The sequence below is a fragment of the Chryseobacterium sp. POE27 genome, assembly GCF_039727685.1.
Taxonomy (GTDB): Bacteria; Bacteroidota; Bacteroidia; order Flavobacteriales; family Weeksellaceae; genus Chryseobacterium.
Genome location: NZ_CP152475.1, coordinates 1384118 through 1614803, shown reverse-complemented (window position 1 = coordinate 1614803; position 230686 = coordinate 1384118). Strand labels below are relative to the sequence as shown.

The 230686-nt window shown below is 35.5% G+C and carries 215 protein-coding genes, 2 tRNA genes and 12 pseudogenes (2 of these 229 cut by a window edge); 136 read left to right on the top strand and 93 right to left on the bottom strand.

What is annotated here, in order from left to right; translation table 11 throughout:
- The 13 genes and pseudogenes from AAHI02_RS07535 to AAHI02_RS07475 form a co-directional block, all read right to left on the bottom strand.
- Positions 1-1220, bottom strand: the 5' portion of a protein-coding gene (locus tag AAHI02_RS07535) for a multicopper oxidase domain-containing protein (protein WP_346986599.1). It extends 1051 nt beyond the left edge of the window; only the first 1220 of its 2271 coding nucleotides appear in the window; the start codon lies at positions 1218-1220; the stop codon falls past the left edge of the window.
- A gap of 23 nt (positions 1221-1243) precedes the next feature.
- A complete protein-coding gene (locus tag AAHI02_RS07530; protein ID WP_034741374.1) occupies positions 1244-1693 on the bottom strand; it encodes a heme-binding domain-containing protein in 450 nt (149 codons plus the stop codon).
- A 2-nt stretch (positions 1694-1695) separates the two neighbouring features.
- Positions 1696-2355 (bottom strand): DUF3347 domain-containing protein, encoded by a 660-nt coding sequence (locus AAHI02_RS07525; RefSeq protein ID WP_034741371.1) that lies wholly within the window; start codon positions 2353-2355, stop codon positions 1696-1698.
- Between the two features lie 39 nt (positions 2356-2394).
- Positions 2395-2916, bottom strand: coding sequence for a DUF305 domain-containing protein (locus tag AAHI02_RS07520; protein WP_034741369.1), 522 nt, complete (start codon positions 2914-2916; stop codon positions 2395-2397).
- Positions 2917-2928: 12 nt separating this feature from the next.
- A complete protein-coding gene (locus tag AAHI02_RS07515; protein WP_034741366.1) occupies positions 2929-3813 on the bottom strand; it encodes a DUF3347 domain-containing protein in 885 nt (294 codons plus the stop codon).
- A 226-nt stretch (positions 3814-4039) separates the two neighbouring features.
- Positions 4040-4222, bottom strand: a complete 183-nt coding sequence (locus AAHI02_RS07510; RefSeq protein ID WP_028122604.1) for a hypothetical protein — start codon at positions 4220-4222, stop codon at positions 4040-4042.
- Between the two features lie 241 nt (positions 4223-4463).
- Positions 4464-4726, bottom strand: a pseudogene (locus AAHI02_RS07505) (hypothetical protein).
- Between the two features lie 21 nt (positions 4727-4747).
- Positions 4748-7287 (bottom strand): annotated as a pseudogene (locus AAHI02_RS07500) (heavy metal translocating P-type ATPase).
- Between the two features lie 83 nt (positions 7288-7370).
- Entirely contained in the window at positions 7371-7934 is a 564-nt protein-coding gene (locus AAHI02_RS07495; RefSeq protein ID WP_028122606.1) for an AraC family transcriptional regulator, read from the bottom strand.
- Between the two features lie 215 nt (positions 7935-8149).
- Positions 8150-9194: pseudogene (gene arsB, locus AAHI02_RS07490) on the bottom strand (ACR3 family arsenite efflux transporter).
- A gap of 3 nt (positions 9195-9197) precedes the next feature.
- Positions 9198-9812 carry a protein-tyrosine-phosphatase gene (locus tag AAHI02_RS07485; RefSeq protein ID WP_034741354.1) on the bottom strand — a complete coding sequence of 205 codons (615 nt, stop codon included), beginning with the start codon at positions 9810-9812 and terminating at the stop codon, positions 9198-9200.
- A 19-nt stretch (positions 9813-9831) separates the two neighbouring features.
- Entirely contained in the window at positions 9832-10296 is a 465-nt protein-coding gene (locus AAHI02_RS07480) for a DUF6428 family protein (RefSeq protein ID WP_028122608.1), read from the bottom strand.
- A gap of 59 nt (positions 10297-10355) precedes the next feature.
- Positions 10356-10685 carry a metalloregulator ArsR/SmtB family transcription factor gene (locus AAHI02_RS07475; protein ID WP_028122609.1) on the bottom strand — a complete coding sequence of 110 codons (330 nt, stop codon included), beginning with the start codon at positions 10683-10685 and terminating at the stop codon, positions 10356-10358.
- Between the two features lie 1084 nt (positions 10686-11769).
- Between AAHI02_RS07475 and AAHI02_RS07470 the strand changes: the two genes are divergently transcribed.
- The 39 genes and pseudogenes from AAHI02_RS07470 to AAHI02_RS07280 all read left to right on the top strand — a co-directional run bounded on the left by AAHI02_RS07470 (position 11770) and on the right by AAHI02_RS07280 (position 54846).
- Complete coding sequence (locus AAHI02_RS07470) at positions 11770-12564, top strand: hypothetical protein (protein ID WP_034975954.1); 795 nt, start codon at positions 11770-11772, stop codon at positions 12562-12564.
- An 83-nt stretch (positions 12565-12647) separates the two neighbouring features.
- Positions 12648-13739 (top strand): hypothetical protein, encoded by a 1092-nt coding sequence (locus AAHI02_RS07465; protein WP_034975952.1) that lies wholly within the window; start codon positions 12648-12650, stop codon positions 13737-13739.
- Positions 13740-13748: 9 nt separating this feature from the next.
- Positions 13749-14072, top strand: coding sequence for a bacteriophage spanin2 family protein (locus AAHI02_RS07460; protein WP_034975949.1), 324 nt, complete (start codon positions 13749-13751; stop codon positions 14070-14072).
- Positions 14073-14109: 37 nt separating this feature from the next.
- Entirely contained in the window at positions 14110-14472 is a 363-nt protein-coding gene (locus tag AAHI02_RS07455) for a hypothetical protein (RefSeq protein ID WP_034975947.1), read from the top strand.
- Positions 14469-15965, top strand: a complete 1497-nt coding sequence (locus tag AAHI02_RS07450; RefSeq protein WP_034975946.1) for a relaxase/mobilization nuclease domain-containing protein — start codon at positions 14469-14471, stop codon at positions 15963-15965. The genes AAHI02_RS07455 and AAHI02_RS07450 overlap by 4 nt, the downstream gene beginning before the upstream one ends.
- 48 nt (positions 15966-16013) lie before the next feature.
- A complete protein-coding gene (locus AAHI02_RS07445; RefSeq protein ID WP_040995592.1) occupies positions 16014-16682 on the top strand; it encodes a ParA family protein in 669 nt (222 codons plus the stop codon).
- Positions 16683-16743: 61 nt separating this feature from the next.
- Positions 16744-17094 (top strand): hypothetical protein, encoded by a 351-nt coding sequence (locus AAHI02_RS07440; protein ID WP_346986144.1) that lies wholly within the window; start codon positions 16744-16746, stop codon positions 17092-17094.
- On the top strand, positions 17051-17338 hold the full coding sequence (locus AAHI02_RS07435) for a hypothetical protein (RefSeq protein ID WP_346986143.1): 288 nt from the start codon (positions 17051-17053) through the stop codon (positions 17336-17338). The genes AAHI02_RS07440 and AAHI02_RS07435 overlap by 44 nt, the downstream gene beginning before the upstream one ends.
- A gap of 198 nt (positions 17339-17536) precedes the next feature.
- The gene (locus tag AAHI02_RS07430) at positions 17537-17824 is read left to right on the top strand and encodes a DUF4134 family protein (RefSeq protein ID WP_346986142.1); all 288 of its coding nucleotides are present in this window, start codon (positions 17537-17539) and stop codon (positions 17822-17824) included.
- Positions 17797-18111 (top strand): DUF4133 domain-containing protein, encoded by a 315-nt coding sequence (locus AAHI02_RS07425; RefSeq protein ID WP_034975939.1) that lies wholly within the window; start codon positions 17797-17799, stop codon positions 18109-18111. Before AAHI02_RS07430 ends, AAHI02_RS07425 begins: the two co-directional genes overlap by 28 nt.
- Positions 18083-21156: pseudogene (locus AAHI02_RS07420) on the top strand (TraG family conjugative transposon ATPase). The gene AAHI02_RS07425 and the pseudogene AAHI02_RS07420 overlap by 29 nt, the downstream one beginning before the upstream one ends.
- Positions 21143-21868: a hypothetical protein gene (locus AAHI02_RS07415; protein WP_228400879.1), complete on the top strand. Its 726-nt coding sequence runs from the start codon at positions 21143-21145 to the stop codon at positions 21866-21868. Before AAHI02_RS07420 ends, AAHI02_RS07415 begins: the two are co-directional and overlap by 14 nt.
- An 8-nt stretch (positions 21869-21876) precedes the next feature.
- Positions 21877-22602: a hypothetical protein gene (locus AAHI02_RS07410; protein WP_228400878.1), complete on the top strand. Its 726-nt coding sequence runs from the start codon at positions 21877-21879 to the stop codon at positions 22600-22602.
- Position 22603: 1 nt separating this feature from the next.
- Positions 22604-23269, top strand: coding sequence for a hypothetical protein (locus tag AAHI02_RS07405; RefSeq protein ID WP_072410593.1), 666 nt, complete (start codon positions 22604-22606; stop codon positions 23267-23269).
- Positions 23270-23275: 6 nt separating this feature from the next.
- Complete coding sequence (locus AAHI02_RS07400) at positions 23276-24106, top strand: hypothetical protein (RefSeq protein ID WP_346986141.1); 831 nt, start codon at positions 23276-23278, stop codon at positions 24104-24106.
- Positions 24107-24108: 2 nt separating this feature from the next.
- Complete coding sequence (locus AAHI02_RS07395; protein ID WP_219242472.1) at positions 24109-25344, top strand: hypothetical protein; 1236 nt, start codon at positions 24109-24111, stop codon at positions 25342-25344.
- A gap of 54 nt (positions 25345-25398) precedes the next feature.
- Positions 25399-26013, top strand: coding sequence for a conjugative transposon protein TraK (gene traK, locus AAHI02_RS07390; protein WP_034975926.1), 615 nt, complete (start codon positions 25399-25401; stop codon positions 26011-26013).
- A gap of 1 nt (position 26014) precedes the next feature.
- The gene (locus AAHI02_RS07385) at positions 26015-26368 is read left to right on the top strand and encodes a hypothetical protein (RefSeq protein ID WP_028123304.1); all 354 of its coding nucleotides are present in this window, start codon (positions 26015-26017) and stop codon (positions 26366-26368) included.
- Complete coding sequence (locus AAHI02_RS07380; protein WP_346986140.1) at positions 26358-26579, top strand: hypothetical protein; 222 nt, start codon at positions 26358-26360, stop codon at positions 26577-26579. The genes AAHI02_RS07385 and AAHI02_RS07380 overlap by 11 nt, the downstream gene beginning before the upstream one ends.
- Complete coding sequence (gene traM, locus AAHI02_RS07375) at positions 26551-27573, top strand: conjugative transposon protein TraM (RefSeq protein WP_346986139.1); 1023 nt, start codon at positions 26551-26553, stop codon at positions 27571-27573. The genes AAHI02_RS07380 and traM overlap by 29 nt, the downstream gene beginning before the upstream one ends.
- Before the next feature lie 4 nt (positions 27574-27577).
- The gene (locus tag AAHI02_RS07370) at positions 27578-28447 is read left to right on the top strand and encodes a DUF4138 domain-containing protein (RefSeq protein ID WP_028123306.1); all 870 of its coding nucleotides are present in this window, start codon (positions 27578-27580) and stop codon (positions 28445-28447) included.
- Positions 28448-28457: 10 nt separating this feature from the next.
- Positions 28458-28814, top strand: coding sequence for a hypothetical protein (locus AAHI02_RS07365; protein ID WP_028123307.1), 357 nt, complete (start codon positions 28458-28460; stop codon positions 28812-28814).
- Positions 28814-30805 (top strand): type IV secretory system conjugative DNA transfer family protein, encoded by a 1992-nt coding sequence (locus AAHI02_RS07360; protein ID WP_034975924.1) that lies wholly within the window; start codon positions 28814-28816, stop codon positions 30803-30805. The genes AAHI02_RS07365 and AAHI02_RS07360 overlap by 1 nt, the downstream gene beginning before the upstream one ends.
- Position 30806: 1 nt before the next feature.
- Entirely contained in the window at positions 30807-31679 is an 873-nt protein-coding gene (locus tag AAHI02_RS07355) for a M23 family metallopeptidase (RefSeq protein WP_051879935.1), read from the top strand.
- A complete protein-coding gene (locus AAHI02_RS07350) occupies positions 31672-32379 on the top strand; it encodes a hypothetical protein (RefSeq protein WP_034975922.1) in 708 nt (235 codons plus the stop codon). The genes AAHI02_RS07355 and AAHI02_RS07350 overlap by 8 nt, the downstream gene beginning before the upstream one ends.
- A gap of 17 nt (positions 32380-32396) precedes the next feature.
- Complete coding sequence (locus AAHI02_RS07345; protein ID WP_051879934.1) at positions 32397-34379, top strand: hypothetical protein; 1983 nt, start codon at positions 32397-32399, stop codon at positions 34377-34379.
- A 79-nt stretch (positions 34380-34458) separates the two neighbouring features.
- Positions 34459-34866, top strand: coding sequence for a hypothetical protein (locus AAHI02_RS07340; protein ID WP_346986138.1), 408 nt, complete (start codon positions 34459-34461; stop codon positions 34864-34866).
- 52 nt (positions 34867-34918) lie between these two features.
- Positions 34919-35089 (top strand): hypothetical protein, encoded by a 171-nt coding sequence (locus AAHI02_RS07335; RefSeq protein WP_346986137.1) that lies wholly within the window; start codon positions 34919-34921, stop codon positions 35087-35089.
- Entirely contained in the window at positions 35049-40298 is a 5250-nt protein-coding gene (locus tag AAHI02_RS07330) for a helicase-related protein (RefSeq protein ID WP_346986136.1), read from the top strand. Before AAHI02_RS07335 ends, AAHI02_RS07330 begins: the two co-directional genes overlap by 41 nt.
- A gap of 193 nt (positions 40299-40491) precedes the next feature.
- Positions 40492-40821, top strand: coding sequence for a DUF6660 family protein (locus AAHI02_RS07325; protein ID WP_072410597.1), 330 nt, complete (start codon positions 40492-40494; stop codon positions 40819-40821).
- A 159-nt stretch (positions 40822-40980) separates the two neighbouring features.
- Positions 40981-45346: pseudogene (locus tag AAHI02_RS07320) on the top strand (CusA/CzcA family heavy metal efflux RND transporter).
- 1 nt (position 45347) lies between these two features.
- A pseudogene (locus AAHI02_RS07315) lies at positions 45348-46623 on the top strand (efflux RND transporter periplasmic adaptor subunit).
- A gap of 125 nt (positions 46624-46748) precedes the next feature.
- Positions 46749-47627 (top strand): bestrophin family ion channel, encoded by an 879-nt coding sequence (locus AAHI02_RS07310; RefSeq protein WP_028123473.1) that lies wholly within the window; start codon positions 46749-46751, stop codon positions 47625-47627.
- A gap of 26 nt (positions 47628-47653) precedes the next feature.
- Positions 47654-48550 (top strand): cation diffusion facilitator family transporter, encoded by an 897-nt coding sequence (locus tag AAHI02_RS07305; RefSeq protein WP_072410598.1) that lies wholly within the window; start codon positions 47654-47656, stop codon positions 48548-48550.
- A gap of 411 nt (positions 48551-48961) precedes the next feature.
- Positions 48962-50656 carry an LTA synthase family protein gene (locus AAHI02_RS07300; RefSeq protein ID WP_346986135.1) on the top strand — a complete coding sequence of 565 codons (1695 nt, stop codon included), beginning with the start codon at positions 48962-48964 and terminating at the stop codon, positions 50654-50656.
- 11 nt (positions 50657-50667) lie between these two features.
- Complete coding sequence (locus AAHI02_RS07295) at positions 50668-51129, top strand: MgtC/SapB family protein (protein WP_034975913.1); 462 nt, start codon at positions 50668-50670, stop codon at positions 51127-51129.
- 27 nt (positions 51130-51156) lie between these two features.
- Positions 51157-53205, top strand: a complete 2049-nt coding sequence (locus tag AAHI02_RS07290; RefSeq protein WP_040995614.1) for a heavy metal translocating P-type ATPase — start codon at positions 51157-51159, stop codon at positions 53203-53205.
- A gap of 210 nt (positions 53206-53415) precedes the next feature.
- The gene (locus AAHI02_RS07285) at positions 53416-54207 is read left to right on the top strand and encodes a phosphatase PAP2 family protein (protein ID WP_034975909.1); all 792 of its coding nucleotides are present in this window, start codon (positions 53416-53418) and stop codon (positions 54205-54207) included.
- A 444-nt stretch (positions 54208-54651) separates the two neighbouring features.
- Positions 54652-54846 (top strand): hypothetical protein, encoded by a 195-nt coding sequence (locus tag AAHI02_RS07280; protein WP_034975906.1) that lies wholly within the window; start codon positions 54652-54654, stop codon positions 54844-54846.
- A gap of 285 nt (positions 54847-55131) precedes the next feature.
- On the opposite strand, the gene AAHI02_RS07275 is transcribed toward AAHI02_RS07280, so the two are convergent.
- Genes AAHI02_RS07275 through AAHI02_RS07265 form a run of 3 tightly spaced genes read right to left on the bottom strand, consistent with a single transcriptional unit; the run spans position 55132 to position 58012 of the window.
- Positions 55132-56352, bottom strand: a complete 1221-nt coding sequence (locus tag AAHI02_RS07275) for a hypothetical protein (RefSeq protein ID WP_034975904.1) — start codon at positions 56350-56352, stop codon at positions 55132-55134.
- Complete coding sequence (locus AAHI02_RS07270) at positions 56349-56795, bottom strand: Rieske (2Fe-2S) protein (protein ID WP_051879933.1); 447 nt, start codon at positions 56793-56795, stop codon at positions 56349-56351. Before AAHI02_RS07270 ends, AAHI02_RS07275 begins: the two co-directional genes overlap by 4 nt.
- Before the next feature lie 2 nt (positions 56796-56797).
- On the bottom strand, positions 56798-58012 hold the full coding sequence (locus tag AAHI02_RS07265; protein WP_346986134.1) for a di-heme oxidoredictase family protein: 1215 nt from the start codon (positions 58010-58012) through the stop codon (positions 56798-56800).
- Between the two features lie 1336 nt (positions 58013-59348).
- On the opposite strand from AAHI02_RS07265, the gene AAHI02_RS07260 reads away from it, so the two are divergent.
- The 18 genes from AAHI02_RS07260 to AAHI02_RS07175 all read left to right on the top strand — a co-directional run bounded on the left by AAHI02_RS07260 (position 59349) and on the right by AAHI02_RS07175 (position 73389).
- Positions 59349-60062 (top strand): hypothetical protein, encoded by a 714-nt coding sequence (locus AAHI02_RS07260; protein WP_346986133.1) that lies wholly within the window; start codon positions 59349-59351, stop codon positions 60060-60062.
- Positions 60063-60239: 177 nt separating this feature from the next.
- Positions 60240-61259, top strand: a complete 1020-nt coding sequence (locus AAHI02_RS07255; protein WP_346986132.1) for a lipopolysaccharide biosynthesis protein — start codon at positions 60240-60242, stop codon at positions 61257-61259.
- Positions 61216-61641 (top strand): hypothetical protein, encoded by a 426-nt coding sequence (locus AAHI02_RS07250; protein WP_346986131.1) that lies wholly within the window; start codon positions 61216-61218, stop codon positions 61639-61641. The genes AAHI02_RS07255 and AAHI02_RS07250 overlap by 44 nt, the downstream gene beginning before the upstream one ends.
- Complete coding sequence (locus tag AAHI02_RS07245) at positions 61638-62837, top strand: EpsG family protein (protein WP_346986130.1); 1200 nt, start codon at positions 61638-61640, stop codon at positions 62835-62837. Before AAHI02_RS07250 ends, AAHI02_RS07245 begins: the two co-directional genes overlap by 4 nt.
- Positions 62834-63949, top strand: coding sequence for a glycosyltransferase (locus tag AAHI02_RS07240; RefSeq protein ID WP_346986129.1), 1116 nt, complete (start codon positions 62834-62836; stop codon positions 63947-63949). The genes AAHI02_RS07245 and AAHI02_RS07240 overlap by 4 nt, the downstream gene beginning before the upstream one ends.
- Positions 63927-64499, top strand: coding sequence for an acyltransferase (locus AAHI02_RS07235; RefSeq protein WP_346986128.1), 573 nt, complete (start codon positions 63927-63929; stop codon positions 64497-64499). The genes AAHI02_RS07240 and AAHI02_RS07235 overlap by 23 nt, the downstream gene beginning before the upstream one ends.
- A 32-nt stretch (positions 64500-64531) precedes the next feature.
- Complete coding sequence (locus AAHI02_RS07230) at positions 64532-64909, top strand: hypothetical protein (protein WP_346986127.1); 378 nt, start codon at positions 64532-64534, stop codon at positions 64907-64909.
- A gap of 5 nt (positions 64910-64914) precedes the next feature.
- Complete coding sequence (locus AAHI02_RS07225; RefSeq protein WP_346986126.1) at positions 64915-65655, top strand: glycosyltransferase family 4 protein; 741 nt, start codon at positions 64915-64917, stop codon at positions 65653-65655.
- A complete protein-coding gene (locus AAHI02_RS07220) occupies positions 65652-66248 on the top strand; it encodes a hypothetical protein (protein ID WP_346986125.1) in 597 nt (198 codons plus the stop codon). The genes AAHI02_RS07225 and AAHI02_RS07220 overlap by 4 nt, the downstream gene beginning before the upstream one ends.
- Positions 66163-66747: a hypothetical protein gene (locus tag AAHI02_RS07215; RefSeq protein WP_346986124.1), complete on the top strand. Its 585-nt coding sequence runs from the start codon at positions 66163-66165 to the stop codon at positions 66745-66747. Before AAHI02_RS07220 ends, AAHI02_RS07215 begins: the two co-directional genes overlap by 86 nt.
- Positions 66748-66998: 251 nt before the next feature.
- Positions 66999-68084: a glycosyltransferase family 4 protein gene (locus AAHI02_RS07210; protein ID WP_346986598.1), complete on the top strand. Its 1086-nt coding sequence runs from the start codon at positions 66999-67001 to the stop codon at positions 68082-68084.
- Positions 68085-68343: 259 nt separating this feature from the next.
- Positions 68344-68417 (top strand) — tRNA-Asp (locus AAHI02_RS07205).
- 240 nt (positions 68418-68657) lie between these two features.
- A complete protein-coding gene (locus tag AAHI02_RS07200) occupies positions 68658-69689 on the top strand; it encodes a DUF4932 domain-containing protein (RefSeq protein ID WP_346986123.1) in 1032 nt (343 codons plus the stop codon).
- Between the two features lie 511 nt (positions 69690-70200).
- Positions 70201-70983: an ABC transporter permease gene (locus AAHI02_RS07195; RefSeq protein ID WP_346986122.1), complete on the top strand. Its 783-nt coding sequence runs from the start codon at positions 70201-70203 to the stop codon at positions 70981-70983.
- A complete protein-coding gene (locus AAHI02_RS07190) occupies positions 70983-71735 on the top strand; it encodes an ATP-binding cassette domain-containing protein (protein ID WP_346986121.1) in 753 nt (250 codons plus the stop codon). The genes AAHI02_RS07195 and AAHI02_RS07190 overlap by 1 nt, the downstream gene beginning before the upstream one ends.
- Before the next feature lie 4 nt (positions 71736-71739).
- Positions 71740-72738 (top strand): MlaD family protein, encoded by a 999-nt coding sequence (locus AAHI02_RS07185; protein WP_346986120.1) that lies wholly within the window; start codon positions 71740-71742, stop codon positions 72736-72738.
- A gap of 260 nt (positions 72739-72998) precedes the next feature.
- Positions 72999-73172, top strand: coding sequence for a hypothetical protein (locus AAHI02_RS07180; protein WP_346986119.1), 174 nt, complete (start codon positions 72999-73001; stop codon positions 73170-73172).
- A complete protein-coding gene (locus tag AAHI02_RS07175) occupies positions 73144-73389 on the top strand; it encodes a hypothetical protein (protein WP_346986118.1) in 246 nt (81 codons plus the stop codon). Before AAHI02_RS07180 ends, AAHI02_RS07175 begins: the two co-directional genes overlap by 29 nt.
- Before the next feature lie 27 nt (positions 73390-73416).
- Here the strand turns inward: AAHI02_RS07175 and AAHI02_RS07170 are convergent, their stop codons facing one another.
- Positions 73417-73632 (bottom strand): hypothetical protein, encoded by a 216-nt coding sequence (locus tag AAHI02_RS07170; RefSeq protein ID WP_346986117.1) that lies wholly within the window; start codon positions 73630-73632, stop codon positions 73417-73419.
- A 628-nt stretch (positions 73633-74260) separates the two neighbouring features.
- Between AAHI02_RS07170 and AAHI02_RS07165 the strand changes: the two are divergent.
- From AAHI02_RS07165 to AAHI02_RS07110, 12 genes and pseudogenes are all read left to right on the top strand, one after another.
- Positions 74261-74822, top strand: a pseudogene (locus AAHI02_RS07165) (AraC family transcriptional regulator).
- Positions 74823-74903: 81 nt separating this feature from the next.
- Positions 74904-75242, top strand: a complete 339-nt coding sequence (locus AAHI02_RS07160; RefSeq protein ID WP_346986116.1) for a cupin domain-containing protein — start codon at positions 74904-74906, stop codon at positions 75240-75242.
- The gene (locus AAHI02_RS07155) at positions 75235-75495 is read left to right on the top strand and encodes a hypothetical protein (RefSeq protein ID WP_346986115.1); all 261 of its coding nucleotides are present in this window, start codon (positions 75235-75237) and stop codon (positions 75493-75495) included. The genes AAHI02_RS07160 and AAHI02_RS07155 overlap by 8 nt, the downstream gene beginning before the upstream one ends.
- A 58-nt stretch (positions 75496-75553) precedes the next feature.
- Complete coding sequence (locus AAHI02_RS07150; RefSeq protein ID WP_346986114.1) at positions 75554-75694, top strand: hypothetical protein; 141 nt, start codon at positions 75554-75556, stop codon at positions 75692-75694.
- Between the two features lie 34 nt (positions 75695-75728).
- Entirely contained in the window at positions 75729-76247 is a 519-nt protein-coding gene (locus AAHI02_RS07145) for a DUF1003 domain-containing protein (protein ID WP_346986113.1), read from the top strand.
- Between the two features lie 63 nt (positions 76248-76310).
- Positions 76311-76964 carry a universal stress protein gene (locus tag AAHI02_RS07140; RefSeq protein WP_346986112.1) on the top strand — a complete coding sequence of 218 codons (654 nt, stop codon included), beginning with the start codon at positions 76311-76313 and terminating at the stop codon, positions 76962-76964.
- A complete protein-coding gene (locus tag AAHI02_RS07135; RefSeq protein ID WP_346986111.1) occupies positions 76942-77145 on the top strand; it encodes a hypothetical protein in 204 nt (67 codons plus the stop codon). The genes AAHI02_RS07140 and AAHI02_RS07135 overlap by 23 nt, the downstream gene beginning before the upstream one ends.
- 89 nt (positions 77146-77234) lie before the next feature.
- Entirely contained in the window at positions 77235-78350 is a 1116-nt protein-coding gene (locus AAHI02_RS07130) for a hypothetical protein (protein WP_346986110.1), read from the top strand.
- A 719-nt stretch (positions 78351-79069) separates the two neighbouring features.
- A tRNA-Asp gene (locus tag AAHI02_RS07125) sits at positions 79070-79143 on the top strand.
- A 231-nt stretch (positions 79144-79374) separates the two neighbouring features.
- Positions 79375-81648: a beta-glucosidase BglX gene (bglX, locus tag AAHI02_RS07120; protein ID WP_346986109.1), complete on the top strand. Its 2274-nt coding sequence runs from the start codon at positions 79375-79377 to the stop codon at positions 81646-81648.
- A gap of 155 nt (positions 81649-81803) precedes the next feature.
- Positions 81804-82133 (top strand): hypothetical protein, encoded by a 330-nt coding sequence (locus AAHI02_RS07115; protein ID WP_346986108.1) that lies wholly within the window; start codon positions 81804-81806, stop codon positions 82131-82133.
- 67 nt (positions 82134-82200) lie between these two features.
- Complete coding sequence (locus AAHI02_RS07110) at positions 82201-82842, top strand: L,D-transpeptidase (RefSeq protein ID WP_346986107.1); 642 nt, start codon at positions 82201-82203, stop codon at positions 82840-82842.
- Positions 82843-83058: 216 nt separating this feature from the next.
- Here the strand turns inward: AAHI02_RS07110 and AAHI02_RS07105 are convergent, their stop codons facing one another.
- From AAHI02_RS07105 to AAHI02_RS07090, 4 genes are all read right to left on the bottom strand, one after another.
- On the bottom strand, positions 83059-83583 hold the full coding sequence (locus tag AAHI02_RS07105; protein ID WP_346986106.1) for a hypothetical protein: 525 nt from the start codon (positions 83581-83583) through the stop codon (positions 83059-83061).
- 1 nt (position 83584) lies between these two features.
- Entirely contained in the window at positions 83585-84652 is a 1068-nt protein-coding gene (locus AAHI02_RS07100) for a PDZ domain-containing protein (RefSeq protein WP_346986105.1), read from the bottom strand.
- The gene (locus AAHI02_RS07095) at positions 84633-84911 is read right to left on the bottom strand and encodes a hypothetical protein (protein ID WP_346986104.1); all 279 of its coding nucleotides are present in this window, start codon (positions 84909-84911) and stop codon (positions 84633-84635) included. The genes AAHI02_RS07100 and AAHI02_RS07095 overlap by 20 nt, the downstream gene beginning before the upstream one ends.
- Positions 84912-85021: 110 nt before the next feature.
- Positions 85022-85660, bottom strand: coding sequence for an alpha/beta hydrolase-fold protein (locus tag AAHI02_RS07090; RefSeq protein ID WP_346986103.1), 639 nt, complete (start codon positions 85658-85660; stop codon positions 85022-85024).
- A 226-nt stretch (positions 85661-85886) separates the two neighbouring features.
- Here AAHI02_RS07090 and AAHI02_RS07085 point away from each other — a divergent pair, with 226 nt between their 5' ends.
- Complete coding sequence (locus tag AAHI02_RS07085; RefSeq protein ID WP_346986102.1) at positions 85887-86342, top strand: hypothetical protein; 456 nt, start codon at positions 85887-85889, stop codon at positions 86340-86342.
- A 127-nt stretch (positions 86343-86469) separates the two neighbouring features.
- Here AAHI02_RS07085 and tyrS read toward each other — a convergent pair whose 3' ends face one another.
- On the bottom strand, positions 86470-87765 hold the full coding sequence (gene tyrS, locus AAHI02_RS07080; protein ID WP_346986101.1) for a tyrosine--tRNA ligase: 1296 nt from the start codon (positions 87763-87765) through the stop codon (positions 86470-86472).
- Between the two features lie 307 nt (positions 87766-88072).
- Between tyrS and AAHI02_RS07075 the strand changes: the two genes are divergently transcribed.
- On the top strand, positions 88073-88633 hold the full coding sequence (locus tag AAHI02_RS07075) for an RNA polymerase sigma factor (protein ID WP_346986100.1): 561 nt from the start codon (positions 88073-88075) through the stop codon (positions 88631-88633).
- A 14-nt stretch (positions 88634-88647) separates the two neighbouring features.
- Here AAHI02_RS07075 and AAHI02_RS07070 read toward each other — a convergent pair whose 3' ends face one another.
- The gene (locus AAHI02_RS07070) at positions 88648-89280 is read right to left on the bottom strand and encodes a hypothetical protein (protein ID WP_346986099.1); all 633 of its coding nucleotides are present in this window, start codon (positions 89278-89280) and stop codon (positions 88648-88650) included.
- A 108-nt stretch (positions 89281-89388) separates the two neighbouring features.
- On the opposite strand from AAHI02_RS07070, the gene lipA reads away from it, so the two are divergent.
- Both lipA and AAHI02_RS07060 read left to right on the top strand, forming a co-directional pair.
- Positions 89389-90255, top strand: a complete 867-nt coding sequence (gene lipA, locus AAHI02_RS07065) for a lipoyl synthase (protein ID WP_346986098.1) — start codon at positions 89389-89391, stop codon at positions 90253-90255.
- A gap of 531 nt (positions 90256-90786) precedes the next feature.
- Positions 90787-91719 (top strand): MFS transporter, encoded by a 933-nt coding sequence (locus AAHI02_RS07060; RefSeq protein WP_346986097.1) that lies wholly within the window; start codon positions 90787-90789, stop codon positions 91717-91719.
- Positions 91720-91775: 56 nt separating this feature from the next.
- Here the strand turns inward: AAHI02_RS07060 and AAHI02_RS07055 are convergent, their stop codons facing one another.
- A complete protein-coding gene (locus tag AAHI02_RS07055; RefSeq protein WP_346986096.1) occupies positions 91776-92156 on the bottom strand; it encodes an STAS/SEC14 domain-containing protein in 381 nt (126 codons plus the stop codon).
- Positions 92157-92348: 192 nt separating this feature from the next.
- On the opposite strand from AAHI02_RS07055, the gene AAHI02_RS07050 reads away from it, so the two are divergent.
- Both AAHI02_RS07050 and AAHI02_RS07045 read left to right on the top strand, forming a co-directional pair.
- A complete protein-coding gene (locus AAHI02_RS07050; RefSeq protein ID WP_346986095.1) occupies positions 92349-92888 on the top strand; it encodes a lipocalin family protein in 540 nt (179 codons plus the stop codon).
- A gap of 309 nt (positions 92889-93197) precedes the next feature.
- Complete coding sequence (locus AAHI02_RS07045; RefSeq protein ID WP_346983523.1) at positions 93198-94157, top strand: IS110 family transposase; 960 nt, start codon at positions 93198-93200, stop codon at positions 94155-94157.
- A 111-nt stretch (positions 94158-94268) separates the two neighbouring features.
- On the opposite strand, the gene AAHI02_RS07040 is transcribed toward AAHI02_RS07045, so the two are convergent.
- Entirely contained in the window at positions 94269-94769 is a 501-nt protein-coding gene (locus AAHI02_RS07040; protein WP_346986094.1) for a hypothetical protein, read from the bottom strand.
- 90 nt (positions 94770-94859) lie between these two features.
- Here AAHI02_RS07040 and AAHI02_RS07035 point away from each other — a divergent pair.
- The 11 genes and pseudogenes from AAHI02_RS07035 (at position 94860) to AAHI02_RS06985 (ending at position 108651) form a co-directional block, all read left to right on the top strand.
- Positions 94860-96123, top strand: a pseudogene (locus tag AAHI02_RS07035) (CinA family nicotinamide mononucleotide deamidase-related protein).
- 76 nt (positions 96124-96199) lie between these two features.
- Positions 96200-98227, top strand: coding sequence for a M13 family metallopeptidase (locus tag AAHI02_RS07030; protein WP_346986093.1), 2028 nt, complete (start codon positions 96200-96202; stop codon positions 98225-98227).
- A 407-nt stretch (positions 98228-98634) separates the two neighbouring features.
- Positions 98635-100731 carry a M13 family metallopeptidase gene (locus AAHI02_RS07025; RefSeq protein WP_346986092.1) on the top strand — a complete coding sequence of 699 codons (2097 nt, stop codon included), beginning with the start codon at positions 98635-98637 and terminating at the stop codon, positions 100729-100731.
- Between the two features lie 153 nt (positions 100732-100884).
- Positions 100885-101433, top strand: coding sequence for a type VI secretion system contractile sheath small subunit (locus AAHI02_RS07020; RefSeq protein ID WP_346986091.1), 549 nt, complete (start codon positions 100885-100887; stop codon positions 101431-101433).
- Between the two features lie 20 nt (positions 101434-101453).
- On the top strand, positions 101454-102815 hold the full coding sequence (locus AAHI02_RS07015; protein WP_346986090.1) for a DUF5458 family protein: 1362 nt from the start codon (positions 101454-101456) through the stop codon (positions 102813-102815).
- A 71-nt stretch (positions 102816-102886) separates the two neighbouring features.
- Entirely contained in the window at positions 102887-103333 is a 447-nt protein-coding gene (locus tag AAHI02_RS07010; RefSeq protein ID WP_346986089.1) for a hypothetical protein, read from the top strand.
- A 32-nt stretch (positions 103334-103365) separates the two neighbouring features.
- Positions 103366-104409 carry an A/G-specific adenine glycosylase gene (gene mutY, locus AAHI02_RS07005; protein ID WP_346986088.1) on the top strand — a complete coding sequence of 348 codons (1044 nt, stop codon included), beginning with the start codon at positions 103366-103368 and terminating at the stop codon, positions 104407-104409.
- Positions 104410-104612: 203 nt separating this feature from the next.
- The gene (gene gldD / locus AAHI02_RS07000) at positions 104613-105170 is read left to right on the top strand and encodes a gliding motility lipoprotein GldD (RefSeq protein WP_346986087.1); all 558 of its coding nucleotides are present in this window, start codon (positions 104613-104615) and stop codon (positions 105168-105170) included.
- A gap of 27 nt (positions 105171-105197) precedes the next feature.
- Positions 105198-106122: pseudogene (locus AAHI02_RS06995) on the top strand (PfkB family carbohydrate kinase).
- 88 nt (positions 106123-106210) lie between these two features.
- The gene (locus tag AAHI02_RS06990; RefSeq protein WP_346986086.1) at positions 106211-107581 is read left to right on the top strand and encodes a peptidylprolyl isomerase; all 1371 of its coding nucleotides are present in this window, start codon (positions 106211-106213) and stop codon (positions 107579-107581) included.
- A gap of 125 nt (positions 107582-107706) precedes the next feature.
- Positions 107707-108651, top strand: a complete 945-nt coding sequence (locus AAHI02_RS06985; protein ID WP_346986085.1) for a nitronate monooxygenase — start codon at positions 107707-107709, stop codon at positions 108649-108651.
- Between the two features lie 276 nt (positions 108652-108927).
- Here AAHI02_RS06985 and AAHI02_RS06980 read toward each other — a convergent pair whose 3' ends face one another.
- Positions 108928-109227, bottom strand: coding sequence for a rhodanese-like domain-containing protein (locus tag AAHI02_RS06980; protein WP_346986084.1), 300 nt, complete (start codon positions 109225-109227; stop codon positions 108928-108930).
- A 123-nt stretch (positions 109228-109350) separates the two neighbouring features.
- Here AAHI02_RS06980 and queG point away from each other — a divergent pair.
- From queG to AAHI02_RS06945, 7 genes and pseudogenes are all read left to right on the top strand, one after another.
- Positions 109351-110296 (top strand): annotated as a pseudogene (gene queG / locus AAHI02_RS06975) (tRNA epoxyqueuosine(34) reductase QueG).
- A 345-nt stretch (positions 110297-110641) separates the two neighbouring features.
- Complete coding sequence (locus tag AAHI02_RS06970; protein ID WP_346986083.1) at positions 110642-111319, top strand: TIGR02117 family protein; 678 nt, start codon at positions 110642-110644, stop codon at positions 111317-111319.
- A 77-nt stretch (positions 111320-111396) separates the two neighbouring features.
- Positions 111397-111522, top strand: a complete 126-nt coding sequence (locus tag AAHI02_RS06965) for a hypothetical protein (RefSeq protein ID WP_346986082.1) — start codon at positions 111397-111399, stop codon at positions 111520-111522.
- 209 nt (positions 111523-111731) lie between these two features.
- Positions 111732-112481 carry a T9SS type A sorting domain-containing protein gene (locus AAHI02_RS06960; RefSeq protein WP_346986081.1) on the top strand — a complete coding sequence of 250 codons (750 nt, stop codon included), beginning with the start codon at positions 111732-111734 and terminating at the stop codon, positions 112479-112481.
- A 93-nt stretch (positions 112482-112574) separates the two neighbouring features.
- Positions 112575-113039 carry an SRPBCC family protein gene (locus tag AAHI02_RS06955; RefSeq protein ID WP_346986080.1) on the top strand — a complete coding sequence of 155 codons (465 nt, stop codon included), beginning with the start codon at positions 112575-112577 and terminating at the stop codon, positions 113037-113039.
- Positions 113040-113041: 2 nt separating this feature from the next.
- Entirely contained in the window at positions 113042-114346 is a 1305-nt protein-coding gene (locus AAHI02_RS06950; protein ID WP_346986079.1) for a deoxyribodipyrimidine photo-lyase, read from the top strand.
- Positions 114347-114403: 57 nt separating this feature from the next.
- Complete coding sequence (locus AAHI02_RS06945; protein ID WP_346986078.1) at positions 114404-115099, top strand: VIT family protein; 696 nt, start codon at positions 114404-114406, stop codon at positions 115097-115099.
- 33 nt (positions 115100-115132) lie between these two features.
- Here AAHI02_RS06945 and AAHI02_RS06940 read toward each other — a convergent pair whose 3' ends face one another.
- The 9 genes from AAHI02_RS06940 to AAHI02_RS06900 form a co-directional block, all read right to left on the bottom strand.
- Complete coding sequence (locus AAHI02_RS06940) at positions 115133-115633, bottom strand: hypothetical protein (protein ID WP_346986077.1); 501 nt, start codon at positions 115631-115633, stop codon at positions 115133-115135.
- Positions 115634-115919: 286 nt separating this feature from the next.
- Complete coding sequence (locus AAHI02_RS06935; protein ID WP_042721939.1) at positions 115920-116114, bottom strand: cold-shock protein; 195 nt, start codon at positions 116112-116114, stop codon at positions 115920-115922.
- Positions 116115-116367: 253 nt separating this feature from the next.
- Positions 116368-117429, bottom strand: a complete 1062-nt coding sequence (locus AAHI02_RS06930) for a ketoacyl-ACP synthase III (RefSeq protein ID WP_346986076.1) — start codon at positions 117427-117429, stop codon at positions 116368-116370.
- Between the two features lie 223 nt (positions 117430-117652).
- Complete coding sequence (locus AAHI02_RS06925; protein ID WP_346986075.1) at positions 117653-118861, bottom strand: TolC family protein; 1209 nt, start codon at positions 118859-118861, stop codon at positions 117653-117655.
- A 163-nt stretch (positions 118862-119024) separates the two neighbouring features.
- Complete coding sequence (locus AAHI02_RS06920) at positions 119025-121370, bottom strand: FtsX-like permease family protein (RefSeq protein ID WP_346986074.1); 2346 nt, start codon at positions 121368-121370, stop codon at positions 119025-119027.
- 230 nt (positions 121371-121600) lie between these two features.
- A complete protein-coding gene (locus AAHI02_RS06915) occupies positions 121601-123892 on the bottom strand; it encodes an FtsX-like permease family protein (RefSeq protein ID WP_346986073.1) in 2292 nt (763 codons plus the stop codon).
- 249 nt (positions 123893-124141) lie between these two features.
- Positions 124142-124864 (bottom strand): ABC transporter ATP-binding protein, encoded by a 723-nt coding sequence (locus AAHI02_RS06910; protein ID WP_346986072.1) that lies wholly within the window; start codon positions 124862-124864, stop codon positions 124142-124144.
- A gap of 65 nt (positions 124865-124929) precedes the next feature.
- The gene (locus AAHI02_RS06905; protein WP_346986071.1) at positions 124930-125691 is read right to left on the bottom strand and encodes a DUF2807 domain-containing protein; all 762 of its coding nucleotides are present in this window, start codon (positions 125689-125691) and stop codon (positions 124930-124932) included.
- Positions 125692-125707: 16 nt separating this feature from the next.
- A complete protein-coding gene (locus AAHI02_RS06900) occupies positions 125708-126874 on the bottom strand; it encodes an efflux RND transporter periplasmic adaptor subunit (protein ID WP_346986070.1) in 1167 nt (388 codons plus the stop codon).
- Between the two features lie 290 nt (positions 126875-127164).
- Between AAHI02_RS06900 and AAHI02_RS06895 the strand changes: the two genes are divergently transcribed.
- From AAHI02_RS06895 to AAHI02_RS06885, 3 genes and pseudogenes are all read left to right on the top strand, one after another.
- Positions 127165-128205, top strand: coding sequence for a PDDEXK nuclease domain-containing protein (locus tag AAHI02_RS06895; protein ID WP_346986069.1), 1041 nt, complete (start codon positions 127165-127167; stop codon positions 128203-128205).
- Between the two features lie 18 nt (positions 128206-128223).
- Positions 128224-129568, top strand: a pseudogene (locus AAHI02_RS06890) (sigma-54 dependent transcriptional regulator).
- Between the two features lie 141 nt (positions 129569-129709).
- A complete protein-coding gene (locus tag AAHI02_RS06885; RefSeq protein WP_346986068.1) occupies positions 129710-131026 on the top strand; it encodes a HAMP domain-containing sensor histidine kinase in 1317 nt (438 codons plus the stop codon).
- Between the two features lie 103 nt (positions 131027-131129).
- On the opposite strand, the gene AAHI02_RS06880 is transcribed toward AAHI02_RS06885, so the two are convergent.
- On the bottom strand, positions 131130-131429 hold the full coding sequence (locus AAHI02_RS06880) for a hypothetical protein (RefSeq protein ID WP_346986067.1): 300 nt from the start codon (positions 131427-131429) through the stop codon (positions 131130-131132).
- Between the two features lie 159 nt (positions 131430-131588).
- Here AAHI02_RS06880 and AAHI02_RS06875 point away from each other — a divergent pair, with 159 nt between their 5' ends.
- Together AAHI02_RS06875 and AAHI02_RS06870 are read left to right on the top strand one after the other, a co-directional pair.
- Positions 131589-131825 carry a hypothetical protein gene (locus AAHI02_RS06875; protein WP_346986066.1) on the top strand — a complete coding sequence of 79 codons (237 nt, stop codon included), beginning with the start codon at positions 131589-131591 and terminating at the stop codon, positions 131823-131825.
- Positions 131826-131933: 108 nt separating this feature from the next.
- Positions 131934-132128: a hypothetical protein gene (locus AAHI02_RS06870; protein WP_346986065.1), complete on the top strand. Its 195-nt coding sequence runs from the start codon at positions 131934-131936 to the stop codon at positions 132126-132128.
- A gap of 88 nt (positions 132129-132216) precedes the next feature.
- Here the strand turns inward: AAHI02_RS06870 and AAHI02_RS06865 are convergent, their stop codons facing one another.
- The 4 genes from AAHI02_RS06865 to AAHI02_RS06850 all read right to left on the bottom strand — a co-directional run bounded on the left by AAHI02_RS06865 (position 132217) and on the right by AAHI02_RS06850 (position 134955).
- Entirely contained in the window at positions 132217-132354 is a 138-nt protein-coding gene (locus tag AAHI02_RS06865; protein WP_346986597.1) for an AraC family transcriptional regulator, read from the bottom strand.
- On the bottom strand, positions 132287-133024 hold the full coding sequence (locus tag AAHI02_RS06860) for a helix-turn-helix transcriptional regulator (RefSeq protein ID WP_346986064.1): 738 nt from the start codon (positions 133022-133024) through the stop codon (positions 132287-132289). Before AAHI02_RS06860 ends, AAHI02_RS06865 begins: the two co-directional genes overlap by 68 nt.
- A 188-nt stretch (positions 133025-133212) precedes the next feature.
- Positions 133213-133941, bottom strand: a complete 729-nt coding sequence (locus tag AAHI02_RS06855; RefSeq protein ID WP_346986063.1) for an SDR family oxidoreductase — start codon at positions 133939-133941, stop codon at positions 133213-133215.
- Between the two features lie 15 nt (positions 133942-133956).
- Positions 133957-134955: an SDR family NAD(P)-dependent oxidoreductase gene (locus tag AAHI02_RS06850; RefSeq protein WP_346986062.1), complete on the bottom strand. Its 999-nt coding sequence runs from the start codon at positions 134953-134955 to the stop codon at positions 133957-133959.
- A 220-nt stretch (positions 134956-135175) separates the two neighbouring features.
- Between AAHI02_RS06850 and AAHI02_RS06845 the strand changes: the two genes are divergently transcribed.
- Positions 135176-135589, top strand: a complete 414-nt coding sequence (locus tag AAHI02_RS06845; RefSeq protein WP_346986061.1) for a VOC family protein — start codon at positions 135176-135178, stop codon at positions 135587-135589.
- A gap of 228 nt (positions 135590-135817) precedes the next feature.
- On the opposite strand, the gene AAHI02_RS06840 is transcribed toward AAHI02_RS06845, so the two are convergent.
- The 17 genes from AAHI02_RS06840 to xth form a co-directional block, all read right to left on the bottom strand.
- Positions 135818-136639 (bottom strand): alpha/beta hydrolase, encoded by an 822-nt coding sequence (locus AAHI02_RS06840; RefSeq protein ID WP_346986060.1) that lies wholly within the window; start codon positions 136637-136639, stop codon positions 135818-135820.
- 196 nt (positions 136640-136835) lie between these two features.
- Positions 136836-137351 (bottom strand): thioredoxin domain-containing protein, encoded by a 516-nt coding sequence (locus AAHI02_RS06835; protein ID WP_346986059.1) that lies wholly within the window; start codon positions 137349-137351, stop codon positions 136836-136838.
- Positions 137352-137353: 2 nt separating this feature from the next.
- Positions 137354-137815: a redoxin domain-containing protein gene (locus tag AAHI02_RS06830; RefSeq protein WP_346986058.1), complete on the bottom strand. Its 462-nt coding sequence runs from the start codon at positions 137813-137815 to the stop codon at positions 137354-137356.
- A 5-nt stretch (positions 137816-137820) separates the two neighbouring features.
- Positions 137821-138516: a YoaK family protein gene (locus AAHI02_RS06825; protein ID WP_346986057.1), complete on the bottom strand. Its 696-nt coding sequence runs from the start codon at positions 138514-138516 to the stop codon at positions 137821-137823.
- 5 nt (positions 138517-138521) lie between these two features.
- On the bottom strand, positions 138522-139172 hold the full coding sequence (locus AAHI02_RS06820) for a cupin domain-containing protein (RefSeq protein ID WP_346986056.1): 651 nt from the start codon (positions 139170-139172) through the stop codon (positions 138522-138524).
- Positions 139150-139569, bottom strand: coding sequence for a cupin domain-containing protein (locus AAHI02_RS06815; protein WP_346986055.1), 420 nt, complete (start codon positions 139567-139569; stop codon positions 139150-139152). Before AAHI02_RS06815 ends, AAHI02_RS06820 begins: the two co-directional genes overlap by 23 nt.
- A 148-nt stretch (positions 139570-139717) precedes the next feature.
- Positions 139718-140389: a YoaK family protein gene (locus AAHI02_RS06810; protein ID WP_346986054.1), complete on the bottom strand. Its 672-nt coding sequence runs from the start codon at positions 140387-140389 to the stop codon at positions 139718-139720.
- Between the two features lie 17 nt (positions 140390-140406).
- The gene (locus tag AAHI02_RS06805) at positions 140407-141375 is read right to left on the bottom strand and encodes an NAD(P)H-quinone oxidoreductase (protein ID WP_346986053.1); all 969 of its coding nucleotides are present in this window, start codon (positions 141373-141375) and stop codon (positions 140407-140409) included.
- 21 nt (positions 141376-141396) lie between these two features.
- A complete protein-coding gene (locus AAHI02_RS06800; RefSeq protein WP_346986052.1) occupies positions 141397-141849 on the bottom strand; it encodes a lipocalin-like domain-containing protein in 453 nt (150 codons plus the stop codon).
- A gap of 60 nt (positions 141850-141909) precedes the next feature.
- The gene (locus AAHI02_RS06795; protein WP_346986051.1) at positions 141910-142467 is read right to left on the bottom strand and encodes a hypothetical protein; all 558 of its coding nucleotides are present in this window, start codon (positions 142465-142467) and stop codon (positions 141910-141912) included.
- A 500-nt stretch (positions 142468-142967) separates the two neighbouring features.
- Positions 142968-143516 (bottom strand): antibiotic biosynthesis monooxygenase, encoded by a 549-nt coding sequence (locus tag AAHI02_RS06790; RefSeq protein ID WP_346986050.1) that lies wholly within the window; start codon positions 143514-143516, stop codon positions 142968-142970.
- A 26-nt stretch (positions 143517-143542) separates the two neighbouring features.
- A complete protein-coding gene (locus tag AAHI02_RS06785; protein WP_346986049.1) occupies positions 143543-144601 on the bottom strand; it encodes an NADH:flavin oxidoreductase/NADH oxidase in 1059 nt (352 codons plus the stop codon).
- 13 nt (positions 144602-144614) lie between these two features.
- Positions 144615-146822, bottom strand: a complete 2208-nt coding sequence (locus AAHI02_RS06780) for an ATP-binding protein (RefSeq protein WP_346986048.1) — start codon at positions 146820-146822, stop codon at positions 144615-144617.
- Between the two features lie 196 nt (positions 146823-147018).
- Entirely contained in the window at positions 147019-147714 is a 696-nt protein-coding gene (locus AAHI02_RS06775) for a LytTR family DNA-binding domain-containing protein (RefSeq protein ID WP_346986047.1), read from the bottom strand.
- Positions 147715-147770: 56 nt separating this feature from the next.
- Positions 147771-148244 (bottom strand): DNA starvation/stationary phase protection protein, encoded by a 474-nt coding sequence (locus tag AAHI02_RS06770; RefSeq protein ID WP_346986046.1) that lies wholly within the window; start codon positions 148242-148244, stop codon positions 147771-147773.
- A 207-nt stretch (positions 148245-148451) separates the two neighbouring features.
- Positions 148452-148892 carry a hypothetical protein gene (locus tag AAHI02_RS06765; protein WP_346986045.1) on the bottom strand — a complete coding sequence of 147 codons (441 nt, stop codon included), beginning with the start codon at positions 148890-148892 and terminating at the stop codon, positions 148452-148454.
- A gap of 57 nt (positions 148893-148949) precedes the next feature.
- Positions 148950-149732, bottom strand: a complete 783-nt coding sequence (xth, locus tag AAHI02_RS06760) for an exodeoxyribonuclease III (RefSeq protein ID WP_346986044.1) — start codon at positions 149730-149732, stop codon at positions 148950-148952.
- 182 nt (positions 149733-149914) lie between these two features.
- On the opposite strand from xth, the gene AAHI02_RS06755 reads away from it, so the two are divergent.
- The 10 genes from AAHI02_RS06755 (at position 149915) to AAHI02_RS06710 (ending at position 159468) form a co-directional block, all read left to right on the top strand.
- The gene (locus AAHI02_RS06755) at positions 149915-151129 is read left to right on the top strand and encodes a glycosyl hydrolase 115 family protein (RefSeq protein ID WP_346986043.1); all 1215 of its coding nucleotides are present in this window, start codon (positions 149915-149917) and stop codon (positions 151127-151129) included.
- A complete protein-coding gene (locus AAHI02_RS06750; RefSeq protein WP_346986596.1) occupies positions 151099-152865 on the top strand; it encodes a glycosyl hydrolase 115 family protein in 1767 nt (588 codons plus the stop codon). The genes AAHI02_RS06755 and AAHI02_RS06750 overlap by 31 nt, the downstream gene beginning before the upstream one ends.
- Positions 152866-152974: 109 nt before the next feature.
- A complete protein-coding gene (locus tag AAHI02_RS06745) occupies positions 152975-154087 on the top strand; it encodes a histidine kinase (RefSeq protein WP_346986042.1) in 1113 nt (370 codons plus the stop codon).
- A gap of 11 nt (positions 154088-154098) precedes the next feature.
- Positions 154099-154773, top strand: a complete 675-nt coding sequence (locus AAHI02_RS06740; protein WP_346986041.1) for a LytTR family DNA-binding domain-containing protein — start codon at positions 154099-154101, stop codon at positions 154771-154773.
- Positions 154774-155010: 237 nt separating this feature from the next.
- On the top strand, positions 155011-155745 hold the full coding sequence (locus tag AAHI02_RS06735; RefSeq protein ID WP_346986040.1) for an intradiol ring-cleavage dioxygenase: 735 nt from the start codon (positions 155011-155013) through the stop codon (positions 155743-155745).
- Between the two features lie 96 nt (positions 155746-155841).
- A complete protein-coding gene (locus AAHI02_RS06730; RefSeq protein ID WP_346986039.1) occupies positions 155842-156489 on the top strand; it encodes a hypothetical protein in 648 nt (215 codons plus the stop codon).
- An 18-nt stretch (positions 156490-156507) separates the two neighbouring features.
- Positions 156508-157545 (top strand): T9SS type A sorting domain-containing protein, encoded by a 1038-nt coding sequence (locus AAHI02_RS06725; protein WP_346986038.1) that lies wholly within the window; start codon positions 156508-156510, stop codon positions 157543-157545.
- Positions 157546-157650: 105 nt separating this feature from the next.
- Complete coding sequence (locus AAHI02_RS06720) at positions 157651-157911, top strand: hypothetical protein (RefSeq protein ID WP_346986037.1); 261 nt, start codon at positions 157651-157653, stop codon at positions 157909-157911.
- On the top strand, positions 157883-158155 hold the full coding sequence (locus AAHI02_RS06715) for a hypothetical protein (protein WP_346986036.1): 273 nt from the start codon (positions 157883-157885) through the stop codon (positions 158153-158155). Before AAHI02_RS06720 ends, AAHI02_RS06715 begins: the two co-directional genes overlap by 29 nt.
- A gap of 299 nt (positions 158156-158454) precedes the next feature.
- On the top strand, positions 158455-159468 hold the full coding sequence (locus AAHI02_RS06710; protein WP_346986035.1) for a serine hydrolase domain-containing protein: 1014 nt from the start codon (positions 158455-158457) through the stop codon (positions 159466-159468).
- A gap of 194 nt (positions 159469-159662) precedes the next feature.
- Here AAHI02_RS06710 and AAHI02_RS06705 read toward each other — a convergent pair whose 3' ends face one another.
- The 4 genes from AAHI02_RS06705 to AAHI02_RS06690 all read right to left on the bottom strand — a co-directional run bounded on the left by AAHI02_RS06705 (position 159663) and on the right by AAHI02_RS06690 (position 163816).
- Positions 159663-161096, bottom strand: coding sequence for a T9SS type A sorting domain-containing protein (locus AAHI02_RS06705; protein ID WP_346986034.1), 1434 nt, complete (start codon positions 161094-161096; stop codon positions 159663-159665).
- Positions 161097-161202: 106 nt separating this feature from the next.
- Positions 161203-162165 carry a hypothetical protein gene (locus tag AAHI02_RS06700; RefSeq protein WP_346986033.1) on the bottom strand — a complete coding sequence of 321 codons (963 nt, stop codon included), beginning with the start codon at positions 162163-162165 and terminating at the stop codon, positions 161203-161205.
- Complete coding sequence (locus tag AAHI02_RS06695) at positions 162122-162790, bottom strand: patatin-like phospholipase family protein (protein ID WP_346986032.1); 669 nt, start codon at positions 162788-162790, stop codon at positions 162122-162124. The genes AAHI02_RS06700 and AAHI02_RS06695 overlap by 44 nt, the downstream gene beginning before the upstream one ends.
- A 126-nt stretch (positions 162791-162916) precedes the next feature.
- Complete coding sequence (locus AAHI02_RS06690; RefSeq protein ID WP_346986031.1) at positions 162917-163816, bottom strand: CorA family divalent cation transporter; 900 nt, start codon at positions 163814-163816, stop codon at positions 162917-162919.
- A gap of 72 nt (positions 163817-163888) precedes the next feature.
- Here AAHI02_RS06690 and AAHI02_RS06685 point away from each other — a divergent pair, with 72 nt between their 5' ends.
- Entirely contained in the window at positions 163889-164911 is a 1023-nt protein-coding gene (locus tag AAHI02_RS06685; protein ID WP_346986030.1) for a beta-ketoacyl-ACP synthase III, read from the top strand.
- A 57-nt stretch (positions 164912-164968) separates the two neighbouring features.
- On the opposite strand, the gene AAHI02_RS06680 is transcribed toward AAHI02_RS06685, so the two are convergent.
- From AAHI02_RS06680 to AAHI02_RS06645, 8 genes are all read right to left on the bottom strand, one after another.
- Complete coding sequence (locus AAHI02_RS06680; protein WP_346986029.1) at positions 164969-166138, bottom strand: thioredoxin family protein; 1170 nt, start codon at positions 166136-166138, stop codon at positions 164969-164971.
- Positions 166139-166318: 180 nt separating this feature from the next.
- Positions 166319-166522, bottom strand: coding sequence for a hypothetical protein (locus AAHI02_RS06675; protein ID WP_346986028.1), 204 nt, complete (start codon positions 166520-166522; stop codon positions 166319-166321).
- 130 nt (positions 166523-166652) lie between these two features.
- Complete coding sequence (locus AAHI02_RS06670) at positions 166653-166853, bottom strand: cytochrome C551 (protein WP_346986027.1); 201 nt, start codon at positions 166851-166853, stop codon at positions 166653-166655.
- Positions 166854-167067: 214 nt separating this feature from the next.
- Complete coding sequence (pruA, locus tag AAHI02_RS06665; protein ID WP_346986026.1) at positions 167068-168693, bottom strand: L-glutamate gamma-semialdehyde dehydrogenase; 1626 nt, start codon at positions 168691-168693, stop codon at positions 167068-167070.
- Between the two features lie 165 nt (positions 168694-168858).
- Positions 168859-168999 carry a hypothetical protein gene (locus AAHI02_RS06660; RefSeq protein WP_346986025.1) on the bottom strand — a complete coding sequence of 47 codons (141 nt, stop codon included), beginning with the start codon at positions 168997-168999 and terminating at the stop codon, positions 168859-168861.
- Positions 168989-169960, bottom strand: a complete 972-nt coding sequence (locus AAHI02_RS06655; protein WP_346986024.1) for a DNA topoisomerase IB — start codon at positions 169958-169960, stop codon at positions 168989-168991. Before AAHI02_RS06655 ends, AAHI02_RS06660 begins: the two co-directional genes overlap by 11 nt.
- A 9-nt stretch (positions 169961-169969) precedes the next feature.
- Positions 169970-170137, bottom strand: coding sequence for a hypothetical protein (locus AAHI02_RS06650; RefSeq protein ID WP_029296925.1), 168 nt, complete (start codon positions 170135-170137; stop codon positions 169970-169972).
- Positions 170134-170604, bottom strand: a complete 471-nt coding sequence (locus tag AAHI02_RS06645; RefSeq protein WP_346986023.1) for a DUF6526 family protein — start codon at positions 170602-170604, stop codon at positions 170134-170136. The genes AAHI02_RS06650 and AAHI02_RS06645 overlap by 4 nt, the downstream gene beginning before the upstream one ends.
- 192 nt (positions 170605-170796) lie before the next feature.
- On the opposite strand from AAHI02_RS06645, the gene AAHI02_RS06640 reads away from it, so the two are divergent.
- The 3 genes from AAHI02_RS06640 to AAHI02_RS06630 all read left to right on the top strand — a co-directional run bounded on the left by AAHI02_RS06640 (position 170797) and on the right by AAHI02_RS06630 (position 172942).
- On the top strand, positions 170797-171633 hold the full coding sequence (locus AAHI02_RS06640; protein WP_346986022.1) for a GLPGLI family protein: 837 nt from the start codon (positions 170797-170799) through the stop codon (positions 171631-171633).
- Positions 171634-171951: 318 nt separating this feature from the next.
- Positions 171952-172440 carry a hypothetical protein gene (locus tag AAHI02_RS06635; RefSeq protein ID WP_346986021.1) on the top strand — a complete coding sequence of 163 codons (489 nt, stop codon included), beginning with the start codon at positions 171952-171954 and terminating at the stop codon, positions 172438-172440.
- On the top strand, positions 172361-172942 hold the full coding sequence (locus tag AAHI02_RS06630) for a hypothetical protein (protein WP_346986020.1): 582 nt from the start codon (positions 172361-172363) through the stop codon (positions 172940-172942). Before AAHI02_RS06635 ends, AAHI02_RS06630 begins: the two co-directional genes overlap by 80 nt.
- 116 nt (positions 172943-173058) lie before the next feature.
- Here AAHI02_RS06630 and AAHI02_RS06625 read toward each other — a convergent pair whose 3' ends face one another.
- Positions 173059-173793: an SDR family NAD(P)-dependent oxidoreductase gene (locus AAHI02_RS06625; protein WP_346986019.1), complete on the bottom strand. Its 735-nt coding sequence runs from the start codon at positions 173791-173793 to the stop codon at positions 173059-173061.
- Between the two features lie 163 nt (positions 173794-173956).
- Between AAHI02_RS06625 and AAHI02_RS06620 the strand changes: the two genes are divergently transcribed.
- From AAHI02_RS06620 to AAHI02_RS06600, 5 genes and pseudogenes are all read left to right on the top strand, one after another.
- Positions 173957-174313: a helix-turn-helix domain-containing protein gene (locus AAHI02_RS06620; protein WP_346986018.1), complete on the top strand. Its 357-nt coding sequence runs from the start codon at positions 173957-173959 to the stop codon at positions 174311-174313.
- A 170-nt stretch (positions 174314-174483) separates the two neighbouring features.
- Positions 174484-176254: pseudogene (locus tag AAHI02_RS06615) on the top strand (aminopeptidase P family protein).
- Positions 176255-176781: 527 nt separating this feature from the next.
- Positions 176782-178167 carry a tRNA uridine-5-carboxymethylaminomethyl(34) synthesis GTPase MnmE gene (gene mnmE / locus AAHI02_RS06610; protein WP_346986017.1) on the top strand — a complete coding sequence of 462 codons (1386 nt, stop codon included), beginning with the start codon at positions 176782-176784 and terminating at the stop codon, positions 178165-178167.
- A gap of 170 nt (positions 178168-178337) precedes the next feature.
- The gene (locus AAHI02_RS06605; protein WP_346986016.1) at positions 178338-179477 is read left to right on the top strand and encodes a site-specific integrase; all 1140 of its coding nucleotides are present in this window, start codon (positions 178338-178340) and stop codon (positions 179475-179477) included.
- A 192-nt stretch (positions 179478-179669) separates the two neighbouring features.
- Positions 179670-179957, top strand: coding sequence for a helix-turn-helix domain-containing protein (locus AAHI02_RS06600; protein WP_346986015.1), 288 nt, complete (start codon positions 179670-179672; stop codon positions 179955-179957).
- Positions 179958-180238: 281 nt separating this feature from the next.
- Here the strand turns inward: AAHI02_RS06600 and AAHI02_RS06595 are convergent, their stop codons facing one another.
- Both AAHI02_RS06595 and AAHI02_RS06590 read right to left on the bottom strand, forming a co-directional pair.
- Positions 180239-182053 carry an ATP-dependent helicase gene (locus tag AAHI02_RS06595; RefSeq protein WP_346986014.1) on the bottom strand — a complete coding sequence of 605 codons (1815 nt, stop codon included), beginning with the start codon at positions 182051-182053 and terminating at the stop codon, positions 180239-180241.
- A complete protein-coding gene (locus tag AAHI02_RS06590; protein WP_346986013.1) occupies positions 182053-183984 on the bottom strand; it encodes an AAA family ATPase in 1932 nt (643 codons plus the stop codon). The genes AAHI02_RS06595 and AAHI02_RS06590 overlap by 1 nt, the downstream gene beginning before the upstream one ends.
- 288 nt (positions 183985-184272) lie before the next feature.
- Here AAHI02_RS06590 and AAHI02_RS06585 point away from each other — a divergent pair, with 288 nt between their 5' ends.
- Together AAHI02_RS06585 and AAHI02_RS06580 are read left to right on the top strand one after the other, a co-directional pair.
- On the top strand, positions 184273-187764 hold the full coding sequence (locus tag AAHI02_RS06585) for a hypothetical protein (RefSeq protein WP_346986012.1): 3492 nt from the start codon (positions 184273-184275) through the stop codon (positions 187762-187764).
- A 5-nt stretch (positions 187765-187769) separates the two neighbouring features.
- On the top strand, positions 187770-188420 hold the full coding sequence (locus AAHI02_RS06580) for a hypothetical protein (RefSeq protein ID WP_346986011.1): 651 nt from the start codon (positions 187770-187772) through the stop codon (positions 188418-188420).
- A 696-nt stretch (positions 188421-189116) separates the two neighbouring features.
- Here AAHI02_RS06580 and AAHI02_RS06575 read toward each other — a convergent pair.
- Positions 189117-189413, bottom strand: coding sequence for a helix-turn-helix transcriptional regulator (locus tag AAHI02_RS06575; RefSeq protein ID WP_346986010.1), 297 nt, complete (start codon positions 189411-189413; stop codon positions 189117-189119).
- 265 nt (positions 189414-189678) lie between these two features.
- Here AAHI02_RS06575 and AAHI02_RS06570 point away from each other — a divergent pair, with 265 nt between their 5' ends.
- Positions 189679-190893, top strand: a complete 1215-nt coding sequence (locus AAHI02_RS06570) for a site-specific integrase (RefSeq protein WP_346986009.1) — start codon at positions 189679-189681, stop codon at positions 190891-190893.
- A gap of 333 nt (positions 190894-191226) precedes the next feature.
- Here the strand turns inward: AAHI02_RS06570 and AAHI02_RS06565 are convergent, their stop codons facing one another.
- Positions 191227-192066, bottom strand: coding sequence for a hypothetical protein (locus tag AAHI02_RS06565; protein ID WP_346986008.1), 840 nt, complete (start codon positions 192064-192066; stop codon positions 191227-191229).
- 791 nt (positions 192067-192857) lie between these two features.
- Between AAHI02_RS06565 and AAHI02_RS06560 the strand changes: the two genes are divergently transcribed.
- Both AAHI02_RS06560 and AAHI02_RS06555 read left to right on the top strand, forming a co-directional pair.
- Positions 192858-193301 carry a JAB domain-containing protein gene (locus AAHI02_RS06560; protein WP_346986007.1) on the top strand — a complete coding sequence of 148 codons (444 nt, stop codon included), beginning with the start codon at positions 192858-192860 and terminating at the stop codon, positions 193299-193301.
- A gap of 560 nt (positions 193302-193861) precedes the next feature.
- Positions 193862-195118, top strand: coding sequence for a DUF3945 domain-containing protein (locus AAHI02_RS06555; protein ID WP_346986006.1), 1257 nt, complete (start codon positions 193862-193864; stop codon positions 195116-195118).
- A 666-nt stretch (positions 195119-195784) separates the two neighbouring features.
- On the opposite strand, the gene AAHI02_RS06550 is transcribed toward AAHI02_RS06555, so the two are convergent.
- The 14 genes from AAHI02_RS06550 to AAHI02_RS06485 all read right to left on the bottom strand — a co-directional run bounded on the left by AAHI02_RS06550 (position 195785) and on the right by AAHI02_RS06485 (position 212654).
- Positions 195785-198646 carry a hypothetical protein gene (locus AAHI02_RS06550; protein WP_346986005.1) on the bottom strand — a complete coding sequence of 954 codons (2862 nt, stop codon included), beginning with the start codon at positions 198644-198646 and terminating at the stop codon, positions 195785-195787.
- Positions 198647-198691: 45 nt separating this feature from the next.
- The gene (locus AAHI02_RS06545) at positions 198692-199309 is read right to left on the bottom strand and encodes an NADAR family protein (protein ID WP_346986004.1); all 618 of its coding nucleotides are present in this window, start codon (positions 199307-199309) and stop codon (positions 198692-198694) included.
- A gap of 24 nt (positions 199310-199333) precedes the next feature.
- Complete coding sequence (locus AAHI02_RS06540; protein WP_346986003.1) at positions 199334-200377, bottom strand: hypothetical protein; 1044 nt, start codon at positions 200375-200377, stop codon at positions 199334-199336.
- Between the two features lie 176 nt (positions 200378-200553).
- Positions 200554-201579, bottom strand: coding sequence for a hypothetical protein (locus AAHI02_RS06535; RefSeq protein WP_346986002.1), 1026 nt, complete (start codon positions 201577-201579; stop codon positions 200554-200556).
- A gap of 82 nt (positions 201580-201661) precedes the next feature.
- The gene (locus AAHI02_RS06530) at positions 201662-202807 is read right to left on the bottom strand and encodes a hypothetical protein (protein WP_346986001.1); all 1146 of its coding nucleotides are present in this window, start codon (positions 202805-202807) and stop codon (positions 201662-201664) included.
- Between the two features lie 41 nt (positions 202808-202848).
- On the bottom strand, positions 202849-204051 hold the full coding sequence (locus AAHI02_RS06525; protein WP_346986000.1) for a phospholipase D family protein: 1203 nt from the start codon (positions 204049-204051) through the stop codon (positions 202849-202851).
- A 42-nt stretch (positions 204052-204093) separates the two neighbouring features.
- Positions 204094-204936 (bottom strand): hypothetical protein, encoded by an 843-nt coding sequence (locus tag AAHI02_RS06520; RefSeq protein WP_346985999.1) that lies wholly within the window; start codon positions 204934-204936, stop codon positions 204094-204096.
- Between the two features lie 4 nt (positions 204937-204940).
- Positions 204941-205423 carry a hypothetical protein gene (locus AAHI02_RS06515; protein ID WP_346985998.1) on the bottom strand — a complete coding sequence of 161 codons (483 nt, stop codon included), beginning with the start codon at positions 205421-205423 and terminating at the stop codon, positions 204941-204943.
- 495 nt (positions 205424-205918) lie between these two features.
- Complete coding sequence (locus AAHI02_RS06510) at positions 205919-206542, bottom strand: hypothetical protein (RefSeq protein ID WP_346985997.1); 624 nt, start codon at positions 206540-206542, stop codon at positions 205919-205921.
- Positions 206542-209097, bottom strand: coding sequence for an N-6 DNA methylase (locus tag AAHI02_RS06505; protein ID WP_346985996.1), 2556 nt, complete (start codon positions 209095-209097; stop codon positions 206542-206544). Before AAHI02_RS06505 ends, AAHI02_RS06510 begins: the two co-directional genes overlap by 1 nt.
- Entirely contained in the window at positions 209066-209494 is a 429-nt protein-coding gene (locus AAHI02_RS06500) for a hypothetical protein (RefSeq protein ID WP_346985995.1), read from the bottom strand. The genes AAHI02_RS06505 and AAHI02_RS06500 overlap by 32 nt, the downstream gene beginning before the upstream one ends.
- 21 nt (positions 209495-209515) lie before the next feature.
- Complete coding sequence (locus AAHI02_RS06495) at positions 209516-210232, bottom strand: hypothetical protein (RefSeq protein ID WP_346985994.1); 717 nt, start codon at positions 210230-210232, stop codon at positions 209516-209518.
- Positions 210213-211616 (bottom strand): dGTP triphosphohydrolase, encoded by a 1404-nt coding sequence (gene dgt / locus AAHI02_RS06490; RefSeq protein ID WP_346985993.1) that lies wholly within the window; start codon positions 211614-211616, stop codon positions 210213-210215. Before dgt ends, AAHI02_RS06495 begins: the two co-directional genes overlap by 20 nt.
- 459 nt (positions 211617-212075) lie before the next feature.
- A complete protein-coding gene (locus tag AAHI02_RS06485; RefSeq protein ID WP_346985992.1) occupies positions 212076-212654 on the bottom strand; it encodes a hypothetical protein in 579 nt (192 codons plus the stop codon).
- Positions 212655-212755: 101 nt separating this feature from the next.
- Here AAHI02_RS06485 and AAHI02_RS06480 point away from each other — a divergent pair, with 101 nt between their 5' ends.
- Positions 212756-212968, top strand: coding sequence for a hypothetical protein (locus AAHI02_RS06480; protein ID WP_346985991.1), 213 nt, complete (start codon positions 212756-212758; stop codon positions 212966-212968).
- A gap of 75 nt (positions 212969-213043) precedes the next feature.
- Here AAHI02_RS06480 and AAHI02_RS06475 read toward each other — a convergent pair whose 3' ends face one another.
- A complete protein-coding gene (locus tag AAHI02_RS06475) occupies positions 213044-213352 on the bottom strand; it encodes a hypothetical protein (RefSeq protein WP_346985990.1) in 309 nt (102 codons plus the stop codon).
- Between the two features lie 636 nt (positions 213353-213988).
- On the opposite strand from AAHI02_RS06475, the gene AAHI02_RS06470 reads away from it, so the two are divergent.
- The 6 genes from AAHI02_RS06470 (at position 213989) to AAHI02_RS06445 (ending at position 223221) form a co-directional block, all read left to right on the top strand.
- Positions 213989-217024 (top strand): SusC/RagA family TonB-linked outer membrane protein, encoded by a 3036-nt coding sequence (locus tag AAHI02_RS06470; protein ID WP_346985989.1) that lies wholly within the window; start codon positions 213989-213991, stop codon positions 217022-217024.
- Positions 217021-218409: a RagB/SusD family nutrient uptake outer membrane protein gene (locus AAHI02_RS06465; protein ID WP_346985988.1), complete on the top strand. Its 1389-nt coding sequence runs from the start codon at positions 217021-217023 to the stop codon at positions 218407-218409. Before AAHI02_RS06470 ends, AAHI02_RS06465 begins: the two co-directional genes overlap by 4 nt.
- Positions 218399-219106, top strand: coding sequence for a hypothetical protein (locus AAHI02_RS06460; protein WP_346985987.1), 708 nt, complete (start codon positions 218399-218401; stop codon positions 219104-219106). Before AAHI02_RS06465 ends, AAHI02_RS06460 begins: the two co-directional genes overlap by 11 nt.
- Positions 219087-220868, top strand: a complete 1782-nt coding sequence (locus tag AAHI02_RS06455) for a prolyl oligopeptidase family serine peptidase (RefSeq protein WP_346985986.1) — start codon at positions 219087-219089, stop codon at positions 220866-220868. The genes AAHI02_RS06460 and AAHI02_RS06455 overlap by 20 nt, the downstream gene beginning before the upstream one ends.
- 233 nt (positions 220869-221101) lie before the next feature.
- Positions 221102-221923 (top strand): hypothetical protein, encoded by an 822-nt coding sequence (locus AAHI02_RS06450; protein ID WP_346985985.1) that lies wholly within the window; start codon positions 221102-221104, stop codon positions 221921-221923.
- Between the two features lie 344 nt (positions 221924-222267).
- Positions 222268-223221 (top strand): hypothetical protein, encoded by a 954-nt coding sequence (locus AAHI02_RS06445; RefSeq protein WP_346985984.1) that lies wholly within the window; start codon positions 222268-222270, stop codon positions 223219-223221.
- Positions 223222-223392: 171 nt separating this feature from the next.
- Here AAHI02_RS06445 and AAHI02_RS06440 read toward each other — a convergent pair whose 3' ends face one another.
- From AAHI02_RS06440 to AAHI02_RS06425, 4 genes are all read right to left on the bottom strand, one after another.
- Complete coding sequence (locus AAHI02_RS06440) at positions 223393-223662, bottom strand: DUF6520 family protein (RefSeq protein ID WP_346985983.1); 270 nt, start codon at positions 223660-223662, stop codon at positions 223393-223395.
- Between the two features lie 24 nt (positions 223663-223686).
- A complete protein-coding gene (locus AAHI02_RS06435; protein ID WP_346985982.1) occupies positions 223687-224526 on the bottom strand; it encodes a hypothetical protein in 840 nt (279 codons plus the stop codon).
- Positions 224483-225193, bottom strand: a complete 711-nt coding sequence (locus AAHI02_RS06430; protein ID WP_346985981.1) for a MauE/DoxX family redox-associated membrane protein — start codon at positions 225191-225193, stop codon at positions 224483-224485. The genes AAHI02_RS06435 and AAHI02_RS06430 overlap by 44 nt, the downstream gene beginning before the upstream one ends.
- A 217-nt stretch (positions 225194-225410) precedes the next feature.
- Complete coding sequence (locus AAHI02_RS06425) at positions 225411-225587, bottom strand: hypothetical protein (RefSeq protein WP_346985980.1); 177 nt, start codon at positions 225585-225587, stop codon at positions 225411-225413.
- A 346-nt stretch (positions 225588-225933) separates the two neighbouring features.
- On the opposite strand from AAHI02_RS06425, the gene AAHI02_RS06420 reads away from it, so the two are divergent.
- From AAHI02_RS06420 to AAHI02_RS06395, 6 genes are all read left to right on the top strand, one after another.
- Positions 225934-226935, top strand: coding sequence for a tetratricopeptide repeat protein (locus AAHI02_RS06420; protein ID WP_346985979.1), 1002 nt, complete (start codon positions 225934-225936; stop codon positions 226933-226935).
- Positions 226910-227644: a helix-turn-helix domain-containing protein gene (locus AAHI02_RS06415; protein WP_346985978.1), complete on the top strand. Its 735-nt coding sequence runs from the start codon at positions 226910-226912 to the stop codon at positions 227642-227644. The genes AAHI02_RS06420 and AAHI02_RS06415 overlap by 26 nt, the downstream gene beginning before the upstream one ends.
- 49 nt (positions 227645-227693) lie before the next feature.
- The gene (locus AAHI02_RS06410) at positions 227694-228539 is read left to right on the top strand and encodes an RteC domain-containing protein (protein ID WP_346985977.1); all 846 of its coding nucleotides are present in this window, start codon (positions 227694-227696) and stop codon (positions 228537-228539) included.
- Between the two features lie 252 nt (positions 228540-228791).
- Positions 228792-229049, top strand: a complete 258-nt coding sequence (locus AAHI02_RS06405) for a DUF3853 family protein (RefSeq protein WP_346985976.1) — start codon at positions 228792-228794, stop codon at positions 229047-229049.
- A complete protein-coding gene (locus tag AAHI02_RS06400) occupies positions 229049-229756 on the top strand; it encodes a hypothetical protein (RefSeq protein ID WP_346985975.1) in 708 nt (235 codons plus the stop codon). The genes AAHI02_RS06405 and AAHI02_RS06400 overlap by 1 nt, the downstream gene beginning before the upstream one ends.
- 42 nt (positions 229757-229798) lie before the next feature.
- Positions 229799-230686 carry the 5' portion of a hypothetical protein gene (locus tag AAHI02_RS06395; protein WP_346985974.1) on the top strand. The gene runs 207 nt beyond the window's last position, so 888 of the gene's 1095 nt are visible here — the first part of the coding sequence; the start codon lies at positions 229799-229801; its stop codon lies off the right edge, out of view.

Genomic DNA, 230686 nt, shown 5'->3' with positions numbered 1-230686 from the left:
TCCATATTCATATTGTGTTGGCTATGGTCTTCTTTCTGCTTACTATCTCCGGTTATTTCGGGATACATTACCACATTCATATCCATTTGATTAAGGCTCATTTTCATACCCATATCATCTAAATCGCCGTTCATCTTCATCATATCATTCATCATTTTCATCCCCTCAAAATATTTAAGGCGAGGAAGCGGAGAAATAAGTTGTTTAATACCACTACCTACAAAATAGCTTGCCGATTGTGTTCTGTCTTCAGTAGTTGCTAAAAATTCATAGGCAATCCCATCTTCAGGAATCGTAACCACAATATCGTAGGTTTCTGATACTGCAATGATTAATCTATCAACTTCTACAGGTTCTACATCGTTTCCGTCGTTGGCTACTACGGTAATTTTACCTCCTGCATAGCGCAACCAAAAATAAGAGGATGCACCACCATTTGACACTCGTAATCTTACTTTATCTCCTGCTTTTAGCGTTTTGCCATCAACTTTTTTTAAATCTGTAGCGTTATTTCCGTTGATTAAAATTTTGTCATAATAAACATCGCTTACGTCCATTGCCAACATACGTTTCCATTCGTTGGTTACTTTTGTTTTGAAATGACCTTCTTTGATAGCTTCTGCGTAAGATTGTGTTGCATTTTTTTTAATAGCTGCCCAATCATTGGCATTATGCAACATACGGTTGATATTATCCGGGTTTAGGTTTGTCCACTCACTTAAAATGATGGGTACGGTAGGCAAATCATCAATTCCCTCTCTATAAGTTTTATCATCCTCACGCTTTTTCATTACAAAACTGCCATACATACCAATCTGCTCCTGCAAACCTGAGTGGGAATGATACCAATGTGTTCCGTGCTGGATAATTGGAAAACGATAGGTATAAGTTGTGCCTGCCTTAATAGGTTTTTGTGTAAGCCACGGCACACCGTCTTCTTTGTTAGGCAGGAACACTCCGTGCCAATGGAGCGAGGTGCTTTCTTTTAATTGGTTATGGACTACTATTTCGGCTGTATCGCCTTCTGTGAAAGTTAGGGTTGGCATCGGTATTTGACCGTTTACGGCAATGGCTTTCTTTTCTTTGCCTGCGTAGTTTACAAGCGTATCTTTTACATACAACTCGTAACGAACTACTTTTTGTGCAAAGAGAGATTGCGAACATAACAGTATAAAAACTGCTTGCAGCAACCTGATCGTAACATTTTTAGGTATATTCATTTTGATATTTTTTTTCTTGAAACTTAATCCTGCTCTTTTAGCCAATTGGTTAAAACTTTGATTTGCTCATCATTCAGTTTTGTGTTTTTATGCATCATTGTATATGATGCTAAGGGCATTTGTTTAGTTTCGATTTGTTCTTTAATTGAGTTTAATAATCTGTCCTGCTTCCTATTTGAGTATGTACCCCATTCGTTGAAATTCAAATCCTCTTTTGCGTTTTTTATGTGGTTTTCTACTAATGCTCTCATAGGTTGCACATAGTCGTACCAAACATAATTAGTATTGTTACTATGACAATCGTAGCAAGAGGTTTGAAGCATCGCTTTTACTTCAACAGGCATTTTATACGCTTGGGTAAAATCGGTTGTGTAAACCTGCCCTTTATCTACATTAAGGGCAGGCTGATAAAATTGAATAGCAATAAAAATAAACAGCACTATTGTCAACATTATCTTTAATACTCTCTTCATTTTTAGAACTCTTTTTTTACAGAGCCACAGGTAAGCATCTTGCTGCCATAATAAGGATTTTTGATAGTCTTAGCTTCGTTAATCCAAACCGCACCTTTACCATCATTGTACATTGGGCAGTAGTCCTGATATAATTTTTGGGTAGTTCCAAATAATGTGATAAGGTCAGAAACGTCTTTACTTAGCGATGCTAAATGCTCTCTCTGGTGGTCTATTTTACCAGCATTGTCACTAATATGCTCTGCATTTTCTTTGGCATTTTCCGCTATTTCCATATATTCTTTATGTTTATTCGCTGGGATAGCGTTCATATCCACATTTTTTAAGGTAGTAAACAATTGCTTTCCTGCATTAGCCGCTGCTTTGTCATTATCTGCAACAAGTGCATTTTTTAAAGCCAAATAATCCTTAATTATAGGTGCGACAGTAAACTTTTGAGCTTGCTTCACATCGGACTTTTCTGCCTCTTGAGAAGATGTATCCGTTGAAGTAACAGTTGCTACCGTATCATTGTGTGTAGGTGATTGTAACTCCGGAGTTGCAGCAATTGTTGTGCTATCATTAGCTTGCTGGTCGCTATTTTTATTTGAAGATTGATTGCAGGAAATTGTTACCGCTGCAACTGTTACTAATGTAATGATTGAGAAAATTATATTTTTCATTTTATTTATTTTTGATATTATTGAAGAAATTTGTCTTATTTATTTGTTTTCAAATTCATTTAGCTTACGCTTCATAAATTCGATTTCTTGTGCCTGTGTTTCCAGTATGTTTTTTTGTAACTGTATCAATTCGGGGTCGGTAAGCTTAGCTTTTTCAGACATCAATACTGCTGCTGCGTGATGCGGTATCATACCTTTTACAAACTCTTTATTTCCCACAAATAATTGCTCCCGAATACCAAACCAAGAAAAGATACCAATCGCAAGGGAAACCGTTATGATTGCCCAGTTGATTTTTTTGCTTTCATACATTCCTTTCATTATCAATAGTTCTATAATCAACATTGCAGAAACCATCAGCAAAGTCATATACAAATTATTGATGTTCAGGATAAGGTTCTGTAAGCCGTCAATCATAGCATACATAATGAAGTACATAGCTATGAACATAGCAACAGCCATTACAGCAAAGCGTTTGTACATTGCTAAAGAGTGATTAGTATTATGCTTTTCATTCTTATGGTTATGTTGCATTTCGTGTTGGTTTTCCATACTTTCCATAACAATAGCGTTTTATTTGTTATTAATAGTTTCCTGTACGCTACCGCAAGTAAGCATTTTGGAGCCGTAATACGGGTTTTTAATTGCTTCTTCTTTGCTTAGCCAATTTGCTCCTTTACCATTATTGTACATTGGGCAATGTTGATAATAAACAGGTGTTTCTTGTTTTGAAACTTTGGCTAATTCGTACATATTATTAGCCAGTAAAGCGAAAATTTCTCTTTGTTTGGTAACATCTTTTGCTATAGCAATTTTTTCTGCATTAGCAGTTAAATCTTTCATTACTTTCATCCAAACGGTATGTTCTTCGTTGGAAAGTTTTGTCATTTCTACTGCTTTAATGGCTTTTACCAATTCGGTAGCTTTTGCGGAAGAAGTACCTGCATCAGTTTTTACCAACGCATCTTTCACTGAAAAATAGTTATTGAAAACGGCTTTTAATTGCGGTACATTTTGTGTTTCAGTGGTATTTTTTTGAGCCATATCGCTTTGGTTATGGTTGGCGTGTTCATTTTTCATATCCATACCTGCATCTCTGGTTTTTGCAACTGGTTTTAGTTCCCTTTTATACTGGCAACAGTCGGATAATTTTGCATATACATCATCTGGAGCCAAAAATTTCTCACTGTCATAACCTGCTAAGGCAATGCGTTTCAATATTTCGTCCTGATTTGTTTTTTTACCATCATAGTTGAGTGTAGCAATCTTGGTATCTTTATTCCAATCTACCGTGGCTACATTTTTTAAATTTCCTGCTTTTTCGATGGTTGTTTTACACATTTCGCAGTTGCCATATATTTTTACAGTTTCTGTTTTTGCATTTTTGATTTGTGCAAAACTGTTTACGGCTGATAGTAATACGATGATTACCATCAATATTTTTGATATTGATTTCATTTTTATTTTTTTTAATTTAATAAGATATACGAAGAGTTTGCGAAAACTGGATTCAGCTTTCGACAAGGCACACGTATGGCTAACAAGCCATCGTTTTAGCTTATTTTAGGTGGTTGCCAAATGGAAGAGTAGCCTGAAGAATAGTAGGCTTCTTTGAAACCGAATTTTTGCTTTTTAATTTCAGCAAAAGGGTTAGCTGTTTTTAAATCTATTGGTATTGGTAAGCTTACAGAAGATGAAGAAGTGCTACATCCACATGAACTGTGCTTACAATTGCCGTCGCAGTCGTGACCATTTTTGCATTTTTTACAGGACTTGTCCTTGCAACTGCTTTTATGTTCTGCTTTTGCAGATTGATCTTTTGAGCAGGACTTTTGCTCTGTCTTAGTTGTTTTTTTTGCACAAGCATAGCTTATGCTTGGCATTAGGAAAAAGCCCAAACATAGTAAGATGACAAAGCTGATATGTTTACTCAAATTTTTCAACACTACAAAATTATGAAATTATTTCTTTTAATTGCTATATTTTGCACTTTCGTGAACTGCAAACACAGAATTATAGATAAAATATCTAAATCACTAGTCTGCATAGTCCTTTTTATGCTTATTAAAATAAATATACAGTTAATTACCTAAAGTGTTTGTTATAAGTTAAATAACTAAACAGGTTATTAGGATAAGGAAATTATCTTTGTTTAATGGTTCTATCTTAAAACCTGCTTTCTGTACAGTTTCAATTACCTGTTCTTGTGTAATTCCTTCTGATTTTACGGTAAGCACCTTGTCTTTAGTTGTATCTACTTCCCAATGGCATATTATACCATGGTATTATCCAAATGAGGTTTTACAGATGCTACACATCCACCACAGTTAATATTTGTTTTGAATCGTAAGTCTTGATTATTCTTTTCCATTTTGTTTATTGAATAATTCATTTAAAGTTTAAAACTGCGTAATCGCAATGCATTTACGATTACCGATACAGAACTTAAAGACATTGCTAAAGCTGCAATCATTGGAGATAATAAAATTCCGAAAAACGGATATAAAATACCTGCTGCAATTGGAACACCAAGCACATTGTAGAAAAAGGCAAAGAATAAATTTTGCTTGATGTTTTTCATAACAGCATGGCTCAAATTTTTTGCTTTAACGATACCTAATAAATCGCCTTTTACTAAAGTTATTTTGGCACTTTCTATGGCTACATCAGTTCCAGTTCCCATAGCTATTCCGATATTGGCTTGTGCTAATGCCGGAGCATCATTTATACCATCACCAGCCATAGCTACAATTTTCCCTTCTGCTTGTAAACGTTTAATTTCGTTGAGTTTATCTTCGGGTAAGCATCCTGCTTTATAGGAAGATAAACCTAATTCATCCGCTACTGCTTTGGCTGTATTAACATTGTCGCCAGTAAGCATAATTACTTCTACACCTTGGAGCATTAGTTCTTTTATCGCTGCTGCACTCGAAGTTTTTATCGCATCGGTAATTGAAACAAAACCAACTGTAACATCATCAACAGCAATGTAAGAAACCGTTTTACCAAGTTTTTGTTCTGCAATAATTTTGGTTTCTAAATCGTTAGAAATAGTTGCCTTAACCTGTTCCATTAGTTTTTTATTGCCTAATGCTACTTTTCTATTGGTAACCGTTCCTGTAACTCCTTTTCCTGTAACATTTTCAAAATCTTTGACTCCAATTAATGAAATAGATTTTGTTTTGGCATAATTGACTACTGCTTGTGCCAATGGATGTTCACTGTATTGGTTTAAGGAAGCTATATTTTGCAATAAATCATCCTCGTTATTAGTTGATGCGTAAATTTTTTCTACAGAAGGTTTTCCCTCAGTTAGCGTTCCTGTTTTATCTGTTATTAAAACATCCACCTTATTCATATTTTCTAAGGCTTCGGCATTTTTAATTAATACTCCAGATTGTGCTCCTTTGCCCACACCCACCATCACAGACATCGGCGTGGCTAAACCTAAAGCACAAGGACAAGCTATGATTAAAACTGCAATGGCATTTATAAATCCATAAACCTTCGCTGGTTCTGGACCAAATAGTGCCCAAACAAAAAAGGTAATTACTGAAATGATTACTACAATGGGTACAAAATATTTAGAAATACTATCGGCTAATTTTTGAATGGGTGCTCTTGAACGAGAAGCATCGTTAACCATTTGTACAATTTGAGAAAGTAATGTTTCAGAACCTACTTTTTCGGCCATCATTACAAATGATTTGTTCCCGTTGATTGTTCCCGAAATTACATTATCGTCTTTCTTTTTGTCAACGGGAATTGGTTCTCCTGTAATCATTGCTTCATCAATACTGCTTTCACCATCGGTTATTTTTCCGTCAACTGGAATTTTATCTCCTGGTTTTACGCGTAATAAATCACCTTTCTTAATATCATGAATGGAAATCACTTTATCGCCCCCTTCACCAATCAAAGTAGCTTCGGTTGGTGCTAATTGTAATAACGCTTTTATAGCTCCACTGGTTTGGCTATGTGCTCTTGCTTCAAACAATTGTCCCAACAAGACCAGTGTAATGATTACTGTTGCTGCTTCAAAATAAAGATGAATGGTTCCGTGTTCGGTTTTAAATTCTTCCGGAAAGATATTCGGAATCAGCATTCCTACAATACTAAACAAAAATGCAACTCCAGTTCCTATTCCGATAAGGGTAAACATATTTAGATTCCAAGTGATTATGGATTTCCAAGCTCGTACAAAAAACATCCAACCAGCATAGAAAACAACAGGAATTGAAAACAGAAATTGCACCCAGTTCCACATGTTGCTGTCCATTATTTGAAATAACGGATTGTTATGTACCATTTCCATCATGGCAATAATAAAAATTGGCACCGTAAAGAGGGTTGCAATTTTCATTTTTTTAAGCAAATCCAGATAGGTTTTTTTTCTTCGGAATCGCTTGGTTCCATGGGTACTAAATCCATTCCGCATATAGGACATGAACCCGGACTATCTTGAATAACTTCGGGATGCATTGGGCAGGTGTACATCGTTTTCTTTACATTCAATTCTGCTTCTTTTACCAAATGCATTCCACAAACAGGGCAATCGCCAGCTTTATCATAAGTTTTATCGCCTTCACAATGCATTGGACAATAGTATTTGCCTTTTATATTGCTAGTCACTTCGATTGTTTTTTTATCATCGTGAGAATGAGCAGAGCAGCAGGATTTTGCCACTGGTTCATTTGTCGTGGTATGTTGTGGGCTTTTGTTATTGCTCATTTCTATGGTATATTTTCCAACAGCGGTTAATGCTTTTTGCAATTGTGTAGTTGGAATGTGTTTATCCATTGTCAGGGTAGCTGAGTTTTCATCTTTTGAAACTTCAACATTTGTCACATTTTCAACCTTTAATAAAGCTGATTTCACCTTTGCTTCGCAACCTCCACAGGTCATACCTGTTACTTGATATTTGTGTACCATTTTGTATGAGTTTTATGATACAAAGTTCCGTATTGTTTCCATTTTTTCGTTGTGGAATTTTGGGAATGATTTGTAAGATTTACTTAGACCTTATCCAAAGGTTTTCTTTTATCCTCTCGTATTCGCTTGAAATAACTTGGGGTAAGTCCTGTTACCTTTTTGAATTGGTTGCTTAAATAGGCTACACTTGAGTAATTTAAACGGAAAGCAATTTCACTCAAAGATAGTTCATCATATACCAATAATTCTTTTACCTTCTCTATTTTTTGGGCAATAAAATATTTTTCGATAGTAGTGCCTTCAATTTCTGAAAATAAATTAGAGAGATAATTATAGTCGTGGTGTATCTTGCTATTTAAAACATCCGACAAATTGTATTTTGTTTCGCCATCCTGATGATGAACGAGGTCAATAATAATATTTTTTATTTTTTCTATAATTCGGCTTTTTTTATCATCTATTAATTCAAAACCTAATACAGTCAGTGCTTGCACTAAATTGGTTTTAACGTTTTCAGCTAATTCTTTATCCAAGGTAACTTCTCCCAGCTTTATATTTTTCACAGTCAATCCAAGCTTCTCCAATTCATTCTGCACTACCATAATACAACGGTTGCAAACCATATTTTTTATAAAGAGTGTTGTCATATATTTTGTGCTTTATTTGAAATTAGCTTAAAATAAGCTCTATAAAATTACAATTAATATTTTCTTGTAATTGTAGAACAGTTGTCAATTGATGTATTTATCCACTGCGTTGTCCAATTCTTCATTTTTAATATTGCTTAAATTTATATCTGCCAAATGGAAAACTGGTCAAGTAGTTTGCTGACTTTCTTTATATCATTTCTTTATTCAAAGCATCAATGAGCATTTTGGTCATAATATTTCTTCTTTAGCCACAAACTTGCACGTACCAATAATATCAGTACAGGAACTTCCACCAATGGGCCGATAACGCCCACAAATGCCTGTGGCGAATGAATACCGAAAACCGATATTGCTACGGCTATTGCCAATTCAAAATTGTTTCCTGTGGCTGTAAATGCGATGGATGCGTTTTTATCGTAAGGAACTTTAAGAGATTTATTGATAAAGAAGCTCACGAAAAACATAAGTATAAAATAGATGATTAACGGTATTGCTACTTTTACTACATCCATTGGCAACTCTACTATTTTATCGCCTTTCAGACTGAACATCAATACTATAGTAAACAGTAAAGCATACAATGTAATGGGCGATATTTTGGGTACAAATTTCCGGTTATACCATTCTATACCTTTTGATTTTACAAGGATGTATCGGCTTAAAAAACCTGCCAAGAAAGGAATACCTAAATATATCAATACGCTTTCGGTAACATCTTTCATTGATACGCTTACATTGAAATTGGCTAATACTAATTTTGCAGGTAATACGTTGATGAATAACCATACTAAAAAACTGTAAGTAAATATCTGGAAGATACTGTTTAATGCAACTAACATAGCTGTATATTCTCTGTTTGCTTTAGCTAAATCACTCCAAACGATTACCATTGCGATACATCTTGCCAAACCTATCAGTATCAAACCTGTCATATAATCGGGTTCATTCCTTAAAAATAAAACGGCTAACCCGAACATTAGCACTGTACCGATAACCCAATTCAGCAATAAGGATATACCAATTACTTTTTTTATCCTTAAACGCCATAGGCAATAATGAATAATCAACCTTTGCTAATGGCGGATACATCATCAATATTAAACCTATTGCCAACGGAATATTTGTAGTGCCTACGGATAGCGCATTTGTAATTTTTGAAATACCGGGAAAAATATATCCCAATCCTATACCTACTGCCATTGCAAGGAATATCCATAAGGTAAGGTATCTGTCTAAGAATTTTAGTTTTGGTTGCATCGGCTACATTTTAATCATTGAAAAAACATAGAACATTTCCGTTGCTATCTGTAAACTTCTATCAGCATAGACCTTTGATTGTTCCGGTGTATTGTCTGAAATTTTAGGGTCTTCAAATGTGATAGGTATTCTCTTTTCTGCTCCTGCAATAAAAGGGCATCCGCCGTCTGCCTGTGAACAGGTCATAATAGCTGCAAACGCTGATACAGGATTGAAAGGGCTATCATATTTTTTGGAGAAACCAACAATCGGCAAAGAATTATCACTATACTTTATGGCATATACAGGATTGTCGGTATCTGCTATTTTGAAAATACTTAATCCCTGATGTGTCAATGCTTCTGCCACTTTCGGGAATAATGCCGTTTCTTCTGTACCACCCGAATAACAATGTACCTTTGGGATAACATAGTGTGCTGCTGCTACCTGTGCCCAAACCTGCGATAAATGGCTTCTTCGGGAATTGTGGGTACAAATGAAGTTGATACTTATTTCCTGACTATTGTTTACTTTTTGCTGTACAAAATCTATCAGTGGTCGTAATATATTTTTGCGTTCTTCACTGATGTTTTGAAAAGTAGTAACATTGTTTATTGTTTCAACTAAATTCTTATACATTTTGATTGATTTAAAGGGTTTAACAACATCCTGAATTAGGTGTGCAGGAAGCATTATTCAACGCTGATAATTTTATTTTTTGCTTTTCGACAGGAATACCGCAAGCATCCTGAGCAAGACAAGCTGTTGTTTTACTTTTCAGTACGAATGTTTTTCCGTTGAAATCCAAATCATATTTCCCGATAGTATCAATTTGATATTCTACTTCAATTTCGGCATCTTCCATACCTAATTTTTCTTCGGATAGTTTGATGATATTTAATAGTTTGGTTGGCTTCAATCTATGTTCGTAATCGTCAGCATTCCATAATTGGAAATTGACAACTTTTTCATTGCGGATTACACCACCACAATCAATAAAAATTTTATTGATTTGCCCAACTTCGGTAACGTGGAAATGTTCGGGAACAAACGTTCCGTTCTCTAATTGAAATTCAACATGCTCTAATGTTGGTAAGATTTCTTTGATTTTTGATAGTTTCATAATTTCATTATTTAATTGTTATATTGCATTATTACGATTGATTTGGTTAAAATAAATGCTTAGCAACATTTATCAATACCTATATCGTCAACAAAGAAAGTATTGAGTTCCTTCTTAATCTGCTGCCAGACATTTTCATCAATGCAGTAGCATACACTGGTTCCCTCTATATTTCCTTTGATAATACCAATGTTTTTTAGTTCTTTCAAATGCTGCGAAATGGTAGCTTGTGCCAATCCCAATTCCTCTACCAAGTCATTACAAATACAGGCATTTTGTTTAATGATATATTGCAGGATAGCTATGCGTGCAGGATGAGCCAATGCCTTTAGCGAAGTTGCTAAACGGTTCTGCTGTTCCGTGTATATTTCAGTTTTTGTAACTCCCATTTTTATCAAAAATTATACATCGCAATATTACGATTAATATTTTAACTACCAAAATTGTTTAAAAAAATATTTAGTGAAGTTTACCCCTGTTGCACCAAATGTTGCAAATTCGGATCATTTTTTTTATCCGCTCTTTTTCATTTTCAATAATATTTACAATGTTTATTTTTATCTGGCGGTAATTCAGTAAAGATATCCTGTTGTTGATTTCCGGGCAATGATGGCGGTTGCTTTTAGGGTTGGTTTTGTTGGATGTCCTTTCAAAGCCACTTCGCTTTTTTGCAAAACGCAATTCCAAAGTCTAAAGTCCTACGTTTTTCCGAACAAAAAAAGCTTTGAGGGGATGTCAGGTTCTCTTCCCTTTTTTAATTTGACGGAATGTATTGTGAACTCTGCTGTAGCTTTCCCTGCAAACTGTATAAAAAGGATTATACTAGTCATCAACCTGCATAAAATAAATACAGCTTTAAATTCATACCTGTGTAAATAAGATACAGATCATCATCATAAAATAGAATCATGCCGATCATCAAACCTGCGTAATACACATACAGCTGGAGTTCATACCTGCGTAAATCATATACAGGTCACCTGCTTAAGATAAGTACAGGTCAAAATCCTTACGATTTGATCTACAATACGATAGATAAATTATCACTTTGAAAGGATTTATTATTTACTTTCGTATGCTCAGACTTCACTTCCACACATTTCCAATAAAAACAATAAAAGAATCAAAACTGCTGATTATCAATACTATTAATCGTTTTTCAGAACTCCGAAAAATAAGCGGCTTTTTTTGAGCAAGATGTGTCTTTGTATATACAAACTTTTCAAGTTTTATATCCAAAGACGATCTTGCCTTTTTTTCAAAAAGGGGAAAAAAACTGCGGAACTTGTTTTTTTTGTTTTTAATTAAATTTTGGTACAAGAATCCAAATTAATCCAAATCATTCTTTTTTTAATCCTGGGAAGTTTCCAAACTAATCCAGATTATTCTTATTTAGCCCAAACCCATTGAATACTATTGTTTTAGAAGGTTTTAACGCCCAATTTTGTCACAGAATTTTTAATCAAAATACTAATGAAAAAATTGAGTCATCTTCTACTGGCATTAATAGTAGTATCAATCCAAGGTCAGGTCGGCATCAATACCGAAACTCCAGAGGCGACTTTAGAAGTGGTAGGAAAACCAAATGATGTCAATCATTATGACGGAATTATTCCTCCACGAATTACAGGAAATCAACTCGCTGCAAAGACATATTCATCTACAAAAAAAGGAACTGTCGTCTTTGTAACATCTCCGGCTAACAATTTATCAGGACAAGTCATTCAAATAACTGAACCCGGATTATATTATTTTGATGGCAATTTGTGGCAAACATTTTCAAAAGAAAAGCAACCCACTGAATATAGAATTCTATTGACGTTTGACCATACCAGTACTGCGGCTCTTAGTGCAACTTCTACATGGTCCGCTCCGGTTAATTATAATGGAAATACAAATAATTATTTAACCGCTTCTAAATACTATACCATTGGGACCAAAAATTATGGAGGCTTAAAAGGATCCGTATCATTCAGAAAAGTTAATGGTATCGTCAATGTAAAATTTCAAATATTCAGGTCGACTGATTCAGAACCAATTACTTCCGACGCACTTATAAATATTCCGGATATCTTTAGTGACATAGGGTATATTCCTAACCAGATTGTTTTTTTACATCCTGAGAATTCAACAATGCTTATTCCTGCCTTGCTTGAAAATTTCACCATAAAAATTCCTCAAGCTTCTTTAGGCGCAATATCAACATCATATTATACTTATGGAGAAGTTCAGGGCTACTCAAATTGGATCAGACCCTATCTACACTAGGACGCTAAAATTATAGCAATTAATACAAATTATACACAGTTAATACGATTCTTAAGACCAAATGAATTTTAATAAAAAATAAAATGAAAACATTAATTTATTTTTTTCTGCCTTTCATAGCAACAACAATACAGGGACAGATTGGCATCAACACCCAGACGCCCGAGGCTACTTTAGAAGTTGTAGGGAAACCAAATGACACCAATCATTATGACGGGATTATTCCTCCAAGGATTACAGGTAACCAACTCGCAGCAAAAACATATTCATCTGCAAAAAAAGGAGCTGTCGTGTTTGTAACATCTCCAGCTACTAATTTATCCGGTCAGGTTATTCATATCACAAAGTCCGGGTTGTATTATTTTGACGGTGATCTATGGAAGTCATTTATAAAAGAAGACCCACTAAATACAGTTGCACTCAAGGGCAACACTTCTACGGTTGAACTTATTGTCAAGAACAGTCTGCATCTTAATTTTGATGAGAAAGAAAATTACATACTGGGAAATTCCAGAAGTCCAATCACCGGTGACTACAATTCTATTTTTGCAACCGACTCTAATATAACCTCTGGAAAAGGAAATTCCGCTAGTGCTTATGCAATGTCTCAAGGAGAAGTTACAGGCAAACTTAATTATGCTGCAGGAGTTTCTGCTTTGAATGGCATCGCAAACGGCGTAATCTCCGGTAGTAGAAATATTGGAATTGGTCCGGGAGCTATGTCCTACATTACTTCAGGAAATGATAACATCTCTATTGGCTATCTGTCAGGAACAGGAAACCGAACAGGGTCTAACAATATTTTCATCGGCATTGGCGCTGGTAGCCCGGCCACAGGAAACAGAAGCGTAAGTAATAAACTAGCTATACATTCAACCCGCGTTACAACAAGTTCAACCAGCTTTTGGGATAGTATCACGAACAATTATACGGATTACAAATTTGCTTTGATTTCGGGGGATTTTTCTGAAAGATGGTTAAATATCAATGGCAAGCTCAGCGTTACACCTTCCCAAATGCCCAATGCAGACGGAGATTCATCCTATACGAAAAAAGTAGTTGCCAAAACAGATGGTTCATTTGGTTTTGCAACAGAGATAGTTCCAACTCCGCCTGCTACCGGAACATATATTCTAAAAAGCGTAAACGGTTTGACAAGTTGGGTAACACCTTAATCATAAACTATGAAAAACTTTTTCAAATTTTTATGCCTGATGATCACTCTTTCACTAACATCTTGTAGGTCTATTGTTTCGAATCCTGGCAAACCATTAAAAGATAATTCTTTAGCATTAAATCACAAATATGACGTTCAGGATTTCACTGCAAAAATCCACAAAATAAAAATCACATCAGTTGATGGCAACAATATTTATGGTATTTCCAAAAAAGGAGAGACGATTTCAATAGATAAAAAACAAATCAGGGAAGTGAAAAAAGTAAAAGTCGTTAGTTCTATCGTTGTAGGCATTATGGCAATTGCGGCGGTCATCTTTGTTCCAATATAGAAAACAACATTTTTAAAATCAAATTTGAATTTGAAAGATGAATATTGATGAGCAAAAAGATGAAGTTATTTTTTTCAGAATTAAGAGTGAAAAGAAGAAAGATTGGAAAAAAATCTGTTCCAATAAACAAATTTCCCTGACTAGTCTAATCATCAATTCCGTAGAGAATAGAATGATGGATGACGAGAGACGAAAAGTATTGGCGTTCATTGAAAAACAGGATAACATCTTCGGAAAAATTGAAAATAATATCAATCAGGTAGCAAAAATAGCAAATGGTCAAAAATTTATCAGCGAAAATAAACTCAGAAATTTTTCGGATAAGTTATCAGAGATCATAATTCTGAAAAAAGAACAGAACGAAATCTTTACAAAAATCTATGCAAAGCTATCAAGATGATTGTTAAGATCATGGATCCGGCAGGTCCGAGTTTTCCAGGAGTTCATTATAACGATAAGAAAATTGATAAAGGCATTGGAGAATTAATGCTGATGAAAAATTTTCCTTCATTCATTAACGAATCAAGCAGCAAGCAAGAAGTAAGAAACTATTTAAGAGCTATTTCAATCGGGAATAAAAAAGTGTTGAAGCCTCAATTTCACGCGATGATCTCTACAAAATTTCAAGGGCATTCGAAAGAAGAGCTTACTAAGATAACGGAGAATTTTATGGATGAAATGAAATATGGCGAACAGCCTTTCATTGTGGTTTTTCATAAGGATACAGATAATAATCACGTACACATTGTTTCAACCCGGGTTGATAAACAGACAGGGAAAAAGATCAATGACAGTTATGAAAGGCTTAAAGCCCAAAAAGCATTAAGCGTTACAATGGAAAAATTATATGGTCAGAAACCGGAAGAAGAACTGGAAAAGCTGCTGAACTACAAAATAAGTTCGCTTGATCAGTTGGAAACTCTACTCAGCAGAAATGGTTACAAGATAGGCAAAAACACAAGTGATGAAAATTCTTTTAACATTTTAAAAAACGGAGTAAACCAAAAATCTATTAGAGGGGATCAGATTGTTTTTGATAACAGCAAAAATGAAAAAAGGGCTAAGCAGATGAAAGCCATATTAAGCAAATACAAAGAATTGTATTCCAATAAGGTTTTTAAAGTGGTGGATAATAGAAAAAATGAAGCAGTGCTTCCAAAAGAGAAGACTACTGACGGAGGAAATGATTCAAAAATGAAGATTGCCTTTGAAAGCGAGCTCCAAAAAAAGCTGAAAGATGTTTTCGGGATCGATATGGTTTTTCATCATAAAGAAGATAAAAATCCTTTCGGCTACACCGTGATCGACCATAAAACAGGAGAAGTATACAAAGGAAGTGATATTATGAAAATGAATGAAGTATTTGAATTTACTTCTGACAAGGTGGATAAGAAGACTTTTGAAATACTGAAGGATTATAATATTCGCAGCCAGGAAACAAAAAAGATCCTGCTTGAATTTTTTAAGAAGAATAATCCGGAAGCAGAAATCAAGGACTTTATGCTTTTTGAAAACCGAGGGAAGAAAGATTTGGAAACCTACCGAAAAGTCCAGTTTGAAGTAAAGGACTTTATTAGAAATAACAAAAACACAAATGATGAAAAAAAAGATATTTCTATAACAAAAGGCGAAGATGGAAAGCTGTATGCTGTTCATACCAGATTTCATTACGTGGGTGAACTTCAACCATTAATCGGAGAAAAGGAATATCAAAAATTTCTGAATCCCATAAGCGTCAATGAAGTGCAGACAGAAAACCGGACTGAAAATAATGAAAAAACAGAATTAAACAAAGCCGTCAACGAAATGCTTTTTGAGTTGATGAAAAGTTCGGGAACTGCAAAAGACCCTGCCGAAAATGAACTCAAAAAAAGACGAAAAAAGAGACGATAAAGTTGATGGAAAAATCATCTTCAGTCCAATAAAAATCAACTAAAACCTATGATCATCACATTTGCTACCCAAAAAGGAGGAACCGGAAAAACGACATTAGCCATCGCTTTTGCCAATTACATTACCGCACTTTCAGAAAGAAAACTCAATGTTTTCGATTTTGATTATCAGAAATCATTCTATCACAAATGGAAAGAAGATGAGCTATTGGACATTCCAAAATTGTACGATGTAGAAATTATTGGCGAGGAAGAAGAGCAGCCTTTTTCAGACTTTGAAACTCTCATTAATTTAAAAGAAAGCGATGAGATCAATCTCTTTGATTTGGCCGGAACGCTCGATGCAAAATACAGTGATTTGCTCATATACAGTGATTTTATCGTAACACCTTTTGAGTATTCCGATGTTTCTGTAAAATCGACTTTGGTCTTCATCAATATGCTGGGACTACTGGAAAGTGAGGCCGAAAGAATATTTATCCGTTCCAAATATGATAAAGGCTACAAGTATCTGAATCAGGAAGCAATGGACATTGAGCTCGCAAAATATGGAATGCTGCTGCCAAGCCCGGTATTTAAAAGAAACTGCCTACAAACTATTAATACCAGAAGCCTTATAGGCAAGCAAAAATATGCAGTAGAACATACATTCGATGAACTTATAAAATATATCAATGAAACCTCAAAAATCAAAATACAAGTGATTAAAAAGAGGTAAAAAATCAAAGATTCAATACCAACAAACGACAACGATTGACTGACAACTAAATCAATAAAAAATGATAAAAATTTCACTTACTATTCTGGCTGTTTACGTGTTGTATTATGCAGGTAACATTGTATACGATCTGTTTCTGAAGAAAGAAAAAGAAACCTATAAAGAAGAGACGGAGGAATTTTCTTTGTCCGAAATTTCCGAACAGTACGAAGATCTTACTGCAACTATAGGGATTGAAGATGTAGAAAATCTCAACACTCCCAAGTCCTTTAATAAAAATGTAATCCATTCTGATATCACTGAAGGAAATGAAGAACGACAAGATCTGGAGTATTTAAGAAAACAATTTGAATCTGAACAAGATCTGGATGAATTCGATAATCCATCAAAAAAAGGATTTTACCGAAATTGAAAACCAATCACATCCTGAAAATGCTGAATCAAGCGAAGAGTATTTTGAACAAAAGGAAAAAATATCAACCGAAAAGGAAAATCAGAAACCTAATGAAGTGATTAGCGAAAACCCGATCACGGTTAGTGCAGACCAGAAAACTTCCAGAATTAAAGATTGGAAGGCGATGCTGAATCTTTCTGAAACCCTGGTTCAATTGGTTGCAAATCACGATGGATATAAGGTTTATCAATCCATTATGTAGTTAGTCAACTTAAACAAAATCTAACGTACTGATTATTAGACTTAACAGCGGATTTCCATCCGTTGTCCGGGACTTCTATGCCCAAAATTTAACACTCAATTGATTATTAACCCTTTATAAATTTTTTGAATTATGATGAAAAATTTTTTCACAAAAAACGTGACAACAAAGAAAGTTCTAACCCTAGCCTTGGCAATTATGGCGATAACTCCAGCATTTGCACAAGGTGGTGCAACCGCTATTTCAAATGCCGCAAGTGATATCACTGATTATTGGGATCCGGTCAAGCTGATTTTGAAAGCAGTAGGAGGATTGGTCGGTTTTATCGGAGGTCTCCGAGTGTATAATAAATGGACGAATGGTGACCAGGACGTCAACAAAGAGATCCTTGGTTATGGGGGGAGCAATGATCTTCTTGATTGTAGTTCCGGAATTCGTAACAGCATTCTTTGCCTAATATGGGATTCTACCTTTATAAGGGGCTGAAAAAGCCCCTTATATTCTTCGGACTCAAAGGGAAATATATCTTTTACGCAGTTGGTGTCATCGGAGGCGGGGTCATTTCAGCATTGGTACTCTCGAAGTTCGGTCTCTTAGGCTCTTTACTTGGTCTTGCAGTCACCGCAGGCGGAGTTTATCTCATCTTCAGAAGACAGGACAAATATGGTTTGTATGACAAAACCAAAAACTTCGATCACATCTTAATTTTTCCCAAAAGGTTAGACAGTAATAAACTTTTAAAGAATGGCAACAACAAAAAAACAGGCATTTAGCATTCCTTTTATCGGATATGATCTTGGAAAGGATTTCAATTGGGATTTTGATGTACTTTTCGGACAATACGGAAACCCTATTATCGGGATCAAGATAAAAAACATTGTCGAGCAATATTCGGCAGATCCTGACAGCTATCTCACTTTCCACACGGTTTTAAATCAGGTGGTATCAATCATTGGAGAAGGAAGAATTGTTCAGAAGCTCGATATTTTTTCAAAAAAGAAATATTCAGCCGAACAATCCAACCAATTTCTACAACAAAAATATTCGGAACATTTTGACGGCAGACTTTTCAAAACCATTGAAACGGTTCTGTTCTTTACCGATATTATTGATGACAAGCTGAAAAAGAAAAATAAGCATTACAATTTCTCTGAAAAAAGCTATAAAGAACTACGGGACAAATGTCAGAAAGTATTGATGCTTTTGAAGCAGAATGACTGTGAACCGCAGTTTTTGTTTGAGAAAGATTTTGAATATTATATATCAGGTGTTTTGTCGATGCAATTTTCCGATTCTCCCATATTTGATAATATCAAAAGCACCAACGAATTTTTGCAGATCGGAAACAGGTTTGTAAAAAATATTTCCTACGTGGATGTAGAAAATATTGATCTTCCTTCAGAAATTGAGCCTTACTCTGTTCTCGGCGGTAACGGTGCAGCAGCAGAAACAGCAGTTGATAATTTTAGTTTTATCAATGAACTAGAAGATTATGAGACCATTGTCTACAATCAGATCATTACGATTCCGCTTCAGGCACAACAGCAGAGGGAACTCGACAAAAAAAAGAAAAAGCACGAAGGAGCAGCCAACAATTCTCCGTCCAACGCCATTATAGCAGATGAAATCCAGACCCTGCTTCATAACATAGCCATTGACGGACAGCTCGTTGTCAATGCTCATTTTTCAATCCTTTTTTCAGCACAGACACTGGAGAAAATGGAAAATATTCAGTCAATGATTGAAAACAAGCTTTTTACGAAAGGAATCATTGTTTCTAAAAACGCTTATAACCAATTGGAACTCTTTCGGTCAGCTATTCCGGGCAATGGAACAGAACTTAGGGAGTATGATTTATTTATGACGACAAGCGAAGCGGCCTTGTGTTTTTTTTTAAGGAAAGTTACCCCGTCAATGAAGAGTCCAATTTCTACCTGAGATTCACCGACAGACAAGGTGTTCCGCTAAAAGTTGACCCATCGGATCTACCGATGAAAACAGGAAGAATAAACAACAGGAACAAGTTTGTATTAGGACCGTCAGGTTCGGGGAAATCATTCCTGATGAACAATATTATTGAGCAGTATTTGACCTACAATTATGACGTGGTCATTGTTGATACAGGAGATTCGTATTCGGGAACGTGCAAATATAAGGGAGGCAGATACATCCAATACACTGAAGAAAAACCAATCACGATGAATCCTTTTCTTATGGATCAAAAAGAATTTAATATCGAAAAAATAGAATTTTTAACCAACCTGATCTTCTTGATTTGGCAAGGTCCGGATTCTTCAATGTCTTCCGCACAAAAATCCATTTTAGACAATGTGTTGATGTCGTTTTACCACGGGTATTTCAATGCTGGAACTCGATGGTATGAAAATAAAACTTCTGAAGAACTGATTCTATATCTCGGAAAATACAACATTCACGAAGATGATCTATTCACGGAATATGAGAATGAAGCAAAAGGACAGCATACTTACTATGACATTTTGGGAATTACTTTCGATGCCAGTTCCGATGAAATAAAGGAAGCGGGAAGAAAATTATTGAAATTCTATCATCCTGATAAGAACATCAATAACCCGGAATATGAAAGCGAAAATTTCTATAAAGTGTATGAAGCGTATGACACGCTGAACGATGAAGAAAGAAGGAAAATATACAATGAAACGCAGTTGATTTTAATCAAGTCGAATGACATCATCAGGCAACCCCGATCAGCAGAAGAATGGAATGAATCCTTTAGAAAAGCCATCATCAGGAAAATAAAAGAACTGGAAGAAAAGCTGGTTGTAACAGAACTTTCGTTCAATGGGTTTTATGATTATTGCGATCAATTTCTTCCTATTTACCTGAATAATAAAAAACATAATATTATAGAGAAAGAGTTTAATCTGCGCACCTTTTTATTTGTACTGAAAGATTTTTACAAAGGCGGAAGGTACGGAACAACGCTCAATGAAAGTGCAGATAATACGCTGTTCGATGAATCTTTCATCGTTTTTGAAATTGATAATGTAAAAGATAATCCCAAGCTCTTTCCGATAGTAACGCTCATTATTATGGACACTTTCATTCAGAAAATGAGACTCAGAAAAGACCGCAGAAAAGCCTTAATAATCGAAGAAGCATGGAAGGCCATTGCTAGTAAATTGATGGGTGGATACATTCTTTATTTATATAAAACGGTGAGGAAATTTTGGGGAGAAGCGGTGGTGGTAACGCAGGAACTGGATGACATTATTGGAAATGCAGTGGTTAAAGATTCCATCATCAATAATTCGGATACATTTATTTTGCTTGACCAGACGAAGTTCAAAGACAACTTTGATAAAATCGCTTCATTGCTATCGCTCAATAAAGTAGAGCAAAACAAGATTTTTACCATCAACAATCTCAACAACAAATTCGGGAGAAGCCGATTCAAAGAATTTTACTTAAAAAGAGGTTCAAAAGGAGAGGTCTATGGAAATGAAGTTTCGCTTGAACAATATCTCACCTACACTACAGAAAAACCGGAAAAATCGGCAGTTGAATATTATGTGCACCAATACGGAGACTATGATGAAGCATTGCGCAGAATAGTTGGTGATTTAAAAACCTTCGGAGACAGTCTGGAAAACTTAGTGTCACTCGTGAATTTATACCAAAATCCTTTAGATCAAAAAATCAATTCCTTTTATAGAATGATGAAAAAAGAGAACAAAGGAAAGAATGTTTTTAAAATCATTTCACAGCAACTGGAAGACCGTAATATCAGTTTTTCAGAATTAATCAGTAAACAAAATTACGCTTATGAAAACGTTTAAACCTATAAATTTCCCAAGAGGATTTCGTCACGTTTCATCTCTGGCGAACCATATTATATTGAAGGTTTTTCTACTAATTTTCTCCCTCTGGGGGACAATGGGATTCGCCCAAAACACCTACATCGACCCTACGGTAACAGCGGCAATGATTCTTTATTCTGAAAATCTAAAAGCCAAGCAGAACGAAGTCATTGAGGAAACTTCAAAATTAAAGGACGCACAGACCTGGGTGGGAACACAGATGGTAGCGGCTAATGACATTCAGAATAAAATTCTGAAGGGTTTAAAAGAGGTTTCCGGCACTTTACAAAATGGAATCCAAGCACAGGAAATCTACTCTGAGCTCAATAAATGTTATGCTTATTCATCACAAGTGGTACAACTAGCATCAGAACATCCTGAGTATGCCATTTTTGGGGTGAAAGCTTCACAAAAAACGTATGAGCAAAGTCTAAAGATTGTTACCGACGTTTCTGATATTCTCGCTTCCGGAGAGCTGAATCTTGCAACAGCAGGAGACCGCTACAAAATTCTTCATAATATTTCCGGTAATGTGAAAAATCTGAAGCTTTGGCTTTTAGCAATCAAACTGCGATTAGAAAAAGCAAACCGATTGGGATTCTGGAATTCTATTAATCCATTTGCCGGATATATCAATACAGACAAAGCTATTGTTGAAAATATAATGAACCGGTATAAACGGAATTTTTAAATTTTTCTATGATGAAATCGAAAAATGAGATTCGCCGACCTTACGGTGGCAAAAATAAAATTGTTGTCAGTTTGCTTATTCCTCTAGTTTATTTGGTATTGAGATCCTCCGGTGGTGGGTCTACCCCTGCATGGCAACAGGAAAATGTTTCATTTCCGATGATGGATATAGAAATCAATGCCACGATGAAAGAACACGACAGGCAAAAAGAAATGCGACAAAAACAAATTGCGAATGCCACCGTAGAAACGGCCAACAGAAACCAATGGAACAATTTTAAAGAAAAAATCACCAAAGTTCAGGACAGATTGCGAATTGTTTCATTTGCCATTCAAGCGATACCCACCGGAATAGCAATGAGCAGGGAAATAACCAAAATAACAAACAATCAGACTGCTATTATCAATGAAATAAACGATGCTCCCTATTCCATTATCGCTGTTTTGCCTTCTCAGGTTCAGTTTGTTGATGATCTGCAAATGGTAACACGGCTGGTAACCGGGATCATTTTGTCTTACGGAGCCATCAACCAAATGGAAAAATCAGAACGTAAAGTATTATTAGACTATGCTTTGGGTGAAGTAAAGGCGATAAGCAGAAATTCTACCCATATGCTTTTAAAGATAAGGGATATTAAAGCCAAGGTAAAACGTAACAAAAGAGCCTTTCAATATTATGTCAACAGGGATAAGCAAGTAGTTGAAAGCATCATGGATAACATTAAATCTTTCTAAAATGAAAAAAATATTTTTTTCCGGAGTTTTTTTCTTCTCTGTTGCATCTGTAAAAAGCCAGCAAATAGTGATTAACGACAAACTTCTGTCACAGATCACCGTAAACCACGGTGTTCGATTAGGAAGCGAACAGGCTTTTCTGGATTCCTATGAAAAGCAAAAAGAATTGTATGATGATATCAACAATAAAATCACGCAGATCATTGCGATTCAGGAATACATCTATCAACAACTGAAAAATGTGAATTCAGCCTTGACCCAGAGCAAAAAACTCATTTATCTCTATCAATATTTGGGTAAAATAGTAACGAACTCCAATAAAATGCTGGATCTATCAGCACAGCATCCTGAATATTCGGTACTCATTTCAAAATATTATGTTGAAATCGGGAAGCAGACGACGAAACTTCAGCAGGAAGTTACGCAGGACATTCTAAATGAGGAAAAAGATTTTCTAATGGACGCAATGGATAGGGAAATGCTGATTGAAAAGATTTTTACAAGGGTCAGAAATATCAACGGAAATATTCTGTACATCAATTTACGATTAGAGAATGCCAAGAAAATCCCTTATCTGTATCAGGTTCCGGTGCTTCGTAATTACATCAATATAGACAAAGCCATTGTTGGCGACATCATCACCAAATACCATTACCTCTTTAATTAAAAAATTATGGAAAATCTACTAAAAAAAATCAGCCTATTTCAGTTCATCTTGATTACAGGCAGTGTGTTTGGACAAGTCAGCGTCAAGAGATTAAATGATCCTTCCATTGTTGCCCAGCATAAAAGAATGGTCTTTCAAGATTGGGGAGATTGGAGACCATATCCAAAATACTTTTTAGGAATCCAAACCAATTTTGCCTACGCAACGGTGTGGGGAATTTGGGCTCCAAAAATCAACAGGGATTATAAGGATGGGGAAGACATTCGTCCATTAAAACCGACAGGAGTTCAAAATCAAAGGTTTGCCCAGCTAAAGTTTCAAGAGGAAGAAGCAAAAAAGATAAAAGCAGCTTCAGATACCATTCATAAAAGGAGCGTTCAGGATTTTGCCCATTGGACGTCCGCTACTGTCGATGCCGATCCTCTTTGGCTATTGTATTACAAACGAATGCTAAAACCTATTACTGAATTTCCCGATACACCTCAAAATTTTATCGAGTGGCGACTGAAAGACCTGCAAACGTTTGAAACACTCAGCTCAACAGGAGCATTAAAAAGACTTCAGGAAGAACTGGATCTCATCAAAGAAAAATATTCAATGTCCAGAAGTATGGATATGCCAAGGGGAAAAAGGTTCATTATGTACCACGAAACCCTTATCAAATGGCGAAAATTTGTTCAGGAATTAAGGAAGCACAACAACAAGACAACACTTCTTACAGATTACAAGAATATTCTGAAAAACCATTCAAATTTTGCTTTGCCACCTGGTTGGACACCCGCTTCAGACCAGCAAATTGTTCAAAATTTGATGAATCATTATAAACACCGATTTTAAAAATGAATAAAACGATAACATTAACTTTTTGCTTATTAACAATTCTTTTACCTGTTATGGGTTTCGCCCAGACAGACGGTGATTACAGCAATCTACTCCAATTTTTAAAGGGAGATGGTGCCTTTGAAAAGTGGTTTATGGAAGTTTTTACAAAACTGGACAACAGTGTGCAGGATAGCGCCGCCGGTTCAGCTTTGGTAGGAAAAGCAATAGGCGGTTTAGGCGCTCTGATGTACCTCGGGTACATGGGTTGGCAAATGGCAGCCGGAGATAGAGAATGGGAAATCACACCGATGTTGAAACCAATTCTTATCGGATTTACCCTTGTTTACTGGAGTGGATTTGTCAGTATGATTCAAGCGCCATTTGAGGCCATTGCCGAACCCGGAATCTCAATTTTCAACGATATAGAATCGGAAGTCAATGATTTACGGGTCAAGAGATTTAAAAAGCAGCAACAATTACTGGATGCTGTCATCAAATTAAAGGCGGAAGAAGATGCCAAACAAGAAGTCATTGAGAATACTACTGAAGATGCGGATGATTCGTGGTATGACATCAGCGAAGGATTGGATAAACTCATTCAGCCCATCAAGGAATGGTCGATAAGAATGGAGTTCCAAATGCAAAAATTAGTAGCAGAACTCATTGAATTTTGTTGTCTTTCCATTCTTCGGATTTGTGTATATCTCATTTTCTTCATTCAAAAAATATGGTCTTACATTTTAATTATTTTGGGGCCGATAGCTGTTGGAATGGCTCTTATTCCCGGATTTGAAAATTCATTATACAGTTGGGTATCAAAATTCATCAACATTAATCTTTACACTTTTGTTGCCTATACGATCATCAACATCGGTCAGCAATTGATCGCTTCCGGTTATACAATGGAGATCGAAAGGTATGATACCTTATTATCCAATGGAACCATTACCAACTTAGACGCTTTGATGGTCTATGTGAGCAACTCCGGAATGATCTACAATCAGCTTTTCACCTGTGTTGCCTATGTTGTTACGGGAATCGGAGTACTAATGACCCCAACCATTGCAGACAGTATTGTTTCTGCAGGAGGGGCGGGAGCAATGACGAAAATGAAAAGTGCAGCAGGAAAAATGGCAAGCAGTGCTAAAACAGCAATATTGGCTGCCAAAACAGGAGGAGCTTCTGTAGCAGCAAGTGCAGCAGCAGGTTCAGCATCAGGCAGAGTTCAAAGAGCGATGAAAAAAGGAAAATAAATGTTGTACGAATGACCAACAACCAAACATTATCAACCAACAACTAAAATAAAGATGCTTATCAAAAATATAGAACAAAGAATCAAGATCAACAAGGTCATTTCTTTATCCACCATTGCTTTTGCTGTTTTCATTGTCATTGCCGGATTTTTCTTTGCATACAGAATGATCGAGGATTCCAGAAAATCAATTTACATTTTAGACAATGGCGTTCCGGTTCTTGCCAAGCAGACTGATGTCCTGCTGAACCGACCTGTTGAATATAAAGCTCAAATTGAATTATTCCACAGATTGTTTTTCACACTCGCTCCCGATGATACCTATATCAAGGATAATATTCAAAAGTCATTGTATCTTATTGATGACAGCGGAAAAAAGGAATATACGAACCTAAGGGAAAAAGGATTTTACAATCAAATAATAGCTTCCAGTTCGATGGTCAGTATCCATACCGATTCGATTACGCTTAGTATGGAACAAAAGAAATTTAGCTTTTTCGGTAAGCAGATGATCACAAGAAAATCTTCTGTCATTACGAGGAAGCTCATCACCGAAGGTTTCTTTGAAGACATCATCAGAAGTCCCAATAATCCTCACGGTGTGATTCTTAAAAACTGGCGAATCATCAATAACGAGGAACTGTCCAATCAAAATAAAAATTCTTACTAAAATGGAAACTACATTAAAACAAAAGGGTCAGAAATGGCTGCAGTGGGCAGTTCAAAATCCAAAGAAATTCTTCACGTATTCAATGATTCTACTGTCGGTTTCATTTATAGGGTCTCTAATTCAAGGTATCTTTTTCCCTTCCGAAACAGCATTTAAAATAAGACCTCCGGTTCTCTATTCTAAAAATAAGTCGAGTCAAAATCTATCTGTCAACAATGATAAAGAGATGGAAAAAATAGTACAAGAACTGAAAACTTTAAAAGTGAAAAGAGACAAAAACGCACTGAAAAAAGAAGACAGTTTACGAATTGACTACTTGTTCAACCAATACCAAAAATTAAAAAATGGACATTAAAAAAATAAATTTTAAAGAAAAAAAATATGTTCTGCCTCTTTTGGCTCTGCCATTTCTTTTTCTTTTCGGCTACGTAGGAGCACAGTTTCTCAAAGAAGATACTTCTGAAAAAAATAAACCAAAAGAATTGTCACTATCACTCGGCGATACGCAAGATTCCATTATGACCAAAAATGATGCGTATGATGCTTTTTTCAAAAAAAGAGGATAACAGAACGATGCTTGGTGGTTTGGATAAAGAAGAAGATAGTTTATTGAACTATGATGACCAATTGTCACTGGACCAAAAAAGAAAAATTGACTCCTTAAAAGCAGAAAACGGAAGACAAAACAGATACCAGGCAAAAGAAAATCAATCCTCGTATTACAAACCAAATCAATCACAGAGGGATGACAAAGATTACAACAGGTCTTCAGAAATCATTAAAATGCTGAATGACAAATCTTACGGGAACCAAGAAGATAAATACGCAGATACACCAAAAGAAAAGACACAAAGTGTCCAACCAGACCCTGTAAAATATCTGAAAGAACAAATGCTCGTGATGGATTCTTTAGAAAAATCCCGTGATCCTGAGTACCAAAGTAAACTCGCAGCAGAACAAAAACTGAAGTCCAATAAAGAGAAAATGGAAGATTTTCTTAATTCAACTTTCAATGTGAGCAAATCCGGAATCAACAGTGGTTTCAATGCTTTCTATAAGGAGAAAGAAAACAGCTTTATCAAAGCGGTCATTGACGAAAATAACAAAGGCTTTCTTGGAAGCAGGATTAGGTTCCGATTGTTGGAAGACATCTTTGTCGGGAACAAAAAAATAATCAAAGGTTCGATATTATACGGACAAATCTCAGGATTTTCAATGCAGAGAGTCAATCTCAACATTGTATCTGTATTCACAAAAGGAGAAATCTATCCTGTCAATCTTTCGATTTATGATGTTGACGGGATGAAGGGATTGTACGTTCCGCAAAGCGTTTTCAGAGATATGATGCGGGAAATGGGAAGTAACTCAGTACAAGGAACTCAGATGGATATGGGCGGAAAAGGATTTTTCTCAAGCATTGGATCCAGCCTGTTTACATCAACATCTAAATCTATTGCCAACCTGATCAAAGAAAATAAAGCAAAACTGAAATACAACTCATATGTCTTTTTGATCGACGAAAATCAATTGAAAGATTCACAAAACCAACAAAAAAAATAAAACAATGAGAACTTTATTATACACCCTTTTAATATTCACAGCTCAATTTTTCACGGCTCAAACTGCAACCAAAGAACAGATTGTTTCCGATTTACCTGAGATTGAAATTACCGAAGGCATCAACCTGCATATTATCTCGCCTGAGCCCATTCAGTACGTGGATTTGTCAACAGAAAAACTGACTGGAGATTTGCCTTCTACAAACATTGCCAGAATAAAGATCACAGACCATCCTGATTCTGACGAGAAAGGAAAAATCAATATACCTTCCGTTTTTGTTAATGGAAATACTATTGGGATCATTACCGTTGTCGCACAATCTTTCATTGCACAGTATAAAGTGGTGCATAGAAATCAGGATAACCTCAATACGATTACCAATATTCATATACAGCCCGAAGCGATGCAGCCTGTAGAATTTGATAAAATGGTGTTCTCTAATCTTGAACTGAGAAAATTTTCGATGGATATTATTCGAAAAAAATCTGAAAAAAATCCGATTAGAGAAGAAAAAAATCTAAAACTCAGCTTCCAGCTCAATAATGTCTATGTGATGAGTGCTTATATTTTTTTAGATATGACCATCAAGAATAATTCTAATCTGAACTATGATATTGAGGATTTGAAATTCTCCTTGGAAGACAAAAAAATACACAAAGCCACCAATAACCAAAGTGTAGATCTAACACCCATTTTACAGCTCAATCCGCAGAAACACTTCAGAAAAAATTTCAGGAATATTTATGTTTTCAAAAAATTCACTTACCCAAACAGTAAAGTGATGATGATTCGCTTGATTGAAGAACAGCTCTCGGGGCGCACCATAGAAATGAAAGTCAACTATTCAGATATTCTGAAAGCAGATACCTTTTAATATTAAGACTATGGAAAATTTTACAGTTATGCTGTGTTTTGCACTGGTGATATTACTATTTACCTACCATTCTGTTGCTATAATTATTATTTATAAAAAACGAAAAGAATTTATCATTGCCTATAAAAGGGTGTTAAACCTTAAAGATTGGTGTGATAAAATATCTGAAGAGCCAGGTCACTCATACATTATCGAGAGTGTCGAAAAAAGAGGAAATGAATTAATAAATAAATTGAATCTGTTGAATGCCAAACTTGTTAAAATACAGGAACATCATAAAAATTTGCAGGAACGGCAACAGAAGCTACACGATAGTTTACTGGAAGAACACAAATTACTGAATCAATATTTCGAAAATTATTCTTAATGCAAGAGCAACAACACCAAATAAAGATCTATGGCTTTCTACAAAAAGCGGTGTACGCAGTCGTAGCACTCGATTGTGCTTCGCTTTTCTACCTTAATGCCAATGTTCCGGTAGTATCAAACTTGTTGAAAAATTTTTCAAAGTTGAGTTTTATCTACCCCCCTATCAATGCCAAATTTGCAACATTGATTCTGATTGGATTAGTGGCTGTCGGAACAAAAGCCAAGAAAAAGAAAGACCTTAATATTAGTAAAGAGATTATTGCTCCTATGATTTTGGGATTGCTGATGATTTTTTCTTCACTGGTTTGGCAGAATGAGGCAGGAAATGAAAAACTTCCAAGAGTGTTTCCCGGATTTAATCTCTATCAGGGAATCTATGCAGTTCTTTCTTTTTTAGGGGCAGTTATTCTTCAAATGGGTGCAGATAGTATTTCAAAACTGATGCAGCAGAAAATGGGAAAAGACCGATGGAATGTTGAAGAAGAATCTTTCGACCAAAATCAGGAATTGGTAACATCGGATGTCACAATCAATATTCCATACTTGTTCCGTTACAAAAACAAAAGCAATAAAGGTTGGATGAACATCAATCCTTTTAGAGGAACGATGGTCATTGGAACACCAGGTTCTGGTAAATCTTTTGGTGTGATCAATCCTGCCATAAGACAAATGATTGCAAAAGGTTTCTGTCTCTGCATCTACGATTTTAAATTTCCTGATCTAGCACAGATTGCATACTACCATTATTTGTTGAAAAAAAGTAAGGAAGCAGACTACGATTACAATTTCCACGTCATTAATCTGAAAGAGGTTGAAAAATCAAAACGAGTCAATCCATTTCACAAAAAGTACATCCAAACTTTAGCAGAAGCCCAGGAAATGGCAGAATCAATGGTTTCATCTCTACAGAAGGGAGGTTCGAGTTCCGGAGGTGGTTCTGAAGCTTTCTTTACCCAATCCGCCATCAATTTTCTGTCTTCCTGTATTTATTTTTTTGCAACATTTGAAAATGGAAAATATTCTGATCTGCCTCATATTCTTTCCTTTATGAACCGCAGTTATAAAGAAATTTTTGACACACTTTTTACCAACGAAGAAATTTTCTCTTTGCTTTCGCCTTTCAAAACGGCGTATGACAACAAAGCGTTTGATCAGCTGGAAGGACAAATTGGAACTTTGAAAATATTCCTTTCCCGATTGGCAACTAAAGAAAGCTTTTGGGTGTTTTCGGGAGATGAAGTGGAATTGAAGATTACTGATCGTGAAAATCCATCCATTATCATATTAGCATCAGATCCGGGAACACAGGATATTAACTCAGCCCTTTATTCCTCGGTGTTAAACAGGACTTTAAGATTGATCAATTCCAAGCACAATTTACCGGGAGGAATTATCGCAGACGAATTTCCGACGATTTATATTCATAAAATTGATAACATCGTGGCCACTGCAAGAAGCAATAAAGTTGCTGTAATGCTTGGATTACAAGAAATTCCGCAGCTCAGACAGTTCTACAAAAAAGAAGTTGCAGATACTATTTCTGCGATTGTTGGAAATATTATTTCCGGTTCTGCCAGAGACAAAAATACATTGGATTGGTTGGAAAAACTATTTGGGAAAATTAAACAGAAATCATACTCACAATCAATTTCACAGCAAGGGACGACCACCAGTATTAATGAAAAGATGGACAATATGATTCCTGCCGGAAAAATTGCGGCTCTGAAAACCGGAGAAATGGTTGGAATGATCGCACAGGGAGAAGAAAATGATGCTGAGGAATATAAAACGTCTGCAATTAGTGGTAAAATTAACCTGGATATGAAAGCGATTCAAGAAGAAGAAAAAAACTATGTTAAAATGCCATCTTATTACTCTTTTGTAGATAAAAAAGGGGTTAACCGCAAAGAAGAAGTGCTGATGACCAACTTTAGAAAGATCAACAAAGAAGTGGAACTCATTGTGAATGAAAATATTAAAGCTGCGTAAAATGAAAAAACTAAAATACACATTTACATTGATGGCGCTGTTTTACAGCTGCTTATGCTTTGCCCAATTCAATACGATTACACCAACAATACCGAAAAAATCTGAAAATCCAAAGGTATCCGAAAAATCTAATATTGAAGATCCGGTAAAACAAAAGAAGGCTAAGAAATCTTGGAAGCAAGTTTTAAATATCACCACAAAATCAGATTTAAAAAATGAAACCAAAGGTTCGACGAAGTGGTTAACGAGTCAAATAGATTCACTGAAAACACTGATTAAAGAGTATAGCAGTGTAAAAGAAATACGAAAAAATGAGTTTGAAAAACTGAAAGATTCTTTGATGCTGCAAGCACAAAATAGAGTAGAAGAAACAAAGAAAGCATCAAAAAAACAAAACTTTTTTACAACGTATGATTTTGTAGACGAACCTGCAGCATCTTTTTCAAAAATTGTAATGCCTCTTAAAAACAAGATCACCATTACATCTTCTTATGGGACAAGAACTCATCCTATTTTCGGAACAAAAAAAACGCACAACGGCATCGACCTTAAAGCCAGTTATGAGAATGTCTATTCTGTAATGGATGGAATTGTTACAGCAACCGGTTGGGATTCTAAAGGCGGAGGGAATTTCATAAAGGTAAAACATTTTAACCGTTTCGAAACTTCCTATCTACATCTTTCAGAAATGTATTATCGAGCTGGAGAAATAGTAAAAGCTGGATTTGTCATCGGAAAAAGCGGGAATACCGGAAACTCCACAGGACCACATCTGCATTTTTCGGTGAAAGAATTCGGACAAAACATCAATCCTTCTCATTTTTTAAATGACCTCATAAAAGTAAACAATTTAATAGCAACATACAATGAATAACATAACCTTACCTACCGATGAACTGAAAAAATACGGAATTATTAATGAGGATAATTCTTTCTCTAAAAAGCTAAATATAGAGGATGTTCAGAAATTTCTGCAAGGATATACCATCGTTGCAGACCACGACAAAAACAGGGCGACTTTTCAGCTGACTGATAATAATACTAAACTGAAGGTCATCTTTTTGGAAAGAGATAAAAGTATTTCTGACATCCTCGAAAACAGTAAAAATAATATTCAATATACTGATGTCAAGAATGTTTCTAAATCTGAAAATGAACTGAGTTTCGAAAAAAAAGCTTTCATTTTTGACAAAGAGACCGAAAAAGTAGTTGAATTTGATTTCATTAAAAATGCAAGAGAATTGACCGCAATTATTGCAGATAAAAAAAATACAGAAGAACTTAACCGTTACATAGCAGAACTTCTAAAACTTAAATCTTTTCTGCAAGATAAAATTGTTCAGTTCCCAGAAATGGCAAAAGAAATTACGAATGATTTGAATATTGTATCCAAAGAATTTAATACAGTTGCTGGAATCTCTGAAAAGCAAAATCACTCTCAAAAGCAGGAAAAATCAGATTTACAACTAAATGTGAACGACCCTGATGTCTATCAGGATGCCAATCGAATGAGAGATGAGGAAAGCCAAGAGCAGGACGAGGAAATACCAAAGTCAAGAGGTTTTAGAAGATAGCTTAATAGGTGGAAAAAATGGAAGACAATCTAACCTGGTTTGATAAGAATATAGTTCCCAGAACGAAGGCTTATAAAAATTTTGTGAAGGAAATTGAAAACACTTCACCTGAACAGTTTTTTCGGGACGGAGAGAGGCTGTTTACCGATAGAGAGAAAAAGTTTATGGCAATTCATCAATCTAAGGGAAAAGAATTTATTCAAGGTTCAAATTTTACATTGAAAACATTTTTCAATTCAAATCAGGGTTTCCCTATTGAGGATAAATTTAATACTACCGCTGAATTAGTCAGATTTATTGAAAAGCAGCAACTAGCCAATAAACATTTGATTTTGCAAAATAACAGGGAGTCTACTGAAATTGCTATAAGTAATGAGTCCATAAAACAGAAATTTCTCTCTGATCTCTGGGCTCAGGAATTGGAGAAAAAAACTGATTTAAGTTCCGGATTGACCTATACGCAAATTGATGAAAAGCAAGCTCATCATTATCGAAATTATGAAGTTGAAGCTGTAAAGTTATCATTAGAAGGGGTTCATCAAATTGAAATGACTGATCTGGAAGAAAATGCAGACTTTTTTTCAGATGAAGGCTTTGAAGAAAATTTAACCCCTGCATCTGACCTTCCGGACGGCTGGACCTGGAACGATTACGATGATGGGAGTGGCTCGCTGAAGAGTCCAAGCGGTCATAGGTATTACAGCTATGATCTGCAAACTCAGGAATATACATTACCGTACGGTCGGCGAGAATGGACAGGTATGAGAGATTTTTATGATGCTCCAAAAAGTTTGAACGAATTCAAAAGCTATGTCGAAAACGACTTAAAAGCAAAAGCGGTGCAAAATAATCTTTATCCGAAACTTTCCGAAGAGGAAAAAAATGATATTCTCAAATACAGGATCTTTATGAAAGAAAACGAATTCATACTGGAGAACTTGCAGATCACAGCGAGCCAAAGAAAAGCTTATTCAGAGAAAATGGAATTCGGAACAACAGATGGAGATTATTCTCTTACAAAGGCACAAATGGACACAATCCCAAATGTTATTGATGGTCATACGTTGTCAAAAAATGACAAATACGAATTGGCTTTCGGCCTATTGGAAAAACAGCTATATGGGGAATCCTACGAATTATTGGATAGCGGTGAAATTCTAAAAAATTATCTGGATGAAAATGTTTTTTCAAGAAACAGAATATTAACAATGAATGATATAAAATTTAACAATCAAACCCCAAACATTATGGAAACACAGAACGAATATGAACCATCTCAGTATCCGAAATTTCAATTAAAATATCTTGGTTTCGGAGAAGGAGAACAACTGCACAAAGATTTAGAAAACGGAATTAATGCTCCCGAAAAAGAGTTCGAAATTAAAACCACTTCCGACAAAACGATGCCCGGAAATGAAATGGAATTCACGTTAAAATTCAATAAGATAGAAAATGGAAGTGTCTTTATGAATTTTTATAATGCTAAACTCACTAAAGCAAATGGCGACGTTATCTCCCACAATTTTCCTGTTAACAGGGTGAATACATTTACTGCTAAAGAAGCAGTCAACCTTTTGGAAGGGCGTACGGTAAAAATACAATTTCACAATCCGAAAACAGAAAAAATAGAACCTGCATTTGCCAAACTGAATTTTAACGAACCCAAAACCGAAAAAGGAAATTACAATTTCCAGAATTTTTACAAAAATTATGGAGTTGATACGGCTCAGATCGTAGAAAAATCCAAACTGATCTTCGATAAGCCGGAATGGAAGGAAAGTACCATAAAATCTTTGGAAAAAGGAAATATCGTGAAGGTAAAATTTGAATTGGATGATAAAGTAATAGAAGGCAAAGCGGTGCTGAATCCGCAATACAAAAATCTGAATCTGTATGATTCTGATATGAACAGAATCAATACCAACAAGCCTTTAGAAGGTTTGGAACAAGACAACAAGCACGAAAAAAATAACGTGAAAGAACAAAGTATTAAACGATAGATAACACTTACAACCAATCATTTATTTCCCAGCGGTAAGTCAAATTAATTAGGCTGCCGCTTTTTTAAACCCTATATCTATGAAAAAACTTTTAATACTACCCAGCTTGTTTTTTCTTTTTGTAAGCACTTCCTGCCACAAAGAAATCAAATCCGAAAAAGGAGGAATCGATGTTGTCTCCAATGTATATTTTGATGTTTCCAAAAATCTGAACAATATCCAAAGTTTTCATTTGTCAAGCCTTAATTATTCAGGAGATTCCATAATAGAAAGGATTCCGGATGTTGATGCTCCCGAAATAACCCAACAGATTTATTTCATTAAAGATTCATTGTGCTATACTATTGAAAATGAAAATCCCGGCAAAATTATTCTGTCAGACATCATAAAGAAACAAAAGCCGCTTTCGGTTGAAAAGAAAAAAGGAGGAACATTGTTTTCTCAGGAAAAAAATCCCCAATTACAGAAACAGAAAAAATCTGAATGATACGGTTTTGTTTAAGAAAAAATACAAACGATTTGAAATCAACTCACCTTGGATGTACACCCGGTTTTACATTTATCCAACGGATACTATTTTACCGTACTCTATTTACAAACACGCGGAAAAGGACTACCACGGAAGGCTCGAAAGGATTGATTCTTACAATAAAAAAGACGGACATATTCGTGACGCTTCAATTAATATCAAGAAAAAACTGGGACAGTGAAGCCAAAGAAATTTTTGAATTTAACCACTTCATAAAAAACAGAAAAAAAGTGAAAGATGAAGATTTTTTTAATGAGATAAATGATGACATTTCTGTAGTTGAAGGAAATAAAAAGGAACTTATTGTTTTCACAAACAGTAAGGATATGCTTTCATTCTTGGAGCTTCTTCAATTGAACAAGCAAGTCAATAATAGAACAATTATTACCTTAAATTCCGGTTCCAATAGCAAAAAGTTCCTCAATAGATACCAGAATTATGATGGCAAAATGTTTTTATGTCTGAGCGGGGACAGAACAGGAAATGCAATAACCAGAAAAATTCTTACAGAATTTAATGGCAAAAATATCAAAGACGTTCGTCCGTTGTATGAAATTTCTGAAAATGGGAATCAAGACCTGACCGAATATTTAGAGAATAAACTCAATTTTCAAGATAAAAATACTAATTTAGTTGAACCAAAAATTTCTGAAAATGAAAGCAATGCAATTGAATCCGGAACAACATCCGATCCTCAGCAAGTGGGAAACGGAACACCTGAACAAAACACTGGAGAACTTGGCTCAAAAATCCAATCCGAGCAAAACGGAAGTTACGAAAGCGGACAAGCAGTGGGCAGCAACAATGCTGGAAATGGACTTGCAGGCACAGAACGGAGCGATTTGGGAAACCGAAACCGAGGAAGAGGATCCAATGGAGGAACACAACCGCAAAATGATGAAAAAAATGAGGGAAGAGAATATTCCTTGGGCGGAATCGTATCCGGGAGAGCTATATCCGATAGAAGAAGATCCGATAGAAGACCTTCCGAGGTAAGTGAAAATTCAACAAATAAGGTAGAGCTAGATGTTCTCATTTCAAAATATAAAGGGCGAAAACTTAATAATGAACAAGTTGCGGAAGTAGTTTCTGCAGCTTGTTTTGTTTCTAATGACAACAGAATTCTTCTCAAAGAAAATCTGAAAGTCACGGATGATTTAAAAGAAATCTGCAATCAATTCCAAAGTGGCGGAACCGCAAAAGAAGGCAGAGGGATTTTAGATGAATATTACACACAAGATAAAATTGTCGATGCAGTCCGCAATTTAATCAAAGACCATTTCAAAACTCAAAAAGAAATTTCTGTTTTAGAACCCAGCGTTGGTACAGGAAATTTTATCTATGCCACTCGCGAATTATCTGTAAATTCTAAAATTACAGGCTTTGAAATCAACGAAACCACGGCGAAAATTGCAAAAATTCTACATCCCGAAGTCGAGATCAACCTTCGTTCGTTTGAAACTGAATTTATTGATGACAGAGGTAATAAAAAAGACTCAAAAGATTTTTCAGAAAGATATGATTTGGTCATCGGAAATCCGCCTTATGGCGAACATCGTGGGCTTTACAAAGGATTAGGCGAAGAACCTAAAATTTCAAAATACGAAGATTATTTTGTTAAACGGTCATTAGATTCTTTGAAACCCAACGGCGTTTTGGCGATGGTTCTTCCATCAGGTTGGCTCAACCGACAAAAGAATTTACAGAATGCTAGTGTTTTGGAAGGTTTCCGTTTACCCAATGGCGCTTTTGCAGGAACACAAATCGGAACGGATATTATCATTCTCAAAAAAAACAATCACCAGATTTCTGCGGATATTTCCAAATATTTTGAAAATAATCACACAAGAGTTCTCGGGGAAAACCGTGAGAAAACCAATCGTTTTGGGCGTTTGGAAAATTATATCCACGGAAATTTGGATGAAGCTCTCTTTAAGATTGAACAATTTAAAAATAAAAAAGAAACCGAGAGAATCGGAAATCTTTTTGAAGATTTGTTTTTAGAAAATACTGAGTCCAATTCTGTTACAAAAGTTCCTGTAAAAAAAGAAATTATTGCGGAGAAAATAGATGAGTTGAATTTAACAGAAACTCAAGAAAAAATTGAATTGGTACTTTCTAAACTCAATAACATCAAGTTTAAATCTCCCACCATTACGACTGAAATAAGAAAGTATGAAAAACTGCGCGAAGATTTAATCACAAAACCAGCATCGTTTTCAGAAGAAAAATTAAAAGAATTGATAGAAAAAAGTGATAGAATAATTTCTATTCACAATACGAGAACTGAGAAGGAATATAAAGTCCAAACGGAGCCTTCCATAAAGAAAGGAATTTTAAAATATCAATTCTCCAAACAGGATGAAATTGTAAATACTTCCTTGCAAAATAGTTCAAACATTACGAAAGAACAAATTGAAGCATTCAGAGATACATCTTACGATGGAACGCTCAACAATCACGAAAAACATTCCAAATTTTCAAATTATTCTGATGGAGTTTGGATTCACGATTTTTATTATGCAGAAGGAAATATTTATGCGAAGTTAGAGCAGCTCGAAAAAGATTTTGCAGATAAAAATGCTGTTGGTGGAACGGAAAATCAGTACGAAAAACAAAAAGCATTATTAGAAAATGTTCTACCAAAAGCGAAATCTTTAGATGAAATTTATATCAGTCCGAACCACGAGTTCGTGCACAAATTTGAGTTAGGCCAAATAGAAAAAGACCAATATAATCATATTACAAAACGTACCGAATCAGTCATTGTAGATTACAATCTTGCGGAAAGATTCAAAGACTTTGTAGGCACTTTGTCAAGTGAAGCCTTTGCGGGTTCTTCAGCTTGGGAAGTGCGAAGCTTTGTAGATAATGAAACGGTTACAGGAAGCGATAAAGAGCGAAATGCGTTAGTCAGAGAAAGACGAAAAGCTGCTGCGAATGATTTGTTTTACAAATTTGTACGTGAAGAATTATCAGATGACATTAGAACTCGTTTTGTAAAAGATTTTAACCGCAATTACAATAACATCCACGTTCCGGATTATTCTAAATTCCCATTGTTTTCAAAGATTCATAAGAATTTCAAAGGAAAGGAATTTAGATTAGCAGAGGTTCAGAAGGCGGGAATCGGAAGACAGACCACAAAAGGCGTAGGACTTTTAGCGCACGAAGTGGGTTATGGAAAAACATTGTCCGGAATCCTTTCAATGCACGAAGCAATGGAAAGAGGAAATGCGAAAAGACCAATCATCGTAGTTCCGAATGACAGCATTATGAAACAATGGGTGGAAACGATTTTTGAAACGATTCCCAACGCGAAAGTTAATGTTTTAGGGAATTTGGGGAAAGATTATGACCTTTCAAAATTTGATAATAAAGACGGAGAAATAACCATCGTTACTTATGAAGGTTTTAACAATATTGGATTTTCATCAGAAATAACCGAAGAACTTTCGTCAAAATTCAGTTACATCTCTGCAAGTGAAATGAAGGGCGTTACCAATACCGAAAGAGACCTCCAAATTGAGTTTCAGAAAGAAAAGGAGATTGAGGGAAAAATGAAGCGTGGTAAAATCTATGACTGGGAAGATTTTGGATTCGACCATTTGACTTACGACGAAGTTCACAATGCCAATCATATTGTAGGAAAAGTAAAAATTGAGGACCGAAGATTTGCGTCCGATTTTAGAAGTCAAAACCAACAGACTTCCAAACTGGGAATCAATACCTGGATGGCAGCTCAGTACATTCAAGACAAAAACGACGGAAGAAATGTGACCTTGCTTTCCGCAACGCCTTTTACCAACAAGCCTTTGGAATATTATTCCATTCTTTCTTTAATAGCAAATAAAAGATTAGAAGAATCGGGATATTTCAACGTCAATACTTTCTTCGAGACCTTTATGGAAGCGGATAATGATATGGAAATTGATGCAAAGGGTGATGTGAAATTTAAAGCCAACGTTCGGAGATTTAAAAATAATTCGCTGTTTCAACAATTACTTTCGGAATTCATTGATATAAAAGGAGAAGAAGACAATCCTGAATTAATTCGTCCCAACAAAATTAACAAAGAATATAAAATTGAACAGAATGATCTCACAAGAGAACAGTATGAGCTGCTCAATGAAAATTTCAGTGAGACTGAAAAAGGAGCAATTTTAACACATATTCTCAATGCCAGATTGATTGCTATTTCACCGTATTTATCGCCATTTTATGATGGCGAAGAACCTTCAATAAAAAAATTCATAGAAAATTCTCCGAAGTTAAAAGACACGATGGATTTGATAAGGCAGAACAAAAAAGATCTTCCTGACTCAGGACAAATTGTGTATTCTGAATTAGCAGTTGCTCAGTTTCCAAAAATAAAAGAATATCTCATAACAGAAATTGGTTACAAACCCGAAGAAATCGGAATCATTACCGGGGCGACCAATAAAAACCAAAGAATTTCTATTCAAAATGATTTTAATGAAGGAAAAATAAAAGTAGTTATTGGAAGTGAAGCCATTCAGGAAGGAATGAACCTTCAGGAAAACACAACCGATGTTTATATGCTTACGTTGCCATATAATTTTACGTCACTCCGACAAGTGGAAGGACGAGCCTGGAGGCAAGGAAACAAGAACGAAAATGTGCGGGTTAATTTTATGCTGACCAATGACAGTATTGATGTGTTTATGCTTCAAAAACTGCAATCCAAACAGGCAAGATATTTAGAAGCAATGAAAAAAGGAGCCGATGTTTTGGATATTTCAGACATCAGGACTCAAGAATTAAAAACCTCCATCATTACCAATCCCGAAACCAGAGCCAATATCGAAATCGAACTCATTAAAAAGAAGATTGAAAGTGAAAAAAATAAACATTTGGCCGATAGTGCATTTGTTCTGAGAAAATATGAAGATGTTTTGAAAGTAAAAGAATTGGTAACCCAAGCCGAGCATTCATATAATAGAATTGAAGGCTATTCGAAAAATGGCGATGCAAATGCTGAATATTGGGCAACCCAATTACCATCATATCAAAAAACAATTGAACTTCATAAAGTTCAAGTACAAGAAGTAATTGAAAATTTAGCTCAGAAAGGAATAGATGTTACTCAAATTGAATATCAAACCAAAATGACTGAAGATAAAATTGCGGAACTGGATAAAAAGCTGGAAGAGCTTCCAGCAGTTAGAGAAAATTTAGTAGTTCAATACAGAATAGAAAAAGAGGAACAGCTTAAAGCGAATGAAAATAGAAATTATGTGAGAGAAAGAGCGAGGGAAAATACAGTTTTATATAACAATTTAACAACAGTAGATTTTATAGATAAAGTATTAAACCAAAAAGAGAATATTTACTTAGATAATTTTCAGAATGTTGTCCGAAGAAGGTAGTTATTTATTTGTATATAGCTTAGTAAGATATATTTATATTGATTGTTTAGTACGGATTATTAAAAGAGATTTGTGCTTTGTAAGATACTGTAGTATAAATAATTTTTTTTAAAAGTCTTGTTAGTAATAAATTTTAAAAAAATAGATAAAATTTAATATATATTTATAAATGTAAAATAATTAACTTTGTCGCATGAATTTTCTAAGATTGCTTTTTACAGTCTACTTCATGGCATTATCATTAATGCCATGCATGGATGTTGCAAAAGCGCAATCAAAAAATGAAAATGTATCATATTCCTATATAAAATCTGAGCAAAACGATGCTCATTCAAAAACAGATTCTTGTTCTCCTTTTTGTTATTGTAATTGCTGCAGAATCAGCGTTACTTCGCTCAAAATAAATCCTGTTTTAGAATATCGTAAACAGATAAAAGAGTACTATTCTAAAAAAATTCTTTTCATAAAGAATGACTTTGCATATTTGGTGTACGATCAGATATGGCAACCTCCTAAAATATAATTTTTGTTAATCAGACGGAAGAATTGTCTTTCGTCAAAACAGTTATGGAAACATTGCAATAGCATTGCGTTGTATTCTTACTCATTTTTGTCGCTCGATTTTTAGAACAAATAGTTGTTCCAAAAGGTAGTTGTGACATTCAATAAAAATTATATTCTCATGTTAGATAAAATCATAAGATTTAGCATCAAGAACAAGATTGTCATTGGTATAATGACCTTGTTGTTGATTATTTGGGGAGTTTGGAGCGCAACCAAACTTCCGATCGATGCCACACCCGACATCACCAACAATCAGGTTCAAATAATCACGGTATGTCCTACTTTGGCCGGTCAGGAAGTTGAACAGTTGGTGACATTCCCTATAGAACAGAGTATTGCTAATGTTCCTGATATTGAGGAGACCAGAAGTATTTCACGATTCGGTTTGTCTGTAATCACTGTTGTATTTAAAGAAGAGGTTGACGTTTATTTTGCCCGCCAATTGATCAGTGAAAAGCTGAAGCAGGCTGCTGAAGAAATTCCAAAAGGAATTGGCACACCAGAGTTGGCTCCGGTAAGTACAGGACTTGGGGAAGTATATCAATACATCCTTCATCCAAAGAAAGGAAGTGAGAAAAAATACGATTCCAAAGAACTTCGTACAATGCAGGACTGGATCGTTCGAAGACAGCTTAATGGTACTCCCGGAGTTGCAGAGATTAACAGCTTCGGAGGACAGCTAAAACAATATGAGGTCGCTGTTAACCCTGATCGTCTACGAGCGATGGGAGTTAGTATTTCTGATATTTTTGCAGCTCTTGAAAAAAATAATCAGAACACAGGCGGAGCCTACATTGACAAAAAGCCTAATGCTTATTTTATCCGTGGAATTGGACTTGTGACCTCTCTTGAAGATGTTGGGAATGTTGTAGTTAAAAATGAAACAGGGAGTGTGCCTATATTCATTAAAGATGTTGCTGAGGTTCGTTTGGGAAGTGCGGTTCGATATGGTGCCATGACATTTAATGGTGAGGTGGATGCTGTAGGTGGAGTGGTGATGATGCTTAAAGGTGCTAATAGTAATGAGGTAGTGCAATTAATCAAAGAAAAAATACCAACTATTCAAAAATCTTTACCTACTGATGTGATTATTGAGCCTTATTTAGACAGAACTAATCTAGTTGGCAGAGCTATTGATACTGTCGAGAAAAATCTTATCGAAGGAGCGTTGATAGTGATTTTTGTGCTGGTAGTATTTCTCGGTAATTTACGAGCCGGTCTTATTGTGGCATCTGCCATTCCGTTGTCCTTACTCTTTGCTTTGGGAATGATGAACGTTTTCGGAGTAAGTGCCAACTTAATGAGTTTAGGGGCGATTGATTTTGGATTAATTGTCGACGGAGCTGTTATTATTGTTGAAGCGACTCTTCATCACTTAGGATTGCGGAAAACAACACGTCTTCTTACCCAGTCTGAGATGGATGAAGAGGTATTTCTTTCAGCTTCTAAAATCAGAAGCAGCGCAGCATTTGGGGAGATTATTATTTTGATTGTCTACATTCCTATTTTAACGTTAGTAGGTGTTGAGGGTAAGATGTTTACTCCGATGGCTAAAACTGTAGGTTTTGCAATCTTTGGTGCATTGATATTATCATTGACCTATATTCCAATGATGAGTGCACTTTTTTTATCGAAGAAAATCTCGCATAAAGAAAATTTCTCAGATAAAATGATGAACCGACTCCAAAAAATCTATCAACCTCTACTAGAGAAAGCTTTAAAAGTAAAATATTGGTTAGTAAGTGTTACTGTTGCATTATTTGCAGTTTCATTATTTATATTTGGAAGAATGGGGGGCGAGTTTATCCCTCAACTCCAAGAAGGTGATTTTGCTTTTCACTGTATTCTTCCACAGGGAAGTTCATTAAGTCAGAGTATTGAAACCTCTATGCAGGCCTCCAGGCTGATCAAGCAGTTTGACGAAGTTAAAATGGTTGTAGGGAAGACCGGTGCTGCTGAAGTGCCTACTGATCCAATGCCTCCTGAAGCTACTGATATGATGGTGATCTTAAAACCGCAAAGTGAATGGAAAACAAAAAAATCATATGATGAATTAGCAGATGAGATCTCTGAAAAGCTTGAAGCTATTCCCGGGGTATTTTTCGAAAAAAATCAACCGATCCAGATGCGTTTCAATGAGTTGATGACAGGAATCAGACAAGATGTAGCGGTTAAAATTTTCGGTGAAAATTTAGATTCTTTAGCGATATATGCGGATAAAACAGCAAAAATTATTCAGTCTGTTAATGGTGCGAGTGCTCCACAGATCGAACGTGTTAGTGGTCTTCCGCAAATTAATGTTGAATATGACCGCACAAGAATGGCTAATTACGGGCTGAATATTGAAGACGTAAATACTGCTGTAAGTACTGCTTTTGCAGGTCAGGCTGCAGGTCAGGTATTTGAGAATGAAAGAAGGTTTGATCTGGTGGTTCGTTTGGATAGTTTACATAGAACCAGTATTGATGATGTCAACAATCTGATGGTGTCTACGAAGACAGGAATACAGATCCCGCTTTCACAGGTGTCCAATATCAATTATAAACTTGGCCCCGCACAGATTAGTCGTGAGGCAGGTAAAAGGAGAATCGTCATTGGTTTTAACGTAAAAGGCCGAGATGTAGAAAGTGTAGTAGAAGAAATCCAGCAGAAGCTTAATAAAGAAAAATTACCATCAGGATATTATTATACATATGGCGGACAATTTGAGAATCTTAAAGCTGCCAGTAAACGACTGACCATTGCTGTACCTGTATCATTATTTTTGATCTTTATGCTGTTATATTTTACTTTTGGTTCGCTAAAGCAGGCTGCCTTGATCTTTACGGCAATTCCAATGAGTGCTATCGGCGGTATATTCGCGTTAATGCTTCGCGGTATGCCTTTTAGTATCAGCGCGGGAATTGGGTTTATTGCATTATTTGGTGTAGCGGTACTTAATGGTATTGTGTTGATCGGAACATTTAACGAGTTAGAGAAGGAAGGTGAAACCAATATTTTAAAACGTGTGATGGAAGGAACTAAAACTCGTCTGAGACCTGTTTTAATGACAGCCACAGTCGCATCATTAGGATTTTTACCTATGGCAATTTCAACCGGAGCCGGGGCAGAAGTTCAGAAACCTTTGGCGACCGTTGTAATCGGGGGACTGGTTACAGCAACTTTCTTGACTCTTTTTGTTTTACCGATGTTATACATTATCTTCAGTACTAAACTAAAAATCAAAAAGCCTTCAGGTAATAAGCCACTGACAGCGGTTTTAGTTTTAGGTTTTTTATTCATTGGACAGACCTTTAACGCACAACAAGGTACCCCTGTTACAGTTGAGGAAGCTACGAGCATCGCATTGACCAACAATAATTTAATGCGGTCGAAAGATTTGGATATTAAAGTAACAGAGGCACTGAAACCTACTGCTAAAGAACTTCCAAAAATGAGTTTAGATGCTCAGTTAGGCCAATACAACAGTAAAAAAATTCGATCAATCTTTTTCTATATCTCAAAGTATTCCGTTTCCAACATTGTTTAAAGCAAGAAGAGAACTTATCGCTGAACAGATCAAAGGAAAGCAGATCAATAAGGAGATTTCGGTCAACGAACTTGCAAGACAGGTTAGGACCTATTACTATCAGATCGAATATCTGCAATTTAACCAGTCAAAATTAAAAAATCTGGATAGTTTATATCAGGATTTTATAAGAATTGCTACGGTCAGATTTAAATCAGGAGATATTAAAAAGATAGAGATCAATACTGCAGAAACTCAGAAAGGGGAGATCAATTTGTTGTTGAAGCAAAATGAAGTTTATTTGAATAATGCATACAAAAACTTAAAAACCTTATTGAATACTTCGGGAGACATCTCGGTTCCTTATAACACAAATTATGAGCCCCTGAAAGCTAATTATGTATTTGACAGCGCGTCAATAGCGAATCATCCAACAGTAAGGTCTTACTATCAGGAGATGACCATAGCAGAAAAAAATAAAAACGTTGAAAGGTCTCTGGGCCTACCTGATTTCAGTATAGGTTACACCAATCAGTCTTTAATCGGTACCCAGACGATCAATGGTATGGATCGGAATTTTAATGCGGGAAATAGATTTCACGCAGCAACTATTGGCGTTACGATTCCCCTGACTTTCGGTGCTACAAAAGCGAGAATGCAATCTTGGGAGTTCCAAAAGCAAGTAGCGGAATCTAATGCAAAATTACAGCAAAAACAGCTGGAAGCGCAACTGGAAAACGCTTTGAATCAATATCAGCAGGATGTAGAGCAATATAATTATTATATTAATCAGGCTATACCCAATGCTGAGAAAATAGCTAAAGCCGGACAATTGGGATATAAAACAGGAGAAATTTCCTACGTTGAATATCTTTTTGCGCTTCAGACTTCTACCAATATTCAATTAAAGTATCTCGAATCGATTCAACAGGTTAATCAATCTGTTATTACCATTAATTCTATCATAAACAAATAAAATGAAAATTAAATATAATATAGTATCTACGCTGTTAATTTCTTTTTTAGTCTTAAGCTGTGGAAAAAAAGAAGCCTCTGAGGAAACGGAAGTAAAAGCAAAAACCGAACAGGTAGAGGAGGCTCATGAAGAGGCACCGCAAACGATCGCGGCATTAACAGAAGAACAAATGAAAGCAGTCGGAATCTCCTTAGGTAAAATTGAGATGAAAGATCTGACCTCACTTGTTAAAGCCAATGGTGTATTGAGTGTTCCCAACAATAGAAAAGCTACCGTTACCTCTCTGTATGGTGGGGTGATTAAGACATTAAATGTACAGATAGGAGATCATGTGAGGAAAGGGCAGGTAATTGCATCAATCAATAATCCCGAGTATATTCAGCTTCAGGAGCAATATCTTACAGTGAACAGCAGGATCGCGTTTGCTGAACAGGAATATAGAAGGCAACGTGAACTATTTGATAATGATGCCGGAGCAAAAAAAGAATCTGCAAAGCTCTGATGCTGAATTAAAAAGTTTAAGAACCCAAAGATCATCACTACAGAGACAGCTCCAGCTTATGGGGATCAGCCCGGGTAAAGTAAGCAATGGTAATCTACGATCTGGGTTGGTTATAACTTCACCGATCAGTGGAACCGTAAGCAGTATCAATGCGCAGATTGGAAGTTATGTTGATGTGGCATCACCAGTTCTTGATATTATTGATAATAGTTCTATCCATTTAGATCTTCAGGTTTTTGAAAAGGATCTACCTAAAATGAAAGTTGGACAAACTGTACAGTTTAAGCTGACCAATAATCCGGAAACTTTGTATAACGCTACCGTATTTAGTATCGGGTCGTCATTCGAAAATGAGAGTAAAACGATCTCTGTACATGCGAGTGTTACAGGAAATAAAGTGGGGTTGATCGATGGGATGAATGTTACCGGAATGGTAAGCCTTGGAAACTCAAGCACCGCTGCCGTTCCTGATGAAGCAATCGTGGAAGCTGACGGTAAATTCTATGTTTTCATACAGACTTCTAAAAAGCCTGAAGAACATGCTGAAGAGGAAGAAGGGGGTGAGAAAGAGGAAGGTACAAAAGAGGCAGCGCATACCAAGAATCAAGGAAAAACATTGAATTTTGAGAAAATAGAAATTGTTAAAGGTTCTTCAGATCTAGGTTATACTGCAATCACTCCAGTGACCAAAATTGCACCTGATACAAACATTGTGGTAAAAGGTGCATTCTTCGTCAATGCTAAATTATCTAATTCAGGAGGGCATGAAGATTAGATTTATTATTACGAAAGCCTTTATATAAAAGTTTCAGCTGTAATAAAAAATAACATTATGCTACGAATCGAATTAAATCGTGAACTACGTATCATAATGTTATATCAAATCTATAAACAAAAGTTATGTTACTAAACAAGAAAATTTCAATCTGGTATTTTATTGATCAAATTAAAAGCCAAATATTACTGATTGTTATACTTGCTGTAGGTATAGGTTTGTTGGATCTGCATCCTATTTTCAAAAAAATATCAATTCCATTAAGCATTCCCGCAATTTTAGGAACTGCTGTATCACTGCTACTTGCATTTAGGACGGCGCAGTCATACGAGAGATGGTGGGAAGCAAGAACCGTTTGGGGTGCTATTGTTAATGATTCCAGGTCTCTTATCCGATTAATTATTCAGTTCATTCCTCAGGATAGTGCGGACGTTAAAATATTTGCAGAAAGACAAATCGTATGGGTCTATGCGTTAGGCGAAGCATTAAGAAAACAGCCTTTTTCCGGTAAAGTAGGGGAGTATTTGAATATGCATCAGATTAACGCTGTTAATATACCCAATGCAATTTTGGATGAACATTCTTATCACTTAAGACAAATAGCCGAAAAAGGATTGGTATCAGATTTCAAGGAGGTTCAGCTTAACGAAGTTCTCATGAGGCTGTGTGACAATATGGGAAAATGTGAAAGATTGAAAAATACGGTATTTCCACGTGCCTATAGTATTTTACTGCATACTCTTATATATGTTTTTGCTTTTATACTCCCTTTCGGATTGGAAGATTCCCAGCTCACCTTGGAAATTATTACAACGATCACTATTCCTCTGCTATTTATAGCCATTGAGAAAACAGCAATCATCATGCAGGATCCTTTCGAGAATACTCCTGTGGATACGCCAATGACATCTATTGCACAAACTATAGAAATCAATATTTTACAGATGATCAAAGAAAATGATATTCCTGTTAAAAAAGAAAATAATACTTACTTCGAAATGTAGAGTCAATCTAGTAAATACATAAAATTATGAGCGACACAAATAAACAGACTGGATCTGCATCAAGCAGACATAAGAAAAATTTACTCATCGTCCTAGCACTAAGTGGTACTTATCTTATTGCTGAAGTCATTGGAGGAATTGCAACAAAAAGTCTTGCATTGCTTGCGGATGCTGCTCACATGCTAACAGATGTTGTCGGTTTACTCCTAGCATTTATTGCAATCAAAATTGGTGAGAGAAAGGCTAGTCCTGAAAAAACATTTGGGTACTATCGCACAGAGATTTTGGCTGCTGTGATTAATGCTGTTGTGCTATTGGGTATCTCATTATTTGTTTTATATGAGGCATTTCAAAGATTTAAAAATCCTCCTGAAGTGCAAAGTGGCTCCATGATGATCGTTGCAGGAATTGGTTTTGTGGTCAATATCATCGGTATCCTTATCATAAGAAAGGACTCCAATGAAAGTCTTAATATGAAAGGTGCTTATTTTGAGGTCTTGTCGGATATGCTGACATCCGTAGGAGTAATGATCGCAGGTGTGATAATGCTGACAACACAATGGTATTACGCAGATCCGATCATTTCTGCGGCAATAGGTCTATTAATCATTCCCAGAACCTTAAAGTTGCTTATGGAAGCGGTTAATGTCTTATTGGAAGGTACACCGAAAGATGTAGATATCAGCAAGCTTAGAGCATCACTGGAAGAACTCCCGGAAATCAAGGGACTCCACGATCTTCATGTTTGGTCTCTTACGTCAGGCGTTAATGCCATGAGTGCTCATGTGATTGCAGATGAAAATAAAAATCGCAACGAAATCCTGAAAATATTAACAGACAAAGTGACAACAGATTTTAAAATAACCCACACCACTTTTCAAATCGAATATGAAGGCTATGATGAAAGTGTAATACACTTATAGATGAACGGTAAAAATAGATTGATAATAAATAAAATCTAATGGTTAGTTCTCTATCACATAAAATTGATTTCAAAGGATAATAATGTTTTAATCACTTATAAAACTTGTTTATGAGACTAATTAAAATTAAGAGAAGCACTTATAGCCTGCTCACTAATTTTTTCTTATTATACATGATCTTGTCCTTTTTTCTTAGGATAGGGCTTTCTGTGGCCAGCATTCAAAAAGCTGATCTTAGTTTTATTTCATTGTTGAAAGTATTTGCTATGGGATTTTTGTTTGATATTGGTGTAGGGGTATTTTTTTGTGCTACCATACAGCCTATATCTGCTTTTGTTTCCCCAGAAATATAATAATTCGCTTTTCAATAGAGCTATGACTTTTTTTTGTTTTACTGTAGCTGTGCTTATATTGTTGTTTTCATTTTTTGCTGAAGTAACATTCTGGCAGGAATTTGAAAGTCGGTTTAATTTTATTGCAGTTGATTATTTGGTTTATACCTATGAAGTAATCAATAATATTAATGAATCATATCCTTTGCCATTGCTCATTACAGCCATGTTACTAATGACCTCTTTGGTATTTTTACTTTTCTATAAGAGGCATTATTTCACAGATAATTTTGAAGGCAGTACACCTTTTATACAGCGATTCACTATTTTTTTAGGATTGCTTTTTATTTCAGTCTTCTACACATTTTTTATTGACAACAGTTTAGCAGAGAGCAGTGAGAACAGGTATAGGAATGAGTTGTCAAAATCAGGAATCTATTCTTTTTTTTCAGCTTATAAAAATAACGAGATCAATTATGAGCACTTCTACACACTCATCGATAATAGAGAGGCGTTTAATATTGTGAGAACTGATCTGCAGGAAACTGACTCACATTATGTATCAAAAGATTTCTCAATTGTACGTAACATTAAGGGAGATGACTCCTCTGAGAAGCCCAATGTTATTATGATCACATTGGAAAGTTTCAGTGCAGACTTTATGAAAACATTTGGCAACAATCAGAATCTGACACCTACGTTGGACTCATTGGCGAATCGAAGCATTTTATTTACCAATATGTATGCTACCGGAACAAGAACCGTGCGAGGAATGGAGGCACTTTCACTTGCCGTTCCGCCTACACCGGGGAATAGTATTGTTCGTAGGAAAGCCAACGATAATCTGACCACTGTAGGATCTATCTTCGGTCAAAAGGGATATGATACTTCATTCTTATATGGTGGTGATGGATATTTTGATAATATGAATAATTATTTCGGTAATAATGGATACACAATTGTTGACAGGAAAAGAAATTCTTTTGTAGGGGAAGATTATCAGTCTCCAAGAATACCAATAGAAGACAATGAGGTCACTTTTGAAAATGCCTGGGGTATTAGTGATGAAAATCTTTATGATCAGGTGATAAAGCAAGCAGATCAAAAATTTGCAGCGGGGAAACCTTTTTACGATTTTGTAATGAACACTTCCAATCATCGTCCTTATACATATCCTGAAGGAAAGATTGATATTCCCTCGGGATCGGGAAGGGAAGGCGCCGTGAAATACACAGATTATGCGATCGGTCAGTTTTTTAAAAAGATAAAGAATAAATCCTGGTACAAAAATACCATTGTTATAATTGTTGCAGATCATTGTGCCAGCAGTGCGGGCAAGAACGATATCGATGTCGCAAAATACCATATCCCTGCAATGATTGTCAACCTGAACGACAACGAACCATTCAGAATTGAAAAAATGTGCTCTCAGATCGATTTGTATCCAACACTTTTCGCACTTTTAGGTTGGACATATCAGAGTAATCTTTATGGTAAAAATGTTTTAGGCGAAAGCTATATTCCAAGAATATTTGTAAGTACCTATCAGAAACTTGGATATATGGAAAACAACAAATTGGTTATTCTAGGTCCACAGCAAAAAACAGAGACGTATTTGTATGACAAGGAGAAAAATAAACAAAATCCAGAGATGCTGTCTGAACAGTATGTAAAAAAAGCGATAGCAAATTATCAGTCGGCCTACTATCTTTTCAAGAATGAAGGATTAAAACAGAAGCGGATTAAAAAGGGAAATATAACCACAACTAGATAAAGTGATATAAAATGGATCTAAAATTTGAACTTTTACTTGCCGGAAAATTATTATTAGCACTGTTTTTTGGCGCGATAATAGGTTTCGAAAGAGAAACTGCCCATAAAGATGCAGGGGTTCGCACTTTTGGCGTTCTCTGTATGGCTTCTTGCTTATTTGTGGCAGTTGCCTCGCATCTTACAGATGATAAATCTGCAATAGCGAGAATGTTGGCGGCGATACCTGCCGGTTTAGGATTTATCGGAGCTGGACTGGCATTTAAAGATAGTTCCAAAAGCATGCAGGGGCTTACAACATCCACTGCTTTATGGGCTGCATCGGCAATAGGATCTGCCCTTGCACTGAACATGTTTTTGTTATCTTTTTTAGCAACTGTTCTTACCTTGTTCATCTTAAGTATTAACAAATTTGGCTGGTATAAAAAAATTCTAAAAACCGGAAGACAATCAGACCAGGATATATATATAAAGTAACCTAAAAATCATAAAAATAATATTATTATGGAACATAAACACATCTACGACGAAAATGGAAAGCAGCTCTGCTGTACTCCACAGGAAGGCAAAATCTATAAAGATGCTGGAGCCAAAAAATTAGTTGAAGAAGACGGATGCTGCGCTCCAAAGAAGAAAACGGAAGATCATCAACATACAGATGATGATGGACATGATCATGCAGAAACTGATAAAACAGCGTTTCAGATGTTCTTGCCTGCGATTATTTCTTTGGTATTGTTATTAGCAGGCATTGCATTGGACAATTACATTAAGCCTGAATGGTTTAAAGACTGGGTACGTATTGTCTGGTACGGTGTTGCTTATCTACCGGTAGGCCTACCGGTTTTAAAAGAGGCATTTGAAAGTATCAAACAAGGTGATGTGTTTTCAGAATTTTTCCTTATGAGCATTGCAACGATAGGGGCTTTCATTATCGGAGAATTTCCTGAAGGAGTAGCGGTTATGTTGTTCTATGCAGTAGGAGAGGTTTTTCAGACTCTGGCTGTGTCGAGAGCTAAAACCAATATTAAGGCTCTTTTAGATCAACGTCCTGATGAGGTAACGATTATTGAAAATAATCAGCCTAAAAAAATCAAAGCTGCCGAAGCCAAAATCGGGGATACGATTCAGTTAAAATCAGGAGAAAAACTGGCATTGGACGGAGAACTGATCTCCGATTCTGCGTCTTTCAATACCGCAGCGTTAACAGGAGAGAGCAAACCTGATTCTAAAAATAAAGGTGAAACAGTTTTAGCCGGAATGATCAATATGAACAGCGTAGCTTTGATTAAGGTTAATACAGCTTATGAGGATAGCAAACTCAGTAAGATCCTTGAACTGGTACAAAATGCAACAGCTCAAAAAGCTCCGACTGAACTTTTTATCAGAAAATTTGCAAGAATTTACACCCCAATTGTGGTTGCATTAGCTGTTTTGATCTGCTTAGTACCTTATTTCTTTGTTGATGATTATGTTTTCAGAGATTGGTTGTACAGAGCATTGATTTTCTTAGTTATATCTTGTCCGTGTGCATTGGTGATCTCTATCCCGCTTGGCTATTTTGGAGGTATCGGAGCAGCGAGCCGCAATGGTATATTATTTAAAGGAAGCAACTTTTTGGATAAGATCGCTGAGATTCAGAATGTGGTAATGGATAAGACCGGAACTATGACAGAAGGTGTTTTCAAAGTTCAGGACGTTACCATTAAAGAAGGATTTGACAAAGATGAGATTCTCCAATTGGTCAATGTTGTTGAAAGTAAAAGTACCCATCCTGTGGCTACTGCTGTTCACGAGTTTGTAGGAGAGATCAACAATTCGATCAATTTAGAGGATACTGAAGAAATTGCAGGGCATGGGCTTAAAGCGAGAGCTAATGGGAAGGAAATCCTGGTGGGTAATTTTAAACTATTGGATAAATTTAAGATCGGTTATGATGTAGACCCATCCAAAATCGTATATACGGTGATAGCTATCGCATATGATGGAAAATTTGCAGGATTCATTACGATTGCCGACCGAATCAAGGACGATGCAAAGCAAGCAGTTGAAAAACTTCATAGCTTGAATGTAAAAGCGACTATGCTAAGTGGTGACAAGACAACTGTAGTAAAATATGTGGCTGAGCAGATCGGTATTGACAATGCTTTTGGAGACCTGCTTCCGGAAGATAAGGTCAACAAGGTCAAAGAAATCAAAGCAAGAAATGAAAGTGTGGCTTTTGTTGGTGATGGTGTAAATGATGCGCCTGTAGTAGCATTAAGTGATGTTGGAATAGCAATGGGTGGACTTGGCAGCGATGCGACCATCGAAACTGCCGATGTTGTGATCCAGGATGATAAACCATCAAAAATACCTATGGCGATCAATATTGGAAAGAAGACCAAAAGGATCGTCTGGCAGAATATCATTCTTGCCTTTGTTGTAAAAGCCATCGTGCTCGTACTTGGAGCTGGTGGACTGGCTACGATGTGGGAAGCTGTATTTGCTGATGTGGGAGTTGCTTTGATTGCAATACTCAATGCAGTCAGGATTCAAAGAATGAAATTTTAAAAGAGATTATCACAGATAAAAATAGAGCAAATTCTAGTATCCTGTTTCCTTAGGATATTACAATTCTAAGGAAAATTTGCCTCCACTCATATTATTAAGATTGAGTTCCCATAAAAGATGGGAACAGGGAAGTTACATCCAATTTTACGATATAAAATTGAATACTATTAATGTTAGATCCGAACAATAAAAATCAGAAATATAATTTTTATGTGGACTTATGTAAAAAAAAACTCAATACTAATCCTTTTACTGAAATTCTCTCTAAGTATTTATGCTCAGGATAGTTTGTCATTGCAAAAAACTGCTCAACAAGATTCTTTAATAATAAGAGATGATACTTTGGATTATAAAAAACTTATTGTTCCGGTTAGCTTGATATCGGCAGGTGCAATTGGTTTTACAATTCCTGAAATCAAAAAGTTTGATTATGATGTGAGAAGGGAGGTAAACGATCATACATTAAACAATTCAAAATTAGACAACTATACCTTATTTGTACCAGCTGCGCTCGTTTATGGTTTAAACATAGCGGGTGTTCGAGGGAAACATAACTTAAAAGATCGAACGATCATTTTAGCAACATCACAAGCTATCTTATTGGCAATAGTTATTCCTTCAAAATCATTGATCGGCAGGGAGCGGCCTGATCAATCAAATTATATGTCATTTCCCTCAGGTCATGCAGCGATCGCATTTTCAACTGCACAGTTTATGTTCAGAGAATATAGGGACAGCAATTATTGGATCAGTCTGTCAGGATATCCGTTTGCCATTTTTACTAGTGTGTACAGAATCATCAATAATAAGCATTGGGTTACAGATGTCCTGTCTGGTGCTGGTATCGGAATTTTTTCTACTGAGATAGCATATTGGTTATATCCAAAGATCAAAACTTTATTTAAAAGTAAGAATGAAAAAACATTATCTATGATTTCTCCTTATTTCCAGAAGAGTTATCAGCAGAAAAGTTTGGGTTTGAATTACCAGCTATTTTTTTAAATGAGAAATTATGGGATTTAAAAGACGATTTAGGAGACGAATAATCAGGAGGGGAAAGCATCGGCTTGCGTCAGAAGATATATTCTATTTGATAGTTTTTAGTATCCTGATACTATCTCTTATAACATATGGATTTAAGAAATATTTTCATCCTGTCAAAGACCATCATTTTAAATATCATCAAAGTAAAAACTAATCAATCTACTTCCTAAAACGATCAATAGTTAACTATGGACAGATAGAAATAATATTTTTTTAGAGTAATGTTTTAACATATCACGTTTTTAAAGGACATTTAAAATTATTTAGATGTTTGAAGCAATATTGTTTAAAACAATGGAAAGTATTTAAAATCAGTAGATTATAGCTTTGTTTTGGCATCTTATTTGCCTTTCACAAATAACAACATATATAAATTAATATTCACCTTTAAATTAAAATGTTATGAACAGCGAAGATCAAAAAAAAGAGACACACGACCATCCAGAACATCACGAACACAAAGAACATCATCCGCACAAGGAACATCACGAGGGTCCTGAACATGCAGATGAGCCGGAGCATCACGATGAGGCCGAGCATCATCAAGAAAAAGAACATCACGATGAGAAAGAACATCATGATGAGAATAAGAAGTAAATAGCATAGTTCTTATAAATACTGAATTTCAATACTGGAATTCAGTATATTTTTAATAATATAATGTACCGTATTTTAATCTTTCTTCATAAGTGAGCATTTTCAAATATTAATATTTAATTGAGTCGTTATGTATAAAATCTAGATTGAATTCGCTAATTCCAGTAATCCTACGAAACAGTCTTTCTTGCTTTTTGTCCCTTAACAAAAACATAAAGAATATCCACGGAGTATTAACTCAAGAATGACTTTTTGCTCAATCCTAAGATCTGCGGAGGCAAATTATTAGAAATACGTTGAAATACCAAAGCTGAAGCCTACAGTTTTTGCCGCAGGGTTCGCAAAAATGTCTTTCTGTTTCTGAAATCTATAATTAAGTCTAAAAACAGTTTGTGCATTGGGTCTAAAACTGATTGCAGGCATAATACTCCATAAATCTTCTCCAATTTTGCTGTTGTCTTCTCTGAAATGACCTACGTTCCAATCTACATACTCTAAACGGCATGCAAGATTAACGGTTGCTCTTTCCCAATCCAAAATTTTTCTTTTAATTATTGGCTGAACAATGTCTATAAATCCTCCATGCTGCCTGTCTCCATATTGTTGTGTATAAGTTTCCGGGACATCTACTTTAACCCAAGCCCATTCTGCAGTAATTAAAGTTCCAAGGTTTGGAAGTGTATTATTATAATCCAATGCAAATACCCGAACCCTTCTTTTATCGTCAACCTGAAGACCTTCATCCTGAAATTTATTATAGATTCCTCCCATATAAGAGACTCCAAATTCTCCTGCTTTTTCATGTCTTGTGGCAATTTTTGCTGTTAAAAGAGGAACACCGCTGTTAATTTCTTCAAAACGTTCAGGATTACTTTTGGCAGCAGGTAAGTACGTTTTGTTTTGATTATTGTCAATAATTGAATTATCAAAATTTCCTGATAGATATACCTCGTATCCGAACATCCACTCGGCTTTATACATTTTTCCATAAAATCCGAAACCAGCATTACTGAATGTAGCAGGCAACATTTCTGTAGCAGATATAGGACGATCGGTAAACTCCCATTTCGGACCGTCATGATTTTGGTTGAAAGCACCAATTGGATTCATAATAATTCCTCCTCTCAAATTAAGCAAGGGATTAAACTCTACATCAATGGCAGCAAATTCAATATTAATCTCTTTACCTCCTTCTTCTAATTCTATTTCACTCAGAAATTTAATTTTTGAGGAAATTGTAGAAGATACAAAAAGTGTCATCCTACGTAATTGAAATTGATGTCCATCAGATATACCATCAGTGCTGATATGCTGCCAATTGGCTTCCGCATAGCCACCAATAGAGACAGGCACTTTCCCTAATCCTAAGAAGGGACGCTTGTAAACGGCATCCATGTTCAAAGAGCGAGAACTGTCTACAGGTATTCTTTTTAGTAATTCAGAATCTATCTGTGCTGTGGCTTCCTGAAAAATTAAAATTATAATTAGATAGATAATTTTTTTCATACCGGTTTTTTTAAAGAAATTTTCAAAAAATCCGATTCTATGTATACTGGAAATTTTCTTAAGGTCTGATCAGCAGGACCGTTTTGTACTAAACCTTGGTTGGAAAATTCACTACCATGTGCAGGACACTGTAGCTTATCTCCAAATACTTGTAACTGGCTACCCTGATGGGTACATTGCATCCATAATGCTTCATACTCAGTTTCCGAAAAACGAAATACACAAATGGGATATTTGAGAGATTCATTTTGAATAATTACATAGGATAATTTTTTGTCAGGATATTTTGTATCCATAAAATCCTCCAAAGGCAATATGATATAATCGTCTTTAATCGCTCCTGAAATCATTTTATTGCTTATACACCCTGAAAGAATGGGAGGAATTGCAGTAAAGCCTAAACAGACCAAACTGCATTTTTTGAGAAATTCAAGTCTGTCCATAATTATAAGGATTTCAAAAATTTAATAATAGCTTCTTTTTCTTGGACTGGTAATTGAGTGTAATTGGTTCTGCTGGTTGCAGCCTCTCCCCCGTGAAGCTGTATTGCTTCTTCTATACTTTTTGCCCTGCCATCATGCATTAAGAAGTATTGACCGCCTTGTGATTTTGGAGATAAACCTAACCCCCACAGTGCAGGCGTACGCCATTCATAAGTTTTCGCAGTGCCTTCCGTATAGTTGTCATCCAAAGAAGCACCCATATCATGAAGTAATAAGTCTGTGTACGGATAAAACTTTTTATTGGATAATGGTGAAATTGAGGAGGATGAAGTTTTCAGTTCCGGGACATGACATTTATTACAACTTATCTGAGAAAATATAGTCTGACCTTGTTTAATGATACTATTTTCTGCGTCTCGCTGAATAGGTGTTTTCAATGTACGAAGATAAAATACAACATCTGCGATGGTCTTATCAGAAACTTCGGGATCAACATTCATTCCTGAATAAACATCGTGAGGATTAAAAGTTGAAGTAATGCCCATATCTTGATTGTAAGCATTAACGGTTTGTTGTAGTAAACTGTATGTGGATGCCTTTTTACCAAATCTTCCGATATACTTCCCTCCTTTTGTTACAGCAAAGAAGAATGGTGCTTGATATGCCGGAAGATCAATATAATTGGGGACTCCTGAGATGCCATCATTATTTGTATCAAAAGGGTCAGCCATTGCCAAAATATCCATATCAGAAACCAATTCAATAAAACCTAATCCGGTATTGGCAGGCGGAGTAAATTTAGAAAATGTTGCTCCGGGAGGAATTGCTTCCGGAGTATAACCTGGTATCGCCCTATTTTGCAATTGAGGACCACCTAAAAGCAAAAATAAATTTCCTGTTTCGTCAGTCTGTCCAAAACGTATAAGAGTAGTAAAGGGAGTCCCTTTTCCATCACCAGCATGACAGCTTCCACAACTTGTTGCCACGAAGGTTGGACCAAGACCTTTCCCGACCGTGAAGGTTTCATCGTTAAAGGCGATATCCCCTCGCAAAAATTGTTGGTTTTCAGCATATGATAACCCCACAATGGAGCCATCAAGTAATTCACTCTCATCTATCGCTTCAGGCTGAAGTTTATCACAAGCTTGTACGATCAGAAAAAGAAGATAGAAAATTATAATAATAGGTATATATCTCTTGCTCACGTTTTTTTTCAAATATAATAAAAAGTTAGATTAATCTAACTTTTTATTTCGCTATGTCTAATTATTTTTATGACTGCTGTGCATTTATAGCAAACACTATAAATAAAGATTAGATAATTTGAAACGGAATTTAATCTCAGGATATGTGCTGTTAGGATATTTTTCTTGAAAAACAATAACCTTTATCGCATAGTAAATTAATGTGGATATTGAACAGTCCTAGTGTACAAATTTTAATAGCCAGACGAAACAGTTGGTTGCCAAGTGCTAAGGTTGACCGTCTTAATAGTAGTAGGTAATTATTTTTTGTAAATTATACAATTTTACCATCTAAACTTACCAAAGATAAAAAGGATGATAGTTCATTAATGATTTTTGGTTTGGGGATTTATATCAAAAGCGAAAAATGATTAGGGCAGGGTATATTTGTTATTTGAAAATCTGTGGATTATGGAAGAGATAGAAAAAAGATCTACATTTATTTGTGAAAAATAAAAAAAAACATATCTTTGCACCAGTAAAAACGACGCACTCTATTTTTGTTTATTAAAGTGACCTATTCGGTGACCTAAAAATAAGAGAACGACATAAAGCTTATGGATAGGGAGTTTTTCAAATAAGAACAAGTCCCGTCCGGATCGCAACTATTATAAAATGGTGAGTGCTGTAAAATATTTTACAGCACTTTTTTTATGTAAAAAATCGTAATAATAAAGTGATTCTCCATTGTGAAAGTTTTTTATTAATGATGTTATTTTATAAAAGCTTTTTGTTTAATTAATTGCTATCAATGATGATGTAAGTTTACAATTTGTTAAAAATAAAAACATATTGTTTTATTTGAACAAAATAAAAAAACTATATCTTTGCTAGACTTGAAAAGAATTATTTTAATGATTTAATTAAGATAAACTTGTGATAAAATAGATTGATTATAATCAATATAGTCTAAGTAGTTGCTTTAAAAGAATGGAGAAATAAATAATTCTGAAATTTAGGAAATGACATCTTCTACTATTCGTTCCGTCCGATTACACGGAAATCGAAATTGTAAGATTAGAGCAATTTTAGGCATAATATTTGAAGAGAAATGCCGATGTGCTAAATGCTGACTTCTGAGATGATTCTGGCTACAAAGATTTTTTATTTTAAGTTCAGTACATGAAATTTTGGAAGTTATCAATGAAATTCAGAAAATGGGAGCTATATCTTAGCTTATAATTATATTTTAAATATATTCACAAAAGTCAAATTGTAGTCAAATTGTAATTAGTTTTAACTATAAAGCATGTAAAACACTATCATATAAATATTTCTTTCAATATGATATTAATGGCAAAGAAGTTTAATGGATTTGGATAGGACAATAATTATATATGATTCTGTACAATATTTTGTACCTATCATAGAAGAAAAAGGGATAAGATGTTTTTCTTCTTTTAGAAGTGTAGGAAAAGCTGAAAAAATTCTCAGAAAGTTTTCATTAAAAATCAATTTCAAAAAAAATGTATGGTATGGCGATTGGAAAAAATATATTAAGGATGTTGATACCGTAATTATTTTTGCGACAAACCGATATGATTTTATTGCATATTTAGCAGATAACAATCCGGGTATAAGAATAATCGTCTGGTATTGGAACCCTGTATTCAGGTGTTTTAATCCCGGAAATTTAACAAGAAAAAACGTAGAATATTGGTCTTTTGATCAAAATGATTGCAGAAAATATAATCTTCAATTCAATTCTACATTTTATTTTGATAATATCAAGTTAGATGAAAAAAACACAGTCAAAAATGACATTGTTTTTATTGGCGCAGATAAAGGTAGGAAATCGGCATTAGATTTAATAAATGGAGACTTGACTAAAAAAGGGCTAAGAGCTTTATTCCATGTTGTACCCGATAAAAATCAACCTAATCCCCAAAATATAAAGCCTTTAGCTTATAGTGATTATTTGAAATTAATTTCGGAGTCAACTGTAATTTTAGATTATTTGCAAGCAGGACAGGCCGGAGCAACATTAAGACCAATGGAATCGATTTTTTTCAAAAAAAATTAATTACCAATGATACAAATATCAAGGTTGAGTCTTTTTATAATCCTGCTAATATTTTTATACTAGGTGAAGATAACTTTGAAAATATTAAAGATTTCGTTGATGGACCATATCATGAATTAACATCAGAATTGGTTGCTTATTTCGATTTTTCTAATTGGTTAAATAGATTTAAAATTAATGAATAATTTCATAAAAGCATTTTTATCTTTTGGATTGGCAACATCGATTGAAAAATTATTGGGTTTTGTCATTCTTCCAATTTATACAAAATATTTCAATGCAACTGAATATGGTATTATTGATATGATAGGTACCATTTTGCAGGTTGCGTGTGTATTTGGTGTGTTGCAGCTGGAAACTTCTTTGCAGAGGTATTATTATGAGTATGATTCTCTCAAAAAGAGATTATTAGTTTCGAATATCTATAGTCTGATCGCTGGTTGTTCTTTGATTATAGGTTTAATTATATTTTTTATTTCCCCTTTTCTGTCTCAATGGTTTTTTAAGAGCGATGAATACGCTGTATTGATTAAAACAATAGCGATACAGCTTCCCTTAACTAATATAAGCATGCTGGGATTAGTTTTGTTGCGTTTTGAAAGACAAAATATAAAATTTTTAACAGTAATCATCACAAAAGTTGCTACTACACTCTTGTTTGTCTATATTTTTGTTGTTTATCTTAAATTAGGATTAAAAGGTGTTTTCATTGCACAAGTATGTGCAATATTTTTTTCAACATCTTTGGTTACTTTTTATATTCGTAAACAATTTGTTTATAGATTATCAAATATAATGTCCAGAAAAAATTTAAAATATGCTTTGCCTCAGTTTCCTGCAAGAGTTGGCAGTATGGTTTTGGGGCAGGCTAATCGTTTTTTTATGTTAGGATATTTATCCTTAGCAGCTATCGGTATTTATTCGGTATCGATGAAGCTTGCTTCTTCAATACAGCTGGTAAATACAGCTTTTGTGATGGCTTGGGCACCGTTTATGCATGCTCAATTTAAAAAGGTTAATAATAAGGTGGTTTTCGCCAACGTATTGCCGGTTGTAGTGGGAGTTACATTTTTGTTCGTTTGTTTGATAAGTTTATTTTCATTGGAAATGATAAAGCTACTTGCTACACAAGAATTCTATTCAGGAGCAAAGTATGTTGGGGGGATTATCTTTATTTTTTTCTCTATACATTATTAAAGAAGTTGTTGATATCGGACCTAAGATAAAAGAACAAACAAAATACTTATCTCTTAATTTTATTTTATCTGTCATTGTGAACATTGCTGCTTTATATATATTAATTCAGATTTTAGAATTAAAAGGCGTTGTTATCGCAATGATCATAACTAATTTGTTTTTAGTTGCCATCTCATGGGTTACTTCTAATAAACTGTATCCTATTCCATTTAATGTAATTAAATTTATAGTTTTGTTACTTCCGACATTATTTATAGTAGTATTGATGATGTATGCCGATATTAGTTTATTAACAAGAATACTCATTGCAATACTTGTTTGTATTTTTTTTGGAATACATCTGCTGTTTGCATATAAAAAAGTGAAGAGAATAATAAAATGATATACTTAATAGTTTTTACTTATCTGTTTATACTTTCAATATCTTTTGATTTTTTGAAAGTTAAAGGGCCTAAAAAATTTTTCTATTACTTATCAATGATTATTCTTATTCTTATTGCTGGTTTTAGGTGGAAAGTGGGAGGAGATACTTTAACTTATCAGTCGAAATTTGATGACTACATATATCCAATTTATGAATTTAATAAAATTAATTTTTTAAAAATTAATTGGGAACCAGGAATTGTAATTCTAATGTCACTTTCCAAAACTATAGTGTCAGAATTTTGGTTTTTTCAATTAATTCATGCAATATTTGTAAATGTTATATTTTTTAAATTTTTTAAAAAATATTCATATTTCAAATTTACAAGCGTTTTGTTATATTCATTTTTTCTTTATTTTTATTTTAATATGGAAATAATGAGAGAGATCTTAAGCATTTGTATATTTATTAATTTTATGTATCCACTATTGGAACAAAAAAAATATAAAAAATATTATTTCATAAATCTTTTTCTTTTACTTATCCATACATCTAGTTTAATTTTATTTTTCTTTCCTCTTTTGTGTCAACTAAAAGAAATTAATAAAAAGAACATTGTTTTATTTTTATTATTAGGCGTTCTGTTATATATGTCTCTAAATCAATTTGGTTCTATACTTTTTTCATTTGATACATTTGGTGATTTTTCAAATAAAGTGGATGGTTATTCAAAGTATAGTTTTAATATAGTTGGAATTATTTATAATGCTTTAGCTTTTTTAATATTCCCATTTTTATTAATTAAGTTTAGTGAAAGATATTATAATCATTCAGTCTTTAATAATTTATATTTTGTCTATTTTTTCATAATATTCTTATATATATTTTATTCTGGCTTTGGGAGATTTATAAATTATTTATCACCATTTATGTTGGTTTATTTTAGTAATGTAGTTTATTTATTATGGAAATTGAAGAAATTTAATAAAGTGCGTAGTGTGCTGATAATAATTATTTTGTTTTTGCCAATTTTTCATAAAAGTAGATATTATCTTACGGATACTTCAATGTACGCAAAAGATACTCGCAAATACTATTTATGGTTTCCCTATTCAAGTATTTTTAATAAAGAAGATTATTTTAAGGATAGGTTTAAAATATATAGTGGCAATATGAATGATCTATATTATAACAATAATAATTCTAAAAAATGAAGATAGCATTTTTTGTTACTGGGTTAGACAGTGGTGGTTTGGAGAATTACCTATTACGGTTTCTAAAATATAAATATCAGTCTTTTAATAAGATTGTAATTTATTGTAAAGGAGGAAAAACTGGACAGTTGGAAGAGTCATTTTTAGCTATAGAGAATTTAATTATTATTAATAGTAAGATAAGTTTTTTTAACTTTTCACATTACTATAATCTATATAAGTTCTTTAAAAATGAGAAATTCAATGTAGTATGTGATTTTACAGGTAATTTTGCGGGCATGATAATGTTAATATCGAATATTGCAAATATTGAAAATAGAATTGCTTTCTATAGAGGAGCTTCGAATCATTTTAAAAGTTCTATTTTTAAAATTGTATATAATAATTTAGTTAAGAGTTTAACTTATCGTAATGCTACTTCAATATTATCAAACTCATACTCTGCATTTAAATTCTTTTATCCAAAAGTAGTTTTAAAGAACGAAAAGAGATTTAAAGTTATATATAATGGTATTAATATTAATGAATTTGAAATAAACAAAAATGAGAATTTGAGAACTGAATTAAATTTACCCGAAAATTCTTTCGTCGTTGGGCATACAGGTAGATATAACTACGCTAAAAACCATTTAATGATTATACAAGTTGCTGAAAAATTAATACATAAATATAGTGACATCTATTTTATTTTATGTGGTAATGGAGTAAAAGAATATTTATTAAAGGAAATTGTAAAAAAAGGATTAGAAAAAAGATTTTTATTATTTGAAAATAGAAATGATATTCCTTTATTTTTAAATACAATGGATGCTTATATTTTTCCCTCAATTACAGAAGGACAGCCAAATTCTTTAATAGAGGCCATGATTACAGGCTTACCATTTGTTGCCTCAAATATAGATTCAATAAAAGAAACTGTGGGCGAAAAGTATTATACAAATCTTTGTGATCCGTCAGATGTTAACGAGTTTTCTGACAAAATAGAAAAATTATATATTGATAGAAAATCAAGAGATTTTGAATTAAAAAATTGGGCAACAAAGAAATTCAATCATATTGATCTTTTTGAGAAATTTTATAACGTCATATATGAAAAGTACAGGAAGAGATAAGTTTAAGAAAAATAGTAAAGTAATCAATTTATTTGTAAAAATTTTTAGTGCTTTACCTAAGACAGTATTAATTTTTATTTGGGATTGTATCTCTAATAAATCTCAAGTACTTTTTATAGGTATTCGATACATAATATTAAAATCTTTAATAAAAGAATGTGGAGAAAATGTGAAAATTGGGACAAATGTGCAAATTTTGGGTTGGCAAAAGTTATCGATAAGAGATAATGTAAGTATACATGCAAACTGTTATATTGATGCAAATGGTGGTATAACAATTGATAAAAATGTTTCGATAGCGCATAACTCCACAATTCTTTCATCAAATCATAGTTGGTATGATGAAAGTTTACCAATAAAATATAATCCTATAGTATTCGATGAAGTAATTATCTCTGAAGATGTATGGATAGGATGTGGTTGTAGAATACTTGCTGGAGCTAGAGTTGGAAAAAGATCAATAATTGCAGCTGGAGCAGTTGTGAATAGAAATGTTGAAACAAAATCCATAGTTGGTGGTGTGCCAGCGAAATTAATAAAGAAAATATGAATTTGTTATTTGTTCACGACCATCCATTTTATATGGAAAACGGAGTTATATATAGTGGAGGAGGACTGCCTTCTAATATTTGGTTAAATTATCTATTGAATTTTGAAAATATTTTTGTCTTAGGTAGAAGAAGTAATAATACAAAAGATAAAAAAGTTATATCATCACATGATAATGTGAATTTTCACCTGACACAAAATTATACCTCCGTTAAAGACCTTATTTTTAACATAAGTAAAATAAAAGAGGAAATTTCAACTCTTATTGAAAAAGTAGATTTAGTCTTAATCAGATTGCCAAGTGTTTTAGGGTTTATAGCAGGAGAAATAGCTTTAAAAAAAATAAAAAAATATGGATCGAGCAAGTTGGAAACGCAAATGAAGCACTTAGTAATCAAGGATCATTACTAGGGAAATTGATTGCACCATTTTTTGAGTTAGAAAATAAAAGACTTGTAAAATTGGCAAATTTTATAAGCTATGTCACAGAAAATAAATTACAGAAGGACTATCCATCGAAAAGTAATGCAGTAACAATAGGTCTTTCTGATGTTGTAATTAAGAACGTACTTAAAGCTAATGAATTAGATAGAGTACGCTTTTTTTCTGATAAAATTAAAATAGGATTAATAGGTGGTTTCGATGCTAAGTACAAGGGTCAAGATGTATTAATAAAAGCAATTAATAGTTTAGATATTGAAGTAAAGAATAAGATTGAACTATTTTTTGTAGGCAAAGGTGAGTCAGTATGGGTATTAAATATGGTGAAGGATCTCAAATTATCTGAAAATGTAAAATTTGTAGGTCCATTAAAGTCTGGAGATGAAGTTAATAATTTTTTAAAAACATTATCCTTATATATACAGCCATCCTTAACTGAAGGGATGCCTAGAGCTATTATAGAGGCAATGAGCATGGGATGCCCTGTAATAGGAAGTAATGTGGGCGGAATTCCTGATGTTGTCGATGAAAAATATATACATAGTAAAGGAGATTATAAAGAATTATCCATACACATAAAAGAATTGTTTTTTGATAGAGAAAGGCTATATAAAGAATCAAAAATGAGCTTGAGTAAGGCAGAGCCTTATTTATATGAAAATTTGTACAATAAAAGAGTCAATTTTTATAATAAAATGAATCAAATTAAAAAATGAAAAATTTTATTTTTTTAATTAATGTTTTTTTTCTTTTTACTAGTCTTTTTAGTATAAGAAACTTTTCCTGTTCAAATGTTCAAGATAAAGCTATTATTAATATTACATATGATTATAAAAAGGTAGTGAAGCTTGAGGATAAATTAAAAAAAGACTCATCAAATATCCTAAAATACTTACCTATTAATTATTCTACAAAAGGAAATATAGATTATACCGATTACTTGCAGAAAGCTTTCAATAAAAGTGAAAAAGTAATCATGCCTAATTTTCCAATAGCCATTAATTATAAAGGAATAAGTATTCCGAGTAATCGTACTATTATTTTTCAACAACAGTCAAGTTTGATTGTATTGCCTAATAGCCAATCTTCATATCAGGCTTTATTAATTTCAAATTCAAGCAACGTAAAGATTATAAATGCTAATTTAACAGGAGACAGAAATCAGCATATTGGTACTACAGGAGAATGGGGTATGGGAATCAAAATAGTGTCATCGAACAATATTGATATTATTAATTCTAATATTAAAAACTTTTGGGGGGGACGGGATATATATTGGAAGAAATGCCACTGGTGTTTCTTATTCTAGCAGAATAAATGTTTCTCAAGGAATTCTTAATAATAATAGGCGAAACGGTATTTCGATAATATCAGGCAAAGATATAATAGTAGAAAATGTAACAATAAAAAATACAAATGGGACAAATCCAATGGCCGGAATAGACTTAGAACCTAATTTGCCAGATGAATTTTTATATAATATCAATTTGAATAATATATCAACGATCAATAACAAAATTGATGGTATAAAAATAGTTTTTCATAAGCTTGTGAATTCCAGTAATATTTTAATTAATATAAATAAACACAATGATATAGGAAGTCCAAATCCTTTAACTGTTGTTGGATATGATTATGATACAAAAGCAAAGGGCATCTTGAACTATTCCAGTGCCAAATGGAATAACAATAAAAATATTAGAATACAACGTAAATTGAGTAAGGATATAGATCTCAATATACAGAAGATAGATATAAATGGAAGATTATATAATAAAAATATTAATATTTCTAATATTCAGAGATAGGAGTTAACGTTTGATTTTCAGAATGCTGTAATATAAATGAACGTTACACAATCCAATTATGTACAGTAAAATCTAATTTTCCAATTATCTTTGCTTAAAGTTTCAAATCGCATTTTATATTATATATTGCAATTAGTGGAACTCATTATTTGTATAAGTTTAAATCAAAAAACGAATTGAAAACTAAATTAATAAGGATCACCACAGTACCCATTTCCTTAAAAGTTTTATTGAAAGGACAGCATCGATTTATGTCAGAGCATTTCAAGGTGATAGGGGTCTCATCACCAGGTAAAGAACTTGATGACGTAAAAAATGATGAAGGAATCGAGATAGTTGCGATACATATGTCTCGTGAAATTACTCCTTTTAAGGATATCAGATCTTTATGGGCTACTTATAAATTATTAAAGAAAGAAAAACCTCAAATTGTTCATACCCATACTCCAAAAGCAGGTATTGTGGGGATGCTGGCAGCAAGAATGGCAAAAGTCCCGCACAGACTGCACACAGTGGCAGGCCTGCCATTAATGGAAGCTACCGGGATAAAACGTAAAGTTTTAGATTTTGTTGAAAAACTGACATATGTCTCTGCAACACAGGTTTATCCAAATTCAAAAGGACTCTATGATTATATTTTAGAGCATCAATATACAGATCAAATCAAACTGAAAGTCATTGGCAATGGTTCATCAAACGGTATCGATACTTCGTTTTTTTCACCTAAACAGGTTTCAGAAGATCATAAAGCTATTCTGAAAAAAGAATTAAATATAAAAGATACGGATTTTGTTTTTGTTTTTGTAGGACGCTTAGTGGGCGACAAAGGAATCAATGAACTGATAAAAGCCTTTTCTAATTTAAATGAAAAAGAATTTCAGCAGCAGTCAAAACTATTATTAGTAGGTCCTCTTGAACATGAACTGGATCCTTTATATCCGGATACATTAGACGAAATCGAAAAGAACCCTCATATTATCTCAGTAGGCTTTCAGAAAGATGTACGACCGTATTTTGCGATTTCTGATGCACTGGTTTTTCCGAGTTATCGGGAAGGATTTCCTAATGTGGTAATGCAGGCCGGAGCTATGGAATTGCCAAGCATAGTTTCTGATATCAATGGATGCAACGAAATTATAGTAGATAATCAAAATGGAGTAATCGTTCCAGTAAAAAATAGTGAACGGATTAGAGAAGAAATGGAGAAAATGATTTTAAACAAAGATTATTATCACGCATTAAAAATGAATGCAAGACCTATGATCGAAAGCCATTTTGAGCAATCGGTAATTTGGAATGCTATATTAAATGAGTATAAAAATTTGATCAATGAATGAAATATAGTATATATGGTCTATTATAAAAGTACTTGAGAGTAGAACTGATTTTTTTTATTGACAATCTGTATCTTACGATATCCTCACAAGAAAAGTAATGAATCTCTTTGGAAAAACTAAAAAAAAGCTATATATTTGCACCAGTTAAAATAAAGGCTTAGATTGTTTAAGAATCACTTTTATTAGTTTTCCAAAACAATAGATAGTATAAGGTCGGTAACGTATTTCTTCCGGGGATATATACCTTCTTTAAAAAATTGATCCGGTAGTTCAGCTGGTTAGAATGCCGCCCTGTCACGGCGGAGGTCGCGGGTTCGAGTCCCGTCCGGATCGCAACTATTACATCAAAATAGTACAAAACGCTTTAAAATGTATGTTTTAAAGCGTTTTTTGTTTTATAGTTGATAAGCCAGTTTACAAATGTATTTTAAGTAGCTACTTAAGACAATCTTATCCTATGTAATAAAAGCGCCATCTAAAATGTCTTTTAATAGTAGTTACTTATAAATTTTATGATTAAAAAAACATAAAATAAAAATATTTTAAAAGTATCACCTATTATAGAAAATAGCAATGAAAAAAATCTTAATCCTCTTTTTAATGATCCATATATATTCGTTTGGTCAAAAAAATATTACTGTAAAAATAGATCATAGAATTGAAGCCGTCAGTATTTTCTATACTTTGGCAACAATGGATACGTTAGATACCAAACCTACTCCATCAATTTATTACAAACAATTCAGTCAGTACTTTGCAGATTGTAAGAACCATAAATCACTGGATTGGTATAGAAATCTTAAAGTATGGGACGGCTATGATCTTTCGAGTATAGGTTTATATTTATCTGATAAATATCCATTCAAATTGAAAATCCCATACTCAAGTAGTCAATTGCGCAGCTCAGAGATCAATATTTTTTTAGAGAAATTTAATGCTTTTTATAAAGATTGTAAAGTAGATGCTTTCTTGAAAGCCCACAAGGCAGATTATGCCGAAATTGTAAAATATACTAAAGATAAAATTATTGCAAGCAACCTATTAGTTGATGCTGAAAAGTATTATAATAAACCTACCAAAGGAGAAATAATCATTTTTGTAGATATTCTAAACAACCTGGGGAGTAATGCAATTTCAATTCAAGACAAAAGTTTTAGAGGGAAAAAAATATTTAAGCTGGCCTACCTAAAAGACAACAATATTGTTCAGACAAATGATTCGAAAGTGACATTCATACCATTACCAAATGTAGTAATTCACGAAGTATCCCATTTATATCTCCGTGATTTTATTCCGCTGTATAGGCAAAGATTAATTAAGAAAAAAAATATTTTCTTAGTTACGGCAAAAGGGGAAAAGCTTAAAGAAGCAGAATGGGAAAATGAACTCGATGAATTAATTGTTAGGGTTTGTGTGTCTAAAATAATGGGTGAAAAATATGGCCCTGCAACAGAAATGAAGGAAGTTCAAAATCAGTCCATACATTTTAAATACTTTAAAGAGTTAAATTCCTTTTTTAACAATTATACTCAGCATAAGAGCAAGTATAAAAGTATATTAGATTTTTATCCGGAACTAATTAATTATTTGGAAACACTGAATTAATTAGTGGAGTATCCTTTTGTGAGAGTGATCAATTATATGTTAAGAACAAATTCCATTGCGGTTAAAAGTTAAAATTTTATCAAATTTATAATAAATAGAGTATCGTTAGTTCTTATTAAATTAAGGTTCTCAGAAACTTCCTCAAGAGAGCTAAGGTTTAAAATTTTTGCAGGTTTTGTTACATTTGAATAATTCATCTTTTATTTTTTAATTGATTAAATATTTTGTCTGTAAATTTCGTAAACCAAAACAAATTATCATTAAGGGAAAAAACTGAATTTAGAAAATAGAGAAATTCTCACAGTTTCTGAAAATCGAGAGTTATCCAATAAGACAGGGATTTAGAAGATACAAAATAATATTATTTGATGAATATAAAACAACAAGATGATATTCTAAATGACTTCATATACTTCAAATTTGATTCTTCCCATTTTTTTTAAACTAAATCATTTTTTTATGTAACATAAGCCATTTTATTAAGAGTATATTTGAGGAAGAACTAAACTTTATGTTTAAAACTTTTCTTTCATCGTCCTCAATAAAATCTTCCATCTCTGAAGTGGGAGATATAGGTCTATTTGCCGGACGTTTTTTTCGGGAAGTTTTCGTGCCGCCCTTTGAATTTAAAGAACTTATTCGGCAATGTTACAATATTGGCAACCGTTCATTGCTCTTGGTCATGGTTACAGGATTTATATTAGGTTTGGTCTTTACCCTGCAATCCCGCCCGACACTGGAGCAATTCGGTGCTGAATCCTGGATTCCATCGATGATCAGTATATCGATCATCCGTGAAATTGGACCCGTGATCATCGCCCTGATCTGTGCCGGAAGAGTAGGTTCGGGGATTGGAGCGGAGTTAGGTTCTATGCGAGTGACGGAGCAGATTGATGCCATGGAAGTTTCCGGTACCAATCCATTCAAATATTTGGTTGTCACGCGCATCGTTGCCAGCACATTAATGCTTCCACTCTTAATTATCGTAGGTGACAGCATTTCGCTTGTAGGTTCGGCTATTGTTGAAAATTTAAAGTCTGATGTTTCATTCACACTTTATTTTAATAAGGTTTTTACTTCTATAAAATTTGGTGATATTATTCCTGCGACCATAAAATCAATCTTTTTTGGTTTTGCCATAGGTTTAATAGGCTGTTATAAGGGTTATAATTGTGAGAAAGGAACTGTAGGAGTAGGCGATGCCTCCAACGCTGCGGTCGTCTATACCTCGATGTTGATCTTTATCATAGATTTCATAGCCGTATTTGTAACCGATATTATTTTTAATGTATAATGGAAACAGATCATAACATACAGGCGGTTTTAGAACTTAAAAATATCACTAAAAATTTTGGTGAGAACAATGTTTTGAAGGGGTTTAATCTAAAACTATTGGAAGGTGAAAGTTTGGTGATTATGGGAAAATCCGGCTCCGGAAAATCAGTCATGGTAAAATGTCTTGTTGGCTTAATAAAGCCGGATGGGGGAACCATTACAATCAAAGGGGAGGACATTACAAAGATGGGTCAAAGGGAACTGGATATACTTAGAACGGAAATTGGCTTTCTTTTTCAGGGAAGTGCTTTGTATGATTCAATGACTGTTAGGGAAAATTTAGAGTTTCCTCTTAGACGGAATATCGATAAAATTAAGAATTTCACAGGGACCGAAGTTTTAGTGAAAGAAGCTTTAAAAGATGTCGGTCTTTCACAAACCATCGACATGATGCCTTCTGAACTTTCAGGGGGAATGCAAAGAAGGGTTGCATTGGCGAGGGCTCTGATCCTGAAGCCTAAGATCATGATCTATGATGAACCTACAACAGGGTTAGATCCGATCACTTCAAAAGAAATTATAGAATTACTGCGAAGTATTCAACTAAAGTACAAAACATCGTCTATCATTATTACCCATGATGTAGATTGCGCCAGAGTTATCTCAAGCCGCATGATCCTTTTGGTAGACGGCACCAATTATGCCGAAGGAACTTTTCAGGAACTATCAAATTCTGACGATCCTCAGGTAAAGGCATTCTTTAAAAATTAATAGTATGGAAAACGCTACCTCAAAAAAAATAAGTGTCGGTATTTTTATTATCGTTGGGACCATACTTCTGATTACAGCACTGTATTCAGTAGGGAAAAGACAGCATCTCTTCAGCAAGAATATTCAGTTGTACGCTGTTTTTACTGATGTAAGCGGTTTACAGGTTGGAAACAATGTCCGCTATTCCGGTGTCGATGTGGGAACTGTTGGCAAAATACAGATGACAGCAGAAGGTAAAATAACGGTAGAAATGTCCGTGGATGAAAAAGCGGCTAAATTCATCAAAAAAAATGCGGTGGCAAGCATTGCTTCAGACGGGTTGGTAGGGAGTATGGTTGTCAACATTATACCAGGAGAAAACAAAACAGGAAAAATGGTCGTTTCAGGAGACTACATCCAGGTGAAGACGAAAATCACTATCGATGAAATTATGGAGACCTTTAGCAAAACCAACGAAAGTGCTGTTTTGATCACTGCTGATCTTGCTAAAATCACGCATAAGATTGTTGAGGGCAAAGGTTCTTTGGGTGCCATATTAAGTGATACTTTGCTTGAAAATGATCTGCGTTATTCCGTATCCGGAATGAAGAGAACGGCAGAAGGTGCTTCTGATGCTGTGGCCAAAGTAAATGCCATTATTTCAAAAATAAACTACGATGAGAGTGCAGCAGCAGTTCTTCTAAGTGATCCGAAATCGCGCGCACAAATTCAAAATGTTTTTTCTAATTTGGAAAAATCCAGTAAAGACATCAACAAGATCTCTCAAAGCTTGGACGATTATGTCGATGAGATCAAGTCTGGAAAAGGTTCTTTAAATTATATAACAAAAGATGAAACATTGGTGAAAAATATCGATTCGACAATCATCAGTGTGAAAGGGGCTGCGGAAAAATTAAATCAAAACATGGAAGCGCTGAAGCATAATTTTCTATTCCGTGGTTATTTCAGAAAAGCAGAACGCAAGCAGGAAAAAGAACTCAAGAAAAAAGAAATAAAACAATAATCGCTAATTCTTAACTCTATCCTTCATCTAATGAATAGTAGAGTTTTTTTTGTGATCTTCTTCAAAATTAATCATATCCTTTACCGAACCGGGTTTTTAATCGACATGTCTTTGTCGGAAAATTCATAGCACTAAACTTACAACAGATTTTCAAGACATGTGAATCAACATGGGAAAGACCTCCCCGAGATCCTAAACTGGAAATGGAAGGCAACAGACACTAAAAAATAAAATTTTAATTACAGATAAATTCAACAATAATGGAAACAGAAAGAAAAACAGGTATTTGCATGGATCATTCACATGCCCATTTGATAGAATATGGTGAACCTATGGTTACCAAAGTCGTGATCTCAAAATTCACTGATGCCGAAAGGGAGAGATCGCTGGTAAAAAGTGAAAAAAATGATGCACAAAAAAAAGCAGCACGATGATTACGAATATTACAAAGAAATAGGCAAATACATCAGAAACTATGATGATGTGTTATTGTTTGGTCCTACGGAAGCTAAAACTGAACTTCTGAATGTTTTAGAAAAAGATCATCTTTTTTCAAAAATAAAATTTGAGATAAAACATACAGATAAGATGACGGAGGGCCAGGAGCACGCCTTTGTTCGTGATCATTTTAGTGTGGAGAACTTACACTAAAAATATTAATCACATGAATCACAGATATTAAAAAAGACGATTGCGCAACTTTTTGCCAACGGAAAGGATATTCTTGCAATGGATGAAAGCAATATAACCTGTGACACGCGTTTTGAAGCATTTAATGATGGCAACTTTGGCAATATCCAATAAGCTATCTAATAATCTGGCCATCTCCTGATCTACAGATGATTTGCTAAGAGCCAAAGTGCCGTCCAGATCAAAAATAATGAGCTTTTTCATTTACTGATTTTTATCGAATGGATATCTTCAATGGAATTGATAGTTGTTGAGTCGCATAACATAGTCAGAATATTTTTCTTTTCGTCAGCATTTTTTTTAAACAGATATTCTCAATGGTCTTAAATGAAAATGAATTAAATAATTGGTTTTCTCATCATCTGACTTTTATAGAAAACACAGGCTACGATTAACTAAAATTAAGCAGTCGGCATTTGCTCATTTTTCACTGTACAAAGATTGTACTTTTTTCTGCACAGAAGTTGTATGTTTCTGTGGGAAAATAACAGATTTCACACCTTTATTTTTGACTGTAAAATGTGGATTTTTGGAAGTACCATTTTAATATCTTATATCATGTCAGCTATTTTTCACGAACATTATGTATTATCCGTGTGATGTTTTTTTTCAGCGACCATCAGTTTATCTATTTATTTGATAATAAGATATATTACAGGTTCCGAACAAAGAAAGATGAATGTTGGTGTATCTGGATAATAATAGTCTACCTTTGATAGCAACGATAAGATAATCATAAAGATCCCCGAATTTTCATTAAGGAAAAGCTTTTCTTACTATCCGTTTAATATCATAAATCATCATCATACGATGCAAATACTTAGAAATGCTTATGAAATTATACATCAAATATATGGTAAGCCTTCGCTGCAAAATGGTAGTTAAGGATGCTTTGGATAGTTTAAATATAAAATATCTGAGTATAGAGCTGGGTTTGGTAGAAACCCCTGAAAAAACAAGTGAAGAGCATAGGTTACAGCTTTCTGAGATTTTATCAAAATCAGGATTGCAGCTGCTTGATGACAAGAAAAGTATTTTAATCGAAAAAATAAAAAGTGTCATCATCGAAATGGTGCATTACGCAGATGAACTGCCAAAACAAAACTTCTCCGACTATCTCAGTGAAAAACTGGGTTATGACTATACCTATCTCGCCAATACATTTTCAGAGGTGAAAGGGATCACCATCCAGCATTACATTATTAATCACAAGATAGAAAAAGCTAAAGAATTACTGCTTTATGATGAGCTGAACCTTACAGAGATTGCTTATAAACTCAATTACAGCAGTGTTGCTCATTTGTCCAATCAGTTCAAAAAAAGTAACAGGACTAAGTCCATCATACTACAAGCAGCTAGGTCAAAAAAGAAAGCAAAATCTTGAAGATATTTAGCGTCTTCTTGTTCTTTACTGTATCAATCTAACAGAAGAAATAAGATACTTACTTTTTAACATTCATCAGAACAACTATATTATGGATAATAACGAACTCGAAAAATCAACAGCCTATATCACGGTAGAAATCATCGAATATATTCCCAATTCAGTCGTCATCAAAACGATTTTGAAAAAATCTACGGGCAATATCAGCGTGATGTCCTTTGACAGCGGCGAAGGCATAACTGAAAAAATATCGCCATTTGACACCTTTGCCCAGATTATAGAAGGTAAAGCTGAGATCGTCATTGACGGAAAATCCTTTGTTTTAGACACTGGACAATCGATCATCATTCCTGCGCATAAACCGAATGTTGTCAAAGCCAATGAACGCTTTAAAATGATCCTGACCATTATAAAAAACGGTTATGAATGATCATAACAGAACACAGGTTTTGGAAGGAGAAATCTTTGATGGTACTTCTGAAACGCAAACACAGTTTGTGGAATTATATATTCTTTCAGATGAAAAACCACAGCTTAAAGCCGGAACAAAAGATATATTATTTGTCAGTGATCTGGAATATCCCCGCAATTCAGTGATAAGACAATTAAAAAATTTTCAGGAATGGAAATTAAGATTGACCGATAAAAATTCATTACATTTTGGTATTTCATTTTTTATATGAATAGAATGAAACTCCTGTGTAACAATAATTCTGCTAATTTAAAAGTAAATCTGTTACAATGGAAACAAGTTACCTCAGTCATCAGGAAATTCGGGAAGGAGAAGAAGTGAAGGGAGAAGATCTCCGGGAAGGAATTTTCGATCTCATCAACAGAAAATTTCCTGAGTTCGGTAAAAAAAGATTTTATTTCTATCACTGAACTTAATCAGTACCGTAGATTATACCTGACCTCATTGATTGTCGAAGAAAGGGGAGAACTGGAGATCATAGATCTGGATGTCATGGATGCCATTAAAAACAATTCCATTCTTTCTGAGAATATCCAGAACGAAATCGAGGCAGATCTGACCACAGGAGAAAAGCTGGCAGACAAGGTGGCGTCTTTTGGCGGAAGCTGGTCATTTATTATTGTATTCTTCTCTTTTATCCTGATCTGGATATTCATCAATATCTTATTTATATCAACTAAGCCCTTTGATCCATATCCATTCATTTTACTGAATTTAATTCTTTCCTGTCTGGCAGCGATCCAGGCCCCCATCATTATGATGAGCCAGAACCGTCAGGAGCAAAAAGACAGAATAAGAGGCGAACACGATTACAAGATCAATCTGAAAGCCGAGCTGGAGATCAAACTTCTGAGTGAGAAAATAGACCATTTGCTGGTCAACCAAAATAAAAAACTACTGGAAATTCAGGAATTGCAGACCGATTATCTGGAAGACCTGATGAATGTCCTTAAAAAGAAATGAGCGATTCAGTTTAATTAAATTCTAAAAAATAGAATTATCAAACCATACAAATTCTAAAAAAAAGTGGAAAAAATTCTTGTTACAACGGATTTTTCGGATCATTCGAAATCCGGATTGCGGTTTGCTATTCAGTTAGCTGCCCAGAATGCCTGTCACCTTACCTTTCTCAATATCCACCATCTGCAGACGCCTTCCGCCTGGGATGCTGTGAGGATGGATGAATATGAGGATGAACAAAAGGAATTGATTCATGCTAAACTCGATCGTTTTGTAGAAGAAATATACGCTGCCATGCATATCAAGCCACAACATATCCAGTATGCTGTAGAGTTGTCTGTCTTGCCCGAATCGAGTATCTTAGAATATGCCGAGAAACATACCTATGACTACATTTGTATAAGCACCAGAGGTACGGGAATCTTCAAAAAAGTCTTGGGAACCATCACATCAAATTTGATTCATGACTCCAAAGTTCCTGTTATAGTGGTACCTCACGATTATAAACCAAGTAAAATTAGATCTTTTATCTATGCATCCGATCTTGATGATTATGAACATGAAATCATCAGGGTCGTGTCATTTGCCAGAGAACTTGGGGCTTCTGTTGAGTTGCTGAATTTCACCTCTATGTCTTTGAAGGAAGAAAACAGAAAGATTGTAGAAAAAAAGGATAGAACAAATAGCAAACTATCCTGTGAGTATCTATATCAGCGATAAAAGGGAAGAGGATGACCTGATCAAAGCTATAGAATCTGCTGTTCAAAAAGTGGAACCTTCCGTATTGGTCATGTTTACACAACAAAACAGAAACTGGTTTGAGAATATATTCTATACCGGCAATTCAGAAGAGTATTCATTTCACACCAAAGTTCCTTTGTTGGTGTTTAGAAAACTATAGATAATTTTTCACTAAAAGGAAACTTAAAAAATGTCGAATGACAGTTTTTAAATTTAAATAAACGGGTTTGAAAAGATTAATGAACTGTTATGGATAGGAGAAATTTTATAAAGTATACCACTGCAACAATTGTTATTGCTGGTACCACTTATTATTTGACGAGTGATACATCCAATTTTGAAAGAGCCGATCTGGAAACAGATCTAAAAACTAAAATCCCGATGCAAAGTGATGAAAAGGAGATTTTGATCCTGGCATCACTCGCTCCCAGTGGTCACAATACACAACCTTGGTTTGTCAAATATCACGAACCTTTCCATTGGACTGTTTGTAATGACAGGACGAGATGGCTTGATGGCGTGGATCCGACACAACGCGAAACCATTCTATCAATTGGGGCTTTTCTTCAAAATTTAGAATATGCAGCCAATAATTTAGGGTACAGCTGTGCATTCGACATACTGGCGTCGAGTAATGAGGATGAAGAAATTGTAACCGTAAAATTATTCAGATCATTATTTATTCAAAAATTTGACATTAAAAAAATACAGGACAGAAGAACACTGAGATCGAATTATCTGAATGACATTATTAACAAGAAAGATCTGGACTATTTATTAGAAAATGAAACCGACTTTATAACATACTTCCCCAATACATCAAAGGGGCATTTGTATTTAAATCAGCAAACCATAGAGGCCAACAGAATACAATCCTATCGGGATGCTGCCCAAAATGAATTAGCAGATTGGATACGATTTTCCAATGAAGATGTAGAAAAATACAGGGACGGGCTTACGCCTGCGAGTATGGAAATTGAAGGATTTTCAGGCTGGATTGTTCGTAATTTTTATGATAAGCAAAACGTAATGAAGCAGGATTTTAGGGAAAAGAGTATTGCTAAAGTTGTAGAACAGGTTTCGCAATCTGCAGGCTGGCTGGTGATCTCAAGTCCTGATCATTCGGTATTATCATTATTAGAGGCGGGCAGAAGACTACAGCGCGTCTGGTTGAAAGCCCGTGACAGAAAGATTGCTATTCATCCGATGACGCAGATCTTGGAAGAAGAAAAAACGAGGCTGGCGGTTAATTACGCCATTGGTATTAAAGAAAGTATTCAATTCTTACTGAGGGTCGGGTATATTGAAAATTATCCCGATCCGGTCACGCTCCGACGTCCCATTAACTGGTTTATTAGAAACTGATATTAAAAAATAAAATGATAAGATAACGTTATGAAAAACACAGTCCACTTCATCCATATTTCACTTCTCCTGTTTCTGGGAATAAGCGCGATTTGTGGTGGTGGAGCATTGATCATTTGTGGTTATGATTTTGGATTCTTTTTTTATTGAAATCAGATTAAACCTGTCCAAAACAAATATTTGAACAGGTTAAAACAATGATTGTTATAATTTTCATGGTTGGTTATTTAAACCTTTAATTTAAGGAAATAATATCCGATTTCATCCCATTGATTTGGTATAATGATGTTTGACTAAGAATTTTAAATTATGGTGGCAATATACTTGATTGCACCAAAATTTAATTTTACTTATAAATTAATGCAATGAATGGGATTATAAAATAAGTAATGTTTTAATTTTTTCATGCCGTTTATGGCCACTTTTATTAAAGCGAACATTATTGTAGAAATAAAAATAGAGAGAGTGATTTTTGTCTTTGATAGTCTGTGTTTTAGTAAAAATTTGTAGTCAAAAGGAGTCTTTTTTTTTGGAAAAACTAAAAAAAAGACATATATTTGCACCAGTAAAAACAAACGCTCTTGATCTTGTTTAAAAAAAGTGACCTATTTAGTTACCTAAAAACAAGAGAACGACATAAAGCCTATGGATAGGGAGTTTTTCTAATAAGAACAAGTCCCGTCCGGATCGCTGAAGTTTCATCAGTTTGTTTAAAAATTGATCCGGTAGTTCAGCTGGTTAGAATGCCGCCCTGTCACGGCGGAGGTCGCGGGTTCGAGTCCCGTCCGGATCGCTGAAAATGGTCAGACCTGTATTGTAATAATGCAGGTCTTTTTTATTTCTAATCTTCAGTAAATTTTTAATTCCAAATCAGACAGGCCTTGAATGTTGACCAGAACTTACTTGTGGGTCTTCTTATTCTTATTGTTTCCACACTTACATTTTAAATTTTCCTTAAATTTATCATCTATTGTTTTTTACAGAAATTTTATGGAAGTTATATGTCATATTTAAACATTCAATAATGAAAAAAATAAAAATTATCCTGTTCTCATTAACTGCTGTTTTAGTCGCTGCTCAAAGCAATTCAAAAAGAGATGGCTTTATAAAAAGCCTTATGGACAAAATGACTCTGGAAGAAAAAATAGGTCAGCTCAATCTCATTTCGCCGCCGGGAGACGTGAAAACTGGCGCAGCAGTAAGCGCTGATGCAGAGCAATATATTAAAGAAGGAAAGCTGGGTGCTGTTCTCAATATGACAACATTAAGCCGGATAAAGAAAACACAGGAAATTGCGGTAAACGAATCTCGGCTTAAAATTCCACTTATTTTCGGGCTGGATGTGATTCATGGCTACAAAACGGGATTTCCTATTCCTTTGGCATTATCAGCATCATGGAAACCGGCACTAGTTCAGAAAGCGGCCTTTATTGCAGCAAAGGAAGCTTCTGCGGATGGAATTAACTGGACGTATTCTCCAATGGCAGACATCAGCCGGGATCCGCGGTGGGGAAGAGTAGCTGAAGGTGCGGGCGAAGATCCGTTTCTTGCTTCCAGAATCACGGAAGCTTTTGTTAAGGGGTATCAGGGAGATGATTTGTCGAAGAACTATACCATCCTGGCCTGCCTTAAACATTTTGCATTATACGGAGCTGCTGAAGCAGGAAGGGATTATAATTCTGTGGACATGAGCAAAAACCGTATGTACAATGAATATTTTCCTCCTTATAAAGCGGCAATAGACGCCGGGGCTGCTACAGTAATGACTTCATTCAATGATATCAATGGGGTGCCTGCTACGGCCAACAAATGGCTGCTTACAGATGTACTACGAAAGGAGTGGGGATTTAAAGGATTTGTAGTGACTGATTTTACTGCAATTAAAGAACTTAAGGCACATGGGCTGGGAGATGAGCAAAAAGTTGCAGCCAGAGCTTTAAAAGCCGGAACCGATATGGATATGGTAGGGGAAGATTACCTTAAAACATTAAAAAAATCAGTTCAGGAAAATATAGTCTCTGAGGAAGAAGTAAACAAGGCCTGCCAAAGAGTTTTGGAAATGAAATATAATTTAGGATTATTTGATGATCCATACCGTTATTTGGATGAGAAAAGATTAAAAACAGATATTCTTACTCCCGAAAACAGAAAAACAGCCAGAGAAATTGCTTCCCAGACTTTTGTGCTGATGAAAAATAATAATCAGGCTTTACCTTTAAAGAAAACAGATAAGATTGCTTTCATCGGGCCATTGCTTGATGATAAAGCAAATATGCCGGGAACATGGTCTGTTGTGGTAGATTATAAGGAATCAGTTACCTTAAAAAATGCACTGGAGGAGCTTTCAGAGAAAAAGAACTTTTCGTATGCAAGAGGATGCAATATTACCGAAAATCGTAATCTCGAAAAGAATTCATTTATAGAATTTACGAAAGAGCAGCCCAGAATATCAGCAGAAATTCTTTTAAAGGAAGCTCTGGAAAAGGCAAAAACTGCTGATAAAATCGTTCTTGTATTAGGCGAGGCTTCGGAAATGACAGGTGAATCTTCCAGCAAAACAGACATCCGTTTTCCTGAAAATCAACTGTTGTTACTTAAGGAGATGAAAAGATTAAATAAACCTGTCATCGTTGTATTGTTTACGGGAAGGCCTTTAGATCTGTCGCAGATGATTGATATTCCGGATTCCGTTATCAACGTTTGGTTTCCGGGGATTGAAGCAGGACATGCTATTGCGGATGTGCTGTTTGGAAGTGTAAATCCTTCGGGAAAACTTCCGATGACTTTCCCACGTTCCGCAGGACAGATTCCGATTTATTATAATCATAAAAATACAGGTCGACCGTTGGAATTCAATGACGGTCGGTTTGAGAAATATAAATCTAATTATCTTGATGAAAGTAATGATCCCTTATTTCCTTTTGGGTTCGGATTGAGCTATACACATTTTAAATATGGAAATCTACAGCTTTCCAACAATCAATTAAAAGGAAATGAAACTTTAAAAGTAAGCATTGATATTACCAATTCAGGACATTATGATGGCGAAGAGGTGGTACAGCTTTATATTCGTGATAAAGTGGCCAGTATTACCCGACCGGTAAAAGAGCTTAAAGGATTTGAAAAGATTTTTATTAAGACAGGAGAAACAAAAAATATAGTTTTTAATATTACGCCTGAACTGTTGAAATTTTATAATGAAGACCTTGTTTTTGATTGGGAAGAAGGTGAATTTGAAATAATGATAGGTGCAGATTCCCAGAATTTAAAATCCAAAACAGTAATGTGGAGTAAATAGTTTTTTAATTTTTAACAAATACATAAAATATTTAAGTAATCACCGTATTGTAAGTATCCCCGGGTTTTTACGGTATTTTATGTATTGATTTTTATTATTCGGATTTAGGTCTGATATTTGTACTGAGTAGCAAAACTATTCCGGTAATTTTATTTATGAAAAACATATCTGTAAAAAAATCATTTCTCTACACATTATTTATCGCTTTAACACTGGTTTCCTGTAAAAAGGACATTGAGAAAATAAGTGACAAAATCGATGATACAGTTTCATCTGTTACGGAAAATTCTGAAGAAAAAGATTCTTCAACAATAGAAAAAGATTCTGTAGTTCAAAAGGAATCACTGCCGCCTGCCGTTCAGGAATATGGCTTCTATAATGCCTATATTTTTCCTAAAGATAAAAAAAGTCAGAGACTCTCTGTTTGCTTCATTCAACAAAAAATTTACGGAGAAAGAACGCTATGCAATTCTGGCTCTAAATAGGCTTGATTCCAAAAACAAATGGAACGCAGATACCTTGGTGGTTCCTGCCAAAATTGATACTACATTAATGGAATATTCACCATTTCCCATGCAGATTGATGTGCTGAGTCCTGTAAAAAAATTCGTTGTATTCTCATATCCTATCCAGGCATATGGAGTTTATTCAAACGGAACTTTGGTTAAATGGGGCCCGACAAGTATGGGTAAAAAATCTGCTAAAACAAAAACCGGACTTACTTTTGCAAACTGGAAAAAGCAGCTCGCTATTTCCACGGTAAGCAGCGAATGGAAGTTGCCGTATAATTTCAATATTTTTAACCTTGACGGGATAGGATGGCATCAGTATGATCTTCCGGGATATCCTGCCTCACATTCTTGCTTACGATTGCTCATGAATGATGCAAAATGGCTTTACGGCTACGCTGATACATGGGTTTTGAATCCGGGAGGAGCGACTACGAAAGCAAAAGGAACACCCGTGCTGGTATATGGAGATTATCCGTGGGGAAAACGTAAGCCATGGAGGAAATTATTGAATGACCCGAATTCCAACAACGTTTCTGTCGAACAGATGACCCAAATGATTGAACCGAATATCCAGAAAATCCTGAAAGAACAGGACAACAGAGAAAGGGTGGTAGATTCTATCAAAGCGGCAAAAGCTGTTGTAGAACAAATGCCACAGACCACAAAAACGGTTGAACCTTAAATAAACTCTGATTAAATTTTTACTCAATTATTTTCAGCATCAGGAGTTGATGCTTTGAAGTATTATAAAAGGTGCGCAGGTTTTACCCAAAACCTGCGCACCTTTTGATCAAAACCTAAGCACCTTTCACCTAAAACCTGCGCAGCTTTTTTTATGGATGCTGGGAGCATTATTTCTATAAGGTTTTCTTATTGCTTCAGATTTCAGTTTTAACTATTAATTTATCTTTTCAAATTGCAAAGTAGATTCTTCTGCAAATCTTCTGAGCTTCAGCATTTCATCTTTAGCTTTATGTTGCCCGAATCTCGCCGCGGCATAGGTAATCGCTATACAAAAAAGCATGGCAAAGGAAGCGTTGAGTGCCCACGGAAAATCATGACTCTTAATCTGTTTTTCAACATAATACATAGAGAAAAATACCATCCAGAGTATAGAAAAGGAGAAATAAAGAAACATAAAAAATGTCCATACCGCAGAACTGGGTCCGAAAATACCTCGTATTGCGATCTGGTCATCTTCGATCTCTATCCGCAGAGAAAGTCTTGGTTTCCAGTATCCTTCATATTCGGTTTCTACACAAATGGTAGCAACCTCTTTATTAATGTTTCCGGAAAACTCATCTTTATGCTCTGCAAGATATTTCTTGAGATTTTCTGCATACTCCTCTTTGGTAAGATGCGTGAACATCTTAAACCTTGGTCTTGTTCTTATTTTGTCGAGTGTTGTTTCTTCTGTATTCATATTATTCTTGATAAGGGATAGGGTCTTCCAAAGTAAACCGTAGAGACATCTGCCTGTTTTTTCTTTCAATAAGCATTTCTATGGTTCTTCCTTCTTCAGATTTCATAAGTTCCATTATTTTCTGTAAAGTCATATCAGCAGTTTTCTTGCCATTAATGCTGATCAGCCGGTCATCTTTCTGCAATCCGGCTTTTGCTCCGGGAGAATCTTTACGTACGCCGGCAATTGAAAATATAGGCTTTAAAATAAAATTGTACTGCAGGTTATTATTTAATACCTCAACTCCTCCGGATAAATTGCCCTGGTTTTTAGCCGGAAGATTCACCATGTCTTTGGTCCATTCCATCCCGTCCTGTTTGAAATCCAGTCCGCTCATATTGAAATGAAAAGGATCGTCATAATTCCTGTTTTTTCTTATATATATTTTTTCGTGAGGATAATCAAAAACCACCGTAAAACGTCGCATAATGTCTCCGCCTAAAGATCCTTTTCTGTTTTCAACAAGATTAACATGCTGGATAGAATACTCGTCAGGCATTGCTGTGAGCGGCTTTTCAAATCTGAAATTACCTAAATAAAAGTTATGAATTCTGCTTCTCTTGCCATAAATGTCGCCATTAAAACCTCTTCCGAGAAAATCATCAATATTCGGACGGTTATAAACGAAGTCTTTAATAAGTTTAGGAAAGAGCCATATCGGGTCGCTGTTTCCGAGGTCAATAAGCAGCTTTGAACTTTTTCGTTCGTTCGTCATTTCCACGTCAGCAATAATGTAAGGCTTACTTTTTTCAATGCTTATATCAAGTTCGCTGAAATTCTTAACCTTTTTTCTGAACAAATTTTCGTCGTTATAAATGATGATCTTTTTTGAAGTATAGTCGATCAGGACAGGGTGGTTCTTGAAAAAATGATAGCCAATAATGCCGTTAACAGGAATTCCGACGTGGGAAGAGATATTAAAATCCTGATCGGTAATAATAAATATCGTCATGGAATCATTCACATAATTCTTGCCTATCTTTCCAATATTATCGTCAGATCGGAAGCCATCAATACTTTTTTTCGCCACCTAGCCCGGAAAATTTTATTTTTTCAACATTGGTAAGTTTTACTTCTTTGTTTTCGAGACTGAAAATGGATGTTTCCGCGACACCCGTATCCAGTAAAAAGGTGAGATCGGCACCGTTAATATTTACCGGAATAAATATTAAATTATTGATGAGTTTAAAGGGAATCACCGTTTTTTTTCTTTCCTGAACTTTAAAGGAATTTTGGGCATTCGTGAAAATACCAAAGAAAAATATCCAGAGAAAGTAGTTCAGTTTCATGTATTGAATTTACTCATTTTATCTTTATAAAATGAAAAAAGCATTCTCTGTTTCAAGAATGCTTGTCTATTTTTTAATGAATAAATAAAATATCTGAACTTTTATAAATCTTATTTTGAAAAGAATTCCATCAGATCCATATAATTTTTCTGGTTCACGCCGTGTCCGCTCATGTATTCTCTGAAACTAAAATAACAGCTGAGGTCATACAGCAGATCAGCTGCTTTTCTTCCCCATTCAATGGGAATCACCGCATCATCGGTACCGTGAGAAATGAAGAAGCGCAGTTTTTCAAGTTTTTTCTTGTCTTTTACAATGCCAGTTAATAATTTTTCTTCAGGATAACTGCTCAGGCACGCTACTAAATTAAACATTTCAGGATATTTAAGAGCAAGGGTATAGCATAGAATTCCACCCTGGCTGAAGCCGCAAAGATGGGTTTTCCCTTCCGTAATGCCATAATGATTGATGATTTTAAGAATGCTTTCCAAAACACTGTTTAGTGATTCTGTAGCCTGTTCGGTGTCCACAAAACGGTCAGGATTGTTAAAATCGATATCATACCAGGAATATCCTTCAAACTGTGTTGCTCTTGGTGCCCGGAAACTTACGATAATCCAGTCTTCAGGAAGCGTTTCCCTAAAGCTGAAAAGATCCTGCTCATTACTTCCGTATCCGTGAAGCATAAAAAGAACAGAGGTTTGTGGAGTGATATTTTCAGGTTCTCTTACGATGTAATCTAAATTCATGAAGCAAAGATAATTAATAAAGATTTATACTATAAAAATAACGCCATCTGAAATCTTATGACAATATGTCTTGCTGAATCAATTAATATCACAGGCAATAAAATGTAGTTTTGAATATTTATTAATTTGACAGTATTTACAAATCTTCGTTGGAAATTTTTCATAAAAGGTATTTTTATATTGATAAAAAACCTATATTTGAAACATTAAAAATCTATTTGGAAAAATGAAGCAATTCTACAAATCAAAAAGTTTACTTAGGCTTTCCTTTTTATTCGCCGTATTATTATCGGTAATTTCTGTAGTAAATTCGTGTAAGGACGATGATGATGATGACGAATTCACGGATCACATTGTTCAGCTTGAAGCAAGAATAAATGTGAAAGGCCCGACTCCTGCGCCGACTACACCTCCTACAGTTAATTTTAAAGCTGTTGTTACTCAGATAGGAACCAGTCCCCAAACGACTTTCAATCCAACAGGATTAGTTTGGACTTCAGGAGACCAGTTTGTCAATTCAAGTCAGTCTCAATTAAATATTGCTGCCAATGCGGTTCTTCCTTATGCAGATTCAGAATTGATCGTTAATATTTACGTTGACGGAGAACTGGTAAAAACAAATAAAGTAGTAGGATCCGGCGAGCAAAATACGGCCACTTTCTACAGTTTCTTAGGTTTATAAGGATAATTAATTAAATATATAATAAAAAAAGACCGCTTTAGCGGTCTTTTTTTATTGAAATAAGAGCTAAAAGATCGGCGCGGAATTGAAAATTCCGCGCCGATACTGTTTTTTATTAACGATAAAATTAAATAACTTTTACAATAAAATAATTTTTCTTTCCTTTTTGAAGTAACAGGAATTTACCGTCGATTAAATCACTTTCATTGGCCATAAAAGTATCGTTTACCTTTTGCTTATTCACAGAAATTGCATTGCCTTTGATTTCTCTTGAAGCTTCACTTTTAGATTTTAAAAAACCTGATTTTTCCGAAAGAAGATCAATAATATTTATTCCCAAAGCATCAGCTTTTGCGATCTCTTTCTGTGGAACTCCGTCAAAAAGTTCAAGGAAAATTTCTTCATCCAGACTCATCATATCTTCAGCAGTCGAACGTCCAAAAAGAATTTCAGAAGCTTTCAGGGCTTTTTCATATTCTTCTTTTCCATGAACCCAAACCGTTACTTCTTCTGCCAGTTTTTTCTGAAGTTTTCTTTCGTTTGGAGCGGTTTTATGTTCTTCAATTAAAGCATCAATTTCTTCTTTTCCTAAGAAAGTATAGAATCTAATAAACCTTTCTGCGTCATCATCCGTAGCATTCAGCCAGAATTGGTAGAATTTGTAAGGCGAAGTTTTCTTTTTATCCAGCCAGTAGTTTTCCCCGCTTTCTGATTTTCCGAATTTAGAGCCATCAGCTTTAGTAATTAAAGGAACAGTTAATGCAAATGCTTCTCCCTGAGCTTTTCTGCGGATTAATTCTGTACCTGTGGTGATATTTCCCCATTGATCAGAACCTCCCATCTGAAGCTTTACATTATTGTTTTGATATAAATGCAGGAAATCATATCCCTGGATAAGCTGGTAGGTAAATTCCGTAAAGCTCATTCCATCTGCTCCGGATTCTCCTGAAAATCTCTTTTTCACAGAATCTTTAGCCATCATATAGTTCACGGTAATATTTTTTCCTACGTTTTTTGCAAAATCAAGGAAAGAAATATTTTTCATCCAGTCGTAGTTGTTCACCAATTCTGCCTTATTAGGCTCGCTTCCTGAAAAATCAAGAAATCTTGACAATTGATTTTTTAAACAGTCAACATAATGAAGTAGCGTTTGTTCATCAAGAAGATTTCTCTCTGAAGATTTTCCTGAAGGATCACCGATCATTCCTGTTGCCCCGCCTACCAATGCGATAGGTTTATGACCATGCTGCTGAAAATGAGCAAGAATTTTTATCTGAATAAGACTTCCGATATGTAAAGAATCTGCGGTAGGATCAAAACCGATATAGGCAGTTGTCATTTCCTTATCCAGTTGTTCATCCGTTCCGGGCATCATGTCTGCAAAAAGACCGCGCCATTTCAATTCTTCAATAAAAGAGTTCATTATTTTTAACTTTAAAATTTAGTGTGCAAAGATAATCATTTCAGGGAAATAAGGACTAAAGGAACATCTGTCATTTATAACTCATGTAAACTGCAATTTCTTTTTTTAGGAGCTTTTTCCTGCTCTCCGCACTCGCTATTTTTTGATTTCGGCGCGGCAGCGAAGCTGCCGCGCCGAAATCAAAAAATGAGCTCAGACAAAATGCTTCGATCAAGGCTAAACTTCAGTCAGTAATACAACTTTACAGAAAAATTCATTTAATGTCATGCTTTGTATTTTCAGCTGAAAACGATTATATTTGTTATTAATGAACGACGAACAATTATTCCAGCTTATTGCTAAGGCAAAGGAAAAAGACCAGAAAGCTCAAACCAGGCTCATCAACGTTTTTTGGGTTGATGTTTTTTCTTTTGTGATGAAAAAAGTTCATGATGAAAATGATGCAGACGAAATCACGGTGAATGTTTTTTCTAAAGTTTTATCAAAGCTGGATATGTATGATCCTCATTTTCAGTTCAAAACCTGGGTGCTTACCATTGCCCAAAATACCATTATTGATTTCTGGAGAAGAAAAAGCCGCGAAAACCAGGATCCTACCGAAAATCTGGAAGAAGTAAAAAACCAATACGCAAAATCACCGGAAGAACTCATGATTTCCGATGAAGAACAGAAAAAGATCATTAAAACCATTGAGTCTTTGGATGTCAATTACCAGGATATCATCAGACTGCGATTCTTTGAAGAAAAAAGCATTAAAGAAATTGCTGAGGAACTAGGAATTTCTGTTGCCAATACAAAAGTTAGAGTGATGAGAGCCAAGAAAGTGTTGGCAGAATTGTTGAAAAACAATGAATTTAATGATAATTAACTGATTTTTAAGTTTTACAGATAAATCGTTTCCTTCGTTTTTGGCAAAATAATTTTTCTTCGGTCCTTTAGATTTCTGTTTTGAAGATTGATTTTTAATCCTTTCTTTACAAAGATTTCCTTTTTGGATTTTCCGTATTCCTTGGTATTTTCAACTTCTTTTACAAAGGTTAATTGGCCTGTAGACAGATTAAAATCAACATCTGTCGAGTACTCTTCAGGCTTTCCGCTACTGGATGAATAACCTATTAATTCAAAATGACCATTCTGAAGTCTGTATTTATCCGTATATCCCCATTTCCAACTGCTTCCGCCAGCCTGAGTAATCATTAATATCCCATTTTTAATCTCCGTTATCTGGTATGGATCGCCCATCATTCCGCCGTCTCCGCTGCTGAGTATTGCATTTCTTGATTTTTCAAGAATGGCCCATTTCCCATTAACCTTTTTTAATATCTGTATTTCTCGGATATTTCCAAAATCGGTGCTGTCTTTTGTATTGTAAATAATGACTTTTTCCGGAATCTTGTCTCCATCAAGATCGCCATCCACGGTTTCAATGATGGTTGAATCTTCAGGCTGAAGTTCTTTTTGCGCAAAAGAAAATATGCTGAATAAGAATAATGAGAAGCAGAACAGATTTTTCATAAATAAAATTTGGATTCTTAAAATTACAAAATTATATGTTTCATCAATCTCTGTCTTTGATTGTTTCGATAAAAAAATCACTAACTTTGACCCTCAATTTGAGAGTACATGGAGGATTTAATTCAAAATACAACTGTTCAGAAACCAAAATGGATCCGTGTAAAACTTCCTACCGGTAAGAATTACAGAGAACTGCGAACTTTGGTTGATAAATATAAATTAAATACAATCTGTCAGAGCGGGAGTTGCCCGAATATGGGAGAATGTTGGGGAGAAGGGACAGCAACTTTCATGATTTTAGGAAATATCTGTACCAGAAGCTGTGGATTTTGTGGTGTAAAAACCGGAAAACCGCTTGATGTAAACTGGGATGAACCTGAAAAAGTGGCCCGTTCAATAAAATTAATGAAAATCAAACATGCTGTTTTAACCTCGGTTGACCGTGATGATTTAAAAGATATGGGTTCAATTCTTTGGGCTGAAACCGTAAATGCAGTAAGAAGAATCTCCCCGGGAACAACAATGGAAACATTAATTCCGGATTTCCAGGGAATTACAAAACATATCGACAGATTAGTTGATGTAGCCCCGGAAGTGATTTCCCACAATATGGAAACGGTAAAACGCCTTACGAGAGAAGTAAGAATCCAGGCAAAATATGAAAGAAGTCTTGAAGTTTTAAGATATCTGAAAGAAGCCGGGCAAAGAAGAACGAAAACCGGTGTAATGCTCGGTCTTGGTGAAACAAAAGATGAAGTTTTTCAGACTATTGAAGACATCAGAAATGCAAATGTGGACATTATTACTTTAGGACAATATCTGCAGCCTACAAAGAAGCATCTTCCTGTAAAGAAATTTATCACCCCTGAGGAATTTGATGAATTCGGAGATTTTGCAAGAAGTCTGGGATTCAGGCATGTGGAGAGTTCGCCCTTGGTGAGAAGTTCTTATCACGCAGAAAAACATATTCACTAAAATATAAATCGCTTCATTTAAGAAGCGATTTTTTTAACACATAAAAGTTGAAATTATGGCATACCAGTTAATGGCTGCTTGATTATTAATTGGATTAAGTGTTTATCTAAAGATTCACTTTTATCTGAAAATTAACTTTATGTTCTTTCTTGATTTATATTGGGTTTAAATTTAATGCAAAAGGTTAATATAGTGGAGATTTAAATCATTTTGGTTAAAGTATAAATGATTATCTCTGCCGAATTTTGCACCTCTAAGAAAAGATAATGAAAATAGATAAAAAAATATTACCTCTGGCGATCGGCGGACTTGGAATAGGCACAACAGAGTTTACTATAATGGGGCTGCTTCCTGATATGGCAAAAACATTACAGATAAGCATTCCCGAAGCGGGACACCTGATTTCTGCCTATGCTTTTGGTGTTGTGGTCGGTGCGCCTTTACTGATCGGATATTCGGTAAAGTTTCCTCCAAAAAAAAGTATTAATGGCTTTGATGATCATTTTTACTTTATTCAATGCACTGTCTGCAATGGCACCCGACTATACAACGATGATGATCATCCGTTTTCTTTCCGGTCTTCCGCATGGAGCATTTTTCGGAGTAGGAACAGTGGTTGCTGCCAGAATGGCGACAAAAGGCAAAGAAGCTTTTAATATTTCATTGATGTTTACCGGACTTACAGTTGCCAATCTTGCGATGGTTCCCTTAGCAACCTATATTGGTCACACTTTTCATTGGAGATGGTATTTTGTTATTGTTTCTGTGATAGGATTACTGGCTTTGCTATTTCTAAAACTCTGGCTTCCCGCTATGGAAGCCAATAAAGACACTCATTTTATGGAAGAGCTTAAGTTTCTTAATAAAAGACAGGCATGGATGGTATTAATGATTACTGCGATTGGCTTTGGCGGCTTATTTACCTGGTTTAGTTATATTACGCCGCTTATGACTATTGTTTCAGGAATAAAAGAAAGCTATATGGCCTATGTAATGATTCTTGCCGGAGCCGGAATGGTGGTCGGCAATCTTGTCGGTGGCTATTTATCGGACAGGCTGAGCCCTGAAAAAACATGTTCTTTGCTGTTGTTGTTGATGTTGATTTCATTGGCCGGAGTCTTTTTTCTTTCGGAGTATCGTAATGTTTCGCTTGCTCTTACCTTTGTCTGTGGAGCATTATCAATGTCCGTTGCCGCGCCGATTAATATTATGATGATGAAAGCTGCTCCGAAAAGCGAAATGATGGCTGCTGCTTTTATGCAGGCGGCATTCAATATTGCCAATGCGATGGGAGCATTTCTTGGAGGAATTCCTTTAGAAAAAGGTTATAGTTACAACTATCCTTCACTTGTTGGAGTATTCATGACGATTATAGGTTTGGTAATCAGTATAAGATATAAATATCTCTACGCCTCAAAAACAAATAGTGAAACTTTACCTGAATGTGTTTCCTGCGAAAAATAAAACAAAAAGTACCATCTCTAAAGACGGTACTTTTTTTACTTTTTATAATAGCGTGTTTATGCTTCTACTTCATTTCCGTTTTTGCACCAGTAAAGCGCATTGTAAAGATTTCCTTTGGGGAAAGACTTAAATTCTCCCGGCATCATTACACTGAAAATATCAGTAAAGTTTTGCACACCCTCTTTGTCTGTAACAATCGCAGTTCTGTTCCACTTTGTTAAGTTTTTTAATCCTAAAAGTGCATCCTGCAGCCAGGCTCCCATGGTAAAATTATCCAGATCAGTATCGAGATACAATAAATAGTTGAGTTCATTGAACTGATCTACTTTTTGCTTTACCCTCGGAATCACCAGGTTTTCAAAATCTTCTTTCGTTACTTCTCCTGTTGCATTAAAAGCCGCAACATTTTCCGGAGCTTCTGGAATAATCGTTATCATATTGTAATATTTTATTGTGGTTTAGATTGTAGGTTGATAACAAAAAGTAAACCATTATTAATATTGAGTTAACAAAAGATTTAATCTCTGAAACATGTGGTATGTTGTCCGTCTAAATTCAGTACAGGATTATTAATATGAGTTTAAGGCATTATTTTTGAAGTTTTAGGATACCACATAAATTTTTCTATTATGAAAACTCTTCAGAAAATTGCCATTCCCGTTTCGTTGGGAATTATAGGATTGCTTATCTTAAACTCATGTTCCGTAGGAATTCCCAAAGGGGCAACAGCGGTTAAAAACTTTAATGCCGATAAATATCTGGGAAAATGGTACGAAATTGCCAGATTCGATTATAAATTTGAAAAAGATATGGACAACGTTACCGCAACATATTCTAAAAATCCGGACGGAACCATCAAAGTTGATAATAAAGGGTACAACTATGTAAAAAAAGAATGGAAAGAATCAATCGGTGAGGCCAGATTTGTGAATGAAGAAACAGAAGCCCGGTTAAAAGTTTCATTTTTTAAACCGATTTGGGCTGGTTATAATGTTGTCGATATCGATGATGACTATCAATATGCCCTGGTGATGGGAAACAGCTTAAAATATCTCTGGATCCTTTCCCGAACCAAAGAAATCCCTGAAAGTATCAGACAAAGATTCTTAGAGAAAGCCAAAAAAGTTGGATATAATACAGATGAACTCATCTGGGTAAGACATAATTAATTACCATTATTCATAAAGTTTGTCATCCTATGTTTGCAAAATATTAGATTTAACAAACAAAAAGGAAAAGAGAGTAAAGAATAAGGTTATCAATTGTCATCCTATGTTTGCAAAATATTAGATTTAACAAACAAGAAGGAAAAGAGAGTAAAGAATAAGGTTATCAATTGTCATTAGTCTCACAGACCGTTCGGAATGTTAATCCCTTTACTCTTTTACTACCAAACCTGAACAGATCATTAGGCAACAAGCCTGTATTTAGGATAGATAGGTAATAGTAGTATTCTCTTTTCCTGTAAAATTATAGGTATGGGTAAAATTATAGGAATTGACATTAGTAAGCAAGTTTTTGATGTAAGCTTTTTGGAAGGGAATCTTTGGAAGCATAAGGTCTTAAGCAATAAATTATTAGGTTTTGAAAAACTGATAACTTTCATTGAAAAAGAAGATATAGTAGTGATGGAAGCTTCAGGTACTTATTATCTTCCTTTAGCAGAATATCTTTATTCACAGGGGATTAATGTAGTGGTAGAAAATCCTCTTTCCATCAAACGTTATGCTCAATCAAGACTCAAACGAGCCAAAACGGATAAAGCAGATTCGAAGGTTATTGCTGAATATGGGAAAAAGAATTTGGATGAGTTGAGTTTGTGGAATCCTGAGAGTAAAACGTGCATCAGAATTCGTCAAATGCATACAAGAATCCAAATGATTCAGAAACAAACCAGTCAGACTTATAATCAGTTGGAAGCTTTCAGAAGCAGTGGTTTTCTGGATGAAAAGTTAGAAATAGAAATGAACAATTCCATAGAACAACTTCGACTAGGAAAAGAAATATTGGAATCGGAGATAGAAAGGCTGGCCTTGGAAGAATTTGAACAAACCATTGAATGTCTTACCAGTATTCCCGGAATCGGAATAAAAACAGCTATTATGCTCATTGTGATTACAGATAATTTTAAAAAGTTCGAACATCATAAGCAACTCATTGCTTTTGTAGGATTCAGTCCTCGGATTTATGAAAGCGGAAGCCGTGTGAGAGGACGCTCAAGTATTTGTAAGATGGGTAAATCTCAGATCAGAAAGCTATTGTATCTATGCAGCTGGTCAGCCAAACGCTGGAATAAAAAATGTAAAGAAATGTATGAAAGACTTATCAAAAACGGAAAAGCAGAAAGAGTGGCAAAGATAGCTCTTGCCAATAAACTCTTAAAACAAGCATTTGCTATCGGAAAGAATAAAGAAAAATATAGAGAAGATTTTTGTTAAATAATTTGCTTTTTAACACAGATCATTCTGAATGAAGCAAAGCGAAATGAAGAATCTCTTATATAATTTGCATGAGATTCTTCCTTCGTCAGAATGACAAACCCAATGAATTTAATTTAAACCCTTATACTCCTTCCATTCCTCAAAACGATAATCGATGATCTGTTTCATCAGGTCATAATTTTCGTATGTATCTTCAATATGATAGAATGTTTCGTATTCGTAATCATTTTCTTCTGCCTTAGTATCAAAAAGATTCACGTAATCATCGGCAAATGAACTGAATTTGTTGCCAAAATCCGTTTCATCTTTATAGTAATCTTCAGCAAAAGCATTCCCCATAGAATTAAGATCATATGATGAGAACTTCCCATCCATTGAATCTATTACAAATTCTGCACCGGTGATATCTCTACGTTTTAAGCGTTCGATTTCCTCTTGTGAATCTTCAAGCAGTTCCTGTGATACCAAACCTTTATCAATACACCAGTTGAGAAACATTCCGGTGTGGGTGGCTCCGTTTTTTTCAGGCAGACCTTCCGGAAAATCTCCACCGTAGTGCCATGAAGCATCATCATATTTAGACATATCTTTAATTATAGTTGTAAACAATTTTAGCCAAAAATAGAAAAAATCAATTTATATTGCCGGTCATGGAGAATTTTCCGTCATTTGTGAAGAATTTTTTTCAATGTTTAATATATGAAAAATGCTGTTCTGATTACTATTGGTGACGAAATCCTTTCGGGAAATACCGTAGACACCAATTCCAACTTTATCGCGAACGAACTAAAAAATATAGGCGTAAGAGTTTCGCAGATAATTACCATCTCAGATGAAATTGAAATCATTAAAAATACCATTAAATCTGCCTTTGAAATTGGTGATTTAATCATCACAACCGGAGGCTTGGGACCTACAAGAGATGATAAAACCAAAAAAAGCCATCGCTGAATTTTTCAATGACGAAATTACCCTCGATGATGCAACCTTCAATCACCTCAAAGCGTATATGGAGCGACGCGGGCGTATAGAAATCCTGGAAAGGAACCGCGAGCAGGCTTTTGTTCCTACAAAATCAAAAGTTTTTCAGAATCATTACGGAACGGCGCCCTGCATGATGATGGAGCAGGACGGAAAACTGCTGTTCAGCCTTCCGGGAGTTCCCTATGAAGTAAAACCACTCATCAGGGATCAGATTATCCCTTATCTTCAACAAAAGTTCAGCCTGAATTATATTTCTTCAAGAATCGTTTCCGTAGTGGGAATTCCCGAAAGTATTCTGGCTGACACTATCGAAGACTGGGAGCTGGCTTTGCCACAGAATCTGTCACTGTCGTATCTTCCTGTCGGAACCCGCGTTAAACTGCGTCTCACCGCAACCGGCGAAAATGAAACGCTTTTACAGCAACAGCTTGAAGAGGAAATTCAGAAAGTAATGCCTTTAATTAAAGATAACGTTATTGCCACTTCAGAAGATAAAATTGAGAAAATACTGGCTGAGATCTTATCGGAGCGAAAACTGACAGTTTCAACGGCAGAAAGCTGTACGGGCGGTGAGCTCGCGAAAATGATAACCTCAAATTCAGGAAGCTCTGCTTATTTTCTTGGAGGAATTGTTGCGTACGCAACAGAAAAGAAAATTGAAATTTTAAAGGTAAAAAAAGAAACGGTAGAAGAATTTACGGTTGTTAGTGAACAGGTCGCTGCCGAAATGGTGGAAGGTTGCCAGAAATTATTCAACACTGATATTGCATTGTCTACAACGGGTGTTGCCGGTCCGGGAAAAGGGGAAGATGGTAAAGAGGTGGGAACTGTTTTTTATACCATTAAAGTTAACGAAAAAGTGGTAACCTCAAAACTCTATATGCCGCATCTGGATCGTCTGGATTTTATGTATTTTGTATCGCAGAAAGTAATTCAGGATCTGGTCGGGATTTTAATCTCTGAGAAAAAAATTAAATAAAATATTTTAAAAACAGAAAAATTTTAAAGTAACAAAAGTTAAATAAAACATACATATTGTATAAATTGTAATTATAATGAAAAAATTAACGCTTTCTCTGCTTTTGGCAGCAGGGATTTGTTCACAGAACGTGAACGCGCAAACTTCAGACAAAGGATTGGATCTTAGTCTGATGGATAAAACCGTTCGTCCTCAGGATGATTTCTATAACTACGTGAGCGGAACATGGATGAAAACGGCTAAAATTCCTTCTGATAAACCGACTTGGGGAAGTTTCAACAAGCTGGCGGAAGATACGGATAACCATTCCATGACCATTCTGAATTCTTTACTTAAAGATAAATTTGCTGATGGTACGGAAGGTAAAAAAATCCAGGATCTATACGCTACCTACATGAATATGCAGAAGAGAAATGCAGACGGAATAAAACCTATTCAGGCAAATATCAATAAGATCGACGCGATCAAAAATCTTACGGATCTACAGAATTACCTTACTTCCGTTACAAAAGACGGAGAAAACGTTTTCTATGGCTGGGGCGTAGATGCAGATCTTAAAGATTCTAAAATGAATGCGGTGTATTTAGGAAATGCAACGTTAGGTTTAGGAAGAGATTATTACCAGAAAGTAAACGATAAAAATACAGAAGCTATCGCAGAATACACAAAGTATGTAGCTTCTATGCTGAAAGAATTAGGATACAAAAATGCCGATGCAGCAGCAAAAGGTATTGTAGATTACGAAAAAAGCATTGCTCAGACCTATCTTACCAACGAGCAAAGCCGTGACAATACGCTTCAGTACAATCCTAAAACAATGCCTGAGCTTTCTGCTTTGGTGAAGAATATAGATCTTCCGGGATACCTTAAGAAAGTAGGAGTAACAACTGACAAAGCGATTATCGGGGAATTGGGATACTACAAAAACTTGGATAAATTTATCAGCACTCAGAATCTTCCTGTGATCAAGGATTATCTTAAATTCCACATGATCAACGGAAGCGCTTCTTACCTAAGCGAGAAATTGGGTGATATGAGATTTGCTTTTTATGGTAAATATTTAAGAGGGCAACAGGAACAGAGAGCTTTAAACAAGAGAGGATACGAATTAATCAACGGAACGTTGGGCGAAGCTTTCGGAAAATTATATGTTGAAAAATACTTCCCTGCAGAAGCCAAAGCACAGATGGTGGAGCTGATTGATTATTTAAAGAAAAGCTTTGCCGTACACATCAATAACCTGGCTTGGATGTCTTCTACAACAAAGGAAAAAGCAATGCAGAAATTAAATAAATTCACTGTAAAAGTTGCATATCCTGATAAATGGAAAGATTATTCTAAATTAACGATCGTTCCTGAATCTAAAGGAGGAAATCTGTATTCAAACCTTCAGAATATTACAGAATGGCAGTATAATAAAGATTTAGCTAAAATCGGAAAACCAGTGGATAAATCAGAATGGGGAATGACACCACAAACGGTAAATGCCTATTACAACCCGGTAAACAACGAGATTGTATTCCCTGCCGCTATTCTTCAGCCGCCTTTCTTTAATCCTAAAGCTGATGCCGCAGTTAATTTCGGTGGAATCGGTGCCGTTATTGGTCACGAAATGAGCCACGGATTTGATGATTCCGGTGCACAGTTCGATGCAGACGGAAACCTTGTAGACTGGTGGACTCCGGAAGATAAAGCCAATTTTGAAAAAGCAACAAAAGCCCTTGCAGCTCAATACGACAAATACGAGCCGGTAAAGGGAACTTTCGTAAACGGAACTTTTACAAACGGAGAAAATATTGCTGACTTAGGGGGTGTAAACATCGCTTACGATGCTCTTCAGATGTATTTGAAAGATAAAGGAAACCCTGGAACTATCAGCGGATACACACAGGACCAAAGATTCTTCCTAAGCTGGGCAACCGTTTGGAGAACGATGTCTAGTGAAAAATACATGATCAACCAGGTGAAAACAGATCCACACTCTCCGGGATATTTCAGAAGTTTCGGACCTATCATTAATGTTGATGCTTTCTATAAAGCATTCGACGTGAAGCCGGGAGATAAATTGTATAAAGCTCCTGCAGACAGAATTAAAATCTGGTAATCATTACCGAAAATACCAAAACCGTTCAGCAATGAGCGGTTTTTTTGTTTCTCTTATTTTTCAGCTTACGCTGGCAACGAAATTTCTGTAACGCTATTCATCACATCAATAGGAAGGGGCTTTAGCCCGTTTACAAGAGATGAAATCTACATATGGGCTTCAGCCAAAACTTATTTCCTGTGTATCATTAAATCTCTTCGGTAGCATCCGTTAAATTTAAATATTGGTCAGTTAAGTTTAATGAAGAAGATCTTTTTATATCACATTCTTTCTACGCCTATTGAATAAATAATCGGTCTACCTTGGCTTTGCCTTGCAGGATTTTATCATTTACGGTTTATGGTTAATCACTTATCATCAAAATTTGTATATTTGATAAGTTTGTGTAAAAATCAAAAATATTTTTAATGAAAAAGTTAAATATCGGAATACTGGCCTTCACCGGGCTTGTATTTTTAAATTCATGTGGTACAGCAAAAACAGCAGATACGCAAAAACCGGAAACCGTGAAAGAAGTTGTTGCAGAGCCGGCAAAAGAGGAAATGAAAGAAGAAGGGATCAATTTATCTTATATGGATAAATCTGTACGTCCGCAGGATGATTTTTTTAGCTATGTAAACGGAAATTGGGTGAAAACCACTCAGATTCCATCAGATAAAGCGAGCTGGGGATCTTTCAATGCACTGAGAGAAAATGTAGATGATGCTTCTTTGGATATTTTAAATAAAATTTTATCCGAATCTTATCCTGCAGGTTCCGAAGGACAGAAAATCCAGAATCTGTATGCCTCATTTATGGATACAGGTAAAAGAAATGCAGAAGGCCTGGCACCTATTAAAGGTGATTTGGCTAAAATTGATGCCATCAAAAACCTTAATGATCTTCAAAAGTATCTGCTTGAAGCGACTAAATTGGGCGACAATTCTTTCTACGGATGGAGAGTAGGCGCAGATATGAAGAATTCTAAAATGAATGCTGTATATCTTGGCGGTCCGGATCTTGGTTTGGGAAGAGATTATTACCAGAAAGTAAACGAAGCCAATACCAAAACCTTAGCAGAATACCAATCTTATATAGGAAAGCTCTTTGGCGTTTTAGGATATAAAAATACTGAAGCTTCAGCAAAAAATGTAGTGGATTTTGAAAAGCAGCTGGCTAATTATTTATTAACGCTTGAACAAAACAGAGATGCCAATTTAAGATACAATCCGAAAAATGTCTCTGAATTGCCGGCTTTGGTGAAAAATGTGAATCTTCAAAAATATCTTAAGGATGCAGGGGTAAATACAGACAGGGTAATCATCGGAGAACTGAAGTATTATCAGAATATGGACTCTTTCCTTACCCAGAAAAATCTTCCGTTGCTAAAGGATTATCTTAAATATCATTTAATTAATGGTAATGCAAGTAATCTGGACGAAAATCTTGAACAGATCAGATTTGATTTCTATTCTAAATATCTGCAGGGACAAAAAGAGCAGCGTCCGATGAACAAGAGAGGGCTTTCCCTTGTGAACGGAGTTCTTGGTGAAGCTTTCGGTAAACTGTATGTAGAAAAATATTTCACTCCCGAAGCCAAAGCACAGATGGAAACGTATATTGATTATATCTTAAAATCATTTAAACAGCACATCAATGATATGGACTGGATGTCTCCTGCCACGAAGGTGAAAGCTCAGGAAAAATTATCCAAATTCACGGTAAAAATCGCTTATCCGGATAAATGGAAAGACTATACTCAATTAAAAGTAGAATCTCCGAAAGCCGGTGCTACATTATATTCCAATCTTCAGAATGTTTCCGCATGGCAGTACCAGAGAAGCCTTGATAAAATAGGAAAACCAGTCGACAAAACAGAATGGGGAATGACTCCGCAGACAGTAAATGCTTATTACAACGGATCAAACAATGAAATCGTTTTCCCTGCAGCAATTCTTCAGCCTCCGTTCTATAATCCTAAGGCAGATGCAGCGGTAAACTTTGGCGGAATTGGCGCGGTAATCGGTCATGAGATCTCCCACGGGTTCGACGACAGCGGTTCAAGATTCGATGGTGACGGAAACCTGAATAACTGGTGGACAGATGAAGACCGTAAGAACTTCGATGCTAAAGTAGGTGAGCTTGCGGCGCAGTACAGCGCTTATGAGCCTGTGAAAGGAAGTTTCGTTAACGGTAAATTTACCAGTGGTGAAAACATCGGAGATTTAGGTGGAGTAGCGGTTGCTTATGATGCACTTCAGATGTATCTTAAAGATCACGGAAATCCGGGGTTAATAAGCGGTTTCACGCAGGATCAGAGATTCTTTATGAGCTGGGCAACGGTTTGGAGAACAAAATCTACGGATCAGTATATGACCAACCAGGTGAAAACAGATCCACATTCTCCTGGAGTATTCAGGGCATTCGGTCCGTTAGTGAACCAGGATGCATTTATTAAAGCATTTGATATCAAACCTGGCGACAAAATGTACAAAGCTCCTGAAGACAGAATAAAAATTTGGTAAACAAGCCAAAAATTGTTAGAAACGAAAAACGCATCAGAATGGTGCGTTTTTTTATTTAATTTTTCCTAGTTTAGTAATCGTAAAATGTTGATTTTTGATTAATATTTGTCATTTAAATTAAATATTTCAAGAAAAATCTTAACAAAATTTTGTATGTTACAGTTTTTTTTTAAATTTAAACATTGGATTGGTCAGTTATTTGATGCTGATAAATACAATTCACACCAAGATAGAAAATCTCAAAATAACAATAATATGGCAATGTTTAATTATGGCGTTGGCGGAAACGAAGTGAAAGTAGACGCTAATGAAGCTATTCAGAGCATACAGGAAAATAAGTCGCTGATCGTGAGCCAGCTTACTACAGACGAGTCTTATGTTCCTGAAATTGTAACCGGTCTAAAGACTGTGGATGACGTCTTCAAACATTTCCAGCCTTCTGTGAGTGTTCAACACCAAACGGAAGATGGCAGTGTAGTAGAAGAGGAATTCCGTTTTCAGAATCTTGCGGACTTCACTCCAAAAAATCTTACCCAGAAATCAGCGTATCTTCAGCAGCTCAGCATGGAGCAGGAACAGTACAATAAAATCGTACGTCAGCTGAAAACCAATAAAATTCTGCGCAATATGCTGGAAAACGATCAGACGAGAGCTGCGTTTATCGAAGTATTAAAGGAAGTGGCCCAAGAACTTGAAAAATAATTTAAAGACTTACATTAATCATGGATAGTAAATTACAGGCAGCTGAAAACCAACAACAGGGACAACAGCAACACGCAGGGCAACCGAAGGGCAACCCGCTTGCCGAACTCAATAAAATAGGCGGTTTCGGTTTTGTAGAATCCGTTGTAGACGGTATCGCAAACATGAACCCTACAAGAAAAGCCAGGAAAGAGATATTCCTTAATGATGGTAATAAAGAAGAAGAGAGAAAAGAGCTTCTTCAAAAAATAAATCTTTGGATGAACCTCCTGGAAGGTAATGATTCGGCAGATAAAATGGCTGAAACATGCAAATCTAAAGCTCAGGCAGCAGACCAGAGTTTAAAATCAAATCTTAAGAATACATTAGATGCGGTACGTCAGCTGGAAACTAACTACAGAACTGTAGCTCAGTTTTATAAGAATACAGAACTTGATAAAGTAGACAACGTAAGTATCGTTAATGCAAGCCTGGATCAGGTTTCGGATCTTGATAATCCATTATTTATTGACGCGATTGCAGAAGAATTTAAAAACTATTACGACCGCCTTGATCTTAGGGATAACTATTCGATTTTAGCAATTCCGGGGTATCTTGGATCAAATAAAGTCATCGAAAAATGGGCGAAGATCTGTAACGAAAACAAAGTAATGATGGTTACCGACTTTGCCAATCTTGATAAGCCGGATGATGTTGTCGATCTGTTTCACTCTGCAAATCTTACAGGTGGTGAACTGCACAGAAGTAATGTTATTATGACGTGTAACTGGTTGGTTGGCCGTGGAAGAGCTGAAGAAGTGGGAGAGGAAGAGAATGTAGAGCTTCCGCCATCAACTTCACTGGCTGGAAAAATCCATAAAACACTGATGTCTCAGGTGGCAGCAGGTAAAAAGCATGGTAATATTAATGAAGTTGACGCTGTAAAATTCGAATTAAAGAAAAGCGAAATTTCACAACTGGAAAAAATGGGACTTGTTCCGATGGTGAATGAATACGGTAAGATCATGGCATTTTCAGCAAAAACATTGTTTACGGGTGATAATATCGGTCTGCAGACGTACTCTGTTGTCCGTGTATTTGATTATGTAACAAAAGTTTTATTGGATTTCCTAAACAGAAGGGCTTTCGAAAACTGGAATGCAAAGAATGAAGATGATCTTAGAAGACAGATTGTTCAGTTTCTGGACAATATCAAAGGTCCGGATAAACTGATCGAGAAATTTAAAATTGTTCGATTTGAACAGGACAGAGTCAACAAAGACAGAGTATGGCTTGACATCCGTCTGACACCGTACTTCCCGACGAAGAGTTTCGTGATTAAACTTGACGGTCACAAAGGAGACGATGGAAATGAGTGGGATGCAGAATACGCACAGGAATAAAATATATCATTAATAAAAGCCGATGCATTTTTACATCGGTTTTTTTCTATCAAATCACTAAATATTTTAATATGAAAGGCAGATTATTATACTTTTTGCCATTACTTATTTTTGTTTCCGGCTGCGAGGAAAAAAAACTCCAGCAGGAACAAAAAATCGATCTTTTTGCAGACGAACGACAGGAAGGTAAAGCATATATTATGAACGAACAGGAATGTTTTGATGCCAGTGATCTTGTTGTTTCCACTTCGGATATTAAGCTGGCAGACAGCTCAACCGGCCGCGGACGTGCAGTTTTTATCTATAAAATAAAAACCGGTGAAGTCCTAAAAACAACCAGAGATTCTATTGTTAATTTTCCTTTGCAGATTTTGTCAAATCAAAGACTGAAACTGAAATCTCCCATGTACGCTTATCTCAAAAAACTTGAAGGCTACCGATTTATTGCAAAAGACAAACATCTGAAATATCAATGGCTTAAGGCTGCTCCTGTCTATCCGGTGAAACAGGAAAATTAAATTATCTTTGCAGCATTAATGAAGAAGAACTTTTGGAAAAAATAAAAAATTCAGATTTCAGACCTATCGGCGATAAACTTTTGGCCTGGTATAAAACCAACGCCAGAGATCTTCCGTTCCGGCAGACAAAAGATCCGTATAAAATATGGATTTGTGAGATTGTTTTTCAGCAGACAAGAATCAATCAAGGTCTGAATCACTACAATAATTTTATTGCAAGATTTCCGGATGTTAAAACACTGGCGGAAGCTGAGGAAAATGAAGTTTTACTCTATTGGAAAGGATTGGGATATTATTCAAGGGCCATAAATGTTCATAAAGCGGCGCAGCAGATCATGAACAATTATCATGGAGTTTTTCCTCATGAATATGAAGAGATTCTGAAGCTGAAAGGTGTCGGAAAATATACAGCCGCAGCAGTTTTCAGTATTTGTTTTGACGGTAAAATTCCTGCGGTGGACGGAAATTTCTACCGTGTTCTCAGCCGTATTTTTGCAGATGATTTTGATATTTCCAATTCACGGGCTTTCAGTTATTTTTCTGAGCTAGCACATTTAATATTACCGGATAATGTTGGAGATTTTAATCAGGCGATGATGGATCTGGGATCAGAGATCTGTAAACCGAAAAATCCGCTATGCAGAGAATGCCCATTAAATAAGGATTGTCTGGCTTTTTCAATGAATAGGGTTTCCGAATTTCCGGTTAAAACAAAAAAAGTAAAGGCAGCAGATTTAGATTTAAAATATTATTTCGTTCACCGAAACGGACAGTTTTTAATTCAGCAGAGAAAAGATGATTTCATCTGGAAAAAGTTGTTTGAATTTCCGCCTGAAATTTCCGATGAGCTTATTCCTTTTATTAAAAGTGTGAAAATGATCAGCCATAAATTAACCCATAAGAATTTGAGCATAGAAATTTTTAACGTTGAGGTAGATTCTGAAGAAGTTTGGGCAAAATTTATTAAAGAAAATCAATACATTACAACAGATGTTGAAGGTTCACATGAAATGTCTTTCCCAAAACCTTTGGAAAATTATATTGAAAGTTATAATTCAGCATACAGAATCTTGTAAAATAAAAGAAATATTTATCATATTTCTTTGCTGAGTGAAACGCCTTTGCGAACTTAGAATATGCATAACAATTGCAACAAAATCTTTGCGAGCTATGCGTTAAAAACAAATTTCCCAAACAAAATTTAATTCCAATTTCAAAACTCATTGAAATCCTGAAATTTGTCTTCCTAAATCTAAAATCTAATTTGTACTTTTGCAAAATGTTTAAAAACGCCTTTTTTATTTTTGCGGCCTTACTTTTGGTATCTTGCGGGAAAGATCCTGTCCCGAAGCCGTATGGTGAGCTTCGCCTGGAATATCCTGCACCGAAGTATCGGAAGTTTGAAAACAATTGTGCCTACACATTTGAATATTCTGATTTTGCAAAAATAACAGATGCCAAAAGACCTTGCTGGTATTATCTGAACTACCCGAAAATGAAAGCGAAAGTCTTTGTGACGTACTATCCGATTAAAAACGATTTCGCGGCACACATCCAGGAAGCTGAAAAAATGGTTTACGAACATACAATCAAAGCAAGCTCAATCGATACCAAGTCATTTGAATATCCTGACAGGAAAGTCTATGGAAATTTTTATGAACTTAAAGGGCAAAGTGCTTCCAACCTTCAATTCTACATTACAGACAGCACGAGACATTTTGTAACGGCTTATTTATATTTTAACACAAGACCAAAGCCTGATTCTTTGGCTCCTGCAGTAGATTATATCAAAAAAGATATGAAACATCTGCTGGACACATTTGAATGGAAAAATTAATTTACTTTAATATACTTTGAAAATAATATGAAACTTTTAGTTGTAGGAAGTGTTGCATTCGATGCAATCGAAACACCATTTGGGAAAACAGATAAAATTTTGGGAGGTGCAGCAACATATATCGGGATCACTTCATCTATTTTGGGTGTAAAATCCGGGATTGTTTCTGTAGTGGGAGGCGATTTTCCTCAGGAGCATCTGGATATGTTTACCGATAGAGGCATAAATATCGAAGGGATCGAGATCGTAAAAGAAGGCAAAACCTTTTTCTGGTCTGGTAAATATCACAATGACCTTAATACAAGAGATACACTGGCAACAGAAGTGAACGTCCTGGAAAACTTCGATCCGAAAATTCCTGATTCTATGCAGGATGCAGAGATTCTATTATTAGGAAATCTTCACCCGGGCGTACAGCTTTCAGTTCTTGAAAAAATGCATAACCGTCCGAAATTAGTTATTCTTGATACTATGAATTTCTGGATGGATAGTGCCTGGGATATTTTAATGGATATGATTGCTAAAACAGACGTTATCACCATTAATGATGAAGAAGCAAGACAGCTTTCCGGAGAATATTCTTTGGTAAAAGCAGCCAAAAAAGATTCACGAAATGGGCCCTGAATATGTTATTATCAAAAAAGGAGAACACGGGGCTTTGCTTTTCCATGACAGTAAAGTATTTGCGATTCCTGCATTGCCATTGGAAGATGTATTTGATCCTACAGGAGCGGGAGATACTTTCGCCGGTGGTTTTGCGGCTTATCTGGCTAAAAAAGGTAAGATTGATTTTGAAACCATGAAGTCTGCATTGATCGTAGGTTCTGCAATGGCCTCTTTCACTGTTGAAAAATTCGGAACAGAAAGAATTCAGGAAGTAAATGAAGCTGATATGTTCGGAAGATTAAAACAATTTAAAGAATTAACGACTTTTGATGTCGAACTACAGTAAATACGTCTTTTTTAAGAAATATTTATAATAAAAAATTTAGAGTAATTCGTTAAGAATTCTAAATTTGCAACTTGTTTAAAATAGTAAAATGATAAATAAACTTAAGATCACTTTTCTTTTTGGAATTTTCATCATGTTGTTCGGTGCAAATACAATGAATGCGCAGTTGAAACAGGGAGATTTAGTGGATGGTATTTCTGCTGTAATTGGTGATGAAATTGTTTTGGAATCTGATGTGAACGAACAGATGAATTACGCAAAACAGCAGGGAGCTTCTAATATAGATAAGTGTGAGTTTCTGGAAAACCTTCTCAACAACAAACTTCTCGTTTACGAAGCAAAAAAAGATACATTAATTGATAATCGTTCTGCGGCAATCAAGGAGCAGGCCAATGCAAAATATCAGCAGTTGCTTTCCCAGTTTCCGGATGAAAAAACCATGTTGGCTGCCTATAAGTTCAGAAACGGATACGAAATGAAAAATGCGATTGAAAAAATCGATACGGATCAATATTACGGACAGGCAAAATATCAGAGAATCACTGAGAAGGCAGATGTTACTCCTAACGAGGTAACCGATTTCTACAATATGTACAAAACTCAGCTTCCTGAAGTGAAAGATGAGGTTTCATTGTCGCAGATCATGATGTTTCCTAAACTTACGGAAGCGCATAAAGAGGATCTGATCAACCGACTGAAAAAAATAAAGAAAGATATCGAAGGAGGAGAAAGCTTCGAAAGCCAGGCTAGAATTTATTCTGAAGATCCGGGGTCAGCATCAAACGGAGGTCTGATGAAAAATATTTCTAAAGGCCAGATGGTAAAACCTTTTGAAGCAGCAGCTCTGAATCTTCAGGAAGGTGAAATTTCCGATCCGATAGAATCCGAATTCGGATATCATATCATCCAGCTGGTAAAAAAATCAGGGAAAATCTATGATGCAAGACATATTCTTTTAATGGCAACGCCTACCGATGATGAAATAAAAACGGCAAAAGTGAAATTAGACAGTATCAGAGGATTGATTATCGACGGTAAAATAAGTTTTAAAGATGCCGCTTTTAAATTTTCTGATGATAAAAGAACAAAATTCAACGCAGGGGTAATTGCTGGTGCAGACGGTTCCAGTAAAATAGAAAGGGAAACTGTTCCGGGAACGATCAGCTATGAATTGGCAGGTCTTAATAAAGGCGATATTACCAATGCTTTTGATGATAAAGATGAAAGAGAGAGAAAGGTTGTAAAGATCATTAAAATGGAAGACGTAATCCCTGCACACAAGATTACACTGGAAACTGATTACGACAGAATCAAGCAATTGGCACTCAACAAAACAAGAAATGAAATGCTGGAAAAGTTTGTAAATTCAAAACTTCCGACAACATTTATTTCGATTGACAGCCGCTATGACAACTGCGCTTTCAAAGGAAGATGGAAGAAAGATTCAATGAAAAAATAATACACGACCTTCAGATTTTTCTGAAGGTTTTTTTTGTTTAAAACTTATATAAAATCCCAGGTTTTAGTATTTTTACCATATGAGCAATTTTATAGATTTTAATTCAGCAAAAAAAGCTTCACGAAATGCAATCCCAGCAAAATAAAATTACGGAACTATTTACTATACAATATCCAATCATTCAAGGTGGGATGATTTGGCATTCCGGATGGAAATTAGCTTCAGCGGTTTCCAACTGCGGTGGTCTGGGGCTGATCGGAGCGGGAAGTATGTATCCTGATGTTTTAAGAGAAAATATTCAAAAGTGTAAACAAGCCACTGATAAACCTTTTGGGGTGAATGTTCCGATGCTTTACCCGAATATTGATGAGATCATACAGATCATTTTAGAGGAAGGTGTGAAGATTGTTTTTACCTCGGCAGGCAATCCTAAAACGTACACCGAAACTCTTCAGAAAGAAGGATTAAAGGTGGCGCACGTTGTTTCATCTACAAAATTTGCCATGAAATGTGAAGATGCCGGAGTGGACGCTATTGTAGCTGAAGGCTTCGAAGCAGGAGGTCACAACGGACGAGATGAAACCACAACGTTCTGCCTTATTCCCAATGTAAAAAAACATATTTCAAAACCATTGATCGCAGCAGGAGGGATTGCCTTAGGGGCCCAGATAAAAGCTGCCATGATCCTTGGGGCCGACGGTGTACAGATCGGTTCGCGTTTTGCCGCTACGACAGAGGCGAGTGCGCATGACAACTGGAAGAAAAAAATAACGGAACTTCAGGAAGGGGATACTCATCTTACTTTGAAAGAGCTTGCCCCCGTAAGAATGGTGAAAAATAAATTTTTCAATGAACTGGAAGAGATTTATAATATAGGAAGAAATAAAGAGTCGCTTATTGCTTCTTTAGGGCGCGCAAGAGCTAAACGCGGAATGTTTGAAGGTGACATGGAAGAGGGCGAACTGGAAATCGGACAGGTTTCGGCATTGATTGATGAAGTACTTCCCGTAAAAACAGTTTTTAACAATTTATTACAAGAATTTGAGGCGGCAAAAATACCTTCATTTTGATATTGATAAAGTCAAAGGGTCTTATTCTGAGCAAAAAGGCTCAACGTTTATCCTAAAAGGTTCAATGACGAAGTAAAACGGTTCGTGATCCGAGCAAAATGGTTAGAAATTTAAGCAAAATGGTTAATAATTTGAGCAAAAAGATTCGGTGATGGTGCAAAAAGCTTCGTGATCCGAGTAAAATGGTCGGTGATCTGAGTGAAATGCTCAAAATTAGATCTGGAAATGCTTATAAGGAAGAAGATTTATCGTCACATTTACATAAAAAAAGGGAACTTAAAAAGTTCCCTGATTTGCTTCTATAGCCTGCTTCAGTTCTGCCCAGCCACCGCCGTTGTACCCTTCTTTCAGACCTTGTGCGTTAAGATATTCCAAAGCTTTTCCGCTTCTGTTTCCGCTTCTACAGAAAATGATCACTGGTTTTTCGATAGAAAGAACCTCATCTTGTCTGTCTTCCACTTCACCTAAAGGAATATTTTTAGCACCGTCTATACTTCCGTCCATCTCAAGCTCCAATGGCTCCCGAACGTCAATTAATTCATAATTTCCTGATTTTAAAACTTCTGATAAAGACATAATTGTATTAATATTTTAGAGTTAATTTTTTGAAAATAAATTATTGTAGAATGTTATACAGCAATTCAATCCCAAAGCTCAAACAAATTTATAAAATAATCTTAGTTTTGCAATGTAAAAATCATGAATTCAAACGCGGAAAAATATTCACAGTTGATAAAAGCCAGGGCAAAAAGTTTTGGCTTTCAAAGCTGTGGTATTTCCAGAGCTGATTTTTTGGAAGAAGATGCAAAACCATTGGAAGAATGGCTGAAGAATAATTTTCATGGGGAAATGACGTATATGGAAAATCATTTTGATAAAAGACTGGATCCCAGATTGCTGGTAGAAGGTTCAAAATCGGTGATTTCCCTTTCTTACAATTATTTTCCTGAAGAAAAGATTTCAACGCTGGACAACTTTAAAATCTCCAAATATGCTTACGCTGAAGATTATCATGAAGTGATAAAAGAGATTCTGAGAGACATGGTCTCGGGGTTGCAGGAAGAGATCGGCGAATTCGGATTTCGGGTTTTTTGTAGATTCTGCACCTGTTTTGGAAAGAAGCTGGGCGAGAAAATCAGGGATTGGATGGGTCGGTAAAAATGCCAATCTGATTACGAAACAGAATGGTTCATTTTATTTTCTGGCGGAGATCATCTGCGATCTTGAATTGATTCCCGATCATGAAGCAACAGATCATTGCGGAACATGCCGAAAATGTATCGATGCATGCCCGACAAGTGCTATTGTTTCTGAAAAGCTGATCGATGGGAGTAAATGCATTTCTTACGCAACAATAGAGCTGAAAAATGATATTCCCGATTATTTTAAAGATAAAATGGATGACTGGATGTTCGGATGTGATGTTTGCCAGGATGTCTGCCCATGGAACAGGTTTTCTGCACCCCATCACCAAAGTAAATTCAAACCTAATGAAGCACTGAAAAATTTTAAAAAAGGAGAGTGGAAAGAGCTTACTCAGGAGTTATTTTCAGAGATATTCAGAAAATCCCCCGTGAAAAGAACGAAGTTTGCAGGGTTGAAAAGGAATATTGAATTTATTGAAAAGAGGTCAGATAAACTCTGATTTTTTTTGGGGATAAAATCCTGTCTGGAACTTTTCAATTTCCAAAATAAAAAGGATAAACAGCCATTCCTTAAATTTAATATTTAAAGAGGTAAAAGATTTTAAAAGGTAAAGGTCAAAAAAAAAAAGACTTTCAGGAGATTATATCTCACCAAAAATCAACGTTTTTTCTGTACTCTTTTTGGAGCCACTTTTACTCTTATTTTAAATCTTTTGTTTGATTTGGAGTTTTTCTGCATATTTGTGAACATTTTGTACTTAAATTTAAATAAAAATTAGTTTAAAACAAATACTTTTGAGAAAATTAATATTAAATTTTTATTAACTAAATTTAAAGAAAAGGCTGTGAAAAAAATGCTGTTTATCATTCTTAAAACTTTGGGTATTATTGTAGGAATTGTTGTGCTTTATGTTGCTTTGGGATATCTGCTTCCTTTTATTGAAGTTTCGGCGAAAGATGACGGCCAAAAGAAAGAAATTCCGGTTTATATCTACACCAATGGGGTGCATACGGACATTGTGATGCCTGTGAAAAATGACCTTCACGACTGGAGCGCTGAAGTTCCGTTTTCTAATACAAGATCTCAAAAGACTGACTACCAATATGTCGGGATTGGCTGGGGCGATAAAGGGTTCTATCTTGATACGCCTACGTGGGCAGATCTTAAATTCTCAACCGCTTTCAAAGCAGCCTTTTGGCTTAGTGAATCTGCTATGCATTGTACATACTATGAAACGATGAAGGAAGGTGACGACTGTAAAATGATCATGATCAGTAGAAATCAGTATAAAAAACTGGTAGAATTTGTAGAAAATAAATTTGATAAAGACCAAAACGGAAATTTTATTCTGATTCCCACAAATGCTGTCTATGGAAATAATGACGCATTTTATGATGCCAAGGGGAAATACAGTTTTCTTGATACCTGTAATACCTGGGCCAATAATGCTCTGAAGGCAGCCGGACAAAAAGCAGCACTCTGGACTCCTACAGATACCGGAATATTTCTACATTATAAATAATGCGGAGAATATTTTGTACTGATTGCTTTTCTTTCTGTGTTGATTTCCTGTAAGGAAATATAATTACTTACAATATTTTGGTACTTAATAAGAACTTTCCCTGCTGGTTCTCCGGATGGATGGGGTTGCCTGCCGTTTCAGACAAAGCAATGAAAGAAATCGGCCCAATGCTTCAGGAAACTTCAAAACCTGTTCTGATGTGATATACCAATTAAGCTTTCAATGTTTAATAGGTAAAAAATAATATTCTATCATTGTGATAATTACATGGAATTTTTACATTGAAATTTTTTAAATAATGAAAATTTAATATTTAATTTTTATTTTTGTATTCTTTTATTAATAGGGGTTTATGTAAAATAACTCTACTTTTAAGAATTAGAATTATTAATTAAAATTTAAAATTAAATCAATGAAGAAATTTCTACATTTTGCAATGGTGTGTGTTGGACTTATGTTTTCAAAAGCACAGACTTCCGTCACGGCGAGTAATTATGCTACAGGCCAGAATGCCACTTATACTTTTAATTACACCACAACACAGGCGATAGGTACAGGGACTGCTAATCCCAATGTGTTTTATTTCTCAAAACCCGGTGCGTATCCTTCTTTAACGACAGTTTCAGGAGGAAATAATCTAGATTCGCATATTACTTTTAAAGTGAATGGGGTTACTTATCCTTGTAATATAACATTTGGAAGCGTTGGCGGATCATGGAGCAGTGGCATACAGCTTTCAACAGGTGGTGCAACAACGGGAATTGCCATTCCTGCCGGTGCCCAGATACAGGTTACCGTAACGGGACTTTTGAAAAATCCTTCTACTTCAGGAACTTATAATCTGAATTGGATTACTGCCAAAGCTAATGGAGCCATAGTGGAAAGCTTCAGCTTCCCGGTTACTATTGCATCCACTCTTGCAGCTACAGAAGTTTCTGATAAAAAAGATGAAGCGAAAATTTATCCGAATCCTGCTTCTGAGTTTATAAAAGTTTCTGGTTTAAAGAAAAATGAGAAGTACACGATCTTTAGCGTTTCAGGAGAAAAGATAAGTGAAGGATTAGTTTCGGTAAATGAGCAGATCAATATCCAGCATCTTAATAAAGGATTATTTTTACTGAAGCTTGAAAACGGACAGGTAAGTAAATTTATCAAAAAATAATACACAAGGCCACTTTTTATAAAGTGGTTTTTTATTTTAATGTTGTAAAGCCTGGAATGTGGTATTTTTATTGCATTTCCAAATAAAAAAATAATGAAACACAGACTCTTTCGCGAACAGCAACTGAATTGCGACATCGATACGGCCTGGAAGTTTTTCTCTTCTGCGGGCAACCTCTCCAAAATTACTCCGGAAGATATGAATTTTGTTGTACTGACGAAATTTGAGAATGATGAAATCTATAAAGGTATGACCATTGATTATTTTGTCTCGCCACTGTTCGGAATTAAAATGAAATGGAAAACTGAGATTATACAGGTTGATTTCAGCAAGAGCTTTACCGATTTTCAGAAAAAAGGTCCTTATAAACTCTGGCATCATCATCATGAATTCATAGAAAATGAAAATGGTGTTTTGATGAAAGATACGGTTGATTATGAACTGCCATTCGGCTTTTTAGGCGATATTGCCCATAAGCTTATTGTTAAAGATAAGCTTCAGCATATTTTTGATTATCGGTTTAAAGTATTGGAGGAACGTTTCAATCAACACAAATAAGGATGCCTGAAAGTAAAGATAAAATAAATGTCTTCTGGTTTCGCAGAGATTTGCGTTTGGAGGATAATTGTGCGCTACATCACGCTTTAAAACAGGATAGGGACGTTCTGCCTGTTTTTATTTTTGATAAAGGAATTTTAAGTAAGCTGGAAGATAAATCTGATAGGAGAGTAGATTATTTTCATCAGGCTCTCAAAGAAATTCATCAGGAATTAAAAGAGAATAAAAGCGGAATCACTGTTTTTCATGAAAAACCTTTGGATGCGTTCAAAAAACTGGTTCAGCAATATGATATTGATATGGTTTTCTGCAATTCAGATTATGAGCCTGAAGCGATACAAAGAGATTTAGAGATCAAGAAATTTCTTCAGAAAAATAAGATCGGTTTTAAAAGTTTTAAAGACCAGGTAATTTTTGAAAAAGATGAAGTTTTAAAAAAAGACGGTACGCCTTATACAGTTTATACGCCTTATTCCAAAAAGTGGAAAGAGCTTCTCCACGAAAGTAAAATTGAACATTTCAGCACAAGTTTTTCAAGTCTTTTAAAATATAACCCTCCTGAATTTCCCGAACTTGAAGATATTGGATTTAAGAAAACGGATATAAAATTCATTAAACCGATTCTTAAAAAATCAATTATTGATGATTATGATAAATACAGGGATTTCCCGACTATGGATCATACGACACATTTGGGAGTTGCTTTGCGCTTTGGTACAATCTCCGTTCGCCGATGCGTCCAGTTTGCTTCAGAACATAATGAGACCTGGCTTAATGAGTTGATATGGAGGGAGTTTTTCATGCAGATTCTTTATCATTTTCCGAAAGTGGTAAAGCATTCATTCAAAGAAAAATATGAAAATATCGAATGGCGAAATAATGAAAAAGAATTTGAACTTTGGTGCAAAGGACAAACCGGTTACCCTATTGTAGATGCAGGAATGCGCCAGCTGAATGCCACAGGCTTCATGCATAACAGAGTGAGAATGATCGTGGCGAGTTTCCTGACGAAACATTTGTTGATCGACTGGCGGTGGGGAGAATCTTATTTTGCAGAAAAGCTATTGGATTATGAACTTTCATCCAACAACGGAAACTGGCAATGGGCGGCGGGATGCGGATGTGATGCGGCACCATATTTCAGGGTTTTCAATCCTTCCGAGCAGACTAAAAAATTTGACAGCGACCAAAAATATATCAAAAAATGGATTCCTGAAAAAGAGATACAAATTAAGCCAATCGTAGAACATGTTTTTGCAAGGAAAAGAGCACTTGAAGCCTACGGAAAAGCCGTAAAGGAAAAATAAAAATTGATTTTTAAGAATCTTTAAATTACTTATAGTATTTATTGCTAAATTTAAAGTATGCATTATCAGTTAGAAAAACATTACGTCAATAGAGTGGGCTGGCTGAGAGCGGCTGTTTTAGGAGCTAACGATGGGTTGCTTTCCACCACAAGTATCGTGATTGGAGTTGCAGCAGCGACTCCGGACCGTAATACGATTATTCTTGCTGCTTTGGCTGGGATGATAGCCGGAGCAATGTCCATGGCTGCAGGAGAATATGTTTCTGTGAGTTCGCAGGAAGATACCGAAAAGGCAGATCTTCTTCGCGAAAAAAAGGAATTAGAGGAAATGCCTGAAATCGAATTGCTGGAACTTGCCAAAATCTACGAAAAAAGAGGGGTAAGTAAAGAAACTGCTCTGAAAGTTGCTACCGAACTTACCGAGCATGATGCATTAGCAGCGCATGCTCATGATGAACTTGGAATTAATGAAATTACTCAGGCAAAACCTTTGCAGGCTGCTATTGCTTCTTTTGGTTCTTTCGCTTTGGGAGCATTGCTTCCGTTTGCTGTTTCATTGTTGGCACCGATTACTTCCATGGTGTATTTTCAGTATGGATTTTCCATTGTTTTTCTGATTATTTTGGGAGCTCTTTCGGCAAAAACCGGCGGCTCAAATATCGGAATGGCGATATTAAGAATAAGTTTCTGGGGAACTGTTGCTATGGGAGTTACGGCTTTGATAGGCCATCTTTTCGGGGTAAGTGTTTCTTAAAAACGATTTATCATTAAAAGATGTACAGACATTTTATTTGCGAAGACCCAATTTTTTGAGCGCATTGGCATTTAAATATATTTCATCAAAATGATTCAGTGATTCTACATCTTTGAATTTCTGAAATGCCATTTCACTTTTATTAAATGAAAGCTCGATAGATTCATCGTATGTTGTCGTGATTCTGACTACAGAATAGCCATTGTAAGCGATCCTGAAACCTTCAAAAAGACATTTTCTTTCAGCCTTCTGGTATATTTTATATTCTTCAAATGCGGTGCTGTCAATCTTGTTATCAGTTCCTTTTCTGTTATGTTCCAGTGATTTCCAGGAGGTATAATTTTTCGGCTCTTTCAGAATGTTTCCTTTTGCATCTACCGGGACAAACATTCCTAAGCTTAATGGCTTTTTAAGAAATGTAGCATAATTATTCATCAGTTTTAAGGTCTGAAGATCAGCATATCCTTCATGTGAATAATATTCTATCACGAAATCCGTCATCGGAATCAGTTTATGAGAGGAGCTGACTGGCATATTTACTATTTCTTGAGGCAAAATTATCTGTAATTAGTTTAAAAAACGAAGATAAATAAATTGTGAAAAACGATAAAATTATTTTAGCATTAATCTTTACGGTTGGCTGATAAAAAACAAACCTCTCACATTGTGAGAGGCTGATGACATATATAAATGTCTGTAAAGACAAAATATTTAGATATTTAAAAAGGATAAATACAGATCGTATAAAAGGATTTGGCTTATTGAGAAAATCTCAAATGAAGATCCGTATCTTACCTGTCAATACATTGATCGATTGGTCTTACGCCAATTTTACGTTCACAGCATTTAAGCCTTTTTCGCTTTGCTGTACCTCATAAACTACTTTGTCGTTCTCGCGGATAGATCTTGAAATCAATCCTGAAGAATGTACAAAAACGTCTCTGCTTCCGTCTGCAGGTGAGATGAATCCGAAGCCTTTTGCTTCGTTAAAAAATTTTACTGTGCCTTCTTGCATTGTAATGGTATTAAAAAAATTATTGTTAAGTCTAAAGCCTTGTGCTATGACTTATTGTTTAAAAATAAAATGACTGCTGAAAACTAATCTGAAAAAAATGCAAGCATATTCTATAGAATAGAAAAGACAGATGTCTGTTTTATGGGACAAATATACAACAAAAATAGTATAATAAATTCAATTTAAGTGATTGATTGTCAAAAATATATTTGTATATTCCGAGCCGGCGTATAAAATAAGAGTTTTGTCATTCTTAAAATTTATAAACAAGTGCATTGATATTCATTCCGGCTCCTACCGATGCGAAGAGAATAATATCGTCTTTTTTTATTGTATGCGATTCCAGTTCGTTCTTTAGAATCATGGTAAGTAAAGTAGGTATCGTTGCCACACTGCTGTTTCCTAATTTGCTGATTACCATGGGCATTATTCCGGATGGAACACTCGTGTTATACAGTTGATAGAATCTTTCCACAATAGCCTCATCCATCTTTTCATTAGCCTGATGAATAATTATTTTATTAAGATCGTTAATAGAATATCCACTATGGTCAAGGCACTTTTTCATGGCATCCGGAACATTGGAAAGGGCAAATTCATAAATTTTCCGGCCTTCCATTTTGATATATTTCGTATCCGGACAGCTTTCGTTATTATAGGATTTTCCAAAATACAGAAAATCTTTTTCGTTAAGTGTATAAGATGCCGACAAATGAGATTTTATCCCCGAATCATCAGAATTATTGGCTTCGAGAATCACTGCACCGGCCCCGTCTGCATAAATCATGCTGTCTCTGTCATGAATGTCTACTACCCTCGAAAGAGTTTCGCCACCAATAACCAGACATCTTTTTGCAATTCCTGACCGGATAAATGCATTCGCCTGTATTACTCCTTCGATCCATCCGGGGCATCCGAAAAGCACATCGTAGGCCACACAGAAGTTATTTTTGATCTTTAATAAATGTTTAACCCTGGAAGCCAGACTCGGAACCGTGTCAGACTGAATTGTTCCGAAACGCACGTCTCCAAAATTATGCGCAAATATAATATAGTCCAGCGTTTCCGGATCTATCCCGGAATCCTGTATCGCCGATTGAGCTGCAATGAAACCCAGATCCGATGTCACCTGCGAACTATTAGCATATCTTCTTTCTTCAATACCTGTGATTTTTTGTAATTTTTTTGTAATCGAGGCATTGGTATCATTCAATAATATTCCTTCTTCATTCAGGAAAACATGATTATCGAAAAATAAATTGTTGATGGTTTCTGATGGTATGTAATTTCCTACCCCTATGATTTTGCTTGTCATATCTAAAAATAGATTCTAATCTTAACTAAAATGAAATAGCTGAACAATTGTTCAGCTTGCTGACTTCCTGATTTATCATGAAGTGCATAACATAATCTGCGGATTTATCCGCTTAATTGATAAAGGTAGTTGATTAAAAATAAATAATGCTATAAAATGGTCTAAATCGTTAAAAATTAACAATTTTGTCATTTTTATAATCTTTATTCTGGTCTTTTATTATTTAGAGTTCATTTTCCAGTACCCGAAGCAGCTCAGTCTGCTGCACAACATCGTTTTTGCTGTTTATTAAATTATAATTGGCCTGCAGCCAGTTGTTTCTCACCAGGAAAAAAGTGTAGGCGTCCATCAGGCCTTCCTTATACTTTTCTTCAGATTTTTGAAAGGATAATTTTTGGTTTTCAAAATTGGCTTCCAGAAGGTTATACTTTTCCTGTGCATTCAGAAACTGTGCTTTAATGGAATTAATACTTTTCGTTAAATCATTAATGATAATATCTTTATCATAATTAGAATTGATGACATTCAGTTTGGCAATCTCCACATTGTTTTTTACCTGTAATTTATTGAAGACCGGAATATTGAGCCCGAAAGATAATTGCTGGTTTTTATTCAGCTTTATCTGTTCCGAAAAGTCGGCGGCAGGCTGCCCTAAAATTTTATTGTAAAAACTTGACCATGTATAAGCTCCGTTCAGTGTAGGCAAATATCCTGATCTTGCAATGTCTACATTTTTCTGCTGTGCCTGTATTTGTTTTAAAACCGCTTGATAGGCCGGATTTTTTTCTAAAAGATTCTGAACAAAATTACTGTCGTTAAAGTTTGAATCGATAAGGTGTTCTTCAGGCATAATAAAATCAAGAGTATCTTTTGTGATGGCCAATGCATTCAGAAGATTAATTTTGGAGAGATCTCTGAGATTTTTAGCAGAAACCAACTGTTCCTGCATCGTTCCCAGATTGGCTTTGATATCGTAGACATCACTTTTCGGGCGGTTTCCGATTTCCACTTCTTTTTCTGTACGTTTGATCTGGTCTTCGATTCCTGAGATCTGTGTTTGCAGCACCTCCAGCCAGCTTTTGCTGTTCTGATAGGTGAAAAACATCATAATAACATTCATTTTGACCTCATTCTGTGCCAGCTTCATCTTATAAACTGAGCTTTCTTTATTGATTTTAGAAAGAGAAATGGTAAGATAATTTTTCCAGTTCACCAGTTCCCAGTTGGCCTGTACGTAGATCTGGTCATACTGCGTGTTGATCGCTTCTCTCTGATTGGTATTCTGGTTGATAGACGATCCGAAGCCGTAGTTATGGCTTACCCCGGCATTCACAGAGGGAAGCAGCATTCCTTTGGCAGCAGAAATCTCTCTCTCATTTTTCCGGATATTCACTGTCGATTGTTTTATCAGGGGGGTGATTTGCAGCGGCATAATCAAGGCATTGTTTGAGTGTCCAGCTCTCCTGAGCCGGAAAAAGATTGATTAATAATATGAAGAATAGCTTTTTCATAATTAGTTGTCGATTGATAGTTGACAGTTGATGGTCTTACGGATAAATTTTTCTATTAACTAAATACCAACAACAATCAACCAATTACTCGTATTTAAGATATTTAACCAGATTGATTTTTGTGGCACGGTACGCTTTGAAACTGACTACAATAAAAGTGAGTAACAATAATAAGATAAGACTTAAAACATACGGCCAGACCGGCATATCTATTCTGTAAGCGAAATCTTTGAGCCATTCATTCATAGCATAATATCCGAACGGAATGCTGATGAAAACAGCGATCACACAAATCAGCAAAAATCTTTTGGTCAAATCCCATACAATTGTTCTTTCGTCAGCGCCCAGCGTTTTTTTGATGGCAACGTCTTTTAATTTCTGTTCTATTAATAATGATGACAAAGCAAATAATCCTAATAATGCAATAACAAGAACTACGACATTTAAAGTGGTAAAAAGCGTCTGCTGTTTTTGAAATTTCTCGAAAGTTTTCGCAAATTGCTTATCTACAAATTCAAAATCGTAAGGATAACCTGGTTCGGCTTTGGTAGTCCAGAATTCTTTGATTCGTTCCAAAGTTCCGTTGATGTCATCTCCGGAAAGTTTGATCTGAAGGTTACTCATATTATTTTTCACCCAGTTTCTATCATAATTGAAATAAACAATGGGTTCAATAAGTTGGTTCACACCGCTGTAATTGATATCCTTTACGACACCAAGAATTTTATACTTTTTCTTTCCGTCCCAGCCCGTGAAAAATTCTTTATCTAAAGCTGTTTTTGGATTATACCCCAGTTTTCCGGCAAAAGTTTCGTTAACCACAGCGCCGTTGATGGTGTCGGAAGCTTTTTTCCAATTCAGGTCGCGTCCGGAGACGAATTTTATTTTGTAAAACCTTAAAAAATTCTCGTCGATACCGCCCAGCATCGTCTGTATGCTTTTAGTGGTGTCCGTCGCTAATTTTACGATTGATGCATTAGCAGTGCCGCTTCCTATAGAATTAACAGAACCTGTGACATCCGTTACCCCGGGGATTTTCGCTAATTCAACTTTCAGCCTTTTGTATTTATTGACATTAAAGCTGTTTTCCCAGTTTGATTTTTTGAAATTAATCTGAATCGCCTGGTCGCCCTTAAAGCCCAGATCCTTATTCATCATATAGCTGACCTGGGTATGAATAATCAATGAGCAGATGATGAAAAATGAAGAAATAATCAACTGCAAAGTCAAAATTCCGTTTCTCAGCCAGACCCCATTTTTGCTTCTGGCAAAATTACCTTTCAAGGTATTGATTGGTTTGAAATTCGAAAGATAAAGTGCCGGAATCAATCCTGAAATCAATGAAAAAACAATTAGAAATAATCCTGTGTAGATGAACAGTGTAAAGTCATTCAGTCTGATTTCTTTGTTGAGGAATTTGTTGTATGAAGGCAAAAGCAGTTCTACCATTGCAAACGCAATGATGTATGCTGCCATACAAATCATAAAAGTCTCAAGCAGAAACTGTAAAACCAGTTTTGATTTTGAACTTCCCACCACTTTTCTCACACCGACTTCCTTAGCTCTTTGAGAAGACTGTGCGGTTTTAAGATTAATCAGATTAATTCCCGACAAGGATAAAATCAAAACAGATAATCCCAGCAAAATCATGATGGACTTTTTGTCTCCCTTGGAAATACCTTCACTTTTAGCATCCAGTTTCATTGTACTGATTGGCGTCAAATAAACCATTGCCGGACTTTTCTTATCAACGGTGTAGCCCCATTTTTTTGATTCAATCTCGTCCTGCTGCTGCATCTGTTTCGACAATTTATTTTCCAGGACTTTAATATCTGTACCAGATTTAAGCTTAAAAAAACCGTTATAATTAAAATTCGTCCATTTGTCTTTAGACTCTTCCAGATAGGGGTTTCTATGAAGAAAACCAGGTTTGAAAACAGTATTGCCTGCAGGAATTTTATAAATCGCAGTTACTACATAATTCTTTTCATCCGAATCAGTTTTAACCGTTTTTCCAATGGCATTGGGATAATCATCGCCGAAAAGCTGATGGGCTGTTTCCAGTGATAAGGCTATTTTTCCATCATCGGATAAAGCATTTTGGAAATTTCCTGCTACTTTCTCGAAAGCAAAAAACCTGAAAAAAGAATCTACCGTCGCCGTCCCCGAGACATAAGCCGAATTATTGCCAAAGCTGAGTTTCTGCTTTCCCCAATCGTTGAGAACCGTACAATCTTCTATCTCAGAAAATTTTTCTTTCGAGACAAATATTTCAGGATAGCTGGAGCTTGACATTATTCCAAAAGCTGCATTGCGATTTTCCACAAAATAAATATTCTCTTTATCCGGTATCCATTGCTCATAAGACTTTTCGTCCTGCCAATGGATAAATATCAATAAGAAAACACATAACCCAACACTTAATCCCAAAATATTGATGATCGTGGAAAGCCAGTTTTTTTCGGTAATTGATGAATGCTATCTTGAGCCAGTTTTTTAACATAGTTGTTGGTTGTTAGTTGTCAGTTGTTGGATGTCGGAAAAGTTTCTATCAACTTTCAACCGACAACCACCAACAAATTTTTACTCGTATTTCAGATATTTTACCAGATTCCATAGGTTTTACCTACGGCTATTTACATTGAACCCTTCGGGTTCGTTTATTCATACTTCAGATATTTCACCAAATTCACTTTCGTCGCCTGATATGCTTTGATGCTTACAACAGCGAAGGTTAGAATCAATAATAAAATCAAACTCAGAATGAATGGAAAAATAGGCAAATCAATTCTGTAGGCGAAATCTTTCAGCCATTCGTTCATCAGGTAATAACTGATTGGCATACTGATGAGAACTGCAATCAAAGTAATCCAAAGGAATTGTTTTGTTAAACCTATAATTAAAGTTCCGTCTGATGCGCCTAAAGTTTTTTTAATGGCTACATCTTTTAATTTTTGCTCAATCATTAATGAAGACAACGCGAATAATCCAAGCAGGGCAACCATCAGAACCATTGCATTCAGAATTGTGAATAAGGTCTGCTGTTTCTGATATACCTCGAAAGTTTTTGCGAACTGCTTGTCGATGAAATACGATTCAAAAGGATAACCAGGCTCTACATTGCTTTCCCAATACTTTTTAATTCTTTTTACGGTCGCCGGTATATCATCAGGTTTCAGTTTCAGCTGGATGTTGTAGACATTATATCGCTTCCAGGATGTTGCGCGGTAATGAAAGAAAACCATTGGTTCAATTTCAGATTTTAAACTTTTAACATTAAAATCTTTCACAATACCTACAATTTTGTATGGTTTTTCATCAAAACCCGGCCGGAATTCATTCTTAAAAGCCTGCTTATCTGTCCATCCAAACTGTTTCACAAAAGTTTCATTTACCAACACATTATTGATGGTATCCGAAGCTAATTTCGGATTCAGCCAGCGTCCTTTGAGAAGTTTGACACCCATAAACTGGAGATAATCATAATCCATCGAGCCATGCTGTGCATAGATGGTTTTGTTCATGTAGTCCATATTGGAATTGCTGTAACGATAGCTTCCGGCAACAGCCTCTCCGTAAGAAACAGCCTCGACCCCTTGTATTTTTCGCATTTCGTTTTTAATGCGTTCATACTTCAGCCAGGGTTGTGGACTATTTTCGCTGAAAGAAACCAGAAAAATCTGTTTTCCATTAAAGCCGAGGTCCTTGCTCATCATATATCTGACCTGAGAATTCACAATAAGACCGCCTATGATAAAGAAAGATGAAATAATCAACTGTAAGATCAGAATTCCGTTTCTGAGCCAGACACCGTGTCTGCTTCTGGCGAAATTTCCTTTCAGCGTTTCAATGGCTTTGAAGTTGGCCAGATAAGCTGCAGGAATCAATCCGGAAATCAAAGTAACGGCTAAAACCATTGCAAATGAATACAGGTAGATATGCCAATTGTTCATCACGATTTCTTTATCAAAGAATTTATTAAAACTAGGTAAAAGAAGCTCAGTCAATGCCAGCGATAAAATATAGGATGCAAAACAAATTAAAAAAGTTTCTAATAAAAACTGTAAGACAAGTTTAGATTTCGTACTTCCGATTGCTTTTCTTACCCCGATTTCCTTAGCTCGTTGAGAAGCCTGCGCGGTTTTCAGGTTAATAAAATTGATGGCTGATAAAATAACAATTAATACAGAAAGGCTAAACAGAATCATCATTGTTTTAAAATCTCCGGTTCCAAACCAATAGGCTTTTGCATGCAACTTCAGTTGATCGAGTGGGGTGAGTAAACTTCCTTGCGGACCGTACAATTCAAGATATTTTTGAGGGGTAACTCCTGCTCCCTGCGCATTCATTTTCGCCCGATACTCAAAAACATCTTTCAATAATTTTTCCTGAACAATTTCTGTATCTGCATTTTTATCGAGCATAAAAAAACATCCGTAATTAAAATTACCCCATCCTTCCTTATCGTTCTTTAATTGGTTATAAGCCAACATTACAAATTCCGGATTTATCAAACTATTACCTTTTGGCAATTCATAAACCGCAGTAATGATGTAATTCTTATTGTCAAATTTCACACTCTCTCCCGCAACATCTGTTTTGCCGAATAAATTTTTTGCTGCTTTGGTGGAAATTGCAAGTGAATTTTCATTTTTTAAAGCATCTTTGAAACTTCCGGCTACCAGTTTAAATGGAAAGAAATTGAAGAAATTTTCAGAAACGCTCATTCCATCTTTCTGATAAATGGTTTTCTTTTTGGTTGTCATTTTAAAACCCATTCCGGAATTACTGAACAAAACATAATCCTTAATTTCAGGAATCATTTTTACGGCACGGTCTGCAATGGGATAAGAAATACTTGGGCTGTAGGTATTTTCTTTTTTTGTTATGCTGTTGAAATCCATAGATATTATCCTTCTTCGGATTCCATTTTTCGTAAGATTCTTCATCATTCCAATGCATCAGGATGAGCATGAAGCCTGTCAGGCCAACTGTGAGTCCGAACAAATTAATCAATGTGGAAAGCCAGTTCTTTTTATAATTGATGAAGGCGATTTTGAGCCAGTTGTTTAGCATAATTGATAGTTTTGGGTTGAGGGTTGAAAGTTGTCGGTTGACGGATTTAAAACCAGACGTTTTGAAATAATACTTCTGTTAGCTGATTTTCCATCAACTAACAACCGACAACTAACAACAAGTTTTTACTCAAAGTTTTTAGAATCTGCTTTTTCAAAAACATCTTTTCTTTGGGAAGAATGCTCTTCGGAGAAAATCTCGCCGTCTTTCATATTCACAATTCTTGATGCGTATCCGGCGTCGTAAGAAGAGTGAGTCACCATCGCAATGGTAGAGCCTTCTCTGTGAAGTTCGGCAAGAAGATTCATCACCTCGTTTCCGTTGGAGCTGTCGAGATTTCCGGTGGGCTCATCGGCAAGAATTAATTTTGGTCTTGTTACCAACGCTCTTGCAACGGCTGCTCTCTGTTGCTGACCACCTGAAAGCTGTTGTGGATAATGCTTGGCCCTGTGAGCGATATTGATTTTTTCCATGATCTCTTCCACACGTCTTTTTCTTTCTGAGGAAGAAACGCCGTTGTAAATCAAAGGCAATTCTATATTTTCATAAACGGTCAACTCATCAATCAGGTTGAAATTTTGGAAGATGAAACCGATATTTTTCTTTCTGATGTCCGATTTTTTCTTTTCACTAAGGCCTACTGTTTCTGTACCGGTGAACTGGTAAGAGCCCGAAGAAGCGTTGTCCAGCAATCCCAAAATGTTCAGGAACGTAGATTTTCCGCAGCCGGAAGGCCCCATAATAGCTACAAATTCACCTTCTTTGATGTGTAAACTTACATCGTTAAGCGCATTGGTCTGAACATCTTCAGTTTTATAGATTTTGGAAAGGTTTTTAATATTGATCATTTTTAATTTAGTTTAAAGTTCTATGCTTAAGGTTTTGGAAATTATTTATCGATTATCAGTTATATTTAAAGCATATCAATCGTTCCGCCGGAATCTCGTGTTGCAGAGAATTTAATTCCAGACAATGTCTTATACCTTATGGTTGCCAGAGAACTTGCAGAAGCAATTAACTGTTTTGAAACACTTAAAGTTACGGATGATGCCGATTCTGCCTTGACAGTAGCTATAGATATATCCGTTTTGGTTGCGGTGATTTTCGAGGCTTCTTCCGAAGAAATGGTTGCCGTTCCGATTTTCCCCTGAATATTGATTGAACTTCCGGATTCTGCGTTAATTACCAGATGATCCGTATTCAACTTCCCGAAAACAGAACCTCCGGATTGTGTGCTGATGGAAACATTTTTAGCATTAGAATCTCCAAAGATTTTTCCGCCACTTTCCGTGCTGAATTTCTGAATATTAAATACATTTTTTATTTTCACAACTGATGCGGTACTTGCGCTCACAGATTTCACATCTTTTGCAAAGATTACAATTCTGGTGTTCACATTTTCCATCGACTGGTTTCTTTTATAGCCTATATGAAGTGTGTTATTTTTCACGCTGATGTTTACGAACTGCATGTAATTGCTTGTAATCACTGCTTTTTCTTCGTTAGATTTCACCACTTCTACATTAAAGATCATATCAGAATCGATGTTTTCAAAGTGGCTTAGCAGAACGGTTTTCGTTTCAGTGATGTTATCAATCGTTCTGCCTTTCAATGTCGCAAGAGACATTATAAGTCCAATAATTGTTGTTATCAGTAGTAATAATAGTTTTTGCATAGTTATATTTTTAAATTTATTTTTGAATATCAAGTATTTCGTATTTTTTTAGTTCAGAATAATCCGAAGTAATGACCGATTCTCCTTGTTTCAATCCGGAAACCACTTCATAATATAAAGGATTTTCTCTTCCAAGACTGATGTTTCTTTTTTCTGCTTTATTACCTTTCACCACAAAGATCCATTTTCCGTTGGTGTCTTTATAGAAATTTCCTTTCGGAATCATCAGGCTCTGCGTGTCGGCCGATAATTTAAGCTTTACTCCGAATGTCATCCCGATTTTCAGTGTTGAAATTTTTACATCCATAAAATTCAGTTCCACCGAAAACTGTCCGTCTTTCACTTCCGGAAGAATTTTGGTGATGATGACTTCATATTCTTTTCCGTTATTATCCAGCGTTCCTTTGATTCCGGTTGTTAGTTTATTGATGTAATATTCGTCCACTTTAGCCACCAGCTTGTAGCCGCCCATCAGATCAATTTTTCCTATACTTTCCCCGGTTGTAAGATTCTGCCCGAGCGAAATCGTAAAAGACGAGAGCCTTCCCGAAGCCGGCGACATAATAAGGAAATTGTTTTTATTTAAGCGAAGAATATTTAAACTTTTTTCCATCTGACTGATAGAGCTGGTGATGGCCGCCATCTGGGAATTTCTGGAAGCCTTTTCATTGGTTGCCCCTTTTTCTACAATGAATTTTCTTTGTTTCTGATAATTGAGATTTTGTAGGGCAACATCGTAATCCGTTTTCTTTCCGATTTCTGCATCATACAATCTTTTCTGAAGATTAAAAGTCTGCAAAGCGGTATTGTAATCATTCTGAGACTGCAACAGCTCTTTATCCTGATTGAATTCCTGATTTTTAAGCTCAAGAATCGAATTTCTCATCTGGCTGATCTGCTGCATGATTCCCGTTTCCTGATTCAGGTAATTGAATTCCGTATTCGGGTTGTAAACTCTGGCGATGGGCTGGTCTTTCGTCAACATTTGCCCGTCCTCTGCAAAAATTTCTTTCACTGCGCCTCCTTCTACGACATTCACCAATGAAGAATTCAGTGATTGTGTCTGTGCTGTCACCATCAACATATCCTCGAATTTTCCTTTGGTAACGTCATCAATGGTAATGTCTTCGGATTTTACGTTATATGTTTTTTTCTGATTCAGGAAATACCATCCGAAAAACAAAACTGCCAGAATCAGAACAATAATTATAATGACAAATTTCAGTTTAGATTTCTTTTTTTACTATTTTCGTATCCATAATGGAGATAAGTCTTTTGCTTACAAGATATTACACAATGCAGATGCCACAGATTTATAATGCTGTAATGCTCTGTAAATGTGATTAAACATAATTTATTGATTTTGAAGGCTGTTCATTATCGGACACTTTTTGTGCGGAAACGGACAAATTTAATGATTGATTAATGATACTTATCTTAAAAAAAAATTACAAATGATGAATAATAAAAACTATGGTTAAAAAATTAAAAAGTACAGAACCCTTCGATCATCCAATCGTATTTTCCAACGAAAAGCTTTTTGATGATTTATCAAAACTTATAGAACAAAGCCGCCAGCAGGTAGCGATGCAGGCCAACAGTGCGCTTACTGTTTTATTTTGGCAGGTTGGCAAACGCATTAATGATGATATTCTTCGAAACCAACGCGCAGCGTATGGAAAACAAATTGTTTCGAAAGTGTCGACACAATTGGAAAATTCTTATGGACGAAATTTTGCAGAGAAAAATGTACGTAGAATGATGCAGTTTGCGGAAATTTTTCCGGATATGCAAATTGTCGTTACACTGTCACGACAATTAAGTTGGTCTCATTTTTTAATCTTAATTCCTTTAAAATCAGTAGAAGCTAAACAATTTTATGCACAACTAGCAATTAATGAAACACTTGGAGTAAGGGAACTCCGCAAACAAATCGCCAACAAAGCTTTTGAACGAATCGAAATTGCCAATTTACAATCGTCACAAAACGAAAATTTCCCAATCAATACTTTTAAAGATCCATATTTATTAGATTTTCTAGGCTTACAAAACGATTATCTTGAAAAAGATATTGAAACTGCTATTCTTCACGAACTGGAAAAATTTATTATGGAATTAGGAAAAGGATTTGCATTTGTGGAACGCCAAAAAAGAATGATTATTGACGGAGAAGATTTTTATCTTGATTTACTGTTCTTTCATCGTTCACTCAAAAGATTGGTTGCAATCGAACTAAAACTGGGGAAATTTCAGGCAAAATATAAGGGCCAAATGGAATTATATCTGAAATGGCTCAACAGAAATGAAAGGCAGGAGGGAGAAGAAACACCAATCGGGTTGATACTTTGTGCAGAAAGCAGCAAAGAGCAGGTAGAACTTCTGGAAATGCATAAAGATGGGATAATGGTCGCAGAATACTGGACTGAATTACCACCGAAAAAAGAACTCGAGAGAAAATTACATTTCGCTTTAATCGAAGCAAAAGAACGTTTCGAACGTAAAAAATTGCTATAAAAAATTACTAAATCAAGAATGCGAAAAAAAGAAGCTCATATATTAATTGTTGATGACGACGAAGATATTTTGTTTTCGGCGAGAGTCTGGCTTAAGAAATTCTTTACGGAAGTAAGTTGCCTCAGCCAGCCGAAGAATATCCTGAAACTAATGTCGGAATACCAGATTGATGTTGTTTTGCTGGATATGAATTTCCGGAAAGGTTTTGAGAACGGACAGGACGGATTGTACTGGATGCAGGAAATCAAAACGCTTGAGCCTGAGCTTCCGATTATTCTGATGACGGCGTATGGTGAAGTCGAACTGGCGGTAGAAGCTCTGAAAAACGGCGCCTCCGATTTTATCCTGAAGCCATGGAATAATGAAAAACTTTACGCTTCTGTTAATCTTGCCGTCGATATTTCCCGGAAAAACAAGAAATTGAACCAATGGGAGAATATCAGCGTGAAAACCAATCAGTATCAGTTGGAAACGAAATCGACTGTGATGGAGGAAGTTATGGATCAGATTACCCGGGTTTCTCCAACAGATGCGAATGTCCTTCTTTTGGGAGAAAACGGAACAGGAAAATATGTTCTGGCAGAACGTATTCATGAGCTGTCTGAGCGGAAAAGCCAGCCTTTTGTACACATTGATCTGGGAAGTCTTTCTGAAAACCTTTTTGAAGCGGAATTGTTCGGGTATAAAAAAGGGGCGTTTACCGATGCACATCAGGATTACGCCGGAAAAATTGAAAATGCACAGAACGGAACGGTTTTCCTGGATGAGATCGGAAATCTTCCGCTTCATCTTCAGACCAAATTGCTGAGCCTGATTCAAAATAGAAAATTATCCAGAATAGGGGAGAGTAAGGAACGTTTACTTGACGTGAGATTTATTTTTGCCACCAACGAAAATCTTAAAAAAAGCGGTTGCAGAAAACCGTTTCCGAAAAGATCTTTATTACAGGATTAATACGGTGGAACTTCAGATTCCGGCTTTAAGAGAACGATTGGAAGATATTCCGGATTTAGCGGATTATTTTCTGGAAAAATACATACAGAAGTACCATAAACCTGAACTGGTTTTAAATGAAAGCTTGATTTCACAGTTGATACATTATTCCTGGCCGGGAAATATCCGTGAACTCGATCACTGCATTGAGAGAAGTGTGATTCTTTCTAATGAGAAAAATATGAAGCTGCTGATGCCACGGGACGATGATTCTGAGAAAACGTTAGTGAATCTTAATCTTGAGGAGATGGAAGAATTCCTGATTAAAAAAGCGTTGAAAAAACATCGCGGAAATATTTCTCTGGCAGCGGAAGATCTGGGATTGTCGAGAGCCGCGTTGTACAGAAGAATGGAAAAATTTGAGTTGTAATTGGTTGTTGGTTCATAGTTTTGGTTGATGGATTTAAATCATTAATGATAAATACACTTCAACAAGCTGTCTGTGACAATTCTAATACTAAATGTCTAATTTAAGCGATGTCAGGCTGAGCTTGTCGAAGCCTCTTTTACTATGAAAAAGCAAAAAATATTTTGGTTAATCTTCATTTTGCTGGCCATTGTCAGTGGAATTTTTGCATTTGATTTTTACTCTCAGAACAAATGGATCAATTGCATCTTATTTTCGTTAGTAAGCAGTATTTGCATTATTTTGGCGCAGACATCGGCTTCATCTTATATTCAGAAAACGGAAAAGTTGCTTTTAGCCATTCAGAAAAAAGATTTTTCGCTGTTTCCTAAGACAGAAGAAAATAATCTGGTTGATAATGCTGTAAAGCTTTATTACCAAAGCAAGGAAGAATATCTTTCACACTCGTCTTACAAGCTACTTTATGAGGAAATCCTGGGACAGCTGGAGATAGGTCTTATGATTCTTTCTGAAAAAAATAATGATTGGGATGTTTTTTATGTCAATCCTGTTTTTCTTGAAATTCTGCAGATTCCCAAATATAATTCCTGGAGCCTTTATGAGACTAAAGCACCGGCTTTCTATAAAGTCATCGAACAAACCCAATATGAAAATTCTCAGGAATTTTTTGATATTTCGATTAATGAAAATGTCAGACAATCTTATTCTCTCAGGACCAAAAAAATACAGAATGCCCGGCACCGGTTCTGCATCATCAGTCTCGAATCTGTTCAGAAAATTATTGAGCAAAAAGAAAAATTGGCCTGGAATAACCTGATGAAAGTAATTTCTCACGAGCTTTTGAATACCCTTACGCCTGTCAACAGCCTGATACAGAATATGGAATATATTGCCAATCAGGAAACGATAGAAAAAGAAGATCAGCAGGATATGAAAGAAAGCCTGATGATTATTAATTCAAAATCGAAACAGCTGCTTGATTTTGTTGATGATTACCGGCAGGTTGCGGAACTGCCAAAACCTGTTTTTAAAACAATTTCATTAAAAGATACTGTAGAATCTGCCCTTCATTTCCTGAAATCTGAATTCGAAAAAAAGAATATCACGATCATCAATTCACTGGAAAATTATACTATTTCTGCGGATGAAAAAATGATTCAGCGGTGTTTGATTAATCTTTATCTCAATGCTATTTATGCCGTTTCCGAAAGTGATGAAAAAATGATAAGAACAGAAATGAAAACACTGCATAAACGAATCATTCTGAGTGTAGAAGACAGTGGTATAGGGATTCAGAAGGAAATTCAGGATAAGATTTTTCTCCCATTTTTCACAACAAGAAATGGGGGTTCCGGGATCGGCCTTACACTCAGCAAAAGCATTGTCGAAGCACATCAGGGATACCTGAATTATAAACCTCTGGAACACGGCAGCCGTTTTGAAATCTGGTTTGTAAATTAGAATTCAAATACCTGTAAGATCAACTATAAGCGGAAAAGCAGACGAATACAACTTTTCCGGTGGATAAATTCTAATAAAGTTCAGTGAAATTATTTGTTTTGTTTTACAACTCTTCTTCCAGGATATTGATAATCCGGTCAATAACATGCTGTTTTCTGTATTTTTTATGATATTCAGCTCTTGGTTCCGAAACAATCTGGTCATGTTCTTTGCTGAAAAGTGCATACAGGTCTATTTCCGGGTGTCTCTCAACGTACCATACTAAGAAATTGAGGGGCATTGCATTTTTCCCGGAAAAATATAACTGAATCGACTGTGGCGTTACTCCGTAATCTTTTGCGATTTCTGTCATCGTTTCTCCTTTTCCCCTGCTGTAGTCACGGATCTTCTCGTAAATTTTCATATTGTGTAGCTTCTTTGTATTAAATTTAACAATAAAAAGATGTAATTTTTTAAATAATTTATTGTTTTTAAATATATAATTGTATATTTGCTCTTAAATTGTCTTTTAGACAAGCACAAAACTACGAAAAAAAGGTTAAATAAAATTTATTCATTTTATATGGGCAAATCGATGTATCTCTGCCATCAGAAAATAATTGACGAAAAATTTGATTTCATTGACCAATGGCTACCGGCGCGTTATACAGGTTCAGTGAATATCTTTCTAAAAAAGGAATCAAAAAATGCAGCCTATATCAGGCAGGTGAGGAGAAGAAAAATAAATGACGAGAAAGTGGCAGATGCATTGTATAAAGTTTCTCTGATCAATAAATTGCAGGTAGAGATAGAGACATAATTAAAAAAAATAAGTACATTTGATTTTTAGAAAATATAATTTCATTTAAGAGTCAATCATTTATACAACTCAATGAGAGTTTTTAACAATAAAAATAACACAATAACTATGGAAAAAAAAGCAGCGGTAATCACCGAATGTTTAAAATGCAAAACACGATACAAAAATTATTTCAACGTATCTCCATGCTGTCAGTCAATTGTTTTAAAAGTAGACGAAAACGGAAACAGTACCACAATTACTTTTCTCAGCGCATTATCAAAACCCCGTCCTCATATAATAAAGAAAATAATTACAGAATAAGAATTTAGGACATTTGTTTTTTAAATCCCGCAAACTTCATCTGAAAATTGCGGGATCTTTTATTTATGAAAATTAAAATAAAATAGCTCTACAAAGACAGCTGACTTGGTGACAAACCATATTTCTTCTTGAAAGCAAATGAAAAATGGGAGAGGTCTTCAAAGCCGACTTCCAGATAAACTTCCGTTGGTTTTTTTTTCTTTTCGGATAATTGATAGTACGCCAGTTGAAGTCTTTTTTTCGGTCAGCCATTTCTGTGGCGTACTGCTGAAATATTTTTTAAAATCTCTGTTAAATGTTGATAGACTGCGTCCCGTGAGATAGCCTAATTTTTCCATAGGCATATTAAACATAAAGTTTCGCTCCATGAAGCTGATGAGGTCTACCTTTCCCGGTTCATCAAAATTGGCGAGGATATTATCTACACTTTTATCAATTTCCCGTAGAATGCTTATGGCTTCAGTAATTTTCAAAGAAGCAATATTTTCCGGAAAAGTTCCTTCAAGGTCAAAATAAGGTACTACAGATGCCATGCAGCTTTCCAATAGCGGATGGTTGCTGAAACTGTATATCTTAGGCTCGGGTTGACGTTTTTTATCTATTTCGATTTTCTCATAGAATTTCTTCAGGCGTTCCATAGAAAGATGCATTACCACCGTTTTGTGGGGCTGGCCGTTCCTGGGATAATTTACAATTGTGGCAAGAAGATTTCTGGGAATCAGGAATATATCGCCTGTTTTAAAATAACAAGTAGAATCTGCCTGTATGATTTTTGTTTCCCCTGAAATGAACCATATGAGCATATGGTCATCAAACATAAGATCTGATTTAAACAGCTTGTCGTCATAGCTGGAAAGCTTAATTTCAGGTGTCAGATATTTTGATATATGATCCATTTGAATACTTTTAATTATATGAAAAATAATACAATTCTACATTGTTGTATCAGTTGTTAAAAATAGTAGATTGTCAAATGTAGTGAAATCATTCTTTGTCGAAGACTTGCAGTCAATAGCTTTAAAATTTTAAATTAAATAATCAGTAGGCCAGCAAGTGACTTGTATTTGATTTTTAATAAACTCAGCTAAACAGTTTGCCCGCCGTCAATTAAAAAGTCTGATCCGGTGATGAAAAGAGCTTCATCTCCCAACAGGTAAGAAATTAAGCTGGCCACCTCATCTGGTTTTCCGAAGCGCATGAGTGGTATGCTGTTGACCATTTTGCTTTCAAGATCCTTATTCATTCCCATTTTATCCATAATTTCTGTAGATACAGGTCCCGGACTTACCGCATTGACACGGATTTTCCTTGGCGCCAGCTCAATCGCTGCGATTTTCATAATCGCGTTTACCGCGGCTTTGCTTGCTGCATATACTGATGCATTCGGAGGCGAAATTCTGGCTGATGTGGATGACAGAAATACCACGGATGCACCGTTATTCAGAAATGGAATGAACGTACTTAAAGTAAAAAAAGCTCCTTTCAGATTAACATTCATTACTTCATCAAACATTTCTTCTGAGGTAGTTTCTATAGAAGCGATTTTGGTGATCCCGGCATTGATCAGAAGCATATCTATCTTTCCATATTTTTCGTGTACCGATGCTGCCAGCCGATTGATATCTGTAAGGTTCGACTGATCTGCAACTATGCCGGTAATATCCAATTCCGTGGCTGCATTTTCCACCGCATCTTTTCTTCGGCCTGTGATGATAACTTCAGTACCGGTTTCTTTAAGCCTGCGGGCTGTTGCATATCCTATTCCGCTGTTGCCTCCTGTAATAACTGCAATTTTTGTATCTGTATTTTTCATTTTTAAAATTTAAAATTAAATAGTAAATGATACGCCTGTCATTTTCTCACTCAGGTCCCATAATCTCTTGGCATTAGCCTCGTCCAAAGAATATCTTTTAACGCCATATGAACCATAGCTTTCTTCATCTTCTGCCAGCCTTGCAATGTCGCCATCTTCACAATATACTCCTCCTATATTATTAAGCTGTGGACTGACAGCACACCAAACGGTAGTGGCCGCTCCCTGTGGAACTGATTTTAATGTAGCCGCCACTTCAGGGAGCATGTTCCCGTCTGCATCCACAAAACCCATTTTTTGAAACAATTCCAATGGTGCTTCTCTTCCCAGCTCGGTACCTGCTATTGAACCCGGATGTACAGAATAAGCTCTTATGTTGTATTCTTTTGCGCGGTTGTCAAGCTCAAGGGCAAACAGATTACTTGCTGTTTTCGACTGACCGTAAGCTTGTAACGTTTCATATTCCCTGTGTAAAAAATTAGGATCTTCAAAATTGAAAGGTGCCATTTGATGTCCTAAAGAAGATACATTAATGACCCGGGCTCCATTAGCCTTTTTAAGTGCCGGGAACAATCTGGCAGTAAGATGAAACTGTCCGAGGTAGTTGGTTGCCAGTTGTGATTCTATTCCTCTGCTGTCTCTTCGAAGGGGAACCCACATGATTCCGGCATTGTTAATAAGCAGATGCAATGGTCTCTGTGACGAAAGAAATTTGTTGGCAAATTCATCAATAGACTGAGGATCCATAATATCCATCACCTCAATTTCTACATTTTCAATACCTTCAAGATTTTTTTTAGCTTTATCAATATCTCTTGCGGGTACGATAACAGTGGCACCTGCGGCTGCAAGGGTTTTTGTGGTTTCAAGTCCGATTCCGGCATTTCCTCCGGTTACAATTACGATTTTACCGGTTAAGTTTATTCCATTGATGATTTCATTTGTTGTTGACTGTGCGTTAAATCCTGATCCGATTGGTTGTTGTAACGCTCCTTGATAATTGGTTGTTTCCATTTTTTAAATTATTTAAAAGTTATAGGACAAAATTATCAGGAATAGACTTGCGTGACTTTGTTGATAACGTCAAATTACTTTGTTTAGAATGTCAAGATTAGTGATTAAAAAAAGCTACCTGACAAAAAAAGTGTCTTTTTAGAAGAATAAATAATAGCTGCTGACAGGCTGTTGTCAGACTATCAGATAATTTTGTAGGATAATTTTAAATTTATACAACATGAACTTATTATCTGTAAGAATCATCACTTCCAATATTGATGGTCTGATAAAATTTTACGAAGAAATCACAGGATTATCCTTTGTACGGTACACACCCGAGTTTGCAGAACTCAATACGGATTGTGCAACATTGGCAATTGGCAGTATTAATACAATGAAAGCTTTTTCTGAAAAAGATATTGTAACTGCTATTCAAAATACAAGTGTCATTATCGAATTTATGGTTGATGACGTAGACAAATTATACGAAAAAATAAGGACTGTAGTAGACGCTTCCATAGTTCAAAAACCAACACTGATGCCTTGGGGGAACAAATCTCTTCTGTTTCGTGATCCTGATGGAAATCTGGTTAATTTATTTACCCCTGTTTCAGAACAGGCAATGAAAAAGTTTAAGCTAAATCATTCGTAAACTTTAATTTAAAATATCTTATTCGGATAGAAATTGAAGACCATACCCTAAAATAAAAAACCTACTCTTACCTATAAATTGTAGAGTAGGTCATTTTTCATTTTAGTTTAAACCGACCTGGCGAAACAAAACAGAAACTTATTTTAGTTTAAACTGATGTGCGGAACAAAAACAGAAAACTGTTTTAATCTAATCTGATTTGGGGAAACAAAATAGTTTCGGCAAATGCTACAATTGAATAAACTCTAAGATATCTTTATTAATAGTCGGAGCTTCCGTAGTTGGCATTCCGTGAGGGAAACCAGGGTATGTTTTCAAAGTCCCGTTTTTCAATAATTTAATAGATTTTAAAGCCGCATTTTGGTAAGGAACAATCTGATCATCTTCACCATGAAGAACCAAAACCGGGATATCTGTATTTTTCAAATCTTCAGTTTGATCGGTCTCAGAAAATGCTTTGATCCCGTCGTAATGAGCCACGATTCCGCCCATCATTCCTTGTCTCCACCAGTTTCTCTGAACACCTTCTTTTACGTCGGCACCTTCTCTGTTGTAACCGTAGAAAGGGAAAGTCAAATCGATATAAAATTGACTTCTATTATTCAAAGTCTGGTCTCTGATATTATCAAAAACGGACATCGGAACGCCATCAGGATTATTGTCACTTGCCACCATAATCGGCGGAACTGCACTGATTAAAACAGCTTTTTTCGCTCTTCCGTTCGCATATTTGTTTACATATCTTATCACCTCACCTCCACCTGTAGAGTGCCCGATGTGCACTACATCTTTCAGGTCTAAGAATTCAACCAGTTCAGCGGCATCAGAAGCATATTGTTCGATCGTATGATTGTAGATATCCTGGCTGGAACGTCCGTGACCTCGTCTGTCATGCGTTACAACTCTGTATCCTTTCTGCAGGAAGAAAATAACCTGTGCATCCCAGTCGTCTGAAGATAAAGGCCATCCGTGGTGAAACATTAAAACCGGTCCTTTTCCCTGGTCTTTGTAAAAAATCTCTGTTCCGTCTTTTAATTTTAGTGTACTCATTGTTGTAAATTTTTAATGTTATAATTATTGTATTGTAATATTTGTTGTGTTATTTCTTTAGCAAATGTAGGACAGTGAAATCTGATAGAAATTAATCTAGTTTAATATCGCTCATTTTTGATAAAAAAAACTGAAATTTATTTGGGCATCTATTTCCACCTGTAGTTTAATTCGCTGTTTTTAGACAGTAAGACCATTAGCTTACATTTTCGCCGATCAGTTCAAGCAGATCCTCAGCACCGCCATTGAATTTATTTCCATTGATGAAGAAAGAAGGCGTTCCGTTGACACCGCTCATAATTCCGCTTTCAAAATCTGAATCTACTTTTTCTTCCAGTTCGGCTTTCTGAATATCTTCTTTAAATTGAGCAATGTTTAACCCTATATTTTCTGCAAGCCTGAATAAATATAGCTCATCCAGATTCCGCTGATTTTCGTAGATAGCATCATGCATCTCCCAGAATTTCCCCTGCAGATCGGCAGCTTCTGCAGCAATTGCCGCAACTCTGGCATATTGATGCATTTCCGAAAGCGGAAAATTCCTGAATACAAATTTCACCTGACTTCCGTATTCTTTCATTAATTCTTTAAGAACCGGATAGGCGGCTCCACAGTAAGGACATTGATAATCGCCGTATTCTACGATCACCAAATCGGCTTTTAAGTTGCCTTGGGCGTGGTCAGTAGTACTGACTGATGGTTTTAGTGACATAATTATTTTGTGTTAAGTGTTTCTAGTGCGTCTAAAATTCCGTCTGCACCAGGATTAATGGCCGTTGGTGACAGATAGCTCCATTCGATGATACCTTCTTTGTTGATGACAAACAAAGCTCGTTTACACTCGCCTTCTTCTTCGTCATAAACGCCGTATTTTTTAGCAGTTTCTCCTTTGGCTTCAAAATCTGCCAGTAACGGAAAATGTAAATTCCGAGATTGCGAAAATGCCAGATGGCACCATTTACTATCCACAGAGATTCCGAAAATCTCAGCGTCATACTTCTTGAAAAACTTCAGGGTTTCGTTATATAAAGCCATCTGATCACTGCAAACCGGACTCCAGTCGGCGGGATAGAAAGCGAGAATAACGTTTTTTCCTTTAAACTCTGAAAGTGTAATTTTTTGATCAGGTGTTGCATACAATGTAAAATCGGGTGCAGCGGTTCCTTTTTGTAACATAATATTTAGTGTTTAGTGGTTGTAATATTGGTAATTAATCTACTACAAGTTAATAATAAAACTGCAGGTAAAAGCAATGTCAGGTTTTTTAAAGCATCAAGCAGGAACGGAGCGACCGCAGCGCCGGACAAAAATCCAATCCACACTAATAAAAGATGAATCGCATTAGATCGGTATTTCTTTTTTTCTGCTTTATCTTCAGTCATACTGAGCATTGCGGTGTTTCGTGCCAGGCTGTTTAATGTGCCGGTAACAAAATCAGTATTCACTTTTTGGTCTCCGACTGTCGTTATAATCGTATTCATCAATCCCATCGAAAAACCGATAACAGCAATAGAAAAAATGTTTGTAATTGGATAATAGTAATGTATTGCTGTATAAAGAATCAGAATTCCCGAAACAATATAAAAAGTAATAGTTTTAATCCTGCATTTCTTCCATAATGACAAACAGGTGCCCGCATAAATTCCGGTTAAAAAACCTGCAATGACTGTAATAGATGTAATGATAATTCCAAATTTGTGACTGAAAAAAGCTGCTCCCAACTGCGTGGTATTTCCACTCATAAAGGAAACATAGGTTTTCCATTGTATCAATCCTGTGGCATCAATATATCCCGCGATGAAAGCTAAGAATATGGCTAGTTTCTCTTGTACTCTGATTTGTTCAGGGGATAAAAGAGAAGGCGTTTCCGATAGCAAAATACTTATTTTGCAGGTTGAATAAATACTTTTTTGGCCGGGAATTTTTCAATTTCACCTTCCTTCAAACCAAAATTCGTTTCTACGACATCTTTCGGATTGCCCGCCAGCCATTCGCTTAAGTCAATAGATTCATAAACACCGCTGTTAAATCCGATCAATACTTTACAAACCGTATCTCCTGTATTTTTAATGTAATGTCCGGCTCCCATCGGAACGTAGCCTACATCTCCTGCATTAAACTGTTCCGTAACAATCGTTCCTTCGGCTAAGAAAACCGACATTTCAGCCTGCCCGGAAATGAAATACTGCCATTCATCTGCATTCGGATGCCAGTGCATTTCCCTTAACGCACCCGGCTGTAATTCCAGAACAGAACCTGCCATTGTTGTGCTAATCGGGAATTCTTTGCTCGTTACCAATCTTTGTAAACCGCCTCCGGGAATAATTCTAGGTTGTTGGGAATGCAAAGGATAACGGTGAAGATTGGTTAATTCAATATCAGATTCTTCAGGCCTTGCTGTTGCAGCAAATGACATTTCGTCCGGAACAACTCCTGCGGCAAAATACGCTTCTTTCTGTGGTAATGCTGCAACTTCTTCAAGGGTTAAACCTAAGTTTTGAGCAACAATCTCAGGGGGGTACGCTTGAAACAAAATCGGTAACGCTGAATGTATGATCCTCAGAAAAATTACCGTTATCAAAGATCAGAATAAAATGACATTCTTCCGTTCCTGTTGCCTGAATCGAGTGTCCGTACCCTTTTGGGAAATACCATACATCTCCGGGTTCAAAATTATCAGTATAGCTTTTTCCGTCAGGATGAATAATCGTTGTGCGCACCGTTCCGGAAATTACATAAGCCCATTCTGCGGCGTTGGCATGCCAGTGCAATTCTCTCATGCTACCAGGCTGCAATCTCATAGAAACTCCGGCAATACCGATAGAAGCTGGAAAATCTTTAACAGAAGCACCTCTTGTTGTTCCACCGTCGTTGGTACGCGGTTCTTTTTTTTCTAACTCGTATTTGAAGCTTAAGTTTTCAGTATTCATACTATTAATTTTTTAGTGGTTACTTATTTGTTGTTCTTAATTCTATTGTAAAGCTACTTCAGAATCTTGCTTTTGTGAGGTCTCATTCGGTGAATGGGCAAAATGAGTCGTTGAGTTTTACAGGGGAGCAGATGTATGATGGAATTGTTTAATTCAAAATCAATTGTTTAGAAAAAACAGTAGGATAAACCGAAATTAAGATTCCGGGAATTAACATTGAAACTAAACCGAAATGAAATGAAATTAAAGCTCCTAAGATACAGCCTGACAAAAATCCTGTCAGAAGAACTAAAGATTTTTTTAATTCAATCAGTTTTTCAAAACTGTGTTGTGTGGAAATATAGGAGGAAAAATCTAATATCGCTTTGGTCACATTTCCTGTCATTACAGTGGTTGAACCAAAGGTTGAGTCGGGGTATAATCTGTTAACTGTATTTTGTACTCCCATTGAAAATACAATCAACATGAGCATCGAATGATATATAAAACCTGTTTTGATATGATCTTGTTCTAAAATAAAGGCGGCGCAACCCGCTATTATAAGAAATACTCCGATTGAGATGAAGATGGCTTTTTCATTTTTACACATATTATTGACTTTCCTCGTCAGAATTACAGCTGATACAAAAACAGGAAAACTTATAAGGTTGGTAAAATCGCTCAACGTGTGATAATGAGACAATTTGTAGGCGAAAACTACAAAGTTCCCTGTGATGTGTGCCGAAAACAAACCATCCGCAACAGTGAAGGTACTTGTATCAACAAAGCCTGCACTGAAAGCCATTATTAATGATAAATAAAAAACGGCATCTCTTTTCATTTCTGATGAATGTAAATTTATCTTACCAAAATAATTTTACCGGTGTGGGTACCTTTTTCCAGCAATCTGTGCGCTTCGGAAGCTTCTGAAAATGGGAAAGTCTGAAATATCACAGGCTTGAACTTTTTAGATTCTATCAATGGCCAAACATATTTTTGAACTTCTTTTGCCAATTGTTTTTTGAATTTGTATTCTCTGCTTCGGAGCGTGCTTCCTGTGATCGTTAAGCGTTTTGTCATCACTTTCCCGATGTCGAGATTGGTCTGGCTTCCGTCTACTGCGTTGATATGAATGAGTCTTCCTTCAGGTTTCAGGATATTGATGTTTTTGGCTAAATAATCGCCGCCAATCATATCCAGAATAACATCCACACCTTCGTTTTGTAATTCGTCTTCAAAATTCTGCGTTTTATAATTGATATATGAATCTGCCCCCAACTCAAGACAAATTTTGCCTTTTTCATTAGAACCAACGGTCACAATCACTTTTGAACCTAATTCATGGGCAATCTGAATACCGGTAATTCCGATGCCGCTGTTTCCGCCATGAAGTAAAAGAGTTTCTCCAGGTTGAAGATTTCCTCTCTGAAAAATATTAGACCAAACGGTAAATACCGTTTCAGGTAAGCTTGCTGCTTCGGTAAAACTAAGACCTTCAGGAATCGGGAGACATTGCCCTTCTCTTACGCTTGCATATTCTGCATAACCGCCACCCGCCAAAAGCGCGCAAACATGATCACCCACTTTAAAATCGGTAACATCAGGTCCGCACTTGACTATTGTGCCGGCAACTTCCAACCCTAAAATATCAGCGGGAACACCAGCCGGAGCGGGATAATTTCCCTCACGCTGAAAAACGTCTGAACGATTTAGACCGGCTGCTTTCACTTCAATCAAGACCTCGTCACCTGAGATTTCGGGAGTTGGATATTCTTTTAATTCTAAAACATTTGGTCCTCCAAATTTTGTGATAACTATTGCTTTCATTTTTTTAATTTTAATATTAGATTAATTGGAAACTTTTTTCCAAATCAGTTGATGAGTGACCAATCGGGAATTGCTTATAAATGGTTTTTCACTTTCAAGATGTAGAAATCCGTCTATGAAAGTCACAATCCGTTTTTGTGTCTGGCCCGTCCAGTTCGGAAAAAGCGAAACATCCATTGTGTGGCTCACCATCTGTTTCTCATCATCCGTTTCAAACGGCCCGGAATAGGCCAGATAAGTCGAGGCTTCCTGCGTATATTCTTCTGCTGTTGCATTAATCCAATGTTCCTGCCGAAAATTACTTCGGTTAAGATTCATAATTTGTGCCGACATATAACCGTCCGGATTATAAATGATCAACCCTTTGGGATTTTTGCCCATGGGACGGGTAATTTCTCCACCGTTTACGGGAACTTCAATTAACTCGACTAAAGTCCACGTTCCTACGAGCTTTTCAAATAATGTGGTTTCCATAATCATTAATAAATAAAATGAGCGTACCGAAATACGCTCACTATTTTTTGTTTGTTTAAATTAAAAAGGCTGATTGTATTTACCTGTCAACGCTTTGTTTTCGATACTTTTTGCGAAATTGGGCGTTTCTTCGTGGTTGTGTGCATCAGAGGCTGCCTGTCTTGAAGCTGCCGCATCAGCAAGATTTAAGTTGTGTTCTTTCAGATATTCAAACATTTCCGGCGTTGCCGTTGCGTGAATTTCATTGGTGTAAAGGGTGGTAGTGTCATCGATTTTTGTCGCTTTAAGCTCCCATAAAACCTGAACTTTTGTACGACCGCCTTTGGTAATAGAATCTGAGATTGACAGCATTCTGCAGTAATCAGGACGGTGTTCCACGGCCACATAATGTTGTACCATCAAAGCATCACCGATTGTTTCGACGTTTAAAGAAACCGGCTGTCCGTCATACGTTGTAGAGATTGCCGCTCCGATGTGTTGTGTAGAACATCTTTGATATTCTGCATCGGGAAGGTTTAATAACCAGTCTGCGATGTTTACTTTTTCGATGGGTGCATTGATGATGGCTGTTACGGTTGAGTGAGACAATGCGTTTTCTGGTGTTTGTAGGATTTCCATAATGTTTTGGTTTTAAATGTTTGTATTAATTGATGATGTAAAGCTACAGGGATCCCGTCGGAAAATTAATCAACGTTCGATGAACAGGCAAAATGAGTCGTTGGATTTTGTAAAATTAAAAGTTGTTTGATCTCAAACAAGTTGCGGGAAACAAACGTAGAAGTCAGTTGGTTCCAAACATATTGTTTTAAGTAAAATTAAATTGTAAAACCCTGTGAATGTTTAAACTAATATTGAATTTAACCGCAAAAGTTACAAAAGACAGGTTTAAAAAGTTTTTATGAGCTAATCAAAGTTTTCAAAAGACAAAAATCAAAGATTTTTAAAACTATTGTCAGCTTTTTTTCTTTTATAAAAAATTGCTTATGATAGGAATTTTTATCTTTTGTAACTTTTGCGGTTAAATAAAAAAGTTTATCACAAGCTTGTAGTTTAAAAAATTTAAATCAAAAAAAATCACCGGAAATCTCCAGTGATTTAAATTATTTAAAAACTATTTTTTATCTGAACAGCCATTTCCTAATCAGCTTTGTATAATTCGGCATCACTACAAAAACCATTAAGAAAACGATGCATCCTGAAATCAAAAGTCCGTCAAAATAATGATTGACAGGGATTTTTAATAATCTTAAAAAGGGTAGCAGCAATAATGGAATGAGTAAGGATAATGGATAAATTGCCGACCAGGTTACCAGAAATTGCTTCCAGCGAACGGGAACTTTGGTTTCATTTTCGGTTTCAAAAAGGAAATCCAGTCCGGATTTTATTTTATAATTATCGTTTTTTCTGAAATACGGATTGGCTTTTTCAATGAGTCTTTTTCTGTCGTCAGATTCCATCCATTTTTTGAGATTTTCAATCGTATCGAAACGGATGATTACCGTGTAAATAAATGTAATGTGAGGAATCGGGCGTACAATCTGATGGTCTATAAAACCTTCCGAATGCCTGGTGAGCGGAACAATCTGCTCCAGCCATTTTTCGTATTCAGCCTGTTTGCCTTCTAAAACGTGATGGGTAATTACGACTGATGCGCCTTGCGTTTCCATACTTTTAATTTTAAAAATGATTATCTTTAAAAAGCTCTTTTATACTGCCACGGAATTTCGGTTTCCACTTCCAATTCTTTTGCTGAATGTAATGCAAAATAAGGGTCACGCAAATGCTCTCTGGCGATGAAAACCAAATCCGCTTCATCATTCACGATAATATCATTGGCCTGAACAGCTTCGGTAATCATCCCGACCGCACCCGTTGCAATCCCGGTCTGTTGCCTGATAATGGAGGAGAACGGAACCTGATAATTAGGAAAAACACGGTCTTTGCTGACGTTGGCAAATCCACCGCCTGAAGCCGTGATGAGGTCGACGCCATTTTCTCTGAGAATTTTTGCGAGAATGATGCTGTCATCCAACGTCCACGCATCAGGCGTTTCCAAATAATCGACGGCAGAGATTCTTACCAAAAGCGGCATTCCGTCGGGAATTGATCTTCGTACTTCGCCAACAGTTTCTACCAGAAAACGGATTCTGTTTTGCAGGCTTCCACCATATTCGTCGTTTCTTTTGTTGATGACCGCGGAGTAGAATTGATGGAAAAGATAGCCGTGACCGGCATGAAGTTCTATAGTGTCGAAACCTGCTTTCACCGCTCTGTGCGCAGCTTCTACAAATTTCACTTTCAGATCCTGAATTTCATCAATCGTTAGTTCCTCCGGAATAACACCATTCATTTCCGTGGGCGAAGAGGATTTTACCGTCCAGCCACCTTCTTCTTTGGTGAGGGGCTTCATTCTTTCGTTGGGATGTTTCAGGCTTCCTTTTCCACCGGAATGCCACAGTTGCATTCCTATTTTTGTGTCCTGCTCGTGAACAAAATCGACGATGGTTTTCCATGCATTTTTCTGCTCGTCATTCCATATTCCGACGTCGCTCAAAGTGGCTAGACCTTCGGGAGAAACGGCGGTACATTCGGTCATTATCAAACCTGCCCCGCCAACGGCTCGGCTACCGAGATGGACAAGATGCCAGTTTCCAGGGATCCCATCTTTTGCGCTATATTGCTGCATTGGCGATACCACGATTCTGTTTTTAAGGACCAGTTGGCGCAGGGTTAAAGGTGAAAATAAATTCATTTTTAAATTAATATTAAAGTGATGTTAGAAATATTTTTGATTCTGAAACAGCTTGTAGAAGAATAGTTTTTACCTCTTCCAACGTTTGTTTTGAGGCTGAATTTTCTTCAGAAGTCATTTCAAGACTATCCAGTTTTTCCTGTAATAATGGAAGTAGCCCCATAATGGAAACGCTTGATTTCAGATCGTGCGCTCTTAGCTTTACAAGGACGAAATCCTGATTTTCGTAAGCTGAATTCAATTGTTCAAGATGTTGCGGAATATTTTCAATAAACTGTTGTGTAATGATTTGCTCAAAGCTTTTATCACCGCCACTTACAGACTGCATATACGTTAAATTAATATGTTTAAAATCTGGAGTTTCTTCTTCAGTTTCAACCTGATTGCGGTTCTGATTGGCCAGTCCGAAATTAGAAATTAATTTAAATAATTCTTCTTCTTTTATCGGTTTAGAAATATATTCATTCATTCCACGGCTCAGGCATTTTTCTCTTTCTCCTGCCAATGCGTGCGCGGTCATTGCAATGATTGGGATATTTAAATTCAACTCTTCCCGAATCTTTTGCGTGGCAACATAACCGTCCATTTGGGGCATCTGAATATCCATTAAAACCAAATCAGAAGTATTATTTCGAAGATATTCCACGGCTTCCAAACCATTTGAAACGATCTCGAAATCAATATTCCATTGAGATAACAGATGTTTCATCAGGCTTTGATTGATGGTGTTATCATCTACCACCAAAACTTTCAAAGGAGCATTAGATTTATCTTTAAAGTATTGAGTATTGATTGATGGAATTGTGGCAATCTGTTCTTTCGCAATACCGTAAGGAATGTAGAAATGAAAAGTTGTTCCTTTTCCCTGCTCGCTTGAGACTTCAATATTTCCGTTTTGTAATTGAATCAAACTTCTCACAATGGACAGGCCAAGTCCGGTTCCGCCGTAATTTCTGGTGGTGGAATCTTCGCCCTGATTAAATCTTTCAAAAACTTCGTTCAGTTTATCTTTGTCGATTCCAATTCCGGTGTCGGAAATTTTGAAACCAATTACAACTTCGTTCTCGCTTTGCTGTTTATTATAAATCTCAATATTGATGCTTCCCTGATGGGTAAATTTGATGGCATTTCCGATGAGGTTGACCAGAATCTGCGTCAATCTTGTGGCATCACCATTCAAAGTATCAGGAATTGAAGAATCTATTTTACTTGAAAGTGTCAATCCTTTTTCTTTGGCTCGTTCTACAAAAAATGTTTCCACAGAATTGACTAATCCATTGATGCTGAAAATTCCGGGTGTAATGCGCATCATTCCGGCTTCGATTTTTGAGAGGTCTAAAATATCATTGATAATCGCCATCAGGTTTTCTCCCGAACGCTGAATTGATGAAACAAATTCTGCAGATGTTTCATCTAAAGGTCGTTTTTGCAACAGATTGGTAAACCCTAAAATTCCACTCAAAGGCGTTCTGATTTCGTGGCTCATATTGGCAAGGAAATTCTCTTTGGTCTGTGCTGCGGCTGACGCTTTTTTCTCAGCAATATCAAGCTTCTCAATAAGTAAACGCTGTCTTTTGAACTGACGGAGAATGTGAAAACCAACAATGCCTCCGCTTAAAACAAGCAAAACCAGAATTGAAATATCATATAATCTCGCTTTTCTGCCCATTTTCTCGCTTTGTTTACTCAATTTGACCATATCTATGCGTCGGGTTTCGTAAATTTTGGCGGTAATGTCTGTGATTTCGTTGGAAATTTTTCTGGCTCTGGGATTGGCGATTGAACTCTGATCATCCATATTTCCCAAGGTATTGTATCGCAACAACAATTTTTCTTTCACGAGTTTTTTCTCCATTGCCAGAATGCTGAGCCTGTGAATCAACTTTTCAAGTTCGGGATCTTTGTTATCTTTCGAAATCGAATCCAGAAAGTTTTCTACTTCATCAATTTTTTGATCAACACCATTCAGGTGAGTCGTGTCGTTTGTCGCAATGGATGCCCGGATTCTGCTTTCAACACCCAAAATGTCACGGTCGATTTGCCGTAAATGATTGCTGGAACGAAGCTCATTCAGCAACATATTGTTATTCTGAATAAGCGATTTTGTATTGTTGGCAGAATTGATCTGAACTGCTATCAACAACAAAGAACCCGCAATAAATGTGAGGATAATGAAATAGCTGAATCGCTTGTTGCCCATTATTGAGGATATTGTTTTCATAAGTATGTTGTACTTAATTTCAAATTGTGATAAACCACCCGTCAAAAATTCTTTGAATTTTCACCGCAGCTCCAAGAGAGGGGAATATCCCATTCACATAGAAATAGCGAATTATTGCAGCCCGACTTGAGGGCAAGCTCAGGATAAACTACAGGCGGATTAAGCTGCCCAAATAATTATTAAAATATTGATAAATCTAAAAAACATTCATTCTTGTGTTGAGTGTCTTCCGGTATGCATCTGCAACGGGAATGAATTTTCCGTTAATCATAATTCCACCGTCTTGCAGCGTATCTATCTTACCGACAGAAACGATGTAAGAACGGTGAACTCTTATGAAGTTTTCCTTTGGCAAGCGTTCTTCGGCAGTTTTCATTTTACCGTGTATGGCAAACATTTTTTCCAGGGTGTAGAATTTTACATAATCGCCCATTGCCTCTGCATACAGAATGTCGTCGAGCTTCAAACGCCTTGTAATATTGGAGTCTCTTACAAAAAGGAATTCATCTCTGGTTACTTCTACATTTTCTTTTCGACTGTCGATAATTGCCTGAGCTTTACTTACTGCCTGTAAAAACCTGGCAGGCATCACGGGTTTCAGGATATAGTCTGCGATATTGAGTTCGAAAGCTTCGAGTGCATATTCTTTATTAGACGTTGTGAAAATGATAAGTGTGTCTTTCCCGGCAAGGTTTTTCGTGAGTTCGATACCTGTCATTTCGGGCATCTCAATATCAAGAAAAATCAGATCGACGTGATTGGATTGCAAGTGCGTGTAAGCTTCTATGGCGTTGTTGAATTCTTTTTCAATTGTAAGATTAGGAACCTGTTTTGCCAGATGTGCCAGCGTTGTTCTTGCAATGTCGTTGTCATCGACGATAAGAGCTTTCATGGGATAATTCTTTTATGGGTTACACAAATATAATTATTCCTTTTCTGAATTTCAAATTATCTGAAGTAAGAACGGATCATCCAGGCCATTTCTTCGTGGGTTTCCATTAATCCGGTGATGTAGTCGCTGGTTCCGTAATCTTTGAATTCTTCGGCGAAAGGGGTGATGTTTCCTCTCAGAAATTCGATGATGCTTTCGTGGTCAGCCAATAGATCTTTCATATACCCTAAACCATCGTTGGATCTGTCGCTGTATTCTGTAAGATGGGTCAATTCAAGATAAATTTTCATTGTTGCGGGTGCAAAATGTCCGATTTTTCTCATTCGTTCGGCAACGCTGTCAATCATTTCATCCAGTTGTTTGTATTGCTCTTCGAAGAAGATGTGGTTGGCGTGGAAATTATCTCCCGTCACGTTCCAGTGTGCATTTCTCGTTTTGATGTAAAGAAGTGTTTCGTCAGCTAAAAGTTTTGCCAATTGATCTGCTACAGCTTCTGTGTTTTTTTCTGTGATTCCGATTTTTGTTTTCATAATAATAGGATTTAATTTGAGAGCGTTATTGCTCTTTTGCTGATGTAAAGGTCAGTGAAAATCCTGTTATTATGAGAGATTTTTCGTTGAATGGGCAAAATGAATCGTTGAAACCGGTAATTAAAAAAATATATCCTTACTTGTTGGGACTGAATAATTACAGACCGGACAATGGTGGTTTTTACGAGATTAGCAAAGTTTTAAAAATTATTGCAGAAGAGAATAAATCGCGACACCAATGCCGGCATAAGCAACAATGGTTATAATATCAGCTATGGGTTGTGAAAAGCGTTTTTCAGCAATTTTTTCTCCATTGATCTGATTCTTATGGAATTTCAGTGTCCTTTTAGGATTATGAACCTGATGTGCGACGAGACTGTCATTTTCCCATTTGTCCACTATTATTTTATATTTTTTTCCATCAACGTCAATTTTAAAATTTTTACCGGCTGTAAGTTTTTCCTGAATATTAATGGGAATAGGTGCTTGCTGTACATTTTGATTTGGAGCGGTATTATTGGCAGAAGTTGCATTTTTTTTTAATTCCTGCTTGTTGTCGGGTGCTGTATCCGCTTGCTTTTTAACCTGATAAGTGTAGCAGCTGGTAAGAGAAAATAATATGATGATAAGATAAAGATTCCTTTGCATGTGTCTAATTTAAGAATTAAACGGAATATTCAGAAATTTCTTTTGATAGATTTTGTTTTAGAGCTTACTTTTATCAATTTCAATCCATACCGGTGCATGGTCGCTTGATTTTACCCAGCCTCTGACATGCTTATCCACACCGGCACTTTTTAAACTGTTTTTCAAATATGGACTTAATAAAATATGATCTAATCTGATGCCTGCATTGCGATCATAAGCTTTAAAAAGATAATCCCAAAATGTATATATTGTGTCCTCCGGATAAAGCGTTCTCAAAGAATCTGTCCATCCCAATTTAATCAATGATTGATAGGCTTTGCGCATTTCAATTCTATAGAGCGCATCATTTTCCCATTTCTCGGGTTTATAAACATCTTTGGCAGTTGGAATAATATTAAAGTCACCGATAATAATCGCCGGTAGTTCCATCGTAATAAATTCTCTTGTTCTTTTCTTCAATCGTTTCAGCCAGGCTTGTTTATAATCATATTTTGGTCCGGGATAAGGGTTGCCATTGGGTATATAAACACAACATATGACCATTTGATCAATAATTGCTTCCAGATAACGGCTTTGCAGATCTTCAGGATCTCCGGGAAGCTGGCGTTGAACTTCTGTAATTTCAAGATCTTTAGACAGAATTGCCACACCATTCCATTGCTTTTGTCCATTCCATATCGCCTGATAACCAGCTTTGTTGATTTCTTTGATTGGAAAGTTTTCCTGTGTTGCCTTTAATTCCTGAAGGCAAATGATATCAGGATTTGTTTCTTCCAGCCATTTAAGCAAAACCGGAAGACGGCCATTAACACCATTGACATTGTAAGTAGCTATTTTCATGTTTATTCAGCATTATTTGATAAAGTTATTCGTTTTTCAAAAGAGAAAGTCTAATTTTTAAAGATTCTTTTCTGTTACCATAATTCAATTAATTGTAAAAATTACATTTAATTTTATATATTTATCATTTAATCTGATATGCTGCGTCTGAAACGGCAGCAGAAATTCCACAACGATCAATTATGCTTAAACAATTAGCTTTTTTTGCTTTACTATTTATTGGCTTAATAACAAATGCACAAACAGCTCATAATACGCTAAGTTTACTCCCCGGTTATGTACAACATACGGCTGAAAAAGGTGCTTTTCAGATTGCAGCAAAGGGAATTGCGACAAAGATAGTTGTAGATATTGATGACTGGAAAGGTGTTATACGCGCAGCCAATGATTTGGGTAACGATGTCCATAAAGTGACAGATGCAGCTTCACCAGTAGTTACAGATACAAAACTTTTACCTGGAGCAATCATTGTAGGCACTATTGGTAAAAGTAAATTGATAGATCAGCTGGTAGCTGGCGGTAAGCTGAACGTAGATGCTATAAAAAATAAATGGGAATCTTTCGTGATCCAAACCATTGGAGACAATCTTGTCATTGCCGGTAGTGATAAGCGTGGAACGATCTACGGAATTTATGATGTTTCTGAGAAAATTGGGGTATCCCCGTGGTATTATTGGGCTGATGCTCCTGTAAAGAAAAGTACGAATCTTTATGTTAAAGCAGGTCGTTATTTACAGGAATCGCCGAAAGTGAAATACCGTGGCATCTTTATTAACGATGAAAGTCCTTCATTTTCCGGTTGGGCCAATAAACATTTTGGCGGAATAAATTCAAAAGTATATACTCATATTTTTGAATTGTTACTTCGTTTAAAAGCCAATTACTTATGGCCTGCGATGTGGGGAAATGCTTTTAATGAAGATGACCCGATGAGCCCTGTTTTTGCCGATGAGTACGGCATTGTAATGGGTACCTCACACCATGAGCCAATGATGCGATCACAGAAAGAATATACCAAACGCAAAGATCAGATCGGTGCGTGGGATTATGTAACAAACGCTGAAAATCTAAAGAAATTCTGGACCGAAGGTCTGGAGCGAAACAAAAATTATGATAACATCATTACGATGAGCATGCGGGGTGACGGCGATGTAGCGATGGGTAAGGGTGATGATGCAGAGAATATTAAAACCCTGAAGCAGGTTATTGACGATCAGCGGGAGATTATCGGGAAAGTGTATGGTAAAAATCCTGCAGAAGTTCCTCAGCTCTGGGCTATTTTCACAGAAGTTCAACGCTACTATGACGCCGGAATGAATGTTCCTGATGATGTCACTCTACTTTCTGCGACAACAATTGGGGCTATATCAGACGTACCGCACCTGAAAATGAATTAAAACGTAAAGGCGGTATGGGCCTCTATTATCATATTGATATGAACGGTGGACCATGGAATGACCGATGGATCAATACGACCACCGTGCCAAAATTGCGTGAGCAGTTCAATCTTGCGTATAAAAGCGGTATCGACCGTATCTGGATCGTTAACGTGGGTGACCTTAAGCCGAAGGAAATGCCAATCGACTTTATCATGCGTTATGCCTGGAATCCCGATGCGATCTCAGCTAATCAAACTTCTGATTACATGATTGATTGGGCAACTGGAATTTTCGGAAAAGAACATGCTGCAGAAATTGCATATCTCGTATCAAAATATTCAAAATATAATTTGATGAGAAAGCCGGAAGTACAGGATCCGAATATTTTCAGTTTTGTTAATTACCACGAAGCCGAAAAGGTACAAAAGCGTTGGCAAGATCTTACCGCAAAAGCAGAAGCACTGGAAAAGAAAATACCTAAAGAGGCTTTGGATGCCTATTATCAGCTAGTGCTCTATCCGGTTAAAGCATCTGCTGGTGTTGTAGAGATTTATCTGGCAGCAGGTCGTAATAATTTATATGCCAAACAAGGTCGCGTAAGTGCTAATATTTATGCTGATCGTACCCGCGAACTTTTTGAGCTTGATAAAAAACTAAGCGCCCGTTACAATGATTCTATTGCTGGCGGTAAGTGGAAAAACATGATGAGCGATGTTCATTTGGGTTACCAAAAATGGTCTATGCCGAGCCAAAATACATTACCTCCGCTTAATGAGGTAACGCCTTTAGAATCAACATTATTAGGTGTAGCAGTTGAAGGTAATATCCAGGCATGGCCCGGTGGAGAAGGAAGAGCAGAACTTCCCCAATTTGACGTACTTGACAAGCAGCGTTATTATATCGACATTTTTAACCGTGGAAAAGGACTGCTGAAATTTACAGCCAAAGCAGATAAACCGTGGATCAGGTTAAGTACTACTAAAGGAACAACAGAAACGGAACAACGCATATATATTGACATTGACTGGGAAAAAGCTCCTGAAGGCAAAGGAAGCGGCTTAATTGAAATTAATCAAAATAATACTAAAGTACCGGTAGTTATAAATACGTTGAAAAAAGCGGCGCCTGCCAGCAAAGAAAATTTTTATGGTGGATATTCCGGCGAGTTTTCTATCCCCGCAAATAAATTCAGTGCTAATATAGAAGGGAAACAAGCCAAATGGATGGTTTTACCGGGATTGGGAAGGGATGAGGCGTGTATGGGTATCTACCCTACAACAGCACCAGGCTCAACTCCTGAAAACGCTCCTCGATTGGAGTATAAGATTTTTCTTCCGGAGGCAGGCCCTGCAAAATTATTGCTTGGAATCCTTCCAACCCAGGATGTTAACCCGGGTCGCGGATTAAGAATTGCAGTTTCCATTGACAACGGCGAACCCATTATCATCGATGCCAGAAAAGGGTATCATGATGAATTTAAAGAATATACCCCGGAAAATCTTGATCGTTCAAAGATATTGAAACCTCTTCCTGATTCCGGACCGAACTATGCCTTGATTTCCCGTGGAAAACCCCGACGTACCGAAGTGTTTGATAACCAGCGCTGGCTGGATGCTACGTTAGATGTCAGAACACCTGGTCTACATACCCTGAAAATTTACATGGTGGATCCGGAAGTGGTGTTAGAACGTATTATAGTAAACCCCAATGATCAATATCCAAGTTATCTCGGTGCACCGGAGAGACAGGATTAGACTGGGATTGCACTTATCAGTACATAGAGAATATGATTAAAATATAAAAATAATTTCTTTTAAATTGATAATTTTTCGCGCTACTTTTGTATAAAGCCTAAAATTATATATGCGAGGATCTCATCAGTTTTTTCGTCTGTTAAAAAGAATTTTATCCCATACAGGGCTGGTTTTGTTGTTGTTGTCAATCCCGATCGTTTCTTCACCGGATTTTGACGGTACTTTATCTGTTTTCAGAGTTTCACCATTTCAAAGGGAATTTATCCGATTCGTACTTGTTATTTTCTTCTTTTATTTAAACCTGAATATTTTCCTTCCTAAATTTTACAACAAAAAAAGATTTTCGGTATATACGATCTGTATCATGATCAGTTTTAGTTTGGTAGTGATCATTCCCAATCTTCTGACTTCAGGGAATTTTTTTTCGCAAAATCCACCACCAATGAAAATGGGAGATCCTGTTCCTCCGGGAAATATGCCGCTCTCACCAATGGATGGAAAACAGCCTTTGCCGGGATTTGGTCATCAAAATGACACTTCCTATTATCAGATGATTTTTTCTTCGCTTTTACCATTTTTGTTTTCATTTCTTTCTTCGCTTTTCATTTTTAAAAATATCGAGAAAAAAGAACTCGAACGGTCGAAAGCAAAAGCAGAATTGTTAAACTTAAAATATCAGCTTCAGCCTCATTTTCTTTTTAATATTCTCAATTCTGTCTATTCTTTGGCTTTGTTAAAATCTGACGATGCACCCAACGGAATTTTAAAACTCTCCAATGTTATGCGATATGTTGTTCAGGAAAGCAGTAAAGATGTTGTGGATTTAACCAAAGAAATTGAATATATTAAAGATTATATTGCGCTGCAGCTGATCCGTACAGACAGCAGTCTCGATTTTACTTACACCGAAATCGGCGATTTGAAAAATCTGAAAATCGTACCTTTCCTATTAATTAATTTTATTGAGAATGCTTTTAAATATGGTTTTAATGCCGAAGAAAATTCAAAAATATCCGTAAAAATTGTTGTTCAGGAAGGAGTTCTGAATTTTGTAGTCTTTAATAAAATTGTCAACACTGCTGTTAATGAAGAAAACAGTTTTAAAATCGGTTTGAAAAATACTTTCGAACACCTTAAACAGGTTTACCCTGAAAAGCATTCGATTAAAATCAATGAGACAGAGGAAATATATGAAGTTGATTTAAAAATCAGTTTAATCTAAAATAGGCAAATATGATCAGAGCTATTGCTTTGGATGACGAAATTCTTGCGCTCAGAATTATTGAAAATTATGCTGATAAAATTGAAAATTTGAGCTTGGAGAAAATTTTCAATAAGCAAAGTGATGCCCAGAAACACCTCAACAAGTTTCCGGTTGACCTTATTTTTCTGGATATCGAAATGCCTGTAAAAAACGGTCTGGATTTCTATAAAAACATCTCTCAAAACACCAAGGTCATTTTTACGACTGCTTATTCGGATTATGCCGTGGACGCATTCAGTGTAAACGCAGTCGATTATCTTCTGAAACCATTTTCGTTTGAAAGATTTAAAACGGCTGTCGAAAAAGTGAAAGATAATTCTGAAGCCCATGAAGCCAAACATCTTTCGATTCGTGCAGATTACAAGCTTCACAAAATTAATTTCGATACCATTCAACTGATTGAAGGTTTGGATGATTATATCAGAATTCACCTGAAAGATTCCACAAAAATCACAGCCCGTTCTTCCATGAAAAGTATTATGGAAAAATTGTCAGAGAAAGATTTTATCCGTGTTCATCGTTCTTTCATAGTTCCTGTGAGTGATATCAAAACGATTGTCAACAAAAATATCCACATCGCTGAATTCATTATTCCGATTGGCGAAACGTATAAAGATGAGGTGATGAAGATTTTAAATAAATAGATTTTTCAGGAGCTTTTTCCAGCTTTCACTACTCGCTATTTTTTGTTTTTCGGGGCGGCGGCGGAGCCGCCGCCCCGAAAAACAAAAAATGAGCTCAAACAAACCGTTCAATCTGGGCTATGAAAGTCCACCTTCTCAACAAAAAAACGTTTTCACCGACACATTTTTTCTGTTTACCTCATAAATTTCTTATGCTCTTATTTTAAAAATACATTTGATCTAAGAAAATGAGAAAGTATGAAAACAATTGACAGAAAAGGCTTTTTGAAAAGCTTAGGTTTAGCAGGCGTAACGGCTTTGGCAGCTCCTGTTTTTATTCATTGCAGAAACGATGATGACAAAGACTCTGACACCACTGGAGTGATTGATAATACAATCTCAACCGCCTGTTCCGTAACCAATTCGGAAACTGAGGGTCCGTTTCCGACAAAATCTCCATCAACTTTGGTTCAATCCAATATTGTAAGTGACAGAACCGGGGTTCCTTTTACCATTGCTATTACCGTTCAGAATACAAATGCAGGTTGTGCCAGTTTACAGGGAGCCATTGTAGACATTTGGCATTGCGATAAAGATGGAAATTACTCAGAATATGGCGGAACAGGAATGCAGTCGGCCAATTATACTTCAGTGCATTTTTTAAGAGGAAGACAAACGACTGATTCCAACGGAAAAGTAAATTTCACCTCTATTTTCCCGGGTTGGTACAACGGAAGAGCGACTCATATTCACGTTCATATTTATAATTCTGCCGGTCAGTCTTTGTTGGTTACACAGATTGCATTTCCTGAAGGAAGTGACAGTGCGGTTGTTCAGGTTGCGGCAAGTACAGGTTATAAAGGAATGAGCGGTTATACTTACAATTCATCTGACAATGTTTTCAGTGATGGAACCGCCAACGAAATGTCCAGTATTTCCGGAAGCGTAAATGAAGGCTTCGCGCTGTCTCATACGATAAAAGTTTCGGCTTAAAATAATAGTTTTTAATTTTTAATACGCGGTAAATGAAGATGGGAATGATCACGGAGAAGTAATCATTTATCGCTTTTTTTATTTAATAATAAGACGATGTTAGTTCAAACGCCTTCTCAAATATTTAAAGCCGATTTTGCATTCTGGAAAAAAGAAAGCAAATCAGTGCTTAACCAGATTATCAGTAATCAAAATAATGCCGGCCATATAAAATCGGTAACCGAAATTATTTTAGATGAAAACGGAAGTTTTGAATTTGAATCACAGGAAAATTCAACGTTAATTATTTTGACACTCTACGGAAAAATTCAGCTGAACCGTTTTCGGAAAGTAATTTCTCCGGAAGAAGTTTTTACGCTAAAATCAAAAGAAAAATTGACGGTTACCATCAGGAACTATCTGAATGACGAGAAAACCGACATTTTAATCATCGAACTGCAATCTCTTCAACCAGAAAATTCATTTTTCTTCGAAGACCTTCATATTGAAAAGAAAAACACGTTGATTCCGGTTTCAAAAAAATTAGAATTTCCAAATTTCATCGGACTTTACGAAGGGAGGAAAGAAGAAATGTACTCTTTATATAATTCCAGTAAAATGATCTTTGGAATGGTTATTAACGGGGCTTTTGAATTTCAAAACAGATTACTTGAAACCCGGGATTCAATTCTGTTGCGAGATATTCAAACTTTAGAATTTGAAGCTTTAAGCGAAAATGCACTGATCATTTTCTTCGAGATTTAAACTTAAAATTTAGAAAATATGGATAGAAAAAACTTTTTAAAAAATTCTTTAGGTTTAGCCGGAATTGCCGTTGCTGCTCCAAGTTTGTTCCGGACAGAACTTATTTCTGATGAATTAAACATCAACAAATCAACGAAAAATATTTTAAGCTGCAGCGTTACCAATTCGGAAACAGAAGGGCCTTTTCCAACGCATACTCCGTCAAGCCTTGTTCAGACCAATATTGTGGGAGACAGAACCGGTGTCGCATTTACAATGAATATTTACATCAAAAATACCAATGCGAATTGCGGAGCTTATCAAGGGGTTTTGGTGGATGTCTGGCATTGTGACAAAGACGGAAATTATTCTGAATACGGAGGTACACCAATGCAGCAGACCAATTACACCAACAATCATTTTCTTCGCGGAAGACAGACTACGGATGCAAATGGCCTGGTTACTTTTACAAGTATTTTTCCGGGATGGTACCAAAGTCGTGCGACACATATTCACGTTCATATTTACAAACCAGATGGAACGTCTTTGCTGGTAACGCAGATTGCATTTCCGGAAGGAATAACCAGCGCGGTTTATAACGTCAATGTCAACGGAACTTCATATGGCTATACCAAAGGAATGACAGGTTATACTTATAACGCCAATGACAATGTATTTTCGGACGGAACGAGTAATGAAATGAGTACTGTAACCGGTTCTTTGTCGGCTGGTTATATGTTAACGCATACTATTTATGTTGCAGGAACATCAAATCTTGGAACACTAGAAACTTCAAATAACAAAAATTTTAAAGTGGGTCAGAATTGTCCAAATCCATTCAGGGATGAAACGGTATTTCCGATTGTTTTGAACGAAAAATCAACGGTAAACATTGAATTGTTTGATTGTAGCGGAAGAAAACTGGCAACAGTGATCAATCAGCAAAAATTGTCTGCAGGAAGACAGGAAATAAAGATGAGCAGAAACCAACTAAAATCAGGAATGTATGTAGCAGAAATTACTATTGTAAACTCGCAGGGAACATGTAAAGAAGACCTGAAAGTTTTGGTAAATTAAATACACTTATTACTTTAAGTGCAGATGTTTTTCATATTAATTTGTTTTGGTTCAGGGCAGAATCATGATGCTGCCCTGTTTTTTTATTCATTAAAACTAAAAGTGATGAGAGCAAAGATAAAACTCGCATTCCGAATCGTGATCGACCATAATTCTGAAATGGTCTGGGATCAATATATTTTTGAAGATACTTATTTTGAATATAAAATTCAACATCAGGTTTTTGATGATCCGGAAAATCTGGTGAAAAATTACTGGGAGCTTCTGGCGAAAAATCCTCAAGCCGAAAAAAATGCCTTTTTTGCTGAGTTCGGCAGTCGTAAATTATGTTTCACAATTGAAAGGCGAAATCAAAAGTCTTCCTGATGTTTTGGGAAATACTTTTTTCCCTTTTGAAAGTTTTAAACTTGATTTGATCAGCTCAAATATCGAAGACCCTTCAAAACATAAAATCGGACTTACATTTTATACTCCTGAATTGCTTTTAATTGATATTATCGACAATAAATACCTTTTGAGCAGCAATACAGATCGCAAACATTCTTTTGAAACTTTTATGTTTGCTTTTCATCCGCAAGTTGCAATATCCTCTTACAATCTTCTGGAATAAAGCATTTAATGCAAATCGTCCTAAGTCAAATAATCCTTTATTATAATTTTATAGTTTTCATAGACAGAAATTCTTATCCGAGATAAAAATTAAGAACAGAATAATCGTTTTTTTAAATAAAATATTTTAATTAGCAGATCATATAAATTTATCTGAGAATATGGATTGACGATAGAAAGTTTTAGCGGCTTCAAAAAAAAGAGTTACAAAAGTAAAAATTACCCATCGTCATTTTTTATCAGCTTACTTCTTCCTAGCTTTGAAATGTATAACTTTCAAAGTAAGTTAATGTGAAAAATATGAAATGTTTTTATCTCATCTTCTCTATACTATTAATGGGGTGTCAAACTACGAATCAAACTCCAAACGAAGTGATTAACCACTATTTCCGGAATGGGAAATTCAATGGAAGCATATTAATCACTCAAAATGATCATGTCATTATGGATACTGTTTTCGGTTACCGGGATTTACATCAAAAAGCAGTACTGCAAAAAGAGACGCCATTTTATATTGCTTCATTAAGCAAACCCTTCACTGCTATTGCTATTTCTTTATTGGTGGAAAAAGGGCTTCTTTCATTCGATGATTATGCCGTAAAGTTTATTGATCTTCCTGCCTATGCCCATCATGTTACCATAAAACAGTTGCTGAATCACACTTCAGGAATAAAAGATTATGAAAATATACTCATAAAAAAAGGTTTGACCAATAATGAGGTAATTCACTGGCTTCAAAGTCAGTCCAGATTAGACTTTAAATCCGGAAAAAAATTTCAATACAGCAATTCCGGCTACATTATACTGTCCTTAATTATCGAAAAGGTTTCCGGAATGTCCTATGCCCAATTTTTAAAAGAAAACATTTTCGATCCTCTGCAAATGCACCACACCACAGTTTATGAATCAAATACAATTATTCCTGATAAGGCCATAGGGTATAACAGCAATAAACAAGTGGATGATTATTCTATTCTGACGACAGGAGACGGAGGAATTTATGCTACGGCAGAAGATCTTTACAAACTGGACAGGGCGTTAAGAACCAATCAGTTATTATCAGAAGAAAGCGCCCAATTACTGTATCAGACACCGATTTTGGAAGCCGGTACTCATTCTGAATATGGATCAGGCTGGTTTATTGAAAAATCTGACGGGACGATGATTGCTCAACATACGGGTGGATTGGCTGGTTTCAGAAGTCTCTTTTGGAGAGATCTAAAAAACGGCAACACCATCATTGCGCTTACCAATCAAGGGGATGCTTTTCCTGTATTTGATTTTCTGAACGATATAAAGAAAACGTTGAAATAATTAGGCACCAGAATAAATGAACGATAATAGTAAAATACTATGGATATGAATAAAAAGCTGTTTTAACAGGCGTTTTTCTTTTATTATTGGTAAAAACTTTTGGGCAATCGAAAGAAAAGATCATTGATGATTATTTCAATGTATTAGTTAAAAATCAATAATTCAGTGGCAATGTTTTAGTGGTTGATAAATGGTTATTTTTTAATGATTCGTGAGTTGAAGACTTGCTTACCTTTTGAATAAATGCGTACCTGGTAAATTCCGGATAGTAATGAGTTTAAGTTCAGATCAAGATTCTGTTTATCCAAAAAATGATAGGTAAATACTTTTCTTCCGGACATATCATAAATCTCTGCCGTAAGGTCTTCATATTTCTTATCCAGGTCGACGGAAATAGTATTAACAAAAGGGTTAGGGTAAATCTTATGAGTATAAGAGATTTCGGGCTCCTGCGTTCCCAAATTGGAAAGATTATTAAAGAGATAGACGGCTCCTGCACTGGTACTGATATTGGCTCCTGTGGAATCAAAATCATGATCCGGTGCTCCAACGGCAACAGTATTGTTATTTACACTTAATCCGTAACCGAATCCGTCATAAGGATGAGAGTCACTGTTGAAAATTTTCTGTTTCTGTACCCAGAAATTATTTTCCAATCTATACAAGAATACGGCACCGCCATTGGTAATATCATTAGTAGCACCAGGCGCACTGATAGCCAGCAGATTGTTACCCATAGATATTCTTGTTCCGAAGTAACCGGCTCCATTACTTATTGTCTGTATATAATTATACTGATCAGTTGCTGCATCATACTTGTATATGGCGACAAATGCCGCGAATTGTGCAGCCGTTATAAAAAGGTAATCATCTTTAGCATAGATTGTAAATCCGAATATGCTTGAGCCTGTTGCCGGAGAATTGATCGTCTGGCTAAGTTCCCAGTTGTTTGAAGAAATATTTTTTTTATAAATAGTAACCTTGCCTGCATTAGTTGTTCCATTAACAGTTTCGTTGGAAGTCCCTACAAATATCTTGTTGTTGTAAACATAAGGATTTGTGTTATAGATAGAAGGGAAATTTTGTTTAAAATCAAATAACTGCGTGTTGCTGTTATATTCGTAAATATTAAAGCCTTTTCCTTCGGTACCTACAGCCAGAATATTGGATTCGGCACTCAAACGGTATCCGAAATGGGTATAGGCAGCGGCAACAGAAGGCACGATTTTTTGCGATTGAACCCAGTCTCCGTTATTATTTTTACTGAAAAAATAGACAGCACCGACCGCGAAGCTGGTACCCGATTTTTTTTCTGCTGCGCCGATAAAAAGTTTGTTATCATCTCCTAAGGCAAACGTTTTTCCAAATTCGTCACTGCTGTCCCGATCGTTGGCAACTAGTTTATTTTTCTTTATCCATGAGTTATTTTGCCGTTCAAATACATAAAAACTTCCGGCCTTGAAGATACTATTTTGGTCATTTTCATCATAGTAATTTCCATACAGCGAGCTGTATAAAAAATTATCTTTCAGCAGCAGATTAAATCCAAAAAAATCTCCGCCCATTCTTACAGGTGGAGTCAGCTTAGTGGTTTGGATAAAATTTTGAGCTGAAAAACTGGTGATCAACAGAAAAAATGAAATTATGTAAAGTTTTTTTCATTGAATTTCTAAGTATGGTTAAAATTTTTGTCAAAAGTAAGCAATTATTTATTATTAGATTGAATGTCTCTTTTTACCCCACCGTCTTTGTATCTTCTTCTTTCAGGATCTTTTTCTCCTTCATTGAAAGCATCATCCGTTCGTATTTGTACTTTTGCCAGTCGAAATTACTGAGGAAATCGAGAGCGGCCTGAAATCCGCGGTTGAAGAGTTCTTCTTTTTCTTCCCTTTTCATAAAGAAATTCAGCCAGCTGCTGCTTCCGCAATTAACCGTCTGAATGCTGAACAAATGATAAAAAGTATGTTTGGTAAGAAAGGTTTTATCGTTAAATCCTTTCAGGGTGCTGATGATATTTCCGGCATAGGTGAGGGGAGATTTCAGGATTTGCGCACTCGTTTTTCTTTTATCGGAAAGCAGATCGGAATCGCTGGTGAGCTGCACCCCAAACAAGGGCATCCTCGGATAAAAAATATCAGCGGCATGGAAAAGATCGATAGGAAAATTTGAAATGCTTCCGCCATCTATGAAAACTCCGGTAGGATTGATATCTTCAGGTTGGATATTCATCCAGAATTTCCAGGCATATTTCACAGAATCATCATCTTTATTGATTGCTTTTTGCATAGGTTCAAAAAAGAAAGGAACCGACATGGAAGCACGCACGAATTCTGCAGGGCTGGCGTGTTTCAGTTCTTCTTCAGACCAGTACAGATTGGCCATCGTAGGGAGTTCAACTTTTATTTTAGCATTGATATCTGTGGTCACTACAATGTATTCGGATTTCAGCAGGTAGAAAGGATCTTTTTTGTAGTACTCATTATTCACGGTACTGTCATAGAAAATTTTATACCTGATTTCATCAATATGTTCACTATTATTGACTCTTATTTGCTCAATGCTCTTTAATGCCATTTGATAATACTGCATTTCGTTTCCATAGCGGTAGTTAAGGTTGAGATCTTTACCTGTTTTCACGAACTTTTCATTGAGATTAGCCACGGTCTTTATTCCAAAACTGTCTAAAGCTTTTTTCATGGCTGTTAAAAAAAGTATTTCCCGGATTAAGTCCTGAATTTCTCTTTTTAAGGTCTGTATAAATTTTTGCCAGGCATAAAACACCAACGATCACCAACAGTAAGGGGATTGAAAAAAGAATCTTCGTCTGCCATATTTTTTCTGTAGGATATACAAATGCCAATATTCCAAAAAATACCAGAATCCCAATGGCAATATATGAGTTGATTTTCAGGAAATTTTTATTGTTCAGCATGGCATGGATGGTGGTTCTTACATAAGGTTTTCCGTCCATAAAATCGGCAAAGTTCCAATTGAAAAGTATTTCTTTAATGATTTCGCTTTTGGGTTCTTCTTTGGTTTTGCAGGCAGCGATCAGCAGGGTATTGATGGCACCGGCACTGGTTCCCGCCACTTTCAGAAAACGGATCCCGAAGATTTCAAGACCATAGAGATAGCCTACCAGTGCGGTTCCCCAAACACCACCACCTTCCTGTACAAACTCTACATATTGATTTCCTGCGGCATCTAAGAGATCGGAAAATTCTTTTGCCGAAATGAGATCGTGCAAAGCCGCTAGCTTTTCCTTAGATTCTTTGGAAAGAATATCTTCTTCCAGAATTTTCTTGAGGTTTTCCGGTTTCATGGGTGATTTGGTTATGTTATTTTGGTTTAACGAAGATATTTAATTCTTGTTTTACAAAAACACCCCAGCGGAAATTTTTTCAGTCTTTGCAGCTGTTTTCATCACAGGGTAACGATTAATTCAACACTACCATTGTTTTCTTCGGGCATAAATAAAAGTACAGATGACAACCAAAGCCATCAATCCGAGGGTAAAGAAGTAGCCGTATTTGGTGTGCAGCTCCGGCATATTATCAAAGTTCATCCCGTAGACACCGGCAATAAAAGTAATCGGCAAAAAATAAACAGAATAGATCGCCAGCACCTTCATGACCTGATTGGCCTTCTGGTCAGATAATGCCAGAAACATGGAGATAAGGTTGGTAATCTGGATGTTCAGATGTTCAAAATCTGCCACTACATCTTTATGCTTATCTTTTAAATCAAAAGTTTCCGAGTCCTGTAAATCTAAAAGTTTAAATTTATCGATGGCATCAGTGGAAATAGTAAGAACCCTTGAATTTAATCCCGATTTCCTTTTCAGCTTATACAGTCTCTTGATCTGGTTGGTATGATTGGTGTTTTTAAGGAAGATTTCGTTTTCGATATTATCCATGGTTTCAAACAGACTTATAGATTCGTCATCAAAGCTTTTCATAATCAGCAGGGCGATCTTAAGGGCGATTTTTTCGGAAGTGATTTCAGTGGTAAGCTGAGAAACCTGTTTCTTCGTTTCGGAAAGGCTTTTGCTTTTCATCCGATGAATGGTAATAATGGTTTTTCCCAACAAAAAAATTCCGATTTTGGTGCTGATGTCGCTTATTGTGTTTAGGTTTTTACGTTCCAGCTCGGTACTTTCGCGCAAAAGGAAAAATTTTACATCTCCGTCTTGCTCATACTTCGGCAGGTGGTTCGGATCCAGGGTGTCTTCCAGGAGAAGATTATTGATCTCATATCTTTCATGTAAAAATTTCAGGTCCTCCGCTGACGGAGCTTCCACATCTACCCATTCGCACTGGGAGTCTCTGTAAATGGTCTCAATTGGCATATAGTAAAAATAGTGTATTTTAAAAAACTATGTATCAAATAAGCTTTATATTTGTCAAAATTAGAAAACTATATGATTAAAAGTACAATAAAAGGCATCGGATTCCATGTTCCGGATAACATTGTTACGAATGATGATCTAGCAAAATTAATGAACACCAATGACGAATGGATTACAGAAAGAACCGGTATAAAAGAGAGAAGGCACCGAAAAAACAGAAATGATTCTCAGGAAACCACGGCTTATCTGGCTTTTAAAGCTTCAGAAAAAGCAATTGCCAATGCAGGATTTACCTCAAAAGATATAGATTATATTGTTTTTGCTACACTTTCTCCGGATTATTATTTTCCGGGCTGTGGGGTTTTGCTTCAGGATATGTTAGGTTGTGATACAATCGGAGCATTGGATGTAAGAAACCAGTGTTCAGGATTTGTGTATGCGATGAGTGTTGCCAATGCTTTCATTAAATCAGGAACGTATAAAAATATATTAGTGGTAGGTGCTGAAATTCATTCTTTCGGATTGGATTTTACGGATGAAGGGAGAGGCGTGTCGGTGATTTTTGGCGATGGGGCAGGAGCAATTGTACTCTCTGCAACAGAAGATGAAAATGCAGGAGATATTCTGGCGGTAAACATGCATTCTGAAGGGAAATTTGCAGACGAATTGTGTACTCAGTTCCCGGGATCCAAATTCGGATGGAGCGACAGAATGAGAAAAGAACCTGAAAATGTGACGAACAAGGAAGTGTACCCGATCATGAACGGAAATTTCGTTTTCAAACATGCGGTAACAAGATTTCCTGAAACGATGCAGGAGGCTTTAGATAAGGCAGGTAAAACCATTGAGGATCTGGATATGTTTATTCCGCATCAGGCTAACCTTAGGATTGCCCAGTTTGTTCAGCAGAAATTCGGACTTCCGGATGAAAAAATCCATAATAATATCCAGAAATACGGAAATACTACAGCAGCTTCTATTCCTATCGCATTAAGCGAAGCGATTGAGGAAGGAAAGATCAAAAGAGGTGATCTTGTGTTGCTTTCTGCGTTCGGAAGTGGCTTTACGTGGGGAAGTGTTCTTTTTGAATACTAAATTAAAAGCATTAAATAAAAAATCCGCAGACTTATTACAGACTGCGGATTTTGTTTTTTACTGAATGTTTAAGCTTTTCAGTAGTTTTTCAGTATCAGAATAATCTTCTCCTGTTTTCTTCGCAAGCTCGATTGCTTTTTCGGCCCAAAGCTTGGCGTTTTTCTTATCTCCTAATTTATTGTAAAGGTTTGCCAGCGTATCTGTATTGGCAGAATTTTCATCTTTCTTTACCGATTCCTGTGCCCAGCTCAATGCTTTTTCCAAAGCAGGTTTATTGGTTACGTTTTCAAAGAAATTCCATGCAATAGAATTGAGTTCTTCCGACCCTAAAGCTGATGTATCTTTGTAAAGCTCCATGGTCAGTTTCTCGTAAGTTGCGATATCTTTATCCTTTAAAGCTCTGTTGGCTTTGGCTCTCGTTAAGATTTTTACTGCTTCGTCTTTTGTTAAAAACTTCTGTGTTTCGGTCATGAAATAGCTGTCATTCCATTTTTTTGTATCGGCATTGTAAGATTTTTTAACAATTGTATTAAGCTTAATGTTTTTGTCAAAAGCATCATATCTTTCAGCAGGAAGAACTTTGGTAATTTCAGCTTTCTTCGCCAGGAAAGTTTTATACAGCGGGCTGTCAGTACTCTGCGTCGCAGAAAGAAGCATCTGGATATCTTCTCTGTCAAGTTCTGTTTTTCCACTGAAATAACGTTCCAGAACTCTTGCAGCAAATTCGGAATCGCTATACATTGTGAGACCGGCAAGATTTTTCAGGAATGCAGGATCTTTTTCTCCGTCTTCGAATTTTTTCTTTAAAGTTCCCAGTCTTTTGCTCGGATCTCCGGCGTCTTTAGCAAACTGGATAAAATCTTTTTCTTCAACATATCCCAGCGTTCTGTGTACCAGCTCACCATTTCCGTCTACAAAAAGATAGGTTGGGAAAGCTTTTACATTGTACTTTTTGGCGATATCAATACCTTCTCCTTTTTCCATGTCGATTTTAGCATTGATAAAATTGGCATTGTAGTAATCTCCCACGTTCTTTTGTGGAAATACATTCTTTGCCATCAGCTTACAAGGTCCGCACCATGTGGTATAAGCGTCGATGAATACAAGTTTATTTTCTTTTTTAGCTTTCGCGAGAATAGTGTTGAAGTTAGTTTCTTCGAATTTGATTCCCTGTGCCAATGCAAATGCTCCGATGAAAAGAGCCGAGAATATTGATAGTTTTTTCATGATATTTATTATTGATTGCAAATGTAATAATTATGTTCACAAATCAGTCTTTATAATATAAAAATTGTTACAACTTTGGTTGGATTAATTTTTAAGGTTTAGGTTAAGTTTTAAATAGCCAATATTATAATAATTCAATTGCTTTTAAACATAAAAAACCGCAGAATTTCTGCGGTTATATCATTTTTTCATAGCTGAATCTGATTTCATTTTTACGCTGTCAGCCGTAGCAGATTCCGAGTGTGAGGCAGCGGTGTCACCCATATTATTCCTCATATAATCCTTGTTTCTTTCTTCTTTAAATTCTTCTCTTTTTTCTTTGTTCTGTGCGCAGCTTCCTAAAAAAAGTGAAGCCAATACCGCACCTGTCAATAATTTTTTCATAGAAATATTTTTTAATGTTAGTGTAATCAAATATAGTATTAAAAGACAAAAAATGAAAGATATAAATTGCCTGGACATAAAAAATCCTCAGAATTAATCCGAGGATCTTTGAATTTAAGTTAAACTATTATTATTTAACAGTAGTTGCTGAATCAGCTTTCATTTTCATGCTGTCAGGAGCAGTGGTTGTTGTAGTCACCGTATCAGTAGTAGTCGGTGCTACACTTGTCGTTGTATTGTCTACTGCTGTCGAATCTGTGCTACTATTTGACATTGATGATTCCTTTGTTCCGCAACTTACCGCTATTACTCCTAGTGCTGCGATTAACATTAATTTTTTCATAATACTTTGTTTAGTGTGAGTAAAACACTATTCAATAATTATTCCGAATTGATGGAATAATTACTAAATATTTAATAAAATAATTTAAAATATTGTTAATTAATTCATCAATAAAAAAGCTCCGGAATTAGATTCCGAAGCTGTATGTATGATAAGTAATAAGATTAATTAATACTCATTGCTGATTACTTTACTTATAAAATTACCCTAAATAAGGATATTTATAATCTTTAGGTGAAACAAAAGTTTCTTTAACAGATCTTACGGATGTCCATCTTAATAAGTTCATTTTTGATCCCGCTTTATCATTGGTTCCAGAAGCTCTTCCTCCTCCGAAAGGCTGTTGGCCAACAACTGCACCTGTAGGTTTGTCGTTGATATAAAAGTTTCCGGAAGCATTTTCTAGTGCCTTGAACGCTTCATTAATTGCATAACGATCCTGTGCAAAAACTGAACCCGTCAATGAATAAGGAGATGAAGAATCTACCAATTCTAAAGTTTCAGCCCATTTTGCATCGTCATAAACGTAAACAGATAAGATTGGCCCGAAGATTTCCTCAACCATACTTTCGTATTGAGGGTTTGTCGTTTCGATTACTGTCGGATGTACAAACCATCCTTTAGAATCATCAGTTTTTCCTCCGATTACTACATTGGCTTCGTTTGAAGAATTGGCTCTGTCGATATAGCCTTTACATTTTTCAAAAGAATTTTTATCGATTACTGCATTTACGAAGTTGGAAGGATCTTCAGGAGAACCAATTTTAATAGAATTGATTTGTTTTTCCATTACTTTTTTCACATCAGCCCAAAGAGACTGAGGAATATAAGCTCTTGAAGCCGCGGAACATTTTTGTCCTTGATATTCGAAAGCTCCTCTTACCAAAGCAGTTGCTACAGCTTCTACATTGGCTGAAGGGTGAGCAATCACAAAGTCTTTTCCTCCTGTTTCCCCCACGATTCTTGGGTATGTTCTATAGTTATGAATATTGTCGCCGATCATTTTCCACATTCCCTGGAAAACTTTTGTGGATCCTGTGAAATGAAGACCTGCAAAATCTCTGTGTGCCATTACTTTTTCTGCAGTTTCTTTTCCGTCTGTAAAAATCATGTTGATGACTCCCGCAGGAAGTCCGGCTTCAGTTAAAACATCCATGATTACTTTTGCAGAATAGATTTGCTTGTCAGATGGTTTCCAAACGACTACGTTTCCAAGCATCGCCATACAGGTAGGTAAATTTCCTGAAATGGCTGTAAAGTTGAATGGAGTAACCGCAAAACAGAATCCTTCTAATGGTCTGTATTCAACTCTGTTCCAGATTCCTGCATCGGAAACCGGTTGCTCAGAATACATCTCCGTCATAAATTCTACATTGAATCTTAAAAAATCGATGAACTCACAGGCAGCATCAATTTCAGCCTGGTGAACGTTTTTAGACTGTCCGATCATCGTTGCTGCGTTAATTACATCTCTGTAAGGCCCCGCTAAAAGATCAGCAGCCTTTAAGAAAATTGCCGCGCGATGTTCCCAACCAAGTTCGTTCCATTCTTTTTTTGCAGCTAATGCAGCGTCAATAGCATCATCAACATGTTGCATCGTTCCTCTGTGATAAAACCCGAAATCGTGTGCATGGTCCTGTGGCGACTGAAGCTGAACTTTATCGTCCGTTTTCACTTCTTTACCGTTGATTACCATCGGGATTTCTATCTTCTCAGCCCACATTTTCTTGTATTGAGCGATAAGGCTTTTTACTTCCGGAGTTCCCGGTGCGTAAGAATTTACCGGTTCGTTTACCGCAAATGGTACTTGCGAAATTGCTTTAGACATATTAGTTGTATATTTTTTTATTTGCTAATGATACAAATTTACAACAATTATTTGGGTAGATTATAATATGTGAATGGTCAATTTTGCTTTGCCAGTGAATGGTGAATTTTTAAAAGATTATTAAAATTGACCAGCGAAGCGGATTGACAATTCACTATTCATTCCTCATATCTTTTCGTTTTCCAGGATTTTCAGGACGAGTTTTTCCTCCTGGGTGAGATCTGCCTTACCGTCATTCTCCTCTATTTTTTCAAGTTCGTCGAGGTATTTCCTGATGGTGTTATTTTCATATAAATTAATTACCAATGGATGAACATAGTATTTCCGGCAAACCGTACTTGTATTTCCAAGATGAGAAGCAACAATTTCTAACGCTTCTTTTACTTTTTTTGTATTGAGTATTATTTTCTGCGTAGCCGATTTCTTTAAAAGCAATCAGTGCACTTACCGTTCCGGACCAGGTTCTGAAATCTTTTGCCGTAAAATCTTCACCGCTGATCTCTTTAATGTAATCATTCACCATTCCCGAATCAATGGAATGTCGGTTTCCTTCATCATCAATATACTGAAAAAGTTCTCTTCCCGGAATGTCTTTGCATTTCTGAACCAATCGAGCCAATCTTTTGCTTTTGAGATCGATATCATGCATTACTCCTTTTTTACCTTTGAAATGAAAGGAAATCTTCTGTCCCTGAATTTGAACATGCTTCCCTTTTAGTGTTGTTAAACCGAAAGAACCATATAATTTTTCATAAGCATTATTTCCTATCCTGATGTTGGTACGTTGCATAAGGCTTACAATCAATGCAAGGATTTTTCTCTTTTCGAAATTTCTTAAAGCCAGATCTTTTTCTACCTGAAGACGAATATCTGGCAGTGCATATCCGAACTGCAGCATTCTGTAAAACTTCGTATGATTTCGCAATGCACTCCAAAGCGGATGATAGCGGTATTGTTTCCTTTTCTTTACATCAAAACCAGTTGCCTGGAGATGGCCGTTATCAAGCGCACAGATCCATACGTTTTCCCAAGCCGGTGGAATAACCAGCTTGTTGATTCTAGTAATTTCATCTTTATCCCTGATTTTTTCGCCGTCTCTGTAATAAGAATATTTTTTTCCGGTTTTTTTGCGTGTGATCCCGGCTGTCTCTGCATCGGAGGTATAAATGAGATGTACCGCCTTTGCAGATGCTACCGGATCTTTCATAATTTTGACAATCTTTGAGGGCTTCAGATGGGAAATGATTTCTAAGTCTGAATTTTCCATAAGATCTGGTTAAGAGTTCCTACCCCTTGAAAATAGCCATAAAATAATAGCTATAACGCCAACTACTAATATGATCCCCCACCACATTCCGGCCTTGAAGATTGTTTCTACTGCTTCGCAGCTTGTAAGTGTCAGTAATGTTAATATTGCAATACTGTAAAAGCTCCATTTTTTCATAATAATATTATTTTAGTGTTTATTATTTTCAAACTCTGTGAAGATCGGCTCTCCATTTGATGATGGATTTTTTTGATCTCGTCTCCTTTCATATTTTCTTTCAGTGCTTTTTCGAGAAAAACTTTGAATTCATCATCGTAAGCGAATCTCAAAGCGGCGATCTGGCCAAAGGAAAGTTTTTCCTCCACGTCATCGGATCTCAATCCGAAAAGTTCAAAATACCGCTGCTTGAATTCAAGCCTCACGATACGATTCTGAATGACCAGTGCATAATGTTGCCTCAGCATGATGGCCAGGTAAAAAATCAGGAAAATCACTATTGAAAATAAAATCCATAACAGCTGATTTTGTTGGTCACTGAAAATCTTATATATTCCGATTCCTTCTAAAATGATTAATAACGGAAGAAAAACGAAATGATGAGGAGCATAAAATCGTACGTGATTTTTATAATTCTGACTTTCCATTTCTCGTATATTGCAATTATCTTTCCAAAATTCTTTAATTTCTGATCTAAATTTAATTTTGGCTGAAGAAATACGGAATTAGAGGCTTAAATATGATGTATGATACCATGTTGTGATAAAATATGAATTTAATTCACCTGTACATTGCTATATTTGAGTATATTAACACTTTAATTCAAATATCTGTACAAAATGATCAAGAAGATAATATTTATATTCACTATTTTGATTTCACTGTCTGGTTTTAGTCAAAAATACAATTTTACTTATCAGTACACCTTTAAACCCGACTCATTACATTTAGATAAAACCGAAACCGAGCTGATGGGCCTGTTTATAGATAAAAACGGATCAACTTACTTCAGCCTGGCAAAAGTAAAAAGAGATTCTGCAATCGCACAGAACATAAATTCAGATGGAATATCCTTAAATATGCCCGTTTCATTAAATACCTTTCCACAAGGAAAAGTTCGTGGTATAATTCAGAAAGACTGGCAATCCAATGAAGTAATATCTTACCTGCCTGTGAACACTGATCGATTTAAAATCATTCAGCACATTGCCTTCAATTGGCACATCGAAACAGAAACTGCTCTGATACAAGGTAAGAAATGCCAGTTGGCAACGGTAGAATATAAAGGCAGAAAGTATAACGCGTGGTTTACTAATGAAATTCCCATTTCTGAAGGGCCATATAAATTTGGCGGACTTCCGGGATTGATCGTCAAGATCGAAGACACAAAAAAACAACATATCTGGGAATTAAAAGGAATTGAAAAGTTTAGACATATAAAACTTAATTTGTCGGCCTATATTCCTGTGACCGAAAGCCAGTATAAAAAAGCCGTTGAAGATTACATCAGAGATCCGATGAACAGAATGAGGGAACTTAAGCAAAGATATGGGATTACCAGTCTTACGTCAACTTTGCCTGATGGAAGCTCATACTCAGATGTTGAGTATGAAAAAATGAGAATTAAGAAAATAAAGGAGAGTTTTAAGGAAAACAATAATTCCATAGAGCTTTGATTAAACATTTTAGAATTATGCTAGGATCTGATTAATTACGGGTTATTTAAAAAAAATCCTTACTTTAAAGAATATATTATTGCAATTATGGACAAACAATTAAAAAAATTTATAATCAAATCTGTTATTGTTTTAAGCGTAATACATTTGGCCTATTTTATCTATGGGTATTTCAAGTTTGAAGGAATCCGTAAAATCGATATTTATACAGAGTTTTACAGATTCAAATTTTATGATGACGTTTCTATTTCCCACTTTTTTATTACCGGCCTGTTTCTATTTTGCTTTTTTGTTTTATTATTGAGAAATCATTCCAAAATGAAATATGGTTTTTCCAATATGGTAAAAATTGGCGCTTCTTTATTACTTATTTCCTTTCTCTCGTTGACTTTTTTTATAAGCTACAGTTTTGGATTAAATGCCAAAATGAGACAGGAGCTTCCTGAAAAGGATTTTAATAAAGACAAAACTTTGCTGAATGTATTATACCCATTTTTGTACAATTATACTTCCTATAGCTCTGATAAATTATTCAATCCTGAAAATATTTTATATCCTAAACCTTATCCGGTGATAGCGGAGAAAGACACCATTTATTATGATCCTAATGATAAGGGAAATTATTCCGTTGAAACAAGCTATTATAGCATAGATACACTGAAAGTACTAAGTTCTGATTATAAAAATATAAGTTCTAAAATCCTGTCAGGAATGGATTATTTGGGACTTGAACCCAAGGAATTTACAAAAAGAATTATTTCCAAAAAAAGCGATCGGAGACAGTACGGAAATCATATTCAAAGGTAGTGAGGTAGATCCGGAATATGATGAGGATATCTGTATCTTTTTGGAAAATAAGATTTTATATAGTCCTGTCCATAACGTTTCTCAAACTACACAACAATATCAGAACGCCGTAACGAGATATAAATTGCTCTATAAATATGATCAGGATTCGCTGCTTCATTCGTTTCAGCGGCTGGACACTTTGTTTAAGAAATATAATATAGAATCACAGATCGTTCCCAAAGATTTGAGTCATGATGTCTTTTATTTCCGTGATCATAGCAGGGAACCTCTCAATGAGATTCGGAATACTTTTGATCGGGCTAGATTGAGGGAAACAGTTAATACGCTTGAACGTCTATTTTACAAACCCAATTATCTTCATCCGTCAATACAGATTATTTTCATGGTGGTCGTCCTAAGTGTTTGGATCGCTCTATTTCTGCTTTATCTGATCTGGAATTATATTAAAACAAGAAATCACAGGTTATCTACAGAAAATAAAGCAAAAACCACAATCTGAAAATCGTGCATCACAATAAATTGTTGAATTAAAAATTTATTGAAAAAAGCGTTGTTAAGGTTCATATTAAAAACCCTGACAACGCTCAACGCAAAAGCGAAATAAATTTTAAGGTATTATCTACGTATTGTTACACCGCCATCCACCGACAGGTAAGCTCCTGAAATATAAGAAGCTTCGTCTGAAGCCAGGAACACAATGGCATTTGCTATTTCTTCTGCTTCCCCGATTCGTTTCAGCGGAACCGCTGCTGCGATAGCATTTTTAATGTCTTCCGGCGTCTGTTGATTCATTGGGGTATCGGTTAATCCGGGAGCAACAGTATTTACCCGAATTTTTCTGTCTGCCAATTCTATTGCTGCCGTCCGTGCTATTGCATCAACTGCACTTTTTGTTGCAGCGTAAGCTCCCATTTGTGCATATCCGCTCACTGAAACTCCGGACGAAATAAGAACAATGGAGGCTCCTTCTGCTAAATGCGGAATCAGTTTTTGTAATGTGAAGAACAATCCTTTCACATTGATGTTGAACAAATCATCAAACACTTCTTCTGTTGTTTCTTCTATTGAAAATTGTTTTGCAATTCCTGCATTCAAAACAAGCACGTCAACTTTGTTTCCGCTTTCTGCTATTTCTTTCTCCAATGTTGCAATATCTGCCAATTTGGAAATATCAGAAGCTAAGGTCTTCAATTTTGGGCTGTTAATTTTTACTGATGCTGTCTGCAAACTATCAGTATTTCTTCCTGTTATCAAAACGTTTGCTCCTTTTGCAATAAACGTTTTTGCGGTTGCTAGTCCAATTCCTGCACTTCCGCCTGTAATGATTACATTTTTATCTGTGAAATTCATTTTTTAAATTTTAAATGATGAAAATTAATTTTTAGTCTAAGACTTTTGAATTTATTTGTTTTTGAAATCGATTTCTTTAACGATGCAAATGTAAAATGAATAAATTTATTTTAGTAACTTTGTAACTAAAAGTAACAGTAACTTTTGAGTAACAAAGTAACTTATGGAGGAAATAAAATGTTCGGATAACGACACCAACAAAAAACAGATTATGGCTGTTCATGATGCAATGGATGTATTGAATGGCAAATGGAAAATCTCAATAATTTCATCGGTTTGCTATTACAACAAACGGCGTTTTTCTGATATTCTGAACGATGTAAAAGGTATTTCCAATAAAATGCTCAGCAAAGAACTGAAAGAACTGGAAATGAACCAACTCGTAAAACGAATAGTCCTGGACACACAACCCGTAACGGTACAATATCAGCTGACAGAATACGGTTTGACTTTAAAAAAAATCATCGATACTTTGGCTGATTGGGGAACTGAACATCGGAAAGTAATTGTCGGGAAGTGAAAATAAGGCTATGACTTACTTAGATTTACCAGCTAAATTATTAAGATGGTATTTATTTGATCATTTATTATGCCGGATAAAATGCGGTAATAAATCCACTAAAACATAATATAACTCTGCCAGATAACCTTTAAATTCGTAACTTCACATCTTTAAAAATTATTCAAAAAATGACTTCAAAGGAAAAAATAGCTGCACTTCGGGAAGAAATGCAGAACAATAATGTTGATGCATTTATCGTATATTCTGCAGATCCGCATATGAGCGAGTACCTTCCGGAAGAATGGCAGGAAAGAGCTTGGCTTTCAGGTTTTTTAGGCTCTGCAGGTTTTGTGGTAGTCACTAAAGATAAAGCAGGATTGTGGACAGACGGAAGGTATTTTACCCAGGCTGCCATTGAACTGGAAGGTTCAGGGATTGATCTTTTTAAAGAAGGAATGGAAGGAACACCCAATTATATCGACTGGATCATCTCTGAAATCCCTGCAGAAGGAAGGGTTGCAGTAAATGCTTTGGCAACTTCCCATGCCAATTGGGAACTTCTGACTGAGAAATTAAATGCTAAAAATAAAACCCTACTGGATCTGCCTCTTCTGGATCGGATATGGAAAGAGAGAGGAACACCCTCTAAAAATCCGATTTTCGTTCATCCGATAGAAAGAGCCGGTAAGTCTGTTGCAGAAAAAATAGCAGCCATCCGCCAGAAAATGGAATCTATGGAGGCGACGGTTCATGTTATTTCAAGTCTTGACGATGTTGCCTGGACGCTCAATCTCCGAGGAAGTGATGTGCAGAGCAATCCTGTATTTTTAGGATATATCATCATTACTAAAAATGATGCAAAGCTTTTTACAGATCTTGAAAAGCTTGAAGTAGAAGCCAGAAAGCAGATGGATGAAGCCTGGGTAAAAATGATGCCTTACGAAGAATTCTATAACTGCCTGAAAGAATTTAAAAATGAAAAGGTTTTGGTATCGCCCAACAGCAATCAGTCTGTTTTTGAAGCATTAAAATCCGAAAATCAATTTATCAAAGCTCCTGTTCCGGGGAATTTAATGAAGGCCCAGAAAAACGAAACTGAGCTGGAAGGATTCAGGAAAGTAATGGTAAGAGATGGTGTAGCTATGGTGAAATTTCTCTACTGGCTTACACATAATGCAGGAAAGGAAGCGATGACCGAATATTCTATCGGCGAAAAACTGAGAGGTTTCCGTGCGGAAGGAGAAAATTTTGTCGGGGAAAGCTTCGGCAGTATTGTAGGATACAAAAATAATGGTGCGATCATGCACTATTCCGCAAAAAGCGAAGGTAGTAAGGAAGTAACTAATGATGCAAGCATTCTGGTAGATTCGGGAGGTCAGTATCTTGAAGGAACTACAGATATCACAAGAACTTTTGCATTGGGAACTGTTTCTGATGAGTTTAAAAAGGAATTCTACGTTGGTTTTGCAGGGAATGATCCGCCTTTCTATGGTGAAATTTCCAAAAGGAACAAGAGGAGTGCAGTTAGATGCGATTGCAAGGCTTCCGCTTTGGATGGATGGAAAAGATTTTAATCACGGAACCGGACATGGCGTGGGAAGTTTCATGAATGTTCACGAAGGCCCTCAGAATATCAGAAAAGATATGAATCCTCAGGAGCTTCTTCCGGGCATGGTATGCTCCAACGAGCCTGGATATTATGTTGAAGGTCAATATGGAATCCGTCACGAAAATCTGATCGCCGTAAAAGAATCTGAAACAACTGATTCAGGAACTTTCTACGAGTTTGAAACACTAACGTTCTGTCCGTTCTTTAAAGACACGATCGTTAAGGAAATCCTTTCTGAAGAAGAAATTACATGGCTGAACAGGTACCATCAAATCTGTGCGGAGAAAATCGGGCCTCATTTGGAAGGTGATGTAAAAGAATGGTATACACAATTGGTAAGTCCGCTTTAAAATAGACGACAACTTTTTATCTTCGAATTGAAAGATTTTCAATAGTAAGACTAAAATAAATATTAACCCCGCCCGGCAGGAACTGCCGGGCGGGGTTGTTCTGTGCAACCGTATTTTTACGGTAATAATTTTAGGGATTATCCTGAGGTTGCGGAAAACGAATGATTCTATCTTTGTGACAACAAACAAACATCATTCATCTTCATATAACTTAGTAAATTCAAAGCGGTAATCACTTCAGTTTCTGGAGTGATTTTTATTTTTAAACTATATTGATTTCCAGCTTTCCAGAATTCCATCTTTTTATCGATAAACAGTGAATTAGGTAGTAAACCCTAGCCCGGGTAGTAGCGGATACCCCACAGCACGCGCAAGGAAAGGTGAGGGGCGAGGAGTATGAGCGGATAACCGGAAATAGCTTCTTAAAAATTAATTTGAGAGTTGGAGTATGGTTATTTGATTTTGGCGAATCACTGCAATAGACAAAGGATATTTTTGTTTGTGGTGAAAAAACGTAAATTTGCAGTATGAATAATGATACCATTTGTGCGCTGGCTACGGCCAATGGAGTGGGAGCTTTGGGGATTATCCGGGTTTCCGGAGATGATGCTTTACCTGTAGTTCAGAAGAGTTTTCCCGGTAAAAACCTGGCAAAACAGAAGTCTCACACGATTCATTACGGGTATTTTATGGATGGAGAAGAGGCAATTGATGAGGTGATGATTTCTATTTTTCTGGCTCCGAAAAGCTTTACAACCGAAAATTCGGTGGAAATTGCGTTTCACGGCTCTCCGCACATCGGTAAACGTATTCTGGAAACACTGATCAAAAACGGTGCAAGAATGGCAAAAGCGGGAGAATTTACGCTTCGTGCTTTTATTAATGGAAGAATTGATCTTTCTCAGGCCGAAGCGATCGCAGATGTGATTGCTTCCGAAAATGAGGCATCCCGAAAGGTAGCGATCAGTCAGCTAAAAGGTGGCATTACCAATGAAATTTCTCTACTCAGAACTGATCTGCTGAATTTCGTTTCTCTGATCGAACTTGAACTTGATTTTGCGGAAGAAGATGTAGAATTTGCAGACAGAACTGCGCTTACTCAATTACTCAATAAAATCGAGATAAAACTTAACTCGCTTATCGAAAGTTTTCAGTACGGAAACGCTATTAAAAACGGAACTGCTGTTGCGATTATCGGAAAACCTAATGCAGGAAAATCGACTTTATTAAATGCTTTATTGAAGGAAGAACGTGCGATCGTTAGCAATATTGCCGGAACAACGAGAGATACCATTGAGGAAATTCTGCATATTAAGGGACATGCTTTCCGCCTGATCGATACAGCCGGACTTCGAGAAACGGTTGACGAAATTGAAGCCATTGGAGTAAAAAAAGCAAAAGAAAAAGTGGAGAATGCCAATATTCTGGTGTATTTGGCTGATGCGGGAACTGAAGATTTTTCCGAAGATATTGAAATGATTCGTTCTTTGTTAAGGAATGACCTGAAACTGATTATCTGCGCAACAAAAATTGATGAAGTCATGCCACATCATTATGAAAGACTGGAAGATGTTTTCAGAAAGGAAATTTCTCATGAGTTTGATTTTATTAAAATTTCTGCAGTTGAGAACCAGAATATTCAAGATCTTAAAAATGAGCTGTCCTCGTATGTTGAGCAGCTAAAAGCATCAGAAAATAATGTGGTAATCACCAACCAGCGTCATTTTGAAGCGTTACAAAAATCCCTAAACGCAGTGCATAAAGTAAATGAAGCGATATCATTCCGGATTTCTACCGAACTGCTGGCTTATGAATTGAGAAATGCATTGGAGCATCTAGGGGAAATATCCGGTGAAGTGACGAATGATGAGGTATTGGGTAACATTTTTTCTAAGTTTTGTATCGGGAAATAATTTAGCTTTTCTTTGATTTCTTTTTCTTTCTTTTGTTTGATTATCAATTATTTATAATAATTTTATTTTCTCTTTTTGGAGTTTATTTATATATTTGTACACCTGTTGTACACCTCGAACTACAAAAAAGTAGTACAAAGGTGTACAAATGTACACCTCAAATAAAAGATATGAATATTACTTTAAAACAGAAAAATTTAGCTGATGGAAGGATTAGTCTTTTCATTGAGTATTACAAAGGTTCTTCTACTAATGCACAAGGAAGAAGAGTTCACCTGCGAAATTTTGAGTATTTGAAACTGTATTTACAGCCCGACCCGAAGTCGGCTAAGGAAAAAAAAGAGAATAAAGAAACTATGGCTCTTGCCGAAAGTATTTTGGCAATTAAAAAAGCTGAATATGTTCAGGGACGCTATGATCTGAAAGATACCGTAAAAAGTAAAAGAAATTTTTTAACGTACTTTGAGGAGTTAACAAAAGAGAAGCAAGAGCAAGATACTTCTAATAATTACGGTAACTGGTTTTCAACGCTACAACATCTCAAAAAGATTGTTCCAAAAAATATGACTTTCGATGAAATGGATGAAAGTTTCGTCAAGAAAGTTCACCGATACTTTGAAAAAGATGCCCGCACCAAAAGTGATTTGCCGCTTTCTCAAAATTCAAAACATTCTTACTTCAACAAGTTTAAAGCTGCGCTACGAAATGCTTTTGATAATGGATATCTGACAATAAATTATGCATCAAAAGTAAAATCCTTTGAACAGGCGGAAAGCCAAAGAGAATATCTAATCTTTGATGAATTACAGCGTTTAGCCAAAGCAGAATGCAAATATCCGGTTTTAAAAAAAGCTTTTCTTTTTTCTTGTTTATCAGGGTTACGTTGGTCAGACATTAATACTTTGATATGGAAAGAAGTTCGTGACGAAGGTGATGTTTCTAGAGTCAATTTCCGACAGGAAAAAACAGATGGCGTAGAATATCTCTATATATCAAAACAAGCTAGGGAATTGTTGGGCGAAAGACAAGATCCGCAGGAAAGAGTTTTCAAAGGTTTAAAATATGGAATGACCTACAATACTGAAATTATACGCTGGTGCAATCGAGCTGCAGTTCCTAAGCACATTACTTTTCACTCAGCCAGACATACGAACGCAGTCCTGTTGTTGGAAAACGGTGCGGACATTTACACAGTTTCTAAAAGACTTGGACATAGGGAATTAAGAACAACGCAGATCTATGCAAAAATTGTGGATAGCAAAATGAAGGAAGCTGCTGAGATTATTCCGGAATTAAAGATCGAGTTATGAAAACTCAGTTTTCTATTTAATTCAGTGAAAATCGCTCTATAATCAATTGAATTCAGAATAAACTTTTTTTAATCTTTTTTACATTTAAAATTAACCCAGAGTTTTCGTACTTAGGCCACAAGCTATTGCTAGTCTTTTATTTACGATTTTTATTGTTGACTTTTGTTTTTGTAAATCAATTAAAAGAAACAGATGGAAAATAACGAAATCATCATTCATAAGCTCAACCGAATTGAAAAACATATATTCGGGCTCAAAGCAATTCTTAATGTAGAGGAGCTTTCGGATTACACGGGGTTTAAGAAATCCTATATCTACAAATTGGTTCATACCAATTCTATCCCATTTTCAAAGCCTTCTGGAAAAATTCTATTCTTTGAACGGAAAAAAATTGAAGAATGGTTGCTGAAAAATAGCCATAAATCAAATGACGAGATCCAACAAGAAGCAATAGAATTTTCTTTACGTAATAAATCATGACTGTAATTAAATGCCTATATCTACTAATGTAATACTGGAACTAGTTTATTTAGTGACTTGATTTGTTATAAAATATATAATTGGGATTATAATGTAATCTTAGAATAAAAGAGATATTATCCTCTTGTATATTTATCCTGTCTTGTGAACTTAACAGGACTATTCTCAAACCATTTATTAACTGATATTGAGCAGATTTTGAAGGTGATAACTAATAATTGAATAAAATTTCTTAATGATGAAATGGAGTGTGGTGTATTCAAGTATATTGTTAACTATATTTATATTGGTATGATTTGAATATTTTCACCAAATTTTTCATATAGCTTTTTATTTGAAACAGACTTTGGAAATGCCATGGCGAGGTGATATTTAGGACGAGATAAAGCAACATAAATTAATCTTCTCGTTTCATCTGGAAATACATCCTGTTCATTTGATATGTTATCAAATGTAATATTGTCTTTATGTTTTCTTTCATTGAAAAATACTAAAATGGAATCTAATGTTTGACCCTTGACTTGATGAATAGTGGTAATTGGTATATTGTATTTCGAAAAGGATTTTTGAAAATGATGACTGACCGGATCTAGTAAGGTTGTCTTTTCGAAATATTTTGATTTTCGTTTTTTTAAAAGAAAATCTATTTCATGATCAAGCCCAAGCTGTTCTTTTAGAAATATCTCAGTGTCTTTTGTCCATTGTTGAATTGAATTGCTGAGATCAGGCATTTTATATAATGTGTTCATGATTAGGGAATTGAATTTAGGATCTTCCTTTTTTCGTCTTTCGATTTCTTTCAAATCATGAAATTCATCTTTCACCTTATATATTAATTTAATAAAGATTTTTCTTGCTTGATTTATAGCGTTTTTTACATCACCTCCTAAATATAGATTTTTCAACTCGATTAAATTTGTTGGTAAATCAGAGTTCCAAGGACGCTGTTCTTTTTCTTTACCAAGCAGTTTATCTTTTAGCGTATTTCCCCTAACTACGATACAGCTCTTCTTGAAATTACTGACTAAGCATCGACTTTCGTAATGTTCTAATATATTTTGAAAATTAGTAGTATTATATTTATATATTACAATCGAATCTTCTATCTCCGCACAATCCAAACTATTGATTTTTGGATCACCAGAAATTCTCACAAGCGAAAATATATCGATAATATTCTGTGATGACCTTCTATTGTCGGTAAGATTGTAAGCTTGCCAACAGGTATCGTTTGAGTATTTTGTTAAAAACTCCTTAGGGGATGCGTCTCTCCATTCATATAGACTTTGATAGGGGTCACCGATCAACTCTAAATTTGTTAAACCGTTTTTTGTCAGTTCATCAAAGATGGCATGCTGTAGTAAAGAATTATCTTGTGCCTCATCAATGATTATATGTGGGAATCTCCTGCTTAGCCATTGACTAATTCTGGGATTTTTTCTAAGTAAAAAAAGTGCTATATAAGCTGAATCTCCCGTTGAGATGAGCCCTTTTTCAAATTGTGTTTTTTTTATAAACTTACAATAATTAATAAAGTTTTTGTATTCGACTTTTTCTGGCAAGGGTTGCTTTCCTCCTATACTGAATGTGCCATCGGGCTCAATCCTTATTTCACTGGGTTTGTACAAGTGATAAATGCTTCTGTTGTCTTTTCCTTTATAATCTACACTGTTTAATGGCCAAACTAAGCCCTCTCTAAGCTCTCCGGTTGTCCTGTCTGTATATTTAGTTTTCCACATATTATCCAAAATATCGGTGTGATCTAATATTTTAGGACGATTGAAATTTCTATTTAATACATTGTAGAATGGTAAAGTAATATATTTATTGATGAAGCTGTCAATTGTAGATACGTGATTTGGAAATTGGATTTGTCTTCCAGCCAAATTCATATATGCTTCATTTATTTCATCTTTGGCAGCATTAGTAAAAGAAAGACAAGCGATTCCGGAATGAGAGGATATTTCTTTCAAATTTTCTATCTCTAAAATTTTCTTTGCGATAGTAGTGGTTTTGCCACTTCCTGGACAGGCATTTAAAACAACTTTTCCTCTAGCTTCTAAATAAATTTTTCTCTCGTTATTAATATAGTACATTATAAGCCTTGTTTTAAGTGTGATAAAGCATCCAATATGTATGAAGGAACTATGAAAGATGATTTTGCCTTTGATAGATTTTCAAGAAGATAAATCGAAAAATCCTGTGCAAACTCAGCTTTATTTGGGATAGATTTCCAGACGAGAATAGCCACCTTTCTCTTTTCTTCTTCAGTCATCAAATCATCATGAAAACTTCTGTTGTATGCTTCTATTTTATCAATTTTCTCAGGATCTGTCAAATATAAGTATCTAACTAGAAAATTGTCCCTAAATTTTCGTCGGTCATTAGGGATATTATTTAATGCAATTTCATATTCAAGTGTTTTAAATGATGAGAAAACTTTTATGTTTTCAGCTCCGTTTTTTACTGAATTTAAATTTTTAATCCTCGAAGAAGGCTGTCCATTTTGAATTTCCTTATAAAGGTGATCTAATACCGTAGTTTCAGTTATTAATTTTTCAAAACTAAAATCTGAATTTTTTGAATTTGTATATCTATCGTCGTCAGTTACTATTGAAACTGGTTTGTTAATTCTTTTCTCAATCTCTGCATTATTGAATAAATATAAGAACGGATAAAAGGATGTTCCTTTTACATTAACGACTTCTGTTCTATAATCTTCTAAAAGGTAATCTTCTAAGCGAGTAAAAGCTGAAATAAGTAGTTCCTCAGAGATTCCCTCAATAAAAAGAACTGATTTCGCAAACAGTAATTGTGATTTTGTAACGTCAATATATCTTTGTAACTTCTTTAATCTTATACTATAATCATCTTCTTTCAGTAAAATGTTTTTGGTAGTATCTTCTACAATATTTTCAGGAATCCTATTTTGAAATTGACTGTCTAGTTTAGTTGCCTTACCGCAATCTAATAATATTAAGTTTTTTAAAGGAACTTTTGATGTAAGAGTAGGAGAATGAGTTGTAATAAATAATTGCCCACTGTCAGAAGTATTTGCTTCAGTAAGAAAATAATATAAACTTAGCTGTAATTGTGGATGCAAATGAGCTTCAGGTTCTTCAATTAGAAGTGCAAAATGAGGGAGGTTGTTTTCCTCTATTTGTTGTTCTTTGATGTCCCCCAAAACCACGGCTATATAAATCAAATTATTTAACCCCAGACTATTCTGACCTAACCTAAAGCCATCTTCCACTAAACTTGTCTTATCATGAGGTAGATAAGGTTTGATCGCATTGACTATATATTCTATTTTGGCTTCTTCAATCTGAAGGCCAATTTTGTTGTCTATGAACTTCTTAAAAATACCTCCCAAATTAGCATTAATTCCCTCTCTTGTATTCTTTACTTCTTCTCTTTGCAGTAATAGTGTATTTGCATCCTTTATGATTTTTTCAATTTCTGATTCGGTTTTTTTTCGACCAACGAATCTTCTGATCACACTTCCAAGTATATTATTTCTGGTTGTAAGAAGGTCTCTTGTGCTATCTCTTAGTGCTCCCAGATAATAATGTTGAAATAATTCAAAAGTTTTATAATCAGCTTTTTGGCCATCAATATTGCCAGTATTGTAAGAAAAATACGGATATTTTCCACCTCTGTTTTCGTAACTTAAAGTGATTCTAGCATAATCTTCGTTTTCGTCATTGGGATCAATCACCATGAATTCATAAAATGCTCCTTTTTGTGAGGTTGACAGATTTTTAAAAATATATGTTATATTGATTAAAGTCGACTTATGAAGAATTTTTGATTCTCCAATTTGTATTACTTTCTGGAAGAAATCGTCGAAAGAAACTGAAAGTTCTCTTAATGGTTCTCCAATATTGTACAGTAATCTGATTGCATCAATAAATGCAGATTTACCACTGGCATTTTCTCCAATTACAATATTTATTTTGGGATCGAACTCGGACTCAATGCATTCGATCCCTTTGTAGTTTTCAATTTTAATGTAAGATAAATACATTTGGCTTTTTAGTTTAGCCCAAATATACAATCTTACTGTCTACTTCCGTGTAATTTCTATGAAATAAATTAAGCAACTATATATTTGAATTTACCGGATCTAAACTCTAAAATTCCAGTTTTTCAAATACAATCTCAGGTTTTTCAAATCTAGAGAAGACCTTTGATGTTTTAGATAAAATATACAACTTATAAATGTAATTATAATAATACCAAATTTTAAATATTTTCCAGTCTGTTTAAGTTGAATTAACTAATTAAATTTGTAATTTATCAAAAACATTTAAGCATGTCAAAGAAAGGTGGAGAATTTGAAATTAATGCCATTGACTTCCTGGAAAAAATATTTAATGAATTAAATTATACAGTTACAAGAAAAAGGACACAAAAATCAGGCTCACAAGATGGTTATGATGATCTGATACAGATTGTAGACGATAGATACAGAAGATATACCATTTTTGCCGAATGTAAGGATTATTCAACACATTTGAATTATACTCAGGCAATTGAAAAAATCCCACACATTGTCTCCACCCATCAAAATATTGATTTATTATTATTTATATCTCCCTATGAAGACTTTTCAAATACAAATGAAAACTCTAAAGTTGAAGGTTTTTACGAGGCTATAAACGAGAGATGCCCTGTGGAATTTTTAACACCAGAATCATTTATTGAAGAATATTTTAGCTTATATCCTGAATTGTTTAAAAAGGTTTATAAGAATGAATTATCTAGAATAGAAGGAACTAAACGTGAGCAAATATTACGTCGTTTTGAAAAAATGATTTTTTCAAACAAAAATTTAAAAAAAGTAGTAATCTTTCAAGAAGATAGAGAAAAATATATAGGAAAGAATTCTATTCATGAATTTCATATTTTGAGAAACTTTAGGAAGTTTCAGGAGAATGATCGCTATGTCAGTAACAATTCAGAATATAATCTTGATCTCCTTGATTATCTTAGTAATGCAAAACTGGGAGTGGTAATTTTGGGGAATCCTGGTTATGGAAAAAGCGAAGAATTGAAAAATTTCTCTGTAGTACTTTGGAATATGATGGATCAAAATTTTAAGATTCCTAAATTTCAATCTCTAAAAAATTTCAATACCGATACAAAAATTGAAGAATTATTACCTTCAGATTATAAAAGTATATATGATCTTGTAGTGATTTTTGATGGTTTAGATGAAGTCCACAATATTGTAGATTTTTCAAATAAATTCCGATCATTTATTTCGGATAATGGAGAACTGATCAGTAAAATACGAATGAAGTTTGTAATTAGCTGCAGGACCAGTATTTATAAAAAATGTGTAAAAGATTTGCAAAATCTAGATACATGTTTTCTTAATGAAGTAACTGAAGGCGCTGCCATTCGATTCTTATTTAAAAAGTTTAATCTTGATATAACTTTAGCAAAAGGATTTAGTTTTTATAAATACAGAGATGTTTTAGAAAATCCATTTTACTTGGAAATACTTGGTTCGTATTATAAGAATACAGGTGAAATCTTATTGAACAGATCAAAATTAATTGAGAAGTATATTGAAAGTCGATTAGAGCTTGATGAAAATAATAAATTTCGAAATGACTTGAATTTTGACAAATTTGAGATTTATGAATCATCAAAAAAAATAGCAGTCGCTCTGGAATCGATGCAAAAGACTTCAATATCAACTAGCGAGATAACTTTCCTATGTAAAAAAAAGATTGATGTATTTAAAAATCCATTTTTAATAGAAAATCTGGAGAATAATACTTGGAGTTTTGAACATAAAAATATTCAAGAATATTTTGTTGCAAAAGTATTGGCAAAATTGGATTTTGAAGAAATCATTAATATTCTCCGTATTGATGCAAAATCTAATAAAATACATCCTACCTGGATTAATGTTGTGTCCTTTCTTCTAAATTTAGAACTACCTATTACAGTTTTTGAGATGATTGTCGATTGGATCAGTAATCATGATATTGCTTTTATATTTGAAGCAGACCATAATCGAATCTCTGATAAGATAAAAATTAAATGTTTACAGCAGTTGTTTGAAGAAAATTGTGTCAAAAATACGATGTGGATCGAGAATTTATCTGAGGTTGGTGTTTTTAGTAATGTAACTGAGAATGTCAATTATTTGATCGATGCTGGAAAAAATACGTCTATTCATACGAGAGCAAGGATATCTGCATTAGATCTTCTATCTCATATGTCATTTTCACCAATACAGCTATCAAATGTGAAACATTTGATTTTTCAGATTATTGATGAGTTTGAAAGAGATATTGAAGGGAAACAATATTTGTTATATCAGGGCTTTTCAATTATCCGAAATACAGATTTGAAAATTGATCATGCTTTTTATCAAAATGTTTTCGATAAACTTAAGGCATATGATAATAAAGAAGTTATTGATGCCATTTTTTCTTCAATATCAAATGATTTAATTGAAACAAATGTTGATTATTTTCTAAAAATTCTGCAAAAATCAATAGAGCGAAAATGGAAAAGCGCTTCTTCTACAAGAAATATGATCTCAAGAAAGGAAAGCGTTTTTAACATATTCAAAAAAATTTCGTCGCCGAAAGCTCTTCTCACTATACTATCGTTCTTAATTGAAAAACATAAAAACTCTGAAATTAAAGAGACTTATATTCGCAATTTTATAAGTCATTTTATAAAACAATTTGAAGCTGTAAATAATGATCATAAAGAAGAATTAATTCTCATTATCTCCACCGCAATATTTAATGATAAAATACGATTTTTTGAGCAGGATAATTTTATTGATCTTGTAAAAGCACTGAAAATCGAGAAGAAAGTATTCGATAAAATCCTAGATAATGTAACTGAGAAAAGATCTCTAAAATATTTTCTAGCCGCAATTGTTGAATATACTTTCTTTGATGACATTGTTGAAAAGTATAATGATAACAAAGTCGACAATGACTTCATTATTGAATTTAGAGAAATCTTATCATATGATAGATCAATAGATTTCGCGATTGAATTTGAGAAATTTTTCGAAGATAATTCTGATTTCCGATTCAATAATAAATTGAATAAAGATGAGTTTGAAAAAAAGTTTTATGCCTATAGAAGAGAAAGACAAAGAGAATTTGATGTCTTATTTAGTAATCAACAACTTGAAATAGAAATGAGAGAAATCTTTCATTTCAAAAATAAAAAATCATTATCGTACGAGGATCTTGATCAATTTAGAAAAGACTTTTATAATACAGAGTTTTTAAGAGAAAACGTAACTGTAAATTCGAAAGAATTGCTATCGAAGATTTTACGCAAAAATTTTAAAACGCCAAAAGCTCTACATATCGATGATATAGCTAAATATATTGAGATGTATGAATATGATATTATTTTAAATATGAAAAGATCATTGCCCGAAAAAGATGATTCTAATATTATTTTATCTGCTGATCACATCACATTTATAAAAAATTGGTGTATATCAAATACTGACAAAATGAACTCTTTATATTTAAAGTACATGCATACAAATCAGCAATGGGAAGAAAATGATTATCAGATATTTAAGATGATTTGTAAATTTCAAAAATATTTCAATTTTGATTTGGATGAAGATCTACTTTTAAACATGATTTTTTTTATGAGTTTTAAAGAAGAAGATTTGAAATCAATTGAAAATCATGTATCAAAAGAAAAGGTTGCTCAAAGAATTATACAAAATGCAAATAAAACTGAAGAGGATAGTAGTTTGTACTTTTATGTAAAATATATGCATGAAAAAAAATTGATTTAACATTATTGAACTTTGATCTTAAATCAAGAATTAAAGAATATTTGCTTTCTGGAAGCTCTTATTATGCGAAAAAAATTGTGGAGCTTTTATATTCTGATGATATAAACTTTTTTAAAGAATTGACCGATTTAAGATTTATAACTCCTAAAATGTATTTTTTAGATTTCGTTTTAGGATTGTTGATAAAGAATAAAGAAAATTCTTTTGTAGAAAAATTTTTAATAGTTTATTATGATGTATTGATTCAGAATGGAATGATGGAAGAAACCAATATTATAAAAAATCTGATTTTATCAAATAGTGATCTTGGATTTAGAAAACTTAAAGAATTGATAGCAGAAAATCCATTTCAATACATTAGTATAGAAAGTCACTTTAATTTCTCAACATGGCAACAATTTTCGAATAAAAATTCTATAGATGATTTGATTATTATTCTGAATTTAGGATTATTAAATTATAGTATAGACCAAATTCAAAAAGCTCATTTTTCACCTGTAAGAATTTCTACAGAGGCAATTATAAGTATTTGCAATAATCAAAGTTCAGCAACCTGCGATCTGATATTAGATAAAATCGAGCAGATGAATACTGATTTAATTTTGGAAAAATGTGGCGATCTTTTTTATATTAATAAACTTAAAAAAAGATGTTAATGAAATCTCAATGGCTCGCAAATCACTTCCCTATAGCTTAAAGGAAGCTTCAAAATTTATTGTTGATTATGACCACATATTTTATAATTAAGCAAGCTTTAGATTTTCAAATCTATTAAGATGATATTAATAATACAATAATGTAGCATCGATGTAAAGATTTTTACACCGATGTTGGGTTATTTAAATTTATCAGCATATTTTTAAATTCTAGTAAATCGGTTTCAATCCCAGAAAATACCGTCGTTTTATATTTAGTATCTAAATCTAATTGATTGATTTCATATTTTCTTTTTTTATCCGTAAAAAAACATCAGATGAAAATAGATAGGAGGAAATTCGCATCAAATGGATATGATCACCTGAGTTTTCTTTTTTATTCTTTACCGCTAGATATGCACCTAATGAAAATTTTACATGTAACGTAGGAATTCTACTAAATCCATATTTTTCCAATTCAACTAAGAGCGCCATAAGCTCTTTTTTTTGAATCCATGTTTATTTGTTAATTGAAATAAAAGTTGATCAATCCAGTTTGGTGCACTAAATTCAACAAAATCAACCTTATAAAAATAGTGTGCGATAAATGAGCAGATTAACACTATTGTCAGTGGATGGAATTAAAGCATACTGTAAATGTATTCCAGTATGTAACTCATTTTTCCGGAGATTATGAATTGCTGGTATAGTTAGGATTCAGTCAGGTATATTAATCCCTTTGGCAGTCTCAAACTCTTTAAAGAATTCCTCCAGAGAATATTGTTCATGTCTTAATATACTATAGATCGTGGACATAGGAATATTATAGCCTTCCTTCAGTTTTAGTTTTGAAATTGTTGAAGACGTTATACCGCAAAGCTTAGCATATTCATTCTGTGAAATTGTCTTACCTTGTTGGTTTCTGTATTCCCGTAAAAACTTAGCTTCAATAAAATTGCATAGATGCTTGTTAAAAAGCGCATTTTTACGATTAACAATTTCTTTATCTGACATTTTTCCTGTAATTCTTTTGTTCAAAAGAAAAGATTAATAAGAAAAATACTGTTCGCTAAAGCGAATGATTTTGAAGATTTTTGATATATTTGTAAAAAAAGCCGGAATAATAGAATGTTCAGCAATATAGCCGAAACGTCACTATTAAAAATATGAGCATATTTTGAATTTGCAACCTTTCAAGTCTGGTATAGTAGCCATCAGAAAACCGTCAGGTAGCTGAAGATTTTGTAAAAATTCTATTTTAAATCTAAATACACAATTAATGAACAGTACATTTAACCTGTTATTTTTTATAAAGAAAAATAAGATTAGGGCTAACGGAACTGCCCCTATCTACCTGCGGATCACGATAGATGGCAAGGCTGCAGACATTTCATGCAAGCGTTATGTTGAGCCGGAGAGATGGGATATTAAAGCCAGAAAAGTGACTGGATCATCGCAGGAATCCAGAACACTAAATGCTTACCTCAAAACTTTAGAGCAGAAAGTCTACGATCATCATTATGAGATGCTCAAAGAAAAAAATAATGTCACAGCAATGGCTCTTAAATCAAAACTTCTGGGAAAAGATCTTGAGCAAAGAATGCTGATTCCCATCTTTCAAACGCATAATGACAGGATGGAAGCGCTGATTGGTAGGGATTTCGCACCAGGGACGCTTGAACGTTATAAAACATCGCTCAGGCATACACAGGAATTCATCCTTTGGAAATATAATGTGACGGATATTGATATCAATCAGATTGATTTTGATTTTATTACAGATTATGATTTCTGGCTTCGTACTGTTCGTCATTGCGGCAATAATACGGCTGTTAAATACATCAAAAATTTTAAGAAAATTATCCGGTTATGTATGGCACATGGCTGGCTAAAGAACGATCCTTTTGTTTTTTATAAGGCAAAAATCAAAGCTGTAGAAAAAGTCTGTCTCACAAAAGAGGAGATCCGCTCTATTTACCATAAGAAATTTTCGTCGCATCGATTAACTCAGGTGCGTGATATTTTTCTTTTCAGTTGCTACACCGGTCTTGGGTATACTGACGTCAAACAACTATCAGCATCAAATGTCTCAATCGGTATTGACGGAGATCAGTGGATTTTCACCCGTCGTCAGAAAACCGGCGTCCCGGCTAGGATTCCACTGTTGCCTATGGCTAAAGAACTTATCTTAAAGTATGAAAATCATCCAAAATGTATGATCTCTAATATTCTGTTTCCTATGGTTAGCAACCAGGTAATGAATTCATATCTTAAAGAAATTGCTGATTTGTGCGGCATTGATAAAACGCTGACTTTTCATGTGGCGAGGCATACATTTGCCACCACAATTACTTTGTCTAATGGGGTGCCGATTGAAAGTGTCAGTAAAATGCTCGGGCATACTAACATCACGACTACCCAGCATTATGCTAAGATTTTGGATAATAAAATCAGTGATGATATGTCGATTCTACGCAGTAAGCTGCGAGATTAGATCAAGTTTGCAGCTGGTTAAATGAGTTGTAAGAAATAGTTTTTATAGATTACTTTTTGCAACAATTATCATATTTTAATCCTGCATCCATAGAGTCATTTCCAAATAAATTGAAGACGATATATTTATTGACTATCTTTTTTTATGCAGTTTTAAGAACTGCATCTTACTCTATCAAGCAATATATACTTAAAAGAGATCAGACTTTGTACACCATGATATTTGCTGATCTCTTTAAAATTACACGGTAAATTCTTTTTTCTGTCGAAATCTTTTAAAATTTTTTTGCTTATACTATGTCGCTCTTTTTCTTTGGTATCAAAAAAATATATATTATAATCCACGTTGTTTGAGTTTAGTGTAAGCATTTATCGTATTTAATAAAGAATAGAATACCCACTCAAGCTGTTCCTTGTGTATAAGATTTTTAGTTGTGTCCTTATTATGCCTTATGTCAAAAGTATTTACAATTTGAAAAAAATCAGAAACGTCTTTTTGATTAAAATATGACTTCAAGTCTTCTCTCAGCGGTTCTAAGATATAGCTTAAAGCCTCACAAGCTGAGCGCATTTTGTCAAGCGACGGATTATCGTCAAAGAAAAGTTGTCGAGCGTGATTTATTTTCTCATCGAATTCATGATTACCTGTTGTTATTTCTTGGTTTACGAGTCCGAATAAAGGCATTTTAGGCATGGATTTTTGCGCCTCAATTTTTCCGGCGTTGGTTACCTTTACACCCATATGCAACTGGCTTTCTCTACTTCTTGACATCTGGTGCGTTTTCCTGATGCTTATAAAGCCATCATTTTTTAGTTGGTCAACAATTCTTGTGAATTCCTCTGCATCAGAAAATGCGAGGGGAAAATGCTTGGTCGAATCAATTTCAAATTCTTTATTGTCTTTGCCCCCAAATTGATACAGATATTTTAAAAAATGTATGCATTTTTCTTCAAACTGCAGCGGTGGATTTAGTTTTTTGTATCCCTCTCGAATGAAATTGCTGTCAATTAAAACAGGATCTTCATTTTTCAATGTTTTATCCTTACAAATTCCAGCTATGATGTAACGCTCAAAATCTCCTTCAAGGAGTTCTGTATAAGCAGGGAGCGTTATTTTTACTTTGCCCACATATTCAGTTTCATATTCAAGTGTAGTTCCAGCTATGGGTTTCATATCACCCGGTTTTAGAGGGTAGCCAATTATTGCACATCTATCAAAAGTCATATTGTTTGAGTTATTTAATTTTTATTAGGTTTATTACATTAAGTGGTTATTAATCTTTAATGCAAGATATATCTATAGCGTCTCGGGATTTGATACAATTAATATCTACGCAAATTTAAAATTTAATCGTTAAAAATATTAAGTTAAAATATTTAATAGCTTATCAATTAAAATAAAATCAACAGATTCCTCAGTTTTAATCTACCATGATGTTTGACAGGCTATTAAGGTCTCAATTGATTTCAAATACATTTCTTTCGAGTCACCTGATTTTCTATAGCAAATCTATTCCGTTGTCACTGCTGAAAAAAATCTTTTTGGGTATCCGGAATCAGAGATTCCAAACCCTCCGCAAAAATATTTCAAGCTTTCATCAATCTACTTTTTTATTGTTTTCAAGGAATTGATTGCAGTTTTCATTGTACCTGCCTGAATGGTAATCCGCATAGAAAAGTCAGAAACCTCACAAGATGCAAATGCAGTTCATTAAAATTTTGATCCTTATGATTACCCCTGATATAAGTCCGTATATCTTACATGATAACAGAACAGTTATATCAGATGTCTTATCAATCTGTAGATTATCTAATGCCATCTTAAAATGTATGATACGATCTTTAAATCAGGTGATACCCTTCGGTAAAAATGAAAAGTCAAGATTTCCTTCAAGCTGCAACATACAGGTTTTTTAACAGCAGGTGCGGGAAAAATAGGTCTCCGCCGCACACGGAGCAATTCAGATGAAATTCAATATTGTCAACGAAATTAAACTGAGCTATTCAAGAAAGGGAAATTGTGAAAGGTCGATATCGTCATCACGGGATGCAGTGGAAATATTCAGGGCGCATTTTGATGCGGAGGAGATGGATTACAGGGAATCGTTCTTTGCACTGTATCTCAATCAGGCGAATAAGGTATTGGGCATTAAGAAGATCTCCGAATGCGGGATCTCTTCGACACTGGTGGATGTGAGGATCGTAATGCAGGCGGCGCTGCTTTGTAATGCTACGGCGATGATTGTTGCGCATAATCATCCTTCCGGAAATCTTAAGCCGTCATCAGCGGATATACAGATCACCTCGCAGATCAAAGAGGCAGCGAAAATCCTTAATATTTCCCTGCTGGATCATGTGATCCTGACTTCGGATTCTTATTTCTCGTTTGCGGATGAGGGGTTGACGTAAGCCAGTTGGGAGGCTCTTGAACTTTATGAGACTGTCTTTTGTTTAGTGTTAGTGGTGGATGATAACTGTGTGAAGTTCTGTTGCAAGAACATTAATGACTGATGCCATTGCTTAATTGTTTAAGTAATTGAAATAATTTAATGATACGTTTTTGAATTTTAGAATTCTGAATGGGAAGCCGGTAGCAAAAAGCTAACTGCCATCAGCTTACTTATATCAAATAGTTATTAAACGTATCAAGATCATAAGTAGCAGAAATCGCCTTGCATCAATAAGCTTTTAGATAGCAATAAGTTGTTTCGCCTGATAAGCCTTTACAAGCTAACAGATCTTTTATCGGAAGGATGCTGTCAGACGTTGGCGGATTGAGAACTTGTTTAGTCTTTATTCGGACCTCATGCTCAACTATTATTTTTTAAGCAGAAGTCGGACTGCAAGGAGTTGTAGTAATCGGAAGCAGTATATCCGATAATAGTAGTGATGCTTTTAAAGGCAATGGTTCTGTTCAGAAATCATATAAAAAAACATAACAATAATTAAAAATTTTAAAAATCAAGATCATGAACAATACCGGAAATCAAACAGCAGTTTCAGAGGTCAGCACCTTATTGGTGCTGCGTCATAGCAATAATAGCGTTGGAGTGGTAAAGTCCGTAAGTGCGGACGGGGAGGTAATGGATGTAAGGCCTGAAAATAAGGACGTGGCTGAGGTAATGCGAATTGATGCATCGGAACATACGTTTGCGGAGTTCTATGCCGATTTTTACCGTCGGCTTAAAGATCCGAAGGACTATTCGTTTTTTAAGGTGCGGGAATTTGAAGCTTATGAAGCGGCTGTAGGGTTGCGGTCCTATTTGGCGGGTTCGTCAATCGTTGATAAAGAAGAACTGAAGCAGTATGAGGTATCCATTGATGCGGTAGAGTCTTTGAGAAGTCAGAAGACGCTCCATGGGATTACCGGGGAAAGTGTTTCTGATAAGAAATTGTCTTTTGTGAAATACAATCCAAATTACCGTTTCCAGGTTGAAGATGTGAACTGGGATGCAATGTCCGAAATGGGTCTGGATGTAGTAATATTGGAGAAGTTGGGTGCTTTGGAGCCGTTGTTGAGAGGCTTTAAAACGCCTATGCTAATTCCGGTACGGGATGGTGACGGTGACGAAGGGAATTGTGTTGATGCACGGTTGCAGTTGAGGTTAAATGATAGTGGGGAGGTGGTGCTTAAGGTTCATCGGGTTCAGAAAAGGGTAGATTTCAGGAAGAAGTTTATGGGGCATAAGTTTTCAAAGCAGGATCGAATGAACCTTTTGAACTCCGGGAATATGGGGAGGGTGGTTGATCTTTTGAATCCCGTGACGGGTGAGATGGTTCCGTCGCTGGTGAGCTTGGATAAGCTGACCAATGAATTGTTTTCTTTGAGAATGGAATTTGTGAGGATTCCGAAAGTGATCTGTGGTGTGAGTTTAAGTGCAGAGCAAAGGGAAGTTCTTCATTCGGGAAAGCCTTTGTTTGTTGAAAATATGGTTTCCAGACATAACAGGCTTTTTAATGCGACTGTTCAATTCAATGCGGAGAGGCAAGGGCTGGAATTTTTCTTTAACCGGAAATTGAAGGGAGATGGTTTTGAATGGTGTGTTCCTGCCACTTTCAGAGGCGTTACGCTTCGAAGGTGGCAGATTGAGAAACTACAGGCAGGAGAGACCACGTATATCAGGGGACTGGTGAGTAAGAAAGGGAAGACGTATCAGGGATATATGGACTTCGATAAGAAAATGGGAAGGATTGAGTTTTCGTTTAAGAATACGAAGAAGAAATAGAATTGTGCTATAAATGCTTTGTGCGGAATCTGCAGGAAGCGAATAAACAGCTTTGAACATAAATTTTTAGTAACCTGCAATGTCGAAAGACTTTGCAGGTTATTTTGTTTGAATTCGAAAAAATGAGTGGATGGTGAAAATCGGGCGGCAAAAATGCAATTCCTTCCTGTGGTTGGAAACGCATTTTTGCGGAAAATGGGCAACCCCATTTCAAAAACATTGCCGGGAAGGGCTTTTTATGTTTTTGAAAAAAGATTGCGGAAATTTAGAATAATAATATCTTATTTAGGTACCTGATGTTCATATTAATAAAGAATTTTTTCCGCATATTCTCTTTGATTCGTAGCGATCGGGAAAAAGAATAATAATCATAATCATTGCTGCATCAAAATACCTATAGTTGTTGATTTTAATTTTAATAATAAGATGTTGCGAGAAATTTCTACATAGACATTAAAGCTCGCTGCAATTTATTGTAGCACATTGCAATTATTTCCAACTATAATTTTTTTAATGAAAATAAATAGATGGTGCGACTGCTATTTTCGGAAATCTGAAGTTTTAAACTTAAGATCATTAGTTGGAAATAGCCGATCAAGTTTTAATGCAAAGTAAGTTGTTGAACAATTGAACAGGGTGTGATTTTTAATAATGAAAAAAAATATCTCAGTCGTTATACTTTTCTTTCATTGTTTTAATTTTTTCCATAAGCTCATGATCGTCTTTTGTGTGCGCTATAGAATACATTAAATTAAATATTGGATGTGGGTAACCTAATACTTTTACATTTAGGTTTTTAAAAATATTAAGGGCAATTAGGCTAGCTGTGTACGCATTTTCCAACTCTCCGTTGAAATAAAATGATTCCCCAAGTTTGGTATAGTAGTGCATAAGAAAGGCATCATTCCTATACTCATCCGGAAGTTCCTTATGGAGATTGATCGCAAGTTTAAACAGTTTAATGGCCTCAGGAAAATTTAACAACTCGTAATTTGCTAATGCCAAAACCTGACATTGAACGGACATGGAAAAATCATCATAAATATTGTGTTTCTGCCTTAAGTGCTCAAGATTCTCAAAACACTCTTGGAAACGATCCATCTTTCTTTGCTGGATAAACAAATGGCAGAGATTACAAATGGATATGAACAGTTTGGTTAGGTGCTCTTCATGAAGACTTAAGATTGAAACAGACTGCTCAAAATATTTAAAAGCCTGATCCATCTCGTCGTCAGCTGCAAGAGCGATTCCGTAATTATTGGCAATTAATCCAAGAAGCGGGTCGGTTGCATCTAGGTTATTTTCAGCCCTTTCAAATAAGCTCGTCCACTTTTCAGCTATGTGATCTTTCCCCAGCCAGTTATAAATATTCAAAACTTCATTTTCCAATTGTAGCAAAGGTTGATAAATGGTCTTACGATGTGGTTCATTGATCACATTAAGGATCGCTTCTCCAAACTTTAAAAATCGTAAAGCAAGTTTAAGATCCTGATCAGCACCTCTTTTAAGCACAAGTAAAAGACACCATATATTGTGAAGTTGACTTAAAAATGGCAGTTCCTCTGCACGTTCTTGATAGATGATAGAATCTCTCAAGACCTTATGCATTGTAATTTGCGTGTCTTCCCGTTCAATTAAGCCTTTCGCATGCAATTTATTGATCGCATTTGTTAGATTTGTTCTGCTTTCAGATTTGTATTCTTCTCCAAACCAATCAACAAGATCATTAAACTGCACATCTTCCAAAGGCAGCATTGCAAAGAAACTTAGGTGATACGCATCAAACGGTTCTATCTTGCTTAGGCTGAATGTCTTATTTAAAATCTTTAAAAGATTGAGTGATTGTCCACTATCATTGGGGATGTCTATTTTGAGATTGTCATCATCCAGACTTTGCTGTTCAAAATGATCCAGCATAATATCCAAACTAAGATCAAAACTATACTTAATTGTTTTGGCAACTAATCCAATAACCAATGGATTATATTCTACATAATTAAATAAAGATTTAAATTTATCGTCTGTAATATTGGGAGTATTGTCGAAATTACGGTAAACGGATTTAGATTCCTCAAAACTTAATTTTTTTATGGTTAAGGTTTTTATGTTCTCCAGTCGTAATCTCGTTCCAACGATAATTTTCCAATTTGCTAAACACTGTAATTCTACCATCTCGGCCTCGATACTATCGTAGCTATCAACGACAAGCAAATTATTACCTGCAATCTGATTCAGTTTGTTTATGATTAAACCAAACCTGCCTGAGAATTCATCGGGATTTATAGCAGGTAAATCGAGATTTATAGCTAACTGCTCGTGAAAATTCAAAGTGCTTACCAAGCCTGTTTCAACATTGATCCAAATGATGTGATCATAATCCTGAGCATATTTCGAAACATACAGTTTTAACAGGGAAGATTTTCCCATTCCCCCATTGCCACTCAAACTTACATGCTTGTTATCTTTAAGGAGATCATGAAGGTCGGCAATCACGGTTTCCTGTCCAATCATCATTGATGGATTAATGAAGGGAATAGTTGTTATCAATTGTGGAATTAGCTTCTTACCACTTAGCACTTCAAGTTTTTCTCCATGTAGTTTTTGTATATCTATCAGACCATCGACTGTTTTCTTCATGACAGCGACATCTTTTTCAAGAACTTCAAATCGTGAATAAAACAATTGAGCAAAACGTACATCAATGTAATGCGCTATTTCATCATCATTCGATTTCAGTAGACCATCTAAAATGCTTTTGTTAACATTTCTTTTAGCTGGATCTGCTAGCTGAGATATACGATAGATTTCACTTAAAAGGACATCGAAAAGTAGTTTTTTAGGTCTTTTTTCAAAAACGGGGTGATCTAAATAATTATTGATATCAACAATTATTTTATCAACTGCTTCTTCGGTAGGTAATTCTTTGAAATCCCACCGTACTTTAATCAAAAAATCATGAATCAAATTTTCATCATCGAGTAATTTCTGAAATAAAGATAAGCTCTTTTCTAAGGCTTTTTTTTGATCATCTGAAATTCCTTTTTTTGCTAAAGATTTTTTAATCTTTGAATAGATCTGTGAAAATAAAATCTCAGATACGATTGTTCCGCATTGCTGAAGGGTTTCTTCTCCAATATTGTCTTGCTCTGCAACCCATCTTTGTAGCAATTGCTCACTTTCTGAAATTTTGGTATTTGTGAGAAAGTGAAAAATTGTGGGTGTTACACTGTTGAAATGCTCGAGATATAAGCTGAAGAAATTAAATAATGACTTCTTTATCTCGGGTGATTTAAAACTGAACACCGAGGAATAACATTTAATCTGCGTAAACACAAGTTTGTCACCTATCTCTGTGATATCCTCGTCAACTTCGGTTTTAATGTCGTCTTCAAAACCATTGACATAGTAATCCAGCCATTTCAAAACAACATGTAAATACTGATAGTAAAAACCACGATTGGTTGCAATTGCATCGCGATTGATCTTGATGAAATTTAGTAAGTCGGTTGTTATTATTGGGGCTGACAATGCTTTTAGAAACTACAGATGTATAAATAACACTAACAAAAATTCTTAATATGCGTAGATATCATCAAGGTCATCAATAAAATAATTATCGTTGTGGATTTCTTTTATTGGATTATCATATAGTAGAAATGCTTTGATTTGTGGCTCAAGAATTACTTTTTCTTTAGTAATCATATTTGATTTGACTTTTTCTCTCAATTCCATCAAAAGTCTTCCCAATGCATTTTTTCCTTTCAATATAGAAGGGTTTAAAGGTGAAGCTCCCCATATAGTATCTTTTTTAGAAAATTCTACTATTGTTTTGTCACCCGTACTTAATAGTAATTCCGAAAAAGTATCAAAGTTTTGAATCAATTTAACTTCTAGACACCATTTCATTACCTTAAACTTTACGCTATCCCAATCCTGTCTGCTGTATTGCTGGTATTTTCTGCTTACCGCCTTGGCATCCATAGGATTTTTAGTTTCAATGATCTCCTTCTGTATCAGCGGGAACAACGGAAATCTACAAGCCTGATAAAGAATTTCGGAACTTTGAATATTGATTTCATTGATAAACAAGGAATACCCAGGAGCCATATTCGAAAGGCCTCCAAACTTATTCTCGGTTTTAGCAAAAGTTACAATTTCTTTTGTATTATATTCTCTAATACTTGGATTCATAGTGCTAAATTAAACATTTTTTAGTTATCCTCTGTTGCTTACTGGAAATAAAGGTTTCCATTGATGACCAGGAACTTGCCACCAGTATACCAACGGACAATTATTGGGAATATTCCTCCAGGTGAAAAAATGAGTTCCCAGACCAAAAATTTTATAGGCCGGATTAATGAGGCCGAGCGGTCTTAAATTGGGTTTAATTACTCCTTCTATCTTATTAATGATATCAATTCCCTTTTCAGTTATGATATTTTCATATTTGATCCTGTTATCAGGGTTTGTAAAAAAGGTCTCCTCTGCCGGATCGGTCCTGCTTCTATATGCATAATCCTCATATTTTGTGGCCGTTAGGCTCTCTAAATAACTGTTGATCTTAATATTGTTGCCTTTCACAGGTTTGGCTATGTTGAGTTTTTGGTCAGCAAATTTTGCGTGATTCTCGATATCATAATTAGAGTACCAATTAACCTTTTTACTTACTTTTTCACCAAAGGTCTTGTTGATTCTAAAATTCTGGAAAGAAAAGCCCCATTGGTGCAGACAAAAAACACTTATTGATAAGGTGATCTCGTTTAATGAAACTTTCTCAGCAAACGTTTTACCACGGCTGTCCTTCTGCCCTAAAAATTCCAAAATATGTCTTCCAATTGTACTTCCTGAAGCTAAAATGTCATCAAAGTAGATATAGTGTTTCTTAGGGAACGTCAGATAATCTCTGTAGGAAACTGAAAAGTTTTCATCCAGTACTTCATCCAGTAGCTCTAAAATAGCCGGCTGGCTTTTATGGGACTGCTGAAGATCCAAAAATTCAGTATCCATTAAAAACTGTGTTACGTTGGAATAGCCGAATAGCTTTATGTATTTTCCGATATGACCCTTGACATATTTTTTAGCCTTTTCGCGAGAGACATAAACTTCCGAAATAAAATTGTCAAGTTCCGTCAACACAACGAAACCGTTATCCTCAAATTGCTCTGCCCAATCCAAAATCTTTTCCGGAGTGATCTCAATCTTATCGTGATTCCGATAATCCTTTACAACTTCATAGATTCGTTCAGCGAGCTCTTGCATATCATGAATTTCTTTTATTCAAAAATAAATAAAAAACCATTAACTAAAATCTTTTGATCCTTTTATAATTTCTACATTCGCTCAGTAGTTGATTGAAATGGTTCTGCTGCGGATATTAGTCAAAGTCACTAACTGCGCTGTTATTTCTTATCGCTGGAAATAAAGGATACCAATCATTAGAACCCCACCAAAATACGAGCGGGCAGGTATTGGAGACATTTCTCCAGGTAAAAAAAGTGCGTTCCCGTTCCAAGGGTCTTATTGGTAGGATTTGTCATTCCTAATGGGCGCAGACCATTAGCGGAAATGTGATCGATCGATTTCATAATTTCAAAACCTTTTTCGAGCAATATTTGCTCATATCGCATTCTATTTTCAGCAGATGAAAAGAAATCTTCTTTTTTGGGATAGTTAGCATCTCTGAAAGCAAAATCTTCATTGTAATAGTCGTAATCGTTATTGAGATGATCCTCTACGAATTGAAGTACTTCTTCACCAACTTCTGAGCTAAGCGGATATATGTGGTTAAACTTGGGGTTGGGATTATAGTAGTTGATCTTTGGATTATTTTCTATTTCCGAAACACGGTAAAATTTAAATCTATTCTGAAGGTCTGCTCCCAGCTTTTTACCTATTGAGTACCTCACATTTTTAGATGCCCAGTTGTGTAAAATAACGAATGAGCCAATTATTTTGATATTGCTTTCTATAAACTCTTCATTTCCGTAGTCAGCTATCTTTTCGAGAATATCACTTTTGAACGTTCCACCTGAAGCCAGGACATCATCGGCATAGTACCATTGTTTGATATTTTTAGTACCGCAGTCTTCAAGCGATCTTCCATATTTTGCTTTCAAAAGCTCATCGATAAAACCCAAAAAAACTTTCTGACTTTTCCCAGAAGGCTGACAATCCAAAAATTCCGTTTCATCAAAAAATTTATCGATATCATCATACCCAAGATGTTTACTGATGATATCAAATTCTGTGGAAATCATTTCCAGGGTGTAATCTTTGGTAAGGTAAGATTTCGGGATCAAATGTAACAATTCATCAACCATAAATTCTCTATCTGATTCTTCAAACTGTTCCAACCATTTGTTAAAATGATCGGCATCAATTTTCGTGCTGTAAGCTCTTCCAATATCTTCATTTCTATATTCACCAATTATCGAAATGATCTTATCAATTTTTTCCTCCATCTGTCAAAAAATTAGTTTATTATTTGATAAATTCAAATATATCAATGTTCATACACAGTATATTCAGTATTTTTACGGAAAACTAATGTTTGGAAATGAGATTACTATTATCAATAGTTTTCAATTCTTCAGCGACTTGTTCAAGACTCTGAAAATAGCTGATTGCTTTATCCATAAAAATATCGTAGTCCAATCTTCCTATATAATCTGGATATGGCAGTTCCGGATAACAGGATTTCCAAATTTCGAGGGCAACCTCAAGTGATAGCTTTGAAAAATGTTCTGCCTTTTCAATCCAGTCGGCAGGCTTTAGCCAAATCTGCTCCTTAGTTGGAGAGAAATGAACCGCAGAGTTCCTGAGATTCTCATAAATATTGAAAAAAGAAACAAAAGGCTCTTGGATCTGATTCTCATCAGATGTAATGATGGCAGTTTTTCCATCATTTCTTATCAATTGATGGAATCGTTCAATCTTCGATTTTAACTGTAAAAATCTACCATTCTTTTTGCCATAAAGTATTTCAGAGTCAGATTCGGATAATGTTACAGCATTTCTTTTGGCATGACTAAAACCCAAACTGTTGACAAAACATTCAACAAATGCATAAAATGAAATAACAGCTAATCTGGAATTAGCAGAGACTTCATATTTCAAATCGGTTATTTTTCGAACGGTCTCATGGTCAAAATCCTTTATTTCTTCCTGCTCGATAAGCTTTTGTTTGAAATCTCCGTATTCTTTTAGCTGATGGTAAGCCTTTTGAGCTTTGATAAGACAGTTAAATGAATCTTTAATCAGAAATTCTTCTTCAATTCCGAAATTTCCCCTGTGCGCATACAATCCAATTCTAAAGTGATACGGAATATGATTGTACGGTATAAACCCCTGAATATCCATTCTTTCCTCCAGCCATCCGTATTCCAGTCCATAGGAATAAATTTCAGAATCATCCTTGAAAAACTGATCCCAATCGGCAACAATTTCATCCAAACTCTTCCTGACAGGAAATCTTTTTAATAGAGGCGCTGCCATTTGTTCCAAATTTGACTTTATATAAGGAAGTTTTTCCAGTACCTCCTCATTCTCGGAAAATTTAAAAAAATCGTGAATATCCCCGACCATCTTACTCACCTGCTCAAAATTTACATCTGGTATGAACGAAGCCATCAGCTTTATATATACAGCAATATTGAAAACCGAATTAACTTCTCGTTCTGTATTATTCATTTAATTTAATTTTTATTTATAAATAATTTGAGAAAAAAGTCTTAAGCGTTATAATACAAACTGTCAAGAAAAGTAGATCGCGCCATGCTGATCTTCCTTTCCATTTCATCTTTGGGATGTGGTTTTTGGTACCATTCACTATCCGCAATTCGCAGAATGATTTCATTCCAATATCTCTCATGGTCCATACCGTTTCTGATAATCCTAAAATCTCTGCAGAGCGCATCTTTGTTCTTATTGTCGTAACAAATAAATACATCCGGTCTTTTCATGGCAAGCAACCTTGTACTCGTTGCTAAATAATTTCCGGGCAATGCTTTCTTAAAATGGTCCAGAAAACGATCATAGTTTGTTTTTGTAATTATTCCATCAAGAGGAATTTCATCTAAGGCAATCGATATTAGTTCATTATTATCATTTATCAGTTTGCTAAACTTGCCGGCACCTCTCATGCTGCCAAAAAAAGCCCAGTCTTTTGCGCCCGGGATTGTACGCTCCAGATCAGTGGGTAGACCGGCGATAAATTTTCTTTCATTGTTATCAAGTTCTTTAAAGTGTCTTACCTTTTGAAATAGTTCTTTAGCGATTTCAATTACTCTGATTCTTCTTTCAATAATGCGTTTACCTTCACCCAGGACATCATCCATAAATTCATCCCAAGATTTTGTTTGCAGTTCAATTTTATGGGAAGGGAGAGGTTTACCTTTTGTAGTTCCATACTGGCCAGACAAACTTTGAATCTTCGGCTGTTGAATATCCCATATCTTTCTATAGTTCTTCCAGTCTGATTCATTAAAAGTCTTTCCCAATTCGAAAGATGATCTGATAATCTCTAATGCAGACTCGTACACTTCTTTGGAATTACTGTCTTTGGCGTTGATAAGAACGCACACTTCAGTATTTTTGGTAAATGCACTTGCTGTAAAATTGGCACTGCCTACGATGAGCTCCCAATCATTTTCTTCATTGGTAAACAAATATACTTTAGGATGAAATGTTCCTTCAGGCTGCTCTATGAAACGAACATTTTCATCATCAATAAACTCGCTTATAAAATCAGGATGCGTTTGATAAAAGTGTATTCCTACTGTTAATTTATCAATTTTATACCTATAATCAGTCAGCTCTCCAAAAACTTCATTTCCTGCACTAGCCCATGCCGTCGCCCAATGGAAATTGCTATATTGTTTTATCAACCTTTTAAATTCTTTTGTAAGGTCTGACTGTTTAATTAATAGTTTCATTGAAAAATATTATTTTTTTGAACAAGTATAATTAGCTCTTGATTACACATCTCTTTTAGAATTGGTAATAAATTTTTTACCGGAAATAAGACCAAAGTAATACTGTTCATTTAAGAAGCTTAAGATATTCTTACAAGCTTTTTTATCATTAGGTAATTTTAGTTTACCATTTTCCATTTCAATATCAAGATTGAATTTTTTGGCTGATGCCATAATTTTTCTAGGAGAAGCAGAGACTATGACCTGACTTTTCTGAATTAGTGTGATTTGCTTTCTGATCATGGTATCACTATTCTCTTTAAGCCAATCTAGATCTAATTCAAAAATCGTATTGCCAGCGAACTCTTCAATTGTTTCATTGGATGCCTCTTCGAAGAAATCACTTAATGATACAATTTTATTAGCGTTAGCGTAAGATTTAAAATAAAATTTACCGTCCTGGTAAATGGCATTAACCATATTTTCTACAATGAGCGCATCTTCCTTTAATTTGTGATAAGTTGTTCCACTGTAAAAAATAACATTTTTGTTCTGAAGTAATTTTCTTTTATCAAAATTTTGAAAATAATAAATGTCATCCTCAATCCAAAAAAGAGTTTTAATATCATCTTTGGTAATATCCAAAACTTCCATACCGATTGCATTAGAATTCGCTTCAAGGACATTTTCGGGCAAATCCATTTCTACATATAATACTTCGTCCCCATCAATCTTGAAGTTTCCGTCAAAAAGAATCTCCTCTGTATCAGAGGTCATTATTGAACTTGCATTGTTGATAAAGACATTTTTAATGTGTTCGGTAATAGATTGCAACAGATCGATCTTTCTTACGGAATCATCTTTAAGAATTGCGAAAAAATTGCAAGGGGTAGAGTTTCTAGCCATAATTTTAGTTTTTAATAATCACATAATCCGTCAATTGGGAATAAGTACTTACCTGATTGGCATTGATCAATTTATTTTTAGATATCATGGTATAGGTTACATCCTTCTTGGTCGAAATTTCATAATATCGATATCCAAAAATTTTCAGACACGGATTGTAGAAGTAAGTTTTTAAATTAATTAAAATAATGACCGCCAATATGATGCACCATACTGTTAAATATGTTGTGTCCTTCTTGACCAGCTCAATACAGGGTAAAAAATAACTTAATATAAAAGTGGTCAAATTAAAATCGGCGCTTTTGATCGCCTTGATGTCAATCTTATTTTTAGTCAGATTATTTTCTGCCCATTTTATAATTAAAACACTGAATGGTAATAAAATCAAAAAGCAGAAAATAAAGTTGATACGATTGAAAACTTCCTTCCACGAATCTACGAACGTAATTGAATATCCTTCTTTATTAAGGTTAAGTATTTCAACCACTCCAACAATTAGAAGGACCGGCGAATAAGCAGAAATAACAAATAAAATTTTTATAAAATTTGAAAACATTAAGTTGTTGGTTATCAGTTTTAACTACAAATATAAAATTTAATTTTATAAAATGTTGTTAGTGCAATTTTCAAATGAATCATACCTCATAATTACGAAAAGTAAAGCTATATTAAATAACACTTTGATAATTACGGTTATCCGTAAAAGTTTCTTTTTTTTAATAATATTTGAGTTAAAATAATGATCTACATTCCTCAGACATCATTATTCTTTAGAAATATGAGAAGAGCCTAGATTTTAAAACCATGAAAAAATTGGCAATGATTTTAAGGAATTTATTGAAAAGTTGAAATTGATTTAACTAGTAAAAAAGAATATGATATTGATGGAAAATTGAGAATTTGAAGTAGTAATATCTATAAGAGTTTGTAAATCACTATCATTTTATATAATCAAATTTCTATTACAATGTACCTTAAGTATTTAAAATAATGGTATCCAGAAATGGTGCATTTCAAATATACCTTTGCTTTCATCATCGTACTTATGCGTCGATATAAATTCATGCTCGTTATCACATTTTAATAGCAGTGAATCATCTGGGTAGAATTTTGAAATTTTGTCATTTACAAGCTTTAGCCATTCAATGATTGACTGATTTTCTACAAACGCAATCATACCATTTTTTTTTATATTATCCCTACCATGAATTGCAGCTTTATATCGCTCTATTCCCCCGGAAGTTTTATTATTAGGACCCAGGTTATCACTTATAACGTACTCCTCATCTTTTAATGTTTTATATTTCGGAAGTCTCTTAGCCTCAGCGTAAAATATCCTAGTGTAATTATCGTCATTTAAATAAAAATATATATCTTCTCTGGCAGTACTACTAATATTTTCATGTTCTTTTTGAACACCAATCCATTTTTTATTATCAAGTCTACTAGTTCCAATTATATTAAAAGTATCAACTAATGTTTGAGTGTTAAGTCCTTCACGTAAACCTTTCTTTAAATGTGTTTTTTTTTCAGTGATACCTTGACGTATTATGTATAATACGTCATTTAAATATTTATGACTTGGTGAAATAAAATCAAATTTCATTAATAACCATTTTTAAACATTTCACTTTTAACATTTTCAGCGTCTCGAAAAGCAATACTTCTCATCCAATATTTTAACTTATTAGGTTTTATAAAACTAATCTGATTATTAAATCCAAAGTAGACAATAACATTATTAATTATTAAAGCGTTGTCCGATGAATTGTCTTGCAATATTTGATTAAATAATAAACCTGTAGCTGTAGTTAGATTATTCTGTATTAACTTATTTTTGTCTGAGTGTTCAAAAGTCACCCAAATATAGGACTCATTGATGATTTGCCTAACTGTTCTAAACTTAAAGTCTTCTTGTTGGTAGGTGAAATTTAAAATTTCACAAAATATTTTTGCATAACTAGTAACTATTTCTTGATCAATTTTACTATATATTATGCTATCAGATTTATACAATGAATCGGCTATTAATTCGGAATCTTCTATCAATATTTTGTCGAAATCATCTAAAATTTTAAATGATTTTAAGTTATTATTTTGATCAAAAATTAAAGGTAATCTTAAAATATCTTGTCTATTAATAGAGTATGCACCACCTTGTTGTATATATGTTTTTGGTGATAGTATTTTTATTAAAAATATATATAATTCTCTGTTAGCCTTAAAAATCTGAACGAAATTTTTCATTACATCCAAATTTTCTGATTTCAGATTCAAGACTCCATTAGGAATCATTATATCAGATGTGTTAAGTACTATTGGTAAATTTACATTGACATTTAGACGTATAAGAATGTTGGGAGGGTAAAAACCATTTTTAGGTATCCTTACCCAATCTTCCTTGTCTACTACTGTTATTGCTTCTGCAATGCTGTCACTAGAAAATGCTGTTGAATCTAGGTTTTTCTTTCCTGCTAGATTTACAACTTTTCCAGTGGCGCGATGTTCTGGATTGTCAATCACATCATTATCACGGGTATATCCTATATTTGCGGTGAAATTGTGATGTTTTAAATAGTCTTCTATAGATGGATAATTGTTAAATTTTTCAACAAATGAATGAAGTCTTCCTCCTCCTAATAAATTTAATTTCCAAATATTTTTTTTTGTAAAAATCAAACTGTACGGGATTCGAAATTTGTCGTATTTGTCAACTTGAAAGCGTATAGCACCTTTTTCGTTAGCTGATGAATTTCTTATAATTATATGTTCTACGGTTTTCTGCTTATTATGACTAGAATTATTTAATTTAACAGCTACTGTTGCAACTTTTGTTTTTCCCCATAGATGTTCGCGTAAAGGAGTGAAGTCGTACACTCTTTCTAAGTTCCATCTGGTCATTAATGATTTTCTATATTCAAAGGATTTTGTTGTATGTAGAAATGTAGCCGCAGGCATAATCATGTAAATTACTCCTTCTGGTTTTAATAGTTTTTCTAAGCTTTTATGTAAGAAAATTATTGCAGGATTGCTATCAGGAAAAGATTGTTTTTTATTATTATAATCAAAAAAAGTCTCTTTAGTGAAATCATCATCTATATTTTTTTTAATATTTTTAAGCATTTCTGACTTTGAAATATTAAAAGGTGGATTGCCGGCAATAATGTCAAATTTATTATTATTTATTTTGTACCATTTTGCAAAACCTTGATTTGTTAAATTTCCTAAAGACTCTAAACTGTCAAATGTCAAATTTTCCCAAATCTCTTTAGGCTTAATATGACTTGATAATTCGATTTGAAGTGAGGTAGCTGTAATTGATAACGCATCTTCATTAATGTCTACACCAAAAATACAATTTGAAAGAATGGATTTGATAGCAGTTATGTCTCTCTCTCCACGAATTGATGATTTTTTATTTTTTATCATCCACAAAGTTATTAGCCTTTTGTATGCTAAAACCAAAAAGATTCCAGAACCACATGACGGATCTAATAACTTAAATGTATTGAAGTCTAAATCTTTATCAAATGGCAATAATTCATTTATAAGGAGTCTAGCTAAATGAGGTGGGGTATAAAATGCTCCAGTACTCTTTTGCTTGTCATCTATTGCTACAACAAATCTTTCGTATAGACGGCTTATAAATTCAATCGGTAGCAGATTAAAGTCATAATATCTCCATATAGACATTTGACCGTTTAATTCCTTATTGCCATCTAATGCATCGGCAATAATATTAAAATCAGCTTTTTTAAGATTATCTAACTCCTTTTCAGAAAGATTAAAAATTCCGCCTTTAAATTTGTCATTTAGAAAATTCAGTAGTCCTATTATGTCATTACCACGTAGAACATCACAAAAATTGTTTTTCTCAACAGTGCTCTTCGTAGAACTAATAATATATGTATCAAAGAAATTTTTTTCAAATACACTATTTCCAAATTCGTCAAGTTGCTCCTCTAAATATTTGATTAGTATAAATTTGACAAGAATTTTTTTTAAAAGCGTTAACTCGCAGCCAATTGCTGTGTGCCTATTTAAAATCTGCACTTCAATATGGTTTAGAAGTTTTTGATAGGGTGAAACACTTACATAGTCCGCAGGAGATTCCTCTAAAATATAGCCTTCAAAAAATTCTTTTTTTAAGTTTATTGTCAATGTACTTTATCGTATCTGTAAGGCCGTCAAGGTAATATGGTTGTTTCTCATTAATTATTGGATTTCTAGTGTCTATAATTTTGAATCCATCGGAATAAATTATTACAGCTAAAGCAATTTCGCCCATTGTCCAAAGTTGCCTATTAATTTCAACTAAATCTAAGTTTTTGTTGTCTTTGGTTAATCTTTGGTCATATATATAAATAAATGGTACGGGATTATTTTCTACTATATCATTGAAGCAATAAAAATAATCAGCATTGACAGCCTCAGCTTGTGTCCTGTAATATTCTAAAAGATTTTCGTCAAAGCAATTATCAACGGAATACAAATTATTTTCGTATTCTGAAATATCCAAGACTTTAAATATAGAATTATTATTTTTTTTTGGAGACATTTTTTTGAATAAATGATATGATTAAGGAGTCTTTTTTAGCTTATTTACTTCTTCAGTCAGATAATCTGTACTGTACTTTATTTTTTTGAAGTGCTTCACTTGAATATTTTCTAGTTTTTCATAATATGCTTCGAAATTTGTAATGATGTAAGTTTTTAATTTTTCACCAAAACTGAGATTTAGTTTATCTCGGTAATAAAAGCTATTGACAATACATAATTCAGGATAAAGATTTTTTGTTGATACTATTTCAATTTTTTTATCTCTAAGAAATCTTAAAAAATTTATTCCTATAATAAATTCTCTATGATTTAGAGAAAATATTATTGACGAGAAGTTGAAAAAAGTAGTTTGCGGAAGTGTGTTTAAAAAATCAAATTCAAATTTAAGTTGTCCCTGGGTCAATGCCCATGTTTTTTTTATAACCCAAATATCAATTGTATATGAATCCATAGTAATTTTATAACCACCAAAACTATTTTTATAATATATGATGTCTTCAAAATCCAATTCAAGTGAAATATCATCTTCAATTATTAAATCGATGTCCCGAAAAATACCTTCAGTATTCATAAAATAATCACGAATAATGCCACTAAATATATATACTTTAGTCCTTAATTTAAGACTATTAACAAAATCTCTAACAGTTTTTGGAATATTGTCATAGAAGTAACAGAGAAATATTTCTGATTTTTCATTTACTTCCTCTTCTAGTTTAGATAATCTTTTGGCCACTAATTTTTTGATAATGATTTAAAGCGTATTGATCTGTCATACCTGAAATGAAATCGACGATTACTCTTAATTTATAATAATCTGGAAGCTTGTCTATAGAATAATCATCAAAAATATTATTCTCTTCGAATGCTACTCTCAATGTACTTTCAGAAATAAGCTGTGTAGCTCTTTTTCTATATTTTTTATCTGGATGAAAAATAAAATAAATATAATAATCCAGAAGACCTTTGATTACAGAGTGTCCTGTAATTTCCAAAGAATTAATTTCTCGATATTTAAAAATTTTATCTTGACAAAGTTCTTTTAAAGCTACGGCTAAACCTTCATCATCTTTAAAAATTAATTCCTCGTGAAAATTTCCTGATTCAATATCATTTAGATAAGTAATAAAGTTTTCAACCGCAATAATCACTAGTTGCTGCATAATGTGAATTCTAAAATTCACAATTTTTGTCATATCATTTTTATAAAAATTATTCTTATCCTCAAAAATTTCTTTTAGTTTATCTTTAACTCGAGGTATATTCTTTAATTTATTGTAATAATCATCTATAGATAACAAACTTTTTGAAAAACCATCTTCTAAATCTATTGTTAAATAACATATAGAATCAGCTGCTTCCATTAAGTAACATAATGGATGTCTAATTATATCATCATTAAACTCTAAACCACATTCTTTTGCTATTTGCTTAAAATAATCAATTTCGGAATAGAAGACACCAATTTTGTGCTTGGAAATTTTACTTTCTTCTATTGAGCTGTAATTTGGATATTTTATGTACGAGCCCAATGTTGCGTAGGTTAAATTTAGGCCGAATACATCATTAAGGATTTGAAGTTTAGTAACAACTCTTAAACCTTGAGCGTTTCCATCAAAATTGATAAAGTCATTAAGTTGTTCTTTTGAAAGGACAATAGTCATCTCATCTTCTGATCTGGAAAGACCTTCGGTACTTTCAACAATGATATTTTTGCGAAGTAAGTCCTTAAAATAGTTTTGGATTACAGTTTCTCCAAAATGCCCAAAAGGTGGATTTCCGATATCATGAATTAAACAGCTATTTTTTAATAACACTGGTATTTCCCTAAACAATTCGTACTTATCTTTACTAAATTTTTGCTGAAATTGCTGATTTTCGCATAATTTAACACCTAGCGAATAGCCTATTGCCATCACTTCCATTGAATGTGTTAATCGAGAATGAATATTATCATCAGTTGTTAAGGGGAATACTTGGGTTTTATCATGCATTCTTCTTAAAGCTGGACTGAAAATTATTCGGCCAAAATCGCTTTCAAAATCATTTCTTGCATCTTTAGGATCCCGTCCAGTAGTCTGCCTAAGTCTATTGTTATTTAAAAATTTATCCCAGCTCATCTTATTATCTCATTAGTTTTTTTTATTGATTCAAATATACTAAAAGATTAATCGATTTACATAACTACAATGAACAGATAAATTTTAATTTGAGAAGGACAATTTTAAAGAAATTTAAGCTAGTTTACAAAATGTTCGATAAAGGTAGATGTGTTAAAAACCTATATATAAACTAAAGTTTATTGTAGCAATTTTAGTTTTAAATAAAATGACTGTAATTATAATGCTCTCGTTTAAAAAAGATATTATTCTGCCCCCATTTATACCTTAATTTTATACTAAGCTTTAATCCACTTCTAATTTCACGTTTATTTAAATGCATTATCAATTTTTCGTTAATAAGATAGAAATGGAAGTTTATAAAAGTGACCTAATCTACACTACAAAGAAATTGGAAGGTAAAAAATAATTCTGACAATCATAGTAATTTATTCATAGTAATTTGTTCCTACAAACTTATTACGATAGCTGTCCTTTTGATTCTCTTTTCACTTTTTCCCATTCTTTTTTTAGCAAAGATTGAATATCAATTACTAAATCATTAATCACTTTATTTGCTTCTTCAATATCCGATTTTGATTTATATTCACTTTTGTAAAAATCAATGAAGAAGCGAATCAAATTTAATGTTCCGGAATCTTCAATTGGATTAAAACGCAATTGTAAAATATACAATTTTTTCACAATTGTTTCATACTCGACTTGTTCTTTGAATTTTAATGAATTTTTTGTAATAGAATCAAAATAGTGTAATTGATATTTGTAGTTAGTGTCAGCAATATAACTTTCGTCCGGGTTTTGTGATTCTATTTGGTCAATTTCATATTTATAAAATATTAAAGTCTCTGAAATAACTGCAATCAAATCAGAAATATCAGTTCTGATTATAGACAGCCATTTAATACGTTCTGATGTTATTGTGTCAATGTACTTGCCTTTTTTAGAATTTTGTCTCGTATAATAGATATTTATACAGGTTGCGACGAATGTTAAAATAACTCCAGATGGTAAAATATATGTATTAAAGAAGTCTTTCACTTTTAAAAATATTAGGTTCTTAATTAAAAATATTCTCAAAAGTACAAAATTATCACACCTCATAGAAGTTGTAATTTCTTACCTTTACAAAAACCACAAATATGAAAACACTAAAAATCTACAGCGCACTTGCAACAATCGCAATCATCACATTATCCGTATTTCTTTATCAAAACAATACAAAACTCAGTAATTCTGAAAAAAAGATAAAACAAAACGAAAAGGAGTTGCAACAAAAAGCAAAAGAATTAACAGAAACAGAAGAAATTCTCGAACAATGCTCTGACCGGTACTACGAGGAAATCGGAAAATAAGATTTATTCCTGATATTAATCGGGAATTTATATAATAGAAATTATAGGAAAGAAATGAAAATTATTAAGATTATATTATAAATGTTCATTCAAATACATTTTTATTTCTTCTTCTGAAATGGCATCGAACGTTTTTCCAAAGTCAGTCATAGTAAAACCCATAGCTTCAACGATGCTGATTAAAGTTTTAGCTTTTGGAGATGTTTTACCGTTCAAAGTGTCATTGATTGTTGCTTTTCGTAATAATGCATTTGAAGCAAGTCCGTGATAGCTGTAAACAATTTTCTTATCCTTAACTTCTATTTGGAGATTTTTACCTTTCTCCAAAAGCTTTTTTAAGGATATAATTATTTTAAACTTGTTAATATTTTCTTCGGTTATCACAAGTGCAATTAACGATTTCAAAAAAAAATATCGTTACGTTATGGCGTACCGATATTTTTTGTATATTTGAAATTAATGTTAACAATAGAAAAGTTTGTTAACTTTGCGATACTTCAACGAATAATAGAAGCTATTGCTTAGAATCTCAATTCGAAAACTGGTAATTTAAGTATACGAGATGATAAGCTAGAAGCTCACGACCTAGGCGTGGGCTCTCTTATCTGTATACAAGGTATACCAGTACCCCGAATTGGATAATGTAGAGTTCCACGCCGTTTTATTTTCCTATGCAGTCCGCTTTTCTACAACCTAAGCACCTTCAAAACATAGTATCATTGACACGATACAATGAGGTGTACAACTCATTGCGGCTTTTAAAGCTTTTCACGGGACACAATTTCATTCATATTAAATGGCTTTCAGGTGCCTTGCGGTTATCTTAGGCGAAATCCTTTACCAAAGGGCACTGCGAAAGTTTTGTTTTCAAATACCTGAATCCAGTAGTAATAATAAAAAGAAGAAATGAAATAGAATTATCCTCATGATAAAAAAAAGCTCCTCCCATAAGTTTGCAGACCCGGGAAAGAGCTAGAGTTTATTCGAGGATTTTAATAAAATTAAAACCCATACAAAACTATGAAAAAATCCTATTCTAACATAGGAGGCATCGGTCTTGTGTTTATGGTTACTGCAATATGCGGCAACATTAAAGCGCAGACCAGGACAGTGACGGGAACCGTTACTGTCGGAGAGGATCAATCACCGCTTTCGGGAGTTATGGTCTCTCTGGAAGGTAGTGACCATTTTACCCTTACAAATTCAAAAGGCATATATCAATTAGAAATAACAGGAGAAAATCCATCAATCATCTTTCGGCATCCTGAATATGCGGAAAAGAAGATCGCTCTTGACGGTAGAACAATTTTCAATCTTAAGCTGGATCGAAAGGAACAGAGCATTGAGGAAGTGGTTGTCAATGCGGGATATTATAAAGTGCGTGATAAAGAGCGTACGGGGAGTATTGCTCGGGTCTCCGCTAAGGAGATCGAGAACCAGCCTGTGTCGAATGTGTTGTCTTCGGTACAGGGAAGAATGAGCGGGGTGTCGATCACGCAGAACTCGGGGACGCCGGGAGGCGGGTTTGATATACAGATCAGGGGGAAGAACAGCATCAGGCGTGAAGGAAATGAGCCGCTTTATATCATCGATGGTGTGCCTCAGGCTTCTGAAACGCCTTCATTATACAGTACATCCATTCTTCCGTGGTCTTCTATCAATCCCCTGAATGCGATCAATCCGAATGACATCGAAAGTTTTGAGGTGCTGAAGGATGCGGATGCGACGGCTATCTACGGAAGCAGGGGCGCAAACGGAGTAGTTATTGTGACCACGAAAAAGGGAAAGAAGGGGAGATCGGAGTTAAAGCTGAACACGTCTTATTCTTTAAGTAGTATCGCAAGACGGATGGAGATGATGAATACAGAGCAGTATCTTGCTATGAGAAAACAGGGGTTTCAGAATGACAACGTGCCGATTCCGGCAACGATGTATGATATCAATGGGAAGTGGGATCAGAACCGCTATACAGACTGGCAGCAGGAATTGATCGGCAGGACGGCAGATGCTTATGCTGTTCAGCTGTCACTGGGAGGTGGTTCTGAAACAACTTCTTATCAGGTGAGCTATGGGCATACGGAGCAGACGACCGTATTTCCTGCTGATTTCAGGTACCGGACGAATAACATCAACAGTAATTTCAATTACTACACCCCGGACCGGAGGCTTGAGCTTAGTGTAGTCAACAGCATGTCGTTTAACAGCAATAATGTACAGAACGAAGACCTGACCCGTAGGAGTATTATGCTGAGTCCGAATGCGCCGGCACTTTATGATCAGTATGGAAACATCAACTGGGAGAACGGCACCTTCAGCAATCCGGTAGCGGCGTTGCGAAGCGAATACCTGAACAAGACGGCTTACTTTAATAACGGGATGAATATGAGCTATAAGCTGTTTCCGTTTTTGTCCCTCAAGATGAACGGTGGCATCACCTATCAGAATTTCGAGGAGCGTTCCCTGAAACCCCACACGATGTACAGTCCCATAACGGGGTACACCAGCCTGAATTCCGTATCGTCCAAAAACAATCAGACCAACTTCTCCTATATCCTGGAACCGCAGATCGTGGGGAACTATACTTATAAGAACCACCGCTTTGAAATGCTGATCGGAGCGACCTTGCAGAAGACTAATACCGAGCAGGGTGCCATACAGGGCACTGGTTTTGAGAGCAATGAGCTGATCTCGAACATTGGAGCGGCAAAGACGAAGACGATATCTGACCAGGTGCGGACCGAGTATAATTATACTGCTGTGTTTGCAAGGTTCAACTACCAGCTTAAAATGAGGTATATTCTCAACCTGACCGGAAGACGGGATGGGTCGAGCCGTTTCGGGCCTTCTAACCGTTTCGGAAACTTTGGGGCGATAGGGGCTGCGTGGCTGTTCTCAGAGGAGAAAGCGATCAAGCAGATTAAATGGCTGAGCTTCGGAAAACTGCGTGCAAGTTTGGGAACTTCCGGAAACGACAAAATAGGGGACTACCAGTTCCTGGATACCTATACGGTATCTCCCAATATTTATAATGGCGTGACGGCATTAGCTCCATCACGGCTTTACAATCCCAACTTCAGCTGGGAGAAAACGCTAAAGAGGGAAGTGGCACTGGAACTGGGGTTCTGGAATGGCAGTGTCAATGTGTCAGGAGGTTATTATGACAACACCTCATCGAACCAGCTGGTGGGAATTCCGCTTCCTTCGACGACAGGATTTCCTTCCATACAGGCGAATCTGCCTGCCAAGGTCAGGAACAGCGGCTGGGAATTCGACACGTCTTTCAGGGTGGCCAGAACTTCAAACTTCAGCTATGATACTTCGGTTAACATCACGGTGCCCCGTAACGTACTGGTAGATTTTCCAAATCTTGAGGGTTCTACCTATGCCAGCCAGTATATGGTCGGTTATCCTACTACGATTGCCAAAGTGTACCAGTATGAAGGGATCGATCCTGCCACTGGACTCTACCGGTTCAGGGATTTTAACGGGGACGGCAAGATCACCAGTCCGGACGATAACAAAATGGTTGAGAAGCTGGGTGTTCAGATGTTCGGAGGTTGGTCAAACAACCTCAGGTTTGGTAACTGGTCAGCGTCTTTTCTCTTTCAGTTCGTGAAGCAGAGGAACTGGAATTATAACAGGCAGATGCTGATTCCGGGAGCGCTGAGCAATCAGCCGATTGAGGTTCTCGATGCCTGGTCGGCTTCAAATCCGGGAGGTACCTACATGGAATATTCCGCAGTGTACAACCCTCAGAAGAGCGCCCTGCATTCGCAGTTTCAGAACTCGACGGCAGCGGTGAGCGATGCCTCATACATCCGCCTCAAGAATGTGCAGTTGAACTACCGCATTCCCGTTGAGAAGATGGGAATACAGGAAGCGATGGTGTATGTGCAGGGACAGAACCTTTTGACTATTACTAATTATTTCGGGCTGGACCCGGAATTTATCCTGACGGGATTTCTTCCTCCGCTGAAAACATATTCTGTAGGATTTCAGCTGACTTTTTTAACGTGTACCGGATTATTCAATGAACTTAAATCTATTTTACAATGAAGACTTTTCATAACATCACCATATTCAATACATTCATCATGATCACAGTTATGCTGAGCACCATATCCTGTGAGAAACTGATCGGAACGGATTTTCCGAATAACCAGCTGGCAACAGGGCAGGTATTCGAGGATGAGCAGACCGCGGAAGCTGCCCTGGCAGGATTATACTCGGGACTGTGGAACAATTCCGTTATCTCGGGGACTGCCGACGGGGCAGGCCTGGCCCTGGGAACGTATGCTGACGACATCACCTGCCTCTCCACGACAGGCAGCAATGGTATTGTGGACATCTATAATAATCAGCCACTGCCTACCAATACCTCGGTCAGTGCTGTATGGTCGACTGCCTACCAACAGGTTTATATGGCCAACAGCATCATCGAAGGGGTAAGGAACTCCAAAAGCCTTTCCGCGCAGGCAAAGGAAAGGATTACAGGAGAGGCCCTGTTTATCAGGTCGCTGCTGTATTTTTACCTGTACCAGATTTACGGCGAGATTCCTTATACCGATACGACGGATTATGTCTACAATACAACTCTGGACAGGATGCCGATGAACACATTTCTGGTAAGGCTGGAAACAGATATTTCTGAGGCGGTCAACCTGCTGCCGTCTGCTTATCGCAATGCTGAGCGCATCTACGTGAATAAGGCTGTCGGTTATGTTCTGTTGGCCAAGCTGAAGATGAACCTCGGCAAATGGCAGGAAGCGGAAGTACTCTGCCAGACAATACTTCAGACCTCGGGGTATTCTTTTCAGAACGATCTCTCCAAGGTGTTTCTTAAAAGCAGTCCCCATATCATCTGGCAGCTGAAGCCTAAGAACAATAATGATCCTACAAAAGAGGCAACGGTCTATAATTTTGTTTCAGCTCCCGGAGCATTTGTTCTGAATCCTGACCTGATCAGTTCATTTGCAGCCAATGATCTTCGGCGGCAGTATTATTTTACGGCAGTTCCTTACGGCTCGCAGACCAACTACAAACAGACCAAGTATAAGATTACAACAGCGACCAATACGACGGAATATTCGGTCATCTACCGCCTGGAAGATGTATACTTAATGATGGCAGAAGCCCTTGTAAAGCAAAACAAGGTGAGCGCCGCTGTCCCTTTTATTAATCCAACAAGGCAAAGGGCAGGACTGACCGCATTGGATGCATCGGTTTCTCAGGAGCAGGCAATGACCGAGATCAAGGCTGAAAGACGGAGAGAGTTCTTTATTGAACGTGGCAACAGATTCCTTGATCTGAAACGATGGGGGCAGCTTGATGTGCTGAAAGCGGTGAAGCCCAACTGGCAGACCTTCCACCAATACTGGCCGTTGCCGCAAAAAGAAATGCTGCTCAATGCTAACCTGAATCCTCAGAACGATGGATATTAGAAAGTGTAGTGTAAGTAGTATTGCACCAGGGTGCTGGAGAATGCAATTCAATCCGTTTGGTTATACGCTGAGTATAAGACACCGGTCGGGTATTGTTCGCAGGCTCGCGATCAGGATGCATACGCCTATCATAGTAGTTTTATTACTGCTATTATTTTTTATTCCAGCCAAGGTGCCGGGTCAGGATTACCACAGCCCGGAACAGCTGGTCGACAGATCAGAAGAGGTGAAAATGCTGAGCACTTCGGATAACGGTCATTGGTTGGGATACTATATAGATCAAAGTGATGGTAAGCGGAGAAAAATGAGGGTTCAGAGTACGATTAATCCGGATAAGATCATTGAACGTTCAGGAATCAATATGTGGAGATTTGTGAAGAATATGGTGGCAATCAGAACAGGAGACAGGATGGAATATCTTGATCCTGAAACAGGTCAGTCACAAACTTTCGAACAAGTGAAATCATTTGACTATGATCAGCATCAGGATGTGTTGCTGATCTGTACAAATGAAGGGAATAATCAGAACTTAGGGCTGTATGATACCCAGGGGCGTTTCTTCCAGGTTCTGGATAATGTCTCTTCTTATTCCTTTAACAGTTCCAAGCTTATTGTCAGAAGAAAGGCAGATGAAATGAACGAAGTGTGGGTGATGCAAAAAAAGAAAGCTCATCAGGTTGTACTCGACAAAGGATGAATTGAGAACTGTATTGCCATCAGGAATGCGAAGTGGAGGCTATGTGATCAATATCCGACGACAGGGCAAAGCCGAGCGCATGTATATATCTGATGATCTTAAGCAGTATCAATTTACGGAAAACGGGTACAGTAATTACGAAGAAATGTCAGTTGTATCTTCCCGGGCAGAAGATCGAGTGATCCTTAAGTTAACGCATATTGTTCCAAAGGAAAAAGGCTTGGTTGACATCTGGTACGGAACCGACTTTAACCTGGCAAAGCATGTGCGACCTACCCGTGAAACGCTCCAGGTCGAATGGAATCCTTTCACGAACGAACAAACACTGTTAACTGATCCGAGTTACTTTGGGGAGACGGCCATAGGAAACGGTCTCTATCTGAAATATGCCGTTGACAAAGAGCAGGTAGACGTCATGGACAAAGCAGCCGGAAAGGGATTTGATAAGCTGTACCTATGGAATGCGGTTACTGATGTTTATACTTTTATCGCTGATGTCCGGAAACAGGTGGTCATTGCTCCGGATGGTAAATTCCTTTTAATAGAACAGCCGGGAAGATGGAGAATTTTTAATACAGGGAATCTGATGGCCGAAGATCTCACTGTTTCTGAATCGGCAAGCCCTTATTTTATCAGTTCAGATACTGTACTCTGGACCGAAGGGGCAAGAGTGTTTAAGATGAATCTTCAAACCGAGGCAATTAAGGATATTTACAGGGTGAAAGACGGAAATATTGAATTGCTGAATTATGACCGGATCTCCACGGAATTGCAGTATCCCCGGGATTTCAGGTCTGTGGATGTTAAGCAGGGACTGTTGTTGAGGATCACTCATCAAGGTGACAATACGCAGTCTTATGCGTGGTTTAAAAATGGAAAGGTGTCAGTAATTATTCCTCGGACAAAAGACCATATAACTGAATTCGCAAAAATGAGGTATCAAGACGATTTTTACTGGATCCAGGAAAACTACAATCAGCTTCCTGAAATCAAAATCAAGAAAGGCAATGAAAACTGCAAAACGGTGTATGTTTCCAATACCGGATTGGAAATCATGAAAAATGCCGATGCCAGGAAGCTTTATTATAAAGGTGCTGATGGTGAGCAGGTCAGCGGAACTTTACTTATGCCGCTGCATTACGACCCGTCAAAGAAATATCCGGTTGTTGTTCACATCTATGAGAAGCAGGATTATCTCACCAACAGGTTTCTGAGACCGTCCTTCGCCAACCCTACGGGATTTAATATTGCCTTATTGATCGCATCTGGTTTTTCAGTTTTCCTGCCGGATATTTCCGCTTCCGATAAAGGTCCGGGAATCTCAGCATTGGAGAGTGTCAACAATGCACTGGATGAATTGGAGAAAATTGAAAATGTGGATATGCAGAAAGTAGGTCTGATAGGTCAGTCTTTCGGCGGTTACGAAACAAATTTTATTGCGACGCAGTCCAAACGTTTTGCTGCTTATATATCGGGGTCATCAGTCTCTGATGTTATCAGGACCTATTATGCATTCAACGAAAACTTCAATGCACCGGATTACTACAGATACGAAGGTGGTCAGAATAATTATAAATACACGCTGGCTGAGAATCCGCAGAAATATATCGTGAATAATACCATTATGTATGCTCAGAATATCAATGCACCCATGTTGCTCTGGGCTGGGAAAGATGACGGAAATGTGAGTCCTGAAGGTATCAGGTCACTATATATTGCCCTTCGAAAATACAGGAAGCCTGTCGTTGCACTTTTTTTATGAGAAGGAAAGACACTCTCTTTCTTCACCGAGCGCAAAAAAGGATCTTTCCCTGCGAGTCCTCGACTGGTTTAATTATTTTCTAAAGGAGCAGAAGGATATACCTTGGATCAATTTACAAATGAAAGATGTCAAATAGCATCTTTCGTTTGTAATATTTTTAATAAAACATCGATTAAGATCTTCAACTGTTTTTTTTCTTTTTCAATTTCGTATATTCGATAAAAGCTATTACATTGAAAAAGAACTCAAAAGAAATTATTGCAGGGGCTACAATCGCATTATTAGTCAGTGTTACAGCCGTTGTATTTTACCTTGTAAATTACTTATCTCAGAACGTAGTAATTAGGCCAAATTGGATTTGGTTTATTTTGATTTACATAATTTCCAGCTTCATCATCGCTTTACTGTCGGTTAAAATTAGAAAAAAGTACTTGCGTATTTGCATTGATATCTACCTCGCGCCACTATTCGCTTTAATATCGATCGTCGGTTTATTACTGCCAGTCATATCATTACTTTTTCATTACACTCTATACCTGATGTTTTGTTTTGCTATACCGGGAGCTGTGGTTGCTGTGCTTTCTTATTTCCAAATTCTTACTTTATCTGCTGAATTAAAAATATATTTAATATTTACTTCTGCTGTTTTTATAGCAGTTATATTTAATAATAAATTAAGAAGATTCGTTCAGTGGCTTAGCTCAATGTACACAGCAAACTATTCCTTTGCTAATAATGCAAAGCTGGATAGCTTAACGGATTATGTAGCATCACAAAACGTGGTGAAATTTCTAATATATTCCATCTATTTCATCTTACTGATACTTATGAATATTTATAAACTACAAAATCAGTCATTATATGCCGACAAAAACTATGACGTTGCGATTCTGCAATCATTCGTTACATTTTTAGCTTTTGATAAAGTTCACGGATTGTCAGGACAACTGGATTTTAAATTTTCAAATTTTTTGTCAATGATAATTCACTCAGTACGATCAATCACTAATTTTAGTGAGAAGCATGATAGCAAAGAAGACCAACCAAAACTGTAATCATACGAAAGTCGTTTGTTTCATATTCACGAAAATATAATAATGAAAAATGGATAAAATGTTTGAAAAACTTTTTGGAGATTTTACTGTCGAAAACTTCATTAAATGGTTAAAAGATCTGATATATTTTTATAGGCATCCGTATACTACAATAGAAAAAATTTCTAGACAAAGTGCCGGTTATATTTTTTTCGCGGTTCTTATTCTACTTTATTTTCAGTAATTCATTTTATTTCTTAGCAAATAAAAGCGAGAATGAGCTTCAATCAAATTTAAATCTCGCAATCGATGGGATTTTAGCGCAATTTTCTATCTTATTACTGTTCACTATATCCTCAAAACTTGTGACCAATAAATTTAATCTGAAAAAAAATATCATTTTCTTATCATTGGTTCTATTTTCCTTTACACCTATAGAAATTATCATTTATAGTAATTTTTTACGGTACGAAAATTATGTTTTTCTTTATATAGCTAGCATACTGTTGTTTATTGTTTCTTTTATTGTCATTCTATTATGGCCATTTTCAATAGAACTGAATAAAAAGAAAGCGTTTCTGATGCTTGTGGTTAATTTATTTTTCATAAATGCAGCGCAGTTTTTATTCTACAAAGTAAAAATAGATCCTTATTCTCAGCCAACTTCTTTCGTTACTAATGATCCTATTTATGAAGATTACAAAAACGTTGTTAAATACATTTATTCGAAAGAAAAAATTCCTGCTACGTATCTCTATGAATTAGGAAATCCTCTTGACTCGATAACACCCATTGAAAAAAGGAAATTGCGGGTTTCTGTGGGAACAATTAACGGTATTGATAGCAAGACATCAACCAATCATGAAACCTCTGAAGAGTATAAGCATGATATAGCCTTGAGTATAAAAAATTTAGAATCCCTTGATAGTGCTATTGTTTTTCGTAGAAACCAAAGAATATTAGTACAATGGCTCACGCACTTTTATAATGTAGAAAAAGTTATAAATGAGCATTCTACTGAAGACTACTTTAAAAAGAACAAAAAATCTTTTATTCATGTATTTCCAGGTGCATATGTAAGTAGTGAAGTTTACTCAAAATTAATTGGAGATGTAATTAATTTCGAAGATTACCATAATACAGTTTTGAAGCATCATACTAATTGCAAAGATATTGTTGATTTAGCACCATCAATAATAAATATACCGGCAACAATTGTTGATCATATTTTCACAGATTACAGTGAGAAGAAACAGCCTTTACATTACAAATTTGACGAACTACAAGATGAAGAATATAGGAAATATAATACTAGATGAAAATATTAATCTCGGGAGATAATTGAAAAAGATAATGCAATTACAAATTAGAAAAGTACATTATTTTCGAGTTTTATTAAATGTATAGATTCTTATCTACTCTAATTTTACTTTCAAAAATAAAGGGTGCTTTCAGGCACCCTTCTTAATCAAATTTTAAAAGTCAATGCATTACGGAATTCTGAAAAGTTCACTTTCGCATGCAGAGTCGTACAGGTTATGTACCCCGGAAGCATCACTTACCTGGCAGCTGATTCCTGTATTAATGGTCTCACATCTTTCCGTTGTCATCTCACAAGGTTGTTCCGGATTTTCCGGATTAAACTTGTAGCCTAATACTTCAACGGCTTTTGTTGCTGATGCTGCGTTTGTAGCATACGCACTACCTGCCCCTATCAAAAGGATGGCAAAAGGCAATGCGATTTTTCTCATTGTTTTCATAATGATACAATTTGTTATTGGTGCCTACTCTTTGTTCAGGTTTTCGGCTTCCCCTGAAATAAAATGTTGAGTAATCATGCGTGTAAGGCGGAATTTATTGAGTTTGCTGTTTACGATCATATACAGGAGGTCATTGTAGACCGCAAACTGGATCTGTTTTTTTTCAGATCTGTCGGGAATACTGACGCTGCCTAAGTATTTCTGCTCCAGTATGGAGTACAAATCAATGGTGACCGCTTCTTTTCCTCTGTTCTTCTCCAGCTTTCCTCTGCGGTCTGATTCTATAAAGAGCACACCTTTGTAGGCAAAGGATCTTTTGTTTACGATAAGGGGATTATTAAGCTTGCGGGTTCCGTCGCGTTGAACGGACAGTCCCAGTCGAGGAGTTTTTGTCGTGTCAATCGTTTGATATGTGCGCGCAGATCTGAGATACATGTCCGTGACGATAAACTGATTTTTATAATGATACACGTAAACCACCTTTCCTGTAGAAGCATCGTAGTTCAGTTGTCCGTCCGGTTCAAAAAAGCCTTCCCCGGTTGTTTTTAGCAGGTCGGTATTAAGCGTAACGGAATCCTTGCTTCCTCTGCCAACAATACCTAAGGCTTGTGTCTTCCTGCCACGGTGAAATGCGGAGATCACAAAATGGTTCGGATCAATATTTCTTATCTTTCTGAAAAAGGTCTTACCTGTATTCTGTTCCTTCAGAATATTTGTTCCTGTTTTTGCAGTAAAAATCACAGGTACTGTTCCATCATAAAAATAAGTGATGCTGTCAGTCACCTCCACGAGTGGAGATCTGAATTTAAGGTCTGTCCTTTCAAGTTGGAGAGGTTGCTGGATTAAACCTGAGGAATCTATCATTTTTGTTAGTAAAAAAAGGAGCGGTGTAATTGCCCAGGAAAAGCGTATCACTGTAAAATCCTGCAATATAGTATGAGTTTAACTTCAGATCATAGTCGGACTCTTTCGATATCGCGTGTTGCAGGAATCTTCTTTGGAAACCATTGTCCCTCTGCAAAATGTCCTCTGATCTTTTGTGAAGAAAAACCATGATGACCATGCAAACTACAGCAATCAGAATAAGAATCAAGCTGATTTTACCTCTGTTGATCTTACGGCGTTCAGCAGTCATTAAAAGTGCAATGGCAACAGCTATTACACAGATCAGGTTAAAGATGAGATGGGTGTTCCAATCCATTTTTTCAAGGATCCCACCACAGGAACAAGGAACAAAGTCACTGAAATGAAGGATAAGGAAAATATAGATGGTGAACAGGACCATCATAGCATATGCTCCAATTAGTCCTGCAAACCGTGATTTATCAAAAATCAGCAGAAAACACACGAGCAATTCAAAGATCAGAACACCATAAGTTGCCCAAATTGCATATGCACTTAAAAGTGGTGATTGCGCAACCTGAACCTGGAAATTTTCAAAATCCATAATCTTGCTGATGCTCGCATAGCAAAACAACAGTATAAAAAAATAACTGACGTATTCTACAAATCTTGACTTTAAGGTTTTCATTGGTCTGCTTTTATTTATGTTCTATCCTTTTCTGATCAATATCCATTTGACATTTTTACCACAGTAGGCCGGCATCATCTCTCCCTTGGATACGTATACGATCGTACTGAGCCTTCCCTCTGTTTCCCATTCACCGCTGACGGTGCATTTTCGTCCTGTTATCAGCGTAATCTTCTGATCTTCCATACCGAAGCTTATCGTTTGCGTTTAGTTTAGGCTACCACACTGAATCGATTGGCACTTTCCAATGTTGCTTGTCATCTTGCGGTTCATCGTCATCACCTGTTTCCTTAGACGCAGAATCAACCTGTGCTTCCGGGCTTTTTTGCGGATCGGATTTTGTGTTGATTGCTCTTGTTTTGGATGCGTTGCACTTTGTCGTCAGACATTTCATTATTATTGGTTTCTCTGTCGCACGATAACATACCGAGTACCGGTGCCAGCATTAAAATTGAGATATACTTTTTCATTTTGGTTTGTAATTTTGATGGTTTTAAAAAAAGTTATCCCGGCCGGGGTTTGAGTAGAATTCTTACATCGAAATTAGAAGGCTCGTAGCAGAAAAAAAAGCGAATGTGGTAACGAAATATCCATTGTTACGGAATGATTGGTACATTGTTCCCTATGTTTTTTAGTTTATATTTTTGATAATCAGTAAGTAATAAACTATGATATCAACAGGTTTTAAAACAGCTGTTTAATTGTTGATTTTTGAGTAAATTTGAATATATATCATCGTTATGCACTATCATAATAGGATTTTACTGCTGATCTTTAATCTGTTTTGGTGTTTTATTGACGGTCATCAATTCCCGGAAAGATCGTACAAGGAAATTGCTACATTATTTAATGCCTATAAGGAAAATGACGAAAGGGCAATGGTCTTTGTAAACCTCTATCTGAAAAAAGCAAAGAGTGAGCATAATCTCAAAAAGCTGATTAGAGGTTATGAAGAGGCCATATACTACAGCGAAAAGCCTGAAAGAAAATTATTATATGCCGATAGCGCTATCATCTTTGCGATAAAATCCGGTGATGAAGACAAGATCGCAAGGTCATATCTGGGTAAGGGGATTGTTTATTACTACAATCGAAGACAGTATAAGCCTGCCCTTGATGAATATCTCATTGCCTTCAAGTATTCAAAGAATTCAAAAGATCTTTACCTGAGAAATAAAATCACATATCACCTTGGGATGGTTAAAAGTTATCTGGGCTATTACAAGGAAGCTGTTGAACATTTTTTTGAAGCCGGCAACTATTTCGAGAAAATGGCAAAAGACGATGAAAATGTGACGGTGAAGATCAATAATGAGAGAGGCTATTTTAACAGCATCTACCGTTTAAGCACCTGTTACAAACATATGCATCTTTATCATAAAGAGGATTCTCTTATAAACATAGGATTGGCCGGGCTTCAAAAAAGAAACGAATTTCTGCCCGAGTTGGGATTGTTCAGAAAAGGTAAAGGTATTCAACTGCTGAGACAGGGCAGACCTGTGGAAGCACTGGAACAATTGGTTGCTGCAAGGGATATTCTGAGCCGTGTAGAAGATCACGCTTCTTTGACGAATGTTTATTTTTACATCGGTCAATCATACTTAGAGAAGAATGACAGGACTAAAGCCATCAATTATTTTAAAAAGGTAGATTCGCTGGTCAACAAATTTCGCTTCATCACGCCTGAGATCAGGTCCAATTACGAAACCCTGATTGATGATGCAAAAAGCAAAAAAAGATAAAGACAGTCAATTGTATTACACCGGCCAGCTGTTAAGGGCAGATTCGATTATCAATGCTGATTTTGCAATGCTTTCTGCAAAGCTTTACCGTGAGTATGATACCGATACTCTGATGGAAGAGAAAAAACAGCTTGAAAAGAAACATGATAAGGATCTGGCATTAATTTATATTGCAGTGGGAACCGGAATGATCTCTATGTCTTACATCATTGTGAGGTCCCGGAAAAGGGAGAGGAGACTCACACTTCAGTACCGGCAACTGCTAGCCAGATTGAAGGAGTCGGAAGGACAGGAACCAGCAAAGGACCTTCCGGTAGATCCGGATGAAAAAAGTCTCTACAGCCCCGAGGTCATCAAAGACATACTGAACAAATTGAAGGAATTCGAAAATCAGAAGCTGTTTCTTGAGCAGAATTTAACAGTACCGACAGTTGCTAAGATGATGGGTAGTAACCGGACTCATCTGTCTTACGTTCTTAATGTTCATATGGGTATTACGTTTCCAAGTTATCTTAAACAGTTGCGGATCAACTATATCACCAAGCTTTTGCTGGAAGACAGCAAATATCTGAACTACAGCATTGACGCGTTGGCCGTTGAGTGTGGAATGACCAACCGTCAGAAATTCTCCTCCCATTTCCTTGAGATCAACGGCATGCGGCCGACCGATTTCATCAGGAAAAGGCAACAGCAGCTAAGGGGAAATTGATTTTATCTGTTTTTAACCTGATTTTTACGTAAACATTAAAGATAAACGTATGAACGGAAAACATTTCAGAAAAAGGATAGATCAAATCTGGCTAGATCTCAACAAGGCTATCGATCAGATCAACAGGAGTGACAACAGTATAATAAGCCGGGCAGAAGAAATATTGATGGAAACCGATTCGGCAATAAAGCAATTAAAGGATCTGCTTCGCCAGTACGAGTTCGCCGACTGGAGCGAAGAGATCTGGTTCTTCAAGATGACCAAACCAAAATTTATTGCCGTCTATATCTATTATTCCAATGTATTGTCAGTTGAAGCTTCGAAGCCATTTGCGGATCCTGAAGTTCTGAAGGAATACTATGAAAATGAGAGAGGCGGTCTGTTGCACTTTTATCATGAGCATAAGGAATTTATCAACTATTACCGACGGAAATCAACCTATCTTGACAAGAAATACTTTGTACGATTCAAGTTTGACTTTAAGCTGAAGCTAAGCCCTGAGCTCTACAGCTATAACGAGGAATTTTCAACATCGCATGATCATCTTGTTTCGCAGATTATTGCCAATGATATGCTTGAGCAATTTCTCAGCAGCAAAATAAATTCCGGCGACTACGTGGGAAAAGATGTAGAAATTCCTAAGCAAATTGAATGGACAGCCCCAAAGGTGGCACTAACCGAACTGCTGTATGCGCTTCATCTTACCAAGTGCTTCAATGGTGGTCATTCAGACCTTGCAGAAATTTTCAGATGGGCAGAAAGTTCAATGAATATTAATTTAGGAAATTACCACAAGACTCTTGCGGAGCTTCGGTTGCGGAAAACGGATAGAAGTAAATTTCTTTCGTTATTGCAGCAAAATTTTAATCAATATCTGGATGCCCTTGATGAATAATTGACCTTTTTCTTCTTATTTTATATTTTTTTTCGTCCTGAATGATGTTTTCAGGATGCATTATCTGTGTTTTTGGGTGAAATTGTTGTAAAATTATTTGATTCCACAGTTATCATTATTGATCGAGTGTTTATTCATACGTTTTGCAATGATATTTTTCGGTAGTACCGAAGAACTACCGAAAACTGCATTCTTTGATTTTGAAACTTTGCACTGTTACTATTTTATAACCAGACATTCAATATCAAAACTATGGAAAAGAAAACCATTGACCCCAAAACACCGATCTGGCAGCTCACCGTGGCTGAATTCCTTGAGGTATCGAAGAATCTGAGCTTTGAGAAGAAATATGAATACGGGCTGAAAGGCCTGGCAAAGATTCTGGGATGCTCGGTCTCGAAAGCATCGGAAGTGAAATCTTCGGGTATTCTTGACAAGGCGATCATTCAGAACGGCAATATTATCATTATCGATAAAGAGAAGGCTTTGCAGCTTTTCGGAAAGAAATAATGATGTACTATATTGAGCTCATCGACAGGTTCTGGCTTTTCGTTGAAAAGACGAAACCCGGCACGGCTGCTATTTCATTGTATCTGTATTTACTTCAGGTTGTTAAACAAAAAGTTGCGTACCAGTTTACGATCTCTGATATCGAATTGGCAAAAAGGCTGGGCATAAACAGGGCTACTGTAAAAGCCACCAGGGAAAAGCTCAGCAAATTCGGATTGATCGAATATCAAAGTTTACAGGGCATTGCTGGAATTTACAGGCTGGTGGTCAATTACCCTTTAGAACCAATAAGTTTTGACAAGGTTCACAATGAACCTGTATCAGGTATTATCGACTGCTTTGGAAGGAATGAGAACGTTTTAGAAAGTAAGGAAATTGATGAGAAGGATAATTCAGCTGTAACCGTTGATGAGAATATACCTTTAGAACCTACAAGTCTTTTAATAGACGGCAGAGTGGTGCCGGGTCCGGAAGAGTTTTTAGACTATGCCCGAACGTTGGATGCTTATCATATCAAACTCGATGATCAGATCATGGCAAAACATTCAGTCTGGCTTCAGAGTAACTGGAGAAACGCTTCAGGAAGACCCATAACCAATTGGCAGTCATCCCTGAAGAATGTGTTGCCTTTTCTGACTTCGGAAGTTGCTCAAAATGAGCTGACCGTACACAATATACCTGAGATCATACATCCGAAAGAGCAATAGTGAATTTTTGAAATGTAATAAGTGATTAAAAATAAGACGTTTATGATATTTCCTCAGAAGGACCGAAGACTTGTCAAAAAGGAGTATACACCAAGGGAAGGGAAGGAGCCGGAAAGAATCAGGCTGGGCAATGGTTTTGTAGATGATTTTATATTTGAAGATCAGGAAGCGGCCGATATTCCGATCAATGCGCTTCGGGTCATCTTTAATATCATAGCTACTATCAGCAGCGAGCAGTTCAGGCCGGAAGACCGTCCACAGCAGCTGTGTTTGTTTGAGGAAGAGTTTGAAACTGAGAATAACATATTTACCTCGATGAAAATCAGGAACCTGAAGATCTCACCAAGCGGTTCCAGCAGACAGGTGATCGATGCCTACGAGTTTCTGGCGAAATTCAGAATGGGATGGTACACGTCTTTGAATTCAAAAGGAAGGGAGATCAGAACTTTTGGAGGACTTATTTCTACACCAAGCTATGAAGACCGTGGATATACAAGCTTTCTGATCAGCAGTTACTGGCTTAAAAAACTGATGGTCATTCCGGAGTATAATTATGTCCTGTATAATCTGGTCTATAATATCAGGAACAATAAGCATATCATCTTTGCAATATGGTTAGCAAAAATACCGCAGACAGGAACAATCCTGAAGCTTTCCACATTAAACAGAAAGTTTGGGCTCAATTATAAGACGGCCAATGATCTATGCTTTAAATTTCTGAAGCCTACGAGATTAAATCTTGATCGCTATAATAATTTGTCATTTCATTTCAAATATAAGGGTGATATGATCTCGATCATACCATATTCTACAGAATCTTTGACGGAAAAAAAGATAAATGCAGATACAACAAAGATCGATATTACCAGAAGACTAAGGTATTTCAGGAAAAGATATGGCTTACAGGATGATGAAATGCAACAGTTTTCC

Excerpts from the sequence above, each read along its gene's own strand:
- AAHI02_RS06860 (WP_346986064.1), bottom strand. The coding sequence starts at position 133,024 with ATGGATCATATATCAAAATATCTGACACCTGAAATTAAGCTTTCCAGC.
- AAHI02_RS06730 (WP_346986039.1), top strand. The coding sequence starts at position 155,842 with ATGTTAGTTCAAACGCCTTCTCAAATATTTAAAGCCGATTTTGCATTC.
- AAHI02_RS06405 (WP_346985976.1), top strand. The coding sequence starts at position 228,792 with ATGGAAAAGAAAACCATTGACCCCAAAACACCGATCTGGCAGCTCACC.
- AAHI02_RS06420 (WP_346985979.1), top strand. The coding sequence starts at position 225,934 with ATGCACTATCATAATAGGATTTTACTGCTGATCTTTAATCTGTTTTGG.
- AAHI02_RS07060 (WP_346986097.1), top strand. The coding sequence starts at position 90,787 with ATGGCACCCGACTATACAACGATGATGATCATCCGTTTTCTTTCCGGT.
- AAHI02_RS07520 (WP_034741369.1), bottom strand. The coding sequence starts at position 2,916 with ATGGAAAGTATGGAAAACCAACACGAAATGCAACATAACCATAAGAAT.
- AAHI02_RS07445 (WP_040995592.1), top strand. The coding sequence starts at position 16,014 with ATGATCATCACATTTGCTACCCAAAAAGGAGGAACCGGAAAAACGACA.
- AAHI02_RS06835 (WP_346986059.1), bottom strand. The coding sequence starts at position 137,351 with ATGTCACTAAAACCATCAGTCAGTACTACTGACCACGCCCAAGGCAAC.
- AAHI02_RS07175 (WP_346986118.1), top strand. The coding sequence starts at position 73,144 with ATGATGCACAAAAAAAAGCAGCACGATGATTACGAATATTACAAAGAA.
- AAHI02_RS06570 (WP_346986009.1), top strand. The coding sequence starts at position 189,679 with ATGAACAGTACATTTAACCTGTTATTTTTTATAAAGAAAAATAAGATT.
- AAHI02_RS06470 (WP_346985989.1), top strand. The coding sequence starts at position 213,989 with ATGAAAAAATCCTATTCTAACATAGGAGGCATCGGTCTTGTGTTTATG.
- AAHI02_RS07355 (WP_051879935.1), top strand. The coding sequence starts at position 30,807 with ATGAAAAAACTAAAATACACATTTACATTGATGGCGCTGTTTTACAGC.
- AAHI02_RS07030 (WP_346986093.1), top strand. The coding sequence starts at position 96,200 with ATGAAAAAATTAACGCTTTCTCTGCTTTTGGCAGCAGGGATTTGTTCA.
- pruA (WP_346986026.1), bottom strand. The coding sequence starts at position 168,693 with ATGTCTAAAGCAATTTCGCAAGTACCATTTGCGGTAAACGAACCGGTA.
- AAHI02_RS07470 (WP_034975954.1), top strand. The coding sequence starts at position 11,770 with ATGAAAAAATTGAGTCATCTTCTACTGGCATTAATAGTAGTATCAATC.
- AAHI02_RS07020 (WP_346986091.1), top strand. The coding sequence starts at position 100,885 with ATGTTACAGTTTTTTTTTAAATTTAAACATTGGATTGGTCAGTTATTT.
- AAHI02_RS06600 (WP_346986015.1), top strand. The coding sequence starts at position 179,670 with ATGGAAAATAACGAAATCATCATTCATAAGCTCAACCGAATTGAAAAA.
- AAHI02_RS06845 (WP_346986061.1), top strand. The coding sequence starts at position 135,176 with ATGAACTTATTATCTGTAAGAATCATCACTTCCAATATTGATGGTCTG.
- AAHI02_RS06770 (WP_346986046.1), bottom strand. The coding sequence starts at position 148,244 with ATGAAAACAAAAATCGGAATCACAGAAAAAAACACAGAAGCTGTAGCA.
- AAHI02_RS06700 (WP_346986033.1), bottom strand. The coding sequence starts at position 162,165 with ATGAAAAAAGCTTTAGACAGTTTTGGAATAAAGACCGTGGCTAATCTC.
- AAHI02_RS07095 (WP_346986104.1), bottom strand. The coding sequence starts at position 84,911 with ATGAAACTGAACTACTTTCTCTGGATATTTTTCTTTGGTATTTTCACG.
- AAHI02_RS06465 (WP_346985988.1), top strand. The coding sequence starts at position 217,021 with ATGAAGACTTTTCATAACATCACCATATTCAATACATTCATCATGATC.
- AAHI02_RS06895 (WP_346986069.1), top strand. The coding sequence starts at position 127,165 with ATGGTTAAAAAATTAAAAAGTACAGAACCCTTCGATCATCCAATCGTA.
- AAHI02_RS06805 (WP_346986053.1), bottom strand. The coding sequence starts at position 141,375 with ATGAAAGCAATAGTTATCACAAAATTTGGAGGACCAAATGTTTTAGAA.
- AAHI02_RS07085 (WP_346986102.1), top strand. The coding sequence starts at position 85,887 with ATGAAGCAATTCTACAAATCAAAAAGTTTACTTAGGCTTTCCTTTTTA.
- AAHI02_RS06525 (WP_346986000.1), bottom strand. The coding sequence starts at position 204,051 with ATGAAACTATTAATTAAACAGTCAGACCTTACAAAAGAATTTAAAAGG.
- AAHI02_RS07110 (WP_346986107.1), top strand. The coding sequence starts at position 82,201 with ATGGAATATTCACCATTTCCCATGCAGATTGATGTGCTGAGTCCTGTA.
- tyrS (WP_346986101.1), bottom strand. The coding sequence starts at position 87,765 with ATGAACTCTTTTATTGAAGAATTGAAATGGCGCGGTCTTTTTGCAGAC.
- AAHI02_RS07240 (WP_346986129.1), top strand. The coding sequence starts at position 62,834 with ATGAAGATAGCATTTTTTGTTACTGGGTTAGACAGTGGTGGTTTGGAG.
- AAHI02_RS07235 (WP_346986128.1), top strand. The coding sequence starts at position 63,927 with ATGAAAAGTACAGGAAGAGATAAGTTTAAGAAAAATAGTAAAGTAATC.
- AAHI02_RS07070 (WP_346986099.1), bottom strand. The coding sequence starts at position 89,280 with ATGAAAAATCTGTTCTGCTTCTCATTATTCTTATTCAGCATATTTTCT.
- AAHI02_RS07180 (WP_346986119.1), top strand. The coding sequence starts at position 72,999 with ATGGAAACAGAAAGAAAAACAGGTATTTGCATGGATCATTCACATGCC.
- AAHI02_RS07200 (WP_346986123.1), top strand. The coding sequence starts at position 68,658 with ATGAAAAAAATCTTAATCCTCTTTTTAATGATCCATATATATTCGTTT.
- AAHI02_RS07075 (WP_346986100.1), top strand. The coding sequence starts at position 88,073 with ATGAACGACGAACAATTATTCCAGCTTATTGCTAAGGCAAAGGAAAAA.
- AAHI02_RS07495 (WP_028122606.1), bottom strand. The coding sequence starts at position 7,934 with ATGACAACACTCTTTATAAAAAATATGGTTTGCAACCGTTGTATTATG.
- AAHI02_RS07385 (WP_028123304.1), top strand. The coding sequence starts at position 26,015 with ATGGAAACTACATTAAAACAAAAGGGTCAGAAATGGCTGCAGTGGGCA.
- AAHI02_RS06545 (WP_346986004.1), bottom strand. The coding sequence starts at position 199,309 with ATGAATCCAAGTATTAGAGAATATAATACAAAAGAAATTGTAACTTTT.
- AAHI02_RS07450 (WP_034975946.1), top strand. The coding sequence starts at position 14,469 with ATGATTGTTAAGATCATGGATCCGGCAGGTCCGAGTTTTCCAGGAGTT.
- AAHI02_RS07050 (WP_346986095.1), top strand. The coding sequence starts at position 92,349 with ATGAAAACTCTTCAGAAAATTGCCATTCCCGTTTCGTTGGGAATTATA.
- lipA (WP_346986098.1), top strand. The coding sequence starts at position 89,389 with ATGGAGGATTTAATTCAAAATACAACTGTTCAGAAACCAAAATGGATC.
- AAHI02_RS07255 (WP_346986132.1), top strand. The coding sequence starts at position 60,240 with ATGAATAATTTCATAAAAGCATTTTTATCTTTTGGATTGGCAACATCG.
- AAHI02_RS06400 (WP_346985975.1), top strand. The coding sequence starts at position 229,049 with ATGATGTACTATATTGAGCTCATCGACAGGTTCTGGCTTTTCGTTGAA.
- AAHI02_RS07190 (WP_346986121.1), top strand. The coding sequence starts at position 70,983 with ATGGAAACAGATCATAACATACAGGCGGTTTTAGAACTTAAAAATATC.
- AAHI02_RS06565 (WP_346986008.1), bottom strand. The coding sequence starts at position 192,066 with ATGAAACCCATAGCTGGAACTACACTTGAATATGAAACTGAATATGTG.
- AAHI02_RS07430 (WP_346986142.1), top strand. The coding sequence starts at position 17,537 with ATGGCGATAACTCCAGCATTTGCACAAGGTGGTGCAACCGCTATTTCA.
- AAHI02_RS06780 (WP_346986048.1), bottom strand. The coding sequence starts at position 146,822 with ATGAAAACAATATCCTCAATAATGGGCAACAAGCGATTCAGCTATTTC.
- AAHI02_RS07325 (WP_072410597.1), top strand. The coding sequence starts at position 40,492 with ATGAATTTTCTAAGATTGCTTTTTACAGTCTACTTCATGGCATTATCA.
- AAHI02_RS06720 (WP_346986037.1), top strand. The coding sequence starts at position 157,651 with ATGAGAGCAAAGATAAAACTCGCATTCCGAATCGTGATCGACCATAAT.
- AAHI02_RS07360 (WP_034975924.1), top strand. The coding sequence starts at position 28,814 with ATGCAAGAGCAACAACACCAAATAAAGATCTATGGCTTTCTACAAAAA.
- AAHI02_RS06655 (WP_346986024.1), bottom strand. The coding sequence starts at position 169,960 with ATGGAAAATTCAGACTTAGAAATCATTTCCCATCTGAAGCCCTCAAAG.
- AAHI02_RS06945 (WP_346986078.1), top strand. The coding sequence starts at position 114,404 with ATGCATTATCAGTTAGAAAAACATTACGTCAATAGAGTGGGCTGGCTG.
- AAHI02_RS07485 (WP_034741354.1), bottom strand. The coding sequence starts at position 9,812 with ATGTATAAGAATTTAGTTGAAACAATAAACAATGTTACTACTTTTCAA.
- AAHI02_RS06905 (WP_346986071.1), bottom strand. The coding sequence starts at position 125,691 with ATGCAAAAACTATTATTACTACTGATAACAACAATTATTGGACTTATA.
- AAHI02_RS06650 (WP_029296925.1), bottom strand. The coding sequence starts at position 170,137 with ATGAAAAAATGGAGCTTTTACAGTATTGCAATATTAACATTACTGACA.
- AAHI02_RS07305 (WP_072410598.1), top strand. The coding sequence starts at position 47,654 with ATGAGCGACACAAATAAACAGACTGGATCTGCATCAAGCAGACATAAG.
- AAHI02_RS07510 (WP_028122604.1), bottom strand. The coding sequence starts at position 4,222 with ATGCTTGTGCAAAAAAAACAACTAAGACAGAGCAAAAGTCCTGCTCAA.
- AAHI02_RS06410 (WP_346985977.1), top strand. The coding sequence starts at position 227,694 with ATGAACGGAAAACATTTCAGAAAAAGGATAGATCAAATCTGGCTAGAT.
- AAHI02_RS07290 (WP_040995614.1), top strand. The coding sequence starts at position 51,157 with ATGGAACATAAACACATCTACGACGAAAATGGAAAGCAGCTCTGCTGT.
- AAHI02_RS06440 (WP_346985983.1), bottom strand. The coding sequence starts at position 223,662 with ATGAAAACAATGAGAAAAATCGCATTGCCTTTTGCCATCCTTTTGATA.
- traM (WP_346986139.1), top strand. The coding sequence starts at position 26,551 with ATGATGCTTTTTTCAAAAAAAGAGGATAACAGAACGATGCTTGGTGGT.
- AAHI02_RS07210 (WP_346986598.1), top strand. The coding sequence starts at position 66,999 with ATGTCAGAGCATTTCAAGGTGATAGGGGTCTCATCACCAGGTAAAGAA.
- AAHI02_RS06980 (WP_346986084.1), bottom strand. The coding sequence starts at position 109,227 with ATGTCTTTATCAGAAGTTTTAAAATCAGGAAATTATGAATTAATTGAC.
- AAHI02_RS06640 (WP_346986022.1), top strand. The coding sequence starts at position 170,797 with ATGATCAAGAAGATAATATTTATATTCACTATTTTGATTTCACTGTCT.
- AAHI02_RS06955 (WP_346986080.1), top strand. The coding sequence starts at position 112,575 with ATGAAACACAGACTCTTTCGCGAACAGCAACTGAATTGCGACATCGAT.
- AAHI02_RS07230 (WP_346986127.1), top strand. The coding sequence starts at position 64,532 with ATGGAAAACGGAGTTATATATAGTGGAGGAGGACTGCCTTCTAATATT.
- AAHI02_RS07155 (WP_346986115.1), top strand. The coding sequence starts at position 75,235 with ATGAATGATCATAACAGAACACAGGTTTTGGAAGGAGAAATCTTTGAT.
- AAHI02_RS06735 (WP_346986040.1), top strand. The coding sequence starts at position 155,011 with ATGAAAACAATTGACAGAAAAGGCTTTTTGAAAAGCTTAGGTTTAGCA.
- AAHI02_RS06605 (WP_346986016.1), top strand. The coding sequence starts at position 178,338 with ATGAATATTACTTTAAAACAGAAAAATTTAGCTGATGGAAGGATTAGT.
- AAHI02_RS06765 (WP_346986045.1), bottom strand. The coding sequence starts at position 148,892 with ATGCAAAGGAATCTTTATCTTATCATCATATTATTTTCTCTTACCAGC.
- AAHI02_RS07245 (WP_346986130.1), top strand. The coding sequence starts at position 61,638 with ATGATATACTTAATAGTTTTTACTTATCTGTTTATACTTTCAATATCT.
- AAHI02_RS06940 (WP_346986077.1), bottom strand. The coding sequence starts at position 115,633 with ATGCCAGTCAGCTCCTCTCATAAACTGATTCCGATGACGGATTTCGTG.
- AAHI02_RS06745 (WP_346986042.1), top strand. The coding sequence starts at position 152,975 with ATGCGAGGATCTCATCAGTTTTTTCGTCTGTTAAAAAGAATTTTATCC.
- AAHI02_RS07395 (WP_219242472.1), top strand. The coding sequence starts at position 24,109 with ATGAATAAAACGATAACATTAACTTTTTGCTTATTAACAATTCTTTTA.
- AAHI02_RS06620 (WP_346986018.1), top strand. The coding sequence starts at position 173,957 with ATGGAGGAAATAAAATGTTCGGATAACGACACCAACAAAAAACAGATT.
- AAHI02_RS06670 (WP_346986027.1), bottom strand. The coding sequence starts at position 166,853 with ATGTTAATCGCAGCACTAGGAGTAATAGCGGTAAGTTGCGGAACAAAG.
- AAHI02_RS07280 (WP_034975906.1), top strand. The coding sequence starts at position 54,652 with ATGAACAGCGAAGATCAAAAAAAAGAGACACACGACCATCCAGAACAT.
- AAHI02_RS06815 (WP_346986055.1), bottom strand. The coding sequence starts at position 139,569 with ATGAATACTGAAAACTTAAGCTTCAAATACGAGTTAGAAAAAAAAGAA.
- AAHI02_RS06855 (WP_346986063.1), bottom strand. The coding sequence starts at position 133,941 with ATGAAAAATACAGATACAAAAATTGCAGTTATTACAGGAGGCAACAGC.
- AAHI02_RS07480 (WP_028122608.1), bottom strand. The coding sequence starts at position 10,296 with ATGAAACTATCAAAAATCAAAGAAATCTTACCAACATTAGAGCATGTT.
- AAHI02_RS07115 (WP_346986108.1), top strand. The coding sequence starts at position 81,804 with ATGAAAAACATATCTGTAAAAAAATCATTTCTCTACACATTATTTATC.
- AAHI02_RS06950 (WP_346986079.1), top strand. The coding sequence starts at position 113,042 with ATGCCTGAAAGTAAAGATAAAATAAATGTCTTCTGGTTTCGCAGAGAT.
- AAHI02_RS07260 (WP_346986133.1), top strand. The coding sequence starts at position 59,349 with ATGGATTTGGATAGGACAATAATTATATATGATTCTGTACAATATTTT.
- AAHI02_RS07400 (WP_346986141.1), top strand. The coding sequence starts at position 23,276 with ATGGAAAATCTACTAAAAAAAATCAGCCTATTTCAGTTCATCTTGATT.
- AAHI02_RS06575 (WP_346986010.1), bottom strand. The coding sequence starts at position 189,413 with ATGTCAGATAAAGAAATTGTTAATCGTAAAAATGCGCTTTTTAACAAG.
- AAHI02_RS06990 (WP_346986086.1), top strand. The coding sequence starts at position 106,211 with ATGATAAATAAACTTAAGATCACTTTTCTTTTTGGAATTTTCATCATG.
- AAHI02_RS06460 (WP_346985987.1), top strand. The coding sequence starts at position 218,399 with ATGGATATTAGAAAGTGTAGTGTAAGTAGTATTGCACCAGGGTGCTGG.
- AAHI02_RS06510 (WP_346985997.1), bottom strand. The coding sequence starts at position 206,542 with ATGAAATTTGATTTTATTTCACCAAGTCATAAATATTTAAATGACGTA.
- AAHI02_RS06830 (WP_346986058.1), bottom strand. The coding sequence starts at position 137,815 with ATGTTACAAAAAGGAACCGCTGCACCCGATTTTACATTGTATGCAACA.
- AAHI02_RS06755 (WP_346986043.1), top strand. The coding sequence starts at position 149,915 with ATGCTTAAACAATTAGCTTTTTTTGCTTTACTATTTATTGGCTTAATA.
- AAHI02_RS06480 (WP_346985991.1), top strand. The coding sequence starts at position 212,756 with ATGAAAACACTAAAAATCTACAGCGCACTTGCAACAATCGCAATCATC.
- AAHI02_RS06915 (WP_346986073.1), bottom strand. The coding sequence starts at position 123,892 with ATGATGAAGAATCTTACGAAAAATGGAATCCGAAGAAGGATAATATCT.
- AAHI02_RS06690 (WP_346986031.1), bottom strand. The coding sequence starts at position 163,816 with ATGCCAATTGAGACCATTTACAGAGACTCCCAGTGCGAATGGGTAGAT.
- AAHI02_RS06850 (WP_346986062.1), bottom strand. The coding sequence starts at position 134,955 with ATGGAAACAACCAATTATCAAGGAGCGTTACAACAACCAATCGGATCA.
- AAHI02_RS06635 (WP_346986021.1), top strand. The coding sequence starts at position 171,952 with ATGAAATATGGTTTTTCCAATATGGTAAAAATTGGCGCTTCTTTATTA.
- AAHI02_RS07090 (WP_346986103.1), bottom strand. The coding sequence starts at position 85,660 with ATGAATTTAGATTACATCGTAAGAGAACCTGAAAATATCACTCCACAA.
- AAHI02_RS07525 (WP_034741371.1), bottom strand. The coding sequence starts at position 2,355 with ATGAAAAATATAATTTTCTCAATCATTACATTAGTAACAGTTGCAGCG.
- AAHI02_RS07055 (WP_346986096.1), bottom strand. The coding sequence starts at position 92,156 with ATGATAACGATTATTCCAGAAGCTCCGGAAAATGTTGCGGCTTTTAAT.
- AAHI02_RS07285 (WP_034975909.1), top strand. The coding sequence starts at position 53,416 with ATGTGGACTTATGTAAAAAAAAACTCAATACTAATCCTTTTACTGAAA.
- AAHI02_RS06625 (WP_346986019.1), bottom strand. The coding sequence starts at position 173,793 with ATGAATTTCACAGATAAAAATGTAATCATTACAGGCGGAAGTGCAGGA.
- AAHI02_RS07435 (WP_346986143.1), top strand. The coding sequence starts at position 17,051 with ATGAATTCGATAATCCATCAAAAAAAGGATTTTACCGAAATTGAAAAC.
- AAHI02_RS07425 (WP_034975939.1), top strand. The coding sequence starts at position 17,797 with ATGGGATTCTACCTTTATAAGGGGCTGAAAAAGCCCCTTATATTCTTC.
- AAHI02_RS06840 (WP_346986060.1), bottom strand. The coding sequence starts at position 136,639 with ATGAGTACACTAAAATTAAAAGACGGAACAGAGATTTTTTACAAAGAC.
- AAHI02_RS06880 (WP_346986067.1), bottom strand. The coding sequence starts at position 131,429 with ATGAAAATTTACGAGAAGATCCGTGACTACAGCAGGGGAAAAGGAGAA.
- AAHI02_RS07185 (WP_346986120.1), top strand. The coding sequence starts at position 71,740 with ATGGAAAACGCTACCTCAAAAAAAATAAGTGTCGGTATTTTTATTATC.
- AAHI02_RS07515 (WP_034741366.1), bottom strand. The coding sequence starts at position 3,813 with ATGAAATCAATATCAAAAATATTGATGGTAATCATCGTATTACTATCA.
- AAHI02_RS06960 (WP_346986081.1), top strand. The coding sequence starts at position 111,732 with ATGAAGAAATTTCTACATTTTGCAATGGTGTGTGTTGGACTTATGTTT.
- AAHI02_RS06935 (WP_042721939.1), bottom strand. The coding sequence starts at position 116,114 with ATGCAAGAAGGCACAGTAAAATTTTTTAACGAAGCAAAAGGCTTCGGA.
- AAHI02_RS07105 (WP_346986106.1), bottom strand. The coding sequence starts at position 83,583 with ATGAATACAGAAGAAACAACACTCGACAAAATAAGAACAAGACCAAGG.
- AAHI02_RS06530 (WP_346986001.1), bottom strand. The coding sequence starts at position 202,807 with ATGAATAATACAGAACGAGAAGTTAATTCGGTTTTCAATATTGCTGTA.
- AAHI02_RS06875 (WP_346986066.1), top strand. The coding sequence starts at position 131,589 with ATGGGCAAATCGATGTATCTCTGCCATCAGAAAATAATTGACGAAAAA.
- AAHI02_RS07270 (WP_051879933.1), bottom strand. The coding sequence starts at position 56,795 with ATGGACAGACTTGAATTTCTCAAAAAATGCAGTTTGGTCTGTTTAGGC.
- AAHI02_RS07460 (WP_034975949.1), top strand. The coding sequence starts at position 13,749 with ATGAAAAACTTTTTCAAATTTTTATGCCTGATGATCACTCTTTCACTA.
- AAHI02_RS07025 (WP_346986092.1), top strand. The coding sequence starts at position 98,635 with ATGAAAAAGTTAAATATCGGAATACTGGCCTTCACCGGGCTTGTATTT.
- AAHI02_RS07015 (WP_346986090.1), top strand. The coding sequence starts at position 101,454 with ATGGATAGTAAATTACAGGCAGCTGAAAACCAACAACAGGGACAACAG.
- AAHI02_RS07370 (WP_028123306.1), top strand. The coding sequence starts at position 27,578 with ATGAGAACTTTATTATACACCCTTTTAATATTCACAGCTCAATTTTTC.
- AAHI02_RS06500 (WP_346985995.1), bottom strand. The coding sequence starts at position 209,494 with ATGTCTCCAAAAAAAAATAATAATTCTATATTTAAAGTCTTGGATATT.
- AAHI02_RS06680 (WP_346986029.1), bottom strand. The coding sequence starts at position 166,138 with ATGAAAAAACTATCAATATTCTCGGCTCTTTTCATCGGAGCATTTGCA.
- AAHI02_RS07440 (WP_346986144.1), top strand. The coding sequence starts at position 16,744 with ATGATAAAAATTTCACTTACTATTCTGGCTGTTTACGTGTTGTATTAT.
- AAHI02_RS07345 (WP_051879934.1), top strand. The coding sequence starts at position 32,397 with ATGGAAGACAATCTAACCTGGTTTGATAAGAATATAGTTCCCAGAACG.
- AAHI02_RS06800 (WP_346986052.1), bottom strand. The coding sequence starts at position 141,849 with ATGGAAACCACATTATTTGAAAAGCTCGTAGGAACGTGGACTTTAGTC.
- AAHI02_RS06425 (WP_346985980.1), bottom strand. The coding sequence starts at position 225,587 with ATGAAATGTCTGACGACAAAGTGCAACGCATCCAAAACAAGAGCAATC.
- AAHI02_RS07405 (WP_072410593.1), top strand. The coding sequence starts at position 22,604 with ATGAAAAAAATATTTTTTTCCGGAGTTTTTTTCTTCTCTGTTGCATCT.
- AAHI02_RS07195 (WP_346986122.1), top strand. The coding sequence starts at position 70,201 with ATGTTTAAAACTTTTCTTTCATCGTCCTCAATAAAATCTTCCATCTCT.
- AAHI02_RS06685 (WP_346986030.1), top strand. The coding sequence starts at position 163,889 with ATGATTAAAAGTACAATAAAAGGCATCGGATTCCATGTTCCGGATAAC.
- AAHI02_RS06740 (WP_346986041.1), top strand. The coding sequence starts at position 154,099 with ATGATCAGAGCTATTGCTTTGGATGACGAAATTCTTGCGCTCAGAATT.
- AAHI02_RS06810 (WP_346986054.1), bottom strand. The coding sequence starts at position 140,389 with ATGAAAAGAGATGCCGTTTTTTATTTATCATTAATAATGGCTTTCAGT.
- AAHI02_RS06790 (WP_346986050.1), bottom strand. The coding sequence starts at position 143,516 with ATGGAAACGCAAGGCGCATCAGTCGTAATTACCCATCACGTTTTAGAA.
- AAHI02_RS06930 (WP_346986076.1), bottom strand. The coding sequence starts at position 117,429 with ATGACAAGCAAAATCATAGGGGTAGGAAATTACATACCATCAGAAACC.
- AAHI02_RS07465 (WP_034975952.1), top strand. The coding sequence starts at position 12,648 with ATGAAAACATTAATTTATTTTTTTCTGCCTTTCATAGCAACAACAATA.
- AAHI02_RS07010 (WP_346986089.1), top strand. The coding sequence starts at position 102,887 with ATGAAAGGCAGATTATTATACTTTTTGCCATTACTTATTTTTGTTTCC.
- AAHI02_RS07350 (WP_034975922.1), top strand. The coding sequence starts at position 31,672 with ATGAATAACATAACCTTACCTACCGATGAACTGAAAAAATACGGAATT.
- AAHI02_RS06415 (WP_346985978.1), top strand. The coding sequence starts at position 226,910 with ATGATGCAAAAAGCAAAAAAAGATAAAGACAGTCAATTGTATTACACC.
- AAHI02_RS06645 (WP_346986023.1), bottom strand. The coding sequence starts at position 170,604 with ATGGAAAGTCAGAATTATAAAAATCACGTACGATTTTATGCTCCTCAT.
- AAHI02_RS07275 (WP_034975904.1), bottom strand. The coding sequence starts at position 56,352 with ATGAAAAAAATTATCTATCTAATTATAATTTTAATTTTTCAGGAAGCC.
- AAHI02_RS07250 (WP_346986131.1), top strand. The coding sequence starts at position 61,216 with ATGTTGGGGGGATTATCTTTATTTTTTTCTCTATACATTATTAAAGAA.
- AAHI02_RS07340 (WP_346986138.1), top strand. The coding sequence starts at position 34,459 with ATGAAAAAACTTTTAATACTACCCAGCTTGTTTTTTCTTTTTGTAAGC.
- AAHI02_RS06775 (WP_346986047.1), bottom strand. The coding sequence starts at position 147,714 with ATGAAAGCTCTTATCGTCGATGACAACGACATTGCAAGAACAACGCTG.
- AAHI02_RS07335 (WP_346986137.1), top strand. The coding sequence starts at position 34,919 with ATGTACACCCGGTTTTACATTTATCCAACGGATACTATTTTACCGTAC.
- gldD (WP_346986087.1), top strand. The coding sequence starts at position 104,613 with ATGTTTAAAAACGCCTTTTTTATTTTTGCGGCCTTACTTTTGGTATCT.
- mnmE (WP_346986017.1), top strand. The coding sequence starts at position 176,782 with ATGAATAATGATACCATTTGTGCGCTGGCTACGGCCAATGGAGTGGGA.
- AAHI02_RS06520 (WP_346985999.1), bottom strand. The coding sequence starts at position 204,936 with ATGGCTAGAAACTCTACCCCTTGCAATTTTTTCGCAATTCTTAAAGAT.
- AAHI02_RS06555 (WP_346986006.1), top strand. The coding sequence starts at position 193,862 with ATGAACAATACCGGAAATCAAACAGCAGTTTCAGAGGTCAGCACCTTA.
- AAHI02_RS06540 (WP_346986003.1), bottom strand. The coding sequence starts at position 200,377 with ATGCAAGAGCTCGCTGAACGAATCTATGAAGTTGTAAAGGATTATCGG.
- AAHI02_RS06435 (WP_346985982.1), bottom strand. The coding sequence starts at position 224,526 with ATGATAGATTCCTCAGGTTTAATCCAGCAACCTCTCCAACTTGAAAGG.
- AAHI02_RS06795 (WP_346986051.1), bottom strand. The coding sequence starts at position 142,467 with ATGGAAATCCTACAAACACCAGAAAACGCATTGTCTCACTCAACCGTA.
- AAHI02_RS07365 (WP_028123307.1), top strand. The coding sequence starts at position 28,458 with ATGGAAAATTTTACAGTTATGCTGTGTTTTGCACTGGTGATATTACTA.
- AAHI02_RS06590 (WP_346986013.1), bottom strand. The coding sequence starts at position 183,984 with ATGTATTTATCTTACATTAAAATTGAAAACTACAAAGGGATCGAATGC.
- AAHI02_RS06985 (WP_346986085.1), top strand. The coding sequence starts at position 107,707 with ATGCAATCCCAGCAAAATAAAATTACGGAACTATTTACTATACAATAT.
- AAHI02_RS07130 (WP_346986110.1), top strand. The coding sequence starts at position 77,235 with ATGGATAGGAGAAATTTTATAAAGTATACCACTGCAACAATTGTTATT.
- AAHI02_RS07475 (WP_028122609.1), bottom strand. The coding sequence starts at position 10,685 with ATGGGAGTTACAAAAACTGAAATATACACGGAACAGCAGAACCGTTTA.
- AAHI02_RS07160 (WP_346986116.1), top strand. The coding sequence starts at position 74,904 with ATGGATAATAACGAACTCGAAAAATCAACAGCCTATATCACGGTAGAA.
- AAHI02_RS06695 (WP_346986032.1), bottom strand. The coding sequence starts at position 162,790 with ATGAAACCGGAAAACCTCAAGAAAATTCTGGAAGAAGATATTCTTTCC.
- AAHI02_RS06430 (WP_346985981.1), bottom strand. The coding sequence starts at position 225,193 with ATGAAAACCTTAAAGTCAAGATTTGTAGAATACGTCAGTTATTTTTTT.
- xth (WP_346986044.1), bottom strand. The coding sequence starts at position 149,732 with ATGAAAATAGCTACTTACAATGTCAATGGTGTTAATGGCCGTCTTCCG.
- AAHI02_RS07045 (WP_346983523.1), top strand. The coding sequence starts at position 93,198 with ATGGGTAAAATTATAGGAATTGACATTAGTAAGCAAGTTTTTGATGTA.
- AAHI02_RS07415 (WP_228400879.1), top strand. The coding sequence starts at position 21,143 with ATGAAAACGTTTAAACCTATAAATTTCCCAAGAGGATTTCGTCACGTT.
- AAHI02_RS06535 (WP_346986002.1), bottom strand. The coding sequence starts at position 201,579 with ATGGAGGAAAAAATTGATAAGATCATTTCGATAATTGGTGAATATAGA.
- AAHI02_RS07295 (WP_034975913.1), top strand. The coding sequence starts at position 50,668 with ATGGATCTAAAATTTGAACTTTTACTTGCCGGAAAATTATTATTAGCA.
- AAHI02_RS07380 (WP_346986140.1), top strand. The coding sequence starts at position 26,358 with ATGGACATTAAAAAAATAAATTTTAAAGAAAAAAAATATGTTCTGCCT.
- AAHI02_RS07220 (WP_346986125.1), top strand. The coding sequence starts at position 65,652 with ATGAAAAATTTTATTTTTTTAATTAATGTTTTTTTTCTTTTTACTAGT.
- AAHI02_RS07170 (WP_346986117.1), bottom strand. The coding sequence starts at position 73,632 with ATGAAAAAGCTCATTATTTTTGATCTGGACGGCACTTTGGCTCTTAGC.
- AAHI02_RS07410 (WP_228400878.1), top strand. The coding sequence starts at position 21,877 with ATGATGAAATCGAAAAATGAGATTCGCCGACCTTACGGTGGCAAAAAT.
- AAHI02_RS06675 (WP_346986028.1), bottom strand. The coding sequence starts at position 166,522 with ATGAAAAAATTATTGACAGGTGCGGTATTGGCTTCACTTTTTTTAGGA.
- AAHI02_RS06870 (WP_346986065.1), top strand. The coding sequence starts at position 131,934 with ATGGAAAAAAAAGCAGCGGTAATCACCGAATGTTTAAAATGCAAAACA.
- AAHI02_RS07455 (WP_034975947.1), top strand. The coding sequence starts at position 14,110 with ATGAATATTGATGAGCAAAAAGATGAAGTTATTTTTTTCAGAATTAAG.
- dgt (WP_346985993.1), bottom strand. The coding sequence starts at position 211,616 with ATGAGCTGGGATAAATTTTTAAATAACAATAGACTTAGGCAGACTACT.
- AAHI02_RS06560 (WP_346986007.1), top strand. The coding sequence starts at position 192,858 with ATGAAATTCAATATTGTCAACGAAATTAAACTGAGCTATTCAAGAAAG.
- AAHI02_RS06585 (WP_346986012.1), top strand. The coding sequence starts at position 184,273 with ATGTCAAAGAAAGGTGGAGAATTTGAAATTAATGCCATTGACTTCCTG.
- traK (WP_034975926.1), top strand. The coding sequence starts at position 25,399 with ATGCTTATCAAAAATATAGAACAAAGAATCAAGATCAACAAGGTCATT.
- AAHI02_RS06910 (WP_346986072.1), bottom strand. The coding sequence starts at position 124,864 with ATGATCAATATTAAAAACCTTTCCAAAATCTATAAAACTGAAGATGTT.
- AAHI02_RS06885 (WP_346986068.1), top strand. The coding sequence starts at position 129,710 with ATGAAAAAGCAAAAAATATTTTGGTTAATCTTCATTTTGCTGGCCATT.
- AAHI02_RS06595 (WP_346986014.1), bottom strand. The coding sequence starts at position 182,053 with ATGTACTATATTAATAACGAGAGAAAAATTTATTTAGAAGCTAGAGGA.
- AAHI02_RS07530 (WP_034741374.1), bottom strand. The coding sequence starts at position 1,693 with ATGAAGAGAGTATTAAAGATAATGTTGACAATAGTGCTGTTTATTTTT.
- AAHI02_RS06925 (WP_346986075.1), bottom strand. The coding sequence starts at position 118,861 with ATGCCGCTGCAAATCACCCCCCTGATAAAACAATCGACAGTGAATATC.
- bglX (WP_346986109.1), top strand. The coding sequence starts at position 79,375 with ATGAAAAAAATAAAAATTATCCTGTTCTCATTAACTGCTGTTTTAGTC.
- AAHI02_RS06785 (WP_346986049.1), bottom strand. The coding sequence starts at position 144,601 with ATGAATTTATTTTCACCTTTAACCCTGCGCCAACTGGTCCTTAAAAAC.
- AAHI02_RS06710 (WP_346986035.1), top strand. The coding sequence starts at position 158,455 with ATGAAATGTTTTTATCTCATCTTCTCTATACTATTAATGGGGTGTCAA.
- AAHI02_RS07310 (WP_028123473.1), top strand. The coding sequence starts at position 46,749 with ATGTTACTAAACAAGAAAATTTCAATCTGGTATTTTATTGATCAAATT.
- AAHI02_RS06725 (WP_346986038.1), top strand. The coding sequence starts at position 156,508 with ATGGATAGAAAAAACTTTTTAAAAAATTCTTTAGGTTTAGCCGGAATT.
- AAHI02_RS07150 (WP_346986114.1), top strand. The coding sequence starts at position 75,554 with ATGGAAACAAGTTACCTCAGTCATCAGGAAATTCGGGAAGGAGAAGAA.